At 67.4% G+C, this 222,767-nt stretch carries 219 protein-coding genes and 1 pseudogene (2 of these 220 only partly in view); 127 read left to right on the forward strand and 93 right to left on the reverse strand.

Features of this window, described 5'->3' with window-relative positions; all coding sequences use genetic code 11:
* The 6 genes from WKW77_RS17625 to WKW77_RS17650 all read right to left on the reverse strand — a co-directional run.
* Window positions 1–523, reverse strand: the 5' portion of a protein-coding gene (locus WKW77_RS17625; protein ID WP_340358148.1) for a GNAT family N-acetyltransferase. Its footprint begins 26 nt before the window's first position; the window shows 523 of its 549 coding nt (coding positions 1–523); the start codon lies at window positions 521–523; its stop codon lies beyond the left edge, outside the window.
* Window positions 524–1,147 (reverse strand): helix-turn-helix domain-containing protein, encoded by a 624-nt coding sequence (locus WKW77_RS17630; protein ID WP_422823224.1) that lies wholly within the window; start codon window positions 1,145–1,147, stop codon window positions 524–526.
* Between the two features lie 147 nt (window positions 1,148–1,294).
* A complete protein-coding gene (gene otnK / locus WKW77_RS17635; RefSeq protein ID WP_340358149.1) occupies window positions 1,295–2,566 on the reverse strand; it encodes a 3-oxo-tetronate kinase in 1,272 nt (423 codons plus the stop codon).
* 70 nt (window positions 2,567–2,636) lie between these two features.
* Window positions 2,637–3,575, reverse strand: a complete 939-nt coding sequence (locus WKW77_RS17640; protein ID WP_340358150.1) for a PDR/VanB family oxidoreductase — start codon at window positions 3,573–3,575, stop codon at window positions 2,637–2,639.
* Complete coding sequence (locus WKW77_RS17645; RefSeq protein ID WP_340358151.1) at window positions 3,572–4,801, reverse strand: Rieske 2Fe-2S domain-containing protein; 1,230 nt, start codon at window positions 4,799–4,801, stop codon at window positions 3,572–3,574. The genes WKW77_RS17640 and WKW77_RS17645 overlap by 4 nt, the downstream gene beginning before the upstream one ends.
* Before the next feature lie 93 nt (window positions 4,802–4,894).
* Window positions 4,895–5,380 carry a MarR family winged helix-turn-helix transcriptional regulator gene (locus WKW77_RS17650; protein WP_340358152.1) on the reverse strand — a complete coding sequence of 162 codons (486 nt, stop codon included), beginning with the start codon at window positions 5,378–5,380 and terminating at the stop codon, window positions 4,895–4,897.
* Window positions 5,381–5,634: 254 nt separating this feature from the next.
* Between WKW77_RS17650 and WKW77_RS17655 the strand changes: the two genes are divergently transcribed.
* From WKW77_RS17655 to WKW77_RS17670, 4 genes are all read left to right on the forward strand, one after another.
* Complete coding sequence (locus WKW77_RS17655; protein ID WP_340358153.1) at window positions 5,635–6,600, forward strand: Bug family tripartite tricarboxylate transporter substrate binding protein; 966 nt, start codon at window positions 5,635–5,637, stop codon at window positions 6,598–6,600.
* Window positions 6,601–6,718: 118 nt separating this feature from the next.
* Complete coding sequence (locus WKW77_RS17660) at window positions 6,719–7,948, forward strand: Rieske 2Fe-2S domain-containing protein (RefSeq protein WP_340358154.1); 1,230 nt, start codon at window positions 6,719–6,721, stop codon at window positions 7,946–7,948.
* A 46-nt stretch (window positions 7,949–7,994) separates the two neighbouring features.
* Complete coding sequence (locus WKW77_RS17665; protein ID WP_340358155.1) at window positions 7,995–9,059, forward strand: Bug family tripartite tricarboxylate transporter substrate binding protein; 1,065 nt, start codon at window positions 7,995–7,997, stop codon at window positions 9,057–9,059.
* Complete coding sequence (locus tag WKW77_RS17670) at window positions 9,056–9,574, forward strand: bacteriohemerythrin (protein ID WP_340358156.1); 519 nt, start codon at window positions 9,056–9,058, stop codon at window positions 9,572–9,574. Before WKW77_RS17665 ends, WKW77_RS17670 begins: the two co-directional genes overlap by 4 nt.
* Here the strand turns inward: WKW77_RS17670 and WKW77_RS17675 are convergent.
* On the reverse strand, window positions 9,556–10,452 hold the full coding sequence (locus WKW77_RS17675) for a LysR family transcriptional regulator (protein ID WP_340358157.1): 897 nt from the start codon (window positions 10,450–10,452) through the stop codon (window positions 9,556–9,558). The genes WKW77_RS17670 and WKW77_RS17675 overlap by 19 nt on opposite strands.
* Between WKW77_RS17675 and WKW77_RS17680 the strand changes: the two genes are divergently transcribed.
* The 13 genes and pseudogenes from WKW77_RS17680 to WKW77_RS17740 all read left to right on the forward strand — a co-directional run bounded on the left by WKW77_RS17680 (window position 10,369) and on the right by WKW77_RS17740 (window position 23,737).
* Entirely contained in the window at window positions 10,369–11,559 is a 1,191-nt protein-coding gene (locus WKW77_RS17680) for a Bug family tripartite tricarboxylate transporter substrate binding protein (RefSeq protein ID WP_340358158.1), read from the forward strand. The genes WKW77_RS17675 and WKW77_RS17680 overlap by 84 nt on opposite strands.
* A 6-nt stretch (window positions 11,560–11,565) precedes the next feature.
* The gene (locus WKW77_RS17685) at window positions 11,566–12,765 is read left to right on the forward strand and encodes an FAD-dependent monooxygenase (protein ID WP_340358159.1); all 1,200 of its coding nucleotides are present in this window, start codon (window positions 11,566–11,568) and stop codon (window positions 12,763–12,765) included.
* A gap of 75 nt (window positions 12,766–12,840) precedes the next feature.
* Window positions 12,841–13,764 (forward strand): LysR substrate-binding domain-containing protein, encoded by a 924-nt coding sequence (locus tag WKW77_RS17690; RefSeq protein WP_340358160.1) that lies wholly within the window; start codon window positions 12,841–12,843, stop codon window positions 13,762–13,764.
* Between the two features lie 89 nt (window positions 13,765–13,853).
* Entirely contained in the window at window positions 13,854–14,483 is a 630-nt protein-coding gene (locus WKW77_RS17695; protein ID WP_340358161.1) for a UbiX family flavin prenyltransferase, read from the forward strand.
* 17 nt (window positions 14,484–14,500) lie between these two features.
* Window positions 14,501–15,325 carry an FAD binding domain-containing protein gene (locus WKW77_RS17700; RefSeq protein WP_340358162.1) on the forward strand — a complete coding sequence of 275 codons (825 nt, stop codon included), beginning with the start codon at window positions 14,501–14,503 and terminating at the stop codon, window positions 15,323–15,325.
* Between the two features lie 7 nt (window positions 15,326–15,332).
* Window positions 15,333–15,746 (forward strand): annotated as a pseudogene (locus tag WKW77_RS17705) (SRPBCC family protein); the annotation flags it as partial.
* A gap of 30 nt (window positions 15,747–15,776) precedes the next feature.
* Entirely contained in the window at window positions 15,777–16,322 is a 546-nt protein-coding gene (locus WKW77_RS17710) for a (2Fe-2S)-binding protein (protein WP_340358379.1), read from the forward strand.
* Entirely contained in the window at window positions 16,319–18,673 is a 2,355-nt protein-coding gene (locus WKW77_RS17715; RefSeq protein WP_340358163.1) for a xanthine dehydrogenase family protein molybdopterin-binding subunit, read from the forward strand. Before WKW77_RS17710 ends, WKW77_RS17715 begins: the two co-directional genes overlap by 4 nt.
* A complete protein-coding gene (locus WKW77_RS17720) occupies window positions 18,666–19,412 on the forward strand; it encodes an enoyl-CoA hydratase/isomerase family protein (RefSeq protein WP_340358164.1) in 747 nt (248 codons plus the stop codon). Before WKW77_RS17715 ends, WKW77_RS17720 begins: the two co-directional genes overlap by 8 nt.
* Before the next feature lie 18 nt (window positions 19,413–19,430).
* The gene (locus WKW77_RS17725; RefSeq protein ID WP_340358165.1) at window positions 19,431–20,429 is read left to right on the forward strand and encodes a Bug family tripartite tricarboxylate transporter substrate binding protein; all 999 of its coding nucleotides are present in this window, start codon (window positions 19,431–19,433) and stop codon (window positions 20,427–20,429) included.
* Window positions 20,426–21,952, forward strand: a complete 1,527-nt coding sequence (locus WKW77_RS17730; RefSeq protein ID WP_340358166.1) for a UbiD family decarboxylase — start codon at window positions 20,426–20,428, stop codon at window positions 21,950–21,952. The genes WKW77_RS17725 and WKW77_RS17730 overlap by 4 nt, the downstream gene beginning before the upstream one ends.
* A gap of 32 nt (window positions 21,953–21,984) precedes the next feature.
* The gene (locus WKW77_RS17735) at window positions 21,985–22,965 is read left to right on the forward strand and encodes a Bug family tripartite tricarboxylate transporter substrate binding protein (protein WP_340358167.1); all 981 of its coding nucleotides are present in this window, start codon (window positions 21,985–21,987) and stop codon (window positions 22,963–22,965) included.
* Between the two features lie 4 nt (window positions 22,966–22,969).
* Complete coding sequence (locus tag WKW77_RS17740) at window positions 22,970–23,737, forward strand: alpha/beta fold hydrolase (RefSeq protein ID WP_340358168.1); 768 nt, start codon at window positions 22,970–22,972, stop codon at window positions 23,735–23,737.
* A gap of 160 nt (window positions 23,738–23,897) precedes the next feature.
* On the opposite strand, the gene WKW77_RS17745 is transcribed toward WKW77_RS17740, so the two are convergent.
* Genes WKW77_RS17745 through WKW77_RS17785 form a run of 9 tightly spaced genes read right to left on the reverse strand, consistent with a single transcriptional unit; the run spans window position 23,898 to window position 32,877 of the window.
* A complete protein-coding gene (locus WKW77_RS17745) occupies window positions 23,898–25,235 on the reverse strand; it encodes a 3-hydroxyacyl-CoA dehydrogenase (protein ID WP_340358169.1) in 1,338 nt (445 codons plus the stop codon).
* 5 nt (window positions 25,236–25,240) lie between these two features.
* Window positions 25,241–26,029 (reverse strand): crotonase/enoyl-CoA hydratase family protein, encoded by a 789-nt coding sequence (locus tag WKW77_RS17750; protein ID WP_340358170.1) that lies wholly within the window; start codon window positions 26,027–26,029, stop codon window positions 25,241–25,243.
* Between the two features lie 35 nt (window positions 26,030–26,064).
* The gene (locus WKW77_RS17755) at window positions 26,065–27,036 is read right to left on the reverse strand and encodes a PDR/VanB family oxidoreductase (protein ID WP_340358171.1); all 972 of its coding nucleotides are present in this window, start codon (window positions 27,034–27,036) and stop codon (window positions 26,065–26,067) included.
* 25 nt (window positions 27,037–27,061) lie between these two features.
* Window positions 27,062–28,354, reverse strand: coding sequence for a Rieske 2Fe-2S domain-containing protein (locus WKW77_RS17760; protein WP_340358172.1), 1,293 nt, complete (start codon window positions 28,352–28,354; stop codon window positions 27,062–27,064).
* A 19-nt stretch (window positions 28,355–28,373) separates the two neighbouring features.
* Window positions 28,374–29,348 (reverse strand): Bug family tripartite tricarboxylate transporter substrate binding protein, encoded by a 975-nt coding sequence (locus WKW77_RS17765; protein WP_340358173.1) that lies wholly within the window; start codon window positions 29,346–29,348, stop codon window positions 28,374–28,376.
* A gap of 53 nt (window positions 29,349–29,401) precedes the next feature.
* On the reverse strand, window positions 29,402–30,637 hold the full coding sequence (locus WKW77_RS17770) for a Rieske 2Fe-2S domain-containing protein (RefSeq protein WP_340358174.1): 1,236 nt from the start codon (window positions 30,635–30,637) through the stop codon (window positions 29,402–29,404).
* 42 nt (window positions 30,638–30,679) lie between these two features.
* Window positions 30,680–31,684 (reverse strand): amidohydrolase family protein, encoded by a 1,005-nt coding sequence (locus WKW77_RS17775; protein WP_340358175.1) that lies wholly within the window; start codon window positions 31,682–31,684, stop codon window positions 30,680–30,682.
* A gap of 30 nt (window positions 31,685–31,714) precedes the next feature.
* Window positions 31,715–32,101, reverse strand: coding sequence for a RidA family protein (locus WKW77_RS17780; RefSeq protein WP_340358176.1), 387 nt, complete (start codon window positions 32,099–32,101; stop codon window positions 31,715–31,717).
* 35 nt (window positions 32,102–32,136) lie between these two features.
* Window positions 32,137–32,877: a GntR family transcriptional regulator gene (locus WKW77_RS17785; RefSeq protein WP_340358177.1), complete on the reverse strand. Its 741-nt coding sequence runs from the start codon at window positions 32,875–32,877 to the stop codon at window positions 32,137–32,139.
* Window positions 32,878–33,113: 236 nt separating this feature from the next.
* Between WKW77_RS17785 and WKW77_RS17790 the strand changes: the two genes are divergently transcribed.
* The 13 genes from WKW77_RS17790 to WKW77_RS17850 all read left to right on the forward strand — a co-directional run bounded on the left by WKW77_RS17790 (window position 33,114) and on the right by WKW77_RS17850 (window position 46,276).
* Entirely contained in the window at window positions 33,114–35,240 is a 2,127-nt protein-coding gene (locus WKW77_RS17790) for an acetate--CoA ligase family protein (RefSeq protein ID WP_340358178.1), read from the forward strand.
* A gap of 10 nt (window positions 35,241–35,250) precedes the next feature.
* Window positions 35,251–36,444: an acyl-CoA dehydrogenase family protein gene (locus WKW77_RS17795; protein WP_340358179.1), complete on the forward strand. Its 1,194-nt coding sequence runs from the start codon at window positions 35,251–35,253 to the stop codon at window positions 36,442–36,444.
* A gap of 18 nt (window positions 36,445–36,462) precedes the next feature.
* Window positions 36,463–37,581, forward strand: a complete 1,119-nt coding sequence (locus WKW77_RS17800) for an acyl-CoA dehydrogenase family protein (protein WP_340358180.1) — start codon at window positions 36,463–36,465, stop codon at window positions 37,579–37,581.
* 41 nt (window positions 37,582–37,622) lie between these two features.
* Complete coding sequence (locus WKW77_RS17805; RefSeq protein ID WP_340358181.1) at window positions 37,623–38,600, forward strand: Bug family tripartite tricarboxylate transporter substrate binding protein; 978 nt, start codon at window positions 37,623–37,625, stop codon at window positions 38,598–38,600.
* Between the two features lie 148 nt (window positions 38,601–38,748).
* A complete protein-coding gene (locus tag WKW77_RS17810; RefSeq protein WP_340358182.1) occupies window positions 38,749–39,951 on the forward strand; it encodes a thiolase domain-containing protein in 1,203 nt (400 codons plus the stop codon).
* Between the two features lie 5 nt (window positions 39,952–39,956).
* Window positions 39,957–40,367 carry a Zn-ribbon domain-containing OB-fold protein gene (locus tag WKW77_RS17815; protein WP_340358183.1) on the forward strand — a complete coding sequence of 137 codons (411 nt, stop codon included), beginning with the start codon at window positions 39,957–39,959 and terminating at the stop codon, window positions 40,365–40,367.
* An 11-nt stretch (window positions 40,368–40,378) separates the two neighbouring features.
* Entirely contained in the window at window positions 40,379–41,605 is a 1,227-nt protein-coding gene (locus WKW77_RS17820; protein ID WP_340358184.1) for a CaiB/BaiF CoA transferase family protein, read from the forward strand.
* Window positions 41,606–41,620: 15 nt separating this feature from the next.
* A complete protein-coding gene (locus WKW77_RS17825; RefSeq protein ID WP_340358185.1) occupies window positions 41,621–42,622 on the forward strand; it encodes a DODA-type extradiol aromatic ring-opening family dioxygenase in 1,002 nt (333 codons plus the stop codon).
* Window positions 42,623–42,642: 20 nt separating this feature from the next.
* Entirely contained in the window at window positions 42,643–43,314 is a 672-nt protein-coding gene (locus WKW77_RS17830; RefSeq protein WP_340358186.1) for an RraA family protein, read from the forward strand.
* A gap of 5 nt (window positions 43,315–43,319) precedes the next feature.
* A complete protein-coding gene (locus WKW77_RS17835) occupies window positions 43,320–43,994 on the forward strand; it encodes an RraA family protein (RefSeq protein ID WP_340358380.1) in 675 nt (224 codons plus the stop codon).
* A gap of 5 nt (window positions 43,995–43,999) precedes the next feature.
* Window positions 44,000–44,662: an RraA family protein gene (locus WKW77_RS17840; protein ID WP_340358187.1), complete on the forward strand. Its 663-nt coding sequence runs from the start codon at window positions 44,000–44,002 to the stop codon at window positions 44,660–44,662.
* Window positions 44,663–44,673: 11 nt separating this feature from the next.
* Window positions 44,674–45,474 carry an enoyl-CoA hydratase/isomerase family protein gene (locus tag WKW77_RS17845; RefSeq protein WP_340358188.1) on the forward strand — a complete coding sequence of 267 codons (801 nt, stop codon included), beginning with the start codon at window positions 44,674–44,676 and terminating at the stop codon, window positions 45,472–45,474.
* A gap of 22 nt (window positions 45,475–45,496) precedes the next feature.
* Window positions 45,497–46,276 carry an SDR family oxidoreductase gene (locus WKW77_RS17850; RefSeq protein WP_340358189.1) on the forward strand — a complete coding sequence of 260 codons (780 nt, stop codon included), beginning with the start codon at window positions 45,497–45,499 and terminating at the stop codon, window positions 46,274–46,276.
* Window positions 46,277–46,306: 30 nt separating this feature from the next.
* On the opposite strand, the gene WKW77_RS17855 is transcribed toward WKW77_RS17850, so the two are convergent.
* Together WKW77_RS17855 and WKW77_RS17860 are read right to left on the reverse strand one after the other, a co-directional pair.
* Window positions 46,307–47,257 carry a PDR/VanB family oxidoreductase gene (locus WKW77_RS17855; protein WP_340358190.1) on the reverse strand — a complete coding sequence of 317 codons (951 nt, stop codon included), beginning with the start codon at window positions 47,255–47,257 and terminating at the stop codon, window positions 46,307–46,309.
* Complete coding sequence (locus WKW77_RS17860) at window positions 47,254–48,570, reverse strand: Rieske 2Fe-2S domain-containing protein (protein WP_340358191.1); 1,317 nt, start codon at window positions 48,568–48,570, stop codon at window positions 47,254–47,256. The genes WKW77_RS17855 and WKW77_RS17860 overlap by 4 nt, the downstream gene beginning before the upstream one ends.
* 172 nt (window positions 48,571–48,742) lie before the next feature.
* On the opposite strand from WKW77_RS17860, the gene WKW77_RS17865 reads away from it, so the two are divergent.
* The 3 genes from WKW77_RS17865 to WKW77_RS17875 are packed head-to-tail and all read left to right on the forward strand — an operon-like array spanning window position 48,743 to window position 51,636.
* Window positions 48,743–49,738, forward strand: coding sequence for a Bug family tripartite tricarboxylate transporter substrate binding protein (locus WKW77_RS17865; RefSeq protein WP_340358192.1), 996 nt, complete (start codon window positions 48,743–48,745; stop codon window positions 49,736–49,738).
* A gap of 9 nt (window positions 49,739–49,747) precedes the next feature.
* A complete protein-coding gene (locus WKW77_RS17870; protein ID WP_340358193.1) occupies window positions 49,748–50,803 on the forward strand; it encodes an SDR family oxidoreductase in 1,056 nt (351 codons plus the stop codon).
* On the forward strand, window positions 50,800–51,636 hold the full coding sequence (locus tag WKW77_RS17875) for a sugar phosphate isomerase/epimerase family protein (RefSeq protein WP_340358194.1): 837 nt from the start codon (window positions 50,800–50,802) through the stop codon (window positions 51,634–51,636). Before WKW77_RS17870 ends, WKW77_RS17875 begins: the two co-directional genes overlap by 4 nt.
* A gap of 6 nt (window positions 51,637–51,642) precedes the next feature.
* Here WKW77_RS17875 and WKW77_RS17880 read toward each other — a convergent pair whose 3' ends face one another.
* From WKW77_RS17880 to WKW77_RS17890, 3 genes are read right to left on the reverse strand one after another with little or no spacing between them, the layout of a single operon-like run.
* A complete protein-coding gene (locus WKW77_RS17880; protein WP_340358195.1) occupies window positions 51,643–52,440 on the reverse strand; it encodes an enoyl-CoA hydratase/isomerase family protein in 798 nt (265 codons plus the stop codon).
* A gap of 9 nt (window positions 52,441–52,449) precedes the next feature.
* Window positions 52,450–52,848, reverse strand: coding sequence for a Zn-ribbon domain-containing OB-fold protein (locus WKW77_RS17885; RefSeq protein ID WP_340358196.1), 399 nt, complete (start codon window positions 52,846–52,848; stop codon window positions 52,450–52,452).
* 3 nt (window positions 52,849–52,851) lie between these two features.
* Window positions 52,852–54,021, reverse strand: coding sequence for a thiolase domain-containing protein (locus WKW77_RS17890; protein ID WP_340358197.1), 1,170 nt, complete (start codon window positions 54,019–54,021; stop codon window positions 52,852–52,854).
* Between the two features lie 77 nt (window positions 54,022–54,098).
* Here WKW77_RS17890 and WKW77_RS17895 point away from each other — a divergent pair, with 77 nt between their 5' ends.
* The 4 genes from WKW77_RS17895 to WKW77_RS17910 are packed head-to-tail and all read left to right on the forward strand — an operon-like array spanning window position 54,099 to window position 57,273.
* A complete protein-coding gene (locus WKW77_RS17895; RefSeq protein ID WP_340358198.1) occupies window positions 54,099–54,872 on the forward strand; it encodes an SDR family NAD(P)-dependent oxidoreductase in 774 nt (257 codons plus the stop codon).
* Window position 54,873: 1 nt separating this feature from the next.
* Entirely contained in the window at window positions 54,874–55,671 is a 798-nt protein-coding gene (locus WKW77_RS17900; protein WP_340358199.1) for an enoyl-CoA hydratase/isomerase family protein, read from the forward strand.
* 4 nt (window positions 55,672–55,675) lie between these two features.
* Complete coding sequence (locus WKW77_RS17905) at window positions 55,676–56,548, forward strand: MaoC/PaaZ C-terminal domain-containing protein (protein ID WP_340358200.1); 873 nt, start codon at window positions 55,676–55,678, stop codon at window positions 56,546–56,548.
* Window positions 56,548–57,273 (forward strand): tyrosine-protein phosphatase, encoded by a 726-nt coding sequence (locus WKW77_RS17910; RefSeq protein WP_340358201.1) that lies wholly within the window; start codon window positions 56,548–56,550, stop codon window positions 57,271–57,273. The genes WKW77_RS17905 and WKW77_RS17910 overlap by 1 nt, the downstream gene beginning before the upstream one ends.
* A gap of 3 nt (window positions 57,274–57,276) precedes the next feature.
* Here WKW77_RS17910 and WKW77_RS17915 read toward each other — a convergent pair whose 3' ends face one another.
* Complete coding sequence (locus tag WKW77_RS17915; RefSeq protein WP_340358202.1) at window positions 57,277–58,248, reverse strand: Bug family tripartite tricarboxylate transporter substrate binding protein; 972 nt, start codon at window positions 58,246–58,248, stop codon at window positions 57,277–57,279.
* An 81-nt stretch (window positions 58,249–58,329) separates the two neighbouring features.
* Between WKW77_RS17915 and WKW77_RS17920 the strand changes: the two genes are divergently transcribed.
* From WKW77_RS17920 to WKW77_RS17975, 12 genes are all read left to right on the forward strand, one after another.
* Window positions 58,330–59,391, forward strand: a complete 1,062-nt coding sequence (locus WKW77_RS17920; protein WP_340358203.1) for a phosphotransferase — start codon at window positions 58,330–58,332, stop codon at window positions 59,389–59,391.
* Window positions 59,388–60,383 (forward strand): NADPH:quinone oxidoreductase family protein, encoded by a 996-nt coding sequence (locus WKW77_RS17925; protein WP_340358204.1) that lies wholly within the window; start codon window positions 59,388–59,390, stop codon window positions 60,381–60,383. Before WKW77_RS17920 ends, WKW77_RS17925 begins: the two co-directional genes overlap by 4 nt.
* A gap of 81 nt (window positions 60,384–60,464) precedes the next feature.
* Window positions 60,465–61,580 (forward strand): ABC transporter substrate-binding protein, encoded by a 1,116-nt coding sequence (locus tag WKW77_RS17930; protein ID WP_340358205.1) that lies wholly within the window; start codon window positions 60,465–60,467, stop codon window positions 61,578–61,580.
* Between the two features lie 25 nt (window positions 61,581–61,605).
* Window positions 61,606–62,472: a branched-chain amino acid ABC transporter permease gene (locus WKW77_RS17935; protein WP_340358206.1), complete on the forward strand. Its 867-nt coding sequence runs from the start codon at window positions 61,606–61,608 to the stop codon at window positions 62,470–62,472.
* Complete coding sequence (locus WKW77_RS17940) at window positions 62,469–64,268, forward strand: branched-chain amino acid ABC transporter ATP-binding protein/permease (RefSeq protein ID WP_340358207.1); 1,800 nt, start codon at window positions 62,469–62,471, stop codon at window positions 64,266–64,268. The genes WKW77_RS17935 and WKW77_RS17940 overlap by 4 nt, the downstream gene beginning before the upstream one ends.
* Window positions 64,265–64,978, forward strand: a complete 714-nt coding sequence (locus WKW77_RS17945) for an ABC transporter ATP-binding protein (RefSeq protein ID WP_340358208.1) — start codon at window positions 64,265–64,267, stop codon at window positions 64,976–64,978. The genes WKW77_RS17940 and WKW77_RS17945 overlap by 4 nt, the downstream gene beginning before the upstream one ends.
* 23 nt (window positions 64,979–65,001) lie before the next feature.
* Complete coding sequence (locus tag WKW77_RS17950; RefSeq protein WP_340358209.1) at window positions 65,002–65,931, forward strand: SMP-30/gluconolactonase/LRE family protein; 930 nt, start codon at window positions 65,002–65,004, stop codon at window positions 65,929–65,931.
* Window positions 65,921–67,123 carry an acyl-CoA dehydrogenase family protein gene (locus WKW77_RS17955; RefSeq protein ID WP_340358210.1) on the forward strand — a complete coding sequence of 401 codons (1,203 nt, stop codon included), beginning with the start codon at window positions 65,921–65,923 and terminating at the stop codon, window positions 67,121–67,123. Before WKW77_RS17950 ends, WKW77_RS17955 begins: the two co-directional genes overlap by 11 nt.
* Before the next feature lie 14 nt (window positions 67,124–67,137).
* A complete protein-coding gene (locus tag WKW77_RS17960) occupies window positions 67,138–68,187 on the forward strand; it encodes a DUF7064 domain-containing protein (RefSeq protein ID WP_340358211.1) in 1,050 nt (349 codons plus the stop codon).
* Window positions 68,184–69,386: a CaiB/BaiF CoA transferase family protein gene (locus WKW77_RS17965; RefSeq protein WP_340358212.1), complete on the forward strand. Its 1,203-nt coding sequence runs from the start codon at window positions 68,184–68,186 to the stop codon at window positions 69,384–69,386. The genes WKW77_RS17960 and WKW77_RS17965 overlap by 4 nt, the downstream gene beginning before the upstream one ends.
* The gene (locus WKW77_RS17970; RefSeq protein WP_340358213.1) at window positions 69,383–70,156 is read left to right on the forward strand and encodes an enoyl-CoA hydratase-related protein; all 774 of its coding nucleotides are present in this window, start codon (window positions 69,383–69,385) and stop codon (window positions 70,154–70,156) included. The genes WKW77_RS17965 and WKW77_RS17970 overlap by 4 nt, the downstream gene beginning before the upstream one ends.
* 12 nt (window positions 70,157–70,168) lie before the next feature.
* Entirely contained in the window at window positions 70,169–71,098 is a 930-nt protein-coding gene (locus tag WKW77_RS17975) for an SMP-30/gluconolactonase/LRE family protein (RefSeq protein ID WP_340358214.1), read from the forward strand.
* Here the strand turns inward: WKW77_RS17975 and WKW77_RS17980 are convergent.
* From WKW77_RS17980 to WKW77_RS18020, 9 genes are read right to left on the reverse strand one after another with little or no spacing between them, the layout of a single operon-like run.
* Complete coding sequence (locus tag WKW77_RS17980; RefSeq protein ID WP_340358215.1) at window positions 71,085–72,068, reverse strand: tripartite tricarboxylate transporter substrate binding protein; 984 nt, start codon at window positions 72,066–72,068, stop codon at window positions 71,085–71,087. The two genes, WKW77_RS17975 and WKW77_RS17980, sit on opposite strands and share 14 nt — an antisense overlap.
* 18 nt (window positions 72,069–72,086) lie before the next feature.
* A complete protein-coding gene (locus tag WKW77_RS17985) occupies window positions 72,087–72,452 on the reverse strand; it encodes a DUF6285 domain-containing protein (RefSeq protein WP_340358216.1) in 366 nt (121 codons plus the stop codon).
* Window positions 72,453–72,466: 14 nt separating this feature from the next.
* On the reverse strand, window positions 72,467–73,477 hold the full coding sequence (locus WKW77_RS17990) for a phosphotransferase family protein (RefSeq protein ID WP_340358217.1): 1,011 nt from the start codon (window positions 73,475–73,477) through the stop codon (window positions 72,467–72,469).
* Entirely contained in the window at window positions 73,474–74,448 is a 975-nt protein-coding gene (locus WKW77_RS17995; RefSeq protein ID WP_340358218.1) for an NAD(P)H-dependent flavin oxidoreductase, read from the reverse strand. Before WKW77_RS17995 ends, WKW77_RS17990 begins: the two co-directional genes overlap by 4 nt.
* Window positions 74,449–74,455: 7 nt before the next feature.
* Window positions 74,456–75,439 (reverse strand): Bug family tripartite tricarboxylate transporter substrate binding protein, encoded by a 984-nt coding sequence (locus WKW77_RS18000; protein ID WP_340358219.1) that lies wholly within the window; start codon window positions 75,437–75,439, stop codon window positions 74,456–74,458.
* 28 nt (window positions 75,440–75,467) lie between these two features.
* On the reverse strand, window positions 75,468–76,346 hold the full coding sequence (locus WKW77_RS18005) for a crotonase/enoyl-CoA hydratase family protein (protein WP_340358220.1): 879 nt from the start codon (window positions 76,344–76,346) through the stop codon (window positions 75,468–75,470).
* 10 nt (window positions 76,347–76,356) lie between these two features.
* The gene (locus WKW77_RS18010) at window positions 76,357–77,889 is read right to left on the reverse strand and encodes an acyl-CoA synthetase (protein WP_340358221.1); all 1,533 of its coding nucleotides are present in this window, start codon (window positions 77,887–77,889) and stop codon (window positions 76,357–76,359) included.
* 11 nt (window positions 77,890–77,900) lie between these two features.
* Window positions 77,901–79,037 (reverse strand): acyl-CoA dehydrogenase family protein, encoded by a 1,137-nt coding sequence (locus tag WKW77_RS18015; protein WP_340358222.1) that lies wholly within the window; start codon window positions 79,035–79,037, stop codon window positions 77,901–77,903.
* Window positions 79,038–79,044: 7 nt separating this feature from the next.
* On the reverse strand, window positions 79,045–80,205 hold the full coding sequence (locus WKW77_RS18020) for an acyl-CoA dehydrogenase family protein (RefSeq protein ID WP_340358223.1): 1,161 nt from the start codon (window positions 80,203–80,205) through the stop codon (window positions 79,045–79,047).
* Window positions 80,206–80,270: 65 nt separating this feature from the next.
* On the opposite strand from WKW77_RS18020, the gene WKW77_RS18025 reads away from it, so the two are divergent.
* Window positions 80,271–81,020: a FadR/GntR family transcriptional regulator gene (locus WKW77_RS18025; RefSeq protein WP_340358224.1), complete on the forward strand. Its 750-nt coding sequence runs from the start codon at window positions 80,271–80,273 to the stop codon at window positions 81,018–81,020.
* Window positions 81,021–81,023: 3 nt separating this feature from the next.
* Here WKW77_RS18025 and WKW77_RS18030 read toward each other — a convergent pair whose 3' ends face one another.
* Window positions 81,024–82,007, reverse strand: a complete 984-nt coding sequence (locus WKW77_RS18030; RefSeq protein WP_340358225.1) for an NADPH:quinone oxidoreductase family protein — start codon at window positions 82,005–82,007, stop codon at window positions 81,024–81,026.
* A gap of 63 nt (window positions 82,008–82,070) precedes the next feature.
* Between WKW77_RS18030 and WKW77_RS18035 the strand changes: the two genes are divergently transcribed.
* Window positions 82,071–82,742 (forward strand): EthD domain-containing protein, encoded by a 672-nt coding sequence (locus WKW77_RS18035; RefSeq protein ID WP_340358226.1) that lies wholly within the window; start codon window positions 82,071–82,073, stop codon window positions 82,740–82,742.
* On the forward strand, window positions 82,739–84,487 hold the full coding sequence (locus tag WKW77_RS18040; RefSeq protein WP_340358227.1) for an FAD-dependent oxidoreductase: 1,749 nt from the start codon (window positions 82,739–82,741) through the stop codon (window positions 84,485–84,487). The genes WKW77_RS18035 and WKW77_RS18040 overlap by 4 nt, the downstream gene beginning before the upstream one ends.
* Here the strand turns inward: WKW77_RS18040 and WKW77_RS18045 are convergent.
* Complete coding sequence (locus tag WKW77_RS18045) at window positions 84,474–85,442, reverse strand: Bug family tripartite tricarboxylate transporter substrate binding protein (RefSeq protein WP_340358228.1); 969 nt, start codon at window positions 85,440–85,442, stop codon at window positions 84,474–84,476. The two genes, WKW77_RS18040 and WKW77_RS18045, sit on opposite strands and share 14 nt — an antisense overlap.
* 95 nt (window positions 85,443–85,537) lie before the next feature.
* Between WKW77_RS18045 and WKW77_RS18050 the strand changes: the two genes are divergently transcribed.
* Both WKW77_RS18050 and WKW77_RS18055 read left to right on the forward strand, forming a co-directional pair.
* Window positions 85,538–85,837, forward strand: coding sequence for a hypothetical protein (locus WKW77_RS18050; RefSeq protein ID WP_340358229.1), 300 nt, complete (start codon window positions 85,538–85,540; stop codon window positions 85,835–85,837).
* Window positions 85,837–86,985: a CaiB/BaiF CoA transferase family protein gene (locus tag WKW77_RS18055; protein ID WP_340358230.1), complete on the forward strand. Its 1,149-nt coding sequence runs from the start codon at window positions 85,837–85,839 to the stop codon at window positions 86,983–86,985. The genes WKW77_RS18050 and WKW77_RS18055 overlap by 1 nt, the downstream gene beginning before the upstream one ends.
* 6 nt (window positions 86,986–86,991) lie before the next feature.
* On the opposite strand, the gene WKW77_RS18060 is transcribed toward WKW77_RS18055, so the two are convergent.
* Complete coding sequence (locus WKW77_RS18060) at window positions 86,992–87,510, reverse strand: nuclear transport factor 2 family protein (protein ID WP_340358231.1); 519 nt, start codon at window positions 87,508–87,510, stop codon at window positions 86,992–86,994.
* A gap of 85 nt (window positions 87,511–87,595) precedes the next feature.
* On the opposite strand from WKW77_RS18060, the gene WKW77_RS18065 reads away from it, so the two are divergent.
* The gene (locus WKW77_RS18065) at window positions 87,596–88,903 is read left to right on the forward strand and encodes a CaiB/BaiF CoA transferase family protein (protein WP_340358232.1); all 1,308 of its coding nucleotides are present in this window, start codon (window positions 87,596–87,598) and stop codon (window positions 88,901–88,903) included.
* On the forward strand, window positions 88,900–89,463 hold the full coding sequence (locus WKW77_RS18070) for a DUF2889 domain-containing protein (RefSeq protein WP_340358233.1): 564 nt from the start codon (window positions 88,900–88,902) through the stop codon (window positions 89,461–89,463). Before WKW77_RS18065 ends, WKW77_RS18070 begins: the two co-directional genes overlap by 4 nt.
* 19 nt (window positions 89,464–89,482) lie before the next feature.
* On the opposite strand, the gene WKW77_RS18075 is transcribed toward WKW77_RS18070, so the two are convergent.
* On the reverse strand, window positions 89,483–90,463 hold the full coding sequence (locus tag WKW77_RS18075) for a Bug family tripartite tricarboxylate transporter substrate binding protein (protein ID WP_340358234.1): 981 nt from the start codon (window positions 90,461–90,463) through the stop codon (window positions 89,483–89,485).
* Between the two features lie 133 nt (window positions 90,464–90,596).
* Between WKW77_RS18075 and WKW77_RS18080 the strand changes: the two genes are divergently transcribed.
* The 8 genes from WKW77_RS18080 (at window position 90,597) to WKW77_RS18115 (ending at window position 98,159) form a co-directional block, all read left to right on the forward strand.
* Window positions 90,597–91,280 carry a nitroreductase gene (locus tag WKW77_RS18080; protein ID WP_340358235.1) on the forward strand — a complete coding sequence of 228 codons (684 nt, stop codon included), beginning with the start codon at window positions 90,597–90,599 and terminating at the stop codon, window positions 91,278–91,280.
* 4 nt (window positions 91,281–91,284) lie between these two features.
* Window positions 91,285–92,466: a thiolase family protein gene (locus WKW77_RS18085; protein ID WP_340358236.1), complete on the forward strand. Its 1,182-nt coding sequence runs from the start codon at window positions 91,285–91,287 to the stop codon at window positions 92,464–92,466.
* On the forward strand, window positions 92,463–92,855 hold the full coding sequence (locus tag WKW77_RS18090; RefSeq protein ID WP_340358237.1) for a Zn-ribbon domain-containing OB-fold protein: 393 nt from the start codon (window positions 92,463–92,465) through the stop codon (window positions 92,853–92,855). The genes WKW77_RS18085 and WKW77_RS18090 overlap by 4 nt, the downstream gene beginning before the upstream one ends.
* A gap of 51 nt (window positions 92,856–92,906) precedes the next feature.
* Window positions 92,907–93,881 (forward strand): Bug family tripartite tricarboxylate transporter substrate binding protein, encoded by a 975-nt coding sequence (locus WKW77_RS18095; RefSeq protein WP_340358238.1) that lies wholly within the window; start codon window positions 92,907–92,909, stop codon window positions 93,879–93,881.
* Between the two features lie 2 nt (window positions 93,882–93,883).
* Window positions 93,884–94,474 carry a nuclear transport factor 2 family protein gene (locus tag WKW77_RS18100; RefSeq protein ID WP_340358239.1) on the forward strand — a complete coding sequence of 197 codons (591 nt, stop codon included), beginning with the start codon at window positions 93,884–93,886 and terminating at the stop codon, window positions 94,472–94,474.
* Window positions 94,471–95,442: a Bug family tripartite tricarboxylate transporter substrate binding protein gene (locus WKW77_RS18105; RefSeq protein WP_340358240.1), complete on the forward strand. Its 972-nt coding sequence runs from the start codon at window positions 94,471–94,473 to the stop codon at window positions 95,440–95,442. The genes WKW77_RS18100 and WKW77_RS18105 overlap by 4 nt, the downstream gene beginning before the upstream one ends.
* Window positions 95,443–95,505: 63 nt before the next feature.
* Window positions 95,506–96,480 carry a Bug family tripartite tricarboxylate transporter substrate binding protein gene (locus WKW77_RS18110; RefSeq protein ID WP_340358241.1) on the forward strand — a complete coding sequence of 325 codons (975 nt, stop codon included), beginning with the start codon at window positions 95,506–95,508 and terminating at the stop codon, window positions 96,478–96,480.
* Window positions 96,481–96,497: 17 nt separating this feature from the next.
* On the forward strand, window positions 96,498–98,159 hold the full coding sequence (locus WKW77_RS18115) for an AMP-binding protein (protein ID WP_340358242.1): 1,662 nt from the start codon (window positions 96,498–96,500) through the stop codon (window positions 98,157–98,159).
* On the opposite strand, the gene WKW77_RS18120 is transcribed toward WKW77_RS18115, so the two are convergent.
* Entirely contained in the window at window positions 98,080–98,898 is an 819-nt protein-coding gene (locus WKW77_RS18120; protein WP_340358243.1) for a FadR/GntR family transcriptional regulator, read from the reverse strand. The two genes, WKW77_RS18115 and WKW77_RS18120, sit on opposite strands and share 80 nt — an antisense overlap.
* Window positions 98,899–98,974: 76 nt before the next feature.
* Here WKW77_RS18120 and WKW77_RS18125 point away from each other — a divergent pair, with 76 nt between their 5' ends.
* Window positions 98,975–99,799 (forward strand): SDR family NAD(P)-dependent oxidoreductase, encoded by an 825-nt coding sequence (locus tag WKW77_RS18125; RefSeq protein WP_340358244.1) that lies wholly within the window; start codon window positions 98,975–98,977, stop codon window positions 99,797–99,799.
* 18 nt (window positions 99,800–99,817) lie between these two features.
* On the opposite strand, the gene WKW77_RS18130 is transcribed toward WKW77_RS18125, so the two are convergent.
* Complete coding sequence (locus WKW77_RS18130; protein ID WP_340358245.1) at window positions 99,818–100,573, reverse strand: SDR family NAD(P)-dependent oxidoreductase; 756 nt, start codon at window positions 100,571–100,573, stop codon at window positions 99,818–99,820.
* A 99-nt stretch (window positions 100,574–100,672) separates the two neighbouring features.
* On the opposite strand from WKW77_RS18130, the gene WKW77_RS18135 reads away from it, so the two are divergent.
* From WKW77_RS18135 to WKW77_RS18145, 3 genes are read left to right on the forward strand one after another with little or no spacing between them, the layout of a single operon-like run.
* Entirely contained in the window at window positions 100,673–101,854 is a 1,182-nt protein-coding gene (locus tag WKW77_RS18135; protein WP_340358246.1) for a thiolase C-terminal domain-containing protein, read from the forward strand.
* On the forward strand, window positions 101,851–102,297 hold the full coding sequence (locus WKW77_RS18140) for a Zn-ribbon domain-containing OB-fold protein (RefSeq protein ID WP_340358247.1): 447 nt from the start codon (window positions 101,851–101,853) through the stop codon (window positions 102,295–102,297). Before WKW77_RS18135 ends, WKW77_RS18140 begins: the two co-directional genes overlap by 4 nt.
* Window positions 102,298–102,308: 11 nt before the next feature.
* Complete coding sequence (locus WKW77_RS18145; RefSeq protein ID WP_340358248.1) at window positions 102,309–103,436, forward strand: MFS transporter; 1,128 nt, start codon at window positions 102,309–102,311, stop codon at window positions 103,434–103,436.
* Here the strand turns inward: WKW77_RS18145 and WKW77_RS18150 are convergent.
* From WKW77_RS18150 to WKW77_RS18160, 3 genes are read right to left on the reverse strand one after another with little or no spacing between them, the layout of a single operon-like run.
* On the reverse strand, window positions 103,423–104,595 hold the full coding sequence (locus WKW77_RS18150; RefSeq protein WP_340358249.1) for an MFS transporter: 1,173 nt from the start codon (window positions 104,593–104,595) through the stop codon (window positions 103,423–103,425). The genes WKW77_RS18145 and WKW77_RS18150 overlap by 14 nt on opposite strands.
* Window positions 104,586–105,683 carry a CaiB/BaiF CoA transferase family protein gene (locus WKW77_RS18155; protein WP_340358250.1) on the reverse strand — a complete coding sequence of 366 codons (1,098 nt, stop codon included), beginning with the start codon at window positions 105,681–105,683 and terminating at the stop codon, window positions 104,586–104,588. Before WKW77_RS18155 ends, WKW77_RS18150 begins: the two co-directional genes overlap by 10 nt.
* Before the next feature lie 26 nt (window positions 105,684–105,709).
* A complete protein-coding gene (locus WKW77_RS18160; protein ID WP_340358251.1) occupies window positions 105,710–106,549 on the reverse strand; it encodes a hypothetical protein in 840 nt (279 codons plus the stop codon).
* A gap of 106 nt (window positions 106,550–106,655) precedes the next feature.
* Between WKW77_RS18160 and WKW77_RS18165 the strand changes: the two genes are divergently transcribed.
* The 4 genes from WKW77_RS18165 to WKW77_RS18180 all read left to right on the forward strand — a co-directional run bounded on the left by WKW77_RS18165 (window position 106,656) and on the right by WKW77_RS18180 (window position 110,626).
* Window positions 106,656–107,399, forward strand: coding sequence for a FadR/GntR family transcriptional regulator (locus tag WKW77_RS18165; protein ID WP_340358252.1), 744 nt, complete (start codon window positions 106,656–106,658; stop codon window positions 107,397–107,399).
* Between the two features lie 129 nt (window positions 107,400–107,528).
* Window positions 107,529–108,761: an amidohydrolase family protein gene (locus tag WKW77_RS18170; RefSeq protein WP_340358253.1), complete on the forward strand. Its 1,233-nt coding sequence runs from the start codon at window positions 107,529–107,531 to the stop codon at window positions 108,759–108,761.
* A 7-nt stretch (window positions 108,762–108,768) separates the two neighbouring features.
* Window positions 108,769–109,170, forward strand: a complete 402-nt coding sequence (locus WKW77_RS18175; protein ID WP_340358254.1) for a cupin domain-containing protein — start codon at window positions 108,769–108,771, stop codon at window positions 109,168–109,170.
* Window positions 109,148–110,626 carry an FAD-dependent oxidoreductase gene (locus WKW77_RS18180; protein ID WP_340358255.1) on the forward strand — a complete coding sequence of 493 codons (1,479 nt, stop codon included), beginning with the start codon at window positions 109,148–109,150 and terminating at the stop codon, window positions 110,624–110,626. Before WKW77_RS18175 ends, WKW77_RS18180 begins: the two co-directional genes overlap by 23 nt.
* A 1-nt stretch (window position 110,627) precedes the next feature.
* Here WKW77_RS18180 and WKW77_RS18185 read toward each other — a convergent pair whose 3' ends face one another.
* Genes WKW77_RS18185 through WKW77_RS18200 form a run of 4 tightly spaced genes read right to left on the reverse strand, consistent with a single transcriptional unit; the run spans window position 110,628 to window position 113,370 of the window.
* Window positions 110,628–111,386: a FadR/GntR family transcriptional regulator gene (locus tag WKW77_RS18185; protein ID WP_340358256.1), complete on the reverse strand. Its 759-nt coding sequence runs from the start codon at window positions 111,384–111,386 to the stop codon at window positions 110,628–110,630.
* 27 nt (window positions 111,387–111,413) lie between these two features.
* Window positions 111,414–111,740: an NIPSNAP family protein gene (locus WKW77_RS18190; RefSeq protein ID WP_340358257.1), complete on the reverse strand. Its 327-nt coding sequence runs from the start codon at window positions 111,738–111,740 to the stop codon at window positions 111,414–111,416.
* 17 nt (window positions 111,741–111,757) lie between these two features.
* The gene (locus WKW77_RS18195; protein WP_340358258.1) at window positions 111,758–112,180 is read right to left on the reverse strand and encodes a Zn-ribbon domain-containing OB-fold protein; all 423 of its coding nucleotides are present in this window, start codon (window positions 112,178–112,180) and stop codon (window positions 111,758–111,760) included.
* A complete protein-coding gene (locus tag WKW77_RS18200) occupies window positions 112,177–113,370 on the reverse strand; it encodes a thiolase family protein (protein WP_340358259.1) in 1,194 nt (397 codons plus the stop codon). The genes WKW77_RS18195 and WKW77_RS18200 overlap by 4 nt, the downstream gene beginning before the upstream one ends.
* Window positions 113,371–113,446: 76 nt before the next feature.
* On the opposite strand from WKW77_RS18200, the gene WKW77_RS18205 reads away from it, so the two are divergent.
* Genes WKW77_RS18205 through WKW77_RS18215 form a run of 3 tightly spaced genes read left to right on the forward strand, consistent with a single transcriptional unit; the run spans window position 113,447 to window position 116,494 of the window.
* Complete coding sequence (locus tag WKW77_RS18205) at window positions 113,447–114,409, forward strand: flavin reductase (RefSeq protein ID WP_340358260.1); 963 nt, start codon at window positions 113,447–113,449, stop codon at window positions 114,407–114,409.
* A complete protein-coding gene (locus WKW77_RS18210) occupies window positions 114,406–116,169 on the forward strand; it encodes an FAD-dependent oxidoreductase (protein WP_422823218.1) in 1,764 nt (587 codons plus the stop codon). The genes WKW77_RS18205 and WKW77_RS18210 overlap by 4 nt, the downstream gene beginning before the upstream one ends.
* Window positions 116,153–116,494: an NIPSNAP family protein gene (locus WKW77_RS18215; protein WP_340358261.1), complete on the forward strand. Its 342-nt coding sequence runs from the start codon at window positions 116,153–116,155 to the stop codon at window positions 116,492–116,494. Before WKW77_RS18210 ends, WKW77_RS18215 begins: the two co-directional genes overlap by 17 nt.
* A gap of 113 nt (window positions 116,495–116,607) precedes the next feature.
* Here WKW77_RS18215 and WKW77_RS18220 read toward each other — a convergent pair whose 3' ends face one another.
* On the reverse strand, window positions 116,608–116,796 hold the full coding sequence (locus WKW77_RS18220) for a DUF3606 domain-containing protein (protein WP_340358262.1): 189 nt from the start codon (window positions 116,794–116,796) through the stop codon (window positions 116,608–116,610).
* Window positions 116,797–117,127: 331 nt separating this feature from the next.
* On the opposite strand from WKW77_RS18220, the gene WKW77_RS18225 reads away from it, so the two are divergent.
* Genes WKW77_RS18225 through WKW77_RS18250 form a run of 6 tightly spaced genes read left to right on the forward strand, consistent with a single transcriptional unit; the run spans window position 117,128 to window position 122,634 of the window.
* Complete coding sequence (locus tag WKW77_RS18225) at window positions 117,128–117,973, forward strand: STAS domain-containing protein (RefSeq protein ID WP_340358382.1); 846 nt, start codon at window positions 117,128–117,130, stop codon at window positions 117,971–117,973.
* A 5-nt stretch (window positions 117,974–117,978) separates the two neighbouring features.
* A complete protein-coding gene (locus WKW77_RS18230; protein WP_340358263.1) occupies window positions 117,979–118,353 on the forward strand; it encodes an STAS domain-containing protein in 375 nt (124 codons plus the stop codon).
* Window positions 118,337–118,747: an anti-sigma regulatory factor gene (locus WKW77_RS18235; RefSeq protein WP_422823219.1), complete on the forward strand. Its 411-nt coding sequence runs from the start codon at window positions 118,337–118,339 to the stop codon at window positions 118,745–118,747. Before WKW77_RS18230 ends, WKW77_RS18235 begins: the two co-directional genes overlap by 17 nt.
* A 2-nt stretch (window positions 118,748–118,749) precedes the next feature.
* The gene (locus WKW77_RS18240; protein WP_340358265.1) at window positions 118,750–119,772 is read left to right on the forward strand and encodes an ATP-binding SpoIIE family protein phosphatase; all 1,023 of its coding nucleotides are present in this window, start codon (window positions 118,750–118,752) and stop codon (window positions 119,770–119,772) included.
* Entirely contained in the window at window positions 119,769–120,650 is an 882-nt protein-coding gene (locus WKW77_RS18245) for a sensor histidine kinase (protein ID WP_340358266.1), read from the forward strand. The genes WKW77_RS18240 and WKW77_RS18245 overlap by 4 nt, the downstream gene beginning before the upstream one ends.
* A gap of 1 nt (window position 120,651) precedes the next feature.
* Window positions 120,652–122,634: a hybrid sensor histidine kinase/response regulator gene (locus WKW77_RS18250; RefSeq protein ID WP_340358267.1), complete on the forward strand. Its 1,983-nt coding sequence runs from the start codon at window positions 120,652–120,654 to the stop codon at window positions 122,632–122,634.
* A 146-nt stretch (window positions 122,635–122,780) separates the two neighbouring features.
* Here WKW77_RS18250 and WKW77_RS18255 read toward each other — a convergent pair whose 3' ends face one another.
* Window positions 122,781–123,272, reverse strand: a complete 492-nt coding sequence (locus WKW77_RS18255; protein ID WP_340358268.1) for a copper-binding protein — start codon at window positions 123,270–123,272, stop codon at window positions 122,781–122,783.
* Window positions 123,273–123,766: 494 nt separating this feature from the next.
* Here WKW77_RS18255 and WKW77_RS18260 point away from each other — a divergent pair, with 494 nt between their 5' ends.
* The 4 genes from WKW77_RS18260 to WKW77_RS18275 all read left to right on the forward strand — a co-directional run bounded on the left by WKW77_RS18260 (window position 123,767) and on the right by WKW77_RS18275 (window position 127,150).
* The gene (locus tag WKW77_RS18260; protein WP_340358269.1) at window positions 123,767–124,060 is read left to right on the forward strand and encodes a hypothetical protein; all 294 of its coding nucleotides are present in this window, start codon (window positions 123,767–123,769) and stop codon (window positions 124,058–124,060) included.
* 160 nt (window positions 124,061–124,220) lie between these two features.
* Window positions 124,221–124,412 carry a DUF2933 domain-containing protein gene (locus tag WKW77_RS18265; protein WP_422823225.1) on the forward strand — a complete coding sequence of 64 codons (192 nt, stop codon included), beginning with the start codon at window positions 124,221–124,223 and terminating at the stop codon, window positions 124,410–124,412.
* Window positions 124,345–124,710 carry a hypothetical protein gene (locus tag WKW77_RS18270; protein WP_340358270.1) on the forward strand — a complete coding sequence of 122 codons (366 nt, stop codon included), beginning with the start codon at window positions 124,345–124,347 and terminating at the stop codon, window positions 124,708–124,710. Before WKW77_RS18265 ends, WKW77_RS18270 begins: the two co-directional genes overlap by 68 nt.
* A 226-nt stretch (window positions 124,711–124,936) precedes the next feature.
* The gene (locus WKW77_RS18275) at window positions 124,937–127,150 is read left to right on the forward strand and encodes a copper-transporting P-type ATPase (RefSeq protein ID WP_340358271.1); all 2,214 of its coding nucleotides are present in this window, start codon (window positions 124,937–124,939) and stop codon (window positions 127,148–127,150) included.
* Between the two features lie 177 nt (window positions 127,151–127,327).
* Here WKW77_RS18275 and WKW77_RS18280 read toward each other — a convergent pair whose 3' ends face one another.
* From WKW77_RS18280 to WKW77_RS18290, 3 genes are all read right to left on the reverse strand, one after another.
* Entirely contained in the window at window positions 127,328–128,146 is an 819-nt protein-coding gene (locus WKW77_RS18280) for an N-acyl homoserine lactonase family protein (RefSeq protein ID WP_340358272.1), read from the reverse strand.
* 156 nt (window positions 128,147–128,302) lie between these two features.
* Complete coding sequence (locus WKW77_RS18285; protein ID WP_340358273.1) at window positions 128,303–129,697, reverse strand: FAD-containing oxidoreductase; 1,395 nt, start codon at window positions 129,695–129,697, stop codon at window positions 128,303–128,305.
* Window positions 129,698–129,822: 125 nt separating this feature from the next.
* Window positions 129,823–130,332 carry a cupin domain-containing protein gene (locus tag WKW77_RS18290; RefSeq protein WP_340358274.1) on the reverse strand — a complete coding sequence of 170 codons (510 nt, stop codon included), beginning with the start codon at window positions 130,330–130,332 and terminating at the stop codon, window positions 129,823–129,825.
* A gap of 176 nt (window positions 130,333–130,508) precedes the next feature.
* Between WKW77_RS18290 and WKW77_RS18295 the strand changes: the two genes are divergently transcribed.
* Window positions 130,509–135,581, forward strand: a complete 5,073-nt coding sequence (locus WKW77_RS18295; protein WP_340358275.1) for an AAA family ATPase — start codon at window positions 130,509–130,511, stop codon at window positions 135,579–135,581.
* Here the strand turns inward: WKW77_RS18295 and WKW77_RS18300 are convergent.
* The 14 genes from WKW77_RS18300 to WKW77_RS18365 all read right to left on the reverse strand — a co-directional run bounded on the left by WKW77_RS18300 (window position 135,524) and on the right by WKW77_RS18365 (window position 147,660).
* Window positions 135,524–136,618: a PAS domain-containing protein gene (locus tag WKW77_RS18300; protein ID WP_340358276.1), complete on the reverse strand. Its 1,095-nt coding sequence runs from the start codon at window positions 136,616–136,618 to the stop codon at window positions 135,524–135,526. The two genes, WKW77_RS18295 and WKW77_RS18300, sit on opposite strands and share 58 nt — an antisense overlap.
* Window positions 136,615–137,592: a sensor histidine kinase gene (locus WKW77_RS18305; protein ID WP_340358277.1), complete on the reverse strand. Its 978-nt coding sequence runs from the start codon at window positions 137,590–137,592 to the stop codon at window positions 136,615–136,617. The genes WKW77_RS18300 and WKW77_RS18305 overlap by 4 nt, the downstream gene beginning before the upstream one ends.
* 14 nt (window positions 137,593–137,606) lie before the next feature.
* Window positions 137,607–138,323, reverse strand: coding sequence for a winged helix-turn-helix domain-containing protein (locus tag WKW77_RS18310; RefSeq protein ID WP_340358278.1), 717 nt, complete (start codon window positions 138,321–138,323; stop codon window positions 137,607–137,609).
* The gene (locus tag WKW77_RS18315) at window positions 138,320–139,096 is read right to left on the reverse strand and encodes an HvfC/BufC N-terminal domain-containing protein (RefSeq protein WP_340358279.1); all 777 of its coding nucleotides are present in this window, start codon (window positions 139,094–139,096) and stop codon (window positions 138,320–138,322) included. Before WKW77_RS18315 ends, WKW77_RS18310 begins: the two co-directional genes overlap by 4 nt.
* Window positions 139,080–139,937, reverse strand: coding sequence for an MNIO family bufferin maturase (bufB, locus tag WKW77_RS18320; RefSeq protein ID WP_340358280.1), 858 nt, complete (start codon window positions 139,935–139,937; stop codon window positions 139,080–139,082). The genes WKW77_RS18315 and bufB overlap by 17 nt, the downstream gene beginning before the upstream one ends.
* 90 nt (window positions 139,938–140,027) lie before the next feature.
* Window positions 140,028–140,990 (reverse strand): YeeE/YedE thiosulfate transporter family protein, encoded by a 963-nt coding sequence (locus tag WKW77_RS18325; RefSeq protein WP_340358281.1) that lies wholly within the window; start codon window positions 140,988–140,990, stop codon window positions 140,028–140,030.
* Between the two features lie 85 nt (window positions 140,991–141,075).
* Window positions 141,076–142,212, reverse strand: a complete 1,137-nt coding sequence (locus WKW77_RS18330) for a patatin-like phospholipase family protein (protein WP_340358282.1) — start codon at window positions 142,210–142,212, stop codon at window positions 141,076–141,078.
* A 16-nt stretch (window positions 142,213–142,228) separates the two neighbouring features.
* On the reverse strand, window positions 142,229–143,011 hold the full coding sequence (locus WKW77_RS18335) for a 3-hydroxybutyrate dehydrogenase (protein WP_340358283.1): 783 nt from the start codon (window positions 143,009–143,011) through the stop codon (window positions 142,229–142,231).
* A gap of 9 nt (window positions 143,012–143,020) precedes the next feature.
* The gene (locus tag WKW77_RS18340) at window positions 143,021–144,358 is read right to left on the reverse strand and encodes an NAD(P)/FAD-dependent oxidoreductase (RefSeq protein ID WP_340358284.1); all 1,338 of its coding nucleotides are present in this window, start codon (window positions 144,356–144,358) and stop codon (window positions 143,021–143,023) included.
* A 15-nt stretch (window positions 144,359–144,373) separates the two neighbouring features.
* Window positions 144,374–144,868 (reverse strand): DoxX family protein, encoded by a 495-nt coding sequence (locus WKW77_RS18345; protein WP_340358285.1) that lies wholly within the window; start codon window positions 144,866–144,868, stop codon window positions 144,374–144,376.
* A 10-nt stretch (window positions 144,869–144,878) separates the two neighbouring features.
* Window positions 144,879–145,184 (reverse strand): BufA1 family periplasmic bufferin-type metallophore, encoded by a 306-nt coding sequence (locus WKW77_RS18350; RefSeq protein ID WP_340358286.1) that lies wholly within the window; start codon window positions 145,182–145,184, stop codon window positions 144,879–144,881.
* Window positions 145,185–145,447: 263 nt separating this feature from the next.
* Window positions 145,448–145,633, reverse strand: a complete 186-nt coding sequence (locus tag WKW77_RS18355; protein WP_340358287.1) for a DUF2970 domain-containing protein — start codon at window positions 145,631–145,633, stop codon at window positions 145,448–145,450.
* 33 nt (window positions 145,634–145,666) lie between these two features.
* Complete coding sequence (locus tag WKW77_RS18360) at window positions 145,667–146,947, reverse strand: c-type cytochrome (RefSeq protein WP_340358288.1); 1,281 nt, start codon at window positions 146,945–146,947, stop codon at window positions 145,667–145,669.
* The gene (locus WKW77_RS18365) at window positions 146,944–147,660 is read right to left on the reverse strand and encodes a c-type cytochrome (RefSeq protein ID WP_340358289.1); all 717 of its coding nucleotides are present in this window, start codon (window positions 147,658–147,660) and stop codon (window positions 146,944–146,946) included. The genes WKW77_RS18360 and WKW77_RS18365 overlap by 4 nt, the downstream gene beginning before the upstream one ends.
* Before the next feature lie 190 nt (window positions 147,661–147,850).
* Between WKW77_RS18365 and WKW77_RS18370 the strand changes: the two genes are divergently transcribed.
* Genes WKW77_RS18370 through cydX form a run of 3 tightly spaced genes read left to right on the forward strand, consistent with a single transcriptional unit; the run spans window position 147,851 to window position 150,765 of the window.
* Window positions 147,851–149,473, forward strand: a complete 1,623-nt coding sequence (locus tag WKW77_RS18370; RefSeq protein WP_340358290.1) for a cytochrome ubiquinol oxidase subunit I — start codon at window positions 147,851–147,853, stop codon at window positions 149,471–149,473.
* Window positions 149,470–150,621, forward strand: coding sequence for a cytochrome d ubiquinol oxidase subunit II (cydB, locus tag WKW77_RS18375; RefSeq protein WP_340358291.1), 1,152 nt, complete (start codon window positions 149,470–149,472; stop codon window positions 150,619–150,621). Before WKW77_RS18370 ends, cydB begins: the two co-directional genes overlap by 4 nt.
* Window positions 150,622–150,648: 27 nt before the next feature.
* Window positions 150,649–150,765 carry a cytochrome bd-I oxidase subunit CydX gene (cydX, locus tag WKW77_RS18380; protein WP_340358292.1) on the forward strand — a complete coding sequence of 39 codons (117 nt, stop codon included), beginning with the start codon at window positions 150,649–150,651 and terminating at the stop codon, window positions 150,763–150,765.
* Window positions 150,766–150,770: 5 nt separating this feature from the next.
* On the opposite strand, the gene WKW77_RS18385 is transcribed toward cydX, so the two are convergent.
* Window positions 150,771–152,228 (reverse strand): aminotransferase-like domain-containing protein, encoded by a 1,458-nt coding sequence (locus WKW77_RS18385; RefSeq protein WP_340358293.1) that lies wholly within the window; start codon window positions 152,226–152,228, stop codon window positions 150,771–150,773.
* 66 nt (window positions 152,229–152,294) lie between these two features.
* Here WKW77_RS18385 and WKW77_RS18390 point away from each other — a divergent pair, with 66 nt between their 5' ends.
* The 4 genes from WKW77_RS18390 (at window position 152,295) to WKW77_RS18405 (ending at window position 155,694) form a co-directional block, all read left to right on the forward strand.
* Window positions 152,295–152,966: an acyl-CoA dehydrogenase family protein gene (locus WKW77_RS18390; RefSeq protein WP_340358294.1), complete on the forward strand. Its 672-nt coding sequence runs from the start codon at window positions 152,295–152,297 to the stop codon at window positions 152,964–152,966.
* Window positions 152,967–153,249: 283 nt separating this feature from the next.
* On the forward strand, window positions 153,250–154,905 hold the full coding sequence (locus tag WKW77_RS18395; RefSeq protein ID WP_340358295.1) for an FAD-dependent oxidoreductase: 1,656 nt from the start codon (window positions 153,250–153,252) through the stop codon (window positions 154,903–154,905).
* A 9-nt stretch (window positions 154,906–154,914) separates the two neighbouring features.
* Window positions 154,915–155,139: a DUF2783 domain-containing protein gene (locus tag WKW77_RS18400; protein ID WP_340358296.1), complete on the forward strand. Its 225-nt coding sequence runs from the start codon at window positions 154,915–154,917 to the stop codon at window positions 155,137–155,139.
* A 9-nt stretch (window positions 155,140–155,148) separates the two neighbouring features.
* The gene (locus WKW77_RS18405; RefSeq protein WP_340358297.1) at window positions 155,149–155,694 is read left to right on the forward strand and encodes a VOC family protein; all 546 of its coding nucleotides are present in this window, start codon (window positions 155,149–155,151) and stop codon (window positions 155,692–155,694) included.
* A 13-nt stretch (window positions 155,695–155,707) separates the two neighbouring features.
* On the opposite strand, the gene WKW77_RS18410 is transcribed toward WKW77_RS18405, so the two are convergent.
* The gene (locus tag WKW77_RS18410; protein WP_340358298.1) at window positions 155,708–156,532 is read right to left on the reverse strand and encodes an IclR family transcriptional regulator; all 825 of its coding nucleotides are present in this window, start codon (window positions 156,530–156,532) and stop codon (window positions 155,708–155,710) included.
* Window positions 156,533–156,667: 135 nt separating this feature from the next.
* Between WKW77_RS18410 and WKW77_RS18415 the strand changes: the two genes are divergently transcribed.
* The 11 genes from WKW77_RS18415 (at window position 156,668) to WKW77_RS18465 (ending at window position 168,686) form a co-directional block, all read left to right on the forward strand.
* Window positions 156,668–158,425, forward strand: coding sequence for an FAD-dependent oxidoreductase (locus tag WKW77_RS18415; RefSeq protein ID WP_422823220.1), 1,758 nt, complete (start codon window positions 156,668–156,670; stop codon window positions 158,423–158,425).
* A gap of 45 nt (window positions 158,426–158,470) precedes the next feature.
* Window positions 158,471–159,229 (forward strand): SDR family NAD(P)-dependent oxidoreductase, encoded by a 759-nt coding sequence (locus WKW77_RS18420; RefSeq protein WP_422823226.1) that lies wholly within the window; start codon window positions 158,471–158,473, stop codon window positions 159,227–159,229.
* A gap of 79 nt (window positions 159,230–159,308) precedes the next feature.
* The gene (locus tag WKW77_RS18425; protein WP_340358301.1) at window positions 159,309–160,499 is read left to right on the forward strand and encodes an ABC transporter substrate-binding protein; all 1,191 of its coding nucleotides are present in this window, start codon (window positions 159,309–159,311) and stop codon (window positions 160,497–160,499) included.
* Between the two features lie 62 nt (window positions 160,500–160,561).
* A complete protein-coding gene (locus tag WKW77_RS18430) occupies window positions 160,562–161,485 on the forward strand; it encodes a branched-chain amino acid ABC transporter permease (protein WP_340358302.1) in 924 nt (307 codons plus the stop codon).
* Window positions 161,482–163,278: a branched-chain amino acid ABC transporter ATP-binding protein/permease gene (locus tag WKW77_RS18435; RefSeq protein ID WP_340358303.1), complete on the forward strand. Its 1,797-nt coding sequence runs from the start codon at window positions 161,482–161,484 to the stop codon at window positions 163,276–163,278. The genes WKW77_RS18430 and WKW77_RS18435 overlap by 4 nt, the downstream gene beginning before the upstream one ends.
* Window positions 163,279–163,290: 12 nt before the next feature.
* Window positions 163,291–164,001: an ABC transporter ATP-binding protein gene (locus tag WKW77_RS18440; protein ID WP_340358304.1), complete on the forward strand. Its 711-nt coding sequence runs from the start codon at window positions 163,291–163,293 to the stop codon at window positions 163,999–164,001.
* A gap of 10 nt (window positions 164,002–164,011) precedes the next feature.
* A complete protein-coding gene (locus WKW77_RS18445) occupies window positions 164,012–165,157 on the forward strand; it encodes an NADH:flavin oxidoreductase/NADH oxidase (protein WP_340358305.1) in 1,146 nt (381 codons plus the stop codon).
* A gap of 34 nt (window positions 165,158–165,191) precedes the next feature.
* Window positions 165,192–166,151, forward strand: a complete 960-nt coding sequence (locus tag WKW77_RS18450) for an MBL fold metallo-hydrolase (protein ID WP_340358306.1) — start codon at window positions 165,192–165,194, stop codon at window positions 166,149–166,151.
* Window positions 166,152–166,153: 2 nt separating this feature from the next.
* On the forward strand, window positions 166,154–166,840 hold the full coding sequence (locus WKW77_RS18455) for an EthD domain-containing protein (RefSeq protein WP_340358307.1): 687 nt from the start codon (window positions 166,154–166,156) through the stop codon (window positions 166,838–166,840).
* 50 nt (window positions 166,841–166,890) lie between these two features.
* Complete coding sequence (locus WKW77_RS18460) at window positions 166,891–168,051, forward strand: MFS transporter (RefSeq protein ID WP_340358308.1); 1,161 nt, start codon at window positions 166,891–166,893, stop codon at window positions 168,049–168,051.
* 8 nt (window positions 168,052–168,059) lie between these two features.
* Window positions 168,060–168,686: an EthD domain-containing protein gene (locus WKW77_RS18465; RefSeq protein ID WP_340358309.1), complete on the forward strand. Its 627-nt coding sequence runs from the start codon at window positions 168,060–168,062 to the stop codon at window positions 168,684–168,686.
* A gap of 14 nt (window positions 168,687–168,700) precedes the next feature.
* On the opposite strand, the gene WKW77_RS18470 is transcribed toward WKW77_RS18465, so the two are convergent.
* The 7 genes from WKW77_RS18470 to WKW77_RS18500 are packed head-to-tail and all read right to left on the reverse strand — an operon-like array spanning window position 168,701 to window position 174,511.
* Window positions 168,701–169,822 carry an FAD-dependent monooxygenase gene (locus WKW77_RS18470; RefSeq protein WP_340358310.1) on the reverse strand — a complete coding sequence of 374 codons (1,122 nt, stop codon included), beginning with the start codon at window positions 169,820–169,822 and terminating at the stop codon, window positions 168,701–168,703.
* A gap of 36 nt (window positions 169,823–169,858) precedes the next feature.
* Complete coding sequence (locus tag WKW77_RS18475; RefSeq protein ID WP_340358311.1) at window positions 169,859–170,956, reverse strand: ABC transporter substrate-binding protein; 1,098 nt, start codon at window positions 170,954–170,956, stop codon at window positions 169,859–169,861.
* A gap of 41 nt (window positions 170,957–170,997) precedes the next feature.
* The gene (locus tag WKW77_RS18480; RefSeq protein ID WP_340358312.1) at window positions 170,998–171,888 is read right to left on the reverse strand and encodes an ABC transporter permease; all 891 of its coding nucleotides are present in this window, start codon (window positions 171,886–171,888) and stop codon (window positions 170,998–171,000) included.
* Window positions 171,889–171,898: 10 nt separating this feature from the next.
* Window positions 171,899–172,684, reverse strand: a complete 786-nt coding sequence (locus WKW77_RS18485) for an ABC transporter ATP-binding protein (RefSeq protein ID WP_340358313.1) — start codon at window positions 172,682–172,684, stop codon at window positions 171,899–171,901.
* A complete protein-coding gene (locus tag WKW77_RS18490; RefSeq protein WP_340358314.1) occupies window positions 172,681–173,472 on the reverse strand; it encodes an alpha/beta fold hydrolase in 792 nt (263 codons plus the stop codon). The genes WKW77_RS18485 and WKW77_RS18490 overlap by 4 nt, the downstream gene beginning before the upstream one ends.
* Window positions 173,469–173,879 (reverse strand): VOC family protein, encoded by a 411-nt coding sequence (locus WKW77_RS18495; protein WP_340358315.1) that lies wholly within the window; start codon window positions 173,877–173,879, stop codon window positions 173,469–173,471. The genes WKW77_RS18490 and WKW77_RS18495 overlap by 4 nt, the downstream gene beginning before the upstream one ends.
* Window positions 173,880–173,893: 14 nt before the next feature.
* Window positions 173,894–174,511, reverse strand: a complete 618-nt coding sequence (locus WKW77_RS18500) for a GAF domain-containing protein (RefSeq protein ID WP_340358316.1) — start codon at window positions 174,509–174,511, stop codon at window positions 173,894–173,896.
* Window positions 174,512–174,586: 75 nt separating this feature from the next.
* Here WKW77_RS18500 and WKW77_RS18505 point away from each other — a divergent pair, with 75 nt between their 5' ends.
* Window positions 174,587–175,561, forward strand: a complete 975-nt coding sequence (locus WKW77_RS18505; RefSeq protein ID WP_340358317.1) for a LysR family transcriptional regulator — start codon at window positions 174,587–174,589, stop codon at window positions 175,559–175,561.
* A 61-nt stretch (window positions 175,562–175,622) separates the two neighbouring features.
* Here the strand turns inward: WKW77_RS18505 and WKW77_RS18510 are convergent, their stop codons facing one another.
* A complete protein-coding gene (locus WKW77_RS18510; RefSeq protein WP_340358318.1) occupies window positions 175,623–175,847 on the reverse strand; it encodes a hypothetical protein in 225 nt (74 codons plus the stop codon).
* 113 nt (window positions 175,848–175,960) lie between these two features.
* Entirely contained in the window at window positions 175,961–176,140 is a 180-nt protein-coding gene (locus WKW77_RS18515) for a DUF3606 domain-containing protein (protein ID WP_340358319.1), read from the reverse strand.
* 37 nt (window positions 176,141–176,177) lie between these two features.
* Between WKW77_RS18515 and WKW77_RS18520 the strand changes: the two genes are divergently transcribed.
* Window positions 176,178–177,653 carry an amidase gene (locus WKW77_RS18520; protein ID WP_340358320.1) on the forward strand — a complete coding sequence of 492 codons (1,476 nt, stop codon included), beginning with the start codon at window positions 176,178–176,180 and terminating at the stop codon, window positions 177,651–177,653.
* A gap of 5 nt (window positions 177,654–177,658) precedes the next feature.
* Here the strand turns inward: WKW77_RS18520 and WKW77_RS18525 are convergent, their stop codons facing one another.
* Window positions 177,659–178,585: a LysR family transcriptional regulator gene (locus WKW77_RS18525; protein ID WP_340358321.1), complete on the reverse strand. Its 927-nt coding sequence runs from the start codon at window positions 178,583–178,585 to the stop codon at window positions 177,659–177,661.
* A gap of 103 nt (window positions 178,586–178,688) precedes the next feature.
* Between WKW77_RS18525 and aptA the strand changes: the two genes are divergently transcribed.
* Both aptA and WKW77_RS18535 read left to right on the forward strand, forming a co-directional pair.
* The gene (gene aptA, locus WKW77_RS18530; protein ID WP_340358322.1) at window positions 178,689–180,032 is read left to right on the forward strand and encodes an omega-aminotransferase AptA; all 1,344 of its coding nucleotides are present in this window, start codon (window positions 178,689–178,691) and stop codon (window positions 180,030–180,032) included.
* Window positions 180,033–180,075: 43 nt separating this feature from the next.
* On the forward strand, window positions 180,076–181,593 hold the full coding sequence (locus tag WKW77_RS18535; protein WP_340358323.1) for a CoA-acylating methylmalonate-semialdehyde dehydrogenase: 1,518 nt from the start codon (window positions 180,076–180,078) through the stop codon (window positions 181,591–181,593).
* Here the strand turns inward: WKW77_RS18535 and WKW77_RS18540 are convergent.
* The 6 genes from WKW77_RS18540 to WKW77_RS18565 all read right to left on the reverse strand — a co-directional run bounded on the left by WKW77_RS18540 (window position 181,574) and on the right by WKW77_RS18565 (window position 188,447).
* Complete coding sequence (locus WKW77_RS18540) at window positions 181,574–182,488, reverse strand: SMP-30/gluconolactonase/LRE family protein (protein ID WP_340358324.1); 915 nt, start codon at window positions 182,486–182,488, stop codon at window positions 181,574–181,576. The two genes, WKW77_RS18535 and WKW77_RS18540, sit on opposite strands and share 20 nt — an antisense overlap.
* A 23-nt stretch (window positions 182,489–182,511) precedes the next feature.
* Entirely contained in the window at window positions 182,512–183,438 is a 927-nt protein-coding gene (locus WKW77_RS18545) for a carbohydrate kinase family protein (RefSeq protein WP_340358325.1), read from the reverse strand.
* 16 nt (window positions 183,439–183,454) lie between these two features.
* Window positions 183,455–184,393 (reverse strand): ABC transporter substrate-binding protein, encoded by a 939-nt coding sequence (locus tag WKW77_RS18550; protein WP_340358326.1) that lies wholly within the window; start codon window positions 184,391–184,393, stop codon window positions 183,455–183,457.
* Between the two features lie 164 nt (window positions 184,394–184,557).
* A complete protein-coding gene (locus tag WKW77_RS18555) occupies window positions 184,558–185,625 on the reverse strand; it encodes an ABC transporter permease subunit (protein ID WP_340358327.1) in 1,068 nt (355 codons plus the stop codon).
* Between the two features lie 31 nt (window positions 185,626–185,656).
* Complete coding sequence (locus WKW77_RS18560; RefSeq protein ID WP_340358328.1) at window positions 185,657–187,198, reverse strand: sugar ABC transporter ATP-binding protein; 1,542 nt, start codon at window positions 187,196–187,198, stop codon at window positions 185,657–185,659.
* Window positions 187,191–188,447: an ROK family protein gene (locus WKW77_RS18565; RefSeq protein WP_340358329.1), complete on the reverse strand. Its 1,257-nt coding sequence runs from the start codon at window positions 188,445–188,447 to the stop codon at window positions 187,191–187,193. The genes WKW77_RS18560 and WKW77_RS18565 overlap by 8 nt, the downstream gene beginning before the upstream one ends.
* 366 nt (window positions 188,448–188,813) lie before the next feature.
* Here WKW77_RS18565 and WKW77_RS18570 point away from each other — a divergent pair, with 366 nt between their 5' ends.
* Genes WKW77_RS18570 through pgi form a run of 8 tightly spaced genes read left to right on the forward strand, consistent with a single transcriptional unit; the run spans window position 188,814 to window position 199,271 of the window.
* The gene (locus WKW77_RS18570) at window positions 188,814–189,269 is read left to right on the forward strand and encodes an RbsD/FucU family protein (RefSeq protein WP_340358330.1); all 456 of its coding nucleotides are present in this window, start codon (window positions 188,814–188,816) and stop codon (window positions 189,267–189,269) included.
* Window positions 189,266–190,483: an ROK family transcriptional regulator gene (locus WKW77_RS18575; RefSeq protein WP_340358331.1), complete on the forward strand. Its 1,218-nt coding sequence runs from the start codon at window positions 189,266–189,268 to the stop codon at window positions 190,481–190,483. Before WKW77_RS18570 ends, WKW77_RS18575 begins: the two co-directional genes overlap by 4 nt.
* Window positions 190,484–190,505: 22 nt before the next feature.
* Entirely contained in the window at window positions 190,506–192,143 is a 1,638-nt protein-coding gene (locus WKW77_RS18580; RefSeq protein ID WP_340358332.1) for an NADP-dependent glyceraldehyde-3-phosphate dehydrogenase, read from the forward strand.
* Between the two features lie 11 nt (window positions 192,144–192,154).
* Entirely contained in the window at window positions 192,155–193,570 is a 1,416-nt protein-coding gene (gene pyk / locus WKW77_RS18585) for a pyruvate kinase (protein WP_340358333.1), read from the forward strand.
* Between the two features lie 36 nt (window positions 193,571–193,606).
* Window positions 193,607–195,520 carry a phosphogluconate dehydratase gene (edd, locus tag WKW77_RS18590; RefSeq protein ID WP_340358334.1) on the forward strand — a complete coding sequence of 638 codons (1,914 nt, stop codon included), beginning with the start codon at window positions 193,607–193,609 and terminating at the stop codon, window positions 195,518–195,520.
* Complete coding sequence (gene eda, locus WKW77_RS18595) at window positions 195,517–196,149, forward strand: bifunctional 4-hydroxy-2-oxoglutarate aldolase/2-dehydro-3-deoxy-phosphogluconate aldolase (protein WP_340358335.1); 633 nt, start codon at window positions 195,517–195,519, stop codon at window positions 196,147–196,149. The genes edd and eda overlap by 4 nt, the downstream gene beginning before the upstream one ends.
* Window positions 196,150–196,183: 34 nt before the next feature.
* Window positions 196,184–197,647, forward strand: coding sequence for a glucose-6-phosphate dehydrogenase (gene zwf / locus WKW77_RS18600; protein WP_340358336.1), 1,464 nt, complete (start codon window positions 196,184–196,186; stop codon window positions 197,645–197,647).
* Between the two features lie 28 nt (window positions 197,648–197,675).
* Window positions 197,676–199,271: a glucose-6-phosphate isomerase gene (gene pgi, locus WKW77_RS18605; protein WP_340358337.1), complete on the forward strand. Its 1,596-nt coding sequence runs from the start codon at window positions 197,676–197,678 to the stop codon at window positions 199,269–199,271.
* Between the two features lie 33 nt (window positions 199,272–199,304).
* Here the strand turns inward: pgi and WKW77_RS18610 are convergent, their stop codons facing one another.
* Both WKW77_RS18610 and WKW77_RS18615 read right to left on the reverse strand, forming a co-directional pair.
* On the reverse strand, window positions 199,305–200,420 hold the full coding sequence (locus WKW77_RS18610) for a S1C family serine protease (protein ID WP_340358338.1): 1,116 nt from the start codon (window positions 200,418–200,420) through the stop codon (window positions 199,305–199,307).
* Window positions 200,421–200,492: 72 nt separating this feature from the next.
* Window positions 200,493–201,470 (reverse strand): LysR substrate-binding domain-containing protein, encoded by a 978-nt coding sequence (locus WKW77_RS18615; RefSeq protein WP_340358339.1) that lies wholly within the window; start codon window positions 201,468–201,470, stop codon window positions 200,493–200,495.
* A 138-nt stretch (window positions 201,471–201,608) separates the two neighbouring features.
* Between WKW77_RS18615 and WKW77_RS18620 the strand changes: the two genes are divergently transcribed.
* Genes WKW77_RS18620 through WKW77_RS18630 form a run of 3 tightly spaced genes read left to right on the forward strand, consistent with a single transcriptional unit; the run spans window position 201,609 to window position 204,780 of the window.
* Entirely contained in the window at window positions 201,609–202,844 is a 1,236-nt protein-coding gene (locus tag WKW77_RS18620; RefSeq protein ID WP_340358340.1) for a metal-dependent hydrolase family protein, read from the forward strand.
* Window positions 202,845–202,876: 32 nt separating this feature from the next.
* On the forward strand, window positions 202,877–204,238 hold the full coding sequence (locus WKW77_RS18625) for an MFS transporter (protein WP_340358341.1): 1,362 nt from the start codon (window positions 202,877–202,879) through the stop codon (window positions 204,236–204,238).
* Window positions 204,235–204,780 (forward strand): GAF domain-containing protein, encoded by a 546-nt coding sequence (locus tag WKW77_RS18630; RefSeq protein WP_340358342.1) that lies wholly within the window; start codon window positions 204,235–204,237, stop codon window positions 204,778–204,780. The genes WKW77_RS18625 and WKW77_RS18630 overlap by 4 nt, the downstream gene beginning before the upstream one ends.
* A gap of 114 nt (window positions 204,781–204,894) precedes the next feature.
* On the opposite strand, the gene WKW77_RS18635 is transcribed toward WKW77_RS18630, so the two are convergent.
* Window positions 204,895–205,305 carry a hypothetical protein gene (locus WKW77_RS18635; protein WP_340358343.1) on the reverse strand — a complete coding sequence of 137 codons (411 nt, stop codon included), beginning with the start codon at window positions 205,303–205,305 and terminating at the stop codon, window positions 204,895–204,897.
* A gap of 176 nt (window positions 205,306–205,481) precedes the next feature.
* On the opposite strand from WKW77_RS18635, the gene WKW77_RS18640 reads away from it, so the two are divergent.
* Both WKW77_RS18640 and WKW77_RS18645 read left to right on the forward strand, forming a co-directional pair.
* Complete coding sequence (locus WKW77_RS18640) at window positions 205,482–206,417, forward strand: DUF6502 family protein (RefSeq protein ID WP_340358344.1); 936 nt, start codon at window positions 205,482–205,484, stop codon at window positions 206,415–206,417.
* Window positions 206,414–207,772 carry a DUF5666 domain-containing protein gene (locus WKW77_RS18645; protein WP_340358345.1) on the forward strand — a complete coding sequence of 453 codons (1,359 nt, stop codon included), beginning with the start codon at window positions 206,414–206,416 and terminating at the stop codon, window positions 207,770–207,772. Before WKW77_RS18640 ends, WKW77_RS18645 begins: the two co-directional genes overlap by 4 nt.
* Before the next feature lie 106 nt (window positions 207,773–207,878).
* Here WKW77_RS18645 and WKW77_RS18650 read toward each other — a convergent pair whose 3' ends face one another.
* Window positions 207,879–208,685 (reverse strand): PIG-L deacetylase family protein, encoded by an 807-nt coding sequence (locus WKW77_RS18650; RefSeq protein ID WP_340358346.1) that lies wholly within the window; start codon window positions 208,683–208,685, stop codon window positions 207,879–207,881.
* 255 nt (window positions 208,686–208,940) lie between these two features.
* Here WKW77_RS18650 and WKW77_RS18655 point away from each other — a divergent pair, with 255 nt between their 5' ends.
* Entirely contained in the window at window positions 208,941–209,411 is a 471-nt protein-coding gene (locus WKW77_RS18655; RefSeq protein ID WP_340358347.1) for a GAF domain-containing protein, read from the forward strand.
* A 135-nt stretch (window positions 209,412–209,546) separates the two neighbouring features.
* Here WKW77_RS18655 and WKW77_RS18660 read toward each other — a convergent pair whose 3' ends face one another.
* Complete coding sequence (locus WKW77_RS18660; RefSeq protein ID WP_340358348.1) at window positions 209,547–209,969, reverse strand: EVE domain-containing protein; 423 nt, start codon at window positions 209,967–209,969, stop codon at window positions 209,547–209,549.
* A gap of 145 nt (window positions 209,970–210,114) precedes the next feature.
* On the opposite strand from WKW77_RS18660, the gene WKW77_RS18665 reads away from it, so the two are divergent.
* Window positions 210,115–211,047 carry a 1-acyl-sn-glycerol-3-phosphate acyltransferase gene (locus WKW77_RS18665; RefSeq protein ID WP_340358349.1) on the forward strand — a complete coding sequence of 311 codons (933 nt, stop codon included), beginning with the start codon at window positions 210,115–210,117 and terminating at the stop codon, window positions 211,045–211,047.
* On the opposite strand, the gene WKW77_RS18670 is transcribed toward WKW77_RS18665, so the two are convergent.
* The 3 genes from WKW77_RS18670 to WKW77_RS18680 are packed head-to-tail and all read right to left on the reverse strand — an operon-like array spanning window position 210,989 to window position 214,316.
* Window positions 210,989–212,323, reverse strand: a complete 1,335-nt coding sequence (locus WKW77_RS18670; protein ID WP_340358350.1) for an MFS transporter — start codon at window positions 212,321–212,323, stop codon at window positions 210,989–210,991. The genes WKW77_RS18665 and WKW77_RS18670 overlap by 59 nt on opposite strands.
* Window positions 212,324–212,371: 48 nt before the next feature.
* On the reverse strand, window positions 212,372–213,463 hold the full coding sequence (locus WKW77_RS18675; RefSeq protein ID WP_340358351.1) for a M14 family metallopeptidase: 1,092 nt from the start codon (window positions 213,461–213,463) through the stop codon (window positions 212,372–212,374).
* A gap of 16 nt (window positions 213,464–213,479) precedes the next feature.
* Complete coding sequence (locus tag WKW77_RS18680) at window positions 213,480–214,316, reverse strand: gamma-glutamyl-gamma-aminobutyrate hydrolase family protein (protein ID WP_340358352.1); 837 nt, start codon at window positions 214,314–214,316, stop codon at window positions 213,480–213,482.
* A gap of 90 nt (window positions 214,317–214,406) precedes the next feature.
* On the opposite strand from WKW77_RS18680, the gene WKW77_RS18685 reads away from it, so the two are divergent.
* Window positions 214,407–215,384 carry a LysR family transcriptional regulator gene (locus WKW77_RS18685; protein WP_340358353.1) on the forward strand — a complete coding sequence of 326 codons (978 nt, stop codon included), beginning with the start codon at window positions 214,407–214,409 and terminating at the stop codon, window positions 215,382–215,384.
* On the opposite strand, the gene WKW77_RS18690 is transcribed toward WKW77_RS18685, so the two are convergent.
* From WKW77_RS18690 to WKW77_RS18705, 4 genes are all read right to left on the reverse strand, one after another.
* Window positions 215,378–216,865, reverse strand: coding sequence for a TRAP transporter large permease subunit (locus WKW77_RS18690; RefSeq protein WP_340358354.1), 1,488 nt, complete (start codon window positions 216,863–216,865; stop codon window positions 215,378–215,380). The genes WKW77_RS18685 and WKW77_RS18690 overlap by 7 nt on opposite strands.
* Window positions 216,865–217,362: a C4-dicarboxylate ABC transporter substrate-binding protein gene (locus WKW77_RS18695; protein ID WP_340358355.1), complete on the reverse strand. Its 498-nt coding sequence runs from the start codon at window positions 217,360–217,362 to the stop codon at window positions 216,865–216,867. The genes WKW77_RS18690 and WKW77_RS18695 overlap by 1 nt, the downstream gene beginning before the upstream one ends.
* A gap of 142 nt (window positions 217,363–217,504) precedes the next feature.
* Window positions 217,505–218,614, reverse strand: coding sequence for an S-(hydroxymethyl)glutathione dehydrogenase/class III alcohol dehydrogenase (locus WKW77_RS18700; RefSeq protein WP_340358356.1), 1,110 nt, complete (start codon window positions 218,612–218,614; stop codon window positions 217,505–217,507).
* Window positions 218,615–218,656: 42 nt separating this feature from the next.
* Entirely contained in the window at window positions 218,657–219,136 is a 480-nt protein-coding gene (locus WKW77_RS18705) for an acyl-CoA thioesterase (protein ID WP_340358357.1), read from the reverse strand.
* Window positions 219,137–219,303: 167 nt separating this feature from the next.
* Here WKW77_RS18705 and WKW77_RS18710 point away from each other — a divergent pair, with 167 nt between their 5' ends.
* From WKW77_RS18710 to WKW77_RS18720, 3 genes are all read left to right on the forward strand, one after another.
* Window positions 219,304–220,473, forward strand: coding sequence for an acyl-CoA dehydrogenase family protein (locus WKW77_RS18710; RefSeq protein WP_340358358.1), 1,170 nt, complete (start codon window positions 219,304–219,306; stop codon window positions 220,471–220,473).
* Between the two features lie 14 nt (window positions 220,474–220,487).
* Window positions 220,488–221,999, forward strand: a complete 1,512-nt coding sequence (locus tag WKW77_RS18715; RefSeq protein WP_340358359.1) for a class I adenylate-forming enzyme family protein — start codon at window positions 220,488–220,490, stop codon at window positions 221,997–221,999.
* Between the two features lie 159 nt (window positions 222,000–222,158).
* Window positions 222,159–222,767, forward strand: partial view of a TetR/AcrR family transcriptional regulator gene (locus tag WKW77_RS18720; RefSeq protein ID WP_340358360.1) — the 5' portion only. 42 nt of this gene lie beyond the right edge of the window; only the first 609 of its 651 coding nucleotides appear in the window; it begins with the start codon at window positions 222,159–222,161; its stop codon lies beyond the right edge, outside the window.

Consider the following 222,767-nt stretch of genomic DNA (forward strand, 5'->3'; position numbering starts at 1 on the left):
TATCCAGGTTGAGCTGGTAGAACGCCGCATCCAGCCAGCGGCCGAACTTGAATCCGACCTGCGGCATCGTGCCCGAATGGACGAAGCCCAGGCGCGTGTGCAGACCGATGCTGCCCGCATTGGCCGCGTCGATGCAGCCCACGAGGACGTGAAGCTGCGCCTCGCGCGCGCGCCGGATCAACTCGCGCAGCAGCCGTTCGCCGAGTCCGCGGCCGCGATGGTCGCGATGCACATAGACGCTGTGCTCGACCGTGTACTTGTAGGCCGGAAAGGCACGAAACGTCCCCCAGCTCGCGAAGCCCAGCAGGTTGCCCGCGGTGTCGACCGCGCCCACGACCGGAAAGCCGCCGGCACGCTTGCCGGCGAACCAGGTCGCCATCGCTTCGCGCGGCCGCGGCACGTAGTCGTAGAGGGCGGTCGAATGGACGATGGCGTCGTTGAGGATCTCGAGAATGACTTCTGCATGCTCGGCCTCGGTGCATTCGATCAGGCGTATTTCGTCGTGTGATGCGGCGGTGTTCATTCAGGCTCCTGGTGGGTGCGCAGGCTCGGTGCAGAGCGCCACGATGTAGCGTGCCGATTGCCGCGTGGGGTTGCTGTAGATCAGCGGCTGGTCCAGCCGCATCGCGAGGCAGTCGCCCTCGCGCAATTCGTGGAGCTGGTCGCCGAGCGTCAGGTCGATGCGGCCCTTGAGCATCCAGACCTGCTGGTGGACGACGTTCTCTCTTGGGCCGATCTCGTAGGCGACGCGCGCGCCGGGCGGGAAGTCCACCTCCACCAGATGCAGCGGCGACGGCCACCCCGGCGGCGAGATGTTGCGCCGCATGTAGCCGGACTCCGGGTCGCGCCAGATCGGCTGCCGGGCGCGGCGCACGAGCCGCTCGACGGGCGCGTCCTCGCGGCCGCCGCCGAAGAGCCCCGCGAGCGGAACGCCCAGGCCGGTCGCCAGCTTGTCGAGCACGACGGCAGTGGGGCTCGCGGCGGCGCGCTCGATCAGCGAAATCATCGACCGGCTCACCCCGCTGCGTGCGGCCAGCACGTCCAGGGAGTAGCCGCGCGCAGTGCGCAGCTCGCGAACGCGGCGGGCAATGCGGTCGTTGACGCCCGCGTCGGTGTCAGGGGGGACTGGCTCGGCATCTTCCATCATCATGGAAGTATTTTCCATGATGATGGAATTGGAGGTCAAGCATGCCGAGGAGGGGGTGAGAGTCTCGAAGAACTGCTGATGGTTCCGAGCTGCCACTCTGTGCGGTGGTGCTGCGAGGAAAAAGGGTCCGTCGATACGTGGTCTCGTTCAATCGAGCACCGCGAAGGCATGTGTGAAGAAACTGTCGCCGCCAAAATTGCCCGACTTCAGGCTGATGTGCAGGCCCTTGCCGGAGGCCGCCGCGCAGTGCGCATGGCACCAGGGCACACCGGGGTCGATCTGAGCACCGATCTGCAACTGGTCGATGCCCAGCGCCTGAACGCAGGCGCCCGAGGTCTCGCCGCCCGCGATCACGAGTTGTCGCACACCCCGTTCGACGAGGCCACGCGCGATTGCGGCAATGGTGCGCTCCACCATGGCGCCGGCTTCCGGGGCGCCGAGGCGGCCCTGCACCGACTTCACGGCATGGGCCTCGGCGGTGGAATAGATCAGCACCGGGCCGTGGTCGAGCAGCGGTGCGGCCCAGGTCAGCGCCTCTGCCGCGACGTCGACGCCAGCCGCGATGCGCAGCGGGTCGACGGCCAGCGCCGCGTCGCCGCGGCGCACGAAATCCAGCACCTGCCGGTTGGTGGCCAGGGAGCAGCTTCCAGAAATCACTGCGCGAAGCCCGCCGGCCGGCGGAAGCGCGCTGGCTGCAGCAGAGGGGGCGAGGCCGAAATTGGCCGGCAGCGCGATCGCCACACCTGAGCCCGCGGTCAGCAGCGGCAGTGACGCCAGTGCCGGTCCCATGCGCACCAGGTCGTCGTTCGACACTGCATCCACGATGGCGATGGACACGCCATCGGATTGCAACTGCGCGATACGCTCGGCCACCGAAGCGGCACCCCGTGCCACCACCGTGTGGTCAATCAGGCCCACTCGCCGCGTGCACTGCGCCTGCAACACGCGCACGAGGTTCGCGTCGGTCATCGGCGTGAGCGGATGGTTCTGCATGCCGCTCTCGCTCAGCAGCACGTCGCCCGCGAAGAGATAGCCCTTGAAGACGGTGCGCTTGTTGTCCGGAAACGCCGGCGTGGCGATGGTGAAGTCGCAGCCCAGCGCGTCCATCAGCGCCTCGGTGACCGGGCCGATGTTGCCGCGCGGCGTGCTGTCGAAGGTCGAGCAGTACTTGAAGTAGATCTGCCGGGCGCCTTGCGCCTGCAGCCAGCGCAGCGCCTCCAGCGACTGGGCGATGGCGCCTTCCGGCGCGATGGTGCGCGACTTGAGCGCGACCACCACCGCATCGACATCCGCATCCAGCGGGGCGGACGGCACGCCGATGGTCTGCACCGCGCGCATGCCTGCGCGCACGAGGTTGTTCGCGAGGTCGGTCGCGCCCGTGAAGTCATCGGCGATGCAGCCGAGCAGCAGGTTTGCCATGCTTGTCCTCAGCCTTTCAGCGGGAGCTTCATGGCCTTGGGGCTCTCTTGCACGGCAAGCGGCGGCCGGACTAAAGGTCGATCACCAGCTCGGGAGAAAAGGCGCGCGAGCAGCAGAGCATCATGGTCTTGTTGGAGGCCTTCTCTGCCGCCGTCAGAACGTCGTCCCGATGGTCCGGGCAGCCCTCCAGCACCTTCACTTCGCAAGAACCACAGATGCCCTGCTGACAGGAGTAGGGCGCATCGAGGCCGGCGGAAAGAAGCGCATCGATGATCGTCTGGTTCGCGGCGACGGGCAGTGTCGTGCCGCTGCGAGCCAGTCGCACCGCGAACTCCTGGCCTCCAGTCGTGGGCTCGGCACCGAAGCGCTCGAGATGAACCTGTTCGCGCGGCACCGACGCCGTGGCCGCCAGATAGGCATCGAGCATCGGTGCCGGCCCACAGCAATAGAAATGGGTGCCGGCAGGCTGCTGCTCGACGATGTCCGCGATCGAAAGGTGGCGACCTTCGATCGAATCGACGTGCATGCGAAGCTTGCTGCCCAAGCCCTGCGTCACGTGCTTGAACGCAGCGTCTTCCGGTGTCCTCACCGCGTAGTGCAGCGTCCATTCCTGCCCCGAGGATTCAAGGCTGCGCGCCATCGGAAGAAGTGCGGTGATGCCGATTCCACCCGCGATCAACACGACGCGCCCGCTCGTAGGGACCAGCGGAAAGTTGTCACGCGGGGCGCCGATGCGCAGCGTGCTCCCGATGCGCAGCGACTCGGTCATGAAAGCCGATCCGCCGCGGCTTGCGGGTTCGCGCTTGATGCCGAAGTGGTAGCTCTCTGTCCCGGCCTGAACCACCGAATACTGGCGCACGAGCCCGTTGGGAAGATGCACGTCCACGTGCGCGCCCGGCGGGCACGGCGGCAATTCTCCCGAGGCCACGCGCAACTCGCAGGAAACCACGCCGGGCGCTTCTTCGCGCAGCGCGACGACCCGCACGTCGAACAGGATCGGCTCGGTCATTCGAAGAAGTTCCCTGCCTTGACTGAAACCTGCGATGCATCCTGACCCGTGCCCTCAGGGTCGCCGCCCTCCAGCACGACGCGAATCTGGCGCGCGAGCAGGCGGCGCAGCATCACCACGCCCTTGTCGCTGGTGGCAAGGTGCTCGTCGCTGTGCGCGGGAATGCTGCCCTGGGTGGACTGCGCCTCGTAATCGCCAGGAAAGCGCTTGTGCTCGTCCTCGGTCATTTCCGACCAGGTCTTGCCTTCGAAGACGGCCATGCGGGAGCGTCGCGAATAGAGCGGCTCCTCGTTCTTCGGGACGCGTGCCACGCCGAACGTGCGATGGTGATGGCTGTCCACCGGGACCAGCCAAGCGACCTCCCGGCCTTGGCCCGGCGCCAGTTCGATCGAAGGAACGATGCGCACATTGGGAAGCAGGGTCTGCGTGATGCGCGTGAGCTGTGCGTCCCGGGTCTGGCGAACGGACCGGTACATGACGCCGTGGTCGCACAGTTCCCACTCCACCGTCGGCATCGCAGCCATCTGCTCGCGGAACTGCACGCCGCTGAAACGCGAATGCAGGATCACCACATGGAACGGGTCCATCACGTTTTCGAAGTTCTGCAGCCAACTGTAGGGCGCCACGGGGTTCTCCTGCGAGACGCCGCCGCCGATGTAGAAGCTCTGGTCTTCCTGCTGCAGTTCCTCGTCCTGGCCCAGGTCTTCCAGGACGTCATACGTCGGCAGGGGTGGGATCGAATCGAGCGGCCCCATGTAGGCGAACACGAGGCCGTAGCGTTCCTGCACCGGATACCACGGTTGGCGGCACTTGTCGCGGTGCTGTCCGCCACCCGGCTCGCAGGGCTGCTCGACGCAAGCGCCGTCGACTGCAAAGAGCCAGCCGTGATAGCAGCAGCGAATACCCTGGTCCTCGACCTTGCCGTAGTAAAGCGACGTGCCGCGGTGTGCGCAGTTCTCGTGCAACAGGCCTGCCTTGCCCTGACCGTCCCGGAAGAGGATCAGGTTCTCGCCGAGGATGCGCACCCGTTTCGGGTCTGTCGTGACCTTCGACGAAACGCCCACGGGATGCCAGTAGCGCCGCATGAACTCGCCGCAAGGCGTGCCGGGTTCGACCAACGTGAGGAATTCGTCGGACTGCCCTGGCGGCTTGCCATAGCCTCCGCCTTGCTGGCGTTTGCCGACAAAGCGAATCGGCTGGGAAGTCGGAAGCTCTTGCGCTTTCATGGGGGTGCCTCGCGGAGTGGCAGGCGCCTCGATGGGGGCGCCAATTAATTGCATTATGCAAGTAATAGGCGCCTATCGCAAGACAATCCCCGGCTACAGATCGTCGCCCTCGGCCGGCTCGGAGAGTCCAGCGCTCAGGGCTTGGACTTGAGCGTCGATGCGGTCGAGCATGCTTTCGAGCAGCTTGATCTCCTGTGCCGTCAGCCCTGCCCGGATGAACTTCTCGTTGGCGATGGCGCCCTGGACGATTTCCTCGTAGACCGAACGACCGGTGCTCGTCAGCTCCAGGCGGGCACGCCGTCTGTCGGATGGATCGGGGTTGCGCGTGATGAACCCGCGCTTGACCAGCAGGTCGATCGCACGCACGACCCGGAACGGGTCCGACGAAGTTCGTTGCCCGAGTTCGCCAGCAGAGAGGGGGCCGAAGCGCGCAATCACGGCAAGCGATCGCCATGCCGGCATGGTCAGGTCATGGGGAGCCACGTAACGGGAGGACATCACGGCTCCGGTGCGAGATGCGACCAGGCCGAATCGATAAGAGATCCAATGTTCGAGGGAGAGATTCTTCTTGCTGGCCATGGATGCTGATTGAGTGATTGGCGGCGTGGGATGTCGGCCGTCGAGCATAGCCGTGGCAGTGGATCGGGATGTGAAAACGAGTGCGGCCGGCGTACGGGAAAGCGATAGCGCCCATGTCGTCGATTCTTGCGCTTGGTCGTTGTGAACCGCAATCAATACTTGCATAATGCAATTGATGCGGCGACGTGCCGATGCGATCGCTGCCGGTCGAAGACGAATGACGCCGGCCTTCCACGGGGCCAAGGAGACATGCGATGAAATACAGGATGCGCCTGGCGCTGCCGCTGATTCCGCTCTTTGCAGCCTCCGGGGTGCGTGCGCAGGATGCCTGGCCCAGCCGGCCGGTGCGGCTCATCGTTCCGTTTCCGCCGGGCGGCTCCACCGACGCGCAGGGCCGTCTGCTGGCTCAGAAGCTCTCGGATATGTGGGGGCAGCCGGTGATCGTCGACAACCGACCCGGCGCCGGTGCAGTGCTGGCGACCAACGTGGTCGCCAAGGCGCCTCCCGACGGCTATACGCTGGGCATCGCAGTGTCATCGCATGCGATCAATCCGACCTTGAGGTCGAACCTGCCCTATGACACGCTGAAGGATCTGCAGCCCGTCTCGGAGGTGGGCGTGCAGCACATCATCCTGGACGCCAATCCTTCTCTGCCGGCAAGCAGCGTTGCGGAGCTGCTAGAGCTTGCGCAGAAGCGGCCCGGCAGTCTCAGCTACGCGAGCCCGGGGAGTGGCACCGCACACCATCTCGTGATGGAGCTGCTGAAGGCAAGGACCGGCGTGAACATCGTCCACGTGCCCTATCGCGGCGGAGCACCTGCGCAGCAGGATGTGATGGGCGGGCAAGTGCCATTGCTGATGGACACCTATTACGCGAGTGCCGGCCTTCTGAAGGCGGGCAAGCTCAAGCCCATTGCACTGTTCAGCCCCACGCGCCCCGCGAGCGTGCCGGACATCCCGGTCGTCGCCGAGACCGTGCCGGGCGTGTCGGGCCAAAGCAGCGTCGGCGTGATCGCGCCCGCGGGCACCCCGATGGCTATCGTGCAGAAGATCAGCGCGGACATCGCGCATGCAGCCCGCTCGCCGGAGTTCGCGGCGAAGCTGCTCGAGATGGGGCTGGACCCGGTGGGCTCCACGCCCCAGGAGTACGACCAGCGGATCCGCGCCGACATCCTGAAGTGGGCACCGGTGATCAAGGCATCCGGCGCCAAGGCCGACTGAGATTCCTGATCGACCCCGTCTGCAGCCAACCCCCGCACTACCTCAACAACCACCTTCCATCGCCATGCTGAGCAAAGAGAACAACGCCATCCTGACGCGTACAGGACCCGAAACCCCCATGGGCAAGCTGATGCGGTCCTTCTGGACGCCGGCCGTGACCGAGCGCGAGATCCCGGCAGCGGACGAGCCGCCAGTTCGACTCACCCTCCTGGGCGAGAACCTGGTGGTCTTCCGCGATACCGAAGGCCGCATCGGGGTGCTCGACGAACACTGCCCGCATCGCGCTGCCAGCCTCTTCTTCGGCCGCAACGAGGAAGGCGGTATCCGCTGCGTCTATCACGGGTGGAAATTCTCGGTCGAAGGCGAGTGCCTCGACATGCCCACCGAGGCGCCGGGCAGCCCGATGCGTACGAGAGTCCGCGCCGTTGCCTATCCCGCCCGTCTGGCCGGTGGCGTCCTGTGGGTGTACATGGGCGAGGGCGATGCCCCGCCGCTGCCAGACTTCGAATTTCTGGGACTGCCGGACGACCACATCTACGCGTCACGGTGGGAGCAGGACTGCAACTACGCCCAGGCGATGGAAGGCGAACTGGACAGCGCGCACGTGGGCTTCCTGCACAGCCTCGTCGACAAGATCGAGGGCGACGCCCAGACGCTGACCGGCCAGTACTTCCGTGACGACAAGGCGCCGACCTGGAAGATCGTGCCCACGCCGGCGGGCTTCATGGCATGCAATGGTCGCCGCACAGCGGAGGGGCAGCGGTACTGGCGTCTCAATCAGTTCCTGACGCCGTTCTACACCATGATCCCGCCGCATCCCGACGATGCCCAACTGGTCCGGATGTGGGTGCCGATGACAGACGAACGTTGCTGGGTGATTTGCGTGACGTTCCGTCCGGATCGGCCGCTGGGTGACAAGGAACTGGCGGCCTGGCGCAACGGGGATGTCGCGCATCGAAAGGTCGTTCCGGGTACGACGGTGCCGACGGAGCGCAAGGACAACAACTACCTCATCGATCGCCACGCGCAGAAGACGCAGTCTTTCACCGGCATCGCGGGTGTTCGTGCCCAGGACGCGATGGTCTGCGAATCAGCGGGTGCCATCGTCGATCGCACACGGGAACACCTCGGCAGCAGCGACCGCGCCGTGGTGGCGATGCGCCGCACGCTGATCGAGGCGGCGGTCGCGTGCGGCGATCGTGGTGTGCGGCCCGAGGGCTCGCTCATGCCGCATCTCTACCGTGTCCGGGCCACCCAGACCGTCTTGCCGGAGGACACCGATCCCGAAGACTCGGATGCCCTCATGGCGACGGCCCGGCCGAAAGAGGGCGCCGCCACTCAGGACTGAGTACCTGAACCGATTCACAGACAGTCCATCCTCAAGGAGACAAGCAATGATCCCGACCATCGTCGGGCTGGCGCGTCGCGCCCGCTCCACCTTTCAAGCGCCCAGGTTCGACCGGCGCGCATTTTCCTCGCTGCTGATTTCGGTGTTCGTCTGCGCGGGCACGACGAGCGCGCTTGCTGCCGGACACGAGTACCCCCAACAGCCGATCAGCATCATCGTGCCCTTCGCGGCCGGCGGCAGCCTTGACGCAACGGCGCGCGTGCTGGGCAAGAAGCTCGACGAGATCCTGGGCCAGCCGGTGGTGATCATCAACCGGCCCGGTGCGGGCAGTGCGGTCGGCGCACGCGCTGCCGCCACGTCAAAGCCGGACGGCTACACGCTCTTCATCGCTTCGGGATCGGCTTTCGGCTTCGTGCATCTGCTCGTTCGCAATCACGACTTTGACCTGAAGGACTACGCACCCATTGCCGGCCTCGGCATCTATACATCGCTGTTCGCGGTGAGCGAATCGACTCCCGCCAAGTCTTTGTCCGAGCTTGCGGCTCTGGCGAACAGCAAGCCGGGCGGACTGAGCATCTGCTCCACCGGGGCCAACGGGATCAACCACCTGCAACTGGAGATGTTCAGGTTCGCGTACCAGAAGAAGAATCCCGGCAAGAAACTCAACATCACGCATGTTCCATACAACGGCGTGGCACCCGCGCTGACTGCGATCAAGGCGGGCGATGTGGACGCATGCGTCTTGCCCTACAGCTCCCTGGTCAAGCAGATGGACGGCGCGGGCCTCAAGGTGATCGCAGTCCAGCGTGAGAAGCGATTGCCGGCGCTCCCGAATGCCGGAACCACGGGGGAGCAGGGATATCCGGAGCTCGATGGCAACGAGCAGCTGGTGACGATCTCGGCTCCGGCCGGAACGCCAGCGCCTGTGTTGCAGCGCCTGGAAACGGCCTTCCGTGACGCAATGAATGACCCCGCCGTCATGAAGAGCCTGAACGATCTGGAAGTGCAGCCGAAGTTCGTTGGCTCGGCCGATGCGCGAAAGTGGCTCGAACAGGACGTGAAGAAGCTCAGCGACGTGATTCGAGAAGCAGGTCTCGGGAGCAATCCGTGAACGAGGCGATCTCTTCCGCGCCGGTGCGGCCGGCCGGCGACCGGCGAGTCACGACGCGCTTCGCATGGGACGACGGGTTCGCGCTCGGCGAAGAAAGAATGGACCGGACGCACCGCGAGTTCGTGCACTGCGTCGACGCGTTGCTCACATCGGATGACGAGGCCCTGGAGGCTGCGCTCGCAGCCTTCGAGCGGCACGCTCGCGCGCATTTCGCCGACGAAGAGGAAGCGATGCGAGTCTCCCGATACGACTCGGCGCGCTGTCACGTCGACGAGCATGCGGCGGTGCTGGAAAGCTTGCGCCAGGTGAAGGTCGCACTCGCGCAAGGCCGCGCGGAAGTGGTCCGCGCGTTTGCCGTCGCCCTGGCTGACTGGTTCCCCGGACATACCGACGTGATGGACAAGGGGCTGGCCAGCTGGCTCGCCCGGCAGCGTTGGGGCGGATCGCCGATTGCCATCTCGCGAGCCGCTGCCTCTTGCTCCCCCAACCAATCTGCTCATCGAACCTCACGGTGAGATTCGAACGCTTGGACGAGGCACGTTCCAAAATCGGCCAGCAGATCGCTGGTCAACCGCCCCGCCTTCGTGATCTCGTAGAAGTCGACTGCGACTGCAGGTGTCCTCATCTTTTGAAACGTAACCCTGTACCGGGACGCAGCGCTGGCTACGAAATCGGGCAGGATGGTTGGCCCGGCGCCGGACTCCACCATCGCCAGCAGGGTGTGCAGCTGGTTGAATCGCTGCGCGACGGTCGCAGCCGACCCGACAGAGCGCAACTGGCCTTCGACCAGTTGCTGGATGGGGTTCTCCAACGGAAGTCCGAGCAATGTGGCTGCAGTCAACTCCTTCCATCGCACGGACTTCGACGCTTCATTGCTGGCGCACACCAGCACGAGCGGGGATGCGAGCAGACGGCGGCGGCGCACCAGACTCGACGCGGTCATGAACGCACCATATCCGGCGTCGAGTTCGCCGCTTTGCACTCGCTCGTAGATGGTGCCCCTGTCCAGGTCCTGCAACTCGACCTGAACACTCGGATGCATGCCCGCGAACGCCGCGCAGGCCTCGGGAAGGATGGATGAGGCAATGAGTGGCGTGGCGCCGACCGACAAGCGGCGTCGCTGGGTCGACGTGATCTGGCCGAGCGAAACCGTCGCCTCTTCCAGATCCTTGAGCACGCGGATCGCCGTGGGCAGGAACTCCTCGCCCTGCGCCGTCAGCGCAACATTGCGCGTGGTTCGCTCGAGCAGCCTGCAATCGAGCTGCGCCTCCAGCTCCCGCAGCATCGCGCTCAGGCCCGGCTGGGTGACATGGAGCTGCTCCGCTGCCCGCGTGAAGCTTCGCAGGCGCGCCGTCGCAACGAATGCCCGCAGTTGCCGAACGGAAAAGTTCATTCCTGGCGGCCCTCAATTCAAAACCATCGTTTATCAATTGATTCTATTTCGTACCTTCACTTATTTCTAAGGAACCGCTCCAATTCAAACGTTGGCGGGCCCGACCCGCACCAGATCCAGTTTCAGGAGACACATCCCATGGCCTTTTCCCTGCGGCTTGCCGCGGCGGCGGCGCTGAGCGCCGCCTGCTCACTCGGCGCCTTCGCGCAATCGGCGTATCCGTCGCGTCCCATCACGATCGTGGTGCCCTTCCCCGCGGGCGGCCCCACGGACGCCAGCGCGCGCGTCTACGGCAAGGCACTCGCCGACGACCTGGGCCAAGCCGTCGTCATCGACAACCGCGCAGGCGCCGCGGGCACCGTCGGCAGCGCGTTCGTCGCGCGTGCGCCGGCGGACGGGTACACCTTGCTTTGGGGCGGGACCAGCACCCTGGCCGTTGCGCCCGGCCTGTACAAGAACCTGAAATACGACGCGAAATCCTTCGAACCGATCGGGATGGCGTTGCGCGGTCCCATGATGATTGCCGCCTCGCCAGCATCCGGAATTCGCACGTTGGCGGATGTGACGCGGACGAGCAAGCAAAGAGCCGTCACCGTGGGCACGGCAGGAACGGGCTCCATTGGCCACCTCGCGACCGAGTACTACGCGGACGCCGCCGGAATCAAGCTGACGCATGTTCCCTATCGCGGCGGCAGTCCGGCAATCACCGATGCCATCGGTGGACAGGTCGACCTGGTCTTCGACACGGCGGCAGCGCTGTACCCCTTCGTAAAGGCTGACAAGCTTGTCGCAGTCGCCGTGGGCGGAGCGACGTCCTATGCGCCCCTTCCCGAGTTGCCGATCATGAAGTCGGCGATTCCGGGCGCAGGCTACGAGGCCTACTCCTGGTTCGGCCTGGTCGCGCCCAAGGGCACGCCGGAGCCTGTCCTTCAGAAGCTCCGGACATCGATGGCCAAAGCGGCCCAGTCGGCGGAGATCCGCCGCGTGATCAACGAACAGGGCGTCGAGCCGGGCGTCGAGGGCGCCGATGCTTTCGGCAAGGTGATCGCCGCGGACTCGGCCGAGTGGTCGAGGATCATCCAGCAAGCCAACGTCACCGCGGAGTAGCCGTTCATGAGCAGCAAACCCATCCTCATCGCAGGCGGCGGCATCGGTGGCTTGACGGCGGCGCTGGCCCTGTTGCGACAGGGCCGCGAGGTCCAGGTGTTCGAACAGGCGGCGCAGCTCGGTGAAGTCGGCGCGGGCCTTCAGCTGAGCGCCAATGCCACGCGGGCGCTGCACCTGCTCGGACTTTCCAAAGAGCTGGCAGCCATCGCGGTGCAGCCGTCAGGCAAGGAAATCAGGCTCTGGAACACGGGCCAGACGTGGAAGCTGTTCGACCTGGGCGAGTCCTCCATAGCCAAGTACGGCTTCCCTTACTACACCATCTATCGCCCCGATCTTCATCGCGTGCTGGTCGATGCCATCCGTGCGCTGTCGCCCGACGCCATCCGCCTGAACGCGAAGTGCGAGCGCTTCGAGCAGGACGTCCCGGGCGGCCACGTGAGGCTGTACCTGGCCGATGGCTCCGTCAGTGAAGGCCAGGCGCTGGTCGGCGCCGATGGCGTGCATTCGGCGATTCGCAGGCAACTCTTCGGCGATGGCGTGGCGACCTACTCCGGATGCATGGCCTGGCGTGGTGTCATCCCCGTCGACAGGATCGACCATTCGATCGTGCGACAGGTCGGCACCAACTGGGTCGGCCCCGGACGGCACGTCATTCAGTATCCGCTTCGTGCAGGCAAGCTCCTGAACTTCGTGGGCATTGTCGAGACCGATCGCTGGATGGCGGAATCCTGGAACCAGCGCGGCACGCACGCCGAGTGCCACGCCGACTTCGAAGGCTGGCACCCGGAGATCCACGAGCTGATCCGCAATATCGACGTTCCCTTCCGCTGGGCCCTGATGGCTCGCCCGCCCATGTCCACGTGGACGAAGGGCCTGGTGACCTTGCTGGGGGACGCGAGTCATCCGACGTTGCCCTTCCTTGCACAGGGGGCGGTGATGGCCATCGAGGATGGATTCATCCTGGCACGAGCGCTCGGTGAAGTCGGCGACGTCGGCGCCGCCCTCAAGAGGTACGAAGCCGCTCGCATCGGCCGAACGACGAAGATCGTGGAGAGGTCCACCGAGAACGGACGGCGTTTTCACAACCCCGAACTGGCCAGCGCCGAAGGTGCAGCCTCGTATGTGGACAGGGAATGGCGTCCGGATCGCGTGATCGAGCGATACCACTGGCTCTTCGACTATCGGGTCGACGAGGTCTCCCTCTAGGTCCGCGCAGCCCCACCACGCCAACCAGTCAGACCCTGGATGCGATCGCAGTGAGATTTCCTCACAATCCATTGCATGCGAAAACTGCCGCCATTGAACGCCGTGCGAGCCTTCGAGGCGGCCGCCCGGCACGTGAGCATCAGCAAGGCGGCGCGCGAGTTGGGCGTGACGCACGGCGCGATCAGCAAGCAGGTCGCCGCCCTGGAAGAGTGGCTGGGAACGGCAGTGTTCGAGCGCTCGACGACGCCGCTGGGCCTGACCAGCGCCGGCCGGACGCTGCTGGCAGCGGTCACCCCGGCGCTGGATCGCATCTCCGTGGCGGCCAGCTACCTGCAGGAACACAGGGAGACGCGCGCGCTCAGCGTGAATGCGCCGCCCACGATCATGATCCGCTGGCTGATCCCGCGGCTGTCGAACTTCCACCGGCGGCTTCCCGGGGTCGAAGTCAAGCTCACGACCTCCGCGGGGCCGCCGAACTTCGACGTCGACCAGGTGGTGATCCGGGGCGCCTTCCGCCGACCCGAAGAACAGGTGGCCATGCCGTTCATGACGGAGACGATCGTGCCCATCTGCCACCCGGACCTGCTGGAATCCGCGCGGCTGCAGCGGCCCGAGGATCTCGGGCAGCAGACCGTCCTGAGCTACAGGAACGAACCGCTGCCCTGGGCCGAGTGGCTGGCACTGGCGCAGCAGCCGCTGCTGCGACCGGCCCATGTACTGCAGTTCGAGCAGATGTACCTGGCGATCCAGGCGGCGGCCGAAGGGCTGGGCGTCGTGCTGGCGCCGCTGTCGATGGTGGCGGACGACGTCATCACCGGGAAGCTGTGCGCCCCCTTCGGGGTGGAACTCGCGCGCAAGCGGCAGTACTTCGCCCTCATCGCGCCGGGCTGGCACGGAGACCCGGTGATCGAGAACTTCACGCAATGGCTGCGGAAGGAGGGCGAGGACACCGAGCGTTCGCTCGCCCAGCTGTTGCAGGCGCTGAAACGGCCGGCCTGAGGCAGCTTGTGAGCATTGCTCACAAGCCTTGCTCGCATTCGGGAGCCGGTTCTCCCATCATCGCGGCCCGCGTCCCCCGAGAGACCTCCATGAATCCGAACGTACCGGCCGTGCCAGCTTCCCCCCGCCGCCTCATCGTGGGCATCAGCGGCGCGTCCGGCGCGGCGTATGGCGTCCGCATCCTGCAGATGCTGCAAGGCTCGGGGATCGAGACCCATCTCGTCATCAGCGAATCGGCCCGACTGACGGTGGCCACCGAATGCGACATGGGCCTGAAGGAGATCGAGGCGCTGGCCACCGAGGTCCACCATCCCGGGAACATCGGCGCCACCATCTCTTCGGGATCGTTCAAGACGATGGGGATGGTGGTCGCTCCCTGCTCCATCCGCTCGCTGTCCGAGATCGCGTACGGCAACACCTCGGGACTGCTCACGCGCGCGGCGGACGTCGTGCTGAAAGAGCGCCGCCGGCTGGTGCTGATGTTGCGCGAAACACCGCTGCACAACGGCCACCTCAAGGCGATGCTGCAGGCCGGCGAGAACGGCGCCGTGATCATGCCGCCCGTGCCGGCGCTCTATGCCCGGCCCCAGTCCATCGCCGAGATGATCGACCACACCGTCGGGCGCTGCCTCGATCTGTTCGACATCGATACGAAGTCCGTGCGCCGCTGGGCCGGCATCCGCGCCGCGCGGGCCGTCGACGAGTGCGCCCGGCCCTGACCCTCTTTCCAGCCCCCATGTATCCCTTCCGCTACGAACGCCCCCAGGACCTCGCCGAAGCCGTGCGCCTGCTGCGCGTGCACGCGCAGGCGCGGCCGCTGTCCGGCGGCATGACCCTGCTGCCCACGCTGAAGCACCGGCTCGCGCGCCCGTCCCACCTGGTGGACCTGGCGCGGCTCGATGGCCTGCATGGCATCGCCTGTCAGGGCGGCGTGCTGAGCGTCGGCGCCGCCACACCGCATGCGCAGGTCGCGGCCTCGCCGGTGGTGCGCCAGGCGATCCCCGCGCTGGCCCATCTGGCCGGCTTGATCGGCGATGCGCAGGTGCGTCAGCGCGGCACGCTGGGCGGCTCGATCGCCAACAACGATCCGGCCGCCGACTATCCGTCGGCCGTGCTCGGCCTGGGCGCGACGGTCGTCACCGATCGCCGCCGCATCGCCGCGGACGATTTCTTCACGGGCATGTTCAGCACGGCGCTGGAGGCGGGAGAAATCGTCACGGCGGTGGAATTCCCGCTGCCGCTGCGCGCCGCCTACTGCAAGCACCGTCATCCGGCTTCCGGCTACGCCCTCGTGGGGCTGTTCCTGGCGGAAACGTCCGCGGGCGTGCGCGTCGCATTGACTGGCGCTGCGCCTTGCGTCCTGCGATGGACGGAGGCCGAGGCGCGCTTGTCTTCCCGTCCGGCAGACCCGCTGGCCGCCATCCAGCAACTGCAACTCGCCCCTGAAGGGCTCAACGACGACCTCGCCGCGACACCCGCTTACCGCGCGCACCTGGCCGGGGTGCTGCTGCGCCGCGCGCTCGGACAGCTGTCCGCGTCCCCCACGGCCATCAAGGATTGATACCGGCATGGAATTCACCGGAACCCAACTCATCCCCGCCCGGCGTGCCGCCGTGTGGGCCGCGCTCAACGACCCGGCGATGCTGCAGCAATGCATCCAGGGCTGCGAGCAGTTCGAGCTCGCCGGTCCCTCCGAGTGGCGGGCCGTGGTGCTGGCCGCCGTCGGGCCGGTCAAGGCGCGCTTCACCGGCAGCGTGCAGTTGCTCGACATCGAGCCGCTCGTGGGCTATCGGTTGCAGGGCCAGGGGCAGGGCGGCGTCGCCGGATTCGGCAAGCTGGAGGCGCGTGTGCGGCTGCGCGACGAAGCCGGCGAAACGCGGCTGGACTACACGGCCCAGGCTCAGGTCGGGGGCAAGCTGGCGCAGATCGGGTCCCGCCTGGTCTCCGGCGTGGCGCAGAAGATGGCCGATCAGTTCTTCTCGTGCTTCACGGCCCTTCTCAGCGGGGGAGCCATGTCTTTCGCGCCGGCCGCACGGGAAGTCGATGAGGGCGCGACGCCGGCCGGATTCGCCCGCGTGCAACTGACGGTCAACGGCCGCGCGGTGGAGCGGCAGGTCGACAGCCGCACATTGCTGGTGGACTTCCTGCGCAAGGACCTGGGGCTGACCGGCACCCATGTCGGGTGCGACACCACGCAGTGCGGCGCCTGCACGGTCAACCTCGATGGCGTGGCCGTGAAGTCCTGCACCGTGCTGGCGGTGCAGGCCAACGGCGGCGCGGTCACGACGATCGAAGGCCTGGCGCCCGCCGGCGGGCTGCACGCGCTGCAGCAGGCGTTCAACCGCTGCCACGCCCTGCAATGCGGCTTCTGCACGCCCGGCATGATCATGGCCGCCGACGGCCTGCTGCGCAGCGGCTGCACGGTGGACGACGCCAGCATCGAACGCGCCCTCGAGGGCAACCTGTGCCGCTGCACCGGCTACGTCCACATCGTCGAAGCAGTGAAGGAGGCCGCCCGCGCGCTCTGCGTGCCGACGCACCGGGAGACGACGCCATGATCGGCCAGCCCCTGCCACGACGCGAGGACGCCCGCCTGATCACGGGCCGCGGCCAGTACACCGACGACATGGACCTGCCCGGCCAGGCCTGGGCCGCGTTCGTGCGCTCACCGCATGCGCATGCGCGCATCGTCGCCATCGAAACGGCCGCGGCCAGCGCCATGCCCGGCGTGATCGCGGTGCTCACCGGCCGTGACTACGCGGACGACGGCCACCGCGGCATCGACCACATCCCCAATCCCGTCGACGCGGTCGACGCCCGCGCCAAGGCCTTCACGCGCTCGAGCACCGGCCGGATCTACGAGCGTCGGCAGTGGCCGCTTGCGATCGACAAGGTCCGCCATGTCGGCGAAGCGGTCGTGATGGTGGTGGCGGAAACCGCTCACCAGGCGCGCGATGCGGCGGAGGCTGTCGCCATCGATTACGAGGTGCTGCCGGCCGTGGTGCGCGCGGACGACGCGCTGGCCGAGGGCGCGCCGCAGCTGTACGACGACCTGCCGCGCAACCTCTGCTTCGAAACGGAACTGGGCGATCGCGCGGCCGTGGATGCCGCGTTCGCCGGCGCCGCCTGCGTGGTGCGCCGCGAGTTCCGCAACAGCCGCATCGTGAACTGCCAGATGGAGCCGCGCTCGGCCCTGGGCCACTACGACGCCGCACAGGACCGCTGGCTGCTGGTCGCCGGCAGCCAGGGCGTGAACCGGCAGCACATGATGCTCTCCGACGCACTGGGCGTGGCGCCGGAGCGCCTGCGCGTGGTCAGCCCCGACGTCGGCGGTGGTTTCGGCCCGCGCTATGCGCTCAACATGGAGCCGGTCGCCGTGCTCTGGGGCGCCCGCCGCGTAGGCCGGCCCGTCAAGTGGACCAGCGACCGCAGCGAAGCCTTCGTCAGCGACTACCAGGGGCGCGACCTGCTGATCCGTGCGGCCGTCGCCTTCGATGCGCGGGGGCGCATTCTTGCGCTGGACAACCATCTGGTCGGCAACGTCGGCGCCCACGCCGTGTCGTACGTCCCGATGTCGAACTCCTCGCGCGTGACGACCAGCGTGTATGACGTGCCCGCGGTTGCCGTGAAGATCTCTGCGGCGATGAGCAATACCGTGCCCACCGGGCCCTACCGGGGTGCGGGGCGGCCCGAGGCGATGCATGCCATCGAGCGCGTTCTCGACATCGCGGCGCGCGAACTCGGCATCGACCGCGTCGAGATCCGCCGGCGCAACCTGATTCCCCGCCACACGCTGCCGCGCCTGAGCCCCATGGGCCTGCCCTACGACGCGGGCGACTTCCAGGCCAACATGGATCGGGTGCTGCAGTTGGCCGACTGGGCCGGCTTCCCGCAGCGGCGCGAGGCGTCCGCCGCGCGCGGCAAGCTGCGCGGCATCGGCCTCGCGAACTACATCGAGTCGCCGGTGGGCGCTCCGCGCGAACGCATCGAGCTGGAGATGCGGACTGACGGCCAGCTGGATATCGTGTCAGGCACCCAGTCCACCGGCCAGGGGCACGAGACCAGCTTCCTGCAGGTGCTCACCGAGCACTTGGGCCTGCCGCCCGAGCGCATGCGCCTGCGCACCGGCGACACGGATTTCGTCAAGGTCGGCGGCGGCACCCATTCCGACCGCTCGATGCGCCTGGCCGGCACGCTGCTGGTGCAGGCTTCGGCGCGTCTCCTGGAGCGCTCGCGCCTCGTCGCCGCCGACCTGGCGAAAACGGACCCGCAGCGCCTGCATCGGCATGCCGATGGCTTCGTGCTGAAACGCACGTGGTGGTTCGAGCGCGTGCTGACTTGGGCCGAACTCGCCCGTCACGTGGCGCAGCACGGACTGCCGGACGACCGCGCCTGCAAGCGGCTGGCGGTCGAGGCCGAGTTCTTCGGCCGCATGCCCGCCTATCCCACCGGCGCGGCCGTGTGCGAACTGGAGGTCGATGCCGAGACCGGCGAGGTCGCGCTGCTGCGCTACGCCGCCGTCGACGACGTCGGCCGGGCGATCAATCCGCTGATCCTGGAAGGCCAGATCCACGGCGGACTGGCGCAGGGCCTGGGCCAGGCGCTGGGCGAGCACTACGCCATCGACGGCAAGGGCCAGGTGCTGGCCGGTTCCTTCATGGACTACCGCCTGCCGCGTGCCGGCCTGCTGCCGCCCCTGACCATCGAACTCACCAACGACCCCACGCACGGCAATCCGCTGGGCGTCAAGGGCGGCGGCGAGTCGGGCATCACCCCGGCCACCGCAGTCACCTTCAATGCCCTGGCGGACGCGCTGTCGGCGCACACCCGGGAAGAAATCCCCATGCCCGCCACGGCGCTCGCGCTGTGGGAACTGATCCGGAAATCGCAGGAGCTTCGCCATGCATGACAACGACGGCGGCAGCCTCGACGCGGTGCGCGTGCGCCGCGACGGGAACGTGCTGCACATCACCCTCAACACGCCGGACAACGGCAACCTCGTCAGCGCGCCCATGGCCGAGGCCATCATCGCAGCGCTTGCGGGCCTGGACCCCGAGGTCCGGCTCGTGGTGCTGCGCGGCGCGGGCGCGGACTTCTGCGCCGGCCGGGTGTCGCCCACGCCGGCCAAGGGCGCGCCGCCGCCGTCCGGCGAGCGCCTGCGCCAACTGGTGGCGCAGCCCGCGCTTGACCTCTACGACGCGATCAAGGCCACCCCGGTGCCCACCCTGGCCATCGTGCAGGGACGCGCGATCGGTGTCGGCACCGCGCTGGCCGCTTTGTGCGACCTGGCGCTGGCGGCCGAAGACAGCTGCTTCCAGGTGCCCGAGATGGAGCGCGACATCCCGCCCACGCTGGTGATGGCGGCCTTGTGCGACCGCGTGCCGCCCAAGTCGCTGGCCTGGCTGGTTCTCAGCCGCCGCGAGTGGTCCGGCAGCGAGGCGCAGGCCGGCGGCCTGGTGAGCTGGACGGCCCCGGCGGCCCGGCTGGAGCAGGAAGCCCACGCGCTCATCGCCACGCTGGCCGCAGGCTCGCCCGTCGCCCTGCGCGCCTGCAAGCAGTACCTGGCCCACGCGCCGGCCATGAACCCGCAGGCGGCGAGCGCCTTCGCGGCCCACCTGTGCGCCACCGCGCTGTCGGCGCGCTATTGAATGAACCCGGAGCTTTCGATGAACCCTTCCAACTCGACGGCGATTCGCCGCCGCCATCTGCTTGCCCTGGCTGCCGCCGCGCTGCCGACGGCGAGCTTCGCCCAACCCGGCGCCACCGGCGCCTGGCCGGAGAAGCCGCTGCGCATGTTCGTCGGCTATGCCGCCGGCAGCGGCATCGATACCGCGGCGCGTCAGTTGGCGCACCGCATCGAGGTGCTCGCCGGCCAGCCGGTGGTGGTGGACAACCGGCCCGGTGCGCTGGGCAATCTGGCGGCGCAGGCCGTGGCCGCCGCTCGCGGGGATGCCAACACCATCCTGTTCACCCCCAACTCCACGCACGCGGCCAACATCCACCTGTTCAAGAAGCTGCCCTTCGACCCGGTGCAGGACTTCACCCCGGTGAGCAGCGTCGCCACGCTCGGCTTCGTCCTGGTCTGCGACCCGAAAGCGGTCAACGTCACCAGCGTGCAGGAACTGGTGACGGCACTGCGCCGGGAACCGGGCCGCTGGGCCTATGGCACCGGCAACGCCACCGGACTGGTCGCTGGCGCGATGTTCAAGACGCTGACCGGCACCGACATGCTTGCCGTGCCCTACAAGAGCGTCCCGCCCGCCATGACCGACCTGATGGGCGGGCGCCTGCAGCTGGTGTTCGCCGATGCGACGCTGGCCATTCCGCTGGTGCGCGCGGGCAAGCTGCGCGCGCTGGCGGTCAGCGGTTCGCGGCGCATGGCGGCCCTGCCGCAGGTGCCGACGATGGCCGAGGCGGGCGTCCCCAAGTACGACCTGACCGCATGGTTCGCGGTGTTCCAGCCGGCCGGCGTGGCACCGGAACACAACGCGCGCATGGCCTCGCTGGTCCAGCGCGCGCTGCAGGATCCACAACTCGCCGAATCGCTGCGCAGCATCGGCGCCGAACCCGAATCGTCCACGCCGGCCGAACTGGCCCAACGCGTCGCCACCGATACGGAGCGCTGGGGCGCGCTGGTCAAACTTGCAGGGATCGAAGCCGAATGAACCCGAACCTCGAACAATTCCGCCTGCGCCGCTTCCTCGACGCGCTCGGCCCCGAACAACTGCAACGGCATGGCGTCACGGCGCTGGCCGATGTCGCGGTCGCGCTGGAAGGCGCACCCGCGGCGCAATTCTTCGCACAGCCGGGCGGCGAAGGGCCCGAACTGGTGGGCAACGTCATGGGCAGCCGCGAACGTGTGGCGCAGGCTTTCGGCTCGACGCCGAGTGAACTCGTGACCGAGGTCTTGCGCCGCCTGCGCAAGCCGCAGCCGATCGTCACGGTGCAGCGCGGCGATGCCCCGGTGCAGCAGGTCGTGCTGGAAGGCGACGCCGCCGATCTCACGCAGCTGCCGGTGCACCTGCAGCACGAGCTGGATGGCGCGCCCTACATCGGCGCGATCGACTTCTCGCGCGACCCGTCCAATGGCTGGACGAACATCGGCGTGCGCCGCCTGATGCTGCGCGGTCGCCGCAAGGCGGGCGTGGACCTGGTGGCGCCTTCGGATATGCGCGCCCTGTACCTCGGGTACGCGCAGCGCAAGGAGCCGATGCCGGTGGCCTTCGTGGTGGGCGCCAACCCGATCGACTACGTCGCCGCCACCATGCGCATGCCGGTCGACGAGATGGAGTTGCTGGCCTCCCTGCGCGGTGCGCCGCTGGGCGTGGTCAAGTGCGTCACCAGCGACCTGCTGGTGCCGGCCGATGCCGAGTACGTGCTCGAAGGCTACCTCGACGAACGCGGCCATGTGGACCCGGAAGGGCCCTATGGCGAATTCCTGGGCTACTACGGCGGTGTCAAGCGCAACCCCGTGTTCCACCTGACGGCGATCACGCACCGGCGCGATCCGGTGTTCCAGACCCTCACGATCAGCGGCCGGAACATGGACCGCACCGACACCGCGCAACTCTGCGCCTTGCGCACGGAGGTGACCGCGTGGCAGTCGATCCAGCTCGCCGTGCGCGAACTGAAGGCGGTCTATGCCAGCGCGGCCACCGGCGGCATGTTCAACCTGCGGGTGGCGCTGCAGCAGCGCGTACCCGGCGAGGCGCGCAACGCCATCGCCGCGGCCTTCGCGTGCCAGGCCAACATCAAGCACGTGTTCGTGGTCGACCCCGACATCGACATCTTCTCCGACGCCGAGATGGAGTGGGCGCTGGCGACGCGTTTCCAGGGCGGCCGCGACCTGGTGGCCATGGATGGCATGCGGGCGATGCCGCTGGACCCGTCGCTGCGGGGCGCGCGATCCGGGAGCAAGCTGGGCTTCGACCTCACCCTGCCGTTGCTCGCGCCGGGCGAGCAGCGCAGCATGGAATACCTGGTGCCCACTCCGCCCCGGGCGGCGCCGGCCGATGCTCCCATGCGCAGCCCGGACGTCGCCTTGGCCGAAGGGGCAAAGACGTTCGCCGAGTTGATGCGGGCAACCGGCAGCCGCGATGGCCGCGAACTGGTGCGCTGGCTGGAGTCCCAGGACGCCGAAGGGCGGCTGGATCGCGACGACCGCGGCCGCTGGCGTCTGCGTTCCTGAGCTTGCCCGCCCGAATCCATGAAGGAAGCGTCATGAACAGTCCGAAGTCCTTCCGCGCGGCCTGCGCGCTCGTGCTTGCCACGCTCCTCGGCCCGGTGGCAGCGCCGGCCGCGTCCGCGGCGGTGGCCTGGCCCGAGCGGCCTGTCAAGCTCGTGGTGCCGTATCCGGCCGGGGCGGGCGCGGACACGACGGCGCGTCTCGTCGGCGAGAAATTGAGTGCACGCCTTGGCCAGCCGATCGTGATCGAGAACCGGCCGGGCGCTGCGACGAACATCGCGATGGAGTGGGTGGTCCACCAGCCGGCGGACGGCTACACGCTGTTCTTCGCCTTGCCGACCGTGGTGCAGAACCCCTACCTGTACAAGCTGCGCTTCGACCCGCGCGCGGAGTTGCGGCCCGTGGCCAAGCTCACCGAGGTCAGCTTCGTGCTGCTCGCCAGCAGTGAATTCCCTGCACGCAGCGTCCCCGAGCTGCTGAAGCTGGCAGCCGAGAAGCCTGGCCAGGTGAGTTGCGGATCGCCGGGCGCCACGCCCGGCCTGGGCTGCGAGCTGCTCAAGAGCCGGGGCAAGGTCGACATCACCGTGGTTCCGTACAAGGGCAATGCGCCGGCGTTGACCGACCTCGCTGGAGGCCAGATCAACCTCCTGTTCGACCTGGTGAGCTCGGCGAAGCCGCACGTGGCTGCGGGCCGTGTGCGCGCCATCGCCACCACCAACAGCAAGCGGGGCGATCCCCAGTTTCCCGAGCTGCCCACCGTGGCCGAAACCCTGCCCGGTTTCGAGCTGACGGCCTGGCAGGGCGTCATGGTGCCCGCCAGGACGCCCGACGCCGTGGTCCAGCGGCTGGAGCGCGAACTGGCTGCCGTGATGGCCGATCCCGACGTGCAGGCCAGGCTGGCCGGGAATGGGCTGACCCCGTCCTTCGAGGACGCTGCGCACTTTCGCCAGACGCTGGCGCGCGAATTCACCCGCTACGAGAAGCTGATTCGCGAAACTGGCATGAAGGGGGAGTGAGGGCATGACTGCACCGATTCCTTGCCTGCGCTTCGGGCAGGGTGGGCACCGCGCCCTCTTTCTCGCGGGCTGGCTGGGCACCGCGCAGGACTGGGGCGCCATGCTGCGGGCCATGGACCCGAATGCGGTGTCGGCTTGCCTGCTGGACATCCGGGGCTACGGCGCGCGCCGCGGCGAGCGGGGCAACTTCTCGTTCCGCGAAGTGGCGCAGGACGTGCAACGCATCCTCGACCAACTAGGCTGGGACAGCTGCACACTGGTGGGGCACTCCATGGGTGCCATGGCGATGCAGCGGGTGCTCGCAGATGCGGGGCAGCGGGTGCAGGCACTGGTGGGCATCGCCCCGGTGCCCGCCTGCGGGTCGCGAATGGATGCGCAGCGCTTTGCCGCGTTCGAGGCGGCTGTTCACGACGTCGCCGGCCGGCAGGCCATCGTCGCCGCATCCACCGGCCAGCGGCTGTCGCCAACCTGGGCCCGCGAAGTCGCACGAGCGTCCTGTCAGCGATCGAGCGAGGACGCCGTCGGCTCCTACCTCGCCGAATGGGCGCGAGAGGGCTTCGAAGACGAGATCGCCGGCAGCGCGTGCCCCGTGCGCCTGTTCGTCGGACAGCACGATCCGGGTCTGACCCGCGCCGCCATGGAGCGGACCTGGCTGCGCTGGTATTCCGATGCCACCGTGGAGGAACTGCCCAACGCCGGCCACTATCCGATGCTCGAAACGCCGGCGTGGCTCGGAACCCGGCTCGACGCAATCCTGCGCGAATTGGCCTGAGCCGCGCCACCGTTGCGCGGAGCCTCGATGCCCCAAGGCCGCGATGGCGGCCCCCTGCTGCCGAGGTCAGCTTGGAAGCAATGATGATGGCGCGCCTAACTTGCGGCCGTGCTCACCTTGCAGGTCATCAGCAGCGTGCCGGCCAGGACGGACGTTCTGCTCAGAGATCCGCGAAGCGACCGTTTTCCTCCGCAAGCCGCTCCAGCAGCGGCGCCGGCTCCCACCAGAAGCCATCCTGCGCGTGGAAGCGCCGGATGTCGGCCAGCACATTCGCAAGCCCGATGCGATCGGCGAGATACATGGGCCCGCCGTGATGCGCGGGGAAGCCATAGCCCGTGAGGTAGACGATGTCGATGTCGCCAGGCCGCAGCGCGACGCGTCGCTCCAGCAGCTTGGCGCCTTCGTTGATCATGCCGTAGAGGCACCGCTTGATGATCTCGTCTTCACCCATCTGCCGGCGTTGGATGCCCATGCGGGCGGATTCCTTCACGATGAACTGCTCCAGCTCGGGGTCGCGGTGCGGCATGCGGTCGCCCTTTTCGTACCGATACCACCCTTTGCCGCTCTTCTGCCCGAGGCGGCCCTGGTCGCACAGCTTGAGGATCAGGTCATTCCATCGCCGGTCCGTGGGGCGGGTCACTATCTGAGCCTTGCGTGTCTGGTAGCCGACGTCGTTGCCCGCCATGTCGTGCACCGTGAAGATGCCCATCGCATAGCCGAACTTCTTCAGTGCCGCGTCGACCTCGTGCGGCAGCGCGCCGTCTTCCACCAGGAAGTGGGCTTCGCGCGTGTAGTTGCGAAAAAGCGCGTTGCCGATGAAGCCCGGGTAGATGCGCGCGAGCACCGCGATCTTGCCCATGCGGCGGCCGAGGTCCATCAGCGTTGCGACCACGTTGGATGCGGTCGCTTCGCCGCGGACGACCTCCAGCAGCTTCATCACATGCGCGGGACTGAAGAAATGCGCGCCGACCACATCCTGCGGGCGCGATGTCACCGCGGCGATCTCGTCGACATCGAGGCCTGACGTATTGGTCGCCAGGATCGCGCCCGGCTTCGCCAGCCGGTCGAGCTGGCGGAAGATGTCCTGCTTGAGCCCCATGTCCTCGAACACTGCCTCGATCACGAGGTCGGCGTCCTTCACGTCGGCCATCTGCAGCGAGCCGGTGATGAACGCAAGACGTCGGTCGCGTTCGGCAGCATCGAGCTTGCCGCGCGAGACGCTGCCGTCGTAGTTGTCGCGCACGCGCTGAAGACCGCGCTCCAGTCCTTGCTGGTTTGCGTCGATCAAGGTCACCGGAATGCCGATGTTGGCCAGCGACATCGCGATGCCCCCGCCCATCGTGCCGGCGCCGATCACTGCCACGCGATGGATGGGCCGCAGCGGTGTGTCCGCGGGAATGTCGGGGATCCGGGCCGCTTCGGCGGCAGCGGTTCGGGCGTGGAGGGCAGCGCGTTCGCGTTCGTCCTCGCTGACGGTGAAAAGGTCGGTCGTGCTCATGGAGGTCAGCCCTGGTTCTCGTGAATCCGCTTGGCCTTGCCGTCCACGAATTCGCGCAAGCGCTGCTCGGCCTCGGGGGGGCGTGCGCGGGCCGAGTTGAGCTGCTCCATGAACAGGCCGTCGTCGTGCGACAGGTCCTGTACGCGCGGCAGCACGTTGATGATCATCCAGTTGGTCTCGACGCTGTTCTTGGCGATGCGCGCGGCGAGCTCCCTGGCCTTGGCCAACGCTTCACCGGCAGGTGTCACATAGCGCACGATGTGCTCCTGGAGCCCTTCGGCAGCCGAGAGCAGCCGGCCGGTGAGCATCATGTCCGTCATCACCGCGGTGCCGACCACGCGCTGGATGCGCACGGTGCCACCGCCGCCGACGAAGATGCCGCGCTGGCCTTCGGGCAGGCCGAAGAGCGCGCTCTCGTCGCACACGCGCAGATGCGCTGCCGTCGCCAGTTCCAGCCCGCCGCCCACCACCGCGCCGTGCAGTGCGGCGACGAAAGGAATGGGTCCGCGCGCGATGAGGTCGAACACTTCGTGCCAGTTGTGCCGGCGGCGCTTGCGCGCCGGCTTGATCTGGCCGGTGGCGCGCGCCAGCGCTTCGGCCAGGTCCAGGCCCGCGCAGAAGTTGCTGCCATGGCCGAAGAGGACGGCCACATCCGCTTCCTCGTGCGCGCGCAGCACGGCGGCGCGGAGCTCGTCGATGAGAGGGTCGTTGATCGCGTTGCGCTTGTCGGCCCGGTTCAGGCCGATCAGCGCGATGCTGCCGTCGAGTTCGTAGGTGATCAGGGGTTCGCTCATGGGGTTCGTGTTGCGTCGGGATGTCGTGAGGCGAATCAGAGATCGAGTACCAGCTTCGGTGTCTTGCAGCCGGAGCAGCAGATCATGATTCGGTCGTTGGCGGCTTTCTCGGCGTTGGTGAGCACCAGGTCCCGGTGGTCGGGGGTGCCTTCGAGCACCTTCACTTCGCAGGTGCCGCAGATGCCCTCCTGGCAGGAGAAGGGCGGCTCGATGCCGATGGCCAGCAGGCTGTCGAGGATGGTCTGCCCGGGGCGCACGTCCACCTGCTTGCCCGAGCGCGCCAGTTCGACCACGTAGCCGCCGTCCGTGGCGGCGGCTTCCTTGGCCGCGAAGTACTCCATGTGCACACGCTCGGGCGGGAGTGCGGCGGTCGCCTGCTCATAGGCGGCCAGCATGGGCAGCGGCCCGCAGCAGTAGACGTGCGCACCGGCGGGGAGCGCCTGCACGATCGCGGCGAGGTCCAGCATCTGGCCGCCGGCCTCCTGGTCGAAGTTCAGGCGCAGCTCGACGTTGGGATTGCCGTGATGGCCCTGCAGTACATCCAGGAAGGCCGCGTTGCGCCGCGTGCGCGCAGCGTAGTGAAGCCGCCATGGCGTACCCAGTTCCTGGCTGCGCGCGATCATGCTCATCATCGGCGTGATGCCGATGCCGCCCGCGATGAACACATTCATCGGCGATGTCTCGTCGAGCGGGAAGTTGTTGCGCGGCGCGCCGATGGTGAGCGTTTCGCCCGAGCGCAGCACTTCGTGCATGTAGCGTGAGCCGCCGCGGCTCTTCGCGTCCTTGTTGACGCCGATGAGGTAGCGGTGCCGCTCGCCGGGCGCGTTGAGCAGCGAATAGCTGCGCAACAGGCCGTTGGGAAGGTGGAGGTCGATATGCGCGCCGGCCGTGAAGGCAGGCAGGTCCTTCAACGGAGGCATCGGTACGAGCTCGAAGCCGAGGATGCCGTCGGCTTCGTAGGTGACGGCTCGCACGCGGACCTGTATCAACGAATCTTGGGTACTCATGAGAAGTCTCCAGATGCAATGGGGGTCAGAGATCGAGGGCGGCCATCGGCTCGATGGCGACACCCATCGCGGCCGCGTGTTCCTCCTGCACCCACCCGGGCTGCCCGGCGTGGAAGATGAAGTGGTTCAGCAGGCGGTTCCACTTCGGATGACGCCGGTACTCGGCCAGCGGCAGGCCTTTCAGGAAGAAGTCGCGCGAATCGCTCGGCAGGAACAGCGGCTCCCCGGGTGCGGATCGCAGCACGCCCTTCGGGTCGCGGCCGGACTGGACCGCCTCGATGTCTTCGAAGAGCTGTCGCCGCAGCATCGCGATGCCGCGATCGCTCGCGCCGAGGTTCTCGCGCGTGCGGTCCGCAATGCGCCCCTGGCCGACCCACGCGACGATGTCCTGGTTGACGATGTGGCTGGTGATCCAGCGATCGGTTTCGGGATCGCGGATCGGGCTGTACCAGGTGGGAATGGCTTTCTGGACGAACGGCTCCGACTCGTGCGGCACGCGGATGAACGACCAGGTCACGTTGAGCGTGTTCCCGTCGTCGATCGGCACGCGCCATTCGAAGTGATCGCCGAGAAAGAATCCGTTGGGCCAGAGGCAGACGCGCCCGATGGTCCACAAGGGATGATTCGCATCGGTGTCTTCGGTGATGCGCTTGTAGACCAGCCCGTGCTCGAAGTCCTCGAACGCCAGTTGCACATGTGCGGGTGCGTAGCCGACTTCGTCCCCGGCAGGCGCGCCGCGAAGGCGGCGGCTCCAGTTGGCGTGCATCCATTCGAAGTGCACGGGGTCGATCGAGTTCTCCTGCGTCTGGAGCCAGTTGCAGGGCACTTCGGAGAACACCGCCTGCACGAAGCCGTTGGGCCAGTGGAAGGGTTCCCAGTCGGGCAATTGCGGCGCGGGCTGCGGCCCCATGTAGGCCCACAGGAGGCCAGCCAGGGGCCGCACTTCATAGGCTTTGAGGCGGACCTTGCAACGCATGCGCGAAGAAGGATCCACATGCTCCTCGAACGGCTGCGCGACGCATGCGCCTTGGGGGTCGTACTGCCAGCCGTGGTAGTTGCAGCGAATGCCGTTCTGCTCGACATAGCCGTATGAGAGATCGGCCCGGCGGTGCGCACAGTGCCGATCCACCAGCCCGTAGCGGCCGCCGAGGTCCTTGAACAGCACCAGGTCTTCGCCCATGAGGCGCACGGGCTTCACCGGCTCGCGGTCGAGTTCGTCGATGCCCGCGATCGGGTGCCAATGTCGGCGCAGCACCTCGCCCATCGGGGTTCCGGGACCGACTTCGGTGAGCTGGCGATTCTTGTCTTCAGTGAGCATGGGACAGACGGCCTTCTTTTTATTCCGCCTTGAAGCCGGAAGCCTTGATGATGGGCGCCCAGTGCGCGAGCTCGGCGCGTTGCAGCGCGTCCATCTCGGGGCCGGGGCGGAAGTCCGGTTGCACCCACAGGCGTTGCGTGAGCAGTTCCTTGACTTCGGGCGTTTGCAGTGCCTGTTGCAAGGCTTTCTGCATGCGCTCGATCTCGGCTGCAGGCGTGCCGGCGCGTGCCCACATGCCGGTCCATCCTTCGCCCGACGTCACATCCACCCCCTGTTCCGCGAAGGTGGGAATCTCGGGGATCAACGGCGAGCGCTCCTTGGTGAAGATGCCGATCACGCGGATGCGGCCGGAGCGGTGGTGCGGCATCATGCTGTCGATCAGGCTGATGGCCGATGAGAGGTGTCCGCCCACCAGGTCGGTCACCATCGGCGGCGTGCCCTTGTAGGGGGTCACGGGCAGGTCGATACCCGCCGTCTTCGCAAGCTGGACGCCGAGGAAGGCGTTCTGCCCGCCCAGCCCCGGGGCGCCGAAGCTGGCCTTCCCGGGATGGCGGCGTACCCACTCGATGAACTCGGGCACGTTCTTCGCGCCGGTGTTGTTCGCCACCCCCATCCCGAGCGGATACGACGCGAGCGTCCCCACCGGCACGAAATCCTTGAGGATGTTCCAGCGAATTTCGTGGGGGAACACCAGCGTCTGGAAAGTCGGCGTGGCGTTCGGTGCCGCCATGTAGGTCAGCCCGTCCGCCGGTGCCGCAACCACTGTGTCGGCCGCGATGCGTCCACCTACGCCGGGCTTGTTGTCGATGATCACCGGCTGGCCGAGCAGCGCCGGCAGGCGGTCCGCGACGGCGCGGATGATCGCGTCGGTCGCGCCGCCGGGCGGAAAACCCACGACGATGCGGATCACCGGCTTGCCTTGCGCATGAATGACCTGGGGCACCGCCAGCATGGCCGCGCCGGACGCCAGCAGGCTGCGACGGGTGAGTTTCATTGTTGTCTCCGAATAGTTGTGTGGCCAGTGATTCCCTTGCCGGAACCCCGCACCTAGAGATCCGCCAGCTGTCGCCATTCACCCGGGTTGGAGATCACGCCCCCGATCGAGCGGATTTTCCGGTAGTCGAGCTCCGGGTGGTGCGCCATCGTCGGCGCCTTGCCTTCCATGAACTCGCGCGCGGCCTTCAGCAGCATCTGGCGAACGCGGAGCACCGCGCCGTCCGCGGAACACAGCTGCTCGTCGGTGCGGTCGACGATTGGCCCCTGGCTGATGAACATCGCGAAGTCCTCGGTGCCCAGGTGCTGCGGAAAGCCGGTCTTGTGGCCGCGCTTCATGAGGTCGCGGTTCTGCCCCCAGTTCTCGTTGGGGCCGCCGGGCGGCAGCGGGGGGAAGTTCCACACGTCCGGAGAGGCCGACATCACCGTCATGCCGAGTGGGCGCTTCGGGTTGAAGTGCACGAACCACGCGCGGTGCGTCACATCGTCCACCGGCGTCGAGAAGAACACCGTGGTAGGCCCGTTGGCGTCGGGCGGGCAGATGATCCCGTACCACGGCATCACGAAGTTGTTGACGCGCGCGTAGACCTGGCCGTCGGGCAGCGTGCGCAGCGCGGCGTAGCGGTAGCCGTAGGGGCGTTCCTCGAATTCCAGTTTGGGCGCGAGCGCCTTGGTCATCAGCATGCGTTCGTTGCCGCCGCCCGCGGTGATCTGCGTGGTCGATTCGTGCAGCACGCCCACGTGGGAGGAATCCATCGAGGCTTCGACGCCCTGCACCCAGTTGGTCGGCACCTCTGCGCTGGTCACCGAACGCTGGTTCGGCGGCAGGTCGATGAAGGGAAGGTCGGGGAAGGGCGGCGGAGTGTCGCCCTTGCCGAGCCAGACCCAGACGATGCCACCGCGATCCGCCGTCGTGTAGCGGTTCACGCGCACATGCTTGCAGAACTGCGCCTGGTCGCCGGTGTGGTTGGGGGCTTCGACGACCTCGCCTTTGACGTTGAACTTCCAGCCGTGATAGATGCAGCGCAGGCCGTTGTCCTCGTTGCGCGCCAGCGCGAGCGAGGCCTTGCGATGCGGGCACTGCTCGTCGAGCACGCCGACCGAACCATCGGTGGCGCGGAAGGCCACGTAGTTCTTGCCCAGCAGGCGGATGCGCACCGGCGCGCCGTCGGCTTCGAGCTTGATGGAGGGGACGGCTGGCAGCCAGTAGTGCTGGCGGATCATTTCCCCCATCGGGGCGCCGTTTTCGACGCGCGTCAGCAGTTCGTTGTCTTCCTTGCTCATCGGCATGAGAGGGTCTCCAGTGTGGTTCAGGCTTGCGCGTGCGCGCGATCAGCGGCAGTCCTCGTCCCTGCGGAACGCGCGCGGATAGACGCGACGGCAGTTGCATTCGAAGATGTCGGTGCGCTGCTTGTCGGTGAGCCACTCGATGCTCTCGATGACGGGCTTCATGTCGTCGTAGTCACGCCCGCTGATCGGGTCGCGCGAGCTGCCGGTGCCCGGCTTCTCGGTGCCGAAGAGGACGTTGTCGGTGCCGGCCACCTTCAGCAGCAGCTCGATGGCTTCCTTGCTGTAGTTGCAGGTGTCGAAGTAGAGCTTGCGCAGCTGCTCGTCGAAGGTCTCTTTCTCGCCCTTGCGCACGTTCCACGAGCGGAAGCGCCCCATCTGGTAGGGGATCGCGCCGCCGCCGTGCGCCACGACGATCTTGAGGTCGGGGAAAGTGTCGAAGGTCTTCGCGCCGAGCAGCGAGACGACAGCGATGCTTTCCTCGTTGATGAACTTCAGCGTGTATGACTCGCGCGCGCTGCAGCTGCCCGCGGAGTGGATCAGGCCCGGCACGTCCAGCTCGGTCATCGCCTTGTAGAGGGGATGCCAGAACGCATCGCCCAGCCCCGGCGGATCGCCCAGGCCTTCGGTCGGATCGGGGTTGATCAGGCAGCCGACGAAACCGAGCTGCGTCACGCAGCGTTGCAGTTCCGGGATCACGCGCAGCTCCAGCGGCTCGTCCATGTATTGCGGCAGCCCGGCGACGCCGCGGAAGCGGTCGGGGAACATCTCGACGAAGCGTGCGATGAGGTCGTTGCAGTGCGTCGTCCACAGCTCCGTCACGCGGCCGGGCTTGACGGAGTGCATCTGCAGGTAAGGGCGCGGCGAGATGAACTGGATGTCGGTGCCGACGTTGTCCATGCTCTTCACCAGCTCTTCGGCCACCTTGCGCACCGAGGCGTCGGGGATCTTCGGCAGCGTGTTGGGGTTGGCGCGGCCACCCACCAGCTCCGCCATGAAGCGGAAGCTCTCGGGCGGCATGACGATGTGGGCGTGGGAATCGATGATCATGAAAGAAGCGCTTTCCAGGGGCTTTCGGGTTTATCGGATGACGGCCATCACTTCGAGCTGCAGCCACATGCCGTGCTGAAGCGGAACCACCGTGATGTGGCGCGCCGGGCGATCGTGAGGATCGGGAAACGCGGCCAGCCACTCGGCATTGACCGCCTCGCGCACCGCGTTGTCGCGGACGGTGACGGAGAGCTTGACCACGTCGGCCAGCGTGGCGCCGCCAGCTTCGAGCAGCGCGCGCAGGTTGGCGAAGGCATTGCCCGCCTGTGCCGCCATGTCTTCGGGGAGCTGCCCGGTGGCGGGGTCCTTGCCGGCGATGGCGGAGGAACAGAGGATGTTGCCGACGCGTGCACCGGCGGGGATCGGCGCGTTGTGCGACGCGCCGGGCAAGTCGATGGAACGACCGGATGAGGCCATGGGGATGTCCTGCGGAGTGCTTGTGAAGAGGAAGGTCAGTGGTCCGCGCCTTCGCTCTCGAAGAAGCTCATCGGCATGCGGGCCAGGAATTCGGAGAAGCCGGTGGAACCCGAGGGCACGTGGAGCAGCATCGCGTGGGAGGCGAGGGCTTCGTCCCCGTCCTGAATCGCGCGGGCCACGCGCAGGTGGTCCTGCAGCGACTTGCTGATCTGCGCCTTGGTCTGGAAGTCCTTCAGGCGGTAGCGCTGGATCTGCCGGCGCGCATTGCGGATGAGTTCGGCGAGGTACGGATTGCGCGCGCCGTCGTAGACGGACTCGTGGAAGAAAGTGTTGGCGATCGCATATTCGGCCGCACCGCCTTGCACCGCCGCGTCCTGGCAGCGCTGGATGGCGTCGTCCAGCGTCTTGCGCAGCGGGTCGTCCACCCGGCGCGCGGCGAGCTTGGCGGCCAGCGCCTCCAGCTCGCCGATGCTTTCCATGATCGCGCGCACCTGGTTGATGGACAGGCGCGCCACGGTCACGCCCTGGCGCGGCGCGATTCGCACCAGGTCGCGCGCGGCGAGCTGCTGCAGCGCCTCGCGCACCGGTGTGCGTGACACCTGGAAGCGCGCGGCCAGTGCCCGCTCGTCGAGCGGCGCGCCCGGCGGAAGGCTGCCGCTTTCGATTTCCTCCTGCAGCACCGTGCGGATCTCGTTCGCGCGGCCACCGCGCCGACGCGACTCGTCGCTGGCGGTGTCTTCGTCGGAAAGAAGGGAGGGGTCGTGATCGGTTTCCATGGATGGGAACATACCACCTGTCGGTGTTGGTATGCAAGAAATATTTATTTGAATGCCAAGATGCGCCCGGTGCGACGGCTTGGCCGAGGGCGATTCATGTTGGGAATGCATGCCTGTCCTTAGCGATTCCCCTAATGAGATTCAGCGCCTGCGGGCGCCCGAAGCGCATCTCTGGCTTCCTCGAAATTCTCTTCTGGTGTGTTGACAAGCTATTTGGGTATGCCAGAATGCGTCACATGAATGCCAACCACCTCAACCTGCAGCGCGTGATGACGGCGCGCTCCATTGCCATCGTTGGCGCCTCCGCCGACCCCCGCTCCTTCGGCGGTTTCGTGCAGGGCAACCTGGAGCGCTTCGGCTACGACGGCGCGCTGCATCTCGTGAGCCGTGGCAGCGTGGAAATCAACGGACGCGGCTGCGTGAAGTCGGTCGACGAACTGCCCGAGGGCATCGACCTGGCGGTGCTCGCCATTCCCGAAGCCGGCGTGCTGGAGGCCGTGAAGTCCCTCGCCGCGCGCGGCTGCCATGCGGCGGTGTTGTTCGCATCGGGCTACGCGGAGGCGGGCGAAGAGGGCCAGGCGAAGCAGGAGACGCTGGCACGCGCGGCGCGCGACGCTGGCATCGTGCTCGTCGGCCCGAACTGCATGGGCTTCACCAATCTCGCGGCCGGGGTGCCCGTCACCTTCGAGCCGCTGGCCGTGCGCGAGCGCGAGCGGCGGCCCGGCGTTGGCGTCGTGGCGCAAAGCGGCTTCATGGCCGCGACCCTGCGCGATGCTTTCCTCGGCAACGGCGTTCCGGTGACATCGGTGTTTTCCACCGGCAACGAGGTCTCGGTGAGCGTCGAAGACGTGCTCGCGCACTACGTTGGCGATGCGCAGACCCGCGTCATCACCGTGTACGCGGAACAGATCCGCCGCCCGGGCCTCTTCCTGCGACTGGCCGCGGAGGCGCGTGCCAAGGGCAAGCCGGTGGTGTTGCTGATGCCGGGGCGCAGCGAGCGCGCGCGCGAGGCCGCGCAATCGCACACCGGCGCACTGGCCGGCGACCACGCGACGGCCATCGCGCTGTTGCGGCGCGAGGCCGTCGTGGTCGTGGAGTCGCTGGATGAATTGCTGGACACGACCGCGATCCTTCTGCGTTATCCGCAGCCTCCGGTGGGTGGCGCCGCCTTCATGACCGGCTCCGGCGCGATGAAGAACCTCGCGCTCGATTTCGCCGACGACCTTGGCCTGGAACTGCCGGAACTCGAGCCCGCCACGGTCGACAAGCTCCGCGCCATGTTGCCGCCCTACGCGGTGGCCGAGAACCCGCTGGACTACACCACCATCGGCGTGCGCCAGCCCGGCCTGATCGGCGAGCTGCTGCTGACCATGCTGGACGACGCGCGCATCGGCAGCATCGTGCTGGCGATCCCGGTCGGCCCCGTGGTGGCGCAGAAGGACAAGGCCGAGCACATCGTTCCGGCCATTGCGAAGGCGCGCAAGCCCGCGGTGCTGGTGCTGACTGGCGATGCGAGCCCGATCGAGCCATTCTTCATAGAGGCCATCCACGCGAGCGGCGTGCCGCTGTTCCGCTCGGCCGATCGCGCGCTGCGTGCGCTGCGTCGCGTCGCCGCTTACGGCGAGGCGCTGCAACGCGCGGCTCGCGTCGCGCAGGCGCAGCCTCGCGCGTTGCCGCTGCCCGGTCCGGTGCCTGCCAATGGCATCTTTCCCGAATACCAGGGCAAGGCGTGGCTCGCCCGCGCCGGCCTGACGGTCCCCCGGGGTGCGCTCGCGCGCAGCGCCGACGAGGCCGTGGACATCGCCAAGGACATCGGTTTCCCGGTGGTGCTCAAGGCGCAGGCCAGCGAATTGCCCCACAAGAGCGATGTCGGCGGGGTCCTCGTCGGGCTGGCCGACGAAGCCGCCGTGCGTGAAGGCTGGCGGCGTCTGTTCGACAACGTCGGCCGTCACCGTCCGGAATTGCAGCTCGACGGCGCGCTGGTCGAAGCCATGGGCCCGCGCGGACTCGAACTGGTGGTGGGCGCAAAGCGCGATCCCGAATGGGGCCCTGTCGTGCTGGTGGGCCTCGGCGGCATCTGGATCGAGGCGCTGAAGGATGTGCGCCTGATCCCGGCCGACATGGCCGAGGACGACATCGTGGTCGAGCTCGGCCGTCTCAAGGCCGCCGCGGTGTTGCGCGGCACGCGCGGTGAAGCCGGCGTGGACCTGAAGGCGATCGCCCGCGTCGTCGCACGGGTCGGCGAGCAGATGCGCGCCAACCCCCAGATCAGCGAGATCGACATCAACCCGCTCGTGGCCTATCCGGCGGGGACGACGCCTTCCGTGCTGGCGCTCGATGCGCTGGTCGTGGCCACTGCCTGAGGACCGGGACATGAAGCTGCAGTTCTCGCCCGCCGACGAAGCCTTCCGCCTGGAAGTGCGCGAGTTCGTCCGAGCCCGTCTGCCTGCCGACATCCGCCGCAAGGTCGAGCTCGGCCTGCGTCTCGAACACGCCGACTACGTGACCTGGTTCCGCATCCTCGAAGCACGCGGCTGGCTCACGCCGGCCTGGCCGGTCGAGCACGGGGGACCCGGCTGGAACCACCTGCAGCGCTACATCTTCGACGAGGAGACGCTGCTCGGCGGCGCGCCGCGCATCATCGCCAGCGGCATCCAGATGCTCGGCCCGGTGCTGCACGCCTTCGGCACCGACGAGCAGAAGAAGAAATATCTGCCCGACATCCGCCAGAGCAACACCTGGTGGGCGCAAGGCTTCTCGGAACCGGGCGCCGGTTCCGACCTCGCGGCAGTGCGGACCAGCGCGGTGCTCGAACCCGACGGCAGACACTTCGTCGTCAATGGCCACAAGGTCTGGACCTCGTACGCGCAGTGGTGCTCGATGATGTTCGCGCTCGTCCGGACCGACCCTGAAGCCGCGAAGCCACAGGAAGGCATCTCGTTCCTGCTGATCGACATGGCAACGCCCGGCATCACGGTGCGGCCCATCCGCATGCTCGAAGGCGGAGAGGACCTCAACGAGTGCTACCTCGACAACGTGCGCGTGCCGGTCGAGAACCTGGTGGGCGAACTGCACAAGGGCTGGTCGTGCGGCAAGTACCTGCTGGGCCACGAGCGCACCGGCATCGCCGGCATCGGCTCGTGCAAGCAGCAACTGGCGCGTGCACGGCGGCTCGCGACGCAGCAGGGGCTGGATGGCGATGCCGTGCTGCAGGCGCGCCTCACCCAGTTCGAAGTCGAGCTGATGGCGCTCGAGTTCACCGCGCTGCGGTTGTTGAGCGCCAACCAGCAGAGCCCCGTTCCGGCGGTGGAGGCGTCGATGCTCAAGGTGCGCGGCACCGAGCTGCGCCAAGCCATCTACGAAACGCTGGTCGACATCGCCGGCCCGGATGCGGTGCCGTTCTCGCTGGAGGCGCAATTCCTCGAACGGCTCGACCAGGCCGCGACCGACGACTCGATGGTCGCGCTCGCCGCGAACTGCCTCGACTCCCGCAAGGTCACGATCTACGGCGGCACCAATGAAGTCCAGCGCAACCTGATCGCGCGCGCCGCCCTGGACGCGTTCTGAAGCAACACGAGCACGACGATGGACTTTTCCCTCAACGACGATCATCTGGCGCTGCGCGATGCGGTGCGCCGTTTCTGCGACGGCGAGTATCCCGCCGAGCACCGTGGCAACGCCGAGACCCGCGGGCAATCGGCGCAGCGCTGGAGCGCCATGGCCGAGCTGGGCTTGCTGGGCCTGCCTTTCGATGCCGACATGGGCGGCACGGGGCAGGGCGCCGTCGAGGTGATGTTGGTCGCCCAGGAGCTCGGCCGGGCGCTGGGCGGCGGCGCGTTCGTGGCGAGTACGGTCATGGCGGGCGAGCTGCTGCGGCGGCTGGCATCCGAAACCCAGCAGCGGCAATGGCTGCCCGCGATGGCCGAAAGCCGCATCCAGGCGGCGGTGGCGCTCTACGAAGAGGGCATGCGCTACGACTGGCAGCGCATTCGCACCCGCGCCACCGAAACGCCGGAGGGCTATGTGCTCGAAGGCCGCAAGACCCTGGTGCTGCACGGCGACACGGCGGACCTGCTGCTCGTCGCGGCGCGCAGCACCGGCGATAGCGGCGCCAGCGTGTTCGCGGTCGACGCCCGTGCGCCTGGCGTGCAGGTCCAGAGCTTCGACACGCTCGATGGCCGCCGCGCCGCGCATGTGCGATTCGATCGCGTGCTGGTCGGGGCCGATCGGCTGCTCGGCGTGCGCGGGAAGGCCGACGACGCCATCGAAGCCGCGCTCGATGCCGCCGTCGCGGCCCTTTGCGCCGAGACCGTGGGTGCGGTCGAAGCGCTTCTCGCTCAGACCGCCGAGCACCTGCGCACCCGCCGGCAGTTCGGCTCGCCGCTGGCGAAGTTCCAGGTGCTGCAGCACCGAATGGCCGACATGGCGATCGGGCTGGAGCAGCTCAAGTCCATGGCCTGCGCCGCCGCGATGGCAGTCGAGGCCGATGACGCCGCGCAGCGCCGCCGCCTCGTGTCCGCCGCCAAGGTCCTCGCGAGCCAGCAGGGCCGTCAGATCGCGCTCGCGGCAATCCAGATGCACGGTGCGATGGGCATGACCGACGAGTGCCGCGTCGGCCACTACGCCAAGCGGCTGGTGGTCATCGGCCAACTCTTCGGCGATGCCGCGTGGCATCTGCGGCGCATGGCCGCGGCCCGCGACTGATTGCGGGCAACGCTTCGATATCAACCAAGGAGACAAGCAAGGTGAATCGCAAGACTTTCAATGCGGCGCTGCTCGCCGCGATGCTGGGCGTCTCGATGACGGCCAGTGCGCAATCCGATCAGCCGATCAAGATCCTCGTGGGCTTCCCGCCCGGCGGCTCGACCGACACGGTGGCCCGCGTGCTGGCCGAGAAGCTGTCGATGGTGCTCAAGCAGCCGATCATCATCGACAACAAGCCCGGCGCCGGCGGTCGGATTGCAGCGCAGGCGCTCAAGGCGGCCGCGCCGGACGGCCTCACGTACATGATCGCGCCCAACGCCACGCCGGTGTTCCAGACGCTGCTCTATCCACCGGCCGTGCTGAAGTACGACATGCTGAAGGACTTCGCGCCGGTGGCGGTCATGGTGTCCTATCCGCTCGCGCTGGCCGTCGGCCAGGACACCGGCGTCAGGAACGCGAAGGACTTCGTGGCGTGGGCCAAGTCGCATCCGCAGCAAGCGAGCTTCGGCACCGCGGGCGCCGGTGGCCATACGCACTTCAGCGGCTTGCAGCTCGGCAAGGCCATCGGCGTGAACCTGCAGGCCGTGCCCTATCGTGGCAACGGTCCGCTGGTCACCGATCTGCTCGGCGGGCAGGTGTCGGCCGGCGTGATGACGGCCGGCGACATCCTGCCGCACCAGGGGACAGGCAAGGCGCGCGTCATCGCCGTCTTCGGTGCGAAGCGCTCGCCGCTGCTCCCTGACGTGCCGACCTTCAAGGAGCAGGGCATCGATATCGACACCGGCGACGCGTGGACCGGCATGTGGGCGCCCGCGAAGACGCCGCAAGGCCAGCTCGACCGCATGCAGAACGCGCTGAAGCAAGTGCTGGACTTGCCCGAGGTGCGCGACATCCTGATGAACAAGGCGACCCTGAATCCTGATTTCCGCCCGGCCGACGAGATGGACAAGCTGGAGCGCAAGGAGCTCGCGTACTGGGGCCCGGTGATCAAAGCCTCCGGCTTCACCCCTGATCAATGACGCTCACCCCCAGCCTCGCCCACTTCGTGTGGCTCTGCACCCCCTTGCAGGGGGCAATCCCGCCGGCCCGGCGAAGCCGGTTCCGCGGGATTTCTGGAATTGGCTGCGCCGCTTTCGATGCGCAGCGTCATGGAGCACTGGAATCGATATGAGCCTCAACGGATCCGCCTGCATCGTCGGCGCCTACGAACATCCCACGCGAAAGGCCGATGACCTGTCGGTGGTGCGACTGCACGCCGACGTGGCCAAGGGCGCACTGGAAGACGCTGGCCTGTCGAAGCACGACATCGACGGCTACTTCTGCGCTGGCGATGCGCCCGGGCTGGGTACCACCACGATGGCCGAGTATCTCGGCCTCAAGCTGCGCCATGTGGACTCGACGGAATGCGGCGGCTCGGCGCCCATCCTCCATGTGGCGCATGCGGCCGAGGCCATCGCGGCGGGGCGTTGCAATGTCGCGCTGATCACGCTCGCCGGCCGGCCGCGTGCGCAGATGGCGGCCGCCCAGGCCGCAGCGAAAGGCAACGCAGCGAGGGCGCCGCTCGCGCTGAAGCCGCCGGACCCCGATGCGCCGGAGCTCGCCTTCGAGTTGCCCTACGGCCCGGCCACGCAGAACCTCTACGCCGCCGTGGCGAAACGGCACATGTACGAGTTCGGCACGACCAGCGAGCAGCTTGCGTGGATCAAGGTCGCTGCCTCGCACCACGCGCAGCACAACCCGCATGCGATGCTCCGCGAGGTGGTCACGGTGGATGACGTGGTGAATTCGCCGATGGTGAGCGACCCGTTGCACCGGCTCGACTGCTGCGTGATGAGCGACGGCGGCGGCGCGATCATCGTCGCGCGTCCGGAAATCGCGCGCGACCTGAAGCGACCGCTGGTCAAGGTGCGCGGCACCGGCGAGGCGCCCAAGCACGGGATGGGCGGCAAGCTCGATCTCACCTATTCGGCGACTGCGTGGTCGGGTCCGCTGGCCTTTGCGGAAGCCGGTGTGACGCCGGCGGACATCCAGTACGCCTCGCTCTACGACAGCTTCACCATCACCGTGCTGATGCAGCTCGAAGACCTCGGCTTCTGCAGAAAGGGCGAAGGCGGCCGCTTCGTGGCCGACGGCAACCTGATCTCGGGCGTCGGCAAGCTGCCTTTCAACACGGACGGCGGCGGCCTGTGCAACAACCATCCGGCCAATCGCGGCGGTGTCACCAAGATCATCGAGGCGGTGCGCCAGTTGCGCGGCGAAGCCCATCCCGCAGTGCAAGTGCCGAACTGCACCCTCGCGCTCGCGAACGGCATCGGCGGTGCGCTGGCCTCGCGCCACACCGCCGGCACGCTGATCCTTGAAAGGCTTTGAAGACCATGGGCACCACTGCAACCTCCGCAGGCGCGTCGCGCCGCATCCCCGCACCGCGCGTGCTGCCTGAATCGCTGCCCTACTGGACCGCCGCCGACGAAGGGCGCCTGCTCGTCAAGAAGTGCAGGGCCTGCGGCGAAGTGCATCACTACCCGCGCGACATCTGTCCGCATTGCCTGAGCGCCGACACCGAATGGCTGCAGGCCGCCGGCACCGGCACGCTGTATTCGTTCAGCACCATGGGCAAGGGCGAGGCCGCCTACACGCTGGCGTTCGTGACGCTGGCCGAGGGCGTCACGCTGATGACCAACCTGGTGGACTGCGATCCGGCGGCGGTCTCCATCGGCCAGACGGTGCGTGTCGTCTTCAAGCCGAGCGACGGCGGCCACGCCGTGCCCATGTTCACGCCCGCGTGACGGAGACCTGCATGCCCACCACCCAGACGCCCGCCACCGAAACGATACGCAAGGGCCCGCTGTCGCGCTTCACCATCCTCGATGCCACGCGCGTGCGTGCCGGCCCGACAGCGATCCGCACCTTCGCCGACCTCGGCGCACGCGTGATCAAGCTGGAGATCCCGCCCGGCGCGCCCGGCGGCGACGACATGATCGGCGGCCGCGATCACAACCGCGCGGACTACGAGAACCTGCATCGCAACAAGGAGAGCCTGACGCTCAACATGAAGGAGCCGCAGGGGCGCGAGATCCTGCACCGGCTCGTCGCGCAGGCCGACGTCTTCATCGAGAACTACCGGCCCGATGTGAAGTACCGCCTCGGCATCGGCCCGGACGAGTTGCGCGCCATCAACCCGCGGCTGGTCTACGCGAGCATCTCGGGCTTCGGCCAGGACGGCCCCTATGCGAGCTGGCCCGGCTTCGATTCCATCGCGCAAGGCATGGGCGGATTGATGAGCGTCACCGGCAAGCCCGAGGACGGGCCGATGCGCGTGGGCATCCCGATCGCGGACCTGTGCGCGGGGCACTTCTGCGCGCAGGCGATCATGGCCGCGCTGCTGGAGCGCGATTCGACCGGCGAGGGCCAATGGGTGCAGACCTCGCTGCTCGAAGCGCAGATCGCGATGCTCGACTTCCAGGCCGCGCAATGGCTCATCGACCGCAAGATCCCGAAGGCCACCGGCAACGAGCATCCGCTGACGGTGCCGACGGGTGTTTTCCAGACGCGCGACGGCCATATCAATCTCGCGGCCATAGGCCAGAACATGTGGCGGCGCCTGTGCGAAGCGCTCGATGTTCCGCATCTCGTGCAGGAGCCGGGCTTCGGCTCCGATCCTGAGCGCGTGCAGAACCGCGCGCGCGTCAACGCTGCCGTGGGAGAGGTGTTAAGGACGCGGACCACCGCGGAATGGACCGAGCGCCTGCTCAAGGCCGGCGTACCGTGCGGGCCGATCCACACGGTCGACCGCATGTTCGACGACCCGCAGGTCCGGCACCTGGGCATGGCGCGCCCGATGCACCACCCCGAGCTCGGTGACATCGAGGTCGTGGGCCTTCCCATGCAGTTCTCGCGCCATCCGCGCGGCGAAGGACCGATGAAGCCCGCGCCGAATCAGGGCGACCAGACCGATGCGATCCTGGCCGATCTGGGCTACGGTTGCGAACAGATCGCGCAATTGCGCGCGCGATTCGTCATCTGAAAGCGAAAGAGCACCATGGCCCGACTTGCAGCCGCGTTCGGCTCCTCCCACAGCATCATGCTGGTCTCGCAGCGCGAGGACTGGCAGCACGGATTTCGTGTCATCGACACGAAGAATCCCCACTACTACGACAAGAGCGGCGCGAAGACCGACTACGAAGCGCTCCTCGCCGCTGCACCGGCCGGTTCCGAGGCCATGGTCACGCCCGAGAAGATGAGCGAGCGCTTCGACGCCGCGGAAGCCGCAATGGACGAGCTCGGCCGGCGCATCCGCGAGGCGCGACTCGATGTGCTGCTGATCGTGGGCGACGACCAGACCGAGCTCTTCCGCACGACCAACAACCCGGCATTCGCGATCTACTTCGGCCCCACGATCCGCAACACCGCGCGCGAGCCGGCCGCGCCTGGCGACAACTGGGTCAAGTCCGCGCGCATGTGGCGTCACGAGCCCGAGGTTGACCGCGAATATCCGGTGAAGAGCGATCTTGCCGAGTGGCTGATCCGGAAGCTGTGCGACCGCGATTTCGACATCACCGCCATGGACGGGCTCGAACGCGGCCAGTTCGAGGGCCACGCCTTCCAGTTCATCCACCGCCGCCTGCTCAAGGACTACGAGCTGCCGGTGATCCCGGTGATCCTCAACACCTTCGATCCGCCGAACCAGCCGACGCCGCGCCGCTGCGTCGCGCTCGGCAAGGCGCTGCGCGAGTTGATCGCCGAATGGCCGCAGGACATCCGTGTCGGTGTGATCGCCTCCGGTGGACTCAGTCACTTCGTCGTCGACGAGGAACTGGACCACAAGATCATCAACGCGATCCGCGCCAAGGACAGCGCCACGCTCGCCTCGCTCGATCCGAAGCAGTTGCAGGCGGGCAGTTCCGAGATCCGCAACTGGCTCGTGGTCGGGGAGATGGCGCGCGATCTCGATCTGGAGTGGATCGAATACGTGCCCGGCTATCGCACCGCCGCGCTGACCGGCACCGGCCTCGCCTTCGCGGCGTGGAAGACGCTTCCCTGAACCTTTCTGCCTGACGACACATGAGTGATCTCAACGTACAACGCCTGCGCCGGCTCGATGCCTGCGCGGTTTCCGATGCGCTGGACAAGCTGGCGCTTCCGGGTGCGGTGACCGGCCTTCCGCAGCGCAGCGGCGCGGGCCGCATCGCCGGCCGCGCAGTGACCATGAAAGTCGGCCCGGGCGCGCCGCCGTCCGGCCCGCCGCGGCACCTGGGCTGCACGGCCATCGAACAGTCGGGGCCCGACGATGTCATCGTGGTCGAGCAGCGGTCGGGCGTCGAAGCCGGCTGCTGGGGCGGCCTTCTCACGCTGGGCGCGAAGGTGCGCGGCGTGGCAGGCGTGGTGGCCGACGGGCCGCTGCGCGATGTCGACGAGGCCATGGCGTATGAATTCCCCGTCTTCAGCCGCAGCCTCACCTCGCGCACCGCGCGCGGCCGCGTCGTGGAGCTCGGCGTGCAGGTGCCGGTGACCATCGGCACCACGTCGGGGAACGAAGTGGCGGTCTGGCCCGGCGACTACGTCCTGGCCGATCGCAGCGCGGTGATCTTCATCGCCGCGGCCAACATCGAACGCGTGCTCGACGCGGCCGAATCGATCGCGGCCAAGGAAGCCGCAATGGCCAAGGCCATCCTGGCCGGAACGCCCATCGGCGAGGTGATGGGCGGCAACTACGAACACATGCTGGAGCAATGAACACCATGGATGCCAAGACCGACACCACGGACCTCAACATCGCGCGCGCCGCGCGATTCGACACCGCCACGCTCAGCGATGCGCTGGACAAGCTCGGCATCGCCGGCCAGTGCTACCGCATCAAGCCGCGCGATAGCGCCTTTCGCATGGCCGGGCGCGCATGGACGCTGCTCTACGGCCCCGCGGGCAACCCTGCAGGCACCGTGGGTGACTACATCGACGACGTGCCGCCGGGCAGCGTCATCGTGCTCGACAACGGCGGCCGCGACAACGCGACCGTGTGGGGCGACATCCTCACCGAGATCGCGCATCGGCGCGGCATCGCGGGCACGGTGATCGACGGCGTGTGCCGCGACACCTATCTCTGCCGCGAACTGGGCTACGCAGTCTTCAGCAAGGACCACTGGATGCGTACGGGCAAGGACCGCGTGCAGGTCGAGGCCATCGGCGTGCCGGTGAACATCGGCGACGCCCGCGTCGCGCCCGGCGACATCGTTGTCGGGGATTCGGATGGTGTCGTCGTGATCCCCAAGACGCACGAAGACAAGGTGCTGGATACGGCGCAGGCTATCGATGCGGCCGAGCAACGCATCCGCGAAGCGGTGCGGGGAGGCATGCGCCTCGACGAGGCGCGCAGGCAATTCAAGTACCACCAGCTCCAGACTCGCCAGGGCGCATGACTCGCATGAAGAAGCACGATCCCGCCCTGACCACCCGCCTGGATTTCCAGCGCCTCGACCCCGGGCTCGCGTCGGACGCGGCCTGCCTGCCGACGGCGACGCTGCATGAAGCGGGCAAGAAGATCGGCGCGCTGCCTTCGGCCATCCGCCCTGTGGCGCCGCACTTCCGCTTCGCGGGCTCCGCGCTCACAGTGCACTCGCCTGGGGGGGACAACCTGTGGCTTCACCGCGCGCTCGATGTGGCACAGCCCGGCGACGTGCTCGTGGTGTTCACGAGCGGCGTGTACGAACATGGTTACTGGGGCGAGATCATGACCACCATGGCCAAGGTACGCGGCCTCGCGGGCCTCGTCATCGACGGGTGCGTGCGCGACGGCGTCTTGCTGGGCGAGATCGGGTTTCCGGTCTTCGCGCGAGGCCTGTGCATCCGCGGGACCGGCAAGGACTTCGGCGCCACGGGTTGGATCAACTACCCGGTCACCATGGGCGACGTCATCGTTCATCCGGGTGATCTCGTGGTGGGCGACTTCGATGGCGTCGTCGCCATTCCGCAGGCGCGCGCTGCCGAGGTCGTCGCTGCGGGGCGCAAGCGCGAGGCCGAAGAGGCCGCGATCCTTCGGCGGTTGGAGGCGGGCGAAGGCACCCTCGCCGTCTATGGCTGGCAATGAGGGCTGTGCGCATGGCTTCTCATGACGCGACCTCGTCGCCCTCCGAGCCGCTGCTGACGCTGGATGGCAGCGTCGCGACCCTCACGCTCAACCGTCCCGCGCACCGCAACCGTCTGGAGGATGCCGACCTGCGCGTGCTGCTGGGGCACTTCCAGCGCATCGATGCGGACGCGGGCATCCGCGTGGTGAAGCTCACCGCCAACACGCAGGGGCAGCCCCGGCCGGTGTTCTGCGCGGGCTATCACATCGGCGGCTTCGACGGTGAGGCCGGCCGGGATGAATCCGTGCCGTTCGAGCGGGTCGCCGATGCGCTGGCGGCGCTGCGGCCTGTCACGGTTTGCGCACTCAACGGCAGCGTCTACGGAGGCGCCACCGACCTTGTCCTGGCCTGTGATCTTTGCGTGGGCCTGTCAGGGATCGAGTTCCGCATGCCTGCGACGGCCCTCGGACTGCACTACTACCCGAGCGGCCTGCAACGCTATGTCGCTCGCATGGGAGTCTCCGGCGCCAAGCGTGCTTTCCTCACGGCGAGGCGGTTCACGGCCGAGATGCTGTTGCACATGGGCTGCCTGGAGGAAGTCGCCGAGTCGTCGGCCTTCGACGGCGCTGTGGCGGGACTCGTGGACGAGATCGTCGAGCTCGCACCGCTGGCGGTTCAGTCCACCAAGCGGTCGCTCAACGAGATCGCGGCGGGGTGCATCGACATGGCGGCCATCCGGCAGCGAGAGGCGCTCACCGCGGCCAGTCGCGACTTCGCCGAAGGGCGTGCGGCATTCCAGGAAAAGCGAAAGGCCCGTTTCACGGGCAACTGAACCATTCCGAAAGTGATCACCCATGGACCTCGGTATCAAAGGACGTCGTGCGCTTGTCATGGCCTCTTCGCAAGGACTGGGCAAAGCCTGTGCCATGGCCCTGGCTTCGGAAGGATGCGAAGTCTGGATCAACGGGCGCGACGAGACCCGCCTCGCCGCAGCCGCAGAAGAGATCAGGGCTGCCACAGGCGCCGAAGTCCATACGGTCGTTGCCGACCTGAACACCGCGACCGGGCGCGAGCGGTTGGTGTCGGCGTGCCCGGACCCTGACATTCTGGTCACCAACAATGGCGGTCCCTCGCCCGGAACCATCGATCAGTGGGACCACGCCGCCTGGCTTGCCGCGCTGGAGGCGAACCTGCTGGCACCCGTTCTGGTGCTGCGTTCCGTGCTGCCGGGGATGGTGCAACGCAAGTTCGGCCGCATCGTGAATGTCACATCGGCCATGGTGAAGGCGCCGGTGCCCGTCATGGGCCTGTCGACCGCGGCGCGCGCGGGTCTCGTTGCCCTGAGCAAGGCCGTTTCGCACGACGTCGCCCGCCACAACGTCACGATCAACAACCTTCTTCCCGAGCGGATCGACACCGATCGCCAGCGATACATGGCCGAGCGGATGATGAAGGAGCAGGGATGCTCCCTGGAAGAGGCTCGGCGGCAGATTGCCGACACGATCTCGGCCAAGCGATTTGGTCGACCGGAAGAATTCGCTGCGGCGTGCGCGTTCTTTTGCAGTGCGCAGGCGGGCTTCATCTCGGGACAGAACCTGCAGCTGGACGGTGGGTCCTATACCGGTCTCGTATGAGGGGTCGGGCAGCGCTCGGGAGCGATGCGCTCAGACGTCGAGCACCAACCGCTGCGTGAGGCTGCCGGAGCAGCAGACCATGATCGACTGGTTGGCCGCCTTCTCCTCGTTGGAGAGGTAGTCGTCGCGGTGGTCGGGCGTGCCTTCCAGCACCGGCATGCAGCAGGTGCCGCAAATGCCTTGCGAGCAGGAATACTGGACCGGCACGCCGGCATCGAGCAGGGTGTCCAGCAGCGACTTCCCCGCTTCGACGCTCAGGGTCTTGCCGCTGCGGGCGAGTTGCACCTCGTAGCCGCCGGTGGTCGCGGCTTCCTGGCTGGCACTGAAGCGCTCCAGGTGGACGCGCTGCGGCGGCAGGCCACTGCAGGCGCTCGCAAATGCGTCCAGCATGCCGCTCGGCCCGCAGCAGTACAGGTGCGATCCCGCCGGTGCCTCGCGCACGATGGCGGCGATGTCCGGCCGTTCCATGTCCTCGCCGGTGCAGTGCAGATTCACGGCATTGCCGCTGCGATCCAGCGCGTTCAATTCCCGCACGTACGCTGCGCGATGTCGTGAGCGAACCGAGTAGTGCAGACGCCAGGCGCGGCCCAGCGTATTCAGACGCGCAGCCATCGACACGAAGGGCGTGATGCCGATGCCGCCCGCGATGAAGATCGAAAGCGGCGCATCTTCGTATAGCGGAAAGTCGTTGACCGGCAGACTGCTTGCGAGTCGATCGCCGGGCCGCGGCGTGCTGTGCATCCAGGCCGAACCGCCCCGGCCGCCGGCCGCGCGATCGACGGCGACCACATAGCGATGGCGTTCGCCCGGTTCGTTCACCAGCGAGTAGCTGCGCAGCAGGGCGTCGGGCAGGTGCAGGTCGATGTGAGCGCCCGCAGTGAAGGCCGGCAGCGGGGCGCCGCTGGCGGAAACGAACTCGTACGAGACGATGCCCTCCGCTTCGCGGCGAAGCTGGCGCAGCAGCAGTTGCGGCCCTGTCACGGTGTGTAGCCGAAGCCGGCGTCGAGCCGCGCGGTCATGTGTTCGGCGTGATCCTGCCACTGCACGCCGGCGGGCAGCGTGAGCGACACGGCACGCACCATGAATGTCGATGGGTCACCCACACCCTGCGGCTCGGTGCCGCTGGCCTGCATGTTGCGCACCGTGTCCAGCAGCAGGCGCCGCGTCATCGCGACGCCGGTGTCGCTGATGCCGAGGTTTTCCTTGCTGCGGTCGTAGATGGCGGCCACGCCCGACTGGCAGGCCGCATCCTGCACCCACAGGCCGGGCAGGCCGGAGAACCACGTCTTGGTCTGCGCGTCGTAGTTGAAGAGATAGCCGTTCTGGCGGGTGTACTTGGTCCAGTACTTGGCGAAGGGCTCGGTGGCCGGTCGGGGCGCGAAGGCGTCCTTGCTGGCATGGCCGGTCTCGCGGCCCGCGTGACCGTTCTCGAACAGCGCGCGCGACTTGTCGTAGAGCTTCTCCGAGGGGTGGTAGGAAAACATGATGCACAGCGTGTTGTGGTCGTCGAGCGGCACCCACGCGTGGCCTGACAGTTCGGGGTACTGCGACTGCGGCGGCACCAGCGTCCAGAAGGGCAGGAGGAACTGGTTCACCCGCCAGTAGCTGGTCTCTTCGTCGAGCTTGCGGCGCGAGGCGATGCTCATGCCGAAGGGCTGGCGCTGGCATTGGAAGGTGGGGCGCAGGTCGCGCTTGGCGATCCAGTCGCTGATGGCGCCCTGCGCATCGATGCGGCCATGCAGGATCGGCGCGTGGGCGGAGTCGATCTCGCCTTCCACCGCCTGCAGCCAGTTGCATTCCTGCACGCGGAAGCTGACGTGAACGCGCTCGGCGGGCACGAGGTTCCATTCCATCTCGGGCAACGGCGGCGGGTTGTCCTGCTGCGGGCCCATGTAGGCCCAGGCGATGCCGTTCCGTTCGCGGCAGGCATAAGCCTTGAGGCGGACCTTGTCCTTCAGGCGGCTTTCGGGCAACTCGGCGGGCAGGTCCTGCACATGGCCGTCGGTGCCGAACTTCCAGCCGTGATAGACGCAGCGCAAGCCGCAATCCTCGTTGCGCCCGAAGACCAGTGGGGCACCACGATGCGGACAGGCGTGGTCCACCAGGCCGAGCTTGCCTTCGCTGTCGCGGAAGGCGATCAGGTCCTCGCCCAGCAGACGCACCCGTTGCGGCATGCCGCCGGCCGGCAGATCGCTGGTGGGAAGAAAGGGAATCCAGTAAAGGCGCATCAGGCTGCCCATGGCAGTGCCTGCGCCCACGCGGACGAGCGTTTCGTTGTCTTCAGAGGAGAGCATGGGACGGCTCCGAGAAAGTGATGGATTGGCCTATTGGTTAAACCATTCTAATGCCGATCGGCGTGAAACGGAAGTCCCGCGAGGCCATTGCACTTCGGGGTATTACCGGGGAATGATCTATTGGTCTGTCCATTATGCTTTTGGATAAATTCGTCACTTCAGGAGTTCCGCCGTGCTCACTCCACGCCCCAGCCGCCGCATCGCCCTGTTCCAGATTGCCGCCGGTGCCGCTGCCCTTGCCGTTTCCCCCGGTCGCCTGCTCGCACAGGGGGCCTGGCCCGAGAGGCCCATCACACTGATCACACCCTTCGGAGGCGCCGTCGACATCCTGGCGCGCCTGATCGCCGCCGACCTTGGCGGCCGCCTGGGGCAGACCGTCATCGTGGAGCAGAAGATCGGCGGCTCGGGAACCATCGGCATGGCAGCGGTGGCGCGTGCGCGCCCCGACGGCTACACGATCGGCATGGGCACGACCACGTCGCTGACCTCCGCGCCGCACCTCATCAAGAATCCGGGCTACGACGTCGAGAAGTCCTTCACGTACCTCGGTCTGATCCAGACCTCGCGCCAGGTCCTGACGGTGTCGCCCAAGCTGGGCGTGGACACGCTGCAGGACTTCATCGCACTGGCCAAGTCCAAGCCCGGCACGCTCAACTTCGGATCGAGCGGCGTAGGCAACAGCATCCATCTGGCGGTGGAGCAGTTCAACGCGGCCGTCGGCATCAAGGCGGTGCACGTGCCTTTCAAGACCGGCAACGAGACCGACACGGCCATGATTGCCGGCGAAGTGCAGTACACGATCGCTTCGCTCGCCACTTCACTGCCGCTCATCCAGGCCGGGCGCATCAAGGCGCTGGCGGTGACGGGCGAGGGCCGAGATCCGGCTTTGCCGAACGTGCCGAACCTGAGTGAGTCCGGTCTGCCGGTGCGGATTCCGGATCAGCTCTTCGGCATGGTCGGGCCGGCCAACATGCCCGCACCGGTGACGTCGAAGCTTCTGAAGGCCGTCGCGGACATGCAGGCCGATCCCGCGTTCCAGGAGTCCGTGCGCCGAACCGGCGGCGTTCCTTCGCTGGTGCACGGCGAGGCCTTTCGCAAGCTGGCGCTGAGCGACAGCCAGACCTGGGGCGATCTCATCAAGCGTCTGAACATCACGCTCAGCAGCTGAGGCTCCCGCATGCAGCAGAAAAGGACGGCGCTGATTGCAGGCGCGAGCGGCATCGTGGGGCGCGGCATTGCCGAGCGGCTGGTCGGTGAAGGCTGGCGCGTGCTGTGCGCGAGCCGTTCGGGTGGCGGTGCCTTGCCGGGTACCGAAGGCGTGGCGGTGGACCTGTTGGATGCCGAAGCCTGCGCGAGAGCCGTGGCGCCGCACACGGGCATCACGCATGTGTTCCATGCGGCCTTTCAGCCGGCGCCCAGCCGCGCGGCGGAAGTGGCGCCCAACCTGGCGATGCTGCGCAACGTGGTCGAAGCGGTGCAGCGGGCCTCGCCGGCACTGCGCAAGGTGGTGCTCGTCACGGGTGCGAAGTTCTACGGCATCCAGTGGGGCGCAAGCCCGACGCCTTGCCGCGAGAGCGATCCGCGACAACTGCCGCCGAACTTCTACTACGACCAGGAGGACTGGTTGCGCGAAGCCAGTCGCGGCGCGCGCTGGCGATGGGTCAACCTGATTCCGCCCTTCGTCTCGGGCTATGCGGTCGGCAACCCGATGAACCTGGTGCTTGGCATCGGCCTCTACGCCGCGGTGTGCAAGGAACTTGGCATGCCACTGCGCTTTCCCGGCAGCGCGGGCGCCTACGAGGCTCTGCACCAGATCGCGGACGCCCGACAGATCGGGGCAGCCGCCGCCTGGGCCGCGGATGCGCCGGCGGCGGAGGACGAGGCCTTCAACGTCACCAATGGCGACCCGGCGCGCTGGCGTCATACGTGGCCTGCAATCGCAGAAGCACTCGGGATGTCCTTCGGCGAGCCGAAGACCCTTCCGCTCGCGGACATGATGCCGGCCCAGCAGGCCGTGTGGGATCGCATCGCGCGCAGACGCGGCCTGCGGACGATCGACATCGGCGAGATCGTCGACTGGCGATGGATGGACTACATGCTGCGCCAGGCACACGACATCGTGCTGGCGACGGCGAAGATTCGACGCGCCGGCTTCCACGATTGCATCGAGACCGATGCGACGCTGGTGCAGCGCCTGCGCGAACTGCAGGCGAGCGAGGTGTTGCCTGCATGAGCAGCAATCCTCGATATCGCGAAGTCCGCGCGCTCACACTCGGCTTTCTTTCGCTCGGTGCCAACGCGGCGCCGATGGATGTGCTCTCCGCGGCCGCCGACGCCGGCTTCGGCGCGGTGGGCTTGCGCATCAGCGGTCGCAGTCCCGGTGATCCATGGCCGCAGCCAAGTGCCGAGGGTAGTGGTCTGGAACAGCTACGCGCGCGGGCCGGAGCGCTGCCGATCCGCATCTCCAGCATCTCTGGCTACTACATCTCCGAGAAGACCAGCCTGTCGCACCTGCTCGCGAACGTGGAAGCCGCGCGCCGCATCGGCGCACCGCTGATCTCGCAGGGATGTTTCGAGCCCGACCTGGCGCGCGTGGGCGGGCTGCTGCGCGACTACGCGCGCGCTGCTGCCGATGCCGGTGTGCGCATCGCGCTCGAGTTCATGCCGATGAGCGCGCTCAAGACGATCGGCGACACGCGGCGCGTGATCGCGGACAGCGACGCCCGCAATGTGGGCCTGCTGATCGACTCGCTCCACCTGGCGCGCTCGGGCGCGGATGTTTCCGAGGTGCGTGCGCTCGACCCCCGATCGATCTACCTCACGCAACTGTGCGACGCACCGGCGGCGCGTGCACCGGATACGACCCTCTTCGACGAAGCGATGTCGGGCCGCATGTACCTGGGGGATGGTGGCCTTGACCTGGAGGCGCTCGTCGCCGCCCTGTCGCCGGATGCGGAGATCGAACTGGAAACGCCCGTCGTCGCCGACGCTGCGTTGCCGGCCGCCGAGCGCGCTCGTCGCGCAGCGCAGAAGGCCACGGCCTTCTTCGCTTCGCGCTTCGGCTGACGCGACTCAGTTGCGCGCGGACCTCAGGCCGCCAAAGGCCGGGCGTCGCTTTCCGAGAATCGCCTCGACCTGCGCGGCCGGCTCCGGCGCCGCGAAGGCGGCGGCCTGGCTCGCGGCCTCCAGCGCGAAGGCGCTCTGCCTGTCGCTGTCGAGCGAGGCATTCAGCATCGCCTTGGACAGTGCCACCGCAGTCGGCGCGGCCTGTGCCATGCGCTCGGCCATTTCGCGCGCACGCGCTTCGAGGGCTTCGCTCTCGTGCACTTCCATCACGATGCCGAGTTCGCGGGCTTCCTCGACGCCGACATCGCGGGTGGAGAACACCAGTTCCTTGGCGCGCTGCAGTCCTACGACGCGCGGCAGGAGATAGAGCGCGCCGAGGTCCGGCACCAGGCCCAGCCGCAAGTGGGCCATGGCGAACTTCACGCGCGGGCTGGCGATGATCATGTCCGCGCACAGCGCAAGCGCGAAGCCCGCACCGATCGCGGGACCGTCGATCGCGGCGATCAGGGGGCAGCCCACGTTCAGCAGATCGTCGGTGAGGCGAAGCCCGGCGTTGATGCGCCGCTGCCAATAGGCGGGGCCCGCATGCGCGTGCTCCTGCAATGCATGGAGGTTGCCGCCGGCGCAGAAGGCGCCCGCGCCGCCGGTGAGGACGAGCGCGCGCACGGCAGGGTCGTTGCGCACCTGCTCCAGCACGGCCATGAGGTCGGTGCGCAGCGGCACGTCCAGGGGGTTGTGGATCTCCGGGCGGGTGAGGCGAATCCAGCCGACCGCGTTCTCCACCGAGAAGTCGAGCGTCTCCATCTGTGCTGCTCAGGCCGGCTTGAACATCGGGACCATCGCGCCGCCCTCTGCGGGCTTGAACGTGACCTCGACGCGTTGGCCGATCTTCAGATCGTCGAGATCGCAGTCGACGATGTTGGTCAGCATCGTGATGCCCTCATCGAGCGTGACGTAGGCGATCGCAAAAGGAATGGGCCCGGCGCGGCGCGTGACGCTCACGCTGTAGATCGTGCCCCTTCCCGAGAGGCTGCACCACTCGGTGTCGCCCATGCAGAACGGGCAGAGTGCACGCGGATACCAGTGGACCTTGCCGCAACTGGTGCAGCGCCGCGTGCACAGAAGGCCTTCCTTGGCCTGTGTCCAGAAATGCTCGGTGGCGGCGTCGACCGTCACGGCTGCCAGTGGGCGGTCTGTGTAGGGAGTAGTCATCGCTTATTGCCTTTCCATGATCAGGGTGGCGCTGCCGTGGCGCGAGCCGAGCAGCCCGCCAGTGCCTTGGGCCAGAGCCAGGGTGCAGTCGGGCACCTGGACCTTCGGGTGCGCTTCCCCGCGCAACTGGCGCACGGCTTCGATCACCTTCGTGATTCCGCCGCGGTTGGCCGGATGGTTGTTGCACAGGCCGCCGCCGTCGGTGTTGAAAGGCAGCTTGCCGACGCCCGAGATCAGGTTGCCGTCGGCCACGAAGCGGCCGCCTTCGCCCTTCTTGCAGAAGCCGAGATCTTCCAGTTGCATCAGCACGGTGATGGTGAAGCTGTCGTAGATGGATGCGTACTGGATGTCGGCCGGGCTCACGCCCGCCTCCTTGAACGCGATCGGGCCGGAGATCGCAGCGCCCGACCAGGTCAGGTCGACCTGGCCGCCGAGCTGGCCCTTGATGGTCTCGCCGGCGCCGAGGATATTGATCACCGGGCGCTTCAGACGTGCAGCGATCTCGGGCCGCACCACCACCAGCGCGCCGCCGCCGTCGCTCACCACGCAGCAATCCAGCTTGTGCAGCGGGTCGGAAATCATCGGCGAGGCCAGCACTTCCTCCACGGTCACCGGCTCGCGCAGCATCGCGTTCGGGTTGTGCTGTGCATGGGCGGCGGCCGCCACCTTGATCCACGCGAGCTGCTCGCTGGTGGTGCCGTATTCGTGCATGTGCCGGGCGGCGGCCAACGCGTACATGTTGACGGTGACGGGGCTGTAGGGCATCTCCCAGGGTACGTCCGGCGTGTTGGCCGTGACGAGCCGGGGCGCGACGCCGCTCGATCCTTCGCTGCGCGGACGACCCGCCAAGGTCACCAGCGCGACATCGCACTTGCCGGCGGCGATCGCCTGCGCAGCGTGCGACACATGGATCAGGTAGGCCGATCCGCCGGTGTCGGTCGTGTCGACATGGCGCAGCCGTGTCAGGCCCAGGTAGTCGGCCATGTTGTTGGCACCCAGGCCGGGCGCGTCGCCGGCGCAGAAATAGCCGTCGACGTCCTGCAGGGTGAGCCCGGCGTCCGCGAGCGCGCCGCGCGCGCATTCGGCGTGCAACTGCGCGACGGTCTTGTCGGGGGCCTTGCGTGTCGGGTGTTCGTAGGCGCCCGCGATGCAGGCCTTGCGTTTGATGGTCATGTGTTTGCTCCAGCCACTGTTCGCGAGTAGGATATCATTGGTTCAACCATCGAACAAGCTAGCAAGGAGCAGCAAAAGTGGATCCCATCGTCAGCCTGCAAGGGCGCACCATCGTCGTCACCGGGGCCGGCCAGGGCATCGGCAAGGGCATTGTGGAACTGGCCATCGACCTCGGCGCCAACGTGGTGGCCGTCGACCTGAATGGACAGACGCTCGACGCCGCTGTCTCGCCGCTGCCGCAGGCGCGCGTGCTTGCGGTGCAAGGCAGCGTGGCCGACCCGGCCGTTGCAGATCGCGCGGTTGCAGAAGCGGTCGCCAGGTTCGGCGCGGTGCACGGCCTGGTCAACAACGCCGGCATCATCCGCCCCGCCATGATCGACAGGATGACCGACCAGCAGTGGCAGGAGGTGATCGACGTGCACCTCACCGGTTCTTTCTACTGGATGCGTGCCACGGGTCGGCATATGGTCGAGCGGGCCAAGGGCGGAGACAAGACGGGCGGCTCGATCGTCAACATTTCGTCCGACGCCGGCCGCAAGGGTTCGATCGGCCAGATCAACTACGCGGCGGCCAAGGCCGGCATGCTGGGCATGACGATGACGGCCGCGCGCGAATGGGGTCGCTACAACATCCGCACCAACTCGATCTGCTTCGGCGTGGTGGAAACGCCGATGACCGAAGTCGTGCGCGGCGAGAAGTTCCGCGACCAGATGCTCGCGCAGATTCCATTGGGCCGCTGGTCCACGCCGGGCGAGGTGGTGAAGAGCGTGTGCTACCTGCTGTCGGATGGATCGAGCTACATCACGGGCCAGCATCTGGGCGTGAACGGCGGCTTCCACATCAGCCTCTGACATGACGGGCGACAGCGTCCTCCTGGAGCGCGCGGACGGCGTGGCCGTCCTCACGCTGAACCGGCCGTCGGCGAAGAACGCGATCGACATCCCGACCACCGACGCGCTCGTTGCCGCCTTGCGTGCGCTGCGTGCCGACGACGACGTCCGCGCCGTCGTGCTGACGGGTGCGGGCGGCGATTTTTGTGCAGGAGGCGACGTCAAGGGCATGGCCGATGGGGGCTCGCGCACCGTCGAGCAGCGCCGTGCGGGCATGGCGCGCTATGCCGAACTGGCACGCGCGCTGGCTGGGCTGGACAAGCCGCTGATCGCCGCGGTCGATGGGGTCGCATTCGGCGCCGGCCTCAGCATGGCGCTCTATGCCGACATCGTGCTGGTGAGCACGCGCGCCCGGCTGGCCATGGTGTTCCATCGAATCGGCCTCGTGCCCGATGTCGGGGCCTGGTATCAGTTGCCGCGCGTGGTCGGACTGCAGCGTGCCAAGGAGCTCATCTACTCGGCGCGCGAGTTCGGCGCCGACGAGGCCTTGCGCATGAACCTCGCGCTGGAGGCTCTCGCACCGGAGGCCTTGATGCCGCGTGCGATGGAGCTGGCCCGAAGTCTCGCGAATGCATCGCCGACCGCCTTCAGCCTCTCCAAGCGCGCGCTGGCTTCGACGCTGCAGAGCGACCTGGAGACCATGCTGGACATGGAGGCGTCCTCGCAGGCGATCGCCTCGTCCAGTGCGTACTTTCGCGAGGCGATCCGTCGCTTCGCGGCCAAGGAGCCGGCGCAGTTCCGCTGGCCGAACAAGGACTGAAAGCATGATCGACTACGAGAAGACCAAGGCCTGGCGTTCCGATCCGGTGCGCCACAGCTACACCGAGCGCGACACCATCCTCTATGCCCTCGGGGTTGGCTTCGCCGCCGATCCGCTGGCGCTGGAAGAACTGCGCTTCGTCTACGAAAAGGAACTCCAGGCCGTACCGACGATGGCCGCGGTCCTGGCTTCGCCGGGCTTCTGGATGCGCGATCGCAAGGAACTCGGCATCGACTACCTGAAGCTGGTGCATGGCGAACAGGGCGTCACGATCCATTCGCCATTGCCCGCATCCGGCACGTTGATCGGGGAGAGCCGCGTCACGCGCATCGTCGACAAGGGCGAGGGCAAGGGCGCGACGATGCATGTGGAAAAGACTCTCACCGACGAAGCGACCGGCCGGCCGATCGCCACGTCGGAAATGGTGCTGTTCCTGCGTGGCGACGGAGGGTTCTCGAAGAACGGCGGTGGCGACGAGCCCGCACCGGCTGCGCCTGCAACACCGGACGCAGTGCCTGAGGTGACGATCGAGATGCCGACCCGTGCGGATGCAGCCGTGCTGTATCGGCTCTCCGGCGACATCAACCCCTTGCACATCGATCCCGCAGTGGCGGCCAAGGCGGGCTTTCCGCGGCCGATCCTCCACGGGCTCGCGACCTATGGCAACGCATGCCGCGGCATCCTGGCGAGGTTCTGCGGGCACGATGCCTCGCGCATGAAGTCGATCCGCGCGCGACTGACGTCCCCGGTCTATCCCGGCGAGACGTTGGTGCTCGATTGCTGGCGCCTGGGCTCCGAGGAGATCGCCTTCCGTGCCAGCGTGAAGGAGCGCGGCGTGCAGGTGCTTGCCAACGGGCGCGCAGTCCTGGCGGCCTGATGGCCAGGCCGGTCGCGGCCAGCGTGCCGAACCTGCGCGACCTGGGTGGCATCGGCACGGCATCGGGTCATGTCATTGCACCCGGTCGACTCTGGCGTTCCAGCCATTTCGGCGCGGTCGCCAACGACGAACTGGAAGCGCTGCGCGCCATCGGATTCCGTTCCGTGATCGACCTGCGAGGCACGGATGAGCGGATGCGTGTGGCCTCCCGCCTGCTGCAGTTCGGGATCAGGGAGTCGCATCTGCCGATCGAGCCGCGCGCGATGGGCGCGCTGCGCGAACTGCGCGAGGCGGGGGAACCCGATCAGTCCGCGCTGACCGCCGTCATGTTCGAGGTCTATCGCCGCTTCGTGAACGAGCACGCGCCTGTCTTCGCCTCGCTCCTGCGGCTGGTCGCCGATGAGGCAACGCCGCTCCCTTTGGTGATCCACTGCACCGCCGGAAAGGACCGCACCGGCTGGGCTGTGGCGTTGCTGCTGCTTGCGCTCGGAGTGCCGCGCGAAGCGGTGCTCGATGATTTCCTCGCAAGCAACGGGCGCTGGTCCATGCAGGGTGTCTCGGCCGACTGGGCACTGCTGGCCTTGGTGCATGCCGACTATCTGCAATGCGCATTCGACGACATCGACAAGCGCTGGGGCTCGATGGACGCCTATCTGGAAGGACCGCTCGGTCTTGATCGGCAGGCGCGCAACAGGTTGTGTGCGCGCCTGCTGGTCGACCGCTGAGGATCAGAGCTTCACCCGCCCCGCATCGACCAGCTTCTGCGTGAGCGCAAGCTGGTCCTTCATGAAGCGCCGCGTCTTGTCGGCGCTCCACGGCGCCGGCTCGAACCCCAGCTCGAGAAGCTTCGCGCGCACGTCCGGCATCACGACGATGCGCCCCATCTCCGCGGTCAGCTTGTCCACGATCGCCTTCGGCGTCTTCGCGGGCACGAAGGCAGCGGCCCAGCCGGGCATGTCGACCTCCGGATAGCCGAGTTCGGCGAAGGTCGGCACGTCGGGGTACGCGGGAAAGCGCTCAGCGCTCGCGACGGCGAGCGGCTTGATCTTGCCGGGGTAACGATTCACGCCGCCGACCGACGTGACCGCCGCATCGATCTGGCCGCCGAGCAGGTCCTGAAGCGCGGGGGTCTCACCCTTGTAAGGCACGTGCACGGTGTCGATGCCGGCCGCCATGTTGAACAGTTCGCCGACGAAGTGGCCGCCCGAACCCTGGCCATAGGAGCCGTAGGAGAGCTTGCCGGGCCGCGTCTTGGCGAGCGCCACGTATTGCTTGAGCGTGGAGGCTGGCAGGCTCTCGCGGACGCCGAGCGCGATCGGCGTGAGCGCCAGCATGCCCACCGGCTGCAGGTCTTCCAGCCGGTAGCCCGGCTTCGGCATCAGCACTGTGTTGCTCAGGAGCGCGCTGTAGCCGATCAGCACCGTGTATCCGTCGGCCGGCGCCTGCGACACCGTTGCAGCGGCGATGGCGCCACTTGCACCGGACCTGGATTCGACGATGCAAGGCTGGCCCCAGGCATCGGTCAGCTTCTGGCCGATGAGCCGCATCATGGTGTCGTGGCCCCCGCCCGCCGGCGTGGGAATCACGAACTTGATGACCTGTGAAGGGAAGGGCTGCGACTGCGCCTGCGCGAGCGGCAGGACGCCCGCACCGAGCGAGCCGAGGGCTGCCGCAAGCGTCTGGCGTCGGGTGAAGTTCATTGCGATGTCTCCTTGTGTGATGGATTCGGGTGCTATACGATTCGTTGTGATCATTGGTTCAACCATAGATTAAACGACAAAGTGAACAATTCATCCACCTCAACATTCCCGGCAGCAAGTGGGTTCGATGCGGCGCAGACGAACGCGCTCGATGGGTTGATACGCCGCGAGATCGGTGCCTTCGATGGCGCGCTGCGGGTGCGGCAAGTGGAAGGTGGGCAGTCCAACCCGACTTTCATCGTCGATGCGGGCGCGCGGCGGCTCGTGCTGCGACGCAAGCCGCCGGGCGTGCTGCTTCCTTCGGCGCATGCGGTGGAGCGCGAATTCCGCGTGCTGCGCGCGCTCGAGGGATCGGACGTGCCGGTGCCGCGGGCACGCGTACTGTGCGAGGACCCTGAAGTGCTCGGAAGCACCTTCTACCTGATGGACTTCGTGGAAGGGCGCATCCTCACCGACCAGACCTTGCCCGGCATGGCCCCGGCCGGGCGCCGTGCCCACTACGCCGAGATGGCCCGCGTGATGGCCGCACTTCACGCCGTGGACTGGCGCGGTCGGGGCCTGGCCGACTATGGCCGCGAAGGCCGTTATGTCGAGCGCCAGCTGGACCGCTGGACGCGTCAGTACCGGGCGAGCGAGACCGCCCGCATCGAGGCGATGGAGCGGCTGATCGAATGGCTGCCCGCGCATGTGCCCCCGCAGGAAAGCACGTCGCTCGTGCACGGCGACTTCCGCCTCGACAACCTGGTGTTTCATCCGGTCGAGCCGCGCATCGTCGCCGTGGTCGACTGGGAACTCTCCACGCTGGGCGATCCGCTGGTGGACTTCGCCTACCACTGCCTCGCGTGGCGCCTGCAACTCGGAACCCATCGCACGCTGGCTGGGCTGGACCCCTTGCCGGAAGGCATTCCGAGCGAGGCGCAGCACGTCGCCGACTACGGCCGCGCAAGCGGTCGCGAGGATGCGCGCATTGCGCACTGGCACTACCACCTCGCATTCAACATGTTCCGCCTTGCGGCCATCCAGCAGGGAGTGGCCCGGCGCGCGCTCGACGGCAACGCGGCCAACAGCCGGGCAGCGGCCGTGGCTGCGCGCGTTCAAGCCACTGCAGATGCGGGCTGGGCGGCGACGAAGGAGTCCCGATGACAAGCAACCTGCCTCCCTCGATGCGTGCATGGCGCGTCGAGGAAATCAGCGATCGTGGCGAGATGCATCTTCGCGACGTGGAGGTGCCGAGACCCGGCCCCGACCAATACCTGGTGCGCGTGGAGGCCGCCGGCCTCGCCTTTGGCGACACCTTGATCGTCCGCGGCAAGTACCAGATCAAGCCACCACTGCCCTTCATCCCCGGCTCCGAGGTGCTGGGCACCATCGTGGCGGGGGAGGGCGGCGATCTCCCGGTGGGCACGCGCGTCGCGAGCTCTTCGCGGCAGGGTGGATTCGCGCAATACGCGCTCGTGCCGCGCAGCGAAGCGGTCGCGATTCCGCAGGACATCGACCCGGGCGATGCGCTCGCGCTGCGCAGCAACTATCCGACTTCACTGTTCGCGCTGCGCATGGCCGGGCGCCTGCAGCCCGGCGAGACACTGCTCGTGCACGCCGCCGCCGGTGGTGTCGGCAGCGCGGCGCTGCAACTCGGCAAGCTGATGGGCGCACGTGTGATCGCCACGGCGGGCGGACCACGGAAGGTGCAAGCGTGTCTCGATGCGGGCGCGGATGCTGCGCTGGACTACGGCGATCCCGGTTGGGCCGATGCCTTTCGCAAGGTCGCGCCCGGCGGCGCCGACGTGATCTATGACCCGGTGGGCGGCGAGATCGGTGCGCAGAGCCTGCGCTGCCTTGCCTTCGGCGCGCGCTACCTCGTCATCGGATTCGCGGCCGGCACGCTCACGCAACTGCCGGCGAACAGGCTGCTCCTTCACAACGCCAGTGCGATCGGCGTGCTGTGGGGCGAGGTGCGCAAGCGCGACCTCGCGCTGGCCGCGCAGCTCACGCGCGAGGTCTATGGCTGGCATGCCGCAGGCCGCATCCGCCTCATGCCCGGGCCTTCGTTCGACTTCGACGACGCACAGGCGGCCTTGGCCGCGCTCGAAGGCCGCTCCACGGTGGGCAAGGCGTGGCTTCACGTGCCGCGCTAGCGGCGCCTCTCGGTACTTTCCCCGATTCAATGGCCGCTGAATCAATACTTTAATGGTAGAACCATTAAGGAGACAAGCGTGATGCGTAGCGTTCTTTCTTCCGCGGTGCGCGGCCTCGTCGGCGCAGGTATTCTTGCCGGGCTTCTCGCGGGGGCGCCCGCGCTCGCGCAAGAGGTCAAGATCGGTGTGCTCTATCCGATCAAGACCATGCTCGGCCAGCAGGGCCGCAACGGCTCGGAGATCGCCGCCGAGATGATCAACGCCGGCGGTGGTGTGCTGAACGGCCGTCCGCTCAAGCTGGTGGTGTACGACGACAACTACCAGCCCGCCGACGCCGTCGCGGCAGCGCGAAAGCTGCTCAGCGAAGACAAGGTGCCGGTGATCGTCGGTGCGATCAACACCGCGGTGTCGCTCGGCGTGACGCAGGTCGCGCAGCAGAGCGGGGCGATGTTCCTGGCCGCCGTGACGAAGGCGCCGCAGGTCACCGAGTACGACCGCGCGTTCCGCTTCAATCCGCTGGTGTCCACCGACGGCGAGGTCTTCAACCAGTACCTCAAGGACAAGGTGAAGCCGCAGCGCATGGCCGTGGTGGTGGAAAACGGCGACTATGGCCGCTCGATCATCGCGAGCATGAAGGGGAGCTTCGGCAACGCGGTCGTGGCCACCGAGCTGTACGAGATCCTGAAGCAGACGGACTTCAGCACGATCGCTGCGCGCGTGAAGGCGTCCAGTCCCGATGTGGTGTGCATGGCCTTCTCCGCCCCGGAGCAGGGCGGCAGCCTCCTGCGCACGCTGGCCGAGGCAGGCGTCAACGCGAAGCGCTGCATCCTGCCCGGTTCGGTGACGCCCGCGCTGCTGCAGGTGGCCGGGCCGGCGGCCGAGGGCGCGTTCACGCTCGACATCTGGGCACCGACGATGAATACAGAGACCAACCGCAAGTTCGTCGCTGCCTATCAGGCCAGGTACAAGGCGATGCCCGGAAAGGTCGACTTCCTCGGCTTCGAGAGCATGTGGATCCTCGGCCAGGCCATTCGCTCGGCCGGCACGGTGACCGACGCCGCCAAGCTCGCCGCGACCCTGCGCGATGGCACATGGGATTCGCCGCGCGGCACGGTGCGCTTCCCGGGCAACCAGGCGACGTCCGACAAGTGGGTCGTGCTGGAGGTCAAGGACGGAAAGATCTCCGCAGGCGATTGAAGTCGAAGAACGCGACATCGAAGCCATGACCGAAGCGCTGCTTCAGCAATTGCTCAACGGCTTGTCGATCGGCTTCGGCTACGCGCTGATCGCACTGGGCCTCACGCTCGCCTTCGGCGTTCTGCACATCATCAACTTCGGCCACGGGGAAGTGGTGATGCTCGGCGCCTTGACCGTGGTGCTGGCGAACAAGCTGCTGGGCCTGCCCTATCTGGCCGCGCTGCCGCTTGCCATGCTGGTGGGTGCCGTCGTCGGCTGGATCTTCGATGCGCTCGCGGTGTCGCCGCTGCTGCGGCGTGCGGACGGGCGCACCGACATTCTGCTCACCACCTTCGCGGTCGGCGTGCTCTTCAATCAGGCCGTGCTCTCGGTGTGGGGACCGGCGCCGGCGCGCGTCGACGGCCTGCAGGGCCGCCTGGAGCTTGCGGGCGTGGGACTGAGTGCGCAGCGTCTTTTCGTCATCGTCGCCAGCATCGTCGCGCTGGTGCTGCTGGACCTGCTGGCTCGCCGCACGCGCTTCGGCGTGGAGATGCGTGCGCTCGCGCAGAGCGAGCATGCCGCGCGCGTGGTGGGCATCGATGTCAAATCGGTGGGCACGCGCGCTTTCCTGCTCGCCGCAGTGGTCGGCGGACTCGGAGGTGCGCTGCTGGCGCCAATCACCTCCTACTCGCCGATGCTGGGGCAGGCGGTGCTGATCAAGGCCTTCGTGATCGTCGTGCTTGGCGGGCTGGGCAGCGCGGGAGGCGCCGTGCTGTGCGCGCTCGCCGTGGGCGTGATCGAGGCCATGCTGGGACTCGTGATGGATGAGGGCATGGCCGCGGCCACGGTCTATTCGCTGATGCTCGTGGTGCTGATGGTGCGGCCGCAGGGCCTTGCGGGAGCGGCGCGATGATCCGGACGCTGCGCGATCTGCTGATCGGCATCGCGGTGGCGGCGCTGCTGTCGAGCGTGATCCGCTCGCCCTACCTGCTGGACGTGGCCGCCTATGCAGCGGTGCTCGCGATCTTCGTGCTCGGCGTGTCGGTCACCTTCGGCCAGCTCGGCTACGTGAGCTTCGGCCATGCGGCCTTCCTGGGACTGGGGGCCTACACAGTCGGCATCCTGGTTGCGCAGCACGGATGGAACTACTGGGTCGCGGTGCCGCTGGGCATCCTGCCCGGCCTGCTGCTCGGTGGGCTGGTGGGTATCGTGTCCGCGCGGCTGAGCGGGGCTTACTTCGCCATTGCAACGCTGGTGGTGGCCGAGATCCTCGTGCTGCTCGTGGTGAACTGGGTGGACCTCACGCGCGGGCCCATGGGGCTCATGGTGACGGCAACGCCATTGCCGTTCGCGCAAAGCGTGGGCTGGAATCCGCAGCAGGGTTACTTGTTCGCGGTGATCGCGGCGCTCGCCATTGCCTTCGTGCTGCTGCGCAACCTTCGCGGCAGCGCAACCGGGCGCAGTTGGACCGCGATCCGCGAGGCGCCCGCGCTCGCCGAATCGCTCGGCATCGCAACGGTGCGCTCGCGCGTGCTGAACATCGCAGTGTCTGGCTCACTCGCCGCGCTGGCCGGTGCGCTTCTGATACCCAAGGTGTTCGTGCTCTCGCCCTCGCTGCTGGGCGTGAGCTATTCGGCCACCGGCATCCTGGGCGTGATCCTCGGCGGCAAGGCGACGCTGGTGGGCCCCGTGCTGGGCGGCGCACTGTTCGCGATCATTCCCGAAGGACTGCGCTTCCTCGGCGATCTCAATTTCGCGGCCTTCGCGCTGATGCTTCTGCTCGCGGTTCGGCTGCTGCCGGGCGGTCTGGTGGGCTGGCTGGCCGACCGGCCCAGCTTCGTGCGCTGGCGCGCGTCGCGCGTTGGACATGCATCCGAGGACCCGCAGCCTGCGCCTCTGGCGGTGCGGCAGCACCGCGAAGGCGTCGTGCTCGAAGTCGCCGGCGTGAGCCGTCATTTCAAGGGACTCAAGGCTGTGCAGGATGTTTCGTTCGACGTGCGCGCGGGCGAGATCCTGGGACTCATCGGCCCCAACGGTGCCGGCAAGACCACGTTGTTGAGCATGCTGTCGGGCTTCCTGCCCGTGAGCGGTGGCGCGATCCGCGTGCGGGGGCAGGGCATCGCTGGGCAGCCCGCTCATCGCGTGGCGCGCCTGGGCGTGGTTCGCAGCTTCCAGCAGACCGCGCTCTGCGCGGCCCAGACAGTCAAGGCCAACATGGCGATCGCCAGTCACCTGCATCGGCCGCAAGGATTCTGGGGTGCTCTGCTGCGCGCACCCGGCTGGCGTGCGCGTGAGCGGGACCGCATGGCGCATGCGCTCGGCTGTCTCGCCGAGGTCGGCCTGCTGGCACGCCGCGATGACGTGGCGGGCAGCCTGCCCTATGGCGAACAGAAACTGCTCGGCGTGGCCATGGCACTGGCTGCGCAGCCTGAACTCCTGCTGCTCGACGAGCCGGCCGCGGGCCTGAACCAGGTCGAGGCGACGCGTCTTGCCGAGGTGCTGCGCGGCCTGCGCGACAAGGGCATGACGCTGATCGTGGTCGACCACAACCTGAAGATGCTGATGTCCTTCGTCGATCGCGTGGTGGTGCTGCACCACGGCGTGAAGATCGCCGACGGCGCGCCGGGCGCCGTGACGCGCATGCCCGATGTGGTGTCGGCCTATCTCGGCAGCGCGCCCGCCGCGCCGCTGGAGGAGCTGGCCGCATGACTTCTCCGCTGCTGCAGGTCGAAAACCTCGATGTCCGTTATGGCGAAACGCGTGCGCTCGTCGATGTGAGCGTGGCGCTCGGCGCGCGCGAGGTGGTGGCGCTGGTCGGCGCCAATGGCGCGGGAAAATCCTCGCTGCTCAATGCGCTGCTGGGCCTGGTGCCACAGGCGGGCGGTGCGATCGCGCTCGCCGGCAAGCGCATCGAGACGCTGCCCACGCGCGAGCGCATCGCTTCCGGACTCGCGCTGTCGCCGGAAGGTCGTCGCGTCTTCCCGGACTTGTCGGTCGAGGAGAACCTGGACCTGGGCGACCTGGGCGGCGATCCGGCCGCGCGGCGGGAGCGGCGCGAGACGGTGAACAGCTGGTTCCCGCGTCTGCGCGAACGTCGGCAGCAACTCGCCGGCACCCTGTCCGGTGGCGAGCAGCAGATGCTGGCGATCGGCCGCGCGCTGATGGCGCGGCCACGCGTGCTGATGCTGGACGAGCCCACGCTGGGGCTTGCGCCGCTGATCGTTCAGGAGATCGCGGCGTTCATCCGCCACATCCGCTCGACCGGCGTCTCCGTGCTCTTGGCCGAGCAGAACGCCGAAATGGCGCTGTCCGTTGCCGATCGCGCCTACGTGCTCCAGAACGGCGAGGTGGTGATGCACGGCGGCGCCCGTGAACTGGCGGCGCACCCGGATGTGCGCGCCGCCTACCTCGGCTTGTAGAGACGCCGCAAGAGGAGCCGCCGATGAAGATCGTCGCAGAGAACCTGGACTTCCCCGAGGGCCCCGTCGTGCTTGCGGATGGCTCGCTCCTGGTGGTGGAGATCGAGTCGGGATGCCTGACGCGCGTGTTCGGCGACGGCCGCCGCGAAGTGGTGGCGAAGACCGGCGGCGGCCCGAATGGTGCGGCGATCGGCCCGGACGGCGCGTGCTACGTATGCGATGGCGGCGGCTTCGAATGGCATCGCCATGCGGACGGAACGCGGACGCCGGGCCTTCAGCCGCCCGGCTATGCCGGCGGCCGCATCCAGCGCGTGGACCTGCGGTCCGGCAAGGCTGAGGTCCTCTACACGCACAGCGAGAAGGCGCCTCTCAAGGGGCCGAACGACATCGTCTTCGGCGCCGACGGCGGCTTCTGGTTCAGCGATCTCGGCAAGCGCCGCCAGCGCAACATGGACCATGGCGCGATCTGCTGGGCGCGCCCCGATGGCAGCGAATGCCGCGAGGTGATCTTCCCCATGAACACGCCCAACGGCGTGGGCCTCTCGCCAGACGGCAAGCGGCTGTATGTGGCGGAAACCGCACCCGGCCGCCTGTGGGCCTTCGACGTGGTCGAGCCGGGGCGCATCGCGCGCGCGCCGGACTCGCCGGCGCCGCACGGCGGCACGCTGGTCGCGGGCCTGCCGGGCTATCAGCTCTTCGATTCGCTGGCGGTGGAGGCCGATGGCCGCATCTGCGTGGCCACGCTCTTCAACGGCGGCGTCACCGTCATTGCGCCCGACGGCAGCACGATCGAGCACGTGCCGTTGCCGGATCGCTTTACCACCAACCTCTGCTTCGGCGGGCCCGACATGAGGACGGCGTACGTCACGCTGTCCTCCACCGGCAGGCTCGCCGCGCTGGACTGGCCGCGTCCCGGACTGCGGCCGCACTTCTTCGAACGCGATGGACTTTGAACACAGCCCCCGTACCACCGAGCTGCGCGAGCGGCTCGCCGCCTTCATGGATGCGCACGTCTACCCGGCCGAGCGGGTGGTGCACGAGCAGGCACGCGCATCCGGCCATGCCGAGGTGCCCGCCGTCATCGAGGAACTGAAGGCCAAGGCGAAGTCGCAGGGCCTGTGGAACCTGTTCCTGCCGGACAGCGCGCATGGCGCCGGCCTGAACAACCAGGACTACGCACCGCTGGCCGAATTGATGGGTCGCTCGCCGATCGCGCCCGAGGTGTTCAACTGTTCCGCGCCGGACAGCGGAAACATGGAGATCCTCGCCCGCTACGGCACCGAGGCGCAGAAGGAACGCTGGCTCGTGCCGCTGCTGGAGGGTCGCATCCGCTCGTGCTTCTCGATGACCGAGCCGGCGGTTGCGTCTTCGGACGCCACCAACATCGAGGCCGAGATCCGGCGCGACGGCGATCACTACGTGGTCAACGGCCGCAAGTGGTGGACCTCCGGCATCACGGACCCGCGCTGCGAGCTCATCATCTTCATGGGCAAGACCAACGCGGCGAGCGAAGACAAATACCGCCAGCAATCGATGCTGCTGATCCCGCGCAATACGCCCGGCGTGTGCGTCGTGCGCAACCTGGACGTCTTCGGCTGGGACGACGCGCCGCACGGCCACTCCGAGGTGGTGTACGACAACGTGCGCGTGCCGGTAGAGAACATCCTGCTGGGCGAGGACCGTGGCTTCGAGATCGCGCAAGGCCGCCTCGGGCCCGGGCGCATACACCACTGCATGCGCCTGGTGGGCCGCGCCGAGCGTTGCCTGGAGCTGATGTGCTCGCGCTCGAAGGAGCGCGTCGCGTTCGGCCGCCCGATCGCGAACCAGACCGTGACCATGGAGCGCATCGCGCAGGCACGCGTGCTGATCGATCAGACCCGTCTGCTGACCCTGCATGCCGCCTGGAAGATGGATACCGCAGGCATCAAGGGTGCGCGCAAGGAGATCGCCATGATCAAGGTCGCTGCGCCCTCCATGGCCTGCCAGGTGATCGACTGGGCCATCCAGGCGCATGGCGCGGCGGGCCTGTCCCAGGACTTCATCCTTGCGCGCTCGTATGCGCAGGCGCGTGGCCTGCGCATCGCCGACGGCCCCGACGAAGTGCATCGCAACCAGATCGCCCGCCTCGAGCTGGCGACACATTGAAAGGATTCCCCCTCATGTACATGCCGCCCGATACCCGGCTCAAGCTGGACCCCCGCGACGAATACACGCACCCGCCCGAGCCGGTGGGCAACTACAACGAGAGCATGTACTTCAATGCCTTCGATTCCGCGCGCCGCATCGGCGCATGGGTTCGCGTCGGCAACCGGCCCAACGAAGGCCATGCGGAGATGACCTGCTGCGTGTACCTGCCCGACGGCCGGGTGGGCTTCATGTTTGCCCGCCCCGGCATCGCCGGCAACGAACGGATGGAAGCGGCGGGCATGAGCTTCGAGGTGATCGAGCCGTTCAAGCGGCATCGCGTGCGCTACGAAGGCGACCTGCTGGTGATGGACGATCCGCTGGCGATGGCCGATCCGAGCGCAGCGTTCAAGCGCTATCCGAAGCGGCCCGCTTCGATCGCACTGGACTTCGAAGGCGTCTCGCCCATGCACGGTGGCGAGATCGTCGACCTGCAGGGGCGCCCGATCGAACTCGACCCCGAGCACGCGGTGTATCGCGGGCACACCGAGCAGAACATGGCGGTGAACGGGCACATCACCGTGGACGGCGTGAAGCACGATCTCGTCGGCGGGACCGGGTATCGCGACAAGTCCTGGGGGCCCCGGCATTGGCACAGCTTCTTTTGGTACAAGTGGCTGCCCGTCACCTTCTCGCGCGACTTCGGCATCCTGCTGTCCATCAAGGGGCGCCCCGAGGGCGGGCCCAACCGCATCAGCGGCAACGTGCTTCGCGACGGTGCCTACGAGTCGGTGATCGACGGACGCATCGAGACCGAGTACGACGAGGCATGGATTCCGAAGGGCCTCACCGCGTGGGTCACGACCGAGCGCAAGACCTACGTGATGAAGGGCCGGATCGTGACCACCGTGCCGCTGCGGCACCGGAAGGTCGGCGCCAGCGACTTCAAGACCTACACGCGGATCACGGAAAGCATGACGGAGTTCACCTGCGAAGGCCGCACCGTGCTGGGAATGACGGAGTACTGCGACCTGATGAACGACGGCGTGCCGATTTCGGAGCAGCGAGCGGACGCACCGCAATGAGCGTCTTCAACGGCCTCAGGGTCCTCGACGTCGCGAGCTTCATCGCCGGCCCTGCTGCGGCGACGATCCTCGCCGACTTCGGCGCCGATGTGATCAAGATCGAGGTGCCCGAGGGCGACGGCTTTCGCAAGACGGTCCTCAATCCGAATCTCGCGTACTCCGAGCACAACTATCTCTGGATGCAGGGAGCGCGCAGCCGCAGAGCCATCGCGCTGGACCTCAAGAAGCCCGAGGGCCAGGCGGCGCTGCATCGCCTCGTGCGTGAGGCCGATGTGCTCATCACCAACTACCCGCTGCCAGTGCGTGCCCGTCTGGGACTGGCCTGGGAGACGATTCGCGAACTCAATCCGCGCCTCGTGTATGCATCGCTCACCGGCTACGGAGAAACCGGCCCCGAGGCCGGCAAGCCGGGCTTCGATGCCACCACTTACTGGGCGCGCAGCGGTCTGGCAGACCTGACGCGGCCCGACCCCGAAGGGCCGCCCGCGAATCCGGCCAACGGCCTGGGCGACCAGCCCACCGCGGTCACGTTGTTCGCGGCGATCGTCACCGCCCTGTATGCGCGAGAGCGCACCGGCAGGGGCGGCATGGTGAGTACCTCGCTGCTGGCCAACGGTGCGTGGGCCAATGCGATGGCGATCCAGGGCATGTTGGTCGGCGGACGGCTGGTGTACCGGCAACCGCGCACCCAGCCGCGCAATGCGCTTACGAACTTCTACCGCTGCCGCGACGGCCGCTGGTTCATCCTCAGCCTCGTGACCGAGGAGCGCGACTGGGAGGCCTTCCTGCGTGCGATCGAGCGTCCCGCGCTGGCGCAAGATCCGCGCTTCGCCGCGACGCAGGCACGACGCGAAAACGCTCCGACGCTCGCTGCACTTCTGGACGAGGTCTTTCAGGAGCGCGACAGCGCGGAGTGGACCTCGCGCTTCGGCGACGTAGGGCTCACGGTCGGCGTGGTCGCGCGCAGTGGCGATGCGCTTGGTGACGAGCAGATGCGCCTCTGCGGCGCACTGGTGCCCGGTGAAGGCATTCCGGGCACAGGGCTGACAGTCAGCAGCCCGTTCCTCGTCGAGGGTGCGGACAAGACTTATCCGCGCCATGCGCCGGGCATCGGCGAGCACACCGACGAGGTGCTGCGTGAAGCCGGCTATGCGGAAGACGAGATCGCGCGTCTGCGCACGGGCGGAGCCGTGAAATGAGCGTCGTGCTGCGCGAGCACCACGACGGCGTCGCGCTCATCACGATCAACCGCCCGCAGGCGCGAAACGCGATCAATGCCGAGGCCGCACTCGCGCTCGCCGGCATCGTGGCCGAAGTTGAACGCGACGCTTCGGTTCAGGTTGCGATCCTGACCGGTGCCGGCGACAAGGCCTTCTGCGCCGGTGCCGATCTCAAGGAACTGGCGAGCGGCTCCGCGCCCGGTGGACGCTCCACATCCGAAGGCGGTTTCGCCGGCTTCGTGCATGCCCCGCGCGAGAAGCTGTGGATCGCGGCGGTGAACGGCGCGGCCGTCGCGGGCGGCTTCGAGCTCGTGCTGGCCTGCGACTTCGCGATCGCATCGGTCAATGCAGTGTTTGCCCTGCCGGAGGTGAAGCGCGGCCTGGCTGCGACCGCAGGTGGCGTGTGGCGGCTGCCCCGCAGCATTCCGCGCGGCGCGGCGCTGGAGATGATCGCCACCGGCGAGTCGATCGATGCCTCCGAGGCCCTGCGCCTCGGCCTCGTCAATCGCGTGATGGCGCCTGAACACCTGATCCCCGAAGCGATGCGTATCGCTGCGCTGGTGGCAGCCAATGCACCGCTGGCCCTGCGCGCCAGCCTTGCGCTCGCGCGCCGCGCCTTCGACCTGAAGGATGCCGTGTTGCGGGCCGAAGCCGATGCGGCGGGCCGCCGCGTCATGGCGAGCGCCGACGCGCGCGAAGGCCCGCGTGCATTCGCCGAGCACCGACCACCGCGCTGGACCGGCGCATGAAGGAGCAAGAGCATGGATGAAGACCTGAAGATCCTGGCCACCGGCCTGCAGTTTCCAGAAGGGCCGGTGGTCCTCGACGACGGCTCGGTGTTGTTCGTGGAAATCGCTGCCGGGCGCCTGAGTTGCCTTCGACCCGATGGCCGCGCGGAGACCGTTGCCACGCCCGGTGGTGGCCCGAACGGCGCGGCAATCGGGCCGGACGGCGCCTGCTATGTCTGCAACAACGGTGGCATGCAGTGGCACACCGATCCGAGCGGCGGCCTCTACCCACACGGGCGCGCAGCCGACTATGGCGGCGGACGCATCGAGCGCATCGATCTCGCGAGCGGCCGCGTCGAGCGCTTGTACGACCGCACCAGCAATGGCCCGCTGCAAAGCCCCAACGACATCGTGTTCGATGCGCACGGCGGCTTCTGGTTTACCGATCTCGGGTCCATTGGACACGATGCGCTCCATCGCGGGCGCATCTGCTATGCGAGGGCCGATGGCTCGTCGATCCGCGAGGTGGTGTTTCCCATGCTCACGCCCAACGGCATCGGGCTGTCGCCGGATGGCCGGTGGCTGTACGTGGCAGAGACCGTCACCGCGCGCTTGTGGCGCTTCGCGGTCAGTGCGCCCGGTGAACTGGCGCTGCACGGCTGGCCCGCGCTGACGCCGGGCGACATGCTGTTCGCGTCGCCCATCTACTGCATGTTCGATTCGCTCGCCGTGGAGGCGGGCGGCAACGTCTGTGTCGCCACCATCGGTGCGCCCGGCATCGCGGGAATCACGGTGATCGACCCGAATGGCGCACTGGTCGAGCGGGTGCCGATGCCGGACCGCTCCACCACCAACATCTGCTTCGGCGGGGTCGACGGGCGCGACGCGTACATCACGTTGTCGCGCTCGGGGCGCATCGCCGGCCGGCGCTGGGCCCGCGAGGGCCTTCTCACTCCATCGTGATGCCGGTCGCCTTGATGGCGTCGGTCCAGCGGGTCGTCTCTTCCTGCACGAAGCGGCGGGCCGCGTCGGAGCTGCCGCCCTCGGGCTGGAATCCATAGGCGAAGATCCGCGCCGATATCTCGGGTGTCTGAACGATGCGCGTGATCTCGGACGACAGCCGGTCCACGATCGGCTTGGGCGTGCCCGAGGGGACCGCCATCACCGACCAGCCCGAAAGACTCACCGCGGGATAGCCCAGCTCACCGAACGTGGGCACGTCGGGAAAGTCCTTCAGCCGGTTGGGCAGCGCGACGGCCAGCAGCTTCATCTGACCCGCCTGTGCCTGGGCGGCGAGGGTGCCGGCCGCGCCGATCACCACGGCGATCTGTCCACCGAGTGCCGCCTGTACGGCCGGCGCCTCGCCCTTGAAGGGGACATGAACCATGTTGATGCCGGCCTGCTGCGCGAACATGCTGCCCAGGATGTTGGCCGAGCTGCCGGGGCCGCTGGTGCCGTAGTCCACGCCTTCCTTGCGATTGCGTGCCCATGCGATGAACTCGCGAAGGTTGCTGGCGGGCACGTGCCTGGCGACGGCGAAGCTGTTGGGCAGCATCGCCACCAGCGACACCGTCGTGAGTTCCTGAAGCGTGTAGCCCGGCGACTTCACCATCAGGCTCGTGAGCACGAGGCTGCTGAGTGTCAGCACCATCGTGTAGCCGTCCGGCGGTGCCTTGGCGACCGCGCCATAGGCGATGGCACCGTTGGCGCCGGCACGGTTGTCCACCACCACCGGCTGGCCGAGCGAAGCTGCGAGGCGCTCGGCGATCAGGCGCGCGGTGCCGTCCAGTGCACCGCCCGGGGGTGTGGGGATGACGATGCGCAGTGGCCTGTCGGGCCAGCGGGTGCTGTCCTGCGCGCTGGCAGCGCCGGCGAATGCGAACGAGGCAGCGGCCAGGGCACACAGGGCCCTGCGTCGGGTGGTGTCGTGCATGCTTTGTCTCCTTGGAGTTCAGGCGCGTTCGGCGGTCCAGGCGGGGCTGTCGATCGCCAATGCTTCGCGCAGGCTTTCGCGCAAATGCCGGACCAGCGCGTCGTCAGTGAGATCCGCCGCGCCGGACTCGATGCGCCGTGCCAGTTCCGCGCGCAGCGCCGGCAGGTCGTCGTCGTCCGTGTCGAGCAGCGCCTGCAGCCGCGCGTGCTCGGCCGCATCGGCCGCATCGCCCAGCGCGAGTTCGCGTGTGAGCAGTCGCAGCACGTTCACGATGACGCGCGTGCGAAAGCGCGGGAATCCGGCGAGTGCTGGCAGCACATCGCGTTCCAGGTCGTCGGCTGCGGCCTGCAGCAATGTCGTGGCGGGTGGGACGAAGGCGGGCATGGGGTCGTTTCTCCTCAGTCCTTGGCAGTGGCGAGCGTCATGAAGTCCCACAACGGCTCTTCCAGGCGCCGTCCGATGGCGGCAAGTTCGCTGCTTGCGGGACGCCCGTCCGCACCGCGCGCCAGTCCGCGCCGCACGCACGAAATGGCCCACTTGAGGTTGGACATGGCCTCCCAGAAGCGCACGCGCCGTGGGTCGACCGACACGCCCGAAGCGCGCTCGTACGCCGTGTACAGATCCTCGCGCGAGCCGAAGCCGCCGACTTCGCCCTTGCCGCCGAAGCGCCAGCTGCGCATGCACAGCACGCCCAGGTCGTGCATCGGATCGCCGATGCGTGCGATTTCCCAGTCGAGCACGCAGCGCACCCCTTCGGCCGGATCGACGATCAGGTTGCCGCTGCGGAAGTCGGCGTGCACCACGCACGCCTGATCGTCCGGCGGGAGGCGTTCGCCGATCCAGCGCAGCGCGTACGAAAGCGCGGGATGCACGAAGGCATGTTCCTTGAGCAAGCCGGAATAGATCGCGAGCTCGTCGGCCGGGCTCAGTCGCGACAGGAAAGGGAGCCTCGCCGCGGGCATGCGGTGGATGGCCGCGAGGATCTCGCCACACTGTGAAGCGAGCCGCGGGCGCACGCCGTCGAACTCGGCATCGGCCACGATGCGCTTGCCGAGTGCCTCGCCCTCGATGCGCTCGGTGATGTAGCCGCCGCCGAGTCCGTCCGCGGGCGCCAGCACATGCATGACGCGGGGCGCGGCCACGCCTGCTTCCCGCGCGACGATCATCAACGCGGCGTCCTCCTCGCCCGAGAGCTTGGGCGGGCGGCGCGCGGAGGTCTCCGCGTCCTGCATGCGCGGGGGCGTCTGCTGAAGGATGAGCGGATGACGGCCTTCGTCGTCGACCCAGTCGAAGGACCACGTCGTCTTGGTCGCGCCGCCGGTGAGCCGCGTCAGCGACTGCACCTCGCCGCGCCGGCCGTTGCGTGCGAGCACTGCCGCGAGGGCGTCGCGCGTCTGCTCGACGTTCATGCCGCTGCCAGAGCCGCGGCAGCCGCGAGCCGCGCGCGGCACTGCGCGACCATGCGTTCGATCAGCTCGCCGCACGAAGGAATGTCGTCGATCAGTCCGGCCACCATGCCGGCCCAGATCACGCCGTTCGTGGTGTCGCCGCTTTCCAGCGCTGCACGTCCACGCTGCCCATTGACCAGCGGCCGCAACACCTCGAAGGCGGCGCCGCCCGGACGATGCTCCAGCTCGAGCACTTCCTCGGACACCGGGTTGAGCAGCACGCGCGAGCTGTTGCGCAGGGTGCGCATGATCAGCCGGGTCTCGTTCTCGCGCGCCTTGACCAGTGCCTGCTTGACGTTGTCGTGCACCGGGGCCTCGCGCGTGGCGACGAAGCGCGTGCCCATGTTCACGCCCTCCGCGCCGAGCGACAGGGCCGCCGCCATGCCGCGCCCATCGGCGATGCCGCCGGAGGCGATCACCGGGACGTTCAGCGCCGAGACCGCGGCGGGAATCAGCACGAGGCCGGGCACGTCCTCTTCGCCCGGATGGCCGGCGCATTCGAAGCCATCGATGCTCACGATGTGCACGCCGCGCTTCTCGGCCGCCAGCGCGTGGCGCACCGAGGTGCACTTGTGCACGATCACGATGCCAGCGGCGCGCAGCCGATCGAACACCGCTGCGGGCACGTTGCCGGCCGTCTCCACGATACGGATGCCGCCGTCCACGATCACGTCGAAGATGCGCTCGTAGGGCGGCGGGTTCACTGTCGGCAGCATGGTGACGTTCACGCCGAAGGGCTTGTCGGTCATCGCGCGGCAGCGCTCGATCTCGCGGGCGAGGTCCTCGGGCGTGGGCTGGGTCAGCGCGCCCAGCGTGCCCAATCCGCCCGCGTTGGATACGGCTGCGGCCATCTCGGCACGGCCGACCCATTGCATGCCCCCCTGGACGATCGGGTAGCGGATGCCAAGCAGTTCGGTGATGCGGTTCTTCATGTTCGCGTCAGTCCAGGCGGATGTCGTTCTCGCGCGCGATCCGGGTCCAGCGCTTCAGGTCCTCCTGAAGGAACTGCGCGAACTCCGTGTTGGTGTTGGCGACCGGCTCGTAGCCGAGCTGGTAGATCTTGGCCTGCACGTCGGGCATCGCCGTGATGCGGCGGATCTCCTGCACGTACTTCTCCACGATGGGCGCCGGCGTGCCGGCCGGCAGGAACATCGCGCCCCAGCCGGGCAGGTTGATGTCCGGATAGCCGAGCTCGGCGAAGGTGGGCAGGTCCGGAAAGGTCTTCAGGCGATTGGGCGAGGCCACCGCGATCAGCTTGACCTTGCCGGAGGTGATCTGGTTGGCGTAGAAGCCCACCGAGCCATAGGCCAGCGCGATCTCGCCGCTCGCCACGTCGGTGAAGGACGCGGCCTCGCCCTTGTAGGCGGCATGCTTGATGCGGATGCCGGCGGCCTTGTTGAGGCCTTCGCCGATCAGGTGTGCGCCGGAGCCCACGCCGTAGCTCCCGAAGGTGTATTTCTCTGGCTCCTGTTTCGCGAGGCGGATGACGCCCGCCAGGTCATTGGCGGGCAGCGCCGCGTTGGCCGCGAGGGCGATCGGGAAGCTCGCCACCAGCGACACGGGCGCGAGATCGCTCATCTTGTATTGCGGGTTGGACTGCAGCACGAGGTTCTGGATGAAGCCGCTGATGGTGAAGAGCGCGGCGTAGCCATCGGCTGGCGATTTGGCGACGTACGAGGTCGCGAGGATGGTGTTGGCGCCCGGCTTCGGCTCGACGATGACCTGCTGTCCCCAGGCCTCGGTGAGCTTGGCCGCGTAAAGGCGTGCCAGCGCGTCCATGTTGCCGCCCGGTGCCGTGGGGATCACGATGCGGATCGGCTTGTTCGGGAAGGGCGCGTTCTGCGCTGTTGCGGGCAACACCGCGCCAAGCGTCAGGGCGGCGGCAAGGACCGCGCGTCGCGCGCGCGTGAAATGCTTCGGCATGCTTGTCTCCTTGTAGGACCGGGGAAATTCACCAGCTCGGCCGGGCGACGCCCTCGCCGAAAGGCTCGTCGCGCTTGCGCACCGCGGCCTTGAATCCGAGTGCGGCCACCTCGGCGTCGAACTCCTTCTTCGCGCGCGAGAGATGGGCGCGTGCATCCATCTCGGCTGCCAGACGGGGCAGGGTGCCGGCACCGGCCAGTTCGAGCGCGAGGTTGACGATGCGCTTCTGGGTTGCCAGCAGCTCGGGGTCGACGGTGGCGAGGCGATTCGCGAGGGTCGACACCTCTTCTTCCAGCCTTGCCGCAGGTGCACTCGCGACCACCAGGCCGATGCGGGCCGCGTCGGTGCCGCTCACCACGTCGCCGCTCAACAGCAGGCGCTTGGCCCACTGCGGGCCGACGTTGTAGATCCACATGTGGTTGGGCGGCGAGCCCATGGCGCGCGTCGCGGGGAAGCCGATGCGCGCGTCGTCTGCCGCGATCACCATGTCGCAGTAGAGCGCGAGGTCGGTGCCGCCGGCCACGCAATGGCCGTGCACCTTGGCGATCACCGGCTTGTGCACCACGAAGGCGGTTCGCAGCAGCTCCTGGAAGCGCTCGAGCTTCCACACGTCGTCGTCGAAGGAGCCGCTGCCGCTGCGGTAGTCGAGCGCAGCATCGCCTTCGGCCGCGTAGCGTGCGTAGGCCGACTTCATGTCGTAGCCCGCGCAGAAATCGGGACCTGCGCCTTCAAGCACGATCACGCTCACGCTGCGCAGGTCGTCCGCCTCCAGCAGCGCTGCGCGCAGCTCGGAGAGCAACTCCCACGACAGCGCATTGCGCCGGTCCGGCCGGTTGAGGGTGATGCGCGCGACGCGCTCGCGCACCTCGAACACGAGGTGTTCACTGGATTGCAGCCACTTGCCCATGGACCGGCCCTCAGATCCTGCGCCCGGCGTTCTGCCAGAACGGGTCGCGCAGCCGCCGCTTGAAGATCTTGCCGCTGTCCTCGCGCGGCAGCGAGTCGTGGAAGTCGATCCGTTTGGGCACCTTGAACTTCGCGAGACGTTCGAGCAGGTAGGCGCGGATGTCCTCCGGCGTGACCTCCGCGCCGGGCATGCGCTCGACCGCGGCTGCGAGCGATTCGCCGAAGTCCTCGTCGAGGATGCCGAACACGGCGCAATCCTTCACGCCGGGGCATTGGGTCAGCACCATCTCGATCTCGGCCGGGTAGATGTTGGTGCCGCCGAAGATCACCATGTCCGATCGGCGATCGCACAGGTAGAGCCGGCCTTCCTTCATGTAGCCCACGTCGCCGAGGCTGATGAGGCCGTCACGCTCCACGCTCTTGCGCTTCTCCTCATGGTTGAGATAGGTGAAGTCGGCATAGGCCGGCACGCGGGCGAAGATCTCGCCGGTCTCGCCGTCGGCGAGACGGTGCCCCGCCTCGTCGTAGAAGGCCATGCGCGTGCCGGGTGTGGGCATGCCGACGCAACCGGGGTGCTCCAGCCAGTCCTGCGGCGTGGCGAGCGTGGCGGTGCCGACCTCGGTGCCGCCGTAGGTCTCGTAGACCACCGGGCCCCACCAGTCCATCAGCTCCTTCTTCACCTCGCGCGGACACGGTGCGCCGGTGTGCGTGACCCATCGCAGCGAGCGCACGTCGTAGCGGTTGCGCACCTCGGGCGGCAGCTTCAGCATGCGCACGAACATCGTGGGCACCATCACCGCGTTGTCGATGCGGTGCTTCTCGATCAGCGAAAGCGTCTCTTCCGGATCGAACTTGGACTGCAGCACGAGCACGTCCGCCGTCATCAGCGCCTGGCGGCCATAGGCGTTGGGGGATGCGTGGTAGAGCGGGCCACTCACCAGCGCGCGCACGCCGGGCTTGAGTCCGTACACGCTGGCGAACAGCTCGACATAGGCCCTGCTTTCCTCGGGCGTGGCGGGCTGGCGCTTCACGCCTTTGGGATGTCCGGTGGTGCCGGAGGTGTAGATCATCGTCGCGCGGGCGCGGCGCGGCGGTGCCTGCAGCGGCTCGAATCGCTCGGCCCATTCGCGCCACACCGTGTCGCCCGGCAGGGGCCTCGCAAGTTCGGCCGAGACGCCATAGCGCTGCTGGATCTCCTCGGGTGTCGGCACCACGAAGACGCGGATGCCCGCGGGCACGAGCGCGCGGATCGGCGCGAGCAGGTCGGCATGCGCGACCAGCACCTTCGGCTTTGCGTCTTCCAGTACGTAGATCAGCTCTTCCGTGCGGCCATGCCAGTTGAGCGGCACACCATAGGCGCCGACTGCGGCGGCGGCCTGCTGCACTTCGAAGAAGGCGAAGTCGTTGCGCAGCAGCAGGGCGACGGTGTCGCCCTCGCTGACGCCGAGCTGGTCGAAGCCGGTGGCTGCCTGCTGCGCCACGCGCAGCACCTCGTCGCGCGTCACGCCGCGGCCGTCGAGGTAGATCATGGGAGTGATGCTCATCGGTGTAGGTCTCAATGGAAGGCTGCCGCGAGGCGCGCGGCATGGGAGTCGGCGTCGCCGAACAGTTGATCGAGGACGTGGATGCGCCGCAGGTAGTGCCCCACGGCGTATTCCTCTGTCATGCCGATGCCGCCGTGGAGCTGGATCGCGCTGTGCGCCACGTTGCGTGCGTTGCGGGCGACGGAGAGCTTCGCGCGGTGCAGGTCGAGGGCGCTGTCCGCCGCGCCGGCATCGTCTGCGGCGACGGCCGCCGCCATGGCCATGCTGCGCGTCATTTCGAGGCTGACCAGCATCTCGGAAGCACGATGGCGCAGCGCCTGGTTCTCGCCGATGAGGCGGCCGAATTGCTTGCGCGTGCGCAGGTAGTCCATCGCGAGCTCGAAGGCCGCCTGCGCGGCCCCGCTCATGTCGGCGCACACTGCAGCGATGCCTGCGGCCACGGTGCCTTCGATGGCGAGACGCGTGCGGGTCGAGTCTTCGGGGTTGGCCAACGGTTGTGCTGCAGCCTGCATGAGCACCAGTTCGCTCGCCATCGTGTCGTCGACCAGGCGGAACTCGCGCAGCGCGACGCCTGCGTCCTTCGCGTCCACGAGGAACAACGCGCAGCCGTTCGCGTCGGCCGGCGCACCGGCGATTCGCGCGCTCACGACGAAGTGCCTCGCCAGTCCTCCGGCCAGCACGTTCGACTTGATGCCGTCGAGCTTCCAGCCGCCGTCCTTGCGTTCGGCGCGCGTCTCCACCCACAGGGGCGCGTGGCGGCCGGCGGGTTCGTCATGCGCCCAGGCCGACACGAGTTCGCCGCTGGCCATGTCGGGGAGCAGTTGCGTCTGCATCGCCTCGTCGGCACCGAGGCGCAGCGCGGTGCCTGCGAGCACGGCGCTGGACAGGAACGGCTCCATCGAGAGCGAGCGCCCGAAGGCCTGCATCACGGGCAGCAGGTCGCGTGCACCGCCGCCGAAGCCGCCAAGTGCCTCGGGGACCGGCAGTGCCGTCAGGCCCAGCTCGGCCAATCCGGCCCAGGTCTTCTCGTCATGCGCCGCGCCCGAGGCGGTGAGCGCACGACGCTTCTCGAAGCCATAGCGATCGGTCAGCAGGCGGGAAAGGCTCTCGGTGAGCGCCGACTGTTCCTCGTTCAGTTCGAAATTCATGTTTGCCTTATCCGACGATGGCCTTGGCCAGGATGTCCTTCTGCACTTCGGTCGTGCCGCCGTAGATGGACGCTGCACGCGAATAGAAATAGCGCGGCGTGACCGGACCGTGTGCGACCTCGTCCGCGGGACGGCGCTCCAGCCCGCCCGGTCCGGCGATGCGTGCGAGAAGCGCATTGATCTCCTGTTGCAGCTCGGTGCCCTTGAGCTTGAGCACCGAGGCGAAGGCGGGCAGGCGCCGCTGTTCGCTGTCGGTGAGCAGGAAGCGCCAGTTGGTGATCTCCAGCGCTCGCGTCTCGGCCTCGAGCATGGCGATGTCCGCGCGTAGCTTGGGGTCGTCGAGCAGCGGCTTGCCGGCCTGCGTGTAGCGCCCGGCGAGCTCGCGCGCGTAGTCGAGCCGCTCGCGGCACAGGCCGACGTTGGCGATGCCGGTGCGTTCGTTCGACAACAGGTACTTCGCGCAGTCCCAGCCTTTGTTCTCCTGGCCGACCAGATTGGCGACGGGCACGCGCACTTCGTCGAAGAAGACTTCGTTGAGATGGTGCTCGCCGTCGATCGAGTGGATCGGCCGGATCGTGATGCCGGGCGTGCGCAGGTCGATCAGCAGGAACGAGATGCCTTCCTGCTTGCGGGCTTCGGGATCGGTGCGCACCAGGGCGAATACCCAATCGGCGAGATGCGCGGTGGTGGTCCAGATCTTCTGGCCGTTGACGACGTAGTGATCGCCTTCGCGGCGCGCGGCAGTGCGCAGCGACGCGAGGTCGGAGCCGGAGCCGGGCTCCGAGAAACCCTGGCAGAACCAGATATCGAGATTGGCCAGTCGCGGCAGGAAGTGGTCGCACTGCGCGGGCGTGCCGAACTTCATGAGCACCGGGCCGAGCATGCCGACGTTGAACACCTGCGGCAGCGGGGCGGGGGCACGATAGGTTTCGTCGAGCAGGATCAGCCGTTCCATCGGGCCGAGGTCGGCGCCGCCGTAGCGCTTGGGCCAGTGGGGCGCGGCCCAGCCACGCTTGTTGAGGATGCGCTGCCAGGTCACGGTGTCCTGCTTGCGCGGCGGATGGCCGGCGCGCAGGCGTTCGCGGATCTCCGCAGGCAGGTTTTCGCGGATGAAGGTGCGCACCTCGTCACGGAAGGCGCGCTGTTCGGGGGTGAGGTCCAGGTCCATGGCGAATCATCTTATGGTTCAACCAATGAATATGCAATACTGCGGAACCCTCAAAAGGATCTTTCATGACGAACGAATCGCTCTTCCAACCCGTGCGCACGCGCCGTGGCTTCGAGGCCGTGTGCGACCGCATTCGCGAACAGTTGATGAGCGGCGAACTGAAGCCTGGCGACCAGCTCCCCGGCGAGCGCGAACTGGCCGAGCGCTTCGGCATCGGCCGCGCGGCGGCACGCGACGCGTTGCGCAGCCTGGAGGTCTCCGGCGTCGTGGAGGCGCGCAAGGGCATCCAGGGCGGCTTCTTCATCAAGAGCGGCGGCAGCGGCGGGCTTGCGCAGACGGTGCAGGACATGGTGTCGCTCGCGCAGGCCTCTCTGGAGAACGTGATGGAGGCGCGCACCGAGATCATCTGCGTGGCGATCCGCCTCGCCTGCCCGCGCGCGACCGACGAGGAGTTCGACGCGATCCAGCGCGACATCGATCTGCACGCCGATCTGTTTCGCCTGGGGCGCGCGTCGCGCAATACGCAGTCGGTGATCGAGTTCTACCGGCTCATCGCGCAAGCCACGCACAACCCGCTGGTGCTGATGATGGTGGATGCCCTGTCGGAGGTGTACCGGGGGATGCTTGCCACCGTGGACCCGCGCCCCAACAAGGACATCATGGTGGTGCGCCAGAGGGTGCTCGACCTCATGCGAAAGCGCAATGCGCAGGCAGCCTCCGACGCCATGGCGGAGCACCTGCGAAGGGTGACGGAATACCTCGTCAGCGAGCGCGACAAGAAGCACAAGCGCCCCTCGACACGATCCGCCAAATAGAGGTCAGCCGGTGACCAGCACCACCTTGCCGGTGGTGCCGCGCGAGGTGATGCTGCGCATCGCGTCCACGGCGCGACCGAGCGGGTAGCTGCCCGAGACGAGTGGACGCACGCGGCCCTGCTCGTAGTAGTCCAGCACCTGCTGCAGGTTGGCGCGCGCCTCGGGCCAACTGCCGTCGCGCCACACGTCGTAGCGCACGCCGAGGATGTCGAAGCCCTTCACCAGCGGGTAATTCACCTTGATGTCAGGGATGCGGCCGGAGGTGAAGCCGATCACGAGGTAGCGCCCGTCGAAGGCCATGCAGCGCACCGCTTCATCGAAGGCATCGCCGCCCACCGGGTCGTAGGCCACGTCCACGCCGCGTCCGCCAGTGAGCGCCCTGACTTCTTCGCGCCAATCGGGCCGTGTGTAGTCGACGGCGTGTTCGGCGCCGTGCTCGAGGCACAGGGCGCGTTTCTCGGGCGTGCTTGCGGCGGCGATCACACGCGCGCCCATGGCTTTGCCGAGCTGCACGGTGGCGAGGCCGACGCCGCCGGCCGCACCCAGCACCAGAAGCCATTCGCCGGGGGCGAGGCGGCCGCGCTGCTTGAGCGCGTAGAGCGTGGTGCCGTAGACGACCGGCGTCGCAGCCGCTTCCTCGAAGGTCATGGCGGAGGGCAGCGCGAACACGCGTGCCGCATCGAGCACGATCTGCTCGGCGAAGCCGCCGCCCCGTGCGTCGGACACGCCCATCACCCGGTCGCCGGCCTTGACCGACCGGACCTCGGCGCCGACCGCCTCGACCACGCCACCCGTCTCGCTGCCCGGCACCCAGGGCAGCGGCGGCTTGATCTGGTGCAGGCCTTCGACCTTCAGCGAATCGGGGAAGTTGACGCCAGCGGCATGCACACGGACACGCACTTCGTGCGGCAGCAGCGGGCGGGCGGGGATCTCGGCGTAGTCGAGCTGATCGACGGGCCCGAAATTGCGGCAGACGATGGCTTTCATGGGCGGCATTGTGGTGTAAATGGTAGAACCATACAATGATGCAACCAAAATAAGCCGCCCGTCATGTCGACTCACATTCTTTGCCTTGCCGGCGATGCCGCCGTTCGCGCCGCGCTGCCTCGCCTGCCGGATGCGCGGGTGCATCTCTATCGCGTGCTGCGGCACATCCCGACCGATTCGGTGACCGAGGACCAGGCGCGCCGGCCCATCGTGCCGGACGCCGAGCGCATCCACACCATCGTCGAATGCAGCTTTGCCGATCCGGCCGCCCAGGCCCAGGTGCAAGCAGGAGCGCAATGGCGCGCATTCACGGCCGCAGTCGAGGAGTCGGGCGAGCGCCTGTATGCGTTCGATGCCTACTCCAACGTGCCGATTGCGCCGGTGCATGGCGCAGTCGACGGCGGCTTCCGCCGCTGGATGCTGCTGCGCCGTGCGGCGGCCGGTCCTGAAGTCTTCCGCGACGCGTGGTTCGGGCGGCATGCCGATCTGGTGAAGCAACTGCCGCGGGTCGATGGCTATGTCCAGAACCTGGTGACGGCACGCTTCGGCGCCGACGGTCAGCCGGCGGATTGCGACAGCCTGCGGGTCGACGGCATTGCCGAGCTTTGCTTCGCCGACGAGCGCGCGATGCTGGAGGCCTATTCGGCCGATGCGCGTCTGCCGCTCCGGGACGATGGCCGTGCGCTCCTGGCGGGCATCGTCACGCTGCTCGTGCAGGGCGGGCGCGCATCATGAGTGAGCATCTCGACGAAGTGGACGTGGTGGTGGTCGGCAGCGGTGCCGGCGGCCTGGCCGCAGCCGTGGCCGCGAAGAAGCTCGGGCTGGAAGTGCTGGTCATCGAGAAGGAGCCCTGCTACGGCGGCACCACGGCGCGATCCGGCGGCGTGCTGTGGATCCCGAACAACCCGATCTCCACCTTCAGGCCGGAGCCGGATTCGCCGGAGGATGCGCGCACCTATCTTCGCCACGAGTGCGGCGCGCACTACGACGCCGCGCGTGTGGATGCCTTCCTGACGCATGGTCCGCGCATGGTGGACTTCTTCGTGCGCCACACCGATGTGCAACTGATTCCGCTGCCGGAGTACCCGGACTACCACGCCGAGAGCCCGGGCGGCCGCACGGCAGGCCGCTCGATCATGGCGGCGCCGATCGATGGCCGCGAGCTGGGCGATCGCATCCGGCAGTTGCGTCCGCCGCTACGCGAGATCACGTTCGTCGGGATGATGTTCAACTCCAGCGCGGAGATCTCGCACTTCTTCAACGTGACCCGCTCGCTGCACTCGGCCGCGTACGTGGCCCGGCGTCTGCTCACGCATGCGAAAGAGATGCTGGTGCATGGCCGCGCGATGCGGCTGACCAATGGCAACGCGCTCGCCGCCCGCCTGGCGAAGAGCGCGTTCGCACTGGGTATCCCGCTGTGGCTGCAATCGCCCGCCGTCGCGTTGCTTCACGACGGCGAGCGCGTCGGCGGCGTGATGGTGGGCCGCCGCGACGGACGGCAGGTGCAGGTGCGCGCGCGCCGCGGCGTGGTGCTCGCAGCCGGCGGCTTTCCGCAAGACGTGGCTCGCCGTGCCGAGTTGTTCCCGCATGCGCCCACCGGCCACGAGCATCACTCTCCCGCACCGCCCGGCAACACCGGCGATGGCTTGCGGCTTGCCGAATCCGTCGGCGGACAGGTTGCGCGCGACCTGCCGAATGCAGGGGCATGGATTCCGGTGTCGCGGGTGCCACGCGGCAATGGCATCACGGACGTGTTCCCGCACCTCATCGATCGCTACAAGCCGGGCGTGATCGCGGTCAACCGCCGTGGCCAGCGCTTCGTCAACGAAGCCGACTCGTACCACGACGTGGGCGTACAGATGCAAAGGGCCTGCGCAGACGGGGCCGAGGTCGAAGCATGGCTGATTGCGGATCACCGCACGATCCGCCGGTATGGGCTGGGCTTCGTGAAGCCCTTCCCGCTTCCGCTGGGGTCGCACCTGCGCTCGGGCTATTTGCTTCGTGGCGCCACGCTGGCCGAACTGGCGGCAAAGGCAGGCATCGATTCGGCGCAGTTGCTGGAGACGGTGGACACCTACAACGCCGGTGCCGTCGACGGCAAGGACCTGCAGTTCCGCCGTGGCTGGCGCGTCTACAACCGCTTCCTCGGCGACCGCACGCACCAGCCCAACCCCTGTGTGGCCCCGGTCGCGCAGGGACCGTTCTATGCGGTGAGGATCGTGATGGGCGACCTGGGCACTTTCGCCGGAATCCGCACCGACGCGCATGCACGGGTGCTCGACGGTCAGGGCCGCCCGATCGAGGGTCTGTTCGCCGCGGGCAACGACAACGCGAGCGTGATGGGTGGCGGTTACCCGGGCGGCGGCATCACCCTCGGTCCGGCGATGACCTTCGGCTTCGTCGCCGCCGAATTCATGGCGGGACGCGCGGGCGAGTCAACAGTGGCGCCGGGCGAGGCCGCGGTGCTCAGTCCATCGTGATGTTGTTGTCCTTCACCACCTTGGCCCACAAGGTGTGGTCGGACACGATGATGTCGCCCAGCGCCTTCGTGCCGCTCTTCGGGACCACGTAGACCGCGCGGAACTTCTCCTGGATGTCCGGCTGTGCGAGCACCTTGGCGATCGCGTCGGCCATCTTCGAGATCACTTGCGGCGGTGTGCCGGTGCGCGCGACAAGGCCGAACCACGTCTGCGTGTCGTAGCCCGGAACCACTTCCGAGATGCTGGGCACATCGGGCAGCAGCGGACTGCGCTGCGCGGTAGACACGCCAAGGATGCGCATCTTGCCGTCCTTGACGAACCCGGAGGTCACGGACGACGGCGTCGAGAGCATGTACTTGGTCTGGCCGGCGAGCAGCGCCTGTGCGGACGGCCCCGCGCCGGGGTAGGGCACCATCACCATCTTTTTGATGCCGGCTGCCTCGTGGAAGGCCTCCATCGCAAGCTGGCCGACGCCGCCCAGCGCCGAGGCGCCCCACTCGAGGGAGCCCGGGTTGGCACGGGCCTGCTGCACGAATTTCGCCAGCGTGTCGGGCATCGATGGATTCGTCATCAGCACCATCGGCGAGGTGCCGAGCAGCGTGACCGGCACGAAGTCCTTCACCGCGTCGTAGCTCGGTTTGCGCTGCACGAGAGGGACCGTCACGAGGCCGCTGCCGTGCAGGAGGAAGGTGTAGCCGTCGGCCGGCTGCTGTGCGACATACTGCGAGGCGATCGCGCCGCCGGCGCCGGGCTTGTATTCCATCACCACCGGTTGGCCGAGCAGCTTCTGCAGAGGCTCCTGGATATAGCGGCCGAGCACGTCGTTGGTGCCGCCCGCGGCGGCGGGCACGACGAACTTGATGGGACGATCAGGCCAGCGGTCCTGGGCCAGTGCGGGGGCGCTTGCGGCCACGGCGGCGAGCAGGGCGCCCGCGATGAGGGTTCGGCGATACATGACTCGGTCTCCTTGTGGGGTCGGATGATCGGCCGAATTGGCCTAAATGTCTATAGGTCTTACCAAAGGGCCAGCGGCGGCGTATGATCGACCCGATGAATACGACCCCTGCCACCCGTACCGTGGCCGAGCGCCAGTTCGATGTCGAAGACGCGCGCGGCCGGACCTACCGCGTGACCCGCTACGTGTGGGAAGAAGAACGCGAAGGCGCCTGGATCGAGCTGTGGGACATGCTGCTCACCGCGACCGGCGGCCTGCTCGATGAGCGGCCCGGCGGCGGCTATTGCGTGGACGGCACGGGCACTTTTGTGCGCGAAGTGCCCGGCAGCACCCGCACCCGCGCGTCGCAGCAGATGGAGACCATCGTGCCGGCCGGCGCCACCGGGGCGCATTGATGCCGGTCGCGCGACAGGGCCCCCTGGCGGGCTTGCGGGTCGTGGAAATGGCGGGCCTCGCGCCCGGCCCCTTCGCCGCGATGATGCTGGCCGACATGGGCGCAGAGGTGCTGCGCATCGATCGGCCCGACCCTGCCGCGCGTCCGATGCCGCAGCAGTACTGGTTCACCGATCGCAACCGGCGCTCGATCGCGCTGGACCTCAAGACCGAGGATGGGGCGAGCCTCGCGCGTCGGCTCATCGGCGGGGCCGATGCGCTGATCGAAGGTTTTCGTCCCGGCGTGATGGAACGGCTGGGACTGGGGCCCGACGCATGCCTGGCACTCAATCCGCGCCTGGTCTACGGCCGCATGACCGGCTGGGGGCAGGAGGGCCCGCTCGCGCAGGCGCCGGGCCATGACATCAACTACATCGCACTGGCCGGCGTGCTTGGTGCGATCGGCCCTGCCGATGGCCCACCCGTCTTGCCGCTGAACCTCGCGGGCGACTTCGGCGGCGGCGGCATGTACCTCGCCTTCGGCATCGCCTGCGGGCTGATCGAGGCCGCGCGATCGGGCAAGGGCCAGGTCGTCGATGCCGCGATGGTCGATGGCGCCGCTTCGCTGATGACCTACTTCTACGGCTACATGGCCGGCGGCAAGTGGCCGGGCCGTGGGCGCTCGACCCTCGGCGGCGCGGCGCCGCACTACGGCGTGTACGAGACAAAGGACGGCAAGTACGTTTCGGTCGGCTCGGCCGAGCCGAAGTTCTATGCGGAGCTGCTGCGCCTCACCGGACTGGACCGCGACCCGGTGCCGGACCGCTCGAATCCTGCGAACTGGCCCGAGCTGCGCGAGCGGTTGGCCGCCATCTTCCGGACACGTACACGCGACGAGTGGAACGCGCTGCTGGAATCGGCCGAGGTCTGCTATGCGCCCGTGCTGGATCTGCGCGAGGCCGCGGCGCATCCGCACAACGTGGCGCGTCGCACCTTCATCGAGATCGATGGCCATGTGCAGCCGGCGCCCGCCCCGCGCTTCTCGCGCACGCCGAGCGCCACGCCGGAGGCCGGCGTCGCGCCAGGGGTGGGCGCAAGCGCCGCGCTGCGGGGGTGGGGCCTGCCGGCGGAAGAGGTCGATGCGCTGGTCGCGCGCGGCGTGGTTTCCTGAGGCGCCTCAGTCGGCATCGAGCCAATCAGGCGTTGCTTGCCATTGGCCCTTCAGGGCCGGCGGCTGCGACGCATCGACGGGGTCGATGCGCAGCCGGGTGAGGCGCAGGAAGCTGATCTTCCATTCGCCGTCGACCTCGCGGTACTCCTCTTCGTAGTGGCCATAGCCGCGAAATCCGCGGCTGCCCGGCGCCTCCTTCACGGTGCTGCCGTCGGTCCAGTCGACGTAGTCCTCCATCGCCCAGATCACCCGCGCGTGAGCGGCGCCCAGCAAGCGGATCTCCGGCATGTGGCAGTGATGTACGGAGATGGTGTTCGCGAGCCGCGTCGACACGCCCTGCACGAATGTCGCCACGTCCGCGCCGGCGGGTGCCGAGCCGAGTCCCTCGAAGCGGCAGTCAGGCATGAACAGCGAGGCGAGCCGCGACCACTGCTTGGTATCGATGTACCGGCAATAGCGCGCCTTGGTCTCTGCAATGGCGTGTGCGGCCATCAGGCGTTGAAGCGACGGGGCGGTCTCCGGCATGCGTGCTCCTTCGATGAATGCGTTGACGCTTTGAGAATTGCGTAAGTATAATGGTCTTACCAATGATACTTTAGGGTCGCCCTCCATGTTCGAACGCCTCGAAAACGACTTTCCGGTTCACACGCCACGCCCTGCCGATGCGCCCGTGGCGCTGGAGGGCATCCGCGTCATCGACTTCAGCCACTTCCTTGCAGGCCCCTTCGCCACCATGATCCTTGGCGACATGGGCGCGGATGTCATCAAGGTGGAGACGCCCGGACGCGGGGATGAATTCCGCCACTACCCGCCTGTTCCCGCCGAGGCACCGGCGCAAGGTGCGCCCTATGCCTGGGGCAATCGCAACAAGCGCAGCGTGGCGCTCAATCTCAAGAGCCCGGAAGGCGTGGCCGTCGTGAAGGAACTGATCGCGCAGGCCGACGTCCTGTGCGAGAACTTCTCGACGGGCGTGATGGAACGTTTCGGACTCGACTACGCCAGCGTGAAGAAGATCAATCCACAGATCGTCTATTGCTCGGTTTCGGCCTACGGCCGCGAGGGCGCGTTCAGCGATCGGCTGGGCTTCGATCCGATCGCGCAGGCGGAAAGCGGCTTCATCTCGATGAACGGCTATCCCGACCGCCAGGGCGTGCGCACGCTGTCGCCGGTGGTCGACATCAGCACCGCGATGATGGCCTGCAATGCCATCCTGGGCGCGCTGTTCGCTCGTGCACGCACGGGGCAAGGGCAGCAGATCGAAATCGCGCTCTTCGACAACGCGGTGCTGATGACGGGCTACGCCGCCATGCAGCACCTCTACACCGGGGCGCATCCGCAGCGCCACGGCAACACCAGCCCGGACACTTGCCCCTCGGGCGTGTTCATGAGCCAGGACAAGCCCTTCTACATCAACTGCGGCAACGACAAGATCTTCCATCGCCTCGCTGCGCAGGTGCTCGAGCGGTCGGACCTGGCGAACGACCCCGTCTATTCGGATCGCAACGGCCGCATGGGCAAGCGCGACGAGATCTTCAAGTTGCTGGAGGAACTGTTCGTGCAGCATCCCTGGTCGTACTGGCAGCCTCGCATGCGTGCCGCGCAGATTCCTTGCGGCGAGGTGCGCAGCGTTGGTGATGCGCTGCGCTCGCCCGAGGCGAAGGAGCGCGGCCTCGTCACGCGCGTCGAGCATCCAACGCTGGGCTGGATTCCCAACGTTCGCCTGCCGATCCTCTACTCGGGTACACCGCTGGCGGACCCGCAGGCCGCGCCCGCGGTGGGCCAGCACACGAACGAAGTGCTGGCTGAAGTGCTCGGCTACGACGACACGCGCATCGCAGCGCTGCAGGCCAGTGGCGCGCTGGAACCTGCCGAGGCGCGCCGGCCCGCGCCGGCTGCCGCGGAGGCGACCGCGGGATGAAGCAACTCTCGCCCGCGGCACCGCGCGCACTGCTGCACACGCGCCGGGTGGAGTGCACGGGGTGGGAGCGCGAGGACGGCCTGTTCGACATCGAGGGCCGCCTGTCGGATGTGCGCGAGTTCGACCAGGACGGCTCTCGTGGCAATGCGCCGCGCAAGGCGGGCGATCCGGTGCACCTGATGTCGCTGCGCATCACGCTGGACGATCGCTTCACCATCGTGGCGGCGGAAGCCTGCTCGCACCAGGTGCCCTATGCGGACTGCAGCGGCATCAATGCCGCCTACAAGCGATTGGTCGGGCTGCAGATCGAGGGCGGCTTCATCAAGGCGGTGAAGTCGATGTTCTCCGGCGAGCAAGGTTGCACGCACCTGACCGAACTGCTCGGCCCCATGGCCACGACCGCCTTCCAGGCCATCAATCCGGCGCTCGAACGCCGCCGCGTGCGGCGCGGGGAGCCGATCGAAGATCCGAAGTCCGCCGATCGCCTGCTGGGGACCTGCCACGGCCTGCGCCGCGGTGGCGAGCCCGCGATCATTCGCTGGGGCCGGCGCGGCGCCTGAACGCCGCGGGCCGCCGGCCTCATTCCGGCTGGATGCCCTTTGCCTGCAGCAAGGCCCCGAAGCGCGTGCCTTCCTTGTCGACCAGCGTGCGGAACTGCTGCGGCGTGCTGAACTTCGGTTCGTTGCCCGAACGCTGCAGAGCTTCGCGGACGGCGGGGTCCTCCAGCGCCTTGCCCATCGTCTCGTTGAGCTTCATCACCACCGGATGGGGTGTTCCGGGCGGCGCCACGAGACCGAAGAACACTTCCGTCGTCATGCCGGGGTAGCCCTGCTCGGCCATGGTGGGTACTTCGGGAAGTTCCTTCTCGCGCTGGGGTCCGGTCACGGCCAGCGCCTTGAGCTTGCCCGAGCGCACCAGGGGAATGTTGGACGACAACGCGTCGAACAGGAACTGGATGTTGCCGCCCAGAATGGCGCTCGCCGATTCGGCCCCACCCTTGTAGGGCACATGCAGCGCCTCGAAGCCGGCTTCGCTCTTGAGCAGCTCGGCCAGCAGGTGCAGGCTGCCGTTGACGCCGTTGGAGCCGAAGCTCAGCTGCCCGGGATGCGTCTTGCCGTAGGCCACGAGTTCCTTCACGTTGTTGACGCCGAGCGTCGGCGACGCGACCAGGATGAAGCCCGAGGTGGTGGCCTGTCCCACCGGGATGAGCGTCTTCACGTCGTAGCCGGGGTTCTTGTAGAGATAGGGCGAGATCGCCATCACGCTGTTCCCGACCCACACCAACGTGTAGCCGTCGGCCGGTGCCCGCACCGTCTGCGCCACCGAGAGCGTCCCCGAGGCTCCTGGCTTGTTGTCGATCACCACGGGCTGACCGAGCAGCTTGCCCATCTTGTCACCCACGAGGCGCGCGGTGATGTCCGTGGTACCGCCGGCGCCGGCGCCCACGAGGATCTTGATGGGCCGCGACGGGAACGGCTCTTCTGCCCGGAGTGGCTGGGCAGCAATGGCGGCGGCGCCGGCGGCAAGCAGTGTGCGTCGCCGGATGCGGCACTCGGTCATGGGTGTCTCCTTCGTTGAATGGGGGAATGGAACCGCGGATAACGTCGGCCGATCCGGGCTGGTTTGACTCGGCCGGGAAATGTCATTATATTGGTCCTACCATTCAAATATGCAACCAATAATCGATTCCACGATGCACGCCACGCCCGCCCAGGTGCTGGATTCGCTGCTCACGCAGCGACACAGTTGTCGCGCCTTCCTGCAGAAACCAGTGGAGCGCGCCACCATCGAATCGGTCCTGCGCACCGCGCAGCGCGCCGCCTCGTGGTGCAACTCGCAGGCCTGGCAAGTCAGCGTGACTTCGGGCGACGCGACCGAGCGCTTGCGCGCCAGGTTGCTCGCGGCGGAGCGCGCAGGCGAGGGCGGCGGCACCGACTTTCCCTTTCCGCAGGAGTACCGCGGCGTCTACCTGGAGCGCCGGCGCGAATGCGGCTTCCAGCTCTACAGCGCGGTCGGCGTGGAGCGGGGGGACAAGGAAGGCTATGCGCGCCAGACACTCGAGAACTTCCGGCTCTTCGGTGCGCCGCACGTCGCCATCCTGACGAGCGACCCGGGCCTCGGTGTCTACGGTGCGGTCGATGTGGGCGGCTATGTGCAGGTGGTGCTGCTCGCGATGCAGGCCCATGGGCTGGCTGCGATTCCACAGGCCGCGCTCGCGCACCAGAGTGCCCTCGTCAAGCAGGAACTGGGGATTGTCAAGGAACGCCTGATGGTGTGCGGCATCTCCTTCGGCTACGAGGACACCGCACATCCTGCCAACAGCTATCGCACCTCGCGTGCGACGGTCGAGCAGGCGGTGCGTTTCGTGGACGCGTGAAGACATGAAGTCCCTCGCAGACCGCAGCATCGCGATCGTCGGCTACGCCGAAACCAGGCTGGTGCGCCGCAGCGGACGCACCGCGCTCTCGCTGGCTGGCGAAGCCGTCGACCGGCTGATCGCGCAGACCGGCATCGAGCGCGCACGCATCGACGGCTTTGCCACCACGCTGGCGATGAGCGAAGGCGGCAATCCGTTCTACAGCAACCTGCTGGCCGAAGGCTTGGGCCTGTCGGTCACCTGGTGCCAGGCGACCGAGATCGGCGGCGCATCCTCGGGCGGCAACATCGCGCGCGCGGCGGCCGCCATCCAGGCTGGCCTCTGCGACGTCGTGCTGTGCCTTGCGTCGGACGCGGTGTCCACCATCGACCGCTCGGTGCAGTCGGGCCATCGCACCGAATACTGCGACCCGGCGGGCTACGCGGGACCGTTGTCGGCTTTCGCGTTGCTGTCCAACGTGTACGACCAGCGCTACGGACTGCCGCACGACGCATTGGCGAAGCTGGCGGTGACCCAGCGCGAGGGCGCGCTGCTCAATGAGAACGCGTGCGACGTGCTGCGCCGTCCGTTGACGGAGCAGGAGTACCTCGATTCAAAGATCGTGTCCGACCCGTTGCGCATCCTCGATTGCGTGATGCGCTGCGACGGCGCGAGCGCGGTGCTGGTGATGTCCACGCGCCGTGCCCGAGAGATGGGCTTCCAGAAGCTGGTGCATCCGGTCGCGTACGCCGAGCGCATCAACTTCGATCCGACTGAGGCCTCCGGAGACATGCTGCGAACCGGCTTCACCGACGTCGCGCCGCGTGCGTTCAATGCGGTGGGATGGAAGCCCTCCGACGTGAAGATGCTCCACTGGTACGACGATTTCCTGATCGCGCTGATCCTGCAGCTGGAACAGACCGGCTTCTGCGGCCCGGGCGAGGGCGGCGCGTTCGTCAAGGCGCACGACATGACCTGGCGGGGCGAGCTGCCTCTGAACACAGGCGGTGGCCAGATCTCGGCCGGCCAACCCGGCCTGGCTGGCGGCGGCGTCAACCTCGTCGAGTGCCTCCGCCAGATGTTCGGCGAGGCCGGCGCGCGACAGGTCCGCGATGCCGGCAACGCGATGCTCTCCGGCATCGGGGTGATCCAGTACGCCCGCACCTGGGGCACCAGCACGGTGATGCTTCTGGAGCGAAGCCAATGAGCACGACCACGACCGATCTGCCCGACGTGGGCGCTCCGTTCATCGAAGGCCTGCGCGACGGCCGCCTGATGCTGCAGTTCGATCGCAGCAACGGACGCGCACAGTTCTACCCGCGACCGCAGAGCCTCTGGAGCGAAGCCGGCACCGAGTGGCGCGAGGCCAGCGGCCGCGGCGTGATCTTCGCGCTCACGCTCTGCCGCGTCGGACCGCCGCATCTGGCCGGCGCCGTGCCGTACCCGATGGCGCTGGTGCAGCTGGCCGAAGGCCCGCGCATGCTCGCCCGCATCCATGCGCGCTACGACGACCTGGCCATCGGCCAGGCCGTGGAGGTGGACTGGAGCCATCCCGACTCGCGCCGTGCCTTCCCGGTGTTCAAGCCGTCGAGCTGAACGGCGCGCCGCTCTCACATTTCTTCATTACACGATCCCAGGAGACAAACCATGATGTTCCGACGCCAATGGCTGGCCATGTCGGCGCTCGCGCTTTCCGCGTTGGCGCTGGGCAGTGCGCAGGCCGACACCTTTCCGGGCCGGCCGATCAAGATCGTCGTGCCCTTCGCCGCGGGCGGCACCGGCGACGTGCTGATCCGCACGCTGCAGGAGCCGCTGCAGCGACGTCTCGGGCAGCCGATCATCGTGGAGAACCGGCTGGGTGCGAGCGGCTCGATGGGCACGGCGTTCGTCAAGAATTCACAGGCCGATGGCTACACGCTGCTGCAGGTGGGCAACTCGACCGTGACCACGCCGCTGCTGCAGAAGGCGGCCAATTACGACTCGCAGAAGGATCTCGCGCCGGTGGGGCTGATCGCCACCACGCCGATGGTGTTCCTTCTCAATCCCGTCGTGCCGGCCACCAACATCAAGCAGCTCATCGACTACGCCAAGGCCAATCCCGGCAAGCTGGAGTTCTCGTCGGCCGGTCGCGGGTCGCTGGCGCATCTGGCGACGGAATCCTTCAATCAGGCGGCCGGACTGAAGATGGTCTTCGTGCCCTACCAGGGTGCGTCGCAGGCGGTCAATGCGGTGCTCGCGGGCGACGTGAAGGTGGCGCTGACCACGCCGTCGGATGCGATCAATGCCTTTGTCAGCGCGGGCCGCGTGCGCATGCTCGCGGTGTCGAGCGAAAAGCGCAGCCCGCTGCTGCCCGATGTGCCCGCGATCTCCGAGACTCTGCCCAATTTCGCAGTGAACGCCTTCTTCGGCCTGTCGGCACCGGCGGGAACGCCTACCGCAGTGATTGCGAAGCTTAACGACGCGCTGAACAAGTCGATCGCCGAGCCGGCGGTGCAGGAGAAGCTCAAAGTGCTGGGCATGTTCCCGCACCCCGGCGACGCCGCGAGCTTCGGCGACATGATGACGCGCGACCATGCACTGTGGACTGCCGTGATCACCAAGGCAGGCATCGAGGCGGAATGACGATGAGCAACACCCTCGACGACTATTCGCCCGAGCGCATCGCCGATCGCATGCAGATCCAGGACTGCATGTACCGCTGGTGCCGCGCGGTGGACCGGCTGGACTTCAGCGGCATCCGAGATGTCTTTCATCCCGACGCGACCGACATGCATGGCGCCTACGACGGCCCGGTGGATGGGTTGATCGACTGGATTCGAAGCCGCCATGCGGCCATTCCTTTCTCGATGCATGCGGTGAGCAACCTGCTGATCGAGTTCGCCGGCCCCGACCTCGCGTTGGTGGAGACCTACGTTCGCACCACCCAGCGCTACCCCGCCGAGGCGCGCGCTGCGCTGGACCAGCTCGCCGGTGGCAAGGCAGGCGCCGATGGCGGCGGCATGGACCTCATGACCTGCTCGCGCTATGTCGACCGTTTCGAGCGGCGCGAGGACCGTCGCTGGAAGATCGCGCGACGCACTCTGGTAGCCGACTGGAAGCAGTTCGTGCCGGTCCCTGCCGACCAGCCGAACCCGCCGGCCTCGCAGCAGACGGGCCGCCGCAATCAGGACGACTTCATCTTCCAGGAACGCCAGGCATTGGGGATTCGACCATGAACCGCAAGCAATTCCTTCGCTTCAGCCTTGGCGCGGTGGCTGCCGGAGCGGCGTGGCCCGCGCTGGCCGCCTATCCCGACAAGCCGGTCATGTTGATCGTCCCCTATCCGCCGGGCGGCATGGGCAGCACCTTCGGCAACATCGTCAGCGAGGCGCTCACTCCCAAGCTGGGCGAGAACGTCGTGGTCGACTACAAGGCCGGCGCCAACGGCGCGCTCGGTGCCGCCTACGTGGCCAAGGCGCAGCCGGACGGCTACACACTGCTGATGGCGGTCAACAGCACCATGGCCATCAATCCGCATCTGTATTCGAAGCTGCCCTTCGATCCGATCAAGGACTTCGCGCCGGTGTCCATGATCTTCACCAACGCGAACGTGCTGGTGGTCAATGCGTCGAGCCCCGTGCGCTCGGTGAAGGACCTGATCGCCTACGCCAAGGCCAATCCGGGCAAGGTGAACTACGGCTCGGCCGGCAACGGGTCCACGCCGCACCTCTCGGGCGAAATGTTCCGCCAGCTCACAGGTGCGCCTGTGGTGCACGTGCCGTACAAGGGCGCTGGTCCGGCCATCGTGGACCTGCTCGGCGGGCAGATCGACTTCCTGTTCGTCGACACTTCGGTGCTGCCGCAGGTGCGCAGCGGCAGGCTGCGTGCGCTGGCCGTCACCGGCCGCACACGCCTGGGTGCTGCGCCCGAGCTGCGGACGATGGAGGAGGAAGGTGTGAAGGGCTTCGTGGTCGATACGTGGTACAGCATCTGCGCGCCTGCCGGCACGCCGCCCGAAGCGGTGAAGCGCCTGAACACCGAGATCGCGAAGATGCTGGCCGACCCCGCAGTGCGGCAGCGGATGCGCGATGTCGGCGTCGATCCGGCCGAGGACACGAGCGCGGCCTATTTGCAGAACACCATCCAGGTCGACAGCGCGCGCTGGAAGAAGTTCATCCGGTCGACGGACATTCACCTCGACTGAGGCGGCGGGGTCTGTATGGGGACATCCGCACCCTTTGCCACTGAGAACCAGGAGACACCCCCGATGAAGACCGCCCGCCTTTTCGCCGCCGCCGCGATGCTCGCGGCCGCCGCGACCTCGTTCGCGCAGGGCCCCGACGCCTATCCCTCCAAGCCCGTGACGATCATCGTGCCGTTTTCCGCGGGCGGCGCCACCGATCTGTCTGCGCGCATGATCGCGACGCTGCTGTCGAAGCAGCTCGGCCAGCCTTTCGTGGTGGAGAACCGCGCCGGTGCCGGCGGCATGATCGGGATGAATGTCGTCGCGCGCGCCCAGCCGGACGGCTACACGCTGGGCTGGGGCGGCAACAGCCCGATGAGCGTCACACCCCACGTCACGAGGAATCCGCCCTACGACCCGCGCAAGGCCTTCGCGCCAGTGAGCCTGGCAGCGATCTCGTCGTGGACGCTGACCTCCAGGGCCGACCTGCCCGCGAAGGACTTCGGCGATCTGGTGAAGCTGGCGAAGTCTTCGCCGGGCAAGATCAGCATCGCTTCCTCGGGCAATGGGAGCGCCCCGCACCTGCTGGCCGAGATGCTCAAGCAGTCTGCCGGCATCGACCTGCTGCATGTGCCGTACAAGGGCGAGATCGAGGGCGTCAACGCGCAGCTCGGCGGGCAGGTCGATCTCATGTTCACTTCCACATCGGCTGCCACGCCGCAGGTGAAGGCGGGCAAGCTCAAGGGTTACGCGGTGACCACGCCCAAGCGCGAGCCAGCGCTTCCGCAGTTCCCGACGATGGCCGAGATCGGACAGCCTGACCTCACGATCGAGATCTTCTTCGGCCTGGTCGCGCCAGCCGGCACGCCCACGCCAGTGCTGGACAAGCTCGCCGCTGCAATGAAGGTCGCGGTTGCCGACACCAACTACCGCGAATCCATGGAAAAGGCCGGCGTCACCGCCACCAGCAGCACGCCCGAAGAATTCGCGGCCCTCCTGGCCCGACACAACGAGCGCTGGCTCAACGTCATCAAGCGCAACAACATCACCCCCGAATGAGCTTGAGCACCTCCGCCATGGAACCGAACGCCGTTACCTCCGACACCTACGCCTTGCGCGAGCTGACCTTTCCGAAAGTGCTCGCCCGATTCGCGCAACGATCGCGCGACAAGGTGTTCCTGACCGAGACGGCCACCGGCCGCACCTTCACCTACGGGCAGCTCGACGCATGGACCGACCGCGTCGCGCATGCATTGCAAGGCTTCGGGGTGCGGCGCAGCGGGCATACCGGGCTGCTGATGGGCAACTCCGCGGAGCATCTGGCGATGTTCCTCGCCATCGCCAAGATCGGTGCGGTGTCGGTGCCGGTCAACACCGCCGCGCGCGGCGAGCTGCTGCGCTACTACCTCGGGCAGTCCGATTGCGAAACCGTGATCGTCGATGCGTCCCTGGCCTCGCGCCTGCAGGAAGTGCTGTCGGAGCTGCCGCAGGTCAAGCGCGTGATCGTCGTGCGCACAGGAGACGAAGGCCAGGGTGGCGCCGTAGAGATCGAGCCGACGGCTGCGCTCGAGGTCGAAGACTTCCATGCGCTCGTCGAGCGCGCCACGGCCACGCCCTACGCTCCCGCCATCGAGCCGCGCTTCTGCGACCTGGTGCTGATCGCCTACACCTCGGGCACCACGGGCCCATCGAAGGGCAGCATGCTGTCCCAGGCCGCGGCGCTCACCTACGGCACCAGCGCGGCCGAGGCGCAGGGCTATCGCGCCTCGGACATCTTCTATGTGTGCCTGCCGCTCTTCCACAACAACGCACTGCTGGCGGCCACGGGCGCGGCACTGGTGTGCGGTGCCTCGGTGGTGATGTCGCGACGCTTCTCGGTGTCGAGGTTCTGGGATGAGATCCGCGAATCGAAGGCGACGATCACCAACTTTCTCGGCGCGATGTCCAGCTTCCTCTGGAGCCAGCCGCCGTCGGCCGGCGATGCCGACAACTGCCTGCGCCTGGTCAGCATGGCGCCGACGCCGAAGTACGCGGCCGAGTTCGAGGAGCGCTTCGGCCTCAGGGCGATGAACAACTACGGCCTGTCGGACTACGGCATGGCCACGTCCTTCACCCAGTGGGACCCGCGCGACAAGCTCGGTTCCATTGGCCGCCCGCGGCGCGGGGTGCAAGTGCAGATCGTGGACGAGGACGACTTCGAGCTGCCGCCCGGCGAGCCCGGCGAGATGGTGCTGCGCTTCGACGAACCCTGGCGCGGCACCATGGGCTACTACAAGATGCCCGAGGCCACGCTCGCGTCGCGCCGCAACCTATGGTTCCACACCGGCGACCGGGGCATGCGCGACGCCGATGGCTACCTCTACTTCGTGGATCGAAAGAAGGACTGCATCCGCCGCCGCGGCGAGAACATCTCGGCCTTCGAAGTCGAGCAGATCATCGCCACGCATCCCGGTGTGGCCGATGCCGCCGTCTTCCCGGTGGCGACGGCGACCAACGACGAGGAAGTGGCGGCGGTGATCGTCACCAAGCCCGGCGCGAGCCTCGACGAATTGCAGCTCGTCGCGCATTGCCAGCGCAACATGGCCTATTTCATGGTGCCGCGCTACATCCAGTTCCGCGATGCGCTTCCCACCACGATGAGCCAGAAGGTGGAGAAGTTCAAGCTGCGCCAGGAGCTCGAGGCCGGGCTTTCGCAGGCTTGGGATCGCGAGGCGGCCGGGGTGGTGCTGGCGCGGTAGTTCCGGGTGCCACGGCGTTCACCATGTAGCCGCGATGAAGCTTGGTCAGGGCCGAGCTCATCTCGGCCACCGCCTTCTCCGCGTTGCGCGCGCGCAGGTGCTTGAGCAGCCGCTTGCGCGAAGGATGCGTGTAGTCCTGCTGGTCCGTCGGGCCGATCGCCTTCACGAACTGGCGGGTGATCTCCATGATCCCTTCGGTCGTCGCGATCAGGACGGGGTTGTGCGTGGTCCGCGCCAGCATCACGTGGAAGGCCTGGTGGTGGCGGGTGCGTTCTTCGAAATCGCCAGCTTGCTTTGCTCGTGCGGCGGCCGCCACGTTGGCCTCCAGCGCATCGATCTCCTCATCGGTGATGCGCTCGCATGCCACGCGGATCACCGCGGCGCTCACTGCGATGCGTGCTTCCGTGAGGTGCTGCGGCGTGATCGCGCCGAGGAAGTAGAGATCGCGCATGCCCGCCACCACGGCGTTCGAGCTGCCCGGCAGCACGAAAGCGCCGCCGGTCGCGCCGAGGCGCAGCTCGATGAGACCGCTGAGTTCCAGCGCGCGCAGCGCCTCGCGCATGGTGTTGCGACTGACGCCGAAGCGCTTGGCCAACTCGCGCTCCGGCGGGAGCTTGTCGCCCGGACGCAGCTTTCCTTCGGAGATCAGCCGCCGCAACTGGTTGGCCACCTCCTGGAAGATGCGTTGCGGATTGATGGGGACGACGTCGAAGTCGTCGCGGTCGAGGGGGCTGGGCATGGGGCGGATCCTAGCTGCAACGAGCATGTTCGCGGCAAAATGACTTAATGGTTGGACCAATAATATGATGAACGCAATGAAGAACACCATCAGTTCCACGCTGCAGGGGCAGGTGGCCATCGTCACGGGCGCGGCGCGTGGCCTCGGGCGAGGCTACGCACTTCGCCTGGCGCAACTCGGCGCCGACGTGGTGATCGCCGACATCGACCTTTCGTCGGCGCGCGAATTCGGCGAGACGCTCTCTGCAGCGAGCGTGCCTGATGAGATCCGCGCGCTCGGCCGCCGCAGCATCGGTGTGCAGGGCGATCTATGCCGGCACGAGGGTGCGCGCGCCTTGGTCGAGAGAACGATGGCCGAGTTCGGTCGCATCGACATCCTGGTCAACAACGCGGGCGGAGCTTTCACGCCGGTGGAGCGCAGCACGGCCTCGCGGATGCCTGACGAGGACAGCGACACGATGCTGGACGTCAACTACCGCAGTGCGCTCTTCTGCAGCCAGGAGGTACTGCCCACGATGCGTGCGCAGGGCGGTGGCGTGATCGTCAACATCGCCACGCTGGCCGCGCTCGATCCATCGCGCGCCGCGGGGCGTCTCGCGCCTTACGCGGTCGCGAAGGGCGCGGTGCTCACGCTCACGCGCTATCTCGCCTTCGAACTGGGTCCGGAGGGCATCCGCGTCAACTGCATCGCGCCGGGCTCGATGCTCACCGAGCGCATCCGAAAGCAGGCTGCCGAACGCGGCATGCAGAACGAGAAGGAAATCAAGCGCATTCCGCTGCGACGCTTCGGCGAGGTCGAGGACTGCGCGAACGTCCTGGAGTTCCTGGTGACGCCTTTGTCGTCCTACGTGACGGGCCAATGCATCTCGGTATGCGGCGGGCAGGTGCTGACGCCGTCGTGAGACTGAAACTGCGCCGCATCAGGCCATGAACACGCCGCCGTTCACGTCGACGCATGCACCGGTGACATAGGACGCCTCATCGCTCGCAAGGAAGAGCACGGCAGCCGCGACTTCGTCGGTAGTCCCCAGTCGCCCCAATGGAATGGCTCGCGTCGCCGCCGCGATGACCTCCGGACTGGAAAGTGATGACAGCGCGGTCTCGATCCGGCCCGGTGCCACGCAGTTGACGGTGATGCCGTCCGGCGCATAGGTGCCGGCCAGGTGCCGCGTGAGGCCGATCAGCGCCGCCTTGGAGGCGGCATAGCCGACGCCGGCCGGTGCGACGAAGGTGCGTCCGGCGCGCGAGGCGATATTGACGATCCGACCGAAACCCCGCTGACGCATGGCCGGGATCAGCTCCCGGGAGAGCAGGAAGGGCGCAGTGAGATTGACGCCCAGCACGCGCTGCCAGTCGGCAGTGGTCACCTCGGTGGGCGAAACCGGCTGGCCGTCGCGCTTGCTGGAGATGCCGGCGCAGTTGATCAGGATGTCGCAGCCGCCGAACAGCTCCTGCACGCGCGCCGTGACGCGAAGCACCTGTTCTTCATCGCCGACATCGGCCAGCTGCGAATGCACGGGTGCCTGCGGCGTCGACAGCCGGTCCGCGGCGGCGTGAACGGTCTCGCTCACATCGGCCAGCAGCACGCGGTGCCCGAACCCCGCAAAGCCGCGAGCGATGGCCAGGCCGATGCCGGCTGCGCCGCCGGTGACGAGTACGGATCTCTGGATGGGCATGGATGGCGGGCTCCCTCGCAAGACGGTGGATGAAGAGCGCGCGAGTATAAAGACTGTGATAGCATTGGTCCAACCATTTAACATTTAGATGTTTTGAGCATGGACAACCGAACATTGCGCGGTCGCGTCGCCATCGTCGGCATCGGCGAGACGACCTACTACCGCCACGGGCAGTCGCCCGATGCCGAGTTCAAGCTGGCGCTCAAGGCGATCCTCGCCGCCTGCCAGGATGCCGGGATGGATCCGCGCGACATCGATGGCTTTGCTTCGTACAGCAACGATCGCAACGATCCCTCGCGGCTGGCCGCAGCGCTCGGGCTGCGGCAGCTGCGCTCCACCACCATGCAGTGGGGCGGCGGCGGAGGGGGCAACTGCGCGGCGATTGCCAATGGCGCTGCCGCCGTTGCGTCGGGCCTGTCGGATTGCGTGGTCGCCTTTCGTGCGCTGGCGCAGGGGCAGTTCGGTCGCTTCGGGCAGGCGCCTACCGCGCCTACCATTTCCGGCGACATGGCCTGGCAGGCTCCTTACGGCGTGCTGTCGCCCGGCCAGAAGTTCGCGATGAAGGCACGCCGCTTCATGCATGAGCACGGCGTGAAGCAGGAGGCGCTGCGCGCGATTGCCATGGCCTCCTATACGCACGCACAGCGCAATCCGCGTGCGGTGATGCACGGCAAGCCGCTGACCGAGGCCCAGTACGACGATTCGCGCTGGATCGTCGAGCCCTTCCACCTGTTCGACTGTTGCATGGAGAACGACGGTGCGGCCGCAGTGATCATGGTTCCGGCGGAGCGGGCGAAGGACTTCCCCAACAGGCCGGTGTACGTCCTCGGTGCGGCCACCGGATCGGACGAACGCGTGGCCGCGGTGCCGCACAACACGCCGAACTACGCGAGCTCCAGCTTCGCGACCGTGGCGCCCAATCTTTACCGGATGGCCGGCGTCACCCCCAGGGACGTGGGCGTGGTGCAGAGCTACGAGAACTTCACTGGCGGGGTGCTGATGGCACTCGCCGAGCACGGCCTCTTCCATCCGGACGAAGCCAACGATTTCCTGCGACTAGAGAACCTGCTGGCGCCCGACGGCAAGCTGCCGCTCAACACCAGCGGCGGCAATCTCGCCGAGTGCTACATGCACGGCTTCGAGCTCATCCTGGAGGCGGTGCGACAGGTGCGCGGCACCTCGACCGCACAAGCGCCGCGCAACGATGTGGCGCTGGTCATCGGCGGACCCATGGTCACGCCCGTCAGCAACCTGATGCTCGGATCGGAGGCCGTGTTGTGAGCACCGAAACCTACCTGCCGCCCGGCTTGCCGATCCCGGTGCCGGAGTCCGACGGCCTTTCGAAGCCCTACTGGAGCGGCCTGCAGGAAAGCCGCTTGCAGGTGCAGCGTTGTGGTGGCTGCGGTACCTGGCAGTTCGGCCCGGAATGGCTCTGCCACCGGTGCCATCGCTTCGATCCCGAATGGGTCGAGGTCGCGCCGCGCGGCCGCATCTACAGCTGGGAACGTGTCTGGCACCCGGTGCATCCCTGCCTGAAGGGTGCGGGACCGTACCTCGTGGTGCTGGTGGAACTGCCGCAGGCCGGTGGCGTGCGCATGCTGGGCAACCTGCTCGGCGATCCCATGCAGGAAGTGGCGATCGGCGCAGAGGTGGAGGGCGTCTTCGAGCACCATCCGCAGGCCGAGCCGCCGTACACGTTGATGCAGTGGCGCTGCGTGGCCTAGATTCGAGCGGCTTGCCGCTCGGCCTGATCGTCGCGCTTGCGATCGGGCATGCGGCGTTCTCCGGCAACCGCTTCACGATCACGCTGCATGCGGTCGCGCTGCATGCTTCGCCACTCGCGATCGGCACCCTGCTGGGGCTCGTGATGATCGTGCCGATGCTGGCCGCGGTGAAGATCGGGCGCTGGTCCGACCGCATCGGCTATGGGCCCTTCGCGGCCGGCGGCCTCGCGCTACTCCTGGCGGGCGGCCTGCTGGTTGCCGCATGGCCTTCGATGCCTTCGCTCTATGCCGCGAGCGTGCTCACGGGCACGGGCTATATGTCGGCGCACGTCGCGATCAACCTGGCGATCGGACGTGCCAGCGCGCCGGAGCGCCGCACCGATGCTTTCTCCGCGATGGCCGTCGCGTTCTCGCTGTCGGGTCTCACGGGGCCGATGCTCGCCGGCGTGGTCATCGACCACGCCGGACATCGATGGGCCTTCCTGGTCTCGTGCGCCTTTTCGTTCGCGAGCATGGCGCTGTTGCGCCCGGCGGCGCGCCGGTATCGACTGGCGTCGACCGCCGACGGCGCGCAGGCGCGGCCACGACTTGGCGATCTGCTTGCCCACCGGCCGCTGCGGGCCGTGTTCCTCGTCAGCGGCCTGCTCTCGATGGGCTGGGACCTGTTCACCTTCCTCGCGCCTCTGCAGGGTGTGCGGGCCGGACTGAGCGCGACCAGCACGGGCGTGCTGATGGGCGCCTTCGGCGTCGGGACCTTTGCGATCCGTCTGCTGCTGCCGCGCATCTCACGCGGCGCCGGGGAATGGGCCACCATGGGCGGCGCGCTGTTCGTCACGGCGCTGGGCTACCTGGCGTTCCCGCTCCTGAGCGCCTTCGGACCGCTGCTGCTGGCCTCCTTCCTGCTCGGAATGAGTCTTGGCTGTGGTCAGCCCGTGTCGATGTCACTCGTGCACAGCCACTCGCCCGAGGATCGCATCGGAGAGGCGGTCGGCGTGCGCTCCACCATCACCAGCGCGAGCCAGACCTTCCTGCCGATGCTGTTCGGCGCGCTGGGCTCGGCCGTCGGGATGATCACGGTGTTCTGGGCCGTGTCGGTGCTGCTGGCGGCGGGCGGCGCCTTTGCGATCAGGCGACGCTGAGGCGCCGCCGGAGCAGCGCGGCAAAGCCGGCTCCCACGATGGCGAGGGCCGCCGCTGGCACCAGCAGGAGGGCCGCATACGCGTGCAGGTCGACCGTGCCGCCGAAGGCCACGACGCCGAGCGACTGTCCGGCGAACAGGCTGAACGAAAACAGCGAGACCGCACTGCCGCGCGCTTCCGGGGCCATCTGCGTGGCATGGGTCTGCAAGGTGTTGTGATACAGGTAGGTGCCGAATCCGAGCAGCACCGACAGGGGCGCGGCGGCCAACCAGTGCGGCAGCAGCCACAGACCGACGAGCGCCGTGGCCATCAGGAGGCCACCGGCCGCAGCCATCCGGATCTCGCCGAGCGTGCCGACGACACGGCGCGCGCAGATCGCGTACGCGAGTCCTCCCACCGCGTAGAGCGCCGCGACAGCGGACGCAGCGGCGAGACCCAGTCCCTCGCGCGCATGCAGGTAGGTCGGCAGGTAGCTCAGCGCGCCCAGCAGGAAGACGCCTTCGACGAAGACCGCGACGAGCACGACGCGAGCCCACGGCTGCGCGATCACGACGCCGATGCCGCCGCGGCTTGCAGCAGGCGCACGCATCGTCTTCGTTCGCGCCGCATCGCGCCACAGAAGCCCGCCCACGACCCAGTAACCGACGCTCAGCACCCCGAAGGCGCCGCGCCAACCCAGCGCCGTCTCCGCGAACAGCCCACCCAGCAGCTGGCCGATCACCATGCCCGACAACGTGCCGAGCAGCAGGCGCGCCAGCGTGGCCTGGCGCGCCTCGTAGGCGACAGCGTCGCCGATCCAGGCCATCGCGAGCGGCACGATGCCGGCTGCGGCCATGCCCCACAGCGCACGCCAGGCCAGCAGCGTGTCGAACGAGCCTGCCAGCGAGGCTGCTGCCGAAGCAAGACCGCAGCCAGCGAGCGCGAAAGTCATCAAGCGCCGCTTGCCGAAGCGGTCCGCGAGCGGACCCGACAACAGCTGCATCAGTCCATAGGCGACGGCGAAGGCGACGATCAGGCGGCCTGCTTCGCCCGGGCTGCGCTGGAACTCGAGCGCGAAGCGCGGCAAGAGCGAATCGCACACTCGAAGTGCCGCAGCGCTGAAGAAGGCGGCAGCCGCGAGCAGTCGGACCGGTGCGCCCGGCGCGGCGCTCATTGCCAACGCGCGCGCACGTCGGCCAAGGGCGTCGGCTGTTTCGGCGCCGGTCCCTGGATCTGCGAAGGAGTACGCGAGAAGCGCGGCGCGGGTGCGGGCTGGCGCACGCCCTCGACCTCGACGAAGGTGTTGCGCGCGCGGTTGTGCGGATGCGCCTGCGCCCGCGACAGGGGCAGCACGGGGGCGAAGCACACATCGGTGCCCTCCAGTGAGGCCGTCCATTCCGCCTGCGTCTTCTGCCGGAAGATGCGGGCGAACTCATCGTGCAACCGGGGCCACTGCGCACGATCGTTCTGCGCGCGATGCAGCTCGGACGGCACGCCCACGCGCTCGCAGAACTCCGAGAAGAACTGCGGCTCGATGGCGCCCAGGGTGACATGCTCGCCGTCGGCGGTCTCGTACACGCGGTAGTAGGGCGCGCCGCCGTCCAGCAAGTTGCTGCCGCGCGTTTCGCCGAACACGCCGCGCATCTGCTGGCTCACGAAATTGGTCATGAGCGAGGCCGCCCCGTCGGTCATGGCCGCATCCACCACCTGGCCACGGCCGGATAGGTTTGCTTCGCGCAGCGCGGCCAGCACACCGACGATCAGGTAGAGGCTGCCGCCGCCGTAGTCGCCGATCAGGTTCAGCGGCGGCACGGGCGCGCCGTCCTTTGGGCCGATCGCGTGCAAGGCACCACTGATGGCGATGTAGTTGAGGTCGTGCCCGGCAGCCTGCGCGAGCGGCCCTTCCTGGCCCCAGCCCGTCATGCGGCCATAGACGATGCGCGGATTGCGCGCGAGCACGGCGTCGGGGCCGAAGCCGAGGCGCTCCATCACGCCTGGGCGATAGCCTTCGATCAGCACGTCGGCCTTCTCCAGCAACTGGAAGACCTGCTCGCGCGCGGTGGCGTCCTTGAGGTCGGCCAGCACCACGCCGCGTCCGCGGCCGGTGATGTTGTGCGGCTCGCCGAGCTTCTTGCCAGGCCGGTCGATCGTGACGACATCCGCGCCCATGTCGGACAGCAGCATGCATGCAAACGGGCCGGGGCCGATGCCGGCAAATTCGACGACGCGCAGGCCGCGCAAGGGGCCGGAAGGGGATTCGGGCTTCATCCAGTTTTCTCCAGGGTTTCGAAAGTTCAGGCCAGAAGCAGCAAGGCGGCCTCGCGGGCGGACTGCCCGACACGCACGCCCTTGTCGCGGGCGATGCGGTTGGCGGCGCTGATCACGCCGTCGAAATACGTGCTCTGGCCGTCGCCCATGCGTGCGGTGAGCGCACTCACGCTGGCACCGGCGATGCCGTCGGGTTCCACCGCCTCGAGCGCGCTCAGGCCACTGTCGTTCTTGCCGCCGCCGCCGTCGGAGCAGATGAAGGCCCACGGGCGGTAGTCGCGGAAGTAGCCGATGACGCTGCGCCCGGTGTGGCCGGCGGTGCACAGCACATTGCGCTCGCGGTCCTCCGGCAGCGCATAGGCGATGGAATCGGTGCACACGATGCTGCGGCCGCTGTCGGCCGTATGGACCACGAGGCGACGCGCGGGATCGAAGGCTGCGGGCTTGTTCTCGCCCGTCAGCATGCAGCGCGCCGCATCGCGCACCGCCATGCCCGGCACGATGCCCAGCGCCTGCGCCGCGTCGTTCACGCGGCTGACGACGCCGTGGTCGCACAGGTCGGCGCCATTGCCCATCTCGGCGGTCATCACGTCGGCTGCGGCAGCGGGTACGCCCAGCGCCTCGTAGTACCAAAGGCCCGCGATGCCGGCGCCGTCCTTGCCGATGGCGCAGTCCAGCCCGATGACGGCCCGCGGCCGCGCGAGCATCACCATGCGTGCGCACAGCACGCCGCTGTACGAGGCGTTGACGACCACGTCGCCGCCGGTGTCGGGCGCGTGGGCCACGTGGCTCTCGACATAGGTGGCGGAATCGAAGACCAGCACGCGGCCGGCGGGAGTCTGGTGGATCTGGGGAGGGGTGGCCATGGGTGAAGTGTAATGGTCAGTCCATTGCAAGTCCATGGGATTGAGCAGTCCGACCCTTGGTGCCCTTGGGCTATCCTCGGTCAACACAACTATGTCGAGCCCAGTCATGCAACCCATTCCGCAGCTGTCCTTCCAGGAGGTGAAGACGCGCCGCGTCTTCGAGGAGATCTGCGAGCAGATCCGAAAGCGCCTCGCTTCCGGCGTGCTCAAGCCCGGCGACAAGCTGCCGGCCGAACGCGACCTGGCGGTGGAGTTCCAGGTCAGTCGGCCGGCGGTGCGGGAGGCGTTGCGCACGCTCGAGATCTCCGGCGTCGTTTCCCTGCAGAAGGGCGTGAAGGGCGGCGCATTCATCCGCGACGGCAACCCGGCGCTTCTCACCCAGTCGCTGCAGGACCTGATGATCCTCGGCCGCGTGTCGCTGGCTGGCCTGGCCGAGGCGCGGCGGCTGATCAATGGAATGGTGATCGAGCTGGCCTGCGAGCGCGCCACAGAGGAAGACTTTGCCGCCATCGAGCAGAACATGGCGGAGATCGAGAAGAGCGAGGACCTTCTCCAGCGCGCCGACGAAGGCGTGCGCTTCTTCGGCCTGATCGCCCGCGCCACGCGCAACGAGGTGCTCGCGATGCTGGTGGATTCGCTGTCGGACATCATCCGCTACGTGATCGACCGCACCGGCCGCAAGGCGCGACCTGAACTGGTCCCGGTGCGCCGTCGCATCCTCAAGGCCATGCGGGCGCGCGACGCGAAGGCCGCAGCCAAGGGCATGGACGAATACCTGACGATCGTGCAGGAGGGGATGGACGCCGTGCCCACTGCAGAGCCGGCGCCGGCTCCCAGGAAGACACGCTGATTTAGGCCCGCTTTACGCGGGCTCGCCTCGCTTCGGGGCTTGACAGGGGTTTTTCGCTGTTTAGAATGGTCAAACCATTCAAATCTAGTGGTTCAACCTTCCACGCAATCCCACCGAGGACCCCCCGTCATGACCGAGATCGTCGTCAACGAAGCCAATCAATGGCGCCTGAACACCCCCGGCTCCCCCGGCTGGGAGAAGTCGCCTCAGCCCGGAGCCGCCAACAAGTACCTGATGATCTCGGCGGACACGCATGCCAACGAGCCGGGCAACCTGTGGGCCGAGCGCATCGATGCCAAGTACCGCGACCGCCTGCCCAAGGTGTGGATCGACGAGAAAGGCGTGCAATGGCGCAAGATGGAAGCGTCGGAGCAGCCCGATCGCCTGATCCTTGCCAAGCTGGAGGGCGAGGACCTGGCCCGCTCCAAGGCGGGCGCCACCGCATCCGAGCGCGGCCCGAGCGTCGAGCAGCGGCTGCACGATCTGGAGCTCGACGGCATCGACGGCGAGATCATCTTCCCGGGCAAGGGCCTGGGCATGTGGTACACGTTCGACCCCGACTTTGCCCACGCGCAGTGCGAGGTCTACAACACCTGGGCCTGGGAGAACTTCGGCCCCCACGTCGAACGCCTGTCGCCCGCCGCGGCGCTGGCCACCGGCAACATCGAGGCGACGCTCAAGGAAGTCGACCGCTGCCTGAAGCTTGGCTTCCGTCACTTCACGCTGCCTTGCAAGCCGCTCTTCGGCCCACCCAAGACCAACGAGCTCAACTACAACAAGGTCGAGTTCGACCCGATGTGGGCGCGTTTCGTCGAGGCGGGCGTGCCGGCCACGTTCCACGTTTCCACCGGCAAGGACCCGCGCACCACGCGCGGCAATGGTGGTGCGGTCGTGAACTACGTCGTGCACTCGCTGTCGCCGACGCTGGAACCGCTGGTGAATATCTGTGCCTCGGGTGTCGCGGAGCGCTTCCCCGAACTGCGCTTCGGCAGCGTCGAGGCCGGCATCGGCTGGGTGCCATGGATGCTCGACGCCATGGACGAGGCCTATCTGAAGCACCACTTCTGGGTCCGCCCGAAGCTGAAGATGCTGCCTTCCGACTACTTCAAGGCGCGCGGCTTCGCGACCTTCGGCGAGGACCGCGCCGGCCTCGGCCTGATGGAAGAACATGGCCTGCAGGACAACTTCATGTGGGCCAACGACTATCCGCACCACGAAGGCACCTGGCCGCACTCGGCCCAGGCCATCGAACGGCAGATGGGCCATATGAGCGAGGTGTCGCGCCGCAAGGTGCTGGGCGAGAACGCCGCGCGCGTGTTCGGCTTCAAGGAAGTCGCAGCCAAGTACGGCTACCAGTTCTGACGGGGCGATGACCGCCTTCACGCCCTTCCATCCCGGGCACGATGGGCTGGCGAAGGATGCTTCGCGCTATGTGGACGTGGCGAGCCTGCCCTGGAAGCCCACGCCCACGCCCGGCATCGAGATGAAGGTTCTGATGCAGGACGACGCCAGCGGCCTGCTGACGGCGCTGTTCCGCTGGCAGCCGGGCACCCAACTGCCGCTGCACGAGCATGTGGAGGTCGAGCAGACCTACGTGCTCGAGGGCAGCATCGTCGATGACGAGGGCGAGGTGCGCGAGGGTGACTATGTCTGGCGCCCCAAGGGCAACCGGCACCTGGCGCGTTCGCCCGGCGGCGCGCTGGTGCTGTCCTTCTTCCTCAAGCCCAACCGCTTCCTCGAGGGGGAGCATGCGGGCAAGGAACTCAAGTGACGGTCTATCGATGTGCGAGCCGGCCGATGTCATCGTGGTGGGCGGCGGCGCCTCCGGCCTCTCGGCTGCCATCGAGGCTGCAGCCGCGGGCGCCAGCGTGCTGGTGCTCGAGAAGAACGCGATCCCGGGCGGCAGCAGCCGGCTGTCCGTCGGCTCCATCAATGCGGCCGGCTCCCGCCTGCAACAGCGAGCCGGCATCGTCGATTCGCCCGACGAACACTTCGAGGACATGGACCATTTCATGGGCCCGTTCGCCTCCCGGGAGAATCGCGCGCTGCGGCGCTTGTTGGTGGACAACGCGGCCGACACGCTGCACTGGCTGATGTCCCTGGGGTTGAGCTTCTACGGGCCCACCGCCGATCCGCCGCATCGCCATCCGCGCATGCACAACGTGCTGCCGAACTCGCGGGCGTATCCGTACTACCTGTCGAAGGAAGCAAGACGCCGCGGCGCGCGAGTGCTGCTCGGCGCAGAGGTGACCGAGCTGCTCCGAGCCGAAGACGGCGGAGTGCGCGGCGTCGAAGCGCTGGTCGGCGGCCGGCGCGTGAAGATCGCCGCGCGGCGTGGCGTGGTCCTCTGCTCGGGCGACTACAGCAACGGCGCTGCGCTGAAGGCACGCTTCCGGCCGGAGCTCGAACACATCCCGGGTGTCAATCCCACCGCGAGGGGCGACGGCCATCGACCGGCCGAAGCGGTCGGCGCGTGCATCGTCAACGGCGAGGTGGTCTTCGGCCCCGGCCTGCGTTTCGGCGCGCCGGCGAAGCCGAGCCTCGTGCAGCGGCTGCCGCCTTCATGGGCGCTCGGCAAGCTCATGGCGCTCGCGCTTGCAACGCTGCCGGCCGCGCTCTTCCGTCCCTTCGTCATGTCCTTCATGACCGCCTCGCTCGGACCGGAGGCAAGCCTGCTGCGCAGCGGCGCCTTGCTGGTCAATCGCGATGGCGAGCGTTTCGTGGATGAACAGCAGGCACCTGGCCTCGCCATTGCCGCGCAGCCGGGCGGGCAGGCGTGGCTGCTGTTCGACGATGCGCTCGCGCGCAAGTTTTCTGCGCCGCCGCACCATGTCTCGACCGCCCCGGGCGTGGCCTTTGCGTATCTGCCGGACTACCGGCGGCATCGCAAGGACCTCTACCGCACTGGCGCGACGGCGGCGGCTCTGGCACGTTCGACGGGCCTGCCGGCCGATGCGCTCGAAGGCACCTTGCGGGACAGAGGGTGGCGGTCCCCGGTGCATGCGCTCGGCCCGCTCGAAGCGAGGATCGTCATCACCGATGGCGGACTGGCGGTCAACACCTCGCACCAGGTGCTGCGAGCGGATGACAGCGTGATCCCCCGGCTCTATGCGGCGGGCGCCGCAGGGCAGGGGGGCCTGCTTCTGGCCGGCAACGGCCATCACATCTGCTGGGCGGTGACGTCGGGGAGGCGGGCGGGTCGGATCGCGGCGAACGCCGCCGCGTGACTCACTGCTTGCGCGAATTCCAGAGTTCCATGTAGTTCGCCTGCAGGCGTTCCAGGAACTTGTTCATCTCCGCGACCGCCGCATCGGCGTCGCGTGCGCGCAGGTGCTTGAGCAGCCGACGGCGCGAGGGCAGGGTGTAGGGGTTGTCGCTCGGGCCGATGGCCTTCACGAACTCGCGCATCACCTCCATCACGCCTTCCATCGTGATTTCGATGATGGGGTTGCGGGTGGCTTTGGCCAACAGGTTATGGAACTCGCGGTGCAGGTCCGCGCGCTCCTGGAAGTTGCCGGCCTTGTCGGCCTTGGTGGCCTGCGCCACATTGGCTTCGAGTGCCTTCAGGTCCTCTTCCGTCAGGCGCTCGCAGGCCACGCGCACCACGATCTCGCTGAGCCACACCCGCGCTTCCGTGAGGTGCTCTGGCTTGATGGCGCCAAGGTGATAGAGGTCCCGCAGGCCATTGACGACCACGCCGGAGTTGCCCGGAAGCACGAAGGCGCCGCCGGCGGCTCCCTTGCGCAGTTCGATCATTCCACTCAGCTCGAGGGCGCGCAGCGCCTCGCGCAGGGTGTTGCGGCTGACCTTGAACTTGGCGGAAAGATCGCGCTCGGCCGGAAGGCGATCGCCGGGCTTGAGCCGGCCCGTGGCCACGAGGTCGCGAATCTGCGCCGCGATCTCTTCGAACGCGCGCGAAGGCGCGATGGGCTCGAATCCTAGGGAGGATTCGAAGGCTTCTTTCGTGCGGAAGTCGGCGTGGCTCACGGCGCGGATTCTAGCCTTTCGCCCCGTTCAATCGGTCAGTGGAAACGCGGCGGCGAGCAGTTCGTTGGCGATCTTGACGACCGCCACGCCGTCCTTGTCGGACTCGGCCACGGCCTGATGCCATGCGGGGTCGGCACGGAAGGCCGCCCATGCGCGATCGCGTTCCTCGTGTGACTCCCACTCGAGCACATACTTGAGCTGCATGTTGTCTTCGCCGACAGCCATCGTGAACACGGGGGTCACGCGGCGGATGCGATGCTTCTCGAACAGCGAGAGGGTGGTCGTCTCGAAGCGCTTGAGGACAAGGGGCAGCTTGCCCGGAGCGCACGTATAGGTACGGAATTCGTAGAACAAGGGACAACTCCTTTTTGCTAAAGCGGACGCGAGGCGAGCAGCGGCCCATCCTCATACTGCAGGACGACGAGTTCGACCGGCATGCCGCACTGGAACGGCTTGCCCTCGCGCTCGACGAGCCGGGTGGCGATGCGCAGGCCGATGTCGAGGTCGACCACGCACACTTCATAGGGCGCCTCATCCACGAACACCTTGGGTGCGGCGTGGATGCGGGTCCACGAATAGAGCGTGCCGCGCTGCCCCAATTCCCTCCACTGCATCTTCGACGACCAGCAATGCGGGCACACGGGCTTGGGCGGAAAGGTGAACTTGCCGCAGGCTTCGCAGCACGTGCTCTGCCAGCGGCCATCGCGCAGGCCCTCCCAGAAGGTCTGCGTGAAGGCCGACACGCGCGGCGGGTAGGCGCGCGTGCGCGCCACGGGAATCATCTCGAGTGTCATCGTTGGGCCTCCATCACGTGGACAAGGGCGGCGTTGTAGTTGCCGAGTTCGCCGGTGGTCAGGCCCAGTCGCGCGTTCGCGACCTGGCGTTCGCCGGCTCGGCCGCGCAGTTGGTCCGCCATCTCGCAGTAGTTGTAGAGCGAGGTGACGTATGCCGGATGGCCGCGCGAGGTCAGGCCGCCGGAGGTCGAGATCGGAATCTGTCCGCCGAGCTTCGTGCGGCCGTCGGCGGCAGCCGGTGCGCCTTCGCCACGCCCGAAGAAGCCCACCGCCTCGCTCACCAGCACCTCGACGATGGTGCAGGGCGCATAGAACTCGGCGAGGTCGATGTCCTTGGCGGAGATGCCGGCTTGCGCATAGGCCGTGGCCGCCGCCTGCCTGGCGGCGATCAGCTCGGTCATGTCGTTGGGCACCTCGTTGATCTGGTGCGAGCCGTCGTGGCAGAAGCCGCGCCCCCGCACCAGCGCATAGGGGCGGCCCAGCGACTTCGCGACTTCCTCCGAAGCCAGCACCAGACAGGCCGCGCCGTCGCTGCGGCCCGGTACGTCGTAGAGGCCCAATGGCTCGACGATCGGGCGCTGCTCCAACACTTCCGGCAGGGTGATCGGCTTGCGGTACTGCGCCAGCGGGTTCATCGATGCATGCCAGCGGTTCTTGACCGCGACCGCGCCGAGCTGCTCGCGCGTGGCGCCGTATTCGTGCATGTAGCGCATGGCGTCCATGGCATACCAGCTGATCGGGATGAAGCCGCCCGAGGCGTGGAAGTCCACGTCGCCGGTGGTGCGCATGCTGCTCATCGCATGCTCGGATGCGGGCGTGGCCGCCTCCATGTTGATGCCCAGCGCAAGCGCGACGTTGGTGCGGCCGAGCAGGATTTCGTCGCAGGCCCGGTCGAAGCAGACCGCGGCCGTCATGCCGTTGCCCATCACCTCCAGCACGCTGCCGGTGCATTGAAGGCGCAGGTGGCTGACCAGGAAGGTGGAGAAGTACTTCTGCAGCGTGTAGGGCCGGGGCAGCGTCAGCACCAGGCTGCCGATGTCCTTCTTCTCGACGCCGGCATCCGCGACCGCCTCGACCACCAGCTTCGTCATGATCTCCTGCTCCAGCACCTGCAGCGGCTCTTCCGCCTTGGTCTGGTGGCGGCCGACCGGGATCGCGCTGGTGCCGATGATGGCAACTCGACGAGTCATTGGGTGGGTCCCCTTGGTTGTAATGGCAGGCCAGTATATCTATAATGGTCTAACCATTCAACTTTTGGAACGACCCGTGACGATTCCGAACCTCGCGTCCACCGAGACACAGAACGCCTTCGACGTGCGGGCCTTCCGCAGCGCGCTCGGCAGCTTCCCCACTGGCGTGGCCATCATCACCACGACGGGCCCCGACGGAAATCCGATCGGGCTCACCTGCAACTCGTTCAGCTCCGTATCGCTGGAACCGCCTCTTGTGTCCTGGGGCCTGCGGCTGGCCAGCAAGAGCCTGGAAGCCTTTCGGCAAAGTGGTGCCTTTGCCATCAATGTCCTGGCCGAAGACCAGAAGGAGCTGTCGGCGCGCTTTGCCAGCGGTGCCATTGCCGACAAGTTCGAGGGCGTGGCGTGGACGCCGGGCCACCGGGGGCTGCCGGTGATCGCCGGCAGCGTCGCCACCTTCGAGTGCGACAAGTTCGCCGAGCATCTCGCGGGCGATCACGTGCTCTTCCTCGGCCAGGTGGCGAAGTTCGACCATGGCCGCCAGGAAGCCTCGCTGGTGTTCTACAAGGGCGCCTACATGATGCTGGCGCAGTCGCTGCGCGAACTGGCCGCCAGCGGACAGCTCGATTCGTTCCACCTCGACGAGGCGCGGCGGCTGATCAACTGCATGCTGCTGCGCCTGGCCTGCCAGAACGGCGCAACGGACGACTTCGATGCCATCGAACGCAACATCGCGGAGATCGAGAACTATCCCGATGCGGCGCATCGCGCGGAGGCCAGCATCGAGTTCTTCCGCCTCGTGACCAAGGCGGCGCACAACGACGTGCTGGTGGTCGTGGCGGAGACCCTCACGACGCTGCTGCGCCATGTGCTGCGGACCGACTCCACGCTCCGGGCCCGTCCCGAGCTGGTGCCGGTGCGCCGGAAGATCCTCACGCACATGCGCGAGCGCGATCCAGACGCGGCGGAAGCCGAAATGAGCAACTACTTCGATCAACTTCGCCGCGGTGCAGCGGCGGCGCAGGAGGCCAGCGCATGAACATGAACGAACTGTCCACGACTGAATGCGACGTGCTGGTGATCGGCTCCGGTGCCGGTGGCCTCTCGACCGCGATCACCGCCAGGAAGAACGGCCTGGATGTGGTCGTCGTCGAGAAGGAGCCGGTGTTCGGCGGCACCACTGCGTTTTCCGGCGGCGTGCTGTGGATCCCGCTGTCATCGCATGCGAAGAAGGCTGGCTACGCGGATACGCGCGAGGCCGTCATCCGCTACATGAAGGCCGAGACCGGGCGCTGGTATGACGCTGCGTCAGTCGAAGCCTTCATCGACAAGGGCCCGGAGATGGTGGACTTCTTCGAGCGCGAGACGGAGGTGCGCTTCATCCCCACGCTCTATCCCGACTACCACCCTGACGCCGATGGCGGCGTGGATATCGGCCGCTCGATCCTCGCCGCGCCCTACGACATCCGCGGGCTCGGGCCCGACATGGCGCGGCTGCGGAGACCGCTCGCGACCATCACCTTCATCGGGATGATGTTCAACTCCTCGAACGCGGACCTCAAGCATTTCTTCCGCTTCACCAAGTCCTTCACTTCGTTCAGGTACGTGGTCAAGCGCCTGCTCAACCATGTGAAGGAGCTGGCGCTCTATCGGCGCGGCATCAACGTGACGAGCGGCAATGCACTGGCCGCGCGGCTGGCGAAATCGGCGCTCGAGCTGAAGATCCCGATCCGCACGAGCACGCCGGCGCAGGAGCTGATCACCGACAACGGGCGCGTCGTCGGCGCTGTGGTGAAGGCGCCCGAAGGACTGCAGCGCATCATTGCCCGCAAGGGCGTGGTGCTGGCCGGTGGCGGCTTCTCGCACGACCGGCAGCGCATCGCGCAGGCCTATCCGCACGTGCGTGCCGGAGGCGAGCATTTCTCGCCCGTACCCCCCGGCAACACCGGTGACGGCGCACGCATGGCCGAGAAAGTGGGCGGGCGCGTGGAGATCCGCTTCAGCTCCCCCGCGGCGTGGATGCCCACATCGAAGGTCCCGCTGGGCAACGGCGAGTACGGCGCCTTCCCGCATCTGCTTGATCGCTACAAGCCCGGCATCATCGGCGTGCTGTCGAACGGCAGGCGCTTCACCAACGAATCGAATTCGTACCACGACGTGGGCGCAGCGATGGTCGCCGCAGGGCAGGGGGCGGACGCAGGCATGTGGCTGATCTGCGACCAGGGCACGATCGGCAAGTACGGCCTGGGCTATGCCAAGCCGGCGCCGATGCCGCTCGGGCCGCTGGTGCGCAACGGCTACCTGGTCAAGGGAGCGACGCTGCGCGAGCTCGCGCAGAAGGCCGGCATCGACCCTGCCGGTCTGGAGCAGACGGTGCGCGAGTACAACGAAGGCGCGGTGCATGGAGAGGATCGCCAGTTCGGCCGCGGCACGACTTCCTTCAACCGCTACTTGGCGGACCCCGACAACAAGCCGAACCCGTGCGTGGCACCGGTCGGCCAGGGGCCCTACTACGCGCTGCGCGTGGTGATGGGCGACCTGGGCACCTTCGACGGCATCGGCACCGATGTGGTGGGGCGCGTGCTCGATGCACGGCGCAAGCCGATCGACGGCCTTTACGCGGTAGGCAACGACCGCGCCAGCGTGATGGGCGGCAACTACCCGGGCGCCGGCATCACGCTGGGTCCGATCATGACCTTCGCCTACATCGCCGGCCGTCATCTGGCCGGCCTGGAGCCGACGCTTTCTTCCACGACCCAGACCGCCACCGCAAGACAAGCCGATGTCATTCCCGCCTAAACCGCTGGTCGATCAGCGCATCTACACGATCCGGCTGCGCAAGATGCCGGAGTTCCTGGAGGTCTTCAACCGGATGGCCATGCCGTTTCTGATGGAGACGCTGGGGACGCCGCTGGGCTTCTACGTAAGCCATGTCGGCCCGCTCAACCAGTTCGTGCACCTGTGGGGCTACGACGATCTGGCCGACTACGAACGGCGCTGCCATGCGCGCGACACGCATCCGGACTTTCCCGCCTACCTGAAGGCGTCGGAGCACCTGATCACCGCGCAGGAGACGCGCCTGATCAAGGCGGTCGTGATGCCCGCCATGAGATTGCCGACCTGAAGGTTCGATCTGATCGGGAAAACGCACCTGCATGTGCAAGCGAGCTGATCCAGCATAAGAAGGCGGCCACGCTTGCAGCGGATGCGGCGCGACTTTCCAGACCGATGTCGCCCTCAGTCTCTCTTGCGATCAAGAAGATAAGCGCGGACATTCTCGGCTGCGTTGCCGACGGCAGCGACCGCTTTTCGGAGGGTCAACTCCTCGCAGCCCAGAGTCTCCTTCCAGTACTGCAACTCGTATTGCGTATTCAATGAGATGAGTTCGAGGTCCAGGTCTGGCCTCTTGTCGAAATCCTCGGACATGATGTGGCTCCTGGGATGGGAAGCGCTTGCCGCGGCTCCTCAGGTCAGGATCACTGTGTGAACCCGGCAGGAAAACTGCCGGACATCGTCGGCGCACGTCAGAGTGCGCTTGCACGACAGATCGCACGCTGAGCTTGGACTGAAGCGGGGGAGCGGTTCTCTCGTGGAAGTCGTCCGTTGGCCGCGAGACCGCTTCTTTGCGCGGCCAAATGACCCGAACTCATGTAGGAGAGCGCCGCGATGATGGGTCGCTCGCTCATCCATGCAAGAACGGCCCCTAGAATATTTTTTCCCGCCAATTCCCGGCGTCGCACATAAGGAAAGCACCCCCATGCCCAGTGACTTCGACGCCGTTCTCGCCGCGCTGCAGCAACAGGAGAGCGCAGTTCTCGACGCCTGGCTCAACGAGGTCGGGCTCACCGAACCCGCCGCGCGCAGGGGCGCCGAAACCGACGCCCGGGAGATCCTGAGCACACTTCGCGAAGCGCTTCGTTCGGGCGCCGATCCCACCAGGTTCGAGAGTCAGTCCTGGGCAGCTCTACGGTCAGCCCTCGAAAGCCTGTCGAGCACGCGTGCCGCCAAGGGCCAATCGGCCGCCGATACCAGCCTCTTCGTGCTCGCCTTCAAACGGCCGCTGTTTGCCGACCTGCAGCAAAAGCTCGTGACCGATCCCGCTGCAATGGCGCGCTCGCTCTGGAACCTGACGCTGCTCGTGGACCAGATGGCCCAGCACACAGTCTCCACCTACCAGCTCACTCGCGAGTCCATCATCCGTCGTCAGCAGGAGGAACTGCTCGAACTTTCCACCCCCGTCATCAAGCTGTGGGATGGCGTGCTGGCCGTGCCGATGATCGGAACGCTCGACAGCAACCGGACGCAGGTCGTCATGGAGGCTCTCCTGCAGCGCATCGTCGACACGGGCTCGCAGCTCGCCATCATCGACATCACCGGCGTGCCGACGGTCGACACCCTGGTCGCGCAGCACCTTCTCAAGACGGTGACCGCCATCAGGCTCATGGGAGCGGACTGCATCATCAGTGGCATCCGTCCGCAGATCGCGCAGACCATCGTCCATCTCGGCATCGATCTGCAGGGCATCGACACCAAGGCAACGCTCGCCGATGCGCTGGCGCTTGCCCTGCGCAAGAACGGATGGCGCGTTGCCCGCGAATCCTGAGCGCCATGGACCGCATTCCGATTCTCCGGATGGGCAACACCCTGCTGGTGACCATCCAGGTCGACATGCAGGACCAGACGGCTCTGGGGCTCCAGGAAGACCTCGCCGACCGCATCGCGGCGACCGGTGCGACCGGCGTGATGATCGATATCTCCGCGCTCGAGATCGTCGATTCGTTCGTCGGCCGCATGCTGGCGAACATCTCGGGTATCGCCCGCGTGCTGTCCGCGGCGACGGTCGTCGTCGGCATGCAACCCGCAGTTGCGATCACGCTGGTGGAACTCGGGCTCTCGCTTGTCGGCGTGAGAACCGCGCTGGACGTCGAGCGCGGCCTTGCCTTGCTCGACCGGGCGAGGCTGGAGCATGACCTTGGCCGATGAACGCGACGGCCAGATACCTCTGTCGAACGAGCAGGACGTGGTCGCGAGCCGTCAAGTGGTGCGCGGCCTGTGCCAGCGGCTGAAGTTCTCTCTTGTCGACCAGACGAAGATGATCACGGCAGCCAGCGAGCTGTCGCGGAACACGCTGATCCACGGCGGCGGTGGCCGCATGCGCTGGGAGATCGTCGAAGTGGGCGTGCGCAAGGGACTGGTGCTGCACTTCGAAGACGACGGACCGGGCATTGCGGACATCGCGCTGGCCCTGACCGACGGCTACACCTCGGGCTCGGGCATGGGCCTTGGCCTGCCGGGCAGCAAGCGCCTGGTGAACGACTTCGAGATCGATTCCGCGCCAGGCCGTGGTACGCGGGTCACCGTCACGCGCTGGAAGTAACCATGCCCGGTTGGACCCACACAGCGTTTCCGATCGGTGAGCCGAGCCGGATCGGAGAGGCAAGGCGCCACGCCGCAGCACGGTCCGGCGAGCTGTCCTTCGGCGATGTCGAAGCGGGCCAACTCGCGCTGGTGGTGAACGAACTCGGCACGAACCTGCTGAAGCATGCGCAGGGCGGGCATCTGCTCATCGCAGCGCGACCGGAGCACGGCGATGTCGAGGTGCTCTCCGTCGACTGCGGCCCGGGCATGGCGGACATCCGGCGCTCGCTCGAAGACGGCTATTCGACTGCAGGCACGAAAGGCACCGGCCTCGGTGCCGTGAAGCGGCTCTCGCGTGAGTTTGCGCTTCATTCGCGGCCGGGCGAAGGCACTCTTTGCCTTGCGCGCGTGGGGCGAATGGGGGGGCGGAAGGCCACTGACGCTGCCGCCGCCGAAGAGTTCGAATACGGGGCTGTCTGCGTGCCCGCGCCTGGCGAGCGGGTCAGCGGGGATTCATGGTCGGTGGCTGTCGAAGGTTCGAACGCCGCCGTCCTCATCGCGGACGGTCTTGGTCACGGACCCGACGCCGCCAAGGCCTCGCTTGCGGCCGCGGCGGTGTTCGACGCCGATCCGTTCGCGTCTCTGCGGGATGGCATCGGCCGCATCCACACTGCCCTGCAGGCGACACGTGGCGCCGCAGTCTGCGTTGCGAACGTCGATGCCGCCGCGTCATCGGTCCGCTATGCAGGGGCCGGCAACATCGTCGGACGCATCGTGTCGGGCCTGGTCGACCGGTCGCTGGCGACCCAGCACGGCACGGCCGGGGTGCAGATCCGCCGCACCGAGGAGAGCACCAGCGAGCTGCCGCCGCATGCCCTGCTCGTGGTGCACAGCGACGGCCTGGAAACGCGCTGGACCACGGCACCCCTGCTGCCGCTCCTGCAGTCCCATCCGGCCTTGCTCGCCGCCGCGCTGTGGCGCGCCCATTCCCGGCGGCGCGACGATGTCAGTGTCGTCGTGCTGCGAAGAAAGGAGGCCGCATGAATGCCGATGGCACGTTCCGGGATGACGGGGAACTGGCCGCAGCGCTCGCCTCTGCACGAGACGAGATCGAATCGCTGCGCACCGAGCTGGAGGAAACGAACCGCGGCGTCGTCGCGCTCTATGCCGAACTCGACAACCAGGCCGAGCAACTCCGCCGGGCGACCGAGCTCAAGAGCCGGTTTCTTTCCTACATGAGCCATGAGTTCCGCACGCCGATCAACGCCATCCGCAGCATCACGCGCCTGCTGCGCGATCGGATCGACGGACCGCTGACCGAGGAGCAGGACAAGCAGGTCGGCTTCATCGAATCGCAGGCGGCGGAATTCGCAGAGATGGTCAACGACCTGCTCGACCTCGCCAAGATCGAAGCCGGCCGCGTGGACATCTCCCCCGCCTGGTTCGAGATGGTGGACCTGTTCGCGGCACTGCGCGGTATGTTCAAGCCCGTGCTGAGCAACCAGGCGATTGCGCTCGTATTCGAAGAACCGCAAGGGTTGCCCAAGCTCTATGGAGACGATCGCAAGCTCGCGCAGATCCTGCGCAATTTCGTCTCCAACGCGCTCAAGTTCACTTCGCAAGGCGAAGTACGCGTTTCGGCGCGGCGCGAAGGCGAGAACATGGTGCGCTTTTCGGTGGCCGACACCGGCATCGGCATCGCCCCGGAATTCCATGCGGCGGTCTTCGACGACTTCTCGCAGGTCGATTCTCCGGTGCAGAAGCGGTTGCGTGGCACGGGGCTGGGCCTGTCCCTGAGCAGGGAGCTGGCGCGGCTCCTCGGCGGCAGCGTCGGCCTGGAGAGCGAGCTCGGCAAAGGGTCGACCTTCCACGTCACGATCCCGGTGCAATTCAATCGGGATGCGGACCGCCCAGAGGGTTGAGATGACCAACGGATCCGGTGCCATCAACGTCACCATCGACCGTGGCGCGCACACGGTGCTCGTCGTGGACGACAACCCCGCGACGCGATACGCAACGGCCCGCGCGATTCGCGCCGCAGGCTTCCAGACGGTGGAGGCAGCGACCGGCGGCGAGGCGCTGGCCTTGGCGCGACAGCAGGTGTCCGCGGTGGTCCTGGACGTTCATCTGCCGGACATGAACGGCTTCGAGGTCTGCCGCGCGATACGTTCCGATGCCGAGACGTTGCGACTGCCGGTGGTGCACCTCTCTGCGGAACATGTGCAGAGCGAGGACCGGGTCGAGGGCCTCAATGCCGGCGCCGATGCATACCTGGTCCATCCGGTGGAGCCGGCCATCCTTGTCGCCACGCTTCAGGCACTCATACGGGCGCGCATGGCCGAGCTTGGATTGCGTCGCAACGAACTGCGTTTCCGGACGATCTACGACCAGGCCCCGGTCGCGATGGCGCTGGTGGACGACGCTGGCTATTTCGTCGACGTCAATCCCGCGATGGCGGCCTTGCTGTCGCGCCCGCGCAGTGAATTGTTGGGTGGAAGCCTGAGTTCCTTCGCGCCGGACGAAGCACGCGAGCGGCTGGCCGCCGCGCTGACGGAACTCGCGGCCGCCAACCCCGAAGGGTGGCAGATCGAGGTGCAACTCGCGGGAACGGAAGGACGCGCGATCGATGTCGAATGGCGCATGTCGTCGCATGTGGAGCCCGGTCTTCGCATCGGCATGGCAGAGGACATCTCGAGCCGCAAGGAACTCGAACGTCGCCGTCAGGAGCTGCTGGAACGCGAACAGGCAGCCCGCGCGGCAGCCGAGCACCACAGTCGCACCAAGGACGACTTCGTCGCCGTTCTGTCGCACGAACTGCGCACCCCCCTCAATGCGATCGCCGGTTGGGTCCACATCCTGGGGCGGCATGCCGACAGGCCGGAGCTTGCGCGCAGGGGCCTGGATGCGATCGACCGCAGCGTCAAGGCGCAGAGCCGGATCATCGCCGACATCCTCGATGTCTCGCGCCTCAATTCAGGCAAGCTCCGGCTCCATCACGAATGGGCCACTCCGTCGACGCTGCTGTCCACGTCGATCGAAGGGCTGCGTCGCGACATCGAGGCCAGGCGCCTGCACCTTGAAGTGCAACAGGAGGGAGCCGCCAGCGAGCCGGCCTGGATCGATGCCACGCGGTTCCAGCAGGTCGTGTGGAACCTGCTCACCAATGCGGTGAAGTTTTCGCACGAGGGCGGTGTGGTGCGCGTCGAGCTGACCCGCCGGGCTGACCGGCTTCGCCTCGTCGTCCAGGACGAAGGCCAGGGCATCGATCCCGAGTTCCTGCCGCACCTGTTCGATCGCTTCTCGCAGAGCGATGCACCGGGCAATCGACGCCACGGCGGGCTCGGGCTCGGCCTGTCCATCGTCCGGCAGATCGTCGAACTGCACGAAGGCGACATACGCGCGGAAAGCGCCGGCCGCGGTCGCGGGGCACGCTTCGTCGCCGAGATCCGCGCCACGCCCGTGGAGCCTGCGCACGCCGACACTGATTCGAAGGAAGCGGCCGAGACGGTGCAGGGCGCGCGTCTCGCGGGTTGCGGCGTCCTGGTGATCGAGGACAACGTCGACGCGTCGGAGATGCTGATGGTCGTCCTCACGGACGCCGGCGCCGATGTGAGGCTTGCAACCCATGCGCAGGAAGCCCTGACCGCGTTGACGGAACGCTGGCCGGACGTGGTGGTCTGTGACATCGGGCTACCGGGCATGGATGGCTACGAACTGATGGGAGAAATCCGGCGCCTTGCAATCGAGAAGGATCAGGCCGTGCCCTTCTCGCTCGCATTCACCGCGTTCTCGCGTCCTCAGGACAAGGCCAAAGCCCTCGAGGCGGGCTTCAATGCGCATCTGGCGAAGCCATTGCAGCCGCATGCGCTGATCGCGGCCATCTCGTCCCGGAACGCCGCTCACTGACCAGGGGAGAAGGGCTGCGTCGAGGGCGAACGAAGCGTCCTTCCTCGCCTACGGCAGATTCGCAAGCCAGTTTGGCTCGGCGTTGGCATCGGCATTGGAATGCTCGTGGCAATGACGGGGGCCATCGAGCGCGAATCTTCAAATCCTCATCGCGCGGACTCGATGTACGTCACCGTCGCTTCGCCATTCTTGATTTCGGCGTTGAATCGCACCTTGTCGCCAGGCCTCAGGTTGTCCAGCATCCGTTTTTCAGCCACGGCAAAGCCCATCGTCATCGCTTCCATGCCGAGGTTGGGCAGGTCACCGTGATGGATGATGACCTCGCTGTGTTCCTTGTCGACCCTTTCCACCTCGCCCTCCGTCAAAGTCATCGCGGGACGAGTGCCGACGCTCCAGGTTTGGCCCTGGGCAGGATCCTGGCGTCTTTCCGACTGAGCTTGCACGGCGGCGCACGCCATGAGCCCGAGCGCGACGACGATGATTCCGATGCGCTTCATCATGCCGGTGCGAGCATCCCGCGCAGCAAGGCGGCCAGTCGTTCGCGCGCCCGTTGGTTCATCCGCCGCAGCATCGACGTCGAGAAGCTTGGTCAGTGACGTACCAGCTCTGATGAAAGGGGCGGCAGAGCGTATGGACATGGACTGAAAGCATAGCTCGGTGAGGCGCCCCCTTGTGCCCGCCATCACTGGAGGCGGTCTCTGGAACCGGCCTTTCGCCCGCGATGCTCAACGGGGCGGACTTTCGATTCGAACTGCATGAGCCGCAATTGATTTGCATCAAGAAACCGGCTTCGGGCGAATTGACCTTCCAACGGGAGGAGGGTCCAAAGTCGAGACTCCGTAGCGAAAGAGCTTTCGATGCCCACCTGCCGAGTCGAAGACATGACGTGTGGCCACTGCGTCGTCGCTGTTGTGGCTGACGCGCGTCGACTGGCTCTGATGCATCACTGAATCAACTTGTGGAGTAGACCATGCGTTCCCTTATTGCAATAGGCACAGCCGTCCTTCTCGGTGCGAGTGCGTTGGCCCAGACTGCGCCGGACCAGGCCGCGGGCGCTTCTGCGCCCGCTCCGTCCACGCCTGCGGCGAAGGCCGGATCGAAGGCAGCTCCCAGGAGTTCCACGGCGACCGGTGTGCCGTCCACCGCCCAGATGGACGCCATGATGAAGTCGATGCAGGAGATGCACGACAAGATGTCGACCGCCAAGACACCGGAGGAGCGCCAGGCCCTGATGAACGAGCACATGAAGACCATGCAGGCGGGCATGTCCATGATGGGCCAGATGCACGGTGGCAGGGGTGCCATGGGACCGGCGGGCGGCATGGGCATGGGGCACGACCTCATGAGCAAGCGCATGGACATGATGGAAATCATGATGCAGATGATGGTGGACCGCGAAGCGGCCCGGCCCTCACCCGCGAAGTGATGCGAAGGCGGCTGCCATGGCCGCCGTGGCGCCGCGGTTCGTTCCCAGATTCGGCCGGGATGGCGGCCGCCCTTCAACAGCCATTGATTCGCCGGTGAGCCAGACTATGAACCAAGACTCGACCTCTCCATCGCGCTGGCGCTCGCCGCTCGGCATCTTCATGCTTGTGGCTGGTGCGGTGGGCGTGTACTACCTGCTTACAGAGCACCTCACCCACGTCCGCCAAGCGATTCCGTACCTCATTCTCCTGGCATGTCCGGTGATGCATCTGTTCGGCCACCACCATGGCGGCCACCACGGCCATGGAGGCCACGACCAACGAGCAGACCGGCAGCAGGAGGGCCGGTTTTGAGATGGCTCGGGGCGGCCACGAAACCGGCGCGGCCAGGGCAGCACAACTCGCTTCCGGCCTGGGCGCTATCGTTCTCGGCGCGGGCCTCGCGCTGGTATCGCCTCCGTGGCTGCGTAACTATGCGATGCCGCTTCTGGTCGTCGGCGCTGTCGTTCATGGCCTGGGCATGAGCCTGAACTATCGGCTCGAGAGCCGGAACGGGCCACCGCTTTGGTGGGAGCGCGCATTGTTCTGGGCGTGCTGGGTATGTCTGACGGGACTGGGCGTCTGGATTGCAGCATCTGTCGCCCATGCATGACGACACCATCTGCCCAGTAGAGCCAGCCTGAATTGAACCTGCTTGACGTTGCCACGATGGCAAGGACGAAACTGCGATCAAAAGGAGTCTCATGCACTCAGCGAGTACTGGGCGCCACGACCATTCGGCGCACGAACATTCTCACGGAAGCTCCATGGATGGCGCCAACCCAGCAGCGAAAGTTTCTGCGCCGCATGTCGAACACTCGAACCGCGGCACTCATGTGATGCCGGACGGCACCGTGATGCAGGGCCCGATCCGTGACCACGGCCACGGTGTGCATGTGCCGGCCTCGATGAAGGCGCCGCCGGCCAGCGACCAGAGCCAGGTGGAGTACACCTGCCCGATGCATCCGCAGGTGCGGCAGATGGGGCCCGGCAACTGCCCCATCTGCGGCATGGCACTGGAGCCGGTGCTGGCGACCGCAGAGCAAGGCGAGAGTCCCGAACTGCGCGACATGACGCGCCGATTCTGGATTGGCACGGCGCTGACGCTGCCGGTCTTCGCCCTCGAGATGGGCGGGCACCTTTTCAACATCCACCACCTCGTCGCGCAGCAGATGTCGAACTGGGTCCAGCTGATGCTCGCTACACCGGTCGTCGTCTGGGCAGGCTGGCCCTTCTTCACCAGAGCGGTCGCCTCCGTGAGGAATCGCAGCCTCAACATGTTCACCCTCATCGCGCTGGGCACCGGTGCGGCATGGCTCTACAGCATCGTCGCGACGCTGGCGCCGGGACTGTTTCCAGCGGCGCTGCGGAGCGAAGACGGCGCAGTCGCGGTGTACTTCGAAGCCGCCGCCGTCATCACCGTGCTGGTGTTGCTGGGGCAGGTCCTGGAGCTCAGGGCTCGCGAGAAGACCTCCGGGGCCATCAAGGCCCTGCTCGGGCTTGCGCCGAAGACGGCCGTGAAGGTCAATGCCGACGGCAGTGACGCGACCGTCGATGTCGAAGCCATCCAGGTCGGCGACTTGCTGCGCGTGCGGCCGGGCGAGAAGGTGCCGGTCGACGGTGAACTGACGGAGGGCAAGACCAATCTCGACGAGTCGATGGTGACCGGCGAGCCGATCCCCGTGGGCAAGACGGCCGGCTCCAAGGTGACGGCCGGGACGCTGAACCAGACCGGAAGCTTCGTCATGCGGGCAGAGAAAGTCGGCGCCGACACCTTGCTTTCGCAAATCGTGCACATGGTGGCCGCGGCACAGCGCAGCCGCGCGCCCATTCAGCGGATGGCCGACCAGGTGGCCGGCTGGTTCGTGCCGGTCGTCATCCTGGCGGCGGCGGTCACCTTCGTAGCCTGGCTGGTCTGGGGGCCGTCGCCGGCGTTCAGCTACGCGCTCATCACCGCGGTGGCGGTTCTCATCATCGCGTGTCCCTGTGCGCTCGGCCTTGCCACGCCGATGTCGATCATGGTCGGTGTCGGCAAAGGCGCGCAGCACGGCGTTCTCATCCGCGACGCCGAAGCACTGGAGAAGATGGAGAAGGTCGACACGCTGGTGGTCGACAAGACGGGTACCTTGACCGAAGGTCGGCCGAGGGTGGTTCACATCGAGGCGACTGGCGGGTTCTCTGCCGACGAGGTGCTGCAGAAGCTGGCGAGCGTCGAGCGCGCCAGCGAGCATCCATTGGCGATGGCCATCGTGACGGATGCCTCGGAGCGCAAGCTGCCCCTGTCGCCGGTGACGGATTTCGATTCGCCGGTCGGCAAGGGCGTCATCGGCACGGTGGACGGCCTGGCGGTCGTCTCGGGCAGCGCCAAGTTCCTGTTGGAGCAAGGCATCGACACTTCGAGCCTTGCAGCATCTGCCGAGGCCCAGCGCCAGCGGGCGGCGACGGTCATCTTCGTCGGTATAGGTGATTGGTTGGCCGGCTTCGTCGCCATTGCCGACCCCATCAAGGCGACGACGCCGCAGGCGCTGCAGGCCCTGCAGAGTGCCGGCGTCCGGGTGGTGATGCTGACGGGCGACGGCAAGACCACGGCGGAGGCTGTCGGACGCCAGCTCGGCATCGACGAGGTGGTCGCGGAGGTGTTCCCCGAAGACAAGGCGGCCGTCGTCAAGCGACTGCAGTCCGAGGGACGAATCGTCGCGATGGCCGGCGACGGGGTCAACGATGCACCGGCCCTGGCGCAGGCCACGGTGGGTGTCGCGATGGGCACCGGTACGGACGTCGCGATGGAAAGCGCCGGCATCACGTTGCTCAAGGGCGACCTGATGGGCATCGTCCGCGCGAGGAGCCTCTCGCAGGCAACGATGCGGAACATTCGGCAGAACCTGTTCCTGTCCTTTGCCTACAACGTCGCCGGCATCCCGCTGGCGGCCGGCGTGCTCTACCCGTTCTTCGGGCTGCTGTTGTCGCCGGTCGTCGCGGCGGCGGCCATGGCGCTGTCGTCGGTGAGCGTCATCACGAATGCGTTGCGCTTGCGAACGGTGAAGGTCGACTGAAATTTCATCCCATTGCCTCCGCGGCCCGCCTGAGTGGCTGATCGCCTTGCGGCCTGCGGCACATCGGCCTGGGCTTGTGCTTCATCTTTGTTCGCGCGCCGCTGCTGCCGGAGGAGAAGCTCGATCAGGGCTGAAGCATCTCCCCGCCAGGCGGCTTTTCGCGCAAGAACCTGCCTCCTATTCGTAGAAGGCCGGCGACAGTTTCTGTTCGTCGCGCTGCGCCTTGTCGTGGTTGATCCAGAGCTGGGCCTTGTCGCTGGCGATGATGTTCGCAAGCAGCTGCATCGACGCGGCGGTCTGTTCCGCGTTGAAGTTGATCGAGGGGACGCGCTTGTTGTCCCAGTTGCTCTTGAAGTGGACTGCATCACCGGAAAGCAGAACGGCGCCAGTCCGGGGCAACTTCACGAGCAGCGATTGGTGCCCCACGGTGTGTCCGGGTGTGGAGATGATGACGACACTGCCGTCGCCAAACACGTCGCGGTCGCCCTGGAGCGTGGTCACCGTTCCACTCGGCCGTGATCGAAGGGAGCTGGCGCTCGTTGACTCGTATTCGGCTTTTTGCACCAGCAGCATCGAATCGGGGAACATGTCGACGTTGCCTATGTGATCGGGGTGGCTATGAGACACCGCAACGTATTGGATGTCTGACGGCTTCACTCCGAGTTCACCGAGCTGCGCCGCGAGGGTCTTCGGCAAGTGCCAGGTGATCGCGCGCGGGTCCGATGGTTGCAAGCCCTGGGGCATGGCCGCGACCGAGTCGGCAAGGCCCGTATCCCACAGCATCCAGCCTTGTGCGTGCCTGATCAGGTAGCAGCTCCCGGCGAAAGGCATCGACTGTCCCACGTTGACACCCGGCGACCAACGCGAAATGTCTCCCGCGACCCCTTCGCCGCAATTCAGGATGTAGAGACGCTGAACGCCGGTCCTCGGCGTTTGCGAAACGATGGGCTGCGAGCAAGCCTGCAACACGGACAGGATCGTCACGAGGATGGCCATCATCAGGCCGAGACGCTTGACAGACATCATCTCGTTCCCTTTCTACGACGGGTCACTTCGTGATTTTGGCTCTTTCCGCTGTTCAAGTCCTGGGAGGACGGTCCGCCGCTTGAGTGCGGCTGAAGCGGCGCGCGTCAAAACGCGCCAACGCGGCGCTCAGTGTGTGTCCGAGAGAGGCACCAGGCTGCCCAACAGCGTCGGAATCAGTTCGCTGACGGTCGGATGGATGTGCATGCAGCGCCGGATCACCTGGTAGGACGCATCGGCTGCCATCACATCGAGCAGCGAATGCACGATCTCGTCGCCCTCGATGCACAGCAGTGCCGCACCAAGGATGCGCTCGGTTTCGGCGTCCACCAGCACCTTCATGAAGCCTTGCGTCTCGCCGCGTTCCTTGGCGCGACCCACGCGACTCATGGGCATGACACCCACAAGGGCAGGACGGCTCGATGCGCGCACCTGGGCTTCGGTCATGCCGACGCGCCCGAGCGGCGGGTCGGTGAAAAGCGCGTAGGCAGTGATGCGATCGGTGGTGCGCCGCGCTTCGCCGTCGAGCAGGTTGGCCGCCACGATCTCGTGGTCGTTGTACGAGGTGTGGGTGAAGGCGCCCAAGCCGTTCACATCCCCAAGCGCCCAAATGCCGGGGACATGGGTCCGCAATTGATCGTCGACGGTGATGAAGCCCCGTGCGTCGGTCGCAATACCGGCCCGCTCGAGGTCGAGCAGGTCGCTGTTGGGGCGCCTGCCCACTGCGGCGAGCAGATGGCTGCCCTGCACCTCATGCGCGACGCCGGCGGCCTTCAACGCGATGCGAATGGACGCGTTGCCGCTTGCTCGCGACACCACGGCCTCCCGCACGCCGAACAGGAAGCGCACGCCTTCGCGCTCCAGAATGGCTTGCACCTCGCGCGAGATCTCCTCGTCCTCCCTTGCGATGACGCGATCCGCGTATTCCAGCACCGTGACCCGCGATCCGAAGCGGCGGAACATCTGCGCGAATTCAAGGCCTATGTAGCTGGCGCCAATCACGATCAGGTGCTCGGGCAGCTGGTCGAGGTCCATCATGGACGTGTTGGTGAGCACCGGCACGTCGGTGATCCCCGGCCAGTCGGGAAGCATGGGCCGGGCGCCGACGTTGATGAAGATCTTCGGCGCCTCCAATGTCTCGCCGTTGACCTCGATGGCACGTGGCGCGACGAAGCGGGCGTGGCCGCGGATCACACGCAGGCCCGATGTCCCGCCCAGCCACTGCGCGAGGCTGTCCACCGCGTTGCGGACGACGAGGTCCTTGCGCGCCTTGACCGCACGCATGTCAACGCTGACCGACGGGCCGACATTCACGCCGTAGTCGCTTGCGCGGCGTGCCATGTGCGCGACGCGCGCGCTGGCCACCAGCGTCTTGGTCGGCATGCAGCCGTCGTTGACACATGTGCCCCCGAGGTGCTCGCGCTCGACCAGTGCGACTTTCAGGCCTGCGGCAGCCAGCCGCACGGCGAGGAAGGGCCCGGCCTGACCGCTGCCGATGATCAATGCGTCGAAATGTGTCTGCATGGTGGCTGCCTTTCCTCAATGGGTGCGAGCCCTTCTACTTCGCGCGCACGGTCGACGCAATCGAGTCGACGACGCCCGATGCCGTCGCGAACTGCTGCTGCCGACCCGATGGTCGACTCCGCATGTCACATCTCGTGCGGGTCCATCTTCATCCCGGTAGGGAACAGGTCGACCGAAATAAGGACGGCCGTCGTGTTGCCCGTGTTCTTCCACCAATGGGACGTGCCGTTCCTTTCCGGAGCGACATCGCCGGTGCGATGCGTGATGGGCACCGCACAGTTGCTCGCATATTCCACCACTTCGCCCGAGACGATGTAGATCATCGCCGGCCGCTCGTTGTGGCTGTGCCAGGGCACGATGCCGCCTGGCTTCATCTCGAGTTGGCGCAAGCGGAACAGGCGCCCCTGCAGCGCCAACGGCTCCTTCGACAGATCGGTGCTGTAGCGGACCACATCGGTCACATCCTTCGGCATCGTGGGGCCGGGCTTCTGGCCCTGCCCGTCGGCCACGACGCTGTTGGCAGGGCATTCGCCCGCATGGACGGCCGGGGCGAGCGCAGCGAAGGCGCCGGCGACGAGTGCGGCTGCAGCGGCTTGGCGCCAGAACGTGGGACGAGGGAGGTTGGCGGTGTGCATGGCGTGAACTCCTGAAAGTGGTTGGGATGACGGATCGCTCGGCGGCGGCTCCGGAATCCACTTTGGACTGCGCGTTTCACGGCCCCATCAACGAATCCTCACGCTTTGGTCACGCATTGCCATCGACTGTGAAACAGGCGCACAGTGCGGCCTGCAAGCCATCCACTCGAAGAGCCATGAAACCCGACATCGGTTTGTCCGACCCGCCCGCAGCCGGCGGCGTGCCGCTTTCCACGCTGGCGACCGCGGGCCCGATGCCCCTGCGTCGAGTGCTTGCGTTCGGTATCGGGGTGGCGGCGGAACTGGCCGCACTGCATCGGCGCGGCATGGTTCACAACGGAGTACGCCCCGAAGCGGTGCTGTGCGATCCCGCCAGCGAACGGGCGTGGTTGACCGACTTCGGAGACATGTGCGGCCTGGAGTCGCCGCCAGCGGCCTCGATGCCCGTTGCGCGCCTGGTCTATGCCTCACCCGAGCACACCGGACGCACGGAGCGCGCACCGGACCATCGCAGCGACTTGTACGCATTGGGTGTCGTGCTCTATGAACTGCTCGTCGGCGTGCCACCGTTCCGCTCGGCGGACGCCCTGGCGCTGATCCACGCGCATATCGCGCGCACACCGCGCGCACCGATCGACATCGACGCCGGCCTGCCTCTTCCCGTGTCGCAGATCGTGATGAAGCTGCTGGCGAAGATGCCCGAGGACCGCTACCAGGGCGCCACCGCGCTGGCCGACGATCTCGCCATCTGCCAGCGCGAATGGGCCGCGCGGCGGCGCATCGACACTTTTCCGCTGGGGCGCAGCGACATCGACGGGCGGCTGCAAATCCTGCCGAGGCTCTACGGCCGCGAGCAGGAAGTAGCCGAGCTGCGGGCCGCTTTCGAGCACGCGCGAAGCGGGCGCGCGGGCGCGTCGATGTTGCTCGTCTCGGGCTATCCCGGCATCGGCAAGACCGCGCTGGTCCACGAACTCTTCAAGCCCATCGTCCGCGAGGAAGGCTATTTCGTTTCGGGCAAGTTCGACCAAGTGGCCCGCAGCGTCCCATTCGGCGCGTTGATCCAGGCCTTGCGCGGCCTGGTTCGGCAGATGCTCACGGAGAGCGAAGACCGACTGGACGCCTGGCGTGGCCGCCTGGCTAACGCACTGGGCGCCAACGGTGGCGTTCTCGCGGAGGTCGTTCCCGAGATCGAGTTCATCATCGGCAAGCAGACGCCGCCGGTTCTGCTCGGCGCCGCCGAGACGCTCAACCGCTTCCAGCGCGTGTTCCAGAATTTCGTCGCGGCGGTGGCGCAGCCCGCGCATCCGCTGGTGGTGTTTCTCGACGACCTGCAGTGGGGCGACGCGGCCACGCTGAGTCTGCTCGAACCGATGCTCACGAGCGCAGACATCCGTGGCGTGCTGCTCGTTGGCGCCTGCCGCGACAACGATCTCGACGGTACGCACCGCCTGACGCGGGCGCTCGATGAACTCGAAGCGGCCGGCGTCCAGGTACGGCGCGTGGAGTTGGAGCCGCTGCGACCGGCCGACCTCGGTGCGCTGATCCGCGATACGCTGCAGGGAGATCCCGGCGATGCGCAGCCCCTGGCGCGACTCGTGCTCGAGAAGACCGGCGGCAATCCGTTCTTCGTGGTCCAGTTCCTCAGAATGCTGATGCGGGACGGCCACCTGCGCTGCGACGAGACGCTCGGCTGCTGGAGCTACCAGATCGAATCCATCGCTTCGGCTCCGCTGGCCGACGATGTGATCGACCTGATGACGCGCAACATCCGGCGCCTGTCCCACCGGTCCCAGTACGCCTTGACGCTGGCTGCCTGTATCGGCAACAGCTTTGGCCAGCGCACGCTGGCGCTCATCAGCGAACAGCCCTTGCCCGAGGTGGCCGAGGATCTCGCGGAAGCGGCCGCCGAGGGCCTGATCGTTCCGGCGGCGGCAAGGGACGGCGACGCGGAACCGGCCTACGCCTTCCTGCACGACCGCGTGCAGCAGGCGGCCTACGCGATGATTCCTGAAGAGCGCAAGCCGATGCTGCACCTGCGCATAGGCCGCCTGCTGCTGTCGCGAGCCACGCCGCACGAGGTTGACCGCGGTCTCTTCGACATCGTCCATCACCTCAACCGCGGAAGCGGTCTCATTGCCGCCGCGCACGAAAGGCTCGAGGTCGCACGCCTCGACCTGGACGCCGGTCGCAAGGCCAAGTCGTCCACCGCGCACGAGGCCGCGCTGGACTTCTTCCAGGCCGGGATGGGGCTGCTTGCCGAGGACCATTGGCAATCGGACTACGCGCTGTGCTTTGCCTTGCACCTCGAGGCAGCCGAGAGCATGTACCTTTGCGGGCGCTACGGGGCGGCGCACCAGCAGTGCGAATTGCTGCTGCACCGGGCCGCGACCGACATCGACCGGGCGCGCGTCCATCGCCTGCGAAGCTTGCAGTACGAACACACCTCCCGCTATGCGGAGGCACTGGCGAACACCCGCGCCGGCCTCGCGCTCTTCGACGTCTCGCTACCGGAGAGCGCTGCCGACAAGGAGCATGCACTGGCCCGCGAGATGGATCTCATCGCGTCACTGCTGGGAGAGCGGGACATCGCCTCGCTGGTCGACCTTCCGGTGATGAACGACCCGAAGATCCTCATCGTGATGAGCATGCTCACGGACATCTGGGCTTCGACTTTCATCCTCGGCGACCCGACCCTGTCACGGCTGATCTCCGCGACGATGGTGCGGCTGTCGCTGGTGCACGGCAACATCGAGGAGTCCGCCTATGGCTATGTGACGCATGCCATCACGGTCGGCCCGGTACGCGGCGACTATCGGGGCGCCTACGCGTTCGGGCAACTGGCGCTCGCCGTGAACCATCGCTTCGAGGACTCGCGGCGACGCGCCAAGATCTACCAGCAGTTCCATGCGCACGTCAACTTCTGGCGGCAATCATGGGCGAGCTGCATTCCCTACGCGCGCGAAGCCTGCCGCAGCGGGCTCGAGAGCGGTGACTTCCTCTACGCAGCCTATGGCGCCGGCACGGAGCTCTGGGCGGCGATCCTTGCCACGCAGGACCTGGCCCGGTTCGTGCGCGAGTACACGCCGAACGTTGCGCTGATCCAGGGGCTCAAGAACCAGGGCTTTGCCGACTCGACGAAGATCATCCTCAACTGGGCCCGCGCGTTGCAGGGCGTGACCCTGGGGCCCATGTCGCTGTCCGATGAGTCGATCGACGAGGACGCGTACCTTCGCACGTACCGCGACAACCCTTTCTTTGCGACTGTCCACGCCGTGGCGAAACTGCATGTCTGCTGCATGCTTGGCACCCCTGTGGAGGCACTGGCGGCCGCGCGTGTGGCGGGGGCCACGGTGCACCATGTGGCCGGCACGGTGTGGCCCCTGGTCTACGAGTTCTGGAATGCGATGGCGCTGGCCGCTGGTCATGCCGATGCGGACGACGAGCAGCGTCGGGCCGCATTGGCCCGGATCGCCCAGGCGCGCGCTTCGTTCGACGGCCTGGCCGCCCATTGCCCCGAGAACTTCCGCTGCCCTGCGCTGCTGCTGGCCGCCGAGTTCCTCCGTATCGAAGGCCGCGAGCGCGAAGCGATCGAGCACTACGAGCAGGCGATCGAATACGCGGCCGGGCAGCCCGGCATGCTTCAGGAGCTCGCGCTGGCCAACGAACTCCATGCACGATGCCGTCTCGCGCGCGGGGAGACGAAGCTGGCGGGCCTGTTCATGGCGCAGGCGCGCACCTGCTATGCGCGCTGGGGCGCGGCGGCGAAGGTCGAGCAGCTCGATCGGATGTATCCCGGACTGCCGGGCGACGAGAGGACGGCGTCGCGCGAACTGCCGGCGCCGCCACCGAGATCCGCCGCGCCGGCGCCGAACGCACCCGAGGTCGACCTGGACCTGGACAGCGTGATGAAGGCCGCCCACGCGATCGCCGGCGAGGTCGAATTGGACCGCCTGCTCGCGCGCCTCATGCGCATTGCGATCGAGAACGCGGGGGCCGAGCGCGGCTGCCTGGTCCTCGAACGCGATGGCGACTCCGTGGTCTACGCCGCCGATCCGCTGCAGGCGGCCGAGTGGGCGATGGCACCCGGCACGTCGCTGTCCGCGTCGCGCAACCTGCCGTTGAGCATCGTCAATTACGTGCGGCGCACCGCGGAGAGCGTGGTGTTGGCCGACGCCGCCGCGGACGATCGCTACGGCGGTGATTCCTACCTGATGCGCCACAGGCCGGGTTCGGTCATGTGTGTGGCGGTGCAGACGCAGGGACGGCTCGTCGGAGTTCTCTACCTGGAGAACAGAGTGCTCGCAGGCGCTTTCACGGCAGACCGCATCCGGGTCGTGCGCATGCTGGCGACCCAGGCCGCTATCGCGCTGGAGAACGCGCGGCTGTTCGAAGGGCTGAAGCACGAGGTGGGCGAGCATCGCGAGGCACGGCAGCAACTCGGTCAGGCGCTGGCTCAGGTCCAGCGGCTGAAGGAAGACCTGGAGGCCGAGAACGTCTACCTTCGCAGCGAACTGATTGCCAACGTGTCGCATGACCTGCGCTCGCCGCTCGTCTCGCTGCGCGGCTACTTGGAGATGCTGGCACTGAAGGGCGACGAGTTGCAGCCCGCGACGCGGCAAAGCTACACCGAGATCGCGCTGCGCCAGAGCAAGCACCTCGCCACCCTGATCGACGAGCTGTTCGAGCTCGCAAGACTTGACTTCAAGGGCCTGGCGCTCGAACGCGAGGCCTTCCAGCTCTCCGAACTCGCTGTCGACGTGCTGCAGAAGTTCCAGCTGACGGCCGATCGCATGGAAGTGATGCTGCGGGTCGAGGCAGCAAGCCCGCTGCCACCGGTCGATGCCGACTTGGGGTTGGTCGAGCGCGTGCTCGACAACCTGATCGGCAATGCCCTGAAGCACACGCCGGCCGGCGGCTCGGTGAGCGTGAAACTGCGCGTCGAAGGCGAGCGCGTGACTGCGAGCATCGCGGACACCGGCTGCGGCATTCCGCAGGCGGAACTGCCCTGCGTCTTCGATCGCTTCTATCGCGGCCAAGAGGGCCGCGACGATGCGACGGGCGGCGCCGGGCTGGGCCTCGCGATCGCCCGGCGCATCGTCGAGCTTCACGGCTGCCAGATCGCCGTGGAGAGTCGGGCAGGCGAGGGCAGCTGCTTTTCGTTCGGCCTGCCGGTGGCACGACCCCAGGCGCCTCAGGAGGCCGGCACACCGGCTGGCGATGCGCCTGCGCGCAGCCGTGCCAGCGCCTGAATCCGTTCGAGTTCGGCCGCCGCGCGCGCAAGGAAGATGCGGTAGACGGAGTCGACCAGTATCTCGTCCCCCAGCGAGGTGCGATGGCGGAACGCAAGATGGCCGAGCGTGCGACCGTCGCTCGCAATGATCGGCATCCCGAGATAGGCCTCCCAGCCCGCTTCCCGCGGAAACATCTGCGCGAGGCCGCTGCGATGGAAGCAGGCGCTTCCGTCCTGGACGACGGCTTCGCAGGGCGTGCCGGCCAAGGCGAATTCGAAGTTGTCGTGCAGGCTGCCTTCTGCCCAGTACGCCAAGGTGCGCACCCGCGTCGCGGGCTGGTCCGCGCATTCGGCGACAAAGGCGCAATCGAGGCCGAGCGCGCGCGCGAAGTGCCGCACCATCGCCGGAAAGAAAGCTTCACCGACCGCCCCGGCAGTGCCATCGGCCACGGCCTGAAGCACGTGGAGCACGCGCCGGCTCGGCGTCACGTCGGTGTCCTGGCCAACCATGCGATAGGGCGACCCGCCGGCGCGCCGCATGCCGACGCCGCGCGACAGGACCCAACGCACGCTCCCATCCTTGTGCAGCAGCCGCATCTCGTGTTCGAACCGCGCGTCGGCGACAACGGGTGCGAGTGCCTGCGCGAGTGCCTGTTCAAGCGCGGGCCGGTCATCCGGGTGGACGCGCGCGCGCCAGGCTTCGAGGTTGTCGGCGAGCTCATTGGCCTCGAAGCCGAGCATGCTCTTCCAGCGCGGCGAGAGCTCGACCCGGCCGGAGGCAATGTCCCAGTCCCACATGCCGTCCTGGCTGCCGCGCATCGCCGCGACGTAGCGCTCCTCGCTGGCGCGCAGCTCGGCCTCGGCTGCGGCACGCAGAGCCTCGGCCCGGCCCACCGCGGCGCGCTGTTCGGCGAGACGCCGCTCGACCTGCGCCAGACGTTCGCCGGACGCGTCGCGCTGTCGGCGAGCCCGCAGGGCGGTCGACCAAGCCAGTCCCGCGAGCAATGCCGCTGCCAGGGCGAACAGAAGCGCGAGGGCCATGGGGTGCGTGGTCATGGGGACATCCTCTCTGCGCGAAAAACCGGAGATGGGGTCGCCAGCGGCAGGTCGAACGCGAAGCAACTGCCGGCGCCCGCGACGCTGGTGGCCGAAAGCTCGCCGCCATGCAGGCGCACGATGCGCTGGGCGATCGCCAATCCCAGGCCTCCCTGGACGCCCGGTGCGGAACGGTTCGCGCGGTCGTAGCGCTCGAAGATGTGGGACAACTCGGCGGGCGCGATGCCGCAGCCCGTATCGCGCACGGCCATGCGGGCCCGCTGCGCATCGACGCTGAACTCGATCGTCACACGGCCACCGCCCGGCGTGTGGCGCAGGGCGTTGTCGAGCAGGTTCTCCAGCACCCGTTCGACCATTCCGATGTCGGCCAGCGCACGGCCTGCGCCGCTGCCTTCACTCTCCGCGGCGCGCAGCTCCACGTGGCGATTCCTGGCGTCGAGGGCGAACTTCTGCGCCACATCCTGTGCCAGTTCGGCGAGCGAGAAGGCCTCTGGCTGCGGCAATGCTTCCGCGGCTTCCAGCTGGGTCAGCTCGAACAAGTCGCTCACGAGGCGTCCCAGGCGCTCGCCGTGTCGAACCGCCGTCTCGAGGTAGTTGCGCTCCTCCGCGGGCGACAGGCTGCCGTGCCGCAACAGCAGCAGTTCGAGGTAGCCCTGCATCGACGTCAACGGCGTGCGCAGGTCGTGCGAGACATTGGCGAGCAGTTCGCGGCGCCGATCGACGCTGTGTTCGAGCTCCGCGAACTGCTCGCCGATGCGGGCGGACATCCGTTCCATGTGCGCTGCAAGGCGGTCGATCGCGTCCCCGTGGGCGTCGGCCCCCGACACGCGCAGGGCATCGGTGCAGCCGCCCCGCGCGAAGGCATCGACGGTGTCGGCCAATCGCTTCAGCCGTCGCGCGGCGCGCCATGACACGTACAGGGCGGCGACTGCTCCGGAGACGAGGGCGATGATCGCCATGTCGAAGAGGTCCACGGGGGGATCCGTCCTCAGGGGCGCGGCTCGCCGAACTTGTAGCCCACGCCCCAGACCGTCTGGATGTAGTCGGGGTTGCCGGGATCGCGCTCGATCTTGTTGCGCAGCCGGTTGATGTGTGAGTTGACGGTGTGCTCGTAGCCGCTGTGGCTGTAGCCCCAGACCTGGTCGAGCAGTTGCGCCCGCGTGTGGACACGCCCGGGACTGCGCGCGAAGTACACCAGCAGGTCGAACTCCTTGGCGGTCAGGTCGACGGGCTTGCCGTCCAGCAGCGCCTCGTGGCGATTCACGTCGATGCGCAGGCCTCCGGCCTCGATCAGCTGCTCCTCGTTGGCTGCCTTCGCCGCCTGGGCTGCCTGCAGGTGGTCCGCGCGCCGGAAGACCGCTTTCACGCGCGCGGCGAGTTCGAGCATGCTGAAGGGCTTGGTCAGGTAGTCGTCGGCACCGAGCTCCAGGCCCAGCACGCGGTCGAGCTCCGAGGACTTGGCGGTGAGCATCAGTATCGGCGTGTAGCGCGCATGCGTGCGCAGGCGCCGACAGATCTGCAGCCCATCCAAGCGCGGCAACATCAGATCGAGGATCACGAGGTCGTAGTTGCCGCTCTCGCACTCGGCCAGGCCGGTCACGCCGTCGGCGATCAGGCGGCCTTCGCAGTCGAGCTCCGCGAGCTGGAGCATGACGAGACGGCCGATGTCGGGATCGTCCTCGACCACGAGTACGCGGCGGGTCATGTCGAAGCCTCCGTGAAAAGGCCGAGCCGGAGATGGCGAGCCAGCGCCGCCATGAGGTCGAAGGCCGGATCGGCGTCCATCGCGCGCCGGGTCGCTTCGGCCAGGCTGGCCTCTTCGGCAAGCGCACGCAGCCAACGGTCCTCGGCCACGTCGAGGATTCTGAACTCGACCTCGAGCGCGCGCTGGACGACAAGCAGGTCCACGCCGCCTTCGTCGAGCGAGATCGTCGATTCGTCGTCGAGAGCTTCCGGCTGGTTCGCCTGCCAGATTCTCAGCAGCGGATAGCGCGACGCGACGAAGCGGGCGCTGGGCTGCAGACGAAGGCGCAGCCCGGCCTGCCCGGCGGCCGGCACCTGCGCCAGCCGATCCAGCGTGAGGCTGGGCAACTCGGCTTCGTGATAAGCGCGGTGCAGGGCCCATTCAAGCGCGGCCACGTCCGGCAGATACGGCAGGTCGGCGGCGGGGGGGTAGGCAAGCAGGAAAGCGGGGAACTCGCCGCCGAAGTCCTGGAGGTTGCCCGAGCGCGAGGGATGCGCGCTGATGTAAGCCTTCGCCGCGTGCCTGAAGAAACCGCTGCCGACGAGGCGTGCCACCACCGGATAGACGGCCCCCAGCGCCGCGGTCAGGCTCTCGAACATGTTGTTGCGATAGACCTGCAGACGCTTCGGTGCGGACAGGGACGCAGTGGACCGCACCACTGCCGTCGCGCCCATGCCGTCGCGCAGCAGCAGCGCGTCCATGACGCGGGTCTGGATGTCAGGCAGCGCAAGCATGGTGCAGCTCCATCAACGACCTGGCCTTCGCGGCCTCTGCCACCAGCACGGGCAGGGGGGGCAGGTCGGCATCCCATTCGACCAGGGACGGCACCGGGCCGAAGCGCTCCAGTGCGGCCGCGTAGAGCGTCCACACCGCATCGGCGACCGGTGCGCTGTGCGTGTCGATCAGGATCTCTGCGCCGCCGTCCACCGGCTTGCGCGTGAATCCGGCCAGGTGGATTTCCTCCACGAACTGGCGCGGAATCGCGCGCAGGTAGCGCAACGGCTCGAATCCGTGGTTGTGGGCGCTGACGAAGATGTTGTTGACGTCCAGCAGAATCCCGCACCCGCTGCGCCGCGCGACCTCGGCGAGGAACTCCCACTCGGGCATCGCCGATTGAACGTACTCCATGTAGCTCGACACGTTCTCGAGCAGGATGCGCCGGCGCAGGCGCTCCTGCACGCGCTGCACGCGGGAGACGACGTGCGACAACGCCTCCTCGGTAAAGGGCAGCGGCAGGAGGTCGTTGGCGTGAATGCCGCCTACCGAGCTCCAGCACAGGTGGTCGGACACCAGCGCAGGCTCCAGTGTCTCGATCAGTTCGCCCAGCCGCGCAAGGTGCGGCTCGCTCAGGGGGTCGACGGAGCCGATCGACAGGCCCACGCCATGCAGGCTCAGCGGATGGCTCTGGCATGCGAGCTTCAGGAAATGCAGCGGCTTGCCGCCGCGGCCGAAGTAGTTCTCGCTGTGCACCTCGATGAATCCCACGGGGGGACGCGATTCGACGAACTCGACGTAGTGCTCGGACCGCAGGCCGATGCCGGCACATCCTGTCAACGATCTCGAGGGCTGGTCCATCGTCGCCTCCTGGGTCACGAGAATTCTAGGCATCCACCCATGCGCCGCCGCACGCGTGATCGAAATGTGAAGATTGGCGGCCCTTCTGCTTCAGCGCAGCCGCCCCCATGCCCTGCGCGCCAGCAGGGCCAAGCCGATCGAGGTGCACATCGCGAGAAACGCTACCCAGGCATAGGGCCGAAGCAGCGGCATGCCGACCAGGATCAGACCATCGTTGCCGCCCGGAATCAGCAGGCTGCCCCAGCCCATCAGAACGCCGCCGGCAAGGCAGCGCAGCAATTGCGCCGCCGAGACGCGCGTGCTGCGAAAGCGCCCGGCGGTCCAGCCGCCCCAGACAGCGCCGAGCAGCAAGGCCAGCAGGAGCAGGCAACGCGCCGTGAGACTGGCGGCCATGCCACGCGCCAGTTCGGCCAGCACGTCGGTGTAGGCCCAGGCACCCACGAGCAAAAGCATGAGGACGAAGGCGATGCCGATCACCGTGGTGGCGGCATGAGGCGACCAGATTCGCGTGGTCAGCGCGTCGCGCAGACGCAGCCCGCCGCGGATTGGACGCATCAGGCGCCAGGCCACGAAGAGCAGGAACAGCAGCACGACCCATCCAGGCGCCTGCAGCACGGGTGAGCCGTTGGCCAGCTTGCCCTGCTCGCCAGCCGCGAAGAGCGGACCGACGCTCAGGCAGCCCAGGTAGAAGCCCAGCGGCGTCGCCAGGTAGGCCCACTCGCCCGAACCGAGACGTGCGATGGCGCCGAACACGCAGGCCCGGTTGACGAAGGCACCGAGCCCGAGAAGCGCGCCGCCAAGCACCGTCCACTGGTTCAGCCGATAGCCCGGCGGCATGGCCGGCAGCAGGCGCAGGGCCTGCGCCAGGAGCAGGCCCCCGGCCACCCACAGCGAGGCCTCGGCAAGGCTCAGCAGGCGGCGTGCGCTTCGCTCGTTCACGATCTCCTCCATGGCGGCGACCGTGCAAGTCGCGCCGCGCTGGATCGCGAAGCCCATCACGATGGCGCAGAAGGCGGCAACCGCGAACGCGAGGCTGGCGAGCGCGAGGTCCATCAGTGCATCCTGGCGGTGTGGTGATAACTGCGGACTTGGTCCCGCAGCAGTGTCTCGATGCGCTCGATCATTCGGGTTCCCGGAGTCATCGGTGTTCGATCACGCCTTCGATGGGATCGGCGGCGGCGTCCTTCCACGGTGCACGACCGATCATGCGCAGCGTGTCGGCGTAGCCCGCCTGACGCCGGGTGCGAATGCCCGAGGGTGTGAAATCGATGTCCTTGGTGTGGTCCTCGCCGTCCACGCGCGGCGCGACCAGATGGGCCACGTGCATCGTGGTGCCGCAGCCCCATGACGCCAGTTCCTTCACCGTCGGATCGGCTTGCTTCGATGCCGGAATCTGCTTGTGCAGTTCGCGAATCACGTGGCGCAGCCGGTGGATCTGCTTCTGGCGCGCGATGTGGCTGTCCGCCCGGCTGGCGAACTGGATGTCCTTGTGTCGCGCCATCACCTGCCAGATCGATTCGGGCTCCGGCGCGGTCTGGTGCCAGACGTTCACGGCGAAGATCAGCGAGTCGCGTCGCGGCTTGTCGTCCAGCACCGCTTCGATCGGCGTGTTGGAGTAGATGCCGCCGTCCCAGTACGGCTGGCCGTCGATGCGCACGGCGGGAAAGGCCGGGGGGAGGGCGCCCGAGGCCATCACGTGGTCGACGCCGAGCGCTTCCTTGCTGCTGTCGAAGTAGTGCATGTCGCCGCTGCAGGCGTTCACCGCGCCGACGGTCAGGCGCATGCGGCACTGGCACAGGTACTCGAAATCGACCAGCGACTGCAACGTCCCGCGCAGCGGCGCCGTGCTGTAGTAGGAAGCCGCCTCCACGCCGAGCGACGCGGCCGAGCCGCGCAGTGCATGCAGGTTGGGAGTGAAGAAGTCCGGGATGCCGCGCATCACGGTTGCCATGTTCGACATCAGGTTGCCCAGGCCCATCCAGTCCGGGAAGCGGAACGCGGACGTCGACGCCTGCATCTGGTCCCAAAACCTGTTCAGCCGCGCCAGCCGCTCCTCGGGAGGGTTGCCGGCGATCAACGACGCATTGATCGCCCCGATGGAGGTGCCGATGACCCAGTCGGGCTCGATCCCGGCTTCGTGCAGCGCTTCGTACACGCCGACCTGGTAGGCGCCGAGCGCGCCGCCGCCCTGCAGCACCAGGACGACCTGGCCGGGGAGTTCGCCGTTGTTGCCGCTGCGACCGGCCGCAGGGCGCGGCTTGCGAGAGTTCGCCATGTTCGTCTCCCTGCGCTCAGTGCAGTGTCCAGCCGCCATCCATGGCCAGTGCGGTGCCGGTCATCGAGGCTGCCGCGTCGGAAGCCAGGAACACGGCCAGCGCCGCCAGTTCCTCGACCTGGATGAACTCCTTGCGCGCCTGATGCGACAGCATGACGTTGCGCACCACCTCCTCGGGGGAGATGCCATGGGCCCTCGCCTGGTCGGCGATCTGCTTCTCGACCAGCGGCGTCTTCACATAGCCCGGGCAGATGGTGTTGGAGGTGACGCCGAATTCGGCGAGCTCGACCGCGATGGTCTTGGACAGGCCGATCAGCCCATGCTTGGCTGCGACATACGCCGACTTGAACGGCGATGCGGTCAGTCCGTGCGCGGAGGCGACATTGATGATGCGGCCGAAGCGGCGCGCCTTCATGCCCGGCGTGACGGCCTTGATGATGTGGAAGGCCGATGAAAGGTTGATTGCCATCACCGCGTCCCATTTCTCGTCGGCGAACTCCTCGATGGGCGCAACGTGCTGGATGCCTGCGTTGTTGACCACGATGTCGACCTTGCCGAATTCGTCATGGGCCCGTGCGACCATTTCGCGCACCTGATCGGGCCGGCTCATGTCCGCGCTCGAGTAGCGCACCTGGATGCCGAACTGGCGCTCGAGTTCGGCGCGCGTGAATTCGATCTCCTGTGCATCGCCGAAGCCGTTGAGCATGACGTCTGCGCCGTTGCGGGCCAGCGCGCGAGCGATGCCGAGGCCGATGCCGCTGGTCGAGCCGGTGACGATGGCGGATTTGTGCTTGAACATGAGAGGCTCCTAGAGTTGGGGCTGGTGTCGGGATGGCGTCAGGGCTTCGACGGCCGGCCGCTCTGTCTCGGCGTCGGCCTCGTTCGTTCGCGTGAAGCGCAGGTGGGTGATGTCGGCGGCGAAGAACATGCTCCACGTCCATTCGAGCCAGATGCGCACCTTGCGGCCGGCCGTGGGCATCAGGAGCAGGTAATAGGCGCGCCACAGCAGCCAGGCTGGCAGTCCGTGCAGGCGCAAGCCGAAAACGCTTGCCACGCCTTTCAGATGGCCGGTGGTCGCCATCATTCCCTTGGATTCGTGGCGGAAGGCTTGCGTCGCGCGTCCCTCGATGGCGGCGACGATGTTGCGTGCCAGCGTGCGTGCCTGCGCCACGGCGAATTGCGCGGTGGGCGGCGCAAACTGCTGCGTCGCGCCGTTGTGCACCAGCGCGCAGTCGCCGAGCGCCCACAGTCCCGGCGTGCCCGGCACCGACATGTCGAATGCGGTCTCGATGCGCCCGCGTTGCCGCGGAACCGGCAGGCCCTCTATCAGCGGATTGGGCCGCGCACCGATCGTGCAGATCACTGTCGCGCCCGCGATGATTTCGCCGCTTGCCAGCCTCACGCCGTCGGCATCGACCTCCGCAGCGCGTGCATCGAGCCGCACGTCGATGCCCCGCGCACGCATCGAACACGCCGCGGTCCGCCCCAGCGATTCGGGAAGTTCGGCCAGCAGCCGATCGGCGTTTTCGATCACGGTCACTTGCAGTTCCTCGGTCTTGACCCGCGGGTAGTAGCGGGTGGCGCCCCGCAGGAAGTCGGCCAGCGCGCCGGCCACTTCGACGCCAGAGAATCCACCGCCAATCACGATGAAGTGGCCGAGCCGCCGCCGCGTGGCCGGGTCCGGTTCGAGCTCGGCGCGCGCAAGGCGCTGCAGCACGCGGTTGCGGATGAACATCGCGTCGCCGACCAGCTTGAGCGGCAGTGCATGTTCGCGGAGGCCGGGCACCAGGTCGAGATTGGCGCGTGTGCCCAAGGCCAGGACCAGGTGCTCGCAGGCGATCTCCCGTATGCCCGCGAGCGTGACGGCTCGCACGCAACGCCGTTCTGGATCGACGCCGATGACACGACCCATGACGAACTGGCTGCGCCTGCCGGCGCCCAGCATCTGCCGGATCGGCGCCACCACGTGCTCGGGAAACACCGAGGCCCCCACCACTTCGGCCAGCATCGGATTGAATGTGGTGTAGCTCTCTTCGCTGACCAGCACGACATGCCAGCCTTGCGGCAGCTGTCTTTCCAGCGAGCGCGCCAGTGTGGTTCCGGCGAAACCGCCGCCGACGATGACGATGTGATGTTCAGCGGCCATGGCGCGCTCCCGGGTTCATGGCGCGGGGAAGCGCCGTGCGATCAGGTGGTCGAGAGACAGCTTGCCCGGGCCGTGCAGCAGCGTGACAAGCAGAAGCAGGCCCCAGGTCTGGTGATCGCGCAGTCCGACGGCGCCGAGATCGGGATAGGAGACGACGGCGATGATGTTGAAGACGAAGAGCACGAAGGCCGAGAAGCGTGTGCCCAGGCCGATCACCAGCAGAACCGGGAAGAGCAGTTCGACGCCCGTACCGAGGTAGGCGGCAACCTCCGGTGGCAACAGCGGCACCGCGTACTCGTTCTCGAACAGCGAGAGCGTGGAACTCCAGGTGGCAATCTTCGTCAGTCCCGACTTGAAGAAGACGCTGGCGACGAAGAGTCGCACGCCGAGGTCGACCGCCGGGGCGAGCGCCTGGAGGCCGCGACTGGCGGCGCGGACCCGCGCGACGGTGCGCGAGCGCAGGCCGGCGCGGGTGGCGTGTGCGGATGGCATGGAGCCTGCGTAGTTCACGATGGTCTCCTCAGCCCTTCTTCATGGCGGCAGCGCCACCAGGCACGTTCTCGGGCTTGTTGGTCACGCTACCGCCTGCGATGCGCGCGCAGGTGCCCTTGGCAACATAGATCCAGGCTTCGGGATCGCGGTCCGTCGTCGAAGTTCCGGCGCACGAACTCTTGCTCGTACCGCAGTCGTTGCTGCCGGCCTTGACGATGCCGGCGCACTTCTCTGTCTCGACCTTCTGCGCGAAGGCACCGGTGCTCGCCGCACCGAGGCCCAGTGCGAGCAGACTGGCGATGGCGCCCTGGACCAGTTGATGACTTGCATTCATTTGAAACTCCTGTGGACGGTTGAGGTGGAAGACTGGCGGAGCGGCTCGTTGCTGCATCGCATCGGGTACCGCTCCGGAAGCAAGTCTGGCCACCGCGTCTCACGCGGCCATCAATGAAAGTTCACGATTTGGTCACATGCCCGAGCTGGACTTGGCACGCATGTGGCATGCGGTGCCAGACGCGCCACTCTTGGTTCAGTAGCATCTTGCCCAGGCGAGCGGTCTCGCTCTCGACGAAAGCGGCGAAGCCCAGCGGGGGAGCCTCAGCCAGCCGCCAGGTGGGCCAGACCGATCAGGCCGCCGATCAACGTCAGGACGAGGGTGAGCGCGAGCACGAGGATCAGCGCGAGGCTCCCGCTGTCCACGCGTTGCTCTGCATCGGCCCTTCGGCCACCCAGTCCGATCGCGGCCCAAAGGACCGCGCGAAGAGACTTGCGGAACTTGCTCATGTCTTGACTCCTATGGACACGCAATGTCGCTTGCTATCGCTGCATGGCGTCCCGTGGCGACACTTCGTCCGCGGCGTTGCCCCAGCTGCCGCGCACGAAGGTCGGCACAGCCATGATCTCCGCGTCATCCAGCAGGTGCCCGAAGGGCGGCATGCCGTAGGGGCGCGGGTTGCCTTCCGTCGCGGGAGGGAAGCCGCCATGGCGCACGATCTGGACGAGGTTGGCGGGGTTGGCAAGGTTCACCGCACGATTGCCGGCCAATGCCGGAAAGACGCCAGGCAGTCCCTCTCCGCGTTCCCCGTGGCACCACGCGCATTGCTGTGCGTAGATCCCCTCGCCACGTCGCATGAGCGAGTCGTTGCGCCGAGCGGCAGGCTTGGGCGACGGCTCGGGGCGAGGCGGCAAGGCTTGCAGGTAGGTGGCCATCGCGCGCAGGTCTTCGTCGCTCAGGTGTTGCGTGCTGCGGTAGACGACGTCCGCCATCGGCCCGGTCACGGATGCGTGCGCGGCACGGCCAGTCTTGAGCAGGGCGACCACCTCGTCTCCGGGCCAGCCCACGACGCCGGATTCCGAGGCCGCATCGAGTGCCGGGGCATACCACTTCCCGCCGGGAAGCATGCCGCCCGCAAGGTCCCGTGCGGCGTCATTCGCACCCATCGCATTGCGGCTGCCGTGACAGGCCGCGCAGTGGCCGAGCCCGCGTACCAGGTAGGCGCCTCGGTGCCATTCGGCTGACGGCTGCGCGTCGGCAGGGGCTTCCGCGCGCGCCGGCGAGAAGAAGAGCGCGCGCCACACCGCGAGCGCGGCCTGGGTGTTGTAGGGAAAACCGAGATCATGCTCGCGGTTCGGCTGTGTGGTCGGAGGCAGCGTGCGCAGCCAGGCATGGAGCGCATCCGTGTCCTCGCGCGTGATGTGCGTGAAGCTCGTGTACGGGAATGCCGGATACAGCAGGCGCCCGTCGCGCGAGCGCCCGTGGTGCATGGCGCGCCAGAAGTGGTCCGCATTCCATCGGCCGATCCCCGTCTCTGCATCCGGGGTGAGATTGCTCGCGTAGATGGTGCCGAAGGGCGTCTCGATACCGCGGCCGCCCGCGTAGGCCGGGCCGCCGCGCGCGGTATGGCAGCCCGCGCAGTTGCCCGCGAGCGCGAGGTAGCGGCCGCGCTCGATCTGCGCCGATGTCGCCTCGAGTGGGCGGGCGGCTTCGTCGATGGGGGTTTCGCCTCGCAAGTTCAGCGCGACGACGGCGCCGGCGAGCAGCGCCAGCACGACAGCGGCGCCCAAGGTCGCTCCAGCGAGAAGGCTGCGCGCGTTCATCCGTGAGCTCCCGTCGCGCTGCAGTCGCGCTGCAGCCGGGCGAGTGGCGCCACCGCGGTTTGGCTGTTCATCGGCGGCATCCGCTGGGCCGCGAGCCAGCCGGCGATCGCGCGAATGTCGGCGGTCTCTAGCTTGCGGCCCACCTCGGCCATGCAGTCGGGTGGCAGGGCCCGGCGATCGCGCGTGACCCAGGCGCCGAGCTGCGAGGCGATGTAGAGACGCGGCAGCCCGAGCAAGCCCGGAATGGCGGGACCGTTGCCGGTCAGCGCCTGGCCGTGACAGGACACGCAGGCTGGAATGCCCCGCGCCTCGTCGCCTTGGAAGACCAGAGCCTTGCCACGCGCCAGCTCGGACGTGGACAGGTCGGAGGGCGCCGGTGGTGGGTAGGGGAGGTCCAGCGCGGCGAAGTATTCGGCGATCTCTCGCAGATAGGTGTCGCTCAGGTTGACCAGCAGGTAGCTCATCTCGGCCTGCTGGCGTCGTCCGTCGCGAAAGCTGCGAAGCTGCTCGTAGAGATACCCAGCCGGCTTGCCCGCCAGACGCGGAAAGTAGCCCGAGTTGGTGGCCTGGCCTTCGCGCCCGTGACAGGTGATGCAGGCGGCCATGCGACGCTCCATGTCACTGCGCGCCGACGTCGGCGCCGGTTGCGCGAGCGCGCCGCACGCGAGCAGTGCGAATGCGAGCCAGCAGGCGAATCGAATGGACAGCTTCATCGGTGAGCCCATTCTGGCCAGCCGCAGGCATCGCGACCGGATCAGTTTGCGCGCGATCTTCACCGAAAGTGCGCCGTAGCGCCTGTGCGGGACAACTGATACGGTCTTCAATGACAAAAACTGTGTACACGACACCAGTCGCGATCGGCGGACGATCGCTGCATCGACCTATCAAGGCGCTTGCCAGACCATGGACCTCGACATCGTCGCGCTGTCGCGAATGCAGTTCGCCCTCACGGCGCTCTACCACTTTCTCTTCGTTCCACTGACCATCGGCCTGTCGGTCCTGATCGCGATCATGGAGACGGTCTACGTCATGACCGGCCGCACGGTCTGGCGCGACATGACGAAGTTCTGGGGCGTGCTCTTCGGCATCAACTTCGCGATGGGTGTCGCGACCGGCATCGTGATGGAGTTCCAGTTCGGCATGAACTGGAGCTACTACAGCCACTACGTCGGCGACGTGTTCGGCGCGCCTCTCGCGATCGAGGGGCTCATGGCCTTCTTCATGGAGGCGACGTTCGTCGGCCTGTTCTTCTTCGGATGGGACAAGCTGTCCAAGGTCAAGCACCTGTTCGTCACCTGGTGCGTCGCGATCGCGACCAACTTCTCCGCGCTGTGGATCCTCATCGCCAACGCGTGGATGCAGAACCCGGTGGGGGCGCAGTTCAATCCACAGACCATGCGCATGGAGGTCACGGACTTCTTCGCGGTGCTGACCAACCCCGTGGCACAGGCCAAGTTCGTGCATACCGCGTCTGCGGGCTACGTGGTGGCTGCCGTCTTCGTGCTCGGCGTCTCCGCCTGGTACGTGCTCAAGGGCCGGCACCTGCAACTCGCCAGGCGTTCGATGACCGTGGCGGCCTCGTTCGGCCTTGCGGCATCGCTGTCGGTGGTGGTTCTCGGGGACGAAAGCGGATACCTCTCGACCGAGCACCAGAAGATGAAGCTCGCCGCGATCGAGGCGATGTGGAAGACCGAGCCCGCGCCGGCGGCCTTCACCGCTTTCGGCTTCCCGGACCAGGAAGCGCGCGAGACGCACTTCGCCGTTCACATCCCGTGGGTCATGGGACTGATCGGCACGCGCTCGCTGACCACCGAGGTTTCCGGCATCGACGAGCTGGTCCACCGCGCCGAACTGAACATCCGCATCGGCATCTCCGCTTATGACGCGCTGCAGAAGATCCGCGAGGCGCGAAGCACGGATGCGGTTCCTGAATCGGCCAGGACGATCTTCGAGGCAAACGGCCACGCGCTGGGCTATGCGCTGCTGCTCAAACGTTATGTCGATGATCCGCGCAAGGCGACCGCGGACCAGATCGCACAGGCCGCGATCGATACCGTCCCGCCGGTGTGGCCGCTGTACTGGTCGTTCCGCCTGATGGTCGGCCTCGGCATGTTCTTCATCGTGCTCACCGCGAGCTTCTTCGTGCTCTCGGCGCGCCGCCGGCTCGATGCGCACCCCTGGCTGCTCAAGGTCGCGGTGTTGGCGATTCCGCTGCCGTGGATCGCGGCCGAGTGCGGTTGGTTCGTGGCCGAGTTCGGCCGCCAGCCCTGGGTGATCGAGGGCGTGCTGCCGACGGCCGTGGCCGTGTCGAGTCTTGGCGCGCAGACCGTGCTGCCGACCATCGCTGCGTTCGTCGCGATCTACACCGTTCTGATGGTCATTGAACTCAGGCTGATGCTCAAGGCCATTCGCAAGGGGCCGCAAGCGCATGAGGTGCCGCCGGGCGACTTGCGACCCGATGAGACCCGTTCCGCCGATCCCGGCCTTGCTTTCACGGGCCGCTGGGCCAACAGGAGTTTGCAATGATCCTTCACGAACTTGTTTCCTACGATGTCCTGCGGCTCATCTGGTGGGCCTTGCTCGGGCTGCTGCTGGTGGGATTCGCCGTCATGGACGGCTTCGACCTCGGGGTCGCCGCTCTGCTGCCCGTCGTCGCCAGGACGGACCTCGAACGCCGGGTGGTGATCAACAGCGTCGGCCCGGTCTGGGAGGGCAACCAGGTCTGGCTGGTGCTCGGCGCCGGATCGATCTTCGCGGCCTGGCCGCCGCTCTACGGCGTGGCGTTCTCGGGCTTCTACTTCGCGATGTTCGCGGCGCTCGTGCCCCTGATCCTGCGCCCGGTGGCCTTCAAGTTCCGCAGCAAGCGCGAGGACCGCGCATGGCGCGCGCGATGGGACGGGGTCCTGTGCATGGCCGGCATCGTGCCCACGGTGGTCTTCGGTGTCGCGATGGGCAATGTGCTGCAAGGCGTGCCCTTTCGCTTCGCGCCCGACATGCGTGTCTTCTACGAGGGGAGCTTCCTCGGGCTGCTCAATCCCTTCGCGTTGCTCGCCGGCGCGGTCTCGCTGGCGATGCTGCTGATGCACGGCGCGGCCTGGCTGCACCTCAAGACCGGCGGCGCGGTGCAGCGGCGCGCGCGCCGCGTCGGCATCGTCGCCGCCCTTGCGACCGCGGCGCTGTACCTGCTCGCCGGCGTGCTGCTCGCCAGCGTGCAGGGCTACCAGATCACGAGCGGCATCGACCCGCTCGGGCCCTCCAACCCGTTGCTCAAGACGGTGGTGCGGGCGCCCCAGGCGTGGTTCGCGAACCAGGCGGCGCACCCGGCGCTGTGGGCGGTGCCGGCGGTCGCTCTGGCCGGAGCCCTGCTGGCAGCGGTCACCCTTGCGGCGCGGCGCGAGATCGCCGCGTTGCTGGCGAGCGCATTGGCGATCGCCGGCATCGTGATCAGCGTCGGCGTGTCGATGTTCCCGTTCCTGCTGCCTTCGTCGCTCGATCCGAGCGCCAGCCTGACGGTGTGGGACGCGTCGTCCAGCCACCTCACGCTCTTCGTGATGCTGGTGGTGACGGCGATCTTCCTGCCGCTGATCGTGCTCTACACGAGCTGGGTCTACGCGGTGCTTGCCGGCAAGGTGGATGCGAAGCAGATCGAAGAAGGTCGGACGCACGCCTACTGAACGAGACGCGCACTGGAAGGAAAAGACATGTGGTACTTCGCCTGGCTACTGGGGCTGCCGTTGGCGGCGACCTTCGCTGTGCTCAACGCGATGTGGTTCGAGTTGATGGAGGAATCGGCCGAGGCGCCGAAGCGCGCCGGATAGCGGCTTCAGGCGTGCGCACGCGCGGGCTTTGCGTCCCGCGTCATGGCTTCGGCGATCTGGCCGAGCGAGCGCACGGCGGCGTCGATACGTGGGTCGTCGGGGTGGCCGACGTTCAGGCGCAGGTGATGAACGAATCGCCGGTCGGCCGAGAACAGAACGCCCGGAGCCGTGCTGACGCCGATCGCGAGGGCGCGGTGGTGCAGTTCGAGGGCATTCACGGCCTCTGGAAGTTCCAGCCACAGGAAGTAGCCCCCCGCCGGAAGCGTGACGCGCGTGCCCGCGGGGAAGTGACGTTCGATCAGTCGCCTGACGCGCCTCTGTTCCGTTGACAGCGCCTCCCGAAGCTGGCGGAGATGGCGGTCATAGCCACCCTGCGCGAGATAACCGGCGATGGCGAGTTGTGATGGGATCGAGGTGGACAGCGAAGTCATCATCTTGAGCCGGAGCACCTGGGCGGCGTGGCGTCCCGCCGCGGCCCAGCCGACCCGGTAGCCGGGTGCCAGGCACTTCGAGAACGAAGCGCAGTGCAGCACATTGCCGGTCTGATCGAAGGCCTTGGCGGGCGGCGGACGTCGGACGTCTGCGTAAAGCTCACCGTAGACATCGTCTTCGATCAGCGGAATCGAGCGGGCCGCGAGCAAGTCCACGAGGGCGCGCTTGCGCGCCACCGGCATCAGGGCGCCCAGCGGGTTCTGCAGGTTCGGCATGAACCAGCAGGCCGCCACGTCGTGTTCACCGACCAGGCGGGCGAGGTCTTCGAGGACGACCCCCTCGCTGGGATCGGTCGCGACTTCAACGGCGCGAAGATGGAGCCGTTCGAGCGCCTGAAGAGCGGCATAGAAGGTCGGCGATTCAACGACGACGATGTCCCCCGGACTCGTGACGGCCTGCAGGCACAAGTTCAGCGCTTCCATGGCGCCGTTCGCGATCACGAGTTCGTCGGGGGCGAGCGGCACGCCCTGCAATGCGTATCGCCGGCGCAGCGCCTGCCGCAGTCCCTCATCGCCGACCGTCAACGCGGTCGTGACTTGCTCGGGAAGGAGCTTGCGCATTTCGCGCGCGCCTGCGCGCGCCAATTCGTCCAGGGGAAAGAGATGCGGCGCGGGAAAGGCAGAACCGAGCGGCACCACCTGCGGATCGCGCGTCGTCTCGAGCAGATCGAAAGCGAGGGCACTGACAGCGACCTCGGTGGCCTCCGATCGCGGCACTGCAGGTTCGGAAAGTGCACGCGAGGGGCGCTTCTGCGATCTCACGTAGTAGCCGGAGCGCGCACGCGCTTCGATGATGCCGCGTGCCTCCAGCAGGCCGTAGGCCTGGAACACGGTCGAGGGGCTCACACCGCGGCGCTGACAGGTTTGCCGCACGGAGGGCAGACGATCTCCGGATTTCAACAGTCCCTCGCGGATCGCCTGGGCCATGTCGTCGGCGAGTTGCTCGTAGCGCGTCGGGGTGTTGTCGGCCATCTGATACGGTCACCGAATCTGGAATCTGGATCTTATCTATCAGCTGAACGACTGCATGATCACTTGATGATGCCTGCACGCAAGACCCGGAAGAGCGCGACCATCGCCCGCGAGAACCAGAAGGAGACGGTCGTCTCCGCGGGGCTCGATGCCTTGCGTCAGGTCGTGGACTCCGGGCTGCTGAGGTGTGCCGTGCCCGAGGCCCTCGGTGGCAACGGCAAGTCGCTCGAACATCTGTCGCAAGGGGCGATAGCGCTGGCTGAGCGCAGTCCCCAGGTGGCCAGAATCCTGTGGGCGCAGCGAAGCGCGATCGAGGCTCTGGTTCACTCGCCGAACATCGCGGTGCGCGAGTATCTGCTCCCCTCGCTCCTGAATGGCGAGTGCGCTGGAACGCTACCTTTCCAGCTTGACTCATGTCCCCTTCTTGCCGAAGAGGTCGGCAATGCGTACCGCTTGTACGGTCAGCTGGATCCCGTCGCGAACCTTCAATGGATCGGCTTCCTGCTGATCGCACCGATCCGGCGAGCTGGCAAATCCATCGAGTGGGTCGTCTTGCGCAGTGAGGAGGATCGTTTGCGGGTTGGCATCGACCACGAAGGGGACGCCTTGTATGGCAGCCGCACGGCTTCGGTGACCCTCGATGGCGTGTTCTTCCGAATGGACGAATGGGTGAACGGACCACCCATGCTCGCCGCGATCACACCGGTGCTCGAAGCCCTTCGGGGCGATCAGATCTAACTGAATTCGACCGATCTCTCGCGCTGCTGCCGAGCGAGAGGCGATGCGTCTGCTCGGCCCCGCCGTGGGCAGGTGTTCCTCATGGTGCTCCGCAGCGACGTACGCGACACACCGCAAATGCTCATATCCGAGTGTCGTCATCGCGTGTCGACACGGCATCCAAGGGTTTACACCTAATCAAACGAGTTTGCTATTAACTAACAAACCGCTAGACTACGTTTCTTCAGCATTGACAAATAAATTCGTCATAAGCGAACTCCCAAATCATTGCCAGGAGAAACACATGAATCTCGCCACCCCAACGTCGGGACTGCTGGAGGCATCGGGCGAAGCCATCCAGGCGACGGAATTTCCCTATCTGCGATCCCCGGATCAGGACGCCGGAACCCCGGTGCGCCATCCGGTGGTCGTCGTCGGAGCCGGGCCCGTCGGCCTTTCGCTTGCGGTGGATCTCGCCCAGCGCGGCCAGAAGGTCCTGCTGCTCGACAACGACCACCGCCTCTCGCATGGATCGCGCGCGCTGTGCTTCGCCAAGCGGACGCTGGAGATCTGGGATCGCCTGGGCGTGGGGCAGCCGATGGTCGACAAGGGTGTGTCGTGGAATCTGGGCCGGGTCTTCCTTCAGGACCGGCAGGTCTACGAGTTCGACCTGTTGCCGGAAGCCGGACACGAACGTCCCGCCTTCATCAACCTGCAGCAGTACTACTGCGAGGCCTACCTCGTCGATCGCCTGTTGCGCCTGCCGAACGCCGAGATCCGCTGGGACAACAAGGTCAGCGGCATCGACAACCGGGACGATGGGGCCCTTCTCACGATCGACACCCCCGAAGGCCCCTACCAGGTCATGGCCGACTGGGTCGCGGCGTGCGATGGCTCGCGATCGACCGTGCGCAGCCTGCTCGGCCTCGAAAGCAAGGGGCGGGTCTTCCAGGATCGCTTTCTCATTGCCGACGTGAAGATGAAGGCCGACTTCCCGGCCGAGCGCTGGTTCTGGTTCGATCCGCCGTTCCACCCGAACCAAAGCGTTCTGCTGCATCGGGAGCCCGACGATGTCTGGCGGATCGACTTCCAGCTGGGGTGGGATGCGGATCCCGAGGAAGAGAAGAAGCCCCAGCGCATCATTCCGCGCGTGAAGGCTCTCCTGGGCCATGACGTCGACTTCACGCTCGAGTGGGCCAGCGTCTACACCTTCGCATGCCTGCGCATGGACCGGTTCGTGCACGGACGGGTCATCTTCGCGGGGGACAGCGCCCATGGCGTTTCTCCGTTCGGAGCCCGCGGCGCCAACAGCGGCGTGCAGGATGCCGAGAACCTCGCGTGGAAGCTCGATTGGGTGCTGAAGGGCCGCGCAGACGAATCACTGATCGCGACCTACGGCGTCGAGCGCGAATACGCGGCCGACGAGAACATCCTGAACTCCACGCGCGCGACCGACTTCATCACGCCCAAGAGCGAAGTGAGCCGGCTGTTCCGCGATGCCGCGCTGGGGCTGGCACGGGACTTCGACTTTGCGCGCCGCATCGTCAACAGCGGACGCCTCTCCGTGCCGGCGGTGATCGGCAAGTCGCCCCTGAACACGCCGGACGTCGACGCGTTCAAGGGCGCGCAGGTGCCGGGCGCAGTCCTGACGGATGCGCCGGTCACCCTGGCCAATGGTCAAACCAGCTGGCTGCTTCGGGAGCTCGGCGTCGACTTCACCTTGCTCGTGTTCGCGGAAGCCCCGGCCTGGACGCGGGACCTGCCGTTCGTGAGGACCCTCGTCGTCGGCAAGGACGTTCTCGACCCGGAAGGGCTGCTTGCCTCACGGCTGGACGCCGTCCCCGGAACGGCGTACCTGATCCGTCCGGACCAGCATGTCTGCGCGCGCTGGCGTGAACCCACCCGCGCCCGAGTCATGGCGGCCATGGACACGGCGACCGCCGCCCCTTCCACCCACTAGGAGTCCCACATGCTGAACACCCGACCGACGGGCCTGCGCTACGACGACATGTACGAGTCGTTGATCGCTGCCCATCAGGGACTGACCCCGGCGCAGAGCCATCTCGTCAACGCCCGGCTGGTCCTGCTGCTGGCCAACCACATTTCGGACCTCCCCGTCCTCGCGGAAGCGTTCGAGCTCGCCCGAAAAGGGGTCGTCGGCGAACAGCCGGTGACATCCGTATCTCACTCTTGAGGAGCAACCATGAAGATCGATCGCATTCATCACGTCGCGTACCGCTGCAAGGACGCGAAGGAAACCGTGCTTTGGTATCAGAAGATGCTGAAGATGGACTTCGTGCTGGCCATCGCCGAGGACCAGGTGCCTTCCACCAAGGCGCCCGACCCCTACATGCACATCTTTCTCGATGCGGGCCAGGGCAATGTGCTGGCCTTCTTCGAGCTGCCGACGCAGCCGCCGATGGGGCGCGACCCGAACACGCCGGATTGGGTTCAGCACATCGCCTTCCGCGTCAAGGATCGGGCGGAACTGCTCGAATTCCGTGCGCACCTCGAAGCCAACGGGGTCGAGGTGCTCGGCGTCACGGACCACGGGGCCTTTCATTCGATCTACTTCTTCGATCCGAATGGCCACCGCGTGGAGCTCGCCTGTCCCGACCCGGATGAGGAGGCGATGATCCGCAGACTGGATGCGGTCAAGTGGGACATGCTCGAAGAATGGTCGAAGACCAAGCGCGCGCCGAAGCACGCGGCCTTCCTGCATGCGAAAGAATTCGGGAAATCGGCGTGAACTCTCGCGCCGGTCATGTGGCGCGTGAAGACTGATTGCCCAGTCGCTTCGACACCTCGGAGGCGCAGGCCTTCACCGCCTTCGCCTGCGGTCCGTCCCAGCTCGCATCGAAAGACGAGGACCGGCCCATCAGCGTGATGCCCATCACGATGTTGCCCGAGTAGTCGAAGACCGGCGCCGCGAACGAGCAGACCCCGGGCGTGGGGTTGTTCACCGATCGCGACAGCCCGTGCTTGCGCACTTCCAGCACCAGCTTCTGCAGATTTTCCGGATCGGTCGGCGGCGCGATGTCGGGCCCGAGCCGTCGGCTGTCTTCGAGCATCGATTCCTCGATCAACTTCGCGGGCAGGTAAGCCGCGAAGAGACGGCCCGTCGCGGTCCCGGCCAGTGACATGACGGTCCCCGTCCGCATGTTCACGTGCAGCGGATAGATCGCCTCGAAGAGGAACACCACCGTGGGCCCCTGGTTGCCCCAGACCGACAGCGCCACGCTGTGCCCGGTCGCTCGTGCCAGGTCTTCAGCGAACGGTGTGCCCTCCCGCACCGGATTGAGCATCCGCAGCGTCACCAGGCCCAGCTGCATCGCCGTCGGGCCCAGCCAGTAGTAGCCCGTCGAGGACTCCTGCGTCACCAGGCCCAGCTTGGAAAAGCTCACCAGATACGGATGCGCCTTGCCCGGCGCCATGTCCGCTGCGCGCGCCAGTTCGCGCAAGGGCATGGGCCGCCCGTGCGTCCCCAGCGCCAGGAGAAGCTGGCCGCCCGCCTCGATCGACTGGATGCCTCGCCGCTCTTTTTCCGATGCGGGCTCATTGGGTTCGCTGTCCAGAAGTGCGCTCATGGGGATGTCTCCTAATGATTTGATTCTAGCGACAACATTAGTCTAGGGTAAACCATTAGCGTATCTCAAACGCATCAGCACCATACTAACGCCATCGGATCGACGGGCAGGCGCCCAACTTTCAAGGAGATGGCGGTGAGTAAGCAGGAAACGGAATACGACGTACTGGTGATCGGCACCGGCGCGTCGGGCATGTCGGCAGCGGTGACCGCTGCCTACGAAGGGCTCCAGGTGCTGGTGGTCGACAAGGCGCCGGTGTATGGCGGGACGACCGCCCGGTCGGGCGGCTGGCTCTGGATTCCCGGCACCCGGCTCGCGAAGGAGCAGGGCATCCATGAGCCCGCCGGTGCCGCCCGCGCCTATCTCCAGCACGAGGCCACCACGCACTTCGATGCGGCCCGGGTGGATGCCTTCATCGAGAACGGCCCGAAGGCGATCGACTTCTTCACCAGCAAGACCTGCGTGCAGTTCGACATGCCGCCGGTCTTCCCCGACTACCACGCCGAAGCGCCGGGCGGCCAGCCGGGTGGCCGTTCGATGGTCACTCGTCCCTTCGATGCGCGGGAACTCGGCGAGCGCGTGGCGCAACTGGCGCCCCCGGTCCCGGAGCTGACGGTGTTCGGGATGATGCTCGGCTCCGGCAAGGAGCTCTGGCACTTCCTCCGCGCGTTCAAGTCGCTCGAATCGTTCTGGTATGTCACCAAGCGCTTCGGTGGCCATCTGCTCGACGTCGTCCGGCACGGCCGCGGAATGACGCTGACCAACGGCAACGCACTCGCCGGGCGTCTCGCCAAGGCGGGCATGGACCTGAACGTGCCCGTCTGGCTCAACGCGCCCGTCGGGAAGCTGATCGTCGAAGGCGATGCGGTCGTGGGTGCCACGGTCGTGCGCAACGGCACGCCCGTCGATGTCCGGGCGCGCCGGGGCGTCGTTCTGGCGTGCGGGGGGTTCCCGCATGACATCGAACGCCGCAAGCAGCTGTTCCCGCATGCGCCCACGGGTCGCGAGCATTTCACGCCCTCGCCGGAGCTCAACACGGGCGACGGCCTGCGGCTCGGCGAGTCCGTGGGCGGATGGGTCGACCCCACCATTCCGAACGCCGCCGCCTGGTGCCCGACCTCCGTGACGAAGCGCAAGGACGGCTCCCAGGGCGTCATGCCGCACTTCATCGACCGCGCGAAGCCCGGCGTGATCGCCGTGACCGCGAAGGGGCGGCGCTTCACGAACGAGGCGCTGTCGTACCACGACTTCGTCCAGGATCTCGTGAAGGCCAGCAAGGGCGCGCCCGAAGTCGGCGCCTGGCTCATCTGCGACCACCAGCACCTGCGCGAATATGGACTCGGCGCGGTGGCTCCGTTCCCGCTGCCCATCGGCAAGCATTTGAAGAGCGGCTACCTCAAGCGCGCCCACAGCCTCGAGGAACTGGCCAAGCTCATTGGCGTTCCTGCTGGCGCCCTGAAGGAAGAGGTCGAGACCTTCAATCGCGATGCGTCCTCGGGCGTCGACAGCCGGTTCGCCAAGGGCAGCACCGCGTACAACCGCTACCAGGGCGATTCGCTGGTCACGCCGAATCCCTGCATGGCGCCGATCCGCAAGGGCCCGTTCTACGCGCTCAAGATCGTCGTCGGCGAGATCGGCACCTTCGCGGGCCTCGCCACGGATGCTTCGTGCCAGGTCCTCACCAGCGCCGGCCAGCCCGTGAAGGGGCTCTACGCGGTGGGCAACGACGCCGCCAGCATCATGGGCGGCAACTATCCGGGGGCAGGGATCACGCTCGGCCCGGCACTCACCTTCGGCTACGTCGTCGGACAGACCCTCGCCAAGCGCACCGAACGCATCGACGCCGCGCCATCACGGCCGGCTGTGCAGCGACAGCACGCACACGCGGCGTGACGCCCCATCCATCCCAAGGAAAGACAAGTGGAAATCTCCAAGCTCATGGCACCGCAGGTGCTCGAAGGACGCCTCGCGCTGGTGACAGGCGCAGGGCAGGGCAACGGCAAGGCCATTGCCAAAGGCCTCTCCAAGGCCGGCGCCAAGGTCGTCGTCACCGACCTGAATGAAGAGAGCGCGAAGATGGTCGCCGATGAGATCAACGGCCACGGCGGCAACGCGGTGGCGTACAAGCTGGACGTGACCTCCGGCGAGGCGTGCCGGGCGATCGCGGAGAAGGTGGCCGGCGAGGTCGGCAACATCGACATCCTGGTCAACAACGCCGGCATCATCATCCGCGAGGGACTCGACAGCCCCGAGGTCGCGGCCAACCTCGAGCGCACGCTCGACGTGAACGTGATGGGCACCTTCCATCCGATCCATGCCTGGCTGGGCGCGTTGCGCGAGTCCAGGGGCGTGATCATCAACGTCGGCTCGATCGCTTCGACCACCGGCATTCCCAACGTGGTCGGCTACTCGCCGTCCAAGGGCGCGGTCAAGATGCTGACGCAGGCCCTCGCGGTGGAACTGGCCAAGGACCACATCCGCGTGAACGCGATCGCGCCCGGCGTCATCGAGACGCCCATGACTTCCTACACGCGTGAAGCCCCGGAGCGCCTGGACAGATTCATGATGCGCACCCCCATGGCGCGCGTCGGGCAGCCCGAGGAACTGGTCGGCCCCGTCGTCTTCCTCGCTTCGGAGATGGCCAGCTACGTGACCGGCGTCACGCTTCCGATCGACGGCGGCTTCCTGGCCTCCTGACGGCCGGCCCGATCTTCACTTCCCCTTCTTGCAACCGGGCCCCTCGACGGGCCGAACAACACCATCACTGGAGACAGCCATGAGCATGACCAAGATCTTCAAGCGAACCCTCCTCGTCGCCGGCGTCGTCGCCGCAGCGGCCGCGAGCGCGCAGGACATCAAGCTGGGATTCAACGGCGACCTGTCCGCATCGCCCTCCGCGCAAAGCGGCAAGGCCGGGGTGCTGGGCATCGAGGCCGCCATCGCCGACATCAACGCGGCCGGCGGCGTGCTGGGTCGCAAGTTGACGCTGGTCGTTCGCGACGACCAGTCGCAGCCGCCCAAGTCGATCCAGAACATGAGCGACCTGATCGACAACGAGAAGGTGGTGGCGGTGTTCGGTCCGACCAACTCGGGCAACGCACTGGCATGGCGCCACATCCCCAACCAGAAGAAGGTGGTCTCGATGGGGATGATCGGCTCGGGCACGGACATCACCAAGCCCATGAGCGTCGGCGCGGACAACTACATGTTCCGCGTCTCCATGGTCGATCGCGAGCAGATCGCCGCGCTGGCCGCCTACGCCGCCAAGAGCGGCAGCAAGAAGATCGGCCTGATGGGCGAGACCACCGGCTACGGTCAGGGCGGCCTCAAGGACCTCGAAGAGGTGGTCAAGATGCAGGGCCTCACGCCGCTGGCGACCGAGAAGTTCGGCGTGGGCGATACCGACATGACCTCGCAGCTCAACAAGATGAAGGCCGCAGGCGTCGACACGATCCTGGTCTGGGCGCAGGGCACGCCGACCGGCCAGCTCGTGCGCAGCATGGAGAAGGTCAACTACTTCCCGACGGTGCTCAGCTCCTGGGCTGCGGACAACATCACCTTCTTCGATGCGGCCGGCAAGACCTTGGCGAGCAAGCCGATCTTCATGCGGACCATCGTCAACCCCACGACGCCCGCGCAGAAGAAGCTCTTCGAGCGCACTTCGTCGAAGCTGGCCGCGCCGAGCGCGTTCCCGTTCGTCATCCACGGCTACGACGCGACGCTCCTTGTCGCGGAGGCGATCAAGCAGGCCGGAACGACCGATGGCGCCAAGGTGCGCGAGGCACTCGAGAACCTCAACGCGCCGGTGAACGGCGTGATGAAGACCTACAACAAGCCGTTCAGCAAGACGACCCATGAAGGCCTGACCGCCAGCGACCTGGCCTTCGTGAAGTGGAACAACGACCAGCTGGTGCAGTTCAGCGACGACGTGATCAAGTCGCTCAAGACGGACGACTACAAGCGCTGATAGCCACAACGAGGGTTCGCTTCCCGACGCGAAGCGAACCCTCATCAAGACGGAGACCCATCATGGATGCAGCACTGTTGCAGGCGCTGATCAGCGGCCTGGCGGTAGGCAGCGCCTATGCGCTCATCGCGCTTGGCTTCAGCGTGACGTTCACCACCACCAAGACCTTGAACTTCTCGCACGGGGAGTTCGTATCGGCAGGCGCGTTCATCGGGATGAGCGTGCTCTTCCTTGCCGTCGGCAAGCCGTTGACATCGACTTCGTTCGGTGGCGACAACCCGGGCATGTTCGGCCAGCTCGGCGCCTTGGTGGCGGCGGTCGTGGTAATGGGCCTGATCGGATGGCTGCTCTTCCTGCTGGGCGTGAGGCCCTTCGCGCGCCGCCCCGGGATGGCCTGGGTGATGAGCACGCTGGGCTTCGGCGTCATCCTGCAAAGCATCGGTCTGGCGATCTGGGGCCCCAAGCCGGTGGTCGTCCCCAGTCCGGTCGGCGACGACGTCATCCGACTGCTCGGCATCGGCGTGCGCCCGCAGGAGATGCTCATGCTCGGCGTCTCGCTGGTGATCATGTTCGCGTTCGACCACGTGATGCGCCGCACGATGATGGGCAAGGCGATGCGCGCGGTCGCCCAGAGTCCCAATGTGGCGAGCCTCATGGGCATCAACGTGACGCTCGTCATGGTCGGCGCCTTCGTGATCAGTTCGGCGCTGGCCGGCCTCTCGGGCTTCATGCTCGCGCCGATCGCGCAGGCCTCGCTCTTCATGGGCGTGGCCGTGGGCCTGAAGGGCTTCTCCGCCGCAATGATCGGCGGGCTGAACAACGCCCGCGGCTGCGTCATCGGCGGCTTCCTGCTCGGGGTTCTCGAATCCTTCGTCAACCTGTGGTCTGCGCAGTGGCGCGAAGTGGTGATCTTCGTGCTGGTCATCCTGGTCCTCGCCTTCCGGCCGAACGGCCTGTTCGGCTCCAAGATGGTGGAGAAGGTATGAAAAGCCTCAAGCATCCGTTGGCCGTCTTCGCTGCGGTCGCCGTCCTCGTCGTCGTGACCGGCGGCATCTCGAACGACTACTACCTGCGCATCGCCTTCATGATGTGCGTGTACTACCTCTGCGGTGTCGGCATGAACGTGCTGGTCGGCTACGCGGGCCAGAAGTCGCTGGGCCAGGCGGGCCTCTTCGCGGCCGGTGCCTATTCCGTGGCGCTCCTCACGACCAGGACGGACATCGATCCCTGGCTGGCACTCGGTCTGGGCGGCTTGATCTCCGGCGTCTGCGGCGTGCTGGTCGCGCTTCCGTCGCTTCGCGTGAAGGGGCCTTACCTCGCGATGGTGACGCTCGCGTTCGGCATCGTGATCGAGAAGCTCGTGACCGAATGGACCGACGTCTTCGGCGGCGCCCAGGGCCTGTTCGGCATCCGCGCGCCGACATGGCAGGGCCAGGCCTTGAGCATGAATCAGTGGGTCTGGTTCGCACTCGGTCTGTGTGCGGTGGCGCATCTGTTGATCCGCAACCTGGTGTCCGGCCGCTTGGGTCGCGCGTGGCTGTCCCTGCAGGCCGACGAGATCGCGGCCTCGTCGGTCGGTGTGCGCGTCTATCGCGGCAAGGTCACGGCCTTCGTCGTGGCCGCGGTGACCTGCGGCCTGGCCGGTGCGCTGGTGGCTCAACAGAACCAGTACATCAACTCCGACTTCATCAACTTCCACCTGTCGATCTTCATCCTTCTGCTGGTGCTGTTCGGAGGCGTCGGCTCCACCTACGGGCCGCTGGTCGGCGCGGTGGGCCTCACGATCATCGATGCCGCGCTGTCCAACTGGCCGTCGGTGCAGCACTTCGTGTATGGGGCACTGCTGCTGTTCGCGCTGTACGTGATGCCGGGTGGCGTGATGGGCGTCCTGAACCGGATGCTGGGCCGTCGCGCAAGAGGTTCGACCGAGCGGGCGTCCGCGGGCGCAGCCTGCCAGCTGAACCTGAGGAAGGCCGGCGGCGAAGAGCTGCTCACCGTCAAGGACCTGTCGAAGGCCTACGGTGGCGTGAAGCCTGCCCAGAGCGTGTCGTACCGGCTCAAGCGCGGTCATGTGCACGCCTTGATCGGCCCCAACGGCGCCGGCAAGAGCACGATGATCAACATGCTCACCGGCGTCGTTCCGCCGGATTCGGGCGAGATCACGTTCGGCGGGCAGAGCATGGTCGGCAAGCCGGCGCACCAGATCTGCTGTCTCGGCATGGGGCGCACCTTCCAGAACCTCCGCCTGTTCGGCGATCTCTCGGTGCTGGACAACGTGATGCTCGGTCGCCATTCGCGGATGCGCAACGGGTTCTTCGCGTCGTTGCTGGCGTTGCCGAGCTCCAGGAAGGAAGAAGCAGCAGCCAAGGACCGATCGCTCGCGCTGCTGCAACTGGTGGGTCTCTCGCATCTGGCCGACGCGCCGGCAGGCAGCCTGCCGTACGGCTTGCAGCGGCGGGTGGAACTCGCCCGCGCGCTGGCCACGGATCCGGAACTGCTGTTGCTCGACGAACCGGCTGCCGGCCTCAATCCGCAGGAGACGGCCGAGCTCGGCGACCTGCTGGTGCGCATCAGCCGCATGGGCCTCTCGATCCTGATGGTCGAGCACCACATGGACATGGTCATGCGCATCTCGGATCACGTGATCGTTCTCGACTACGGCGTGAAGATCGCTGAAGGGACGCCGGCACAGGTGCAGGCGAACCCGAAGGTGGTGCAGGCCTACCTGGGAACCGAAGCCACCGAAACGAGCGATGCGCCCGAACGCGTCGCTGCCTGAGAGGACCCCCTCATGCTCACACTCGACTCTGCAGAGCTCGCATACGGCGCCATCAAGGCCGTCAAGGGCGTATCGCTGGAAGTGCGTACCGGTGAGGTCGTCACGATCATCGGCGCGAATGGCGCCGGCAAGAGCACCTTGCTCAAGGGCATCGTCGGACTCGAACCGCTGTCGGGCGGCAAGCTGCTGATCAACGGCGTCGACTGCTCCCGGGTCCCGGCCCACCGGCGGGTGGGGCTCGGCGTGGCGCTCTCGCCCGAGGGCCGCGGCGTCTTCCCGGACCAGACCGTCTACGAAAACCTGCTGCTCGGCGCCTTCTCCATTCGGAGCGATGCCGATCGCGTGGCCCGGCTCGTCGAACGCGAATACAAGCGCTTCCCGCGTCTGAAGGAGCGTGCACAGCAGATGGCCGGCACGCTCTCCGGTGGCGAGCAGCAGATGCTCGCGATCTCGCGCGCATTGATGAGCGAGCCCAAGCTGCTGCTGCTGGATGAACCGTCGCTCGGCCTCGCGCCGCTGATCATCGCGGACATCTTCAAGTCGATCGCGGCGTTGCGCGACTCCGGACTCACCATCCTGCTGGTCGAGCAGATGGCGAACCAGGCGCTCGCCGTGGCCGATCGCGCGTATGTCCTCGAAACGGGGCTGATCACATTGCAGGGCACCGGCGCGCAGCTCCTGAAGGACCCGGCCGTGCGGGCGGCCTACCTCGGAACGCATTGAGGAACTCACGATGACAGCAGCGCTGTTCGAGCCGTTGCAGGTTCGTTCGCTTCGACTGAAGAACCGCATCGTCATCTCGCCCATGATGCAGCACGCGGCGCCGGGGGGGTTTGCGAACAACTGGCACCTGGTGCATCTCGGAAAGTTCGCCCTCGGCGGTGCGGGGCTGATCTTCACGGAGAGCACGGCGGTCTCTCCCGTCGGCCGGATCGGCAAGGACGATGCGGGCATGTGGCTCGATGCGCATGTGGCGCCATGGAAGAACGTGGTGGACTTCGTTCACGAACACGGCGCAGCCATCGGCATCCAGCTCGGTCATGCGGGCCGCAAGGCGGGCAGCAAGGCCCTGTGGGAAGGCGGCGAGGCACTGAGCCCGGAAGAGATGTCCGAGGTGGACCCGCGCTGGATTCGAATCGGTCCGAGCCCCGTCGCTGCCGGTGAAGGCTGGTCGGTGCCTGACGAGATGACGCAGGGCGACATCGACGAGGTCGTGCAGCAGTTCGTCGATTCGACGCGGCGATCCGATGCAGCCGGCTTCGACGCGATCGAGCTTCATTTCGGGCATGGCTATCTGGTCACGAGCTTCCTCTCGCCGATCTCGAATCTGCGCACCGATGAATATGGAGGCAGTCGCGAGGGACGCATGCGACTGGCCATCCGCATCGCCCGGGGCGTTCGTGCGGCCTGGCCCGATGAAAAGCCGCTGTGGTGCCGCCTCTCGGTGGTGGATGGAGCCGTCGGAGGCTGGGACGTCGACGACACCGTCGCGCTGGTGCGAGCTCTCCAGGCAGTGGGCGTCGATGTCATCGATTGCTCCTCCGGTGGCCTGACCGAGCAGACCAAGGCGCTGCCGGTTCCGCGCGGCCTGGGTTTCCAGGTGCCGTTCTCGCGGCGCATCAAGCGCGACACCGGCGCCACGACGCAGGCGGTCGGAATGATCGTGGACGCACGGCAGGCCGAAGAGGTCGTCGGCTCCGGTTCCGCGGATCTCGTCGCGATCGGCCGCGAGGCCCTCTACGACCCCTATTGGCCTGTGCACGCACAGGCAACGCTGCAGCGAGACCCGAAGTACCGCGACTGGAACATCCGGCATCGCGTCTGGCTGGAGAAGCGACAGGTGTTTTTCGACCGCCTCGATGCACAAAAGGCGGACTGATTTCAAAACCCCCCATCACGATTGGAGCGAACGAATGAGCGCCACGAAGAACTTTGCCTCGGCGGCCGACCTGGAAGAGAAGAGTGTCACCTTCAGCCAGATTTCCGAGCACGCCTGGGCCTACACCGCCGAGGGCGACCCCAACACCGGCATCGTGATCGGCGACGACTGCGTGCTGGTGGCCGACACCCAGGCCACGCCGGCGATGGCGCAGGACGTGATCCGGCGCATCCGCGAAGTCACCGACAAGCCCATCAAGTACGTGGTGCTCACGCACTACCACGCGGTGCGCGTGCTCGGCGCGAGCGCCTACGGGGCCGACCACATCCTCGCCAGCCAGGACACCTACGACCTCATCGTCGAGCGCGGCGAGCAGGACAAGGCCAGCGAGATCGGCCGCTTCCCGCGCCTGTTCGCCGGCGTCGAGACCGTGCCGCCGGGCATGACCTGGCCGACGATGACCTTCACCGGCAAGATGACCGTGTGGCTCGGCAAGCTCGAAGTGCAGCTGCTGCAACTGGGCCGCGGCCACACCAAGGGCGACACCGTCGTCTGGCTGCCGGGCGAGAAGGTGCTGCTGTCGGGCGACCTGGTCGAATTCGACGCCACGCCGTATGCGGGCGACGCCTACTTCCAGGACTGGCCCCAGACGCTCGACAACCTCGCCGCGCTCCAGCCCAAGGCGCTGGTGCCCGGACGCGGCGCGGCGCTGACCACGCCGGATGAGGTCGCCAAGGGCCTGGCGGGCACGCGCGACTTCATCGCCGACGTGTGGGCCAGCGTGAGCGAGGGCGCCAAGGCAGGGAAGGACCTGAACACGGTCTACAAGGAAACCTTCGCCAGGCTCAAGCCCAAGTACGGCCACTGGGTGATCTTCGACCACTGCATGCCCTTCGACGTGACGCGCTGCTACGACGAGGCGACGAAGTACGCCGACCCGCGCATCTGGACGGCCGAGCGCGATCGCCAGATGTGGGAATCCCTGGAGGGCTGAAGATGACGCTTCGCATGGGCCTGATCAACAAGAAGCGCGACTGGACGATGGAGCGGTTTCGCGCCTATTGGAAGGACGAGCATTCGAAACTGGCCAGTGAGCTTCCTGGCCTTGTCCGGTATCACCAGAACCACGTCACGGACGCGGCCCAGCGTGGGATCTCTCACAAGCGAGGCCCTGAAATGCTGGACGGCATTTCCCAGCTCTGGTTCGATGGCGTCGCGGGGATGGACCAGGCGTTCTCGGGCTCCCTGAGCCAGCGCCTGATCGATGACGAGAACCACTTCATCGGCCGCCTGAGGATCGTGTCGGCCGAGTCGAACGTCGTGCTCGAGCCGCCCGCACCGGGCAAGGGCATCAAGCGGATGTCGCTGTTGCGCCGCCGGCCTGACGTGAGTTCGGAGAAGTTCGCCCACGAATGGCGTGCGGTGCACGGTCCGTTGGCCAGGGCTTTGCCGGGCGTGCTCGGCTACCGTCAGAACCTGATCACCCATCGGGAAGATCCAAAGGGAACGACGGTCGGCTACGAAAGCATGCCCATCGACGGCATCGTCGAGCTGTGGTTCGAGGATGCCGAAGCGCTGAACTCCGCATTCGCTTCGCCTGCAGGCATCGAGGCGATGGCGCACGCGAAGACGTTCATCGACGAGATCACGACCTTCCTCGTCGACACCGTGGCGGTCGTCTAGGGGCCGATCGCAAGCGAGACGCGCCGGCCCGTACGCGCCGGACGCCGACCATGCCGTCCAGACTCCAGATCCTTGTGCTGTCCCTGGCGGGTTTCGCCAGCATGGCCTCGATGCGGCTGTGCGATGCCATGCTGCCGGCCTTGGGCGCCAGCTTCGGCGTGGAGGCCGCCGCGGCTTCCGGCGCCGTCTCGGCATTTGCGATCGCCTATGGCGTCCTGCAGATCGTGTATGGCCCGCTTGGCGACCGATTCGGCAAACCGCTGGTGGCCGGCGTGGCTGCGATCCTTTGCGGCATGGGCGCGGTTGGCGCGGCGATGTCCACGACGTTGCCGATGCTTGTGCTCAGTCGTGCGGCGATGGGTGCGGCAGCCGGCGGCATCATTCCGTTGACGATGGCGTGGCTGGCCGACCGCGTGCCTCCGGGCGAGCGTCAGGTCGTCCTCGCTCGCCTCCTGACCTTCACCGTCACCGGCATGATGGCGGGTTCCTGGGCCGGCGGCATCGCCGCCGAAACGATCGGCTGGCGATCGGCATTCGCGATCATGGCGTCAGGCTTCGTGGCGATCGGAGCGCTGGTGTTCGCCGCTGCGCACGCGCGGCCGGTCCCGTCGCATGCGCAACTGTCTCTCCTCGCGCGCTTCAGCTCGGTCCTGTCGATCGCCTGGGCTCGACATCTGCTGTCGGTCACATTCGCGGAAGGCGCACTGGTGTTTGGCGCATTGGCCTTCCTGCCGGTCCTCCTTCACCAACGGTTCGAGCTGCCGCTGTCGACCGCCGGCGGCATCCTCGCCATGTTCGGCGTCGGTGGGATCGTCTACTCACGTTCGGCCCGATGGCTCCTCCATCGGCTGCCACCCCCGAGGCTGGCCATCGGCGGGGGCGTGCTCCTGTGCGCTTCATTTCTCGTCATCGCGACGATGAATCACTGGGCGTGGGCACTGGTCGCCTCGCTCACCGCTGGATGCGGCTTCTACATGTTGCACAACACGCTGCAGGCCTGCGGTGCCAGCCTGTCGTCCACCGCGCGCGGGACCGCGGTGTCGCTCTTCGCCTGCGCCTTGTTCATGGGGCAGTCTGCCGGCGTGACGGCCGCGGCGTGGTTGACCGCGCATGGGTGGACGAGCTGGTGGTACGCCGTGGCCGGCCCTGCACTGCTCGCACTCGCGCTGGTATTTGCCGCCGCACTCCCGATCGCAAAGGAACCGAGATGAAGAAAAGAATGACCCTTCTCGCGAAGAAGCAGGGCATGTCGACCAGTGACTTCCGTGGCCACTGGGCAGGCCCCCACGCGAAGCTCGCGCTGGGCATGGATGGCATTGCGAAGTACGTCCACAACCGGGTCGACATGACGCTCTGGTTCAGCGGCGATCAGCCGATGTTCAACGTCGACGGGATCGTCGAGCTGTATTTCTCCAGCGACGAGGCCATGGCCCGGGCGCAGGCCTCGGCCGTCGGTCGGCGCCACATCCCTGCCGACGAGCCCAACTTCCTGCTCGGATGGACGCTCTGCGTCGTGGACACCGAAGGTGGCGATCCGCTCCGTCACGGCGCCAAGGTGATCGTGCCCTTTCTTCTCGACGGATTCGAGAGCAGGGTGCGCTGCGTCGATGAGCTGTCACGCGCCGCGGCCAGCGCGAAGGCGCAGATCGCGTTCAACTGGACCGCCACATCGGCACGCCGTGAAAGACTGTGGGCGGAGCCCACGCCTCCCGACGGGTTTGCCGTCCTCTGGTTCCAGAGCGTGGCGGCCGCGCACGAGGCTTTCGATCAGGACGGCGCCGTGCGCCTCGCCCTGACGAAAGCGGCGGGTGTCGCCTACCTGATGGACGAGCTGAAGATCCGATAGAGCGCGCCGCGTCGTCACACCGCGAACCTCGCGGCATACGCACGGAAAGTCGCATTGCGCTCGTCGAGCGCCTGCTGCGTCGACGGGACCATGATCGGCGCGCCTTCATGCGCGAATGCCTGGCACTGGTCGACGTAGGGGCGCAGGCGCTCGTGATACCTCGGAGAAGCCGCCTCCAGGTTGCCTTCGTACTCGGTCCAGGTAGTCGCGAGTGTTTCCGCGGCCACCATCGCCAACGTCGTCCCCATGCCCGACAACAGCGCGGCGCAGTGCCCCGCATCGCCGATCACCGCGACGTTCCCCTTGATCCAGCTCGGCATGTGGGTCTGGCTCACCGAGTCGAAGTAGAAGCCCCTGGCAGCGGGGTCGGTGAACGCCGCGCGCAGGGCAGGCACCTGCCAGGCGCCGACGCGCGAGAGAAACTCGCCGATCATCGCGCGCTGTGCGTCGTAGTCGCGGTAGTCGTAGTCGATCACGGGGCTGGCGACGAGCATCATCCCCTGCGGCCCGTCGCCCGCGTCGCGCACGGCAATCGTGAGGCCGGGGACATTGAGCATGGCGCGGTCCCACGCCCGGTCCTTCGGCAGGTCGACCAGCGCGACGTAGTGGCCGAAGTGGCGCACATAGTCCTTCTCCGGCCCGAAGGCGAGCTTGCGCACGTTGGAGTGGAGGCCGTCCGCGCCCACCACCAGGTCGTATCGGCCCTGCTGCCCGTCCGCGAAGCCGACGTCGACGCCGCCGGGGCCGTCGGCCATCGACGCGATGGAGGCCTTGAAGCGGAACGCCACGTCCTCGGGCACGACGCTCAGCAGGATCTTGTTGAGCCGGTCCCGCGTGATCTCCATGTCCTCGTCGGTCTCGTTGGCGAACCAGCGCAGGTCGAGGGTGGCCACCTGTCTTCCCGACCCGTCGAGCACCGGCGCGGGCTCGATGAAGGTGACTCGCTCGTCGTCGATCCGCGCGAGGATGCCCATGCGTTCCGCCGTGCCGAGCGCACGGCCGCGAACGTCGATGGGCGCACCGCCCGGCCGAAGGCCGTCGCCGCGCTCGACGACGGTGACCCGGTGGCCGAGGCGGGCGAACCAGTGGGCCGCCGACAGGCCCGCCATGCTGGCTCCGGAAATGAGGACGTCCATGGGGCTCTCCTGGGTGTCTGGTTGGACCGCGTTCGCCTACAGCTTGAGGTCCTTGGCCATCTGCACGATCGCCTGCTTGTCGAAGGCGTTGATGTCGTCGATGAGCTCGTTGGTGAACAGCCGGTTCGGGTCGCCCAGTTCCTCGGCGAGCTTCGGGTTCTTGCTGCTCTCCGCCGTCATCTCGATGTTGGCCTTCCATTCGGCCAGGGACGACGCGCCCATGCGCTGGTCCGGATCGTCCGGCCGGCGCATCCAGCTGTTCTTGCGGTCCTTCAGGATGAAGGCGAGTTCCTTGCGCGCCTCGTCCTCGCTGCGGCCCTTGGGGCGGCTCTCGGGGTACACCGCCCAGTGCAGATCGATCGCGGTGTCGAGGTTGGCGTTCGAGAAGATCGTGGACTTGGCGATGCCCTGGAACAGCGCCACCAGCGACTTGCGGTCTTCCTTGAGCAGCTTGCGCGGCACGCACATCCAGCCCGAGCCCAGTTGCGCGAACTTCGGCGTCAGCGGCACGTAGCGCAGTTTCGTCCCGACCAGCTCGATGCGCGCGGTGGCGGTGTCGAAGGCCACCATCGCGTCCACCCGGTCGTTGTCGATCGCCGCGCCCGCCGGGGCCCCATCGCCGATGGCGATGTACTCGCACTTGTCGTCCTTGAGGCCCAGCTCGGCCAGCATGGTCCTGGTGATGACGATGCCGGTGTCGCCCTGGCTGCGAACGCCGATGCGCTTGCCCGCGAGATCGGCCGCCGTTTTGATCGGGCTGCCGGGCTTCACCACGATCACGTTGGCATTGCGCGGCAGCCACTTGTAGACCACCACCAGGTCGAGTCCCGGATCCTTGGCCATGGCCGGCAGCAGCACGCCGGGCACGGCCGGCCCGAACTCCACATGCCCGCCGCGCAGGCTCTGCAGCGCCTGCGTCATGCTCGACATGTTGACGTACTCCACGTCCACGCCATTGGGCTTGTAGAAGTTGAGCTTGGGATGCTGGCCCGCCGTGCAGAAGCACTGCTGCGGATCGTTCACCGCCACGGTGTTCGCCACCCGCATCATCCGCACGTTCTGGGCCCACCCCGGCAGGCCCGCCGTCATGCCCAGGGCGCCGAGGCCCAGGCCGAAATCACGTCGCGTCAACATGGTTCACTCCTTCAGGAAGAAATAGCTTGAACGGGAAGGCGTCAGACGTTGACCGTCCGCTGCGATGTGTCGGCCGGCATCCAGTGCAGCACGCGGCGCTGGATGCGGCGCAGCAGGCCGGTGAGCACGATGCCGATCACCGACAGCACCACGCACACCGCGAAGCTGCCGCCGGTGTCGGCCTGCGCCTCCATCTGCAGGATGAGCACGCCGAGCCCGGCCTGCGCGCCGACGAACTCGCCGACCACCGCACCCACCACGCTGAAGGCCGCGGCCATGTTCAGGCCCGCGAAGATGTAGGGCAGGGCGCTCGGGAACTTGGCCTTGCGGAAAATCTGCCACGGCGTAGCCGAGAGCGAGCGCAGCAGATCGATGCGATCCGGGTCCACCGCCTTGAAGCCCGCGATGCTGGTGACCAGCACCGGGAAGAAGGTGAGCAGGCAGATGATCATCACCTTCGATCCGATGCCGAAGCCCAGCCACACCACGATGATCGGCGCGATCGCCACCTTGGGCACGCTCTGCAGGGCGGCGACGTAGGGCTCCAGCAGCGCTTCGACCTTCGGCATCTGCGAGACGACGATGCCGATCGCCAGGCCCACGCCGCTGCCGATCACGAAGCCCAGCAGGATCTCGGCCACCGTCACGCCGCCGTGGTACCAGAACCCGTCCTTGGCGAGCGGTCCGGTCGCAAGGCCCCGCCACAGCGCGACCAGGATGTCGCTCACTGGCGGCACCAGGTGCCTGGGCACCTTGAAGAGCCGCACCGCCGCTTCCCAGGCGCCGAGCAGCGTGACGAGCAGCAGCAGCGATTGCACCCGCAGCGAGGCGAGCGGATTGGCGCGCCGCCGCGGCTGCGCCTTCGCGGGTCCCGTCGCGGTGCCCCCGGCGTTCATGACGGGTTCGTGGGTGGTGAGCATGGCGGTGGTCATGGAAGCCCTCTCAATCGAACGAAGCGGCATGCGAGAAGCGCTCGCGGATGGATGCGGACGCGGCGGCGAAGACGGGGTGGGACATGACCTCCATCGATCGCGGGCGCGGCAGATCGATCGGCAGCACGCGTTCGAGCGTGCCGGGGCGAGGCGACATCACGAACACCCGGTCGCCGAGGAACACGGCCTCCGGGATCGAGTGCGTGATGAGCACCACGGTCTTGCCGCTCTCCATCCAGATGCGCTGCAGCTCGAGGTTCATGCGCTCGCGCGTCATCGCGTCCAGGGCGCCGAAGGGCTCGTCCATCAGCAGGATCTTCGGGTCGTGCAGCAGGGCCCGGGCGATCGAGGCGCGCTGCTGCATGCCGCCGCTCAGCTGCCGGGGCAGCTTGTGCTCGAAGCCGTCGAGCCGGACCATGTGCAGCAGCTGCATCGCGCGCTCGCGCGCCTGCTTCATCGGGATGCCGAGCACCTCGGCCGGGAGCATCACGTTCTCGAGGATGGTGCGCCACGGCAGCAGGATGGAGCTCTGGAACACCACGCCCACGTCGCGCCGCGTGCCGCGGATCGGCTGGCCGTCGAGCACGACGCGGCCGATGCTGTAGTCGAGCAGGCCGGCGAGGATTCGCAGCAGGGTGCTCTTGCCGCATCCGCTCGGGCCGACGATGGTCACGAAGCTGCCCTGCTCGATGGCGCAGTCGATGTTCTGGAGGGCGAGCACGCCGTCGCCGCCGTCGCCAAAGTGCTTGGAGAGGCCTTCGATGCGGATGTAGTCGGGCCGGGCGTTCGTGCTCATGACTTGGCTCCTTCGGGTTTCAGGAAGCGGACGAGGTGATGCGCCAGGACCTCCGGCGCCTGCAGCGCAGTGACGTGGCCGATCGCAGGCAGCAGCGCTGCATCGGCGCCGCGGATCCGTCCCGCCATCGCAAGCGTCACCGCCGGCGGCACCACGCGATCGAGTTCGCCGGCCAGCACCAGCGTGGGGGCGACGATGTCGGCCACGCCCATCTCGAGCGCCGTCGCCACGGTTGCCGCGCGGCGGGCCGAGCGCGCCGATTCGGGCCGGGCATTGGCGAAGATGCGGCGCAGCTCCGGCCGCTTCTCGAGGAAGGTCTCGGGGAAGAACCACGTCGCCAGCTCCCCGGCCGTGCCGGGCAGGCCGCGCCGCAGTTCGGCGAGCCGGCGCGCGTCGGGGCACAGTTCCTCGTAGGGCCGCGGCAGGGGCCAGGTGCTGGCCAGCACCAGGTGGTCGACGGCGCGCGGATGCAGGAGGGCCAGCGCCTGCGCCACCCGGCCGCCGAAGCTGGAGCCGAACACGTGCACGCGCCGCAGGCCCAGCGCCTTGACGAACTGCTGCGCATCCGTGGCGAGGTCCTCGAGGGTCGATGCGCGGTCCGGCCCCTCGGTCTCGCCGCAGTCGCGCTGGTCGTAGGCGATGACGGTGAAGTGCTTCGCGAGATGCGGCACCAGCGCCGAGAACATCTGCCGGGAGGCTTCCGCGCCGTGCATCAGCAGCAGGGGCGGACCCTCGCCCTCGCGGTCGAAGGCGATGCGCAAGTCGCCGGCCTGGACGAACTGCGTCATGCGGCGCTCCGTTCGTCTTCCTGGTCCATCCAGAAGGTCATTTCGATCTTCAGGCCGCGCGGGTCGTGGAGAAAGATCTGATGGATCGCCCAGCCGGGAATCGGCGCCTCGGAGAAGGGCACGCCCATGGCGCGCAGGTGCTCGCGCATCTCGACGACGCCGCGCGACCGGAACGAGATGTGGTCGAGAGGGCCGGTCACGGGGTCGACCGCCTTGTCGGGGGTCGAGAGGTGCGCGTAGAGATGCACGATCGGCTGGCCGTCCGCGTAAAGCCACGCGCCGGGTGCCGGAATCTCGGGCCGCGCGCCGACCGAGAGACGCATCACGCGGGTGTAGAAGTCCACGAGCGGCGGCAGCTCCTCGGGCGTGCAGCGGATCGTGAAGTGGTGCAAGGCAGTCACGGGCATTTGCATTCCCCTTTTCAGTTCAGCGCGCCGAGGCCATCGCCGCTGTGGAGCACTACGCTCGGTCTGTCGTGGATGGCTGCAGCGGCAGACGCGTCCGGAAAGCGATAGGCCAGCCCGGGGACCGACGGCACCCAGCGCGCGGCAGCGAGCGCGAGCAGCCGGATGCCGAGGATCTCCTCCGGCGTCCAGCGGGCGCGCGTCCCGAAGACGTTGAAGGTGGCGTAGCAGAGCGCGCCTTGCATCAACGGCACGTTGACCACGCTGCGCAGTCCATAGGCGCGCATCTGTTCGAAGTCGTCGAAGGTCTGTGCAAGCACATGCTCGCCCTCGCCGACGAAGACGCGGCTGCGCACGAAGAGGCATTCGGTCCACGGGGTCAGCGTCTTGCGCTTCGCGCCGTTGACCGGGAAGCTCCCGCCCTCCGACGAATAGAAGCGGCGCAGGCGGACTTCGCCAGCCGCGTCGCGCGCGGTCGTCACGTTCTGCTGGATGCTGAAGATGCCGCCGCGGGCGATCCGCAGTCGCTCGAGGTCGATCCGCCGCAGCGCTTCGTCGGCGCTGCGCGCCTCGGCGAGTTCGTCCAGGAAGTCGTTCGTGATGGCTGCGGGAGGCGGTGCGTCGATCGGGTCCATGGGGAAAAGTCTAGGACTCGCAATTCACGAAAGTGAAATAATTTCTCATGCACCTATAACCGTGGAGTTAAGGCCTTGCCGACCGCCCAGGATCCTGCCGCCGCCCTGCAGCACTCGCTGCTTTCCCGCCTGAAGTTGCGTCAGCTGTCCCTGCTGCAGGCCGTCGATCGGCACCGTTCGCTGGTGCGGGTGGCGGCCGAGATGCAGCTCAGCCAGCCGGCGATCACCAAGGCGCTGCACGAGGTCGAGGACATCTTCGGCAGCCAGCTCTTCGATCGCACCAGCCGCGGGCTGGTCCCGACCCCCGCGGGCGAGGCCGCGCTGCATTGCGCGCGCCGCTGGCTGGCCGAACTCGAGGCGACCACGCGCGTGCTCACCTCGCTGGAAGCGGGCCGCAGCGGTCGCCTTCGTCTGGGCCTGACCCAGCAGGTGCCCCAGCAGCTGATGGCCGCCGCGCTGACCCACCTGCTCGACCGCACCCCACGCATCTCGGTGATGGCGCGGGAGGGGACCACGGACGAACTTGTCGCGGGCCTGCTCGCACGCGAGATCGACTGCGCGATCGGCCGCTCGTACGACGGCGAGGCCAGCGGCCTGGTGCAGCAGGCCATCTACGAGCAGGAACCTTGCCTCGTGGTCGGCGCGAAGAACGTCAAGCGCCTGTCGCGCGGCCCGCTGGACTGGGCCAGGCTCGCGCAACTCGACTGGATCCTGCCGCCGCCCAACACGCCCATGCGCAGGACGTACAACGCCATCTTCGTCGGTGCGGGCGTCCAGCCGCCGATGCCGATCCTGGAGACCACCTCGCTGCGGAGCATCGAGATGGTCCTGCGCCACGAGCCCAACGCCGTGACCATCTTCGCGCGCGACGTGATGGTCGAGATGGAGCGTTCATCCCAATGGGCCGCGCTCCCGTATCGGCTGAACTGGAGCCTGCCGCCCGTGAGCTTCTTCACGCTGAAGGAAGTGGAAGCCCACCCCACGGTGCAATCGCTGCGCCGCGTGGTGGTCGAAACCGCGCTGCGCATGAAGCAGGCTGCGGCGCAGTAGCGGAGCAGGAGCCTCGGTCCACGCTCGCGCGGCGCAGGCGGCTCGTCGACCTCGCCGCCCGCTATGGCTTCGCGAGCGGCCGGCGGACGGCTTCGACCTCGCGTGGCGCCGCACGCTTGGCCGGCTTGCGCGGGCCGAAGTTCACGAGGGGCAGCGCGGGTGCCTTCTGCCCGGCCTGGCCTGGAGGTTCCAGGACGCCTTGCATGCCTTCGGCAAACGCGAGGCAGGCGCGCTCGAAATCGGCCATCGCGGCGAGTACCTCGCGGCGAGCAGCTTTGTGTTTCATAGGTCGCGCAGTGTGCGCGCTTTTGCGAGCGCGCGCATCAGGTGGCGCCACCCGAGATAGACGAGATGGAACAGCACGGTGCTCCCCGACGACTGCGCTGACGGGTGGGCCCGTCAGGAGGCCCTGCGCAGGTACTCGCGCACCTTGTCGGCAGAGTTGCCGACGGCGGCGACAGCGGCCCTGAGCTGCTGTTCAGTCACGCCGAGGGATTCCGTCCAGCTGCGCACCTCGTGGGGCTGCTCGAGGGAAATGAACTTGCGGTCGGCGCCGGTCTTGTGGGGGTCGTCGGGCATCGTGGTCTCCTGGAGGGCACGGCCGGAAAGACGACCGATGACTTTGGCAATGAGCTGGGACGAATGGGCCGCGCACGATGCGCTGGGACTGGCCGAGCGGGTCCGCAAGGGCGAGGTGAGCGCGGCGGAACTCGCGCTGCAGGCGGCCGCCGGCATCGAGATGACCAACCCGGCGCTCGGCGCGGTGGTCGAAGTGTTCGAGGACGTGGTGGCCGATCCGCTCAAGGACGGACTGAACCCGCAGGGCCCGTTCGCCGGCGTGCCCTTCCTCATGAAGGACCTGGGCCCCACGCTCAAGGGTCGGCTGCAGGAGCAGGGCTCGCTCTTCATGCGCGGCCATCGCCCGACCGAGGATGCGTGGCTCACGCAGCAGATGCGCCGCGCGGGCCTCAACCTGATGGGCCGCACCACCACGCCCGAGTTCGGCGTGTGCAGCTCGGCCGAGAACCCGGCCGTCTACGTGACCCGCAATCCGTGGAACACCGACTTCACCACCTGCGGCTCGTCCGCCGGCACGGCGGCCATGGTGGCGGCCGGCGTGGTGCCCATGTCGCACGCGACCGACGGCGGTGGATCGATCCGCATCCCGGCCGGCTTCAACGGCAACATCGGCCTGAAGCCTTCGCGCGGCGTGTTCTCGATCGGCCCCAAGCTGTCGGACATCACCGGCTACGTGTCCATCCAGGGCTGCCACAGCCGCACGGTGCGCGACACGGCCGCCTTCGTCGACGCCTGCCGGGGCGGCGCGCCGGGCGAGTTCATGCCCTACTGGACGGCACCCGAGCCCTACGGCGAGCTGATCCGCAAGGACCCTCGGCCGCTGCGCATCGCGCTGTCGCACGAGTGGGGCGACTACCGCGCCACGCCGCACATCGTCGCCGAGCTCGAGAAGGCCGGCCGCTTCCTCGAAAGTCTGGGCCACCATGTGGCGTGGGCGCTGCCGCAGGCCGCCCTGCGCGGGGCGTTCCGTGCGCAGACCACCTGCTACATCAGCAACTTCGCGCAGGTCATCAACGGCCTGCTGGCCTCGCGCGGCCTCGAGCGGCCGCCGGCCGACCTGATCGAGCCGATCAACATCCGCATCTGGGAAGCGGGCAAGGACCTGTCGTACGCCGAGCGCTACCAGATGCAGGCGGTGTTCAACAGCACCGCGCGCGCCTTCGGCGCCTTCTTCGAGGAATGGGACGTCATCCTCACGCCGATCACCGCGCTGCCCACGCCGCGCATCGGCACCACCGAGTACCTGACGACCAGCGACAACCCCGACGTGCTCGACTGGTTCGAGAACCTGTGGAAGTTCTTCGCCTACACGCCGCTGTCGAACCTGTGCGGCATTCCCGCGATCTCGCTGCCGATGGCGCAGCAGGAGAACGGGCTGCCCTTCGGCATCCACGCGCAGGCGAAACAGGCGAACGACGGCCTGCTGCTGCAGGTTGCGGCGCAGATCGAGCGCGCCCTGGGAGGCCGCTGGAACGACGGCCACCGTCCGGGCGTTCACGTCACCGCGGGCTGACGTCGTCAGCCCGGCGGCTGCTGGTGCGAATGCTGGAGCGCGTCGAGAAAGGTGGTCGCCAGGCGCGAGGCGGAAGACGAGCGCCGCGAGATCGCGACGAACCGCACCTCGTACATGCACTCCGGATGCGCGATGCGCTGCACGAGGCCCGCGTTCGCAAAGCCCTCGGCGTAGTGATCGGGAAGGAAGCCGAGGTAGCAGCCCGACAGGATCAGCGAGACGATCGCCTCCTGGTCGCTCGCGACGGCCTTGCGCCGCAGGTGGAAGCGGTGCGTCGCCTCCATGTTGGGTGAGTGGAAGGCCAGGCCCGCGTAGTCGTACTCCCGCAGGTCCTCCCAGCGCAGGCCGGTGGACGTGCCGTACAGCGGATGCTGCCGTCCGCAGTAGAGGTACATCGACTCGCCGAAGAGATCGACGTAGTCGAGGCTGTCGGAGCGGCGGTGGTCCGGCACGATGCCGACGTGGAGCCGGCCGTCGATCACGCCCGATTCGATGTCCTGCAGTGTGCCCACCGAGGCATCGACCAGCACGTCCGGCGCCTGCTTGCGGAAGTGCCGGATCGCTTCGCTGATGCGCGCCTGCGGATTCGTCGAAGTCTTGTCGAACAGCCCGACCGCGAGCGTCCCGACCAGTTCGGCATGCAGGTCGTGAACGCCGCTGCGAAACGATTCCATCGCGCCCAGCAGCTGCAGGGCCGATTCGTGGATCCGCTGGCCGTCCGGCGTCAGCGCGAAGCCCGCGCGGCCCCGGCGGCACAGCACGAGCCCGAGCCGCTCCTCGAGCTCCTTGATGTGGCGGCTGATGGTCGAGCGACCGATGTTCAGTTCGAGTTCTGCCGCGGCGAGACCCCCGCACGCCACCACCGTCCTGAAGATGCGCAGGAGCCGGATATCGATGTCGCTGACCTGGCCCAGCAGTGCTTTCTTGACCATGAAAGTTTCAGTTCTTTGAACGTGAACTGGCAATGAAGGCAGTTTACTGAAACCGACGGTCTCTCCAGAATTTGCCGCTCCATCTTTTCTCCCGAGCAAACCCATGGATCTCAGTGACCTCCCGCGCCACTTCGTCAGCGAGCAGCAGCTCAATGCCCACTGGATGCCGTTCACCGGCAACCGGCAGTTCAGGAAGGATCCTCGCCTGCTCGTCGAAGCCGAGGGCTGCTACTACCGCGATGCCCGCGGCCGCCGCGTATTCGACGGCCTGTCGGGGCTGTGGACCTGCGGCCTGGGGCACCGGCGCGCGGAGATCGTGCAGGCGGTGAGCCACCAGGTGGCCGAACTCGACTACGCGCCGCCCTTCCAGTTCGGCCATCCGCTGGCCTTTCGCCTGGCCGAGCAGATCGTCTCGAAGATGCCCGCGGGCCTCGACCATGTGTTCTTCGTCGGCTCGGGTTCGGAAGCGGCCGACACCTCGCTCAAGCTGGCCCGTGCCTACTGGCGCGCCAAGGGCCAGGCGAGCAAGACGCGCCTCATCGGCCGCGAGAAGGGCTACCACGGCGTGAACTTCGGCGGCATCTCGGTGGGCGGCATCGCGGGCAATCGCAAGACCTTCGGGCAGGGCATCGAGGCCGACCACCTGCCGCACACGCAGCCGGCACCGGGCACCTTCGCCAAGGGCATGCCGGCCGAGGGCGGCGAGGCGCTGGCCAATCGCCTGCTGGACCTGATCGCGCTGCATGACGCCTCGAACATCGCGGCCGTGATCGTCGAGCCCTTCTCGGGCTCGGCCGGCGTGGTGATCCCGCCGGTGGGCTACCTCAAGCGCCTGCGCGAGATCTGCACGCAGAACAACATCCTCCTGATCTTCGACGAGGTGATCACGGGCTTCGGACGCACGGGCGCGTGGTCCGGCGCGGAGGCCTTCGGCGTGACGCCGGACATCCTCAATTTCGCCAAGCAGGTGACCAACGGCGTGATCCCGATGGGCGGAATCGTGGCCAGCAAGGAGATCCACGACACCTTCATGGCCGCGGGCGGTGACGAGTACGCGATCGAGTTCCCGCACGGCTACACCTATTCGGCGCACCCGGTGGCCTGTGCCGCGGGGCTCGCGACGCTGGACGTCCTCGAGAAGGAGGACATGCCGGCACGGGTGCGCGAACTGGCGCCGTACTTCGAATCGGCGGTGCATCAGCTCAGGGGTTCGAAGCACGTGCGGGACATCCGCAACTTCGGTCTCGCGGCGGGCCTCTCGATCGACCCCCTGCCGGGCGAACCCGCGCGGCGGCCCTTCGAGATCGCGATGCGCTGCTGGGAGAAGGGCTTCTACGTGCGCTTCGGCGGGGACACGATCCAGCTCGCGCCGCCCTTCGTCAGCGACCGGTCGCAGATCGATGCGCTGGTCAACGCCCTCGGGGAAGCGCTGAACGATCAGCGCTGACCGCCTTTCGACTTTCATTCGACCGATCCCGGGAATTGCACGCATGAAGAACACCATCGCCGCCATCGACCACTACATCCAGGGCCGCGTCGTGGCCAACACCTCCGGCCGCACGCAGGACGTCTTCAATCCCGCCACCGGTGCGATCACCGGCCGCGCCGGCCTCGCGGCCGCCGAGCAGGTGAATGCCGCCGTGGCCGCCGCCCGGGCCGCGTTTCCCGCCTGGGCCGACACGCCGCCGATCCGCCGCGCGCGCGTGATGTTCAAGTTCCTCGAACTGCTGAACAGGCACCGGGACGAGCTCGCGCACCTGATCACCGCCGAGCATGGCAAGGTCTTCACCGACGCGCAGGGCGAGGTCACGCGCGGCATCGACATCGTGGAATTCGCCTGCGGGATTCCGCAACTGCTCAAGGGCGACTACACCGACCAGGTCTCCACCGGCATCGACAACTGGACGATGCGCCAGCCGCTGGGCGTGGTCGCGGGCATCACGCCGTTCAACTTCCCGGTGATGGTGCCGACGTGGATGTTCCCGGTCGCCATCGCGGCGGGCAACACCTTCGTGCTGAAGCCGAGCCCGCTCGATCCGAGCCCCTCGCTGCGCATCGCCGAGCTGCTCAAGGAAGCGGGCCTGCCGGATGGCGTGTTCAACGTGATCCAGGGCGACAAGGAGGCGGTCGATGCGCTGCTCGTGCATCCGGACGTGCAGGCGATCAGCTTCGTCGGCTCGACGCCGATCGCCAACCATATCTACGAGACCGGCGCGCGCCACGGCAAGCGGGTGCAGGCGCTCGGCGGTGCGAAGAACCACATGGTCGTGATGCCCGATGCGGACATCGACCAGGCGGTGGACGCGCTCATCGGCGCGGGCTACGGCTCGGCCGGCGAGCGCTGCATGGCGATCAGCGTGGCCGTGCTGGTCGGCGATGTCGCCGACCGGCTGCTCCCCAAGCTGATCGAGCGCACCCGGTCGCTCAAGGTGCTGGACGGCGAGAACCTCGCGGCCGAGATGGGCCCGATCGTCACGCGTGCGGCGCACGAGCGCATCACCGGCTACATCGCCGAGGGCGAGAAGGAAGGCGCGAAGCTGTTGGTCGACGGGCGCAGCTTCAAGGGTGCGCAAGCCGGCGAAGGCTGCGAGAACGGCTTCTGGATGGGCGGCACGCTGTTCGACCACGTCTCGCCGGAGATGCGCATCTACAAGGAAGAGATTTTCGGGCCGGTGCTCGGCTGCGTGCGGGTGAAGGACCTCAAGGATGCGGTGGACCTGGTCAACGCCCACGAGTTCGGCAACGGCGTGGCCTGCTTCACGCGCGACGGTAACGTGGCGCGCGAGTTCTCACGCCGCGTGCAGATCGGCATGGTGGGCATCAACGTGCCGATTCCGGTGCCGATGGCCTGGCACGGCTTCGGCGGCTGGAAGAAATCGCTCTTCGGCGACATGCACGCCTACGGCGAAGAAGGCGTGCGCTTCTACACCAGGCAGAAGTCGATCATGCAGCGCTGGCCCGAGAGCATCGGCAAGGGCGCCGAGTTCGTCATGCCGACTGCCAAGTGAACGACGAGGGCCCCACGAGTGCGGCGGGAAGGCCGGGCACGTCCACGCGCAGCTGCAGGACACAGCCGGACCATGGCATCGCCGCAAGCTCGTCGGCCGGCCGCTTTTCGCTTGCGGTGGTGATGTAGAGGGTGCGCAGGTCCGCCCCGCCGAAACAGGGCATGGTCGGGCACCGCACCGGCAGGTGAACGGTGCGCAAGAGCTCACCCTGCGGCGAGTAGCGCAGCACCCGGGCGCCCTCGAACATCGCGACCCAATAGCAGCCTTCCGAATCAATGGCCGCCCCATCGGGCCGGCCGGCGTAGTCCGAGGGGCGGCCTGCCTGCGGCGGCTCGAACCGGGCGAAGACGCGGCGGTTCGAGGGCTCTGCGCGCTCGAGGTCATAGTCCCAGGCGGTGATGGTGTGGGCCTTGGTGTCGGCCCAGTACATCGTGCGGCCGTCAGGACTGAAGGCGAGTCCGTTGCTGGTCGTGATGTGGCCGGCGATGCGCCGCAGCCCTGGTGCATCGAGCCGGTACAGCGACGCCCGAGGCGCATCGCGCGGTTCGTAGATCGTGCCGACCCAGAAGCGGCCGCGCGGGTCGGTCTTGCCGTCGTTGAAGCGCTCGACGGCGGTGTCGTAGGGGGCGCCGGCGATCACGGTGTGCGCGCCGGTCGCCGGATCGAAGCGCAGCAGGCTGTCACGCTGCGCGACGATCAGCGTGCCGTCGTCACAGGCGGCGCAGCATCCGAGATCGTGCGCAAACGCCCAGCTCGCATGCGCCTGACGACCAGGGTCAAAGCGATGCAGGGTGCGGCCCGGGATGTCGCACCAGTACAGCGCCTGCTCGCGGGGATGCCACAGGGGCGATTCACCGAGCCGGCAGGGTTCGACGGGGAGGCGTTCGACATCCATCGTTCTTCGAAACGGCGTGACCGTCAGTCCAACTCGGCCCGCCGCGGCATGTCCGCGCCGCGCCGCGAGCAGGTGATCGCCGCCGCACGCGCGGCGAAGCGAAGCAGGGCATCGAGCGATGCGGCATCGAGCTTCGACAAGGCGTCGGGCGTGAGCGCGTCGTGCTCGTCGAGCCACGTCAGCATCGCCGCCTGGAAGGTGTCGCCCGCGCCGACGGTGTCGATGACCTTCGTCTCGGGGGTGGGCGCATCCGCCTGCGCGTTGCGGGTCCACGCAGTGGCTCCGTGCCGCCCGCGCGTCACCGCGACCAGCGATGCGCCCTGCGACAGCCATCGCGCCGCCACCTGCTCGGGCGTCTCGCCCGGGAAGAGCAGGCCCAGGTCCTCGTCGCTCACCTTCACCAGGTGCGCGATCGACACCATCTGCTCGACGATCGCCCGCCAGTGGGAGAGGTCGGGCTCGACGTTCAGACGCACGTTCGGGTCGTAGGCGATGAGGCGCCGCTCCCGCTCGCGCGCCGCGAGCGCTCGCAGCGCGCTGCCCACCGGCTCGACCACGAGCGCGTACGAGCCCAGCTGCAGCACGCGCGTCGATGGCGGCAGGGCCGGGAGCGTGTCGTGCGTGATCTGCCGGTCCGCCGCGCCGTTGCCGTGGAAGGCGTAGCGCGGCACGCCGCTCGCATCCACGCTCACCACGCTGAGCGTGCTCGGCGCGTCGCTGCGCAGGATCAGCGAGGTGTCGACGCCTTCGGCCCTGAGCGAGGCGAGCAGCCGCTCTCCGAGCGCGTCGGTCGACAGGCCGGTCAGGAAGGCCGACGGCCGCGCCAGCCGCGCCAGCCCCTGCGCCACGTTCAGCGGCGAGCCGCCGATGCGCGCATCCAGCGTCATGCCGGTGGGCGTGGAGGCGCCCATGTAGACATCCATCAGCGCTTCGCCGCAGACCACGAACATGGTGGGTTCTCCTCGCTCAGCGCGGCGCCTGCCAGCCCTTGTAGTCCTTGACGTTGGTGCGCGTGATCAGCGTCGAGGGCAACAGCGTCATGGGCGAATCCGGCTTCTTGCCGTTGAGGATGTCGTGCCCGATCTCCACCGCCTTCACCGCGATCATGTACGGGTCCTGGCTCGCCGAGGCCTGCACCTGGGTGTCGCCCTTGAGCGCGGTCTCGATGTCCGGCGCGCCGTCCACCGAGGTGATGATGATGTTCTTGCGGTTGAGCTGTTTCGCGGCGAGATCCGTGCCGATCGCCTGCGGATCGTTGATGGCGAACACCGCGTCGATCTTCGGGAAGCGCGTGAGGTGGTTCTGCATCACGTTCAGGCCGCCTTCGCGCGAGCCCTTGGCGTCCTGGTCGTCCGAGAGGACCTTGATGTCGGGGCTCTTCTTGAACACCGTCTTGCAGCCAGTCACGCGGTCGATCACCGCCGAGACCTGCGGCCCGTTCTGGATGATCACGTTGCCCTTGCCGCCCAGCTTCTCGACGATGTACTGGCAGGCGATCTCGCCGGCCTGCACGTTGTTGGTCTGCACGGTGGCGTCGGCGCCGTTGGCCGCCACGTCCACGCCGACCACCACGATGCCGGCCTTCTTGGCCTTCAGCAGCGCCGGCTCGATCGCCTTGGCATCGACCGCGTTCACCAGGATCAGGTCGGAGCCGGCCGAGATGAAGCCGTCGATCTGCGAGAACTGCTTGTTGAGGTCGTAGTCGGCCGACAGCGCAGTGACCTTCGCGTTCGGGTTGTACTGCTTGGCCCTTGCTTCGGCGCCCTTGGCGAGCGAGACGAAGAAGGGATTGCCCATCGAGCCGAGCGTGATGCCCACGTTCTTGAATTCCTTGTCCGCCGCGTGTGCCGCAGGGAGGGCGAAGGCAGCAGCGATGGCAGCGAGGGCAAAGAGTTTGTTGCGCATGAAGAGTCTCCTGGTTGGTGGTTGGAAGCAATGCTCGAAGTGAGCGGGAACGGGTTTGACGAATTCGGGAAACACCGCGGAACCGGCTTCGCCGGGCCGCTGGTGTTGCCCCCGGTGAGGGGGTTGACGCAGCGACTCGAAGTGCGCGAAGCCTGCGGGTGAGCTCATGTCCTTGCAGAGCCCTTGCGGCGGTAGCGGTCCAATGCGACTGCGCCGATGATCACGAGGCCCTTGACGATGTATTGCCAGATGTCGGACACGCCGAGCAGGATCAGGCCGTTGGTGAGCACAGCGATGATCAATGCGCCGACCAGCGTGCCGATGATCGAACCGGTGCCGCCGACGAAGCTGGTGCCGCCGAGAATCACCGCCGCGATCGCATCGAGTTCGTACGACGCGCCGAGCTGCAAGCCGTTGGCCGCATAGAGCCGCGCCGATGCCATCACGCCGCCGAGGCCCGAAAGCAAGCCGGAAGTGCAGTAGACGAAGAGCAGCACGGCCCAGACCTTGATACCCGCGAGGCGCGCGGCTTCGGGGTTGCCGCCGACCGAGTAGATGTTGAGGCCGAGCACCGTGCGCCGCAGGATGAACCACGACAGCGCAATCACCGCGAAGGCGATGATCACCAGCCACGGCACGCCCAGCACGTCGCCATTGCCGATGAAGGCGAACGGCAGTTGCGGGTTGAAGATGGTGGCATCGTTGCCGATCAGCCGCGCGATGCCGCGCACTGCGGTGAGTGCGCCGAGCGTCACGATGAAGGGCGGCAGCTTCACGAAGGCCACGAGCACGCCGTTGATCAGGCCGAACAGCAGCCCGCAGCCCAAGCCCGCGGCAATGCCGAGCATGCCCAGGCCGGGAACGTTCGACATCAGCATGGCCACCACGGCCGAGGCCGCGAGGATCGAACCCACCGACAGATCGATGCCGCCGGTGAGGATCACGAAGGTCATGCCCGCGGCCAGCACGATGTTGATCGACGCCTGCTGGGTGATGATGGAGAAGTTCTGCCAGCTCGCGAAGTTCTCGCTCGTGACCGCGAAGCCGATGCACAGCAGGATCAGCACGGGCAGCATGCCGATGGCGCGCAGGAGGTCCTTGCCGCGCGATGTGGGCGCCGCGGGCTTCACGTGCTCCGTGACTGCGGGGGGGCTGCTGCTGCCATCGGCGATGGGCGCTGCGGCCGGGAAGGGGTCGGGCAGGGCCGGATCGGCCGGGTGCGTCGAGTTCATGGTGTTTGTCTCCGGGGCTTTGGGGTGAGGGTCAGTGCACGGTCGGGACGGTGCCGGTGGTGGCGCCGGTGGCCAGGGCCACGATGTTTTCCTGGGTGATCGCGATGCCGGTATCGCCGCCGACTTCGCCGACGAGATGGCCTTCGCGCATCACGATCACGCGGTCGCAGACGCCGACCACTTCGGCCAGCTCGCTGGAGATCACGAGCACCGCGACGCCGCTGCGCGCGAGTTCGTCGATCAGGCGATAGATCTCGCTCTTGGCGCCGATGTCCACACCGCGCGTCGGCTCGTCGAGGATCAGCACCTTCGGCTTGAGTTCCAGGAGGCGCGCCAGCAGCACCTTCTGCTGGTTGCCGCCCGAGAGCGATCCCACGTTGACGCGCGCCGACGCGACGCGGATCGAGAGCTGCTTGATGGCATCGCGGGCGCGCTCGACGGCGCGCCGGCCGTCCATCACGCCGCCTTTCTGGGCGTCGAGCGGGCAGACCATCACGTTGATGTTGTCGCGCACGCTCAGGTCGAGGAACAGGCCTTCACCCTTGCGGTCTTCGGTCAGGTAGAGGATGCCCGAGCGGATGGCGTCGATCGGCTGCTCGATCTTGAGCGGCGTGTCGCCGATCTGCACTTCGCCGCTGGTGCGGGCATCGGCGCCGAAGATCAGGCGCGCCAGTTCCGTGCGGCCCGCGCCGACGAGGCCGGCGAGGCCGAGCACCTCGCCTGCGAACAGCTCCAGGCTGCAGCCGCGCACGCGGCGGCCGTCGGACATGTTGCGCACCGCCAGCATGCGGGCGCCGGTGTGCAGGCCCTGGTGCTCCTTGCGGTAGAAGCCCGAGAGATCGCGCCCGACCATCATCTTCACCAGCTTGTCGCGCGAGAGCTCGGCGCGCTCCAGCGTGCCGACGTAGGTGCCGTCGCGCAGCACCGTGACCTCGTCGGCCAGCTCGTCGATCTCGTCCATGCGGTGGCTGATGTAGAGGATCGCGATGCCCTCGCTGCGCAGGCGCTTGATGAGCGCGAAGAGGCGATCGGTCTCGTGCGTGGACAGCGGCGTGGTCGGCTCGTCCATCACGAGGATGCGACAGTCGAAGTGCACCGCTCGGGCGATTTCCACGAGTTGGCGCTGCGCGATGGAAAGCGATTCGACGATGGTGGCCGGCCCGAAGTCCGCGCCCAGGCGCTGCAGCGTGGCGGCGCACGATGCGGCCATGCCGGCGCGGTCGACCAGCGCGCCCTTGACCATCGGGCGGCCCATGTAGATGTTCTCCGCCACCGTGAGGTTGGGCGCGAGGCTGAGCTCCTGGTAGATCACGGACACGCCGAGCGCCTTGGCCGCCAGCGGGCCATCGATGGTCACGGGCTTGCCGTCGATGCGGATCTCGGCGCCGGGGTCGGGCATGTAGGCGCCCGAGAGGATCTTCATGAGCGTCGACTTGCCGGCGCCGTTCTCGCCCATCAGGGCGTGCACGAGGCCCTTGTTGGCGTGCAGCTGCACGTTCTGCAGGGCCTTCACGCCGGGGAAGGTCTTGGAGATGTTGCGCAGTTCGAGCAGGTGAGGTGTGCCTTCAGGCATGGGTGGTCTCCTTGGCGGTGTGGGAGAAAGCGGAGGCGGGTTGTCCGCGCAGCACGTCGGCGCGGGGCGAGAAACTGAAGAACATGGGCAGGCTGGCCGCGCCGACGGCACCGGCATTGGCGCGGAAGCTGCCGCGCAGCAGCCGCGGCGTCTGGCGCGCCTCGGGGGCGATCTGCCTGAGGCCCGCATCCACGCGGCGGATGAGTTCGTCGATCAGGCCGCAGTCGATGTCGCAATCGATCACCACAGCGGGAAGGTCGAGCACGGCCAGCGCGGCGCGCAGCGACGGCACCAGCGCGTCCACGCAGTCGTCCATCCATTCGCTCACCTCGCGCCTGCCGGACTCGACGCAGGCCTCGAGGTCATCGTGGTTGCGCACCTGGATGCCGTTGTGGCGAAGATGGCGCGTCAGCGCATTGAGCGACGCGCGCGAGAGCAGGATGTCCCAGCGCCGCTCCGAAGGCGGGGCCGATGCCAGGCCGCTGGGCAGCACCGGCATCAGGCCGAGGTCGGCCGCGTTGCCGGTGCTGCCGCGCAGGCTCTCGCCGTCGATGACGGCGCCCGCGCCGAGCGCCGCGCCGAAGAAGACATAGAGGAAGTCGTTTTCCTCGCGGCCGACGCCGAAGAAGAGCTCGGCGATCGCGGCCGCGTTGCCGTCGTTTTCCTTGAACACGGGCTGCTGCACCGCCTGCGCGAGCAGGGTCCCGAAATCGACATCGTCCCAGATGCGGAAGTCGGCCTGGAGGTCGAGTTCGCGCAGCCAGCTGCCGAGGTTGTAGGGCTGGGCGAGGCCCACTCCCATGAGGCGGCGGCGCTGCGCGCCGTCGAGTACGCCGAGCATGCGGGCGATGCTCTTGCGCACGAGCGCGAGGGCCTCGTCGGGGTGGGGCAGCAGCTGGTCGTGCGCTTCGCGGGCGAGGATGCGGCCGCCGAGGTCAATCAGCACCGTCTCGATGCTGGTGCGGTCCAGGCGCACGCCGATGCCGTAGGCGCCCTCCGGATTGATGCGGTAGAGGCCCGCGGGCTGCCCGCGCTGGCCTTCCTGACGGCGGCCGGCGGGCTCGATCAGCCGCGATTCCTCCAGCGACTGCACGATGCTGCCGACGGCGGTGTTGGTGAGCTGGGCCCAGCGCGCGAGATCCGCCTTCGAAGCCTCGCCTGCGCGGCGCAGTCGCTGCAGCAGGGTCCGCTCGTTGTAGAGGCGGAGGTTGATCGAATTCGTCCCCCGTCCGGGGCCGCTTTGTCTCACTGCATGTCTCCTTGGGCGCCGATCCGGCTTTCGTGTCGTCTCGGGCTATTAATTAATTCAAGTTGAAGAAAGTTTAGTGCGCAGATCGCAGTGCGTGATCAGGGATTTCCCGATGTTTCGTTTCCGGGGGTTCGGGTCGGGCGGCACGCGCGGCGCCGGACGGGGCCGGACATGAGGCGTGCGGTGGCAAGCACGAGGTTGCAGAGGTGGGGCTGGCCGGTCTTCTCCTCGATCACGGATTGGGGAGAACACTAATTAAATGCAATTGATTTATTAATGTGAAGTCCCGATAATGCCCTTGTCGCAAGCGCGACAGATCAAGGAAACGCAGTCGGTCCGCCGATCGCCCGCACGTTGGAGACAAGCTTGCTGAAGAACATCGATCCGCTCCTGAGCCCCGAACTGCTCAAGGTGCTGTGCGAAATGGGGCATGGCGACGAAATCGTCCTGGCCGATGCCAATTTCACGGCCTCTTCGCTCGGCAGCGGCAAGCCCGTCCTGCGCCTGCCCGGCGTGGGGATGCGCGAGGCCTGCGCCGCCGTCCTGTCCGTATTCCCGCTCGACGCGGCCGTGGTCCAGCCGGTCGCGTTCATGCAGGTGAGCGGCACCCCCGAGGGTCATCGCTCGGCCCTGCAGCGCGACGTCATAGGCCAGATGGTCTCGCGCGCCGATGCGACGCACGCCCAGTGCGAGCCGGTGGAGCGCTTCGCGTTCTACGAGCGCGTGCGCGGGGCCTACGCCATCGTGCAGACGGGCGAGTTGCAGCCGTACGCCAACTTCCTGTTCAAGAAGGGCGTGATCACACAGGATCTCCTGCCATGAACGGCGCCCAGGCCGCCGAGGGGCTGCGTCCGCGCGGCTCCAACCAGGTGGGCATGCGCCAGTTCAACGAGCGCGTGGTGCTGCAGGCCATCCGGCTGAACGGGCCGCTCCCGAAGGCAGAGATCGCGCGGCTGACCCATCTCACGGCGCAGACGGTGCAGATCATCATCACGCGCCTGGAGGCCGACGGCCTGGTGCTCAAGCGCGCGCCGGTGCGCGGCAAGATCGGGCAGCCGTCGGTGCCGATGGCGCTCAATCCCGAAGGCGCGTATTCGATCGGCATCAAGATCGGCCGGCGCAGCCTCGACGTGTTGCTGGTCGACTTCACCGCGCAGGTGCGCGAGCGCCTCACGCTGGCCTACGAATTCCCCGATCCCGACACCTTGTTCGACGAGATCCGCGTGCGCCTGAAGACCTTGCGCCAGTCGCTCGGCCCCGAGCGCGCGGAGTTGCTGCACGGCATCGGCATCGCGGCGCCGCTGTCGCTCGGCGGCTGGCAGTCGCTGCTCGGCGTGGCGCCGGAACAGGCCGCCAAGTGGAACGACATCGACATCCGCGCGCGGGTGGCCGCCATGACGACGCTGCCCGTCGAACTCGTCAAGGACACGGCGGCCGCCTGCGTGGCCGAGCTGGTGGCCGGGCGCGGACGCAGCGTCCGCAGTTTCCTGTACGTCTTCATCGACACCTTCATCGGCGGCGGGCTCGTGATCGACAGCCACCTGCGCCCCGGAGCCACCGGCAACGCCGGGGCCCTGGGGTCCATGCCGCTCGGACTCGGCGGCGCCGACGGCGCACCGCCACGCCAGCTGCTGAGCGCGGCATCCCTCTTCACACTCGAGAAGATGTACGCGCAGGCGGGGCTCGACGCGCGCGCCGTTGCCGATTCGCGCGCGGTCGAGGCGCCATGGATGCCCGTCACGCGCGAATGGATGCGCGAGGCCAGCCCGGCGATCGCCATGGCCATCCACAGCGCGACGGCGCTGCTGGAACTCGACGGCGTGATCGTCGACGGGTCATTCAGCCGCGAGATGCTCGCGGAAGTCCTCGCGCAGATCGACGGCGCGCTGGACCGCTTCAGTTGGGAAGGCATCGCCCGTCCCGAACTGCTCGCCGGCGCCATCGGCGCCGATGCACGCGCGATAGGCGGCGCCATGTTGCCGCTGTACGCGAATTTCGCCCCCGATCGCGACCTGTTCCTCAAGCTCGATCGCTGATCCCCAAACCCACGGAGACCCCATGACCACCGACCGCAGCGCCCAACTCGCCCAGCACTTTCCCGCCTTCGAGGACATCCCCGCCGACTACCGGCTGGCCGAGCAGGTGCACCAGCGCCACTCGCTGGTCGGCGGCCGCCTGATCGAATGGAACGGCGCGAGCAAGACCGTGCTGTCGCCGGTGTGCGCGCGCGATCCCTCCACCGGCGACGTGCGCCAGGTCGAGATCGGCAGCTACCCCGTGATGGGAGAGGCCGAGAGCGATGCCGCGCTCGATGCCGCGGTGGCCGCCTACGCCAACGGCCGCGGCGAATGGCCGACCATGGCGGTGGCCGATCGCATCGCCTGCATGCAGGCCTTCGTGCGCGGCATGGCGCAGCAGCGTGAGCTGATCGTGAACCTGATCATGTGGGAGATCGGCAAGAGCCTGGCCGACTCGCGCAAGGAGTTCGATCGCACCGTCGAGTACATCCAGGCCACCATCCAGGCGCTGAAGGATCTGGACAACGCCAGCTCGCGCTTCGAGATCGCCGAGGGCACCATCGGCCAGATCCGTCGCACGCCGCTCGGCGTGGTGCTCTGCATGGGCCCGTACAACTACCCGTTGAACGAGACCTTCGCGACGCTGATTCCGGCGCTGCTGATGGGCAACACCGTGGTGTTCAAGCCGCCGCAATACGGCACTCTGCTGTTTCATCCGCTGCTGGAGGCCTTCCGCTCTGCTTTCCCTGCAGGCGTGATCAACACCATCTACGCGCCCGGCGCGGTCGTGGTGCCGCGCCTGCTGGCCTCCGGCAAGGTCAACGTGCTGGCGCTGATCGGTTCGAGCAAGGTGGCCGACCACCTGAAGAAGCAGCATCCGAAGTCGCACCGCCTGCGTGCCATCCTGGGCCTCGATGCGAAGAACGCCGCGATCATCCTGCCGGACGCCGACATCGAGCTCACCGTCAAGGAATGCCTGCTCGGCGCGCTGTCGTTCAACGGCCAGCGCTGCACCGCGCTCAAGATGCTGATCGTGCACCGCTCGATCGTTGATCGCTTCGTGCAGCGCTTCACCGAGGAGCTGGGCAAGCTCAAGGTCGGCATGCCGTGGGAAAGCGGCGTCAGCATCACGCCGCTGCCCGGACTGCACCGCACGGCCTACATGACCGAGGCGCTCGAAGACGCCAAGGCCAAGGGCGCGCGCATCGTCAACGAGGGCGGCGGCGAGTTCTGCCAGACGCTGTTCCACCCCGCGGTGGTCTACCCGGTGAGCGAAGGCATGAAGCTCTATCGCGAGGAGCAGTTCGGCCCGCTGGTGCCGGTGATGCCCTTCGACGACGTCGAGACCGCGCTCGACTACGTCATCACCTCGGACCACGGCCAGCAGGTCAGCATCTTCGGCGCCGACCCCGGGCAGATCGGTGCGCTGGTCGACCCGCTGGTCAACCAGGTGTGCCGCGTCAACATCAACTGCCAGTGCCAGCGCGGCCCCGACGTGTTTCCCTTCGCGGGCCGCAAGGATTCGGCCGAGGGCACGCTGTCGGTGTCCGATGCGCTGCGCGCCTTCTCGATCCGCTCGATGGTGGCCGCGAAGCAGACCGAGCAAGCCAAAGAGCTGCTCAACGCGATCGTGCAGGACCACAAGTCCAGCTTCATCAACACCGGCTTCATTCTTTGAGGGGGCGAACCATGCATCGCCAACGCCACGCCAAGATCGTCGCCACCCTCGGGCCGGCCAGCTCCGACGCCGAGACCATCCGGGCGCTGTTCGAAGCGGGCGCGGATGTGTTCCGCTTCAACTTCAGCCACGGCAGCCATGAGCAGCATCGTGCGCGCCACGCCATCGTGCGGCGCATCGAAGAGGAGACCGGACGGCCCATCGCCATCCTGCTCGACCTGCAGGGGCCCAAGCTGCGGGTCGGCCGCTTCGCCGACGGCCCGGTCACGCTGATCGCCGGCCATGCGTTCCGCCTCGACCTCGATGACGCGCCGGGGACTTCGCGGCGCGCACCGCTGCCGCATCCGGAGATCTTCGCGGCGCTCGAAGCCGGCACCGACCTGCTGCTCGACGACGGAAAGATCCGCCTGCGCGTGCAGGCCTGCGGCCCGGACTTCGCGGATACCACCGTCATCGCGGGCGGCATCCTTTCGGAGCGCAAGGGCGTCAACGTGCCGGGCGTGCTGCTGCCGATCTCGGCCCTGACCGCCAAGGATCGGGCCGACCTCGAATTCGGCCTGCAACTCGGCGTCGACTGGGTGGCGCTGTCCTTCGTGCAGCGGCCCGAGGACATGCAGGAGCTGCGCGGGATCGTGCAGGGCCGCGCGGGCGTCCTCGCCAAGCTGGAGAAGCCTGCGGCGATCGAGCGGCTCGACGCCATCGTCGCGCTGTCCGATGCGGTGATGGTCGCGCGCGGCGACCTCGGCGTGGAGATGCCGGCCGAGCAGGTGCCGCGCATCCAGAAGCGCATCGTGCGTGCCTGCCGGGACGCGGGCAAGCCGGTGATCGTCGCCACGCAGATGCTCGAATCGATGGTCGGCGCGCCGGTGCCCACGCGCGCCGAGGCCTCGGACGTCGCGACCGCGATCTACGACGGTGCCGACGCGGTGATGCTGTCGGCCGAGTCGGCGTCGGGCCAATACCCGCGCGAGGCGGTCGCGATGATGGACCGCATCATTGCCGAGGTGGAGCGCGATCCGCACTACCGCACGGTGATCGACGCGTCGCACAGCGCGCCCGAGCCGACGGTGGCCGATGCGATCTGTTCGTCGCTGCGCCAGACCGCGAGCCTGGTGCCGGTCGCGGCCATGGTCACCTACACACGCTCCGGCTCCACGAGCCTGCGCGCGGCGCGCGAGCGCCCCGTGGTGCCGGTTCTCAGCATCACGCCCGACATGCCCGTCGCTCGCCGGCTTGCTCTGGCCTGGGGCGTGCACTCGGTCCATGTCGAACACGACGTCCACGACGTGCCGGGGATGGTCGAGACGGCCTGCACCGTGGCGCGCGACGAAGGCTACGCCCGACCCGGCGACATCGTCGTGATCGCTGCCGGCATGCCCTTCGGCAAGGCCGGAACCACCAACCTGCTGCACATCGCGCGCGCCTGAAGGCCCGAGCCCAATGCCCAATTCGAGACAACCATCATGAACCTCCATCCAGTGCTTGCCGCGGTCACCGACCGCATCCGCCACCGCAGCGCGGCATCGCGCACCACCTACCTGTCGAGGCTCGAGCGTGCCCGTGCCAAGGGCCCGATCCGCCAGGCCCTCGGCTGCACGAACCTCGCCCACGGTTATGCCGCCGCGCCCGCGGGAGACAAGATCATGCTGCGCGAGATGCGGCGCCCCAATGTGGCGATCGTCTCCTCGTACAACGACATGCTCTCGGCGCACCAGCCTTTCGAGCGCTTCCCCGAGATCATCAAGCGCGCGGCGCGCGAGGCCGGTGCGACGGCGCAGTTCGCCGGCGGCGTGCCCGCGATGTGCGACGGCGTCACGCAGGGCGAGCCCGGCATGGAGCTGTCGCTCTTCAGCCGCGACGTGATCGCGATGGCCACCGCAGTCGCGCTGTCGCACAACATGTTCGATGCCGCGCTGTGCCTGGGCATCTGCGACAAGATCGTCCCGGGCCTGCTGATCGGCGCGCTGCAGTTCAGCCACCTGCCGGCGATCTTCGTGCCGGGCGGCCCGATGCCCTCGGGCATCTCCAACGACGAGAAGGCACGCGTGCGCCAGCGCTTCGCCAAGGGCGAAGTCGGCCGCGACGCCTTGCTCGAGTCCGAGGAGAAGTCCTACCACGCCGCGGGCACCTGCACCTTCTACGGCACGGCCAACAGCAACCAGATGCTGATGGAGGTGATGGGCCTGCACCTGCCGGGCGCCGCCTTCGTCAACCCGAACACGCCGCTGCGCGATGCGCTGACCGCCGCGGCAGCGAAGCGCGCTGCGGAGATCGGCGCCGAGGGCACCGAATACACGCCGATCGGCCGCGTGGTCGACGAGCGGACGATCGCCAACGCGATCGTCGGCCTTCTGGCCACGGGCGGCTCGACCAACCACACGATCCACCTCGTCGCGATCGCGCGTGCCGCGGGCATCGTCATCAACTGGGACGACTTTCGCGACCTCTCGGAAGTGGTGCCGCTGCTGGCCCGCGTGTACCCGAACGGCAAGGCCGACGTCAACCAGTTCCATGCGGCGGGCGGCATGGGCCATGTGATCGGCGAACTGCTCGATGCCGGGTTGCTGCACGGCGACACGATCACGGTGGCCGGCGCGGGTGGCCTGGCGCGCTATCGACAGCAACCGTACCTTCAAGAGAACGGCCGGCTCGCATGGCGCGATGCGCCCCGGGAGAGCGCGGATGCCGCGATCCTCGCGACCGTCTCGGCACCCTTCAGTGCCGATGGCGGCTTGAAGCTGCTCACCGGCAATCTCGGACGCGCCGTCATCAAGACCTCCGCCGTGAAGCCGGAACACCGCATCGTGCAGGCGCCGGCGCTCGTGTTCGACACGCAGGAGGCGGTGATCGCCGCCTTCGACCGCGGCGAACTGCAGCGCGACTTCGTGGCCGTGGTGCGCTTCCAGGGCCCGCGCGCCAACGGCATGCCCGAGCTGCACAAGCTCACGCCCATCCTCGGCGTGCTGCAGGACCAGGGCTTCCGCGTCGCGCTGGTCACCGACGGACGCATGTCCGGCGCCTCCGGCAAGGTGCCCGCGGCGATCCACCTGACGCCCGAGTGCCTCGTCGGCGGTCCGCTGGCGCGGGTGCGCGACGGCGACCTCATCGTGCTGGACGGCGAACGCGGTGTGCTCGAGGTGCGCGTCGTCGACGCCGAATGGCGCGCCCGCCCGCCGGCCGTCGCCGATCTCGGGGAGTCGCACCACGGCATGGGCCGCGAACTGTTCGCGGCGTTCCGCACCAACGCGCTGGGCGCCGAGGAGGGCGCGGTCACCTTCCACGCGGCCGAGGCGGGCGCCTCGTCCACCGGGGCGCATGAGGCACACGCCGCGCCCGTCCACGGCCATTTCGCATTCGCACAAGGAGCCACGGTATGAACGTCCTCGACATCATGCGCACCGGACCGGTGATCCCGGTCATCGTCATCGACCGGCTGGAAGACGCGGTGCCCCTGGCGCGCGCCCTGGTGGCGGGCGGCGTCCGCGTGCTCGAAGTGACCCTGCGCACGCCGGTGGCGCTGAAGGCCATCGAAGCCATCGCGAACGAGGTCGAGGGCGCGATCACCGGCGTCGGCACCATCACGCAAGCGCGGGACTTCGACTCGGCGCTCAAGGCCGGCGCGCTGTTCGGCGTGAGCCCCGGATTGACGCCGGAGCTGATCGCCGCAGCGAAAGACAGTGCGCTGCCCTTGCTGCCCGGCGTGATGACGCCGTCGGACGTGATCGCGGCGCGCGCCGGGGGTTTCACCGAGCTCAAGCTCTTCCCCGCACAGCAGGCCGGCGGCGTCGGCATGCTGAAGGCGCTGGGCGGTCCTTTTCCCGAACTGCGCTTCTGCCCGACGGGTGGCATCAGCGCCGCCACGGCGCCGGAGTTCCTGGCGCTCCCCAACGTCGCCTGCGTCGGCGGCTCGTGGCTGACACCGGCCAGTGCGGTCGCCGCGCGGGACTGGGGCCGCATCACCGCGCTCGCACGCGAGACCGCCGGCTTGTCGAACACCGCGGACTGAACACGTGCACCACCCACGCAACAAGGAACCTGCCATGCCCAAAGTCAATTCATTCGACCTGCTCCTGTTCGGCGGCACCGGCGACCTCGCCATGCGCAAGCTGCTGCCGGCCCTGTACTTCCGTCACCGCGATGGCGACCTGCCGCCGCACGGCCGCATCCTGGGCCTGGCGCGCGAGACCTTGAGCCGGGCCGAGTTCATCGCGAAGGTGGAAGCGAGCTTCGACAGGTTCGTGCCCGCCGCCGACATGGACGCGGCAACGTTCGCGACCTTTGCCGAGCGCCTGGACTACGCCAAGGTGGAGGCGAACACGCCGCAGGACTTCGCCGCGCTGGCCGATGCACTGAAGGGCTCGCCGGCCGAAGTGCGCGTCTTCTTCCTTTCCACCGCGCCGGACTTCTTCGCGCCGATCTGCAAGAACCTCGCGGCGGCCGGGCTGGTCGACGCGAATTCGCGCGTCGTGCTGGAGAAGCCGCTCGGGCGCGACGTGGCCTCCGCGCAGAAGATCAACGAGGACGTGGGCAGCGTCTTCACCGAGCCGCAGATCTTCCGCATCGACCACTACCTGGGCAAGGAGCCCGTCCAGAACCTGCTGGCGCTGCGCTTCGCCAACGCGCTGCTGGAGCCGCTGTGGAACCGCACCTGGGTGCGCAACGTGCAGATCACCATCGCCGAGCAGGTCGGCGTCGAGACCCGGGGCGATTTCTACGACCGCACCGGCGCGCTGCGCGACATGGTGCAGAACCACCTGCTGCAGTTGCTGTGCATCGTCGCGATGGAGCCGCCGACCTCGATCGATCCCGATGCGGTTCGCGACGAGAAACTCAAGGTGCTGCGCGCGCTCGCGCCCATCACGCGCGCCAACGTGGGCTCGTGCACCGTGCGCGGCCAGTACCGCGCGGGAACGGTCAACGGCACGCCCGTGCCGGGGTATCTCGAAGAGGCAGGCATTCCATCGGACACCTCGACGGAGACCTACGTGGCCATCCGCGCCGAACTCGAGAGCTGGCGCTGGTCGGGCGTGCCCTTCTACCTGCGCACCGGCAAGCGGATGGCCGAGCGCGTGGCCGAGATCGTCGTCAACTTTCGCAGCGTGCCGCATTCGATCTTTCCGTCGGCCGGCAAGGAGACCCTGGGCAATCAGCTGGTGATCCAGCTCCAGCCGGAAGAGGGGCTCAAGCTCTTCATGATGGCCAAGGTCCCCGGCGACACGATGAACCTCCGGCCCGTCGGGCTGAACCTGGACTTCGCCGAGCAGTTCAGGCAACGGCCCATGGAGGCCTATGAGCGCCTGCTGCTGGACGCCATCCGCGGGAACCTGACGCTCTTCATGCGCCGGGACGAGCTGGACGCCGCATGGAGATGGTGCGAGCCGATCCTCGACGGCTGGCAGTCCTCCGGCGAAATGCCGCGGCCCTACGGCGCCGGCTCGTGGGGGCCTGCCGCCTCCAGCGCACTCGTCGGGCGCGACGCCGCGATCTGGCGCGAGGAATCCTGAGACCCGCAACCCCGATCGGAGACACACCATGAACACACTTCGCTGCGATCAAACCCAGGCCTGGCGCGCCCTCGGCGAGCACTATGACTCGCAAGGCCGCAGCTTCGATCTGCGGGAGGCCTTTGCCCGCCACCCCGGGCGCTTCCAGGCGCTCTCCTTCGAAGCGCCGGGCATCTTCGCCGACCTGTCGAAGAATCTCGTGGATGCCCAGACGCTGCGTCTGCTCTTCGAGCTGGCACGCGGGTGCGAACTCGAACAGCGGCGCGACGCGATGCTCGCCGGCGCCGCGATCAACACCACGGAGGACCGCGCCGTACTGCACACGGCGTTGCGCGCGCCGCGAGGGGAGGGACCGTTCAGCGACGACGTGCACGGCGTACTCGACGCGATGCTCGCCTATGCCGAGTCGGTGCGCGACACCCGGGCGAGCGGCATCCGCCACATCGTGAACATCGGCATCGGCGGCAGCGACCTCGGACCGCAGATGGTGGTGCCGGCGCTGGAGGCCTTCGTTCACCCGGAGCTGCGTTTCCACTTCGTCTCCAACGTCGACGGCCACGACATCACCTCGGTGCTGCGCCATCTGCATCCGGGCGAGACCCTGTTCGTCATCGCGAGCAAGACCTTCACGACGCAGGAGACCATGGCCAACGCCCATGCGGCCAAGGCCTGGTTCGTGGCCCACGGCGGCACCGACACGGCGAAGCACTTCGTGGCGACGACCACCAACGTGAAGGCGGCGGCCGAGTTCGGCATCGAGACCACCTTCGGCTTCTGGGACTGGGTGGGCGGGCGCTACTCGCTGTGGTCGGCCATCGGCCTGCCGATCGCCCTGGCCATCGGCGCCGACAACTTCCGTGACCTGCTGGCCGGCGCGCACGAGATGGACCGGCACTTCGCGACCGCACCTCTTGCGAAGAACCTGCCGGTGCTGCTGGGACTCATCGACGTCTGGTATCGCAACTTCCACGGCTTCACGACGCGCAGCGTCGCGCCCTATCACCAGGGATTGAAGCGCCTGCCCGCGTACCTGCAGCAGCTGGAGATGGAATCGAACGGCAAGTGCGTCGACCTCGATGGCAACGCCTTGCCCTTCGCGACCAGCCCGGTGGTCTGGGGCGAGCCGGGCACCAACGGGCAGCATGCCTACTTCCAGATGCTGCACCAGGGGACCGACGTGATCCCGGTCGAGTTCGTGCTGGTCAAGCACCCGACACACGACCTGGCCGACCAGCACACCAAGCTGCTGGCCAATGGCCTCGCGCAGGCCCAGGCCCTGATGCTGGGCAAGCGGACCGATCAGGCCCTGTCGGAACGCGCGCCGACGGCGGCGAAGTCGCTGTCGCCCGAGGTCGTGGCGAGGCACCGGACCTTTCCCGGCAACCGGCCCAGCACCACGCTGATGCTCGACAGGCTGACGCCGCGCAGCCTGGGCGCGCTCGTCGCGATGTACGAGCACCGCGTCTTCACGAGCGGCGCGCTGTGGGGCATCAACAGCTTCGACCAATGGGGCGTGGAGCTCGGCAAGGCGCTGTGCAACGACCTGCTGCCTCGTATTGCAAGCAGCAACACGCAAGGGTTGGACGCGTCGACCGCGGGGATGATGAGGCGCCTGTTCGGCTGACGGCCCTGAAGTGCGGGCAATGGGTTCACCGGCTCACCGGCGACGCTCTGCCGGCATCGGACGCCGGCCCAGTTCAACTGCAACGCCCACGGGCACGCCGCGCCGGATCACCTTGAACTCGGCCCGGCTGCCGGGCGGCAGCATCGCCGTTTCATTGATGAGGGCGGTGGCATCGGCGATGCTTTTGCCATTCATCGCGGTGACGGTATCGCCCACGCGGAACCCGGCCTTCTCACCCGGCCCGCCGCGCTGAACCTTCTCCACCACCGCCCCGGATGCATCGGAGGCGCTGCCCTTGGCGTCGCGCGCGACCACGCCGATCCAGCCTCGCTCGACGCGGCCGTGCGCGATGATCTGGTCCATCACCTCGCGTGCGAGGCTCACCGGGATCGCGAAGCCGATGCCCTGCGATCCTCCGCTTTCCGAAAAAATCGCGGCATTGATGCCGACCAGGTTGCCGTCGATGTCCACCAATGCGCCGCCCGAGTTTCCGGGGTTGATCGCTGCGTCGGTCTGGATGAAGTTCTCGAACGTGTTGATGCCCAGGCGATTCCGCCCGGTTGCGCTGACGATGCCCTGCGTCACCGTCTGTCCGACGCCGAACGGATCGCCCACGGCGAGCACGATGTCACCCACCTGCACCGAGCCCGGCTCCGCGAACGTGATGGGCGGAAGGTCCGTCGCATCCACCTTCAGCACCGCGAGATCGGTGTCGGGGTCGCGGCCGAGCAGCTTCGCGTCGGCCACCTCGCCGTTCGGCAGCATGACGGCGATCTCGGTCGCACCGTCCACCACGTGGTTGTTGGTCAGGATATAGCCCTGTGACGCGACGATCACGCCGGAGCCCAGGCTCATCGAGTCCTGCCCGCGCCGGCTGCGGCGGCTCGACGCACTGCGCGTGTAGATGTTGACCACCGAGGCCGACGCCTTGCGCGCTGCCGAGCGGTAGCCCGTGTCGCGCCGGCCCAGTATCGTGCTCGCCAGGGATGCGCTGCCGGTGGCCTCACGGATCGTGACGACGTCGTTGCGCGCGGGGGGCGGCGGGGCAGGGCGGAACGCATGCCATGCGATCAGCAGGCCGGCGCCCACCGTCACGGCTTGGGCGAGCAGCATCCACAGTCGATGCAGGGTGGTCCAGTTGGCTTTCATTCGTGCGGGCTCATGTGCAAGAGCAGTTCGGGGATTTTGTATCACCACGATGGAGATTGAAATCGCGGTACGTCATTTCCTGGCCGGCGCCGCCTGGCAATAGCGGCATCGTTGCCGCTCCCGCAGTTCCTCTTCGGTGAACGGCTCGCGGGTTCGATCGGCGTGTCGGCACTCGTGGTGCAGCCATTCCCCGAATCGTTCGTAACTCTCCATGTTGCTGCGCCGATTGGGTGCGCAAAGGTAGTAGCCCAGCGAGCTCTCGAAGCGCTGCTCGAAGGGCTCGATCAATTGCCCGCTGGCCAGCGCGTCGTTCACCAGGCAGGTAGGCACCAGAGCAACGCCGAGTCCGGACACTGCAGCCTGGATGACCAGGTTGAAGAGGTTGAACCCAGGCCCGATGCGGGCGCTTTTGTGCTCGCCGGCGTAAGCGATGAACCAGTCCTCCCACGCCAGGGGAATCTCGTTGTGCTGCAACAGGGTGCAGTCCTTGAGGTCGGCGAAATGCCTGATCTTGAACTGGGTCCGATACCTGGGTGAACAGACGACGCTGGTCTCCTTGCCGATGAGGTAGGTGGCCTCTGCAATCGCCCAGTCGCCATAGCCGTACTGGATGGATGCATCGTGGTCCGGACTTGCCTCCAGGCTGTCGATGGTGTGATAGCGCACGAAGTTGATGGAGATATCCGCATTGAGCGCCCTGAATGCCTCCAGCCTGCACAGCAGCCAGTTGGCCGCGAAAGTGGGTGCCACGGACAAATTGAGCAGGTGCGCGTGCTTGGCGGTCGACATCACCTGCGTGGTGGCGCCTTCCAGCGCTTGCACGGCCGGGCGCACCTGCTTGAGATAGGTCTCGCCGATATGGGTCAGCGCCAGGCCGTTGCGGGAGCGGATGAAAAGCGGATGGCCGAGGTAGCTCTCGAGTTCCGCGATGTGCCTGCTGATGGCGCTTTGCGTCACGAACAGCTCCTTGGCCGCCTTCGAGAACGAGGCGTGGCGTGCCGAAACGACGAAGGCATTCAGCTCGGAGATGGTGGGACAACGTCTGCGCATGGTGCCTATGAGTGTTACTCATGGGGGTAGAAGTAACTGGCACCGGGTTGGTCGAAAAAGGGGAATACGGCTCGCGCCTTGCCCGCTAAATTCCGGGCCATGGAGACAACGTGGATGCGTATTGCGCGCCAGACTGCTATGCGACCAACCCTCATTCGAAATGCCAGGATTCTCGACACCCGAAATCTTGAATTGCATTTTACTCATGCCGTGCTGATCAAGGACGGCCTCATCGAGAAGATCGGCGGGGCCGAGCTGGCCTGCGAAGGCGCACTGGAAATCGACGCCGGCGGCATGACCCTCATGCCCGGACTCATCGACTGTCACGTGCACGTGATGGCTTCGTCCTTCAATCTTGGGACGGTCGCCCGCATGCCCAATGCGCTGGCGCTGCTTCGCGCGCTGCCGATCATGAAGGGCATGCTGGACCGCGGCTTCACCTCGGTGCGCGACGCCGGGGGTGCCGACTGGGCGCTGGCCGAGGCGGTCAGAACACGCCAGGTCGTCGGGCCTCGCCTGTTCTGTGCCGGCAAGGCCTTGTCGCAGACCGGTGGGCACGGCGACTTCCGTGCCCGCAACGACATCCTGGAAGATCCCTGCGCGTGTGCCAACAAGCTCGGCAACATCGCCCGCGTGGTGGACGGCGTCGATGCCTGCCGCCTGGCGGTGCGCGAGGAAATCCTGAAGGGCGCATCGCAGATCAAGGTCATGGCCTCGGGCGGCGTGGCTTCGCCCAACGATCCGATCGTCAACCTGGGGTTCTCCGAGGCCGAGCTTCGCGCCATCGTGGAGGAAGCGGGCAACGCCAACACCTATGTCATGGCCCACGCCTATACCCCCCGGGCCATCGCGCGCGCCATCCGGTGCGGCGTGCGTACCATCGAGCACGGCAACCTGGTGGATGAGCCGACGGCGCGACTGATGAAAGAAACGGGTGCCTACATGGTGCCCACGCTCATTACCTACGAGGGCCTTGCGAACGACGGCCCCAAGTACGGGCTCCCCCCTGAGTCGGTGCGCAAGATCGCGGGAGTCCGCACCAACGGCCTCGAAGCGCTCAAGGTGCTCGACGAGGTGGGCGTGAAGATGGGCTACGGCTCCGACCTGCTGGGCGAAACGCACGACCTGCAGTCCGACGAACTGCTGCTGCGCGCCAAGGTGCTTGGCAATGGCAAGACGATCCAGCAAGCGACGCTGATCGGCGCCGAGATCCTGAATCAGACGGGCCTCCTGGGAGAGGTCGTCGAGCAGGCCTATGCCGACCTGCTGTTGATCGACGGCAATCCGCTCGATGACATCGCATTGCTGACCCGGCACGACACGGCAGTGCGGCTCGTCATGCAGGACGGCGTCATCCACGCGAACCGTCTTTGAACGACTTCCTTCCACCGTCTCCGGAGCACACCATGTACGCCATCTCGGACCGCCTCGAGCGGCTGCCGTTCAGCCGCTTCCACTTCAAGCTTCTCATCATCGGCGGCCTGGGGCTTGCCTTCGAAGCACTGGATGCGGGCATCATTGCCTTCATCCTGCCGTCCCTGCGCGAGCAATGGGGCTTGACCGGCGGCCAGGCCGGATGGATCGCCAGCAGCACCTACGTCGGCTTCCTGGTGGGCGCTCTGCTGTCGGGACTGCTCGGCGACCGATTCGGCCGCAAAGTGGTGATGATGTGGTCGCTGGTGCTGTTCTGCGTCGCCACCTTCGTCAATGCCTTCGCCACGAACTTCCATGAGTTCTATGTGCTGCGCATGATCGCGGGGGTGGGCATGGGGGCGGAGGGCGCCATCGTTGCGCCGTATCTGACCGAATTCGTCAGCAGCCGATATCGCGGCCGCTTCACGGGCGCGCTGGCCGGCTTCTTTTCGTTCGGCTTCGTGCTGTCCGCGCTGCTGGGCTATTTCGTCGTCCCGACCGGCCCCAGCGGCTGGCGCCATCTGATGGTCATTGCAGCGCTGCCGGTGGTGTTCCTGCTGTGGATGCGGCGCGCATTGTTCGAATCGCCGCGCTGGCTGGAGCAGGTCGGCCGCCACGACGAAGCGGCGCGCGTGTGCGATGCCATCGAGGCCCAGGTGAAAGGCGCTCATGGCCCATCCTTGCCGGTGCCGCAAGCATCGCGCGACCGCGCCGCCCCTGCACGACCCGTGGAGCGCAACAGCTTCTTCAGCGGGCTGGCTCTGCTGTTCACGTCGCAGTACCGCAGGACCACCATCGTGGTCTGGGTCTTCTGGATCGCCGTCATCTTCTGCTACTACGCGTTCCTGGTCTGGATTCCCAGTCTGCTCGTCAGCAAGGGCTTCACCGTCACGAAGAGCTTCTCGTTCACGATCCTCATCTACCTGGCGCAGATCCCCGGCTACTACTCCGCCGCCTACCTGAACGACAGGATCGGCCGCAAGCACACCATCCTGGCCTACATGGCGGTGGCATGCCTGGCCGCATTGGGACTGGCCTCTGCTTCGGGCGACACGCAGATCGTTCTCTACAGCATGCTGCTGTCCTTCGGCATGAACGGCGTGATCGCCGGCCAGTACACCTACACGGCGGAGGTCTACCCGACCTCCATCCGCGCCACCGGGATGGGCACGGCGTCGGCTCTCGCCCGCATCGGGTCGATCGCGTCGCCCACGATCGTCGGCGCAGCCTACCCGGTGCTCGGGTTCGGGGGGGTGTTCCTGATGATCACCGCGGTGCTCTTCGTCGGTGGCACGGGCATTCTGTTCTTCGGCAAGAACACGCAAGGCGTGACCTTGGAAAGCATCAACGAATGACGCACGAGCAGAAGCTGAAGTGCCTGGCGCAGGCCGCGCACGCCTTGGGACGCGCCGAGGGCGCCGAGGCGCAGTGGTCCGAGATTTCGCGCCTGGCCGAATCGGCCTTCGGCTACAGCCTCCTGACGGGCCTGGTGTACCTGAAGGAACGACGCCTGATGCGCCGCATCTTCTCGAGCGATGAATCCATCAGCCCATTGGGCGGCTTCAAGGCCACCGGCAAGGGCCCCTGGTCGGCGCACGTGCTCGAACAGGGCTTGCCCTACATCGGGAGCAACGAGCAAGACATTCGAACCGTGTTTTCCGAGGCCGATCTGCTGATCGAGCGCGGTTTGCATTCGGTGCTCAACCTTCCGATCTGGTTCGAAGGCGGTGTGATCGGAGCACTCAATCTTCTATCCCACAGGCATGCCTACGATCAGGTCGACGGGCGCATGATCGAATTGGTGTCGGCCATCTGCGCACCCGTATTCCTGTCGGCGAAAGAGGCCGAACAAGGGGCAGCAGCTTCCCTGGATATCTCCAGCTTGGACAGCGTCTAGATCGCGCAGCCAGGGGCCCTTCCGCCGGCCCCTCGACTCCTCTCCTTGAGGAAGACGCAAACATTCTCGGCCGCGGGGGAAGCTTCCCCTGTCGCATCAGGTGCGGCAGGGCCATCAGCCAACCGGAATGTAGGCCGTCATCAGCACGAGCGACGTCAGCACGACCCAGACCGCGGCCAGATCCCAGGCACCGGATCGGCTTTCCTTGCGCTCGCGCCTGCGCCAGATCACGAAGGGTGTTCCAGCATTTGCCGCGGTGTAGTAGGCGGGTAGCTTGCGCATGCAGGTCTTGCAATAGCAGGCTCCCCGGCGATTGAGCGTATTGCAGTCCTCGCAGACGTCCGCGCCGTGCGCGGTGCCGTTCGAGAATCGCATCAGGTCGAAGAGATCGCCGAAGGCGACGGGCGTGGTCGGGGTCGACGAGGACTCGGCGTTCGAGGCGCCTTGTCCGCGCCCGGCGCTGCTGAGGTCAGCCGTGGGTTGACGCCACGCGCCTTCATGGATGAGCTGGGTGAAAAAAGTCATGGCCGCAGTTGCCTCCGTCTGATTGCGCTGGGAAAAATTCCCATGTACACGTTTGTCAGATGACCGCGGATGTCTTCCTGTCAGACGAGAACCCGAACCGGCGTGCGCACGGAAAGGGCGGGTGAACATTGCGTTTCAATACTGGCTACTTCCTGAACGAGATGGTGTGACGAGGCATGGCCCAGCCACCGAGAAAGTCCGCTACGACTCATCGAGTACCCACCAGGTCGACGGCCGCTGCAAAGCTCTCGGAGCTGGCGGATGGACACCTGGACGACGTGCTCGCTGCTTGCGCCCGCGTGTTGCGGCCGCTGGTCAGGCTCGCGTTGCACATGGGGGCCAAGCACGCTCAGCTCGACCTGCTCCTTCGAGGCCTGCTGATCGAGGAGGCCCGCCGTACATGGCGCAAGCAGGGGGTCGAGGCCAACATCAGCCAGCTGTCCGTGACCACCGGCCTGAACCGCAAGGCGGTGACCCTGATCGTGCGTGATGCTGTCGAGCACCTGCCGCACTCGGAGATGTCCGCGCCGGCCAAGACCTTGACCTTGTGGCTGCGCATCTGCACGCAGAACCCGTCGCTTCGGAAGCTGCGGCTCGCTGGCGAGGGTGCCGGACCCTCCTTCGAATCGGTCGCCCACGAGGCCACGCGCGGCAACGTGCACCATCGCGCCGTGCTCGATGAGCTGCAGCGCCTGGGCATGGTCACGGCACGCGAAGGATTTGTCGAGCTGAACGTGGACGGGTTCGTGCCCGCGCAGGATCAGCGTGGCATGCTCGCATTCCTAGGCGACAACGCGCGCGATCATTTGCTCGCCGCGGTGTCGAACACCATCGGCGGCCAACCGGCCTTCCTGGAGCGATCCGTATTCGCGAGGGGCATTTCCATGGAGGACTGCGAACGCATTCATCAGATGACGCGCGCACGCTGGAACGCTCTGCATCACGAGCTCGCGGACGAGCTCAACAATGCCTTCACCTCGGCGCCAAAATCAGCCGGGGCGCGTATGCGCGTCGGCATCTACGCCTACTTCGAGAACATCGAATCCGGGGTATCCACGCCGAACGCCGGGCCGAGTGAGTCCGACGCTCGATCGGGAAACCCGCCAACATGATGAAGACCTGCTTGCGCGCAGCCTGCGCCGTGCTAACCCTGGCCCTGCTGAGTTCCTGCGGTGGCGGGGGTGGCGGTGTGCCGATTGCCGCCCTGGCGGGTTCTGGCGCTGGAGCGGTGGCCGGCCCCGGCGGCCCGGATGCAGATCAGTCGCTGCTGCAGCGCAGTCCCGGACCGGCCGGCGGCGGCAGCGGGCCGGGCGATACGGGCGCTGGCTCCGGCGGCTCATCCGGCGGGGGCGGCACATCCGTGGCCGGTGGCGACGACGGCTCGGGCGTGGGCTCGGGCGGCACCGGCGTCAGCACCGCGGATGCGGGCATCGGTTCGGTGGATGGTGCGGGCAGCATCCTGGTCAATGGCGTGCACTACAACACCGACGGCGCGGTGGTGGTGCTCGACGACGTGCCCGGCCTGCAGCTGGGCATGACGGCGAAGGTCACGGGGCCGTTCGATACCGACCTGACGAGCGGCAGCGCCCAGCGCGTCGAATCCGCGATCGACCTGCGGGGGCCGGCAAGCTCGGTCAATGTCGGGCAAGGCAGCTTCGTCATCCTCGGGACCACCGTGACGACCGACGAGGCGACGGTCTGGGCCGATGCGCGAGGGGCCGCGGACATCGCGGCCGGCGCGACGCTGCAGGTGTGGGGCCTTCCGTCCGCACCCGGAAGCCTGCGCGCGACGCGCGTGGAAGTGCATGCCAGCGGCACGCCGATCCTGAGCGGCGTCGTGCAGAACCTCGATGCCGTCGCGCGACGTTTCAGCATCGGCGGCACCACGATCGACTACGCACAGGCCACGGTCACCGGCGGGGCCGCCGGGCTGCCGTTCGCCAACGGCGTGCTGGTGCGCGTGCGCGCAAGTGCCGTCGGAAACGGGCCGCTCGTCGCGAGTTCGGTGCAATGGTGGTATCCGGCTCCCGCGGCGGACGGCGTGGCCCTGCAGCTGGCCGGCGTGGTGACGGACTTCAACGGGCTCGCATCCCTGCGCGTGCTTGGCAGGCCCGTGAATGCTTCCGCCGCCAAGGTCTCGGGTGGGCCGGAGCGGTCGGTGGGCAATGGCGTCAAGGTGATCGTCGGAGGCGTGATGTCCGGCGGCGTTCTGCAAGCGAACCGGCTGAAGATCCAGAACGTGCCGGGCACTGGCGGCCAGCCGTCCTTCAGCCTGACCGGCCAGATCTCGACCTTCAACTCGATCGCCGATTTCCGCATCAAGGGACAGCCGATCGATGCGAGCGGCCCGAAGGTCGTGTTCGTCAATGGCACGGCTGCAAACCTGGCTGCCCACGTGCGCGTCAGCGTCGAGGGCAGCCGCGTTGCCGATGGCGTGCTCATCGCCGATCGGGTGACGTTCCAATGAACGGCCTTGCTGAAAGCGCTACGCGGAGTCCTGCTGTTTCAGCCACAGCTCGGGGCTGGGCTGCCAGCCTGCCGAGTCTTGCGCTCCAGCACGGAAGTTGCCTCGCCTAACGGGAGCGAAAGCCCGGCACCGGCCGGTCCGGATGCCCGGCCGGGAAGAGCACCTCGAAGGGCCGTGCCGCGCGCTGCAGCATGACCGCATCCAGCACCGGCTGCGCGCCCGTCGATGCGTCGGGCAGGATCTGGCTCTCGTACGCCTGCATCGCGAAGCACTTGCGTCGCGTCGCATCGGAATCCAGCGGCAGGCGGCAGGCGCTGCGCCAAGGCAGTCGCGGGTCGCCGGGTTCGGCCCAGTTCCATGCCCACACGGGCACCTCGACCAGCCGTGCACCGCGCCGCCGAGCGGCGCTTGCGCATGCCCGCGCGGTGGCCTCATGGTCCGGATGCCCGTCCCGATGCCATGTGGTGAACACGACATCTCGGAAGTCGATGAGGCCGCAAAGCCGTTCGGCCAGTCGGCCGCGCTGGTTCGACAGTGCGCCGTCTTCCAGCTTGAGGCGTAGCGGCGACTCGACGATGCCGAGGCAGCGCAGGGCGGCGCGGCTTTCCCGGGGGCGCACCTGCCGCAGCAACCTGGGCGTCCAGGTCGAGGAGCCGCGATGGCTCGCGGTGCCATCTGTGACCGCGATCACCCGGACCGGGATGCCCTTGCGTGCCAGTTGCGCCAGCAGGCCGCCGACCATCAGGACCTCGTCGTCGGGATGCGGCGCGACGACGATGACTCGCGCGCCGTCGGGTACCAGCGTCTCCGCATCCACCCGGGGGAGCCGCGTCAGCCCAGGCCATCCGTTCCAGGCTTCCTCGGACGTGCCGCCGGAGCGGATGACGGGGTCGGCCGGACTGGGCGTCTTCATAGGGGCATTCGTCGACTGGACGCCGAAAGGTTCTCGCAGCGGCCGCGCTTTGCAGGCAGGCAGGGGACGCATGGCAGGGTAGGCAGCCGGACCGTTCGCGCGTCCGCCGTTCCCACGCCGATCGTTGCGGGAGGGCCGCGCGGATAGTACTCAGCAGTGGGGATGCTCAATGCAATGTCATCGATCGGCTCTATAGTGCCGGCGCGCCTCGCACAAGGACAAGGCGACGACGATGACTGGCAGGCAGGAGGAACAATGAAGCAGTCCGAACGACATCTCGACACGTTTTCGACGTTGCTCGATAGCGGGAGGCCGGAGGCGGCCCTGCAATACCTGAACAGCGGCGTACCGCACCGCTATACCGCCGTCTACCGATTCGAAGGGGACATCCTCCGCAACGTGCTGCTGTACGACAAGCGCAGGCAGATGCGTCCGGATTTCCTCATCGCCGTGCCCTTCAAGCAGAGCTTCTGCCAGTTCGTGCGCAAGGATCAGGTTTTTCGCACCGACGATTCCGGGAACGACGAGCGGCTCGTCGGGCATCCTTATCGAGGCGTCGTCGTCGTCTCGTACCACAGCGTCCCCGTCATGAACGCAGAGGGCGCGTTGTGGGGAACCATGAGTCACTTCGACATGAGCAGCCGTCGCTTGGCGGAGTCGGAGTTCGAACTGCTGCAGCGAGCCGCAACTGCGTTGACCGGGCACATCCCGCATCTTTCGGATTGAGCGGCGGCGAAGCCGGCATCCTCACCGACACGGCGTCCGCGCACCTGTGGGTGCATTCCGACAGCGCCTCCGGCATTTCCGCGAGCGAGCCCGAGCCTCGGCAGTGTCGTCAAGAACACCCTCAGGCAGTCGCGCCTACATCGTGCGCCCCATCGCTTGGGCGATGAGCTGGAAATCCGCCTCCGGCACGCGCAAGTAGCCGAAGCGGAATGCGGCGCCCCAGTGCGTCTTGTCCCGGATGAAGGACAACCGGTCGATGAGGGGCTTGATCGGCGCGTCATTGCAGTCGTGAAACCGCACGTTCACCCGGAAGGGCTTGAAGTCGGGTGACATCTCCACCTGGTAGACCTCGCCCGACGCCACGGTGCCGATGGCGGTGAAGGCCTGCAGGGCGGCGCCGTCGGGGTAGTCGGTGCGCGGCGAATACATCGCCAGCATGTCGCCGGCCTTCAGTCGCTGCACCGCGGCTTTCTTGCCGTGGTTGAGCTGGATGAAGCCGCCACGCACGCCGTTCTGCACATGCGCCTTCGAGACCACGCCGATCCAGTAGTTGCTCATGATCCGATCTCTCCTGCAGTGCGTGTGGGGGTGCCCTGCACTGTAGGGGCGCACTGCTGACAACGTCCTGTCAGCAGTGACGCCGGCCCGGACCACGCAGGCACGGGTTTTACAGGCGGTCGCGTCCGGATAAGAATGGCCCGGAATGCCCGTCCCCACGCCACCGCTGGTCGAAACGCTCACCGAGGTCAACATCGACGACCTCCTGGATTCGGTGGGGCTGTCGCGTCTTCGCGGCACGCCTTTGCGTCACCTCTTCCGGCCGACGGCGCGCCGCTTCGCATGGACGGCCCACGAGTTCGACACGCGCGTGGGCAAGGAGGGTCTTGCGCAGGGCAGCGCGTGGCTGATGAGCCGCATGACGGCCGGCCTCGTCACGTCGGACCTCGAGCGTGTCCCGGCGCATGGACCGCTGGTGGTGCTCGCAAACCATCCGGGGATGACCGATGCGGTCGCACTCTTCACCAGTCTCGCGTCGCGGCCGGACCTTCGGGTGATGGCTTCGGATCGCCCGTTTCTTCGGGCCTTGCCGAATGTGGCGCAGCAACTGATTCTTCTGCCGGAGAACGGGGCAGGGCGCATGGCGGCCCTGCGAGGCGCGGCAAGGCATCTGCGGGAAGGCGGCGCGCTGTTGACCTTCCCGGCGGGAGACATAGAGCCCGACCCCGCCACCTTCGGCCCCCAGCGGGCCCTGGCGTCATTGCAGAACTGGTCGGACAGTTTTGCCCTGTTCGCCAGGTGGGTTCCGGCGGTGCGATTCGTGCCGGCGCTGGTGAGCAATGTCATCTCGCCGGACACGCAGAGGCACCCGTTCACCTGCTTGCGCCGAACGGCGCGCGACAGGGAGAAGCTCGCTGCCGCGATGCAGGTGGCGCTTCCTCGCTATCGCGGGCTCGTCGCCAGAGTCGCGTTCGGCCACCCTGCGAGCGCGGGACCGGACGGGGCCCGGGAACTCAGCGCATCCATCGCGGTGCAAATGCGCCATCTGATCCTTGCGGATGCGAGCTGCGAAGCGCAGGCTAGCGCTGCACATCCACGTCGCGCGACTCCGGCAGCATCCACATCGCCCAGAGGCTGATCGCGCTCATGACCACCACGTACCAGGCCGGCGCCATCGGGTTCTTCGTCAGCGCCAGCAGCCAGGTGACGACGAACTGCGTGGTGCCGCCGAAGATCGACGTGCCGATCGCGTAGACCAGCGACAGGCCGGTGCTGCGCACGGCCATGGGCAGCAGCTCGGGCACCTGCACCAGTCCGGCGGTGCCGAACATGGCGGTGAGGGACGCGAGGATGGCCGACACGATGAGCAGCGTGGCGACGCTCGGCGCGCCGGCCAGCCACATGAACAGCGGCACGATCAGCACCAGCAGCGCCAGTCGCGGAAGCATGTTGATCAAGCGTCGGCCGTGGCGGTCGCACAGTGCGCCGCCCACGAGGGCGAACACGAAAGTCATCAGGCCGCCCATGAGCACGCTGCCTTGCGCGACGGCCCCAGGCAGCTTGAGCACCTGCACCGCGTAGGTGACCATGTAGTTGCCCACCTGCGAGGCCACAGCGGTCGAGGCCGTCGCCAGCACGCCCAAAAGCAGGATCCGGCGATGCTCGCGGAACACCGCGCCGACGATGGCCGCGCCGCTGCGCTCGTGGCCGTGGTCGTGCGTCTCCGGCAGGCTGCGGCGGATGTAAAGCGCGATCGGCACCAGCGCCAGGCTCAGCAGGAAAGGCACGCGCCAGCCCCACGACGCCAGTTGTTCCGGCGTCAGCGCGAGCGACAGTCCCACGCCCAGGCATCCGCCCACCGCGACCGCGAGGCCCTGGCTCGCGATCTGCCAGCTCGAGTAGAAGCCGCGTTTCCCCTTGGGTGCGGCCTCGATCAGCAGGGCAGTGGCCGGCCCCACTTCGCCGCCGAGCGCGAGGCCCTGCAGCAGCCGGCAGAACACCACGATGATCGGCGCCGCGATGCCGATGCTGGCGTAGCCCGGCGTGGCCGCGAGGCCCAGGGTGCCGACGGTGATGAGCGCCACCGTGAGGATCATGGCCGGCTTGCGGCCCGCCTTGTCGGCGAAGGCGCCGATCAGCACGCCGCCCAGCGGCCGGGTGAAGAAGCCCACGCCGAAGGTCGCGACCGCCGCCATCAGGCTGCCGAACTCGCCGCTCACCGGGAAGAAGGTCTTGCCGATGTAGACCGCGAAGTAGGCGTAGATGACGAAGTCGTAGAACTCCAGCGCATTGCCGGCGACCGCGGCCGCGACCGCCTTCCGGCTGATGCGCGTGGGTGCGGCGGCGTCGTGCCGGGCGTTGCTGGGACGAAGGGCCTCTTGCACGGGATGGGAACCGAGAGTGGTGGCGTTCATGGTTGTCCTGGGTGTGGAGTGTGCGTGCTGTGGATCGGCCGTGCGCGGTCAGCCTTGCGACAGGCCGCCCGGCTGCAGGCCGTCGATGGCCTGCAGGCAGGCCTGGCGTCCCTGGTGCCAGATGGCGAGCTTCCAGTCTTCCGCGTCGGGATAGAAGGCGTCCTTGAGCGCCTGCTTGATGTGCAGCGCCTGCATGCCGTCGTCGGCGCCGTGGCGGTGCATCCAGTGCTCGGCGCGAAGCGCGGGCATCACCCGTTCGTTGGGATGCGTGCCGAATTCCAGGCAGATGCCGACATGCACGGCCTGCGCGCACTCCTCGAAGAGCGCCGTCTGGATGGGCCCGGTCATCGGGATGCTGGTCGAGCTGCCGGCGTGCACGTCGGTGAGCGCGCCCCACCACTGCCGCGCGCGCGGCAGCACGCCGTTGTCGAAGCTCGCGAAGATGCGCTCGCCCACGCCGTAGGGCCCGAGGCCGGTGTGGATGTCGACCGAGGCGATCTCGCGCGCCTGCGTTGCGTAGTCGCGCAGGACGGCCCGGAAGTTCTGGTTGCTCCAAGTGGGTGCGCGTCCACCGAAGAACATGCCGTCCGCGTGCGCATGCTGCCCGAGGCTGATGGCACGCTGCAGTCCGCGCTCGCCGTGCTTGTCGCGATAGGCGGCAAGGTCGGCTTCGGCCTGATGCGCAGGCGGCCAGGTGGGCGGCAGCAGCGCGTCGTGGATCGCCCCATAACCCGCATTCACGGGCAGGGGCTTGGCGAAATCGACGAAGTTGCGGTTCAGGTCGACGTTTTCCTGCGTCACGCGGCGCAGGTATGAAAAGCCATACGGGTTGATCGCATGGATGTGCAGCACCGCGGTGTCCGGGTGCGCGGGCGCTCCCAGGCGCAGCATGCCGGTCTGGATGGCCGATCCGCAGAAGCCCTCCACGCCATGCACGCCGCTGAGCACGACCAGCAGCCTGCTCGCATCGGCCGGCCCGTCGAGCACGACGTCCATCGCCAGGGTCTCGCCTTCGGCGCCCGGCAGATCCAGCACGCGGCTGTCGACTGGCAGGCCGCGCGCCGCGGCAGCGTCCTGGAATTTCCGCCGCGCCGTGGCGTAGCTGGGGCTGAAGAGGTCGAGGGAGGCGATGTCGTTCATGGCGGTCGGTGAAGGATCAGGCGGCGAGCGCCACGGACAGGCGATCGGCCAGCAGGCCGAGCCGCTGCTGCCGGCGAGCCCGGCACGCGGCGCCGAAGGCGCGGAAGATGGCTTGTGCCAGCGGGCAGTCGTCGATGCGCATCTCGGGGTGCCACTGCACCGCGAGCGCGAATGAAGGCGCGCCCTCCACCGAGAAGGCCTCGACCAGCCCGTCGGGCGCGGTCGCCTCCATGCGCAGGCCGGGGCCGAGGCGCTCGATGCCCTGGTGATGCAGCGAGTTGACCGGCAGGCTGTGCCGCGTCGCGAGGCCGGCCAACACGCCGCCGGGTGCGATGTGGATCTCGTGGCTGTCGTCGTACCAGCGCTGGATCGGCCGGTCGTGATCGCCCTCGCGGTGGTCGAGGGCGCCGTCCCGGGTGTGCACGGCAGCGTGCAGCGTGCCGCCCCAGGCGACGTTCATCTCCTGGAAGCCGCGGCACACGCCGAGCACCGGGACGCCGGCGGCGACGAGCATCGGCAGCAGCGGCAGCACGGTGGCATCGCGGTCGCGGTCGAGCAGCACGCTCTCGGGCAGCGCGGCGGCGCCATAGTGCTCCGGCGCGACATTGGAGGGGCTGCCGGTCAGCACGATGCCGTCGATGCCATGGATCAGGCTGTCCGCGTCCATGGCCTGAGGTGCCGCAGGCAGCGCCAGGGGCAGGGCCGCGGCCAGTTCCGACACCGCGCGCACATAGCCGTGCAGCAAGGCGTGCGCCGGATGCTGGTGGCGCTCGATGCGGTCGGCGGCGATCGCCACCAGCGGGAGGCCTGCGAGGATTGGAGAAGTGGAATGGGTCATGGTGTTGGGGGCCATTGCCGCGAGTCTAGGAATCGGGGACGATTGCGTAAATTGCAAGTTTTCTGTCATCGGCTTGCAATATCTGCAAGTCATGGAGCCTGTCCCTTGAACACCCGCCAGTTGCGCCACTTCCTCGCCGTGATGGACCTGGGCTCGCTCGCCGCCGCCGCGGAGGCGGTGCACCTGAGTCCGCCCGCGCTTTCGCGCAGCCTGCGCGCGCTCGAAGACGAACTGCGCGTCCCGCTGTTCGACCGGCAGGACCGGCGGTTGCGCCCCACGCCGTACGCCGTGACCTACGCCGAGCGGGCGCGGCGCATCGTGTTCGACGAGCGGGAGGGCGCGCGCTCGCTGGCGCTCATGCGTTCGGGCGAACTCGGCGCCCTCTCCTTCGGCATGGGCTCGTCCATTGCCATGACCCTGCTCGGCCCGATGGTGCTCGAGCTGCTGTCGGCGGCACCCGGCCTGCGCCTCGGCACGCTGGTGCAGAGCACCGACGTGCTGCTGGCCGCGCTGCAGCGCGAGGAACTCGACTTCTTCGTCGGCGACGTCCGGGCAGCCGACGCGGACAGCGGCGTGAGCGCCGAGCCCGTCTACGACTGCACTTTCGGATGGTTCGCAAGGCGGGACCATCCGCTGGCTGGCCAACTGCGGATCGGGATCGAAGACCTGCAGCGTTATCCGCTGATCATGTCCGGCTATGCCAACGAGTCGCTGCTGCGGCGCATGGCGGTCCTGTACGGGCTGCCCCTGCCCTTGCAGCAGCATTTCGCCGCGAGCACGAACGACGTCTCCACCGTGCTGACGCTGCTCACCTCAAGCGATGCGATCGCGCCGTCGACCGATGTGGCGGTGATCTCCGCGCTGCGCGCGGGAACGCTCGTGCGGCTCGACGTGCAGCCCGCCCTCGATCTGGACCTGACGCTGGGGATCGTCGAGCACACCGGCCGCACGCGGCTGCCGGCGGCCGAACGCGCCTTCGAGGTCGTCCGGGCGCACTTCGCCGCCGTCAAGGAAGAAGTCGCTGCGCAGCGGTCTCGCGGGTCGGCGCGCCGTCGGGCAGGCGAGCGCCGCGCGTCTCATTGATCCGGCGGCGGTTCGGGCGAGGTGTCGTCCGAGGGCGTCGACATCTCGCGCATGAGCTGATCGATCTGCTCCGGTCGGAGGCTCTCGTCCGGTGCGAGCGTTGCCGGTGCGGTGCGTAGCCAGCGCGTGGCCGCGGGCCATGCGACCACCATGCCCATGACCAGCAGCAGCGCGATGAGGTAGGGCGCGAGCACGGCGAGGACATTCCACGACCCCGGTCGCGGCGACGTGTGGCCGCGCGCCAGTACCACCGCGTAGCCGAAAGGCGGAAGCAGAAAGCCCGCCTGCAGCGCGAAGAGCGCCAGCGTCGAGATCCAGGCCGCATCGTCGATCTGCGCCAGCAGCGGCGGCATGACGATCGGCACCACCAGGAAGATCAGCTCGAATGCATCCAGCACGAAGGCGCAGGCCAGCAGCACGCCGAGCACGGCCAGCGTCGCGAGCACCGGACGGCCCTGCAGCGATTGCATCAACTGCACCGCGAGCCTGTCGGTGCCGAGCAGGCGCAGCAGCAGCGAGAAGCTGGTCGCGGCGACCAGCAAGGCGAACAGCGCGCCGGTCAGGGACATGGCCTCGTCGAGCACCGTGCGGAGCAGCGCGCCGGTCAGCCGACGCGACACGAATCCCCAGCAGAGCAGCAGCATCCCGGCGGTCGCCGCCGCCTCGACCGCGCGCACCTTGCCGATCGCGACGAGCGACAGCAAGACGAGGATGACCAGCGGCACCACACACAGCGCCATGCGTTCGCTGGTCGAGAGCGGCGCGGGCGATGCGCTTCGTGGCGCACGCGGTGCGGTGAGCAGGATGAGCATCGCCCACACCGCCAGCAGCACGGCGCCGGGCAGCAGCGCCGCCTGGAGGATGTCCTGCGTGTTGACGATGCGCACGGCTGCGCCGGCGTGCGGCAGGCCCATCGACTGCGCGAGGTTCACGCCCTCGGTGTGCGCCTGCAGCATCGCGTCGCCGAGCAGCAGCAGGACCAGCGAGGGCGGCACGATCACGCCCAGCGTGCTGGCGAGCGCCACCATCGCGGTGCGACGGGCCGGCGCGCGGCCTTCGGAGGCCCATCTCGCGTCCGCGGTGCGCGACAGGGTGATCAGGCTCGCGCCGACCGAACCGTTCATCGGTGCGAGCATCAGGCCGAGGCCGAGCCCGGCGAGTTCTGGCGCGGCGGAAGGCGCGTGCCGCCGCAATGCCTTGTCGAGCCCGCTGTAGAGACTGTCGGCGAGCATCAGCCGATTCAGCAAGGCGCCGACCAGGGCATACAGCACCAGCGCCTGCAGCAGATCGCGATCGAGCAGGCCCACGATGCGCTCGGGCAGCGTGCCGAGCACGGCGGCGTCGATCGCTCCCGACGCCAGTCCCACCACCGTGCCCGCCGAGCACACGCCGAGCAGCACCGCGTAGGTCGGCCAGCCCGTGGTCATCATCAGCGCGAGCGCCAGCAGGAGCAGGGCGAGGCCGAACCAGCCCATCGCCATCACGATGCCGCCGCCTCGCCGCGCAGTGCGCGAACGAGGTCGAGCGCGGCCTGGGCACCCATCAGCAGGCCCATCAGCATCAACGCGACCTTGATCATGAAATAGCCGGGATTGAAGCTGTCGGGAAAGAGTTCGAGCGCGCGCACCGACTGGCTCACCGGTGCAGCGGCGCTGGCCACGAGGAAGACGGCCCAAGGCAGCACGCACAGCGGCGCGCCGATGCGGCGCCAAAGCGCGAGGCGGCCCGCGCCGGACAGCGGAATGTCGGGCCGGGCGACCAGATGCGCGCCGCGCCGCCGCGCATGGTTGATCGCGACGGCCACGTAGAGCGCGAACAGCCATTGCGCCAGATCGTTCGCCTGGGGCGATCCCTTGCCGATCCAGTCCCGCAGCGGCCATTGAAGGAACAGCAGCAGGGTGATCGCCAGCGCCAGCGGCATCATCGCGACGCTGATGCCGTCCAGCAGGCGCTGCAGGCGCGAGCGGCCATTCGTCAAGGAAGTCTCCGGGCAGGTAGGGTGGCCGGCATCGTGCCACGCATGCCGGCGAAGGCCAAGCGGACGGGAGACTGCCCCAGCCGATTGCGAGCGCATCGCCGCGGCGCAATCGGCCGATTCGGGTTCCGGCGAGGCTCGCCGATCAGTAGTGGACGACTGAGCGGATCGATTTGCCTTCGTGCATCAGGTCGAACGCCTCGTTGATCTCCGTGAGCGGCATGGTGTGCGTGACGAACGGCGCGAGCTGGATGCGGCCGGCCATGGCGTCTTCCACCATGCCGGGCAGCTGGCTGCGGCCCTTGACGCCGCCGAAGGCGGTGCCCAGCCAGCGCCGCCCGGTGACGAGCTGGAACGGCCGCGTCGAGATCTCCTGGCCTGCGCCGGCCACGCCGATGACCACCGACTGGCCCCATCCGCGGTGCGCGCACTCCAGCGCCGCGCGCATCACGTTCACGTTGCCGATGCACTCGAAGCTGTGGTCCACACCCCAGCCGGTCATCTCGACGATCACCTGCTGGATCGGCTTGTCGTGGTCCTTCGGGTTGACGAAGTCGGTGGCGCCGAAGGTGCGCGCCAGATCGAACTTGGACGGGTTGGTGTCGATGGCGATGATGCGCCCGGCCTTGGCGAGCTTCGCGCCCTGGATCACCGCGAGACCAATGCCGCCGAGCCCGAAGACGGCGACCGAATCGCCTTCCTGCACCTTGGCCGTGTTCTTGACCGCACCGAGCCCCGTGGTCACGCCGCAGCCCAGCAGGCAGACCTGCTCGGGGTTCGCATCGGGGTTGATCTTCGCCAGCGAGACCTCGGCCACCACGGTGTACTCGCTGAAGGTGGAGCAGCCCATGTAGTGGTACACCGGCTGGCCGTTGTAGCTGAAGCGGCTCGTGCCGTCGGGCATCACGCCCTTGCCTTGCGTGGCCCGCACGGAGACGCACAGGTTGGTCTTGCCGCTCTTGCAGAACAGGCATTCGCCGCATTCGGCGGTGTAGAGCGGAATGACGTGGTCGCCGGGCTTGACGCTGGTGACGCCTTCACCGACCTCGACGACGATGCCCGCGCCTTCGTGGCCCAGCACGGCCGGGAAGAGGCCTTCGGGATCATCGCCGGAGAGGGTGAAGGCATCGGTGTGGCACACGCCGGTATGGGTGATCTTGACGAGCACTTCGCCCTTCCTGGGCGGGGCAACGTCGATCTCGACGATCTGCAGGGGCTTTCCGGCTTCGAAGGCGACGGCGGCTCTGGATTTCATGAATGCACTTCCTTGAGGAGGTCGGTGGATCAATGGGGGCGTTCAAACAGGAACGGCTTCGGATTCGCCGCATGCCTCGATGTACGCCGAGATTCGCTGCGCGAACACCGCGGGGATGGCAGTCGCCTGCATGCTGGTCGGATCGACGAATACGCAGGTCCATCGGCCGGTGAAGCTCAGTACCTCGTCGGGACGAAAGCCGCGAATCTGGAATTGAAGCGATGAACTGCCCAGGCGTGTCACCAGGATCTCGATCGCCACTTCCTGGCCGGGCCGCAGGGGCGCCTTGAAGTCGAGACCGCATTGCACGAAGGGACACGACACACCGTACTCGGTGTTGAGGGCGTACCAGTCATGGTCGAGCACAGCGGCGAACCAGCCGTCCAGCGCATCCATCGCGAAGTCGAAGAACTTGACGGTATAGACGATCTTTGCCGCATCCGTGTCTCCGAAGCGGACCATCCGCCGCTGAACGAAAGGAGCGGGGAAGGCGTCTGAGCGAAGCTTCAATGTCTTGTGCATGGGACCTTGCCTTGTTCGGAGGAAGGCGGTGCACAGATCCTCTCCGCGCCCCGCATCATGTTTGGAACGATAGCACGACCGGAGCAATTAGTGCAGGGAATATTTACATACATGAAGATGCCGCGTATGCTTGGTTGTCGCGCTATTGCACGGATGAAGGAAGCAACATGCACCAGGAAGACGAGGACGCATTGGTCGAGGCGATTCACCGCTTCGTCGTGAAGGAGATCAAGCCCCGCGTTGCACAACTCGAAGCGCAGGACGAGTACCCGCACGACGTGATCGCCCGCATGGTCGAGCTCGGGCTGTTCGCCATCGTGGTGCCCGAGCAATACGGCGGCCTGGGCTTGAGCGTTCCTGTGTACGCGCGGCTCATGGAAGAACTGGCGGCAGGCTGGACCAGCCTGCCGAGTTTCATCAACAGTCACTGTTCGGTCTCCAGCATCCTCGCGCGCTTCGGCACCGAGGCGCAGAAGTCGCGCTACCTGCCGAGGCTGGCATCGGGCGAATTGCGCGGTGCGATCGCGCTGACCGAGCCGAACGCGGGCTCGGATCTGCAGGCGATCCGCACGACGGCGCTGCCCGCAGAAGACGGCTCGCTGCGTCTGCGCGGCGGAAAGATCTTCATCACCAACGGCGCGCAGGCATCGCTCTACCTTGTGCTCGTCAAGACGGACCCGTCTGCGGCCACGCCGGCCAAGGGCGGCATCAGCATCTGCATCGTCGAGAAAGGTACGCCGGGCTTCAGCGTTGCCGGGCTCTTCCACAAGATGGCCTTCAAGCATGTGGACACGGCCGAACTGGTGTTCGACGACGTGAAGCTGGGTGCCGACGCGATCGTCGGCGGCGTTCCCGGCCACGGGATGGCGCAACTGCTGGACGTGATCGAAACGGGCCGGATCGCGATAGCGGCCTCCGCCGTCGGACTGGGCCGCTCGGCGCTGAATGCTTCGCTGGAGTTCGCGCGCCAGCGCGAGACGTTCGGGGTTCCCATCGCCAACCATCAGGCGGTGCAATGCCTGCTCGCCGAGATGGCTGCCAAGGTGATGGCCGCCCGCGCGCTGGTGATGGAAGCGGCGCGCGAGAAGCAGCAGGGCCGCCGCTGCGACATGATTGCTGGGATGGCGAAGCTGATCGCCAGCGAGATGAGCGCCGAGGTGAGCCTGGCCGCGGTGAGGGTTCACGGCGGCTACGGCTACGTGTCGGAGTTCCCGGTGGAAAGGCTCTACCGCGAGGCGCCGATCTACATCGTGACCGAAGGAACGAACGAGATCCAGAAGCTGGTCATCGCCCGGCGCCTGCTGGCAGGCGATGGTGCCCTCTGCGGTCTGGCCTGATGAAAGGGATGCCCATGCATGACCTTCGCACCATCGTCGGCCGGATCGACCATTTCGCTGCCGAGACGCCCGACAAGGTGGCGATCGAGTTCGGCGATCGCACGATCACCTATGCGCAGCTCGCACGGTCTTCCGCGGGGCTGGCGACCGTGCTTCGCGCCAAGGGTCTCGGCGCCGCCCAGCGGGTCTGCCTCCTGGCATCGAATGCGCCCGAGTACCTGATCTTCTACCATGCCGTGCTGCGCTGCGGCTCGGCATTGTTCCCCATCAATGCCGATCTGTCGTCCTCCGAGATTGCGTACATCCTCGGCCATGCAGACCCGGTGCTCGCTGTGTGCGACGCCAGCCATTCGCTGCCGTTGGCCGATGCGCAGGCCCGGGCCGCCAGGCCGGTGCCGAGCCTGGTGTTGGAGGATCTGTTTCGGGAGGCCGGCCGCGTGGATGGCGGCGCGGCGCCCGCGCCGCTGCAGGAGCCCCGCGAGGACGATCTGGCCCTCGTCATCTACACATCCGGCACGACCTCGCTTCCGAAGGGCGTGCCGGCCACGCACCGCATCGAACTGCTGTCCGCCGACGCCTTCGCGAGCCAATGGCAGGTGACGGCCGACGATCGCTTCGTGTGTGCGCTGCCGCTGTCGTTCCTGTTCGGTCTCCACACCGCGACGATGGTCGCGTTCGCGCAGGGTGCGACGGTGCTGCTGTTCGAGAAGTTCAACCCCGTGCGCGTGCTCGAAGGCATCGCGTCGCGTCGTGGAACGGTCATGCTCGGCGTGCCGACCATGTACGCGATGATGCTCGAGCATGTGAGCGAGACCGGCAAGCGATATGACCTCGGCTCGGTGCGGCTTGCGGTGTCGTCGGGTGCGCCACTGGCGGGGCCGACCAGGGACGCGATCGAGCGCCGGCTCGGCATGCGCGTTCAAGACTATTACGCGCTGTCGGAGTGTCGGCCGATCTTCAGCTTCCATGCCGGCCGCCTGGGAGATGCTCCCGACGGCTCCGTCGGAATGCCCGTGGCCGGCGTCGAGTACAGGATCGTGGACGAAGCCGGCGCGGATGTCCCTTGCGGCGAAATCGGTTCCCTGATCGTTCGCTCGCCCACACTGATGTCCGGCTACTTTCGCGATCCGGAGCGCACTGCGGGCGCGCTGATCGACGGTTGGCTGCTCACCGGTGACCTGGGCCGCAGGGACGAAGAAGGGGCCATCTACATCTCCGGTCGAACCAGGGACCAGGTGATCTCCGGCGGCCAGAAGATCTCGGCCGTCGAAGTCGAGAGCGTGCTCCTCCAGCATCCTGCGGTCGCGCAAGCCGCAGCGGTTGGCGTGCCGGATGAGAAGTACGGCGAGTTGCTGAAGGCCGCGATCGTGCTGCGCGCGGCGATGCAACTCGACGAGGATGAACTGCGGCGGCACTGCAAGGAGCGACTCGCCGCGTACAAGGTGCCCAGGCTGATCAGCTTCCTCGATGCACTGCCCGTGAGTCCGGCCGGGAAAGTGCTCAAGAGGGAGCTGATCGAGCGTTGATCGCGCCTGTCGCGAGATGCCGCGATGCCGAATCTCGATACACTCGGCAAGGGCATCGCTGCTGCAAACGGCGCCGGCGAGCCCGCCATCAAGACCCGAAGGCCTTTTTTATCAACGGGTCGGCGTTCAAGCATTGAGGGGCGACACACAGTGACGGATGTGGAAGAACAAGAGCGCAAGCGCGTTGTGCGGGACGGAGATGAAACACGCCGCGTCATCCTGAAAGCAGGCATCGCCGAGTTCTCGCGGCACGGCTATGGTGGCGCCACCGTCGAGCGGATCGTCCGCAGGGCCAAGCGCAACGAACGCAGCCTCTACTACCACTTCGGAAACAAGGAAGGACTCTACGTCGCGGCGCTCGAGTTCCTCTATGAGAAGCAGATGCTCGCCGAGCAGGCACTCGACCTGGGCAAGCTCAGCCCGCCCGAAGCGATGCGCGCGCTGGTCCGGTTCACGTGGTCCTACTACCGCGACAACCCCGAACTTCTCAGCCTCCTCAATACCGAGAACCTCTACAAGGCCCAGCACCTGAAGAAATCTTCGGATCGGGTCAAGGCCATCGCATCACCGAAGATGCGGCTGCTCGAAGAACTGTTGGAGCGCGGCGTGAAGTCGAAGGACTTCCGCAGCGGCGCGTCCGCGGACAACGTGTTCCTGCTGATCTCGTCGCTGTGCTACCTGTATGTGTCGAACCGCTACACGCTGTCGAACTATCTGTCGCGCAACCTAGACAGCCCCGATGCCCGCGAGAACTGGCTGGCGTACATC

It is taken from the genome of Variovorax ureilyticus, from assembly GCF_037889935.1.
GTDB classification, from domain to species: domain Bacteria; phylum Pseudomonadota; class Gammaproteobacteria; order Burkholderiales; family Burkholderiaceae_C; genus Variovorax; species Variovorax ureilyticus.

Bases quoted from the DNA above. Each gene is read 5' to 3' on its own strand.
- WKW77_RS18300 (WP_340358276.1), bottom strand. From the start codon at position 136,618: ATGACCACGCACCCCATGGCCCTCGCGCTTCTGTTCGCCCTGGCAGCG.
- WKW77_RS18355 (WP_340358287.1), bottom strand. From the start codon at position 145,633: ATGAGCAAGTTCCGCAAGTCTCTTCGCGCGGTCCTTTGGGCCGCGATC.
- WKW77_RS18690 (WP_340358354.1), bottom strand. From the start codon at position 216,865: ATGGCGATGGGCTGGTTCGGCCTCGCCCTGCTCCTGCTGGCGCTCGCG.
- WKW77_RS18270 (WP_340358270.1), top strand. From the start codon at position 124,345: ATGGCGGCCACCACGGCCATGGAGGCCACGACCAACGAGCAGACCGGC.
- WKW77_RS18275 (WP_340358271.1), top strand. From the start codon at position 124,937: ATGCCGGACGGCACCGTGATGCAGGGCCCGATCCGTGACCACGGCCAC.
- WKW77_RS18120 (WP_340358243.1), bottom strand. From the start codon at position 98,898: ATGCCCAGCCCCCTCGACCGCGACGACTTCGACGTCGTCCCCATCAAT.
- WKW77_RS18650 (WP_340358346.1), bottom strand. From the start codon at position 208,685: ATGAAGACGCCCAGTCCGGCCGACCCCGTCATCCGCTCCGGCGGCACG.
- WKW77_RS18540 (WP_340358324.1), bottom strand. From the start codon at position 182,488: ATGGATGTCGAACGCCTCCCCGTCGAACCCTGCCGGCTCGGTGAATCG.
- WKW77_RS17770 (WP_340358174.1), bottom strand. From the start codon at position 30,637: ATGCCGATGAGCAAGGAAGACAACGAACTGCTGACGCGCGTCGAAAAC.
- WKW77_RS18410 (WP_340358298.1), bottom strand. From the start codon at position 156,532: ATGAGCGCACTTCTGGACAGCGAACCCAATGAGCCCGCATCGGAAAAA.
- WKW77_RS17775 (WP_340358175.1), bottom strand. From the start codon at position 31,684: ATGATCATCGATTCCCACGCCCACATCGTCATGCCGCCCGAGAGCTTC.
- WKW77_RS18070 (WP_340358233.1), top strand. From the start codon at position 88,900: ATGAAGCAACTCTCGCCCGCGGCACCGCGCGCACTGCTGCACACGCGC.
- WKW77_RS17640 (WP_340358150.1), bottom strand. From the start codon at position 3,575: ATGACCGAGCCGATCCTGTTCGACGTGCGGGTCGTCGCGCTGCGCGAA.
- WKW77_RS17820 (WP_340358184.1), top strand. From the start codon at position 40,379: ATGCCCACCACCCAGACGCCCGCCACCGAAACGATACGCAAGGGCCCG.
- WKW77_RS17910 (WP_340358201.1), top strand. From the start codon at position 56,548: ATGGCCAGGCCGGTCGCGGCCAGCGTGCCGAACCTGCGCGACCTGGGT.
- WKW77_RS18535 (WP_340358323.1), top strand. From the start codon at position 180,076: ATGAAGAACACCATCGCCGCCATCGACCACTACATCCAGGGCCGCGTC.
- WKW77_RS17765 (WP_340358173.1), bottom strand. From the start codon at position 29,348: ATGAAACTCACCCGTCGCAGCCTGCTGGCGTCCGGCGCGGCCATGCTG.
- WKW77_RS18025 (WP_340358224.1), top strand. From the start codon at position 80,271: ATGACGAACGAATCGCTCTTCCAACCCGTGCGCACGCGCCGTGGCTTC.
- WKW77_RS18360 (WP_340358288.1), bottom strand. From the start codon at position 146,947: ATGAACGCGCGCAGCCTTCTCGCTGGAGCGACCTTGGGCGCCGCTGTC.
- WKW77_RS18200 (WP_340358259.1), bottom strand. From the start codon at position 113,370: ATGACTCGTCGAGTTGCCATCATCGGCACCAGCGCGATCCCGGTCGGC.
- WKW77_RS18210 (WP_422823218.1), top strand. From the start codon at position 114,406: ATGAACATGAACGAACTGTCCACGACTGAATGCGACGTGCTGGTGATC.
- cydX (WP_340358292.1), top strand. From the start codon at position 150,649: ATGTGGTACTTCGCCTGGCTACTGGGGCTGCCGTTGGCGGCGACCTTC.
- WKW77_RS18555 (WP_340358327.1), bottom strand. From the start codon at position 185,625: ATGAACTCGACGCACCCGGCCGATCCGGCCCTGCCCGACCCCTTCCCG.
- WKW77_RS17825 (WP_340358185.1), top strand. From the start codon at position 41,621: ATGGCCCGACTTGCAGCCGCGTTCGGCTCCTCCCACAGCATCATGCTG.
- WKW77_RS17890 (WP_340358197.1), bottom strand. From the start codon at position 54,021: ATGACCATCAAACGCAAGGCCTGCATCGCGGGCGCCTACGAACACCCG.
- WKW77_RS18550 (WP_340358326.1), bottom strand. From the start codon at position 184,393: ATGCGCAACAAACTCTTTGCCCTCGCTGCCATCGCTGCTGCCTTCGCC.
- WKW77_RS18445 (WP_340358305.1), top strand. From the start codon at position 164,012: ATGACAGCAGCGCTGTTCGAGCCGTTGCAGGTTCGTTCGCTTCGACTG.
- WKW77_RS17955 (WP_340358210.1), top strand. From the start codon at position 65,921: ATGGACTTTGAACACAGCCCCCGTACCACCGAGCTGCGCGAGCGGCTC.
- WKW77_RS18615 (WP_340358339.1), bottom strand. From the start codon at position 201,470: ATGCGCAGACGTTGTCCCACCATCTCCGAGCTGAATGCCTTCGTCGTT.
- WKW77_RS17915 (WP_340358202.1), bottom strand. From the start codon at position 58,248: ATGAACTTCACCCGACGCCAGACGCTTGCGGCAGCCCTCGGCTCGCTC.
- WKW77_RS17725 (WP_340358165.1), top strand. From the start codon at position 19,431: ATGAACCCTTCCAACTCGACGGCGATTCGCCGCCGCCATCTGCTTGCC.
- WKW77_RS17930 (WP_340358205.1), top strand. From the start codon at position 60,465: ATGCGTAGCGTTCTTTCTTCCGCGGTGCGCGGCCTCGTCGGCGCAGGT.
- aptA (WP_340358322.1), top strand. From the start codon at position 178,689: ATGGATCTCAGTGACCTCCCGCGCCACTTCGTCAGCGAGCAGCAGCTC.
- WKW77_RS18215 (WP_340358261.1), top strand. From the start codon at position 116,153: ATGTCATTCCCGCCTAAACCGCTGGTCGATCAGCGCATCTACACGATC.
- WKW77_RS18170 (WP_340358253.1), top strand. From the start codon at position 107,529: ATGACCGAGATCGTCGTCAACGAAGCCAATCAATGGCGCCTGAACACC.
- WKW77_RS18330 (WP_340358282.1), bottom strand. From the start codon at position 142,212: ATGGCGAACTCTCGCAAGCCGCGCCCTGCGGCCGGTCGCAGCGGCAAC.
- WKW77_RS17800 (WP_340358180.1), top strand. From the start codon at position 36,463: ATGGACTTTTCCCTCAACGACGATCATCTGGCGCTGCGCGATGCGGTG.
- WKW77_RS17785 (WP_340358177.1), bottom strand. From the start codon at position 32,877: ATGGAAACCGATCACGACCCCTCCCTTCTTTCCGACGAAGACACCGCC.
- WKW77_RS18460 (WP_340358308.1), top strand. From the start codon at position 166,891: ATGCCGTCCAGACTCCAGATCCTTGTGCTGTCCCTGGCGGGTTTCGCC.
- WKW77_RS18635 (WP_340358343.1), bottom strand. From the start codon at position 205,305: ATGACTTTTTTCACCCAGCTCATCCATGAAGGCGCGTGGCGTCAACCC.
- WKW77_RS17665 (WP_340358155.1), top strand. From the start codon at position 7,995: ATGATCCCGACCATCGTCGGGCTGGCGCGTCGCGCCCGCTCCACCTTT.
- WKW77_RS18655 (WP_340358347.1), top strand. From the start codon at position 208,941: ATGAAGCAGTCCGAACGACATCTCGACACGTTTTCGACGTTGCTCGAT.
- WKW77_RS17680 (WP_340358158.1), top strand. From the start codon at position 10,369: ATGGAGCTGCTCCGCTGCCCGCGTGAAGCTTCGCAGGCGCGCCGTCGC.
- WKW77_RS18520 (WP_340358320.1), top strand. From the start codon at position 176,178: ATGACTTTGGCAATGAGCTGGGACGAATGGGCCGCGCACGATGCGCTG.
- WKW77_RS17795 (WP_340358179.1), top strand. From the start codon at position 35,251: ATGAAGCTGCAGTTCTCGCCCGCCGACGAAGCCTTCCGCCTGGAAGTG.
- WKW77_RS18340 (WP_340358284.1), bottom strand. From the start codon at position 144,358: ATGGCCGCTGAACATCACATCGTCATCGTCGGCGGCGGTTTCGCCGGA.
- WKW77_RS17950 (WP_340358209.1), top strand. From the start codon at position 65,002: ATGAAGATCGTCGCAGAGAACCTGGACTTCCCCGAGGGCCCCGTCGTG.
- WKW77_RS18195 (WP_340358258.1), bottom strand. From the start codon at position 112,180: ATGACACTCGAGATGATTCCCGTGGCGCGCACGCGCGCCTACCCGCCG.
- WKW77_RS17700 (WP_340358162.1), top strand. From the start codon at position 14,501: ATGTATCCCTTCCGCTACGAACGCCCCCAGGACCTCGCCGAAGCCGTG.
- WKW77_RS17790 (WP_340358178.1), top strand. From the start codon at position 33,114: ATGAATGCCAACCACCTCAACCTGCAGCGCGTGATGACGGCGCGCTCC.
- WKW77_RS18670 (WP_340358350.1), bottom strand. From the start codon at position 212,323: ATGAACGCCACCACTCTCGGTTCCCATCCCGTGCAAGAGGCCCTTCGT.
- WKW77_RS17715 (WP_340358163.1), top strand. From the start codon at position 16,319: ATGATCGGCCAGCCCCTGCCACGACGCGAGGACGCCCGCCTGATCACG.
- WKW77_RS18390 (WP_340358294.1), top strand. From the start codon at position 152,295: ATGATGCCTGCACGCAAGACCCGGAAGAGCGCGACCATCGCCCGCGAG.
- WKW77_RS18295 (WP_340358275.1), top strand. From the start codon at position 130,509: ATGAAACCCGACATCGGTTTGTCCGACCCGCCCGCAGCCGGCGGCGTG.
- edd (WP_340358334.1), top strand. From the start codon at position 193,607: ATGAACCTCCATCCAGTGCTTGCCGCGGTCACCGACCGCATCCGCCAC.
- WKW77_RS18310 (WP_340358278.1), bottom strand. From the start codon at position 138,323: ATGACCCGCCGCGTACTCGTGGTCGAGGACGATCCCGACATCGGCCGT.
- WKW77_RS18245 (WP_340358266.1), top strand. From the start codon at position 119,769: ATGAATGCCGATGGCACGTTCCGGGATGACGGGGAACTGGCCGCAGCG.
- WKW77_RS18250 (WP_340358267.1), top strand. From the start codon at position 120,652: ATGACCAACGGATCCGGTGCCATCAACGTCACCATCGACCGTGGCGCG.
- WKW77_RS18255 (WP_340358268.1), bottom strand. From the start codon at position 123,272: ATGTCCATACGCTCTGCCGCCCCTTTCATCAGAGCTGGTACGTCACTG.
- WKW77_RS18625 (WP_340358341.1), top strand. From the start codon at position 202,877: ATGTACGCCATCTCGGACCGCCTCGAGCGGCTGCCGTTCAGCCGCTTC.
- WKW77_RS18055 (WP_340358230.1), top strand. From the start codon at position 85,837: ATGCCGGTCGCGCGACAGGGCCCCCTGGCGGGCTTGCGGGTCGTGGAA.
- WKW77_RS17675 (WP_340358157.1), bottom strand. From the start codon at position 10,452: ATGAACTTTTCCGTTCGGCAACTGCGGGCATTCGTTGCGACGGCGCGC.
- WKW77_RS18405 (WP_340358297.1), top strand. From the start codon at position 155,149: ATGAAGATCGATCGCATTCATCACGTCGCGTACCGCTGCAAGGACGCG.
- WKW77_RS17925 (WP_340358204.1), top strand. From the start codon at position 59,388: ATGACAAGCAACCTGCCTCCCTCGATGCGTGCATGGCGCGTCGAGGAA.
- WKW77_RS18710 (WP_340358358.1), top strand. From the start codon at position 219,304: ATGCACCAGGAAGACGAGGACGCATTGGTCGAGGCGATTCACCGCTTC.
- WKW77_RS17695 (WP_340358161.1), top strand. From the start codon at position 13,854: ATGAATCCGAACGTACCGGCCGTGCCAGCTTCCCCCCGCCGCCTCATC.
- WKW77_RS18020 (WP_340358223.1), bottom strand. From the start codon at position 80,205: ATGGACCTGGACCTCACCCCCGAACAGCGCGCCTTCCGTGACGAGGTG.
- zwf (WP_340358336.1), top strand. From the start codon at position 196,184: ATGCCCAAAGTCAATTCATTCGACCTGCTCCTGTTCGGCGGCACCGGC.
- WKW77_RS17875 (WP_340358194.1), top strand. From the start codon at position 50,800: ATGAGCAGCAATCCTCGATATCGCGAAGTCCGCGCGCTCACACTCGGC.
- otnK (WP_340358149.1), bottom strand. From the start codon at position 2,566: ATGGCAAACCTGCTGCTCGGCTGCATCGCCGATGACTTCACGGGCGCG.
- WKW77_RS17645 (WP_340358151.1), bottom strand. From the start codon at position 4,801: ATGAAAGCGCAAGAGCTTCCGACTTCCCAGCCGATTCGCTTTGTCGGC.
- WKW77_RS18385 (WP_340358293.1), bottom strand. From the start codon at position 152,228: ATGGCCGACAACACCCCGACGCGCTACGAGCAACTCGCCGACGACATG.
- WKW77_RS18130 (WP_340358245.1), bottom strand. From the start codon at position 100,573: ATGCCCATCCAGAGATCCGTACTCGTCACCGGCGGCGCAGCCGGCATC.
- WKW77_RS18280 (WP_340358272.1), bottom strand. From the start codon at position 128,146: ATGGCCATCCTCGTGACGATCCTGTCCGTGTTGCAGGCTTGCTCGCAG.
- WKW77_RS18350 (WP_340358286.1), bottom strand. From the start codon at position 145,184: ATGAATGCAAGTCATCAACTGGTCCAGGGCGCCATCGCCAGTCTGCTC.
- WKW77_RS17945 (WP_340358208.1), top strand. From the start codon at position 64,265: ATGACTTCTCCGCTGCTGCAGGTCGAAAACCTCGATGTCCGTTATGGC.
- WKW77_RS18515 (WP_340358319.1), bottom strand. From the start codon at position 176,140: ATGCCCGACGACCCCCACAAGACCGGCGCCGACCGCAAGTTCATTTCC.
- WKW77_RS18425 (WP_340358301.1), top strand. From the start codon at position 159,309: ATGAGCATGACCAAGATCTTCAAGCGAACCCTCCTCGTCGCCGGCGTC.
- WKW77_RS18035 (WP_340358226.1), top strand. From the start codon at position 82,071: ATGTCGACTCACATTCTTTGCCTTGCCGGCGATGCCGCCGTTCGCGCC.
- WKW77_RS17690 (WP_340358160.1), top strand. From the start codon at position 12,841: ATGCGAAAACTGCCGCCATTGAACGCCGTGCGAGCCTTCGAGGCGGCC.
- WKW77_RS18400 (WP_340358296.1), top strand. From the start codon at position 154,915: ATGCTGAACACCCGACCGACGGGCCTGCGCTACGACGACATGTACGAG.
- WKW77_RS18370 (WP_340358290.1), top strand. From the start codon at position 147,851: ATGGACCTCGACATCGTCGCGCTGTCGCGAATGCAGTTCGCCCTCACG.
- WKW77_RS18430 (WP_340358302.1), top strand. From the start codon at position 160,562: ATGGATGCAGCACTGTTGCAGGCGCTGATCAGCGGCCTGGCGGTAGGC.
- WKW77_RS17685 (WP_340358159.1), top strand. From the start codon at position 11,566: ATGAGCAGCAAACCCATCCTCATCGCAGGCGGCGGCATCGGTGGCTTG.
- WKW77_RS17935 (WP_340358206.1), top strand. From the start codon at position 61,606: ATGACCGAAGCGCTGCTTCAGCAATTGCTCAACGGCTTGTCGATCGGC.
- WKW77_RS18715 (WP_340358359.1), top strand. From the start codon at position 220,488: ATGCATGACCTTCGCACCATCGTCGGCCGGATCGACCATTTCGCTGCC.
- WKW77_RS18180 (WP_340358255.1), top strand. From the start codon at position 109,148: ATGCGGGCAAGGAACTCAAGTGACGGTCTATCGATGTGCGAGCCGGCC.
- WKW77_RS18060 (WP_340358231.1), bottom strand. From the start codon at position 87,510: ATGCCGGAGACCGCCCCGTCGCTTCAACGCCTGATGGCCGCACACGCC.
- WKW77_RS18620 (WP_340358340.1), top strand. From the start codon at position 201,609: ATGCGACCAACCCTCATTCGAAATGCCAGGATTCTCGACACCCGAAAT.
- WKW77_RS18465 (WP_340358309.1), top strand. From the start codon at position 168,060: ATGACCCTTCTCGCGAAGAAGCAGGGCATGTCGACCAGTGACTTCCGT.
- eda (WP_340358335.1), top strand. From the start codon at position 195,517: ATGAACGTCCTCGACATCATGCGCACCGGACCGGTGATCCCGGTCATC.
- WKW77_RS18105 (WP_340358240.1), top strand. From the start codon at position 94,471: ATGAACCGCAAGCAATTCCTTCGCTTCAGCCTTGGCGCGGTGGCTGCC.
- WKW77_RS17810 (WP_340358182.1), top strand. From the start codon at position 38,749: ATGAGCCTCAACGGATCCGCCTGCATCGTCGGCGCCTACGAACATCCC.
- bufB (WP_340358280.1), bottom strand. From the start codon at position 139,937: ATGGACCAGCCCTCGAGATCGTTGACAGGATGTGCCGGCATCGGCCTG.
- WKW77_RS18285 (WP_340358273.1), bottom strand. From the start codon at position 129,697: ATGCAGACACATTTCGACGCATTGATCATCGGCAGCGGTCAGGCCGGG.
- WKW77_RS17780 (WP_340358176.1), bottom strand. From the start codon at position 32,101: ATGGCCTCATCCGGTCGTTCCATCGACTTGCCCGGCGCGTCGCACAAC.
- WKW77_RS18500 (WP_340358316.1), bottom strand. From the start codon at position 174,511: ATGGACCCGATCGACGCACCGCCTCCCGCAGCCATCACGAACGACTTC.
- WKW77_RS18640 (WP_340358344.1), top strand. From the start codon at position 205,482: ATGGCCCAGCCACCGAGAAAGTCCGCTACGACTCATCGAGTACCCACC.
- WKW77_RS17720 (WP_340358164.1), top strand. From the start codon at position 18,666: ATGCATGACAACGACGGCGGCAGCCTCGACGCGGTGCGCGTGCGCCGC.
- WKW77_RS17885 (WP_340358196.1), bottom strand. From the start codon at position 52,848: ATGACTACTCCCTACACAGACCGCCCACTGGCAGCCGTGACGGTCGAC.
- WKW77_RS18100 (WP_340358239.1), top strand. From the start codon at position 93,884: ATGAGCAACACCCTCGACGACTATTCGCCCGAGCGCATCGCCGATCGC.
- WKW77_RS18440 (WP_340358304.1), top strand. From the start codon at position 163,291: ATGCTCACACTCGACTCTGCAGAGCTCGCATACGGCGCCATCAAGGCC.
- WKW77_RS18325 (WP_340358281.1), bottom strand. From the start codon at position 140,990: ATGGACCTCGCGCTCGCCAGCCTCGCGTTCGCGGTTGCCGCCTTCTGC.
- WKW77_RS18160 (WP_340358251.1), bottom strand. From the start codon at position 106,549: ATGGCCACCCCTCCCCAGATCCACCAGACTCCCGCCGGCCGCGTGCTG.
- WKW77_RS17990 (WP_340358217.1), bottom strand. From the start codon at position 73,477: ATGAACGTCGAGCAGACGCGCGACGCCCTCGCGGCAGTGCTCGCACGC.
- WKW77_RS18045 (WP_340358228.1), bottom strand. From the start codon at position 85,442: ATGTATCGCCGAACCCTCATCGCGGGCGCCCTGCTCGCCGCCGTGGCC.
- WKW77_RS18490 (WP_340358314.1), bottom strand. From the start codon at position 173,472: ATGACGCAGTTCGTCCAGGCCGGCGACTTGCGCATCGCCTTCGACCGC.
- WKW77_RS18665 (WP_340358349.1), top strand. From the start codon at position 210,115: ATGCCCGTCCCCACGCCACCGCTGGTCGAAACGCTCACCGAGGTCAAC.
- WKW77_RS17755 (WP_340358171.1), bottom strand. From the start codon at position 27,036: ATGAGTACCCAAGATTCGTTGATACAGGTCCGCGTGCGAGCCGTCACC.
- WKW77_RS17870 (WP_340358193.1), top strand. From the start codon at position 49,748: ATGCAGCAGAAAAGGACGGCGCTGATTGCAGGCGCGAGCGGCATCGTG.
- WKW77_RS18115 (WP_340358242.1), top strand. From the start codon at position 96,498: ATGGAACCGAACGCCGTTACCTCCGACACCTACGCCTTGCGCGAGCTG.
- WKW77_RS18235 (WP_422823219.1), top strand. From the start codon at position 118,337: ATGACCTTGGCCGATGAACGCGACGGCCAGATACCTCTGTCGAACGAG.
- WKW77_RS18630 (WP_340358342.1), top strand. From the start codon at position 204,235: ATGACGCACGAGCAGAAGCTGAAGTGCCTGGCGCAGGCCGCGCACGCC.
- WKW77_RS18470 (WP_340358310.1), bottom strand. From the start codon at position 169,822: ATGGACGTCCTCATTTCCGGAGCCAGCATGGCGGGCCTGTCGGCGGCC.
- WKW77_RS18315 (WP_340358279.1), bottom strand. From the start codon at position 139,096: ATGCTTGCGCTGCCTGACATCCAGACCCGCGTCATGGACGCGCTGCTG.
- WKW77_RS17745 (WP_340358169.1), bottom strand. From the start codon at position 25,235: ATGAGCACGACCGACCTTTTCACCGTCAGCGAGGACGAACGCGAACGC.
- WKW77_RS17830 (WP_340358186.1), top strand. From the start codon at position 42,643: ATGAGTGATCTCAACGTACAACGCCTGCGCCGGCTCGATGCCTGCGCG.
- WKW77_RS17835 (WP_340358380.1), top strand. From the start codon at position 43,320: ATGGATGCCAAGACCGACACCACGGACCTCAACATCGCGCGCGCCGCG.
- WKW77_RS17985 (WP_340358216.1), bottom strand. From the start codon at position 72,452: ATGCCCGCCTTCGTCCCACCCGCCACGACATTGCTGCAGGCCGCAGCC.
- WKW77_RS18475 (WP_340358311.1), bottom strand. From the start codon at position 170,956: ATGTTGACGCGACGTGATTTCGGCCTGGGCCTCGGCGCCCTGGGCATG.
- WKW77_RS18580 (WP_340358332.1), top strand. From the start codon at position 190,506: ATGACCACCGACCGCAGCGCCCAACTCGCCCAGCACTTTCCCGCCTTC.
- WKW77_RS18675 (WP_340358351.1), bottom strand. From the start codon at position 213,463: ATGAACGACATCGCCTCCCTCGACCTCTTCAGCCCCAGCTACGCCACG.
- WKW77_RS18090 (WP_340358237.1), top strand. From the start codon at position 92,463: ATGAGCACGACCACGACCGATCTGCCCGACGTGGGCGCTCCGTTCATC.
- WKW77_RS18680 (WP_340358352.1), bottom strand. From the start codon at position 214,316: ATGGCCCCCAACACCATGACCCATTCCACTTCTCCAATCCTCGCAGGC.
- WKW77_RS18005 (WP_340358220.1), bottom strand. From the start codon at position 76,346: ATGGGCAAGTGGCTGCAATCCAGTGAACACCTCGTGTTCGAGGTGCGC.
- WKW77_RS18480 (WP_340358312.1), bottom strand. From the start codon at position 171,888: ATGACCACCGCCATGCTCACCACCCACGAACCCGTCATGAACGCCGGG.
- WKW77_RS17815 (WP_340358183.1), top strand. From the start codon at position 39,957: ATGGGCACCACTGCAACCTCCGCAGGCGCGTCGCGCCGCATCCCCGCA.
- WKW77_RS18290 (WP_340358274.1), bottom strand. From the start codon at position 130,332: ATGCACACCGCCAACCTCCCTCGTCCCACGTTCTGGCGCCAAGCCGCT.
- WKW77_RS17860 (WP_340358191.1), bottom strand. From the start codon at position 48,570: ATGCTCTCCTCTGAAGACAACGAAACGCTCGTCCGCGTGGGCGCAGGC.
- WKW77_RS18040 (WP_340358227.1), top strand. From the start codon at position 82,739: ATGAGTGAGCATCTCGACGAAGTGGACGTGGTGGTGGTCGGCAGCGGT.
- WKW77_RS17975 (WP_340358214.1), top strand. From the start codon at position 70,169: ATGGATGAAGACCTGAAGATCCTGGCCACCGGCCTGCAGTTTCCAGAA.
- pgi (WP_340358337.1), top strand. From the start codon at position 197,676: ATGAACACACTTCGCTGCGATCAAACCCAGGCCTGGCGCGCCCTCGGC.
- cydB (WP_340358291.1), top strand. From the start codon at position 149,470: ATGATCCTTCACGAACTTGTTTCCTACGATGTCCTGCGGCTCATCTGG.
- WKW77_RS17710 (WP_340358379.1), top strand. From the start codon at position 15,777: ATGTCTTTCGCGCCGGCCGCACGGGAAGTCGATGAGGGCGCGACGCCG.
- WKW77_RS17970 (WP_340358213.1), top strand. From the start codon at position 69,383: ATGAGCGTCGTGCTGCGCGAGCACCACGACGGCGTCGCGCTCATCACG.
- WKW77_RS18660 (WP_340358348.1), bottom strand. From the start codon at position 209,969: ATGAGCAACTACTGGATCGGCGTGGTCTCGAAGGCGCATGTGCAGAAC.
- WKW77_RS17845 (WP_340358188.1), top strand. From the start codon at position 44,674: ATGGCTTCTCATGACGCGACCTCGTCGCCCTCCGAGCCGCTGCTGACG.
- WKW77_RS18455 (WP_340358307.1), top strand. From the start codon at position 166,154: ATGACGCTTCGCATGGGCCTGATCAACAAGAAGCGCGACTGGACGATG.
- WKW77_RS18335 (WP_340358283.1), bottom strand. From the start codon at position 143,011: ATGTTCAAGCACAAATCCGCCATCGTCACCGGCTCGACCAGCGGCATC.
- WKW77_RS18240 (WP_340358265.1), top strand. From the start codon at position 118,750: ATGCCCGGTTGGACCCACACAGCGTTTCCGATCGGTGAGCCGAGCCGG.
- WKW77_RS18155 (WP_340358250.1), bottom strand. From the start codon at position 105,683: ATGAAGCCCGAATCCCCTTCCGGCCCCTTGCGCGGCCTGCGCGTCGTC.
- WKW77_RS18705 (WP_340358357.1), bottom strand. From the start codon at position 219,136: ATGCACAAGACATTGAAGCTTCGCTCAGACGCCTTCCCCGCTCCTTTC.
- WKW77_RS17630 (WP_422823224.1), bottom strand. From the start codon at position 1,147: ATGATGGAAGATGCCGAGCCAGTCCCCCCTGACACCGACGCGGGCGTC.
- WKW77_RS18510 (WP_340358318.1), bottom strand. From the start codon at position 175,847: ATGAAACACAAAGCTGCTCGCCGCGAGGTACTCGCCGCGATGGCCGAT.
- WKW77_RS18525 (WP_340358321.1), bottom strand. From the start codon at position 178,585: ATGGTCAAGAAAGCACTGCTGGGCCAGGTCAGCGACATCGATATCCGG.
- WKW77_RS18645 (WP_340358345.1), top strand. From the start codon at position 206,414: ATGATGAAGACCTGCTTGCGCGCAGCCTGCGCCGTGCTAACCCTGGCC.
- WKW77_RS18080 (WP_340358235.1), top strand. From the start codon at position 90,597: ATGCACGCCACGCCCGCCCAGGTGCTGGATTCGCTGCTCACGCAGCGA.
- WKW77_RS17995 (WP_340358218.1), bottom strand. From the start codon at position 74,448: ATGAAGAACCGCATCACCGAACTGCTTGGCATCCGCTACCCGATCGTC.
- WKW77_RS18165 (WP_340358252.1), top strand. From the start codon at position 106,656: ATGCAACCCATTCCGCAGCTGTCCTTCCAGGAGGTGAAGACGCGCCGC.
- WKW77_RS18265 (WP_422823225.1), top strand. From the start codon at position 124,221: ATGCTTGTGGCTGGTGCGGTGGGCGTGTACTACCTGCTTACAGAGCAC.
- WKW77_RS17900 (WP_340358199.1), top strand. From the start codon at position 54,874: ATGACGGGCGACAGCGTCCTCCTGGAGCGCGCGGACGGCGTGGCCGTC.
- WKW77_RS18575 (WP_340358331.1), top strand. From the start codon at position 189,266: ATGAACGGCGCCCAGGCCGCCGAGGGGCTGCGTCCGCGCGGCTCCAAC.
- WKW77_RS18075 (WP_340358234.1), bottom strand. From the start codon at position 90,463: ATGACCGAGTGCCGCATCCGGCGACGCACACTGCTTGCCGCCGGCGCC.
- WKW77_RS18545 (WP_340358325.1), bottom strand. From the start codon at position 183,438: ATGTTCGTGGTCTGCGGCGAAGCGCTGATGGATGTCTACATGGGCGCC.
- WKW77_RS18395 (WP_340358295.1), top strand. From the start codon at position 153,250: ATGAATCTCGCCACCCCAACGTCGGGACTGCTGGAGGCATCGGGCGAA.
- WKW77_RS17880 (WP_340358195.1), bottom strand. From the start codon at position 52,440: ATGGAGACGCTCGACTTCTCGGTGGAGAACGCGGTCGGCTGGATTCGC.
- WKW77_RS18435 (WP_340358303.1), top strand. From the start codon at position 161,482: ATGAAAAGCCTCAAGCATCCGTTGGCCGTCTTCGCTGCGGTCGCCGTC.
- WKW77_RS18050 (WP_340358229.1), top strand. From the start codon at position 85,538: ATGAATACGACCCCTGCCACCCGTACCGTGGCCGAGCGCCAGTTCGAT.
- WKW77_RS17940 (WP_340358207.1), top strand. From the start codon at position 62,469: ATGATCCGGACGCTGCGCGATCTGCTGATCGGCATCGCGGTGGCGGCG.
- WKW77_RS18220 (WP_340358262.1), bottom strand. From the start codon at position 116,796: ATGTCCGAGGATTTCGACAAGAGGCCAGACCTGGACCTCGAACTCATC.
- WKW77_RS17750 (WP_340358170.1), bottom strand. From the start codon at position 26,029: ATGAGCGAACCCCTGATCACCTACGAACTCGACGGCAGCATCGCGCTG.
- WKW77_RS17965 (WP_340358212.1), top strand. From the start codon at position 68,184: ATGAGCGTCTTCAACGGCCTCAGGGTCCTCGACGTCGCGAGCTTCATC.
- WKW77_RS18420 (WP_422823226.1), top strand. From the start codon at position 158,471: ATGGCACCGCAGGTGCTCGAAGGACGCCTCGCGCTGGTGACAGGCGCA.
- WKW77_RS18560 (WP_340358328.1), bottom strand. From the start codon at position 187,198: ATGCCTGAAGGCACACCTCACCTGCTCGAACTGCGCAACATCTCCAAG.
- WKW77_RS18135 (WP_340358246.1), top strand. From the start codon at position 100,673: ATGGACAACCGAACATTGCGCGGTCGCGTCGCCATCGTCGGCATCGGC.
- WKW77_RS17840 (WP_340358187.1), top strand. From the start codon at position 44,000: ATGAAGAAGCACGATCCCGCCCTGACCACCCGCCTGGATTTCCAGCGC.
- WKW77_RS18230 (WP_340358263.1), top strand. From the start codon at position 117,979: ATGGACCGCATTCCGATTCTCCGGATGGGCAACACCCTGCTGGTGACC.
- WKW77_RS18030 (WP_340358225.1), bottom strand. From the start codon at position 82,007: ATGAAAGCCATCGTCTGCCGCAATTTCGGGCCCGTCGATCAGCTCGAC.
- WKW77_RS17730 (WP_340358166.1), top strand. From the start codon at position 20,426: ATGAACCCGAACCTCGAACAATTCCGCCTGCGCCGCTTCCTCGACGCG.
- WKW77_RS18110 (WP_340358241.1), top strand. From the start codon at position 95,506: ATGAAGACCGCCCGCCTTTTCGCCGCCGCCGCGATGCTCGCGGCCGCC.
- WKW77_RS18015 (WP_340358222.1), bottom strand. From the start codon at position 79,037: ATGAATTTCGAACTGAACGAGGAACAGTCGGCGCTCACCGAGAGCCTT.
- WKW77_RS18010 (WP_340358221.1), bottom strand. From the start codon at position 77,889: ATGAGCATCACTCCCATGATCTACCTCGACGGCCGCGGCGTGACGCGC.
- WKW77_RS17980 (WP_340358215.1), bottom strand. From the start codon at position 72,068: ATGCACGACACCACCCGACGCAGGGCCCTGTGTGCCCTGGCCGCTGCC.
- WKW77_RS18065 (WP_340358232.1), top strand. From the start codon at position 87,596: ATGTTCGAACGCCTCGAAAACGACTTTCCGGTTCACACGCCACGCCCT.
- WKW77_RS17905 (WP_340358200.1), top strand. From the start codon at position 55,676: ATGATCGACTACGAGAAGACCAAGGCCTGGCGTTCCGATCCGGTGCGC.
- WKW77_RS18000 (WP_340358219.1), bottom strand. From the start codon at position 75,439: ATGCCGAAGCATTTCACGCGCGCGCGACGCGCGGTCCTTGCCGCCGCC.
- WKW77_RS18125 (WP_340358244.1), top strand. From the start codon at position 98,975: ATGAAGAACACCATCAGTTCCACGCTGCAGGGGCAGGTGGCCATCGTC.
- WKW77_RS17650 (WP_340358152.1), bottom strand. From the start codon at position 5,380: ATGGCCAGCAAGAAGAATCTCTCCCTCGAACATTGGATCTCTTATCGA.
- WKW77_RS18365 (WP_340358289.1), bottom strand. From the start codon at position 147,660: ATGAAGCTGTCCATTCGATTCGCCTGCTGGCTCGCATTCGCACTGCTC.
- WKW77_RS17960 (WP_340358211.1), top strand. From the start codon at position 67,138: ATGTACATGCCGCCCGATACCCGGCTCAAGCTGGACCCCCGCGACGAA.
- WKW77_RS17760 (WP_340358172.1), bottom strand. From the start codon at position 28,354: ATGCTCACTGAAGACAAGAATCGCCAGCTCACCGAAGTCGGTCCCGGA.
- WKW77_RS17735 (WP_340358167.1), top strand. From the start codon at position 21,985: ATGAACAGTCCGAAGTCCTTCCGCGCGGCCTGCGCGCTCGTGCTTGCC.
- WKW77_RS18225 (WP_340358382.1), top strand. From the start codon at position 117,128: ATGCCCAGTGACTTCGACGCCGTTCTCGCCGCGCTGCAGCAACAGGAG.
- WKW77_RS17660 (WP_340358154.1), top strand. From the start codon at position 6,719: ATGGGCAAGCTGATGCGGTCCTTCTGGACGCCGGCCGTGACCGAGCGC.
- pyk (WP_340358333.1), top strand. From the start codon at position 192,155: ATGCATCGCCAACGCCACGCCAAGATCGTCGCCACCCTCGGGCCGGCC.
- WKW77_RS17740 (WP_340358168.1), top strand. From the start codon at position 22,970: ATGACTGCACCGATTCCTTGCCTGCGCTTCGGGCAGGGTGGGCACCGC.
- WKW77_RS18175 (WP_340358254.1), top strand. From the start codon at position 108,769: ATGACCGCCTTCACGCCCTTCCATCCCGGGCACGATGGGCTGGCGAAG.
- WKW77_RS18700 (WP_340358356.1), bottom strand. From the start codon at position 218,614: ATGAAATCCAGAGCCGCCGTCGCCTTCGAAGCCGGAAAGCCCCTGCAG.
- WKW77_RS17655 (WP_340358153.1), top strand. From the start codon at position 5,635: ATGAAATACAGGATGCGCCTGGCGCTGCCGCTGATTCCGCTCTTTGCA.
- WKW77_RS18485 (WP_340358313.1), bottom strand. From the start codon at position 172,684: ATGAGCACGAACGCCCGGCCCGACTACATCCGCATCGAAGGCCTCTCC.
- WKW77_RS18450 (WP_340358306.1), top strand. From the start codon at position 165,192: ATGAGCGCCACGAAGAACTTTGCCTCGGCGGCCGACCTGGAAGAGAAG.
- WKW77_RS18095 (WP_340358238.1), top strand. From the start codon at position 92,907: ATGATGTTCCGACGCCAATGGCTGGCCATGTCGGCGCTCGCGCTTTCC.
- WKW77_RS18610 (WP_340358338.1), bottom strand. From the start codon at position 200,420: ATGAAAGCCAACTGGACCACCCTGCATCGACTGTGGATGCTGCTCGCC.
- WKW77_RS18495 (WP_340358315.1), bottom strand. From the start codon at position 173,879: ATGCCCGTGACTGCCTTGCACCACTTCACGATCCGCTGCACGCCCGAG.
- WKW77_RS18085 (WP_340358236.1), top strand. From the start codon at position 91,285: ATGAAGTCCCTCGCAGACCGCAGCATCGCGATCGTCGGCTACGCCGAA.
- WKW77_RS17850 (WP_340358189.1), top strand. From the start codon at position 45,497: ATGGACCTCGGTATCAAAGGACGTCGTGCGCTTGTCATGGCCTCTTCG.